Source organism: Rhizobacter fulvus (assembly GCF_964020785.1).
The window spans coordinates 3,491,728-3,719,235 of record NZ_OZ224516.1 but is presented as its reverse complement, the minus strand read 5'-3'; the positions used below and the strand labels follow the sequence as shown (position 1 = coordinate 3,719,235).

197 protein-coding genes, 3 tRNA genes and 3 pseudogenes (2 of these 203 cut by a window edge) are annotated in these 227,508 nt (G+C 69.7%); 83 read left to right on the top strand and 120 right to left on the bottom strand.

Going from position 1 to position 227,508, the window contains the following annotated elements:
* The 3 genes from ACWH49_RS17625 to ACWH49_RS17615 form a co-directional block, all read left to right on the top strand.
* Positions 1-506: the end of an alkaline phosphatase D family protein gene (locus tag ACWH49_RS17625; protein WP_448172639.1), read on the top strand. 1,180 nt of this gene lie to the left of the window's left edge; 506 of the gene's 1,686 nt are visible here — the last part of the coding sequence; its start codon lies beyond the left edge, outside the window; the stop codon is at positions 504-506.
* Between the two features lie 43 nt (positions 507-549).
* Complete coding sequence (locus ACWH49_RS17620; RefSeq protein ID WP_448172638.1) at positions 550-1,659, top strand: hypothetical protein; 1,110 nt, start codon at positions 550-552, stop codon at positions 1,657-1,659.
* A gap of 64 nt (positions 1,660-1,723) precedes the next feature.
* Positions 1,724-2,737, top strand: coding sequence for a transporter (locus ACWH49_RS17615; RefSeq protein WP_448172637.1), 1,014 nt, complete (start codon positions 1,724-1,726; stop codon positions 2,735-2,737).
* On the opposite strand, the gene ACWH49_RS17610 is transcribed toward ACWH49_RS17615, so the two are convergent.
* Genes ACWH49_RS17610 through ACWH49_RS17595 form a run of 4 tightly spaced genes read right to left on the bottom strand, consistent with a single transcriptional unit; the run spans position 2,688 to position 6,398 of the window.
* A complete protein-coding gene (locus tag ACWH49_RS17610) occupies positions 2,688-3,758 on the bottom strand; it encodes a glycosyltransferase family 4 protein (protein ID WP_448172636.1) in 1,071 nt (356 codons plus the stop codon). The two genes, ACWH49_RS17615 and ACWH49_RS17610, sit on opposite strands and share 50 nt — an antisense overlap.
* Positions 3,755-4,585, bottom strand: coding sequence for a UDP-2,3-diacylglucosamine diphosphatase (locus tag ACWH49_RS17605; RefSeq protein ID WP_448172635.1), 831 nt, complete (start codon positions 4,583-4,585; stop codon positions 3,755-3,757). Before ACWH49_RS17605 ends, ACWH49_RS17610 begins: the two co-directional genes overlap by 4 nt.
* Positions 4,582-5,367: an alpha/beta fold hydrolase gene (locus ACWH49_RS17600; protein WP_448172634.1), complete on the bottom strand. Its 786-nt coding sequence runs from the start codon at positions 5,365-5,367 to the stop codon at positions 4,582-4,584. Before ACWH49_RS17600 ends, ACWH49_RS17605 begins: the two co-directional genes overlap by 4 nt.
* Positions 5,364-6,398: a M14 family zinc carboxypeptidase gene (locus ACWH49_RS17595; RefSeq protein ID WP_448172633.1), complete on the bottom strand. Its 1,035-nt coding sequence runs from the start codon at positions 6,396-6,398 to the stop codon at positions 5,364-5,366. Before ACWH49_RS17595 ends, ACWH49_RS17600 begins: the two co-directional genes overlap by 4 nt.
* A gap of 42 nt (positions 6,399-6,440) precedes the next feature.
* Between ACWH49_RS17595 and ACWH49_RS17590 the strand changes: the two genes are divergently transcribed.
* Positions 6,441-6,566: a hypothetical protein gene (locus tag ACWH49_RS17590; protein WP_448172632.1), complete on the top strand. Its 126-nt coding sequence runs from the start codon at positions 6,441-6,443 to the stop codon at positions 6,564-6,566.
* 39 nt (positions 6,567-6,605) lie between these two features.
* On the opposite strand, the pseudogene ACWH49_RS17585 reads toward ACWH49_RS17590, so the two are convergent.
* Positions 6,606-7,452, bottom strand: a pseudogene (locus tag ACWH49_RS17585) (GNAT family N-acetyltransferase).
* A gap of 141 nt (positions 7,453-7,593) precedes the next feature.
* Here ACWH49_RS17585 and ACWH49_RS17580 point away from each other — a divergent pair.
* From ACWH49_RS17580 to ACWH49_RS17570, 3 genes are all read left to right on the top strand, one after another.
* Positions 7,594-8,253 (top strand): protein-L-isoaspartate(D-aspartate) O-methyltransferase, encoded by a 660-nt coding sequence (locus ACWH49_RS17580; protein ID WP_448172631.1) that lies wholly within the window; start codon positions 7,594-7,596, stop codon positions 8,251-8,253.
* A 134-nt stretch (positions 8,254-8,387) separates the two neighbouring features.
* Positions 8,388-8,756, top strand: coding sequence for a YciI family protein (locus tag ACWH49_RS17575; RefSeq protein ID WP_448172630.1), 369 nt, complete (start codon positions 8,388-8,390; stop codon positions 8,754-8,756).
* Positions 8,753-9,955, top strand: a complete 1,203-nt coding sequence (locus tag ACWH49_RS17570; protein ID WP_448172629.1) for an RNA polymerase sigma factor — start codon at positions 8,753-8,755, stop codon at positions 9,953-9,955. Before ACWH49_RS17575 ends, ACWH49_RS17570 begins: the two co-directional genes overlap by 4 nt.
* Positions 9,956-10,107: 152 nt before the next feature.
* On the opposite strand, the gene ACWH49_RS17565 is transcribed toward ACWH49_RS17570, so the two are convergent.
* Positions 10,108-10,521, bottom strand: a complete 414-nt coding sequence (locus tag ACWH49_RS17565; protein WP_448172628.1) for a VOC family protein — start codon at positions 10,519-10,521, stop codon at positions 10,108-10,110.
* A 278-nt stretch (positions 10,522-10,799) separates the two neighbouring features.
* Between ACWH49_RS17565 and ACWH49_RS17560 the strand changes: the two genes are divergently transcribed.
* From ACWH49_RS17560 to ACWH49_RS17550, 3 genes are read left to right on the top strand one after another with little or no spacing between them, the layout of a single operon-like run.
* Positions 10,800-11,441, top strand: a complete 642-nt coding sequence (locus ACWH49_RS17560) for a DUF1989 domain-containing protein (protein WP_448172627.1) — start codon at positions 10,800-10,802, stop codon at positions 11,439-11,441.
* Entirely contained in the window at positions 11,432-11,803 is a 372-nt protein-coding gene (locus ACWH49_RS17555; RefSeq protein WP_448172626.1) for a GNAT family N-acetyltransferase, read from the top strand. Before ACWH49_RS17560 ends, ACWH49_RS17555 begins: the two co-directional genes overlap by 10 nt.
* Positions 11,725-12,387: a GNAT family N-acetyltransferase gene (locus ACWH49_RS17550; protein WP_448174362.1), complete on the top strand. Its 663-nt coding sequence runs from the start codon at positions 11,725-11,727 to the stop codon at positions 12,385-12,387. The genes ACWH49_RS17555 and ACWH49_RS17550 overlap by 79 nt, the downstream gene beginning before the upstream one ends.
* Here the strand turns inward: ACWH49_RS17550 and ACWH49_RS17545 are convergent.
* On the bottom strand, positions 12,314-12,640 hold the full coding sequence (locus ACWH49_RS17545) for a c-type cytochrome (RefSeq protein WP_448172625.1): 327 nt from the start codon (positions 12,638-12,640) through the stop codon (positions 12,314-12,316). The genes ACWH49_RS17550 and ACWH49_RS17545 overlap by 74 nt on opposite strands.
* On the bottom strand, positions 12,640-13,902 hold the full coding sequence (locus tag ACWH49_RS17540) for a PQQ-dependent sugar dehydrogenase (RefSeq protein ID WP_448172624.1): 1,263 nt from the start codon (positions 13,900-13,902) through the stop codon (positions 12,640-12,642). The genes ACWH49_RS17545 and ACWH49_RS17540 overlap by 1 nt, the downstream gene beginning before the upstream one ends.
* A 451-nt stretch (positions 13,903-14,353) precedes the next feature.
* Here ACWH49_RS17540 and ACWH49_RS17535 point away from each other — a divergent pair, with 451 nt between their 5' ends.
* Positions 14,354-16,144: a sigma-54-dependent Fis family transcriptional regulator gene (locus tag ACWH49_RS17535; RefSeq protein ID WP_448172623.1), complete on the top strand. Its 1,791-nt coding sequence runs from the start codon at positions 14,354-14,356 to the stop codon at positions 16,142-16,144.
* Between the two features lie 264 nt (positions 16,145-16,408).
* Here ACWH49_RS17535 and ACWH49_RS17530 read toward each other — a convergent pair whose 3' ends face one another.
* The 6 genes from ACWH49_RS17530 to ACWH49_RS17505 form a co-directional block, all read right to left on the bottom strand.
* Entirely contained in the window at positions 16,409-17,575 is a 1,167-nt protein-coding gene (locus tag ACWH49_RS17530) for an AI-2E family transporter (RefSeq protein WP_448172622.1), read from the bottom strand.
* A 2,257-nt stretch (positions 17,576-19,832) separates the two neighbouring features.
* Positions 19,833-19,985, bottom strand: coding sequence for a hypothetical protein (locus tag ACWH49_RS17525; protein ID WP_448172621.1), 153 nt, complete (start codon positions 19,983-19,985; stop codon positions 19,833-19,835).
* On the bottom strand, positions 19,972-20,340 hold the full coding sequence (locus ACWH49_RS17520) for a hypothetical protein (RefSeq protein WP_448172620.1): 369 nt from the start codon (positions 20,338-20,340) through the stop codon (positions 19,972-19,974). Before ACWH49_RS17520 ends, ACWH49_RS17525 begins: the two co-directional genes overlap by 14 nt.
* 69 nt (positions 20,341-20,409) lie before the next feature.
* Positions 20,410-20,616 carry a hypothetical protein gene (locus tag ACWH49_RS17515; protein WP_448172619.1) on the bottom strand — a complete coding sequence of 69 codons (207 nt, stop codon included), beginning with the start codon at positions 20,614-20,616 and terminating at the stop codon, positions 20,410-20,412.
* A gap of 922 nt (positions 20,617-21,538) precedes the next feature.
* Positions 21,539-21,769, bottom strand: a complete 231-nt coding sequence (locus tag ACWH49_RS17510; RefSeq protein ID WP_448172618.1) for a hypothetical protein — start codon at positions 21,767-21,769, stop codon at positions 21,539-21,541.
* Positions 21,766-21,990: a hypothetical protein gene (locus ACWH49_RS17505; protein ID WP_448172617.1), complete on the bottom strand. Its 225-nt coding sequence runs from the start codon at positions 21,988-21,990 to the stop codon at positions 21,766-21,768. Before ACWH49_RS17505 ends, ACWH49_RS17510 begins: the two co-directional genes overlap by 4 nt.
* A gap of 343 nt (positions 21,991-22,333) precedes the next feature.
* On the opposite strand from ACWH49_RS17505, the gene ACWH49_RS17500 reads away from it, so the two are divergent.
* Positions 22,334-22,564 (top strand): hypothetical protein, encoded by a 231-nt coding sequence (locus ACWH49_RS17500; RefSeq protein ID WP_448172616.1) that lies wholly within the window; start codon positions 22,334-22,336, stop codon positions 22,562-22,564.
* Between the two features lie 223 nt (positions 22,565-22,787).
* On the opposite strand, the gene ACWH49_RS17495 is transcribed toward ACWH49_RS17500, so the two are convergent.
* The 4 genes from ACWH49_RS17495 to bfr form a co-directional block, all read right to left on the bottom strand.
* Positions 22,788-22,875, bottom strand: a tRNA-Ser gene (locus ACWH49_RS17495).
* 37 nt (positions 22,876-22,912) lie between these two features.
* Complete coding sequence (serS, locus tag ACWH49_RS17490) at positions 22,913-24,226, bottom strand: serine--tRNA ligase (protein ID WP_448172615.1); 1,314 nt, start codon at positions 24,224-24,226, stop codon at positions 22,913-22,915.
* 73 nt (positions 24,227-24,299) lie between these two features.
* Positions 24,300-24,560 (bottom strand): (2Fe-2S)-binding protein, encoded by a 261-nt coding sequence (locus tag ACWH49_RS17485; protein WP_448172614.1) that lies wholly within the window; start codon positions 24,558-24,560, stop codon positions 24,300-24,302.
* 23 nt (positions 24,561-24,583) lie between these two features.
* Positions 24,584-25,060, bottom strand: coding sequence for a bacterioferritin (gene bfr / locus ACWH49_RS17480; protein WP_056462466.1), 477 nt, complete (start codon positions 25,058-25,060; stop codon positions 24,584-24,586).
* 180 nt (positions 25,061-25,240) lie between these two features.
* On the opposite strand from bfr, the gene ACWH49_RS17475 reads away from it, so the two are divergent.
* Genes ACWH49_RS17475 through ACWH49_RS17465 form a run of 3 tightly spaced genes read left to right on the top strand, consistent with a single transcriptional unit; the run spans position 25,241 to position 27,650 of the window.
* Positions 25,241-25,495 carry a FeoA family protein gene (locus ACWH49_RS17475; RefSeq protein ID WP_056462463.1) on the top strand — a complete coding sequence of 85 codons (255 nt, stop codon included), beginning with the start codon at positions 25,241-25,243 and terminating at the stop codon, positions 25,493-25,495.
* 10 nt (positions 25,496-25,505) lie between these two features.
* The gene (gene feoB, locus ACWH49_RS17470) at positions 25,506-27,392 is read left to right on the top strand and encodes a ferrous iron transporter B (RefSeq protein ID WP_448172613.1); all 1,887 of its coding nucleotides are present in this window, start codon (positions 25,506-25,508) and stop codon (positions 27,390-27,392) included.
* 3 nt (positions 27,393-27,395) lie between these two features.
* Entirely contained in the window at positions 27,396-27,650 is a 255-nt protein-coding gene (locus ACWH49_RS17465; protein ID WP_448172612.1) for a hypothetical protein, read from the top strand.
* Between the two features lie 6 nt (positions 27,651-27,656).
* Here the strand turns inward: ACWH49_RS17465 and ispH are convergent, their stop codons facing one another.
* Positions 27,657-28,622, bottom strand: a complete 966-nt coding sequence (gene ispH, locus ACWH49_RS17460; RefSeq protein ID WP_056462454.1) for a 4-hydroxy-3-methylbut-2-enyl diphosphate reductase — start codon at positions 28,620-28,622, stop codon at positions 27,657-27,659.
* The gene (locus tag ACWH49_RS17455) at positions 28,622-29,071 is read right to left on the bottom strand and encodes an FKBP-type peptidyl-prolyl cis-trans isomerase (protein WP_448172611.1); all 450 of its coding nucleotides are present in this window, start codon (positions 29,069-29,071) and stop codon (positions 28,622-28,624) included. The genes ispH and ACWH49_RS17455 overlap by 1 nt, the downstream gene beginning before the upstream one ends.
* Positions 29,072-29,164: 93 nt before the next feature.
* Between ACWH49_RS17455 and radC the strand changes: the two genes are divergently transcribed.
* Together radC and ACWH49_RS17445 are read left to right on the top strand one after the other, a co-directional pair.
* Positions 29,165-29,839, top strand: coding sequence for a RadC family protein (radC, locus tag ACWH49_RS17450; RefSeq protein WP_448172610.1), 675 nt, complete (start codon positions 29,165-29,167; stop codon positions 29,837-29,839).
* A 10-nt stretch (positions 29,840-29,849) separates the two neighbouring features.
* Positions 29,850-30,539: a Smr/MutS family protein gene (locus ACWH49_RS17445; RefSeq protein WP_448172609.1), complete on the top strand. Its 690-nt coding sequence runs from the start codon at positions 29,850-29,852 to the stop codon at positions 30,537-30,539.
* On the opposite strand, the gene ACWH49_RS17440 is transcribed toward ACWH49_RS17445, so the two are convergent.
* The 3 genes from ACWH49_RS17440 to ACWH49_RS17430 are packed head-to-tail and all read right to left on the bottom strand — an operon-like array spanning position 30,492 to position 32,415.
* Entirely contained in the window at positions 30,492-30,893 is a 402-nt protein-coding gene (locus ACWH49_RS17440) for a group II truncated hemoglobin (RefSeq protein ID WP_448172608.1), read from the bottom strand. The two genes, ACWH49_RS17445 and ACWH49_RS17440, sit on opposite strands and share 48 nt — an antisense overlap.
* On the bottom strand, positions 30,890-31,684 hold the full coding sequence (locus ACWH49_RS17435; RefSeq protein WP_448172607.1) for a MinD/ParA family protein: 795 nt from the start codon (positions 31,682-31,684) through the stop codon (positions 30,890-30,892). Before ACWH49_RS17435 ends, ACWH49_RS17440 begins: the two co-directional genes overlap by 4 nt.
* A complete protein-coding gene (locus tag ACWH49_RS17430) occupies positions 31,681-32,415 on the bottom strand; it encodes a GGDEF domain-containing protein (protein ID WP_448172606.1) in 735 nt (244 codons plus the stop codon). Before ACWH49_RS17430 ends, ACWH49_RS17435 begins: the two co-directional genes overlap by 4 nt.
* Before the next feature lie 216 nt (positions 32,416-32,631).
* Between ACWH49_RS17430 and ACWH49_RS17425 the strand changes: the two genes are divergently transcribed.
* The 3 genes from ACWH49_RS17425 to ACWH49_RS17415 are packed head-to-tail and all read left to right on the top strand — an operon-like array spanning position 32,632 to position 35,323.
* A complete protein-coding gene (locus ACWH49_RS17425) occupies positions 32,632-33,510 on the top strand; it encodes a CheR family methyltransferase (protein ID WP_448172605.1) in 879 nt (292 codons plus the stop codon).
* A 19-nt stretch (positions 33,511-33,529) separates the two neighbouring features.
* The gene (cheD, locus tag ACWH49_RS17420; protein ID WP_448172604.1) at positions 33,530-34,201 is read left to right on the top strand and encodes a chemoreceptor glutamine deamidase CheD; all 672 of its coding nucleotides are present in this window, start codon (positions 33,530-33,532) and stop codon (positions 34,199-34,201) included.
* Positions 34,202-34,243: 42 nt separating this feature from the next.
* Complete coding sequence (locus ACWH49_RS17415) at positions 34,244-35,323, top strand: protein-glutamate methylesterase/protein-glutamine glutaminase (RefSeq protein ID WP_082548685.1); 1,080 nt, start codon at positions 34,244-34,246, stop codon at positions 35,321-35,323.
* 4 nt (positions 35,324-35,327) lie between these two features.
* On the opposite strand, the gene hemW is transcribed toward ACWH49_RS17415, so the two are convergent.
* The 5 genes from hemW to ACWH49_RS17390 are packed head-to-tail and all read right to left on the bottom strand — an operon-like array spanning position 35,328 to position 39,853.
* Positions 35,328-36,557: a radical SAM family heme chaperone HemW gene (gene hemW / locus ACWH49_RS17410; RefSeq protein ID WP_448172603.1), complete on the bottom strand. Its 1,230-nt coding sequence runs from the start codon at positions 36,555-36,557 to the stop codon at positions 35,328-35,330.
* Positions 36,550-37,179 (bottom strand): RdgB/HAM1 family non-canonical purine NTP pyrophosphatase, encoded by a 630-nt coding sequence (rdgB, locus tag ACWH49_RS17405; protein ID WP_448172602.1) that lies wholly within the window; start codon positions 37,177-37,179, stop codon positions 36,550-36,552. The genes hemW and rdgB overlap by 8 nt, the downstream gene beginning before the upstream one ends.
* A gap of 4 nt (positions 37,180-37,183) precedes the next feature.
* A complete protein-coding gene (gene rph, locus ACWH49_RS17400) occupies positions 37,184-37,921 on the bottom strand; it encodes a ribonuclease PH (RefSeq protein WP_448172601.1) in 738 nt (245 codons plus the stop codon).
* Between the two features lie 34 nt (positions 37,922-37,955).
* On the bottom strand, positions 37,956-38,870 hold the full coding sequence (locus ACWH49_RS17395; protein WP_056462418.1) for a PP2C family protein-serine/threonine phosphatase: 915 nt from the start codon (positions 38,868-38,870) through the stop codon (positions 37,956-37,958).
* 14 nt (positions 38,871-38,884) lie between these two features.
* Positions 38,885-39,853, bottom strand: coding sequence for a serine/threonine protein kinase (locus tag ACWH49_RS17390; protein WP_448172600.1), 969 nt, complete (start codon positions 39,851-39,853; stop codon positions 38,885-38,887).
* Positions 39,854-39,880: 27 nt separating this feature from the next.
* Here ACWH49_RS17390 and ACWH49_RS17385 point away from each other — a divergent pair, with 27 nt between their 5' ends.
* The 4 genes from ACWH49_RS17385 (at position 39,881) to ACWH49_RS17370 (ending at position 44,069) form a co-directional block, all read left to right on the top strand.
* On the top strand, positions 39,881-40,825 hold the full coding sequence (locus tag ACWH49_RS17385; protein ID WP_448172599.1) for a YicC/YloC family endoribonuclease: 945 nt from the start codon (positions 39,881-39,883) through the stop codon (positions 40,823-40,825).
* Between the two features lie 14 nt (positions 40,826-40,839).
* A complete protein-coding gene (gene gmk / locus ACWH49_RS17380) occupies positions 40,840-41,460 on the top strand; it encodes a guanylate kinase (protein ID WP_448172598.1) in 621 nt (206 codons plus the stop codon).
* A gap of 37 nt (positions 41,461-41,497) precedes the next feature.
* The gene (gene rpoZ / locus ACWH49_RS17375) at positions 41,498-41,701 is read left to right on the top strand and encodes a DNA-directed RNA polymerase subunit omega (protein WP_056462407.1); all 204 of its coding nucleotides are present in this window, start codon (positions 41,498-41,500) and stop codon (positions 41,699-41,701) included.
* Between the two features lie 91 nt (positions 41,702-41,792).
* The gene (locus ACWH49_RS17370; RefSeq protein ID WP_448172597.1) at positions 41,793-44,069 is read left to right on the top strand and encodes a RelA/SpoT family protein; all 2,277 of its coding nucleotides are present in this window, start codon (positions 41,793-41,795) and stop codon (positions 44,067-44,069) included.
* Here ACWH49_RS17370 and greB read toward each other — a convergent pair.
* The 11 genes from greB to ACWH49_RS17315 all read right to left on the bottom strand — a co-directional run bounded on the left by greB (position 44,066) and on the right by ACWH49_RS17315 (position 55,535).
* Complete coding sequence (gene greB / locus ACWH49_RS17365) at positions 44,066-44,647, bottom strand: transcription elongation factor GreB (RefSeq protein ID WP_448172596.1); 582 nt, start codon at positions 44,645-44,647, stop codon at positions 44,066-44,068. The genes ACWH49_RS17370 and greB overlap by 4 nt on opposite strands.
* A gap of 45 nt (positions 44,648-44,692) precedes the next feature.
* A complete protein-coding gene (locus tag ACWH49_RS17360) occupies positions 44,693-45,001 on the bottom strand; it encodes an EthD family reductase (protein ID WP_448172595.1) in 309 nt (102 codons plus the stop codon).
* On the bottom strand, positions 44,896-46,794 hold the full coding sequence (locus ACWH49_RS17355; protein WP_448172594.1) for a vWA domain-containing protein: 1,899 nt from the start codon (positions 46,792-46,794) through the stop codon (positions 44,896-44,898). Before ACWH49_RS17355 ends, ACWH49_RS17360 begins: the two co-directional genes overlap by 106 nt.
* Positions 46,791-47,348, bottom strand: coding sequence for a hypothetical protein (locus ACWH49_RS17350; RefSeq protein WP_448172593.1), 558 nt, complete (start codon positions 47,346-47,348; stop codon positions 46,791-46,793). The genes ACWH49_RS17355 and ACWH49_RS17350 overlap by 4 nt, the downstream gene beginning before the upstream one ends.
* On the bottom strand, positions 47,339-48,376 hold the full coding sequence (locus tag ACWH49_RS17345; protein ID WP_448172592.1) for a vWA domain-containing protein: 1,038 nt from the start codon (positions 48,374-48,376) through the stop codon (positions 47,339-47,341). Before ACWH49_RS17345 ends, ACWH49_RS17350 begins: the two co-directional genes overlap by 10 nt.
* A complete protein-coding gene (locus tag ACWH49_RS17340; RefSeq protein WP_448172591.1) occupies positions 48,373-49,269 on the bottom strand; it encodes a hypothetical protein in 897 nt (298 codons plus the stop codon). The genes ACWH49_RS17345 and ACWH49_RS17340 overlap by 4 nt, the downstream gene beginning before the upstream one ends.
* On the bottom strand, positions 49,266-50,135 hold the full coding sequence (locus tag ACWH49_RS17335) for a DUF58 domain-containing protein (RefSeq protein ID WP_448172590.1): 870 nt from the start codon (positions 50,133-50,135) through the stop codon (positions 49,266-49,268). The genes ACWH49_RS17340 and ACWH49_RS17335 overlap by 4 nt, the downstream gene beginning before the upstream one ends.
* Position 50,136: 1 nt before the next feature.
* On the bottom strand, positions 50,137-51,159 hold the full coding sequence (locus ACWH49_RS17330) for an AAA family ATPase (protein WP_448172589.1): 1,023 nt from the start codon (positions 51,157-51,159) through the stop codon (positions 50,137-50,139).
* A gap of 130 nt (positions 51,160-51,289) precedes the next feature.
* Positions 51,290-53,782 carry a TonB-dependent receptor gene (locus tag ACWH49_RS17325; RefSeq protein ID WP_448172588.1) on the bottom strand — a complete coding sequence of 831 codons (2,493 nt, stop codon included), beginning with the start codon at positions 53,780-53,782 and terminating at the stop codon, positions 51,290-51,292.
* 89 nt (positions 53,783-53,871) lie between these two features.
* Positions 53,872-54,516, bottom strand: a complete 645-nt coding sequence (locus tag ACWH49_RS17320) for a response regulator (protein WP_448172587.1) — start codon at positions 54,514-54,516, stop codon at positions 53,872-53,874.
* Complete coding sequence (locus tag ACWH49_RS17315) at positions 54,513-55,535, bottom strand: histidine kinase (protein WP_448172586.1); 1,023 nt, start codon at positions 55,533-55,535, stop codon at positions 54,513-54,515. Before ACWH49_RS17315 ends, ACWH49_RS17320 begins: the two co-directional genes overlap by 4 nt.
* 530 nt (positions 55,536-56,065) lie before the next feature.
* On the opposite strand from ACWH49_RS17315, the gene ACWH49_RS17310 reads away from it, so the two are divergent.
* From ACWH49_RS17310 to ACWH49_RS17260, 11 genes are all read left to right on the top strand, one after another.
* A complete protein-coding gene (locus tag ACWH49_RS17310) occupies positions 56,066-57,886 on the top strand; it encodes a methanol/ethanol family PQQ-dependent dehydrogenase (RefSeq protein WP_448172585.1) in 1,821 nt (606 codons plus the stop codon).
* A gap of 116 nt (positions 57,887-58,002) precedes the next feature.
* Positions 58,003-58,413 (top strand): c-type cytochrome, encoded by a 411-nt coding sequence (locus ACWH49_RS17305; protein WP_448172584.1) that lies wholly within the window; start codon positions 58,003-58,005, stop codon positions 58,411-58,413.
* Positions 58,410-59,264 carry a substrate-binding domain-containing protein gene (locus ACWH49_RS17300; protein ID WP_448172583.1) on the top strand — a complete coding sequence of 285 codons (855 nt, stop codon included), beginning with the start codon at positions 58,410-58,412 and terminating at the stop codon, positions 59,262-59,264. Before ACWH49_RS17305 ends, ACWH49_RS17300 begins: the two co-directional genes overlap by 4 nt.
* Complete coding sequence (locus ACWH49_RS17295; protein WP_448172582.1) at positions 59,245-59,967, top strand: hypothetical protein; 723 nt, start codon at positions 59,245-59,247, stop codon at positions 59,965-59,967. Before ACWH49_RS17300 ends, ACWH49_RS17295 begins: the two co-directional genes overlap by 20 nt.
* A 33-nt stretch (positions 59,968-60,000) precedes the next feature.
* Entirely contained in the window at positions 60,001-60,360 is a 360-nt protein-coding gene (locus ACWH49_RS17290; protein WP_448172581.1) for a hypothetical protein, read from the top strand.
* 7 nt (positions 60,361-60,367) lie between these two features.
* Positions 60,368-61,219, top strand: coding sequence for a quinoprotein dehydrogenase-associated SoxYZ-like carrier (locus ACWH49_RS17285; protein WP_448172580.1), 852 nt, complete (start codon positions 60,368-60,370; stop codon positions 61,217-61,219).
* A gap of 4 nt (positions 61,220-61,223) precedes the next feature.
* On the top strand, positions 61,224-62,198 hold the full coding sequence (locus ACWH49_RS17280) for a YVTN family beta-propeller repeat protein (RefSeq protein ID WP_448172579.1): 975 nt from the start codon (positions 61,224-61,226) through the stop codon (positions 62,196-62,198).
* A gap of 30 nt (positions 62,199-62,228) precedes the next feature.
* Positions 62,229-62,777, top strand: coding sequence for an SRPBCC family protein (locus tag ACWH49_RS17275; protein ID WP_448172578.1), 549 nt, complete (start codon positions 62,229-62,231; stop codon positions 62,775-62,777).
* 8 nt (positions 62,778-62,785) lie between these two features.
* Complete coding sequence (locus ACWH49_RS17270) at positions 62,786-63,739, top strand: MBL fold metallo-hydrolase (protein WP_448172577.1); 954 nt, start codon at positions 62,786-62,788, stop codon at positions 63,737-63,739.
* Positions 63,740-63,759: 20 nt separating this feature from the next.
* A complete protein-coding gene (locus ACWH49_RS17265; protein ID WP_448172576.1) occupies positions 63,760-64,608 on the top strand; it encodes a quinoprotein dehydrogenase-associated SoxYZ-like carrier in 849 nt (282 codons plus the stop codon).
* Positions 64,605-65,141, top strand: a complete 537-nt coding sequence (locus tag ACWH49_RS17260) for a thioredoxin family protein (RefSeq protein ID WP_448172575.1) — start codon at positions 64,605-64,607, stop codon at positions 65,139-65,141. The genes ACWH49_RS17265 and ACWH49_RS17260 overlap by 4 nt, the downstream gene beginning before the upstream one ends.
* An 8-nt stretch (positions 65,142-65,149) precedes the next feature.
* Here ACWH49_RS17260 and pqqE read toward each other — a convergent pair whose 3' ends face one another.
* The 5 genes from pqqE to pqqA are packed head-to-tail and all read right to left on the bottom strand — an operon-like array spanning position 65,150 to position 68,330.
* A complete protein-coding gene (pqqE, locus tag ACWH49_RS17255; protein WP_448172574.1) occupies positions 65,150-66,268 on the bottom strand; it encodes a pyrroloquinoline quinone biosynthesis protein PqqE in 1,119 nt (372 codons plus the stop codon).
* Positions 66,265-66,543, bottom strand: coding sequence for a pyrroloquinoline quinone biosynthesis peptide chaperone PqqD (gene pqqD / locus ACWH49_RS17250; RefSeq protein WP_448172573.1), 279 nt, complete (start codon positions 66,541-66,543; stop codon positions 66,265-66,267). Before pqqD ends, pqqE begins: the two co-directional genes overlap by 4 nt.
* Complete coding sequence (pqqC, locus tag ACWH49_RS17245) at positions 66,540-67,298, bottom strand: pyrroloquinoline-quinone synthase PqqC (RefSeq protein ID WP_448172572.1); 759 nt, start codon at positions 67,296-67,298, stop codon at positions 66,540-66,542. Before pqqC ends, pqqD begins: the two co-directional genes overlap by 4 nt.
* A 7-nt stretch (positions 67,299-67,305) precedes the next feature.
* Positions 67,306-68,226, bottom strand: coding sequence for a pyrroloquinoline quinone biosynthesis protein PqqB (gene pqqB, locus ACWH49_RS17240; protein WP_448172571.1), 921 nt, complete (start codon positions 68,224-68,226; stop codon positions 67,306-67,308).
* Between the two features lie 29 nt (positions 68,227-68,255).
* Positions 68,256-68,330, bottom strand: coding sequence for a pyrroloquinoline quinone precursor peptide PqqA (pqqA, locus tag ACWH49_RS17235; RefSeq protein WP_082548750.1), 75 nt, complete (start codon positions 68,328-68,330; stop codon positions 68,256-68,258).
* 206 nt (positions 68,331-68,536) lie between these two features.
* Here pqqA and ACWH49_RS17230 point away from each other — a divergent pair, with 206 nt between their 5' ends.
* The 3 genes from ACWH49_RS17230 to ACWH49_RS17220 all read left to right on the top strand — a co-directional run bounded on the left by ACWH49_RS17230 (position 68,537) and on the right by ACWH49_RS17220 (position 71,345).
* Positions 68,537-69,916 (top strand): histidine kinase, encoded by a 1,380-nt coding sequence (locus tag ACWH49_RS17230; RefSeq protein WP_448172570.1) that lies wholly within the window; start codon positions 68,537-68,539, stop codon positions 69,914-69,916.
* Positions 69,913-70,542, top strand: coding sequence for a response regulator (locus ACWH49_RS17225; RefSeq protein WP_448172569.1), 630 nt, complete (start codon positions 69,913-69,915; stop codon positions 70,540-70,542). The genes ACWH49_RS17230 and ACWH49_RS17225 overlap by 4 nt, the downstream gene beginning before the upstream one ends.
* Positions 70,543-70,649: 107 nt before the next feature.
* On the top strand, positions 70,650-71,345 hold the full coding sequence (locus ACWH49_RS17220; protein WP_448172568.1) for a M48 family metalloprotease: 696 nt from the start codon (positions 70,650-70,652) through the stop codon (positions 71,343-71,345).
* Here the strand turns inward: ACWH49_RS17220 and ACWH49_RS17215 are convergent.
* From ACWH49_RS17215 to ACWH49_RS17175, 9 genes are all read right to left on the bottom strand, one after another.
* Complete coding sequence (locus ACWH49_RS17215; protein WP_448172567.1) at positions 71,294-72,391, bottom strand: methyl-accepting chemotaxis protein; 1,098 nt, start codon at positions 72,389-72,391, stop codon at positions 71,294-71,296. The two genes, ACWH49_RS17220 and ACWH49_RS17215, sit on opposite strands and share 52 nt — an antisense overlap.
* Before the next feature lie 160 nt (positions 72,392-72,551).
* Complete coding sequence (locus ACWH49_RS17210; protein ID WP_448172566.1) at positions 72,552-73,232, bottom strand: HAD family hydrolase; 681 nt, start codon at positions 73,230-73,232, stop codon at positions 72,552-72,554.
* The gene (gene pabB, locus ACWH49_RS17205; RefSeq protein ID WP_448172565.1) at positions 73,229-75,049 is read right to left on the bottom strand and encodes an aminodeoxychorismate synthase component I; all 1,821 of its coding nucleotides are present in this window, start codon (positions 75,047-75,049) and stop codon (positions 73,229-73,231) included. Before pabB ends, ACWH49_RS17210 begins: the two co-directional genes overlap by 4 nt.
* A gap of 6 nt (positions 75,050-75,055) precedes the next feature.
* Complete coding sequence (gene fae / locus ACWH49_RS17200; RefSeq protein ID WP_448172564.1) at positions 75,056-75,589, bottom strand: formaldehyde-activating enzyme; 534 nt, start codon at positions 75,587-75,589, stop codon at positions 75,056-75,058.
* Between the two features lie 62 nt (positions 75,590-75,651).
* Positions 75,652-76,473, bottom strand: coding sequence for a formylmethanofuran dehydrogenase subunit C (locus tag ACWH49_RS17195; RefSeq protein ID WP_448172563.1), 822 nt, complete (start codon positions 76,471-76,473; stop codon positions 75,652-75,654).
* The gene (gene fhcD, locus ACWH49_RS17190; RefSeq protein WP_448172562.1) at positions 76,470-77,393 is read right to left on the bottom strand and encodes a formylmethanofuran--tetrahydromethanopterin N-formyltransferase; all 924 of its coding nucleotides are present in this window, start codon (positions 77,391-77,393) and stop codon (positions 76,470-76,472) included. The genes ACWH49_RS17195 and fhcD overlap by 4 nt, the downstream gene beginning before the upstream one ends.
* Positions 77,390-79,072, bottom strand: coding sequence for a formylmethanofuran dehydrogenase subunit A (locus tag ACWH49_RS17185; RefSeq protein ID WP_448172561.1), 1,683 nt, complete (start codon positions 79,070-79,072; stop codon positions 77,390-77,392). Before ACWH49_RS17185 ends, fhcD begins: the two co-directional genes overlap by 4 nt.
* On the bottom strand, positions 79,069-80,331 hold the full coding sequence (locus ACWH49_RS17180) for a formylmethanofuran dehydrogenase (RefSeq protein WP_448172560.1): 1,263 nt from the start codon (positions 80,329-80,331) through the stop codon (positions 79,069-79,071). Before ACWH49_RS17180 ends, ACWH49_RS17185 begins: the two co-directional genes overlap by 4 nt.
* Before the next feature lie 203 nt (positions 80,332-80,534).
* Positions 80,535-81,245, bottom strand: coding sequence for a HisA/HisF-related TIM barrel protein (locus ACWH49_RS17175; protein WP_448172559.1), 711 nt, complete (start codon positions 81,243-81,245; stop codon positions 80,535-80,537).
* Between the two features lie 60 nt (positions 81,246-81,305).
* Between ACWH49_RS17175 and ACWH49_RS17170 the strand changes: the two genes are divergently transcribed.
* The 3 genes from ACWH49_RS17170 to ACWH49_RS17160 are packed head-to-tail and all read left to right on the top strand — an operon-like array spanning position 81,306 to position 83,960.
* Positions 81,306-82,256: an ATP-grasp domain-containing protein gene (locus tag ACWH49_RS17170; RefSeq protein ID WP_448172558.1), complete on the top strand. Its 951-nt coding sequence runs from the start codon at positions 81,306-81,308 to the stop codon at positions 82,254-82,256.
* On the top strand, positions 82,243-83,361 hold the full coding sequence (locus tag ACWH49_RS17165; RefSeq protein WP_448172557.1) for a hydantoinase/oxoprolinase family protein: 1,119 nt from the start codon (positions 82,243-82,245) through the stop codon (positions 83,359-83,361). Before ACWH49_RS17170 ends, ACWH49_RS17165 begins: the two co-directional genes overlap by 14 nt.
* Positions 83,361-83,960 carry an amino acid kinase family protein gene (locus tag ACWH49_RS17160; protein ID WP_448172556.1) on the top strand — a complete coding sequence of 200 codons (600 nt, stop codon included), beginning with the start codon at positions 83,361-83,363 and terminating at the stop codon, positions 83,958-83,960. Before ACWH49_RS17165 ends, ACWH49_RS17160 begins: the two co-directional genes overlap by 1 nt.
* On the opposite strand, the gene ACWH49_RS17155 is transcribed toward ACWH49_RS17160, so the two are convergent.
* The 5 genes from ACWH49_RS17155 to ACWH49_RS17135 are packed head-to-tail and all read right to left on the bottom strand — an operon-like array spanning position 83,945 to position 89,218.
* Entirely contained in the window at positions 83,945-84,634 is a 690-nt protein-coding gene (locus ACWH49_RS17155) for a (5-formylfuran-3-yl)methyl phosphate synthase (RefSeq protein ID WP_448172555.1), read from the bottom strand. The genes ACWH49_RS17160 and ACWH49_RS17155 overlap by 16 nt on opposite strands.
* Positions 84,634-85,215 carry a DUF447 domain-containing protein gene (locus ACWH49_RS17150; RefSeq protein WP_448172554.1) on the bottom strand — a complete coding sequence of 194 codons (582 nt, stop codon included), beginning with the start codon at positions 85,213-85,215 and terminating at the stop codon, positions 84,634-84,636. The genes ACWH49_RS17155 and ACWH49_RS17150 overlap by 1 nt, the downstream gene beginning before the upstream one ends.
* Entirely contained in the window at positions 85,208-86,638 is a 1,431-nt protein-coding gene (locus tag ACWH49_RS17145; protein ID WP_448172553.1) for a DUF6513 domain-containing protein, read from the bottom strand. The genes ACWH49_RS17150 and ACWH49_RS17145 overlap by 8 nt, the downstream gene beginning before the upstream one ends.
* Positions 86,617-87,246 carry a flavoprotein gene (locus tag ACWH49_RS17140; RefSeq protein ID WP_448172552.1) on the bottom strand — a complete coding sequence of 210 codons (630 nt, stop codon included), beginning with the start codon at positions 87,244-87,246 and terminating at the stop codon, positions 86,617-86,619. Before ACWH49_RS17140 ends, ACWH49_RS17145 begins: the two co-directional genes overlap by 22 nt.
* Positions 87,179-89,218 (bottom strand): sigma-54-dependent Fis family transcriptional regulator, encoded by a 2,040-nt coding sequence (locus ACWH49_RS17135; RefSeq protein WP_448172551.1) that lies wholly within the window; start codon positions 89,216-89,218, stop codon positions 87,179-87,181. The genes ACWH49_RS17140 and ACWH49_RS17135 overlap by 68 nt, the downstream gene beginning before the upstream one ends.
* 255 nt (positions 89,219-89,473) lie before the next feature.
* On the opposite strand from ACWH49_RS17135, the gene ACWH49_RS17130 reads away from it, so the two are divergent.
* Positions 89,474-89,905, top strand: coding sequence for a dihydroneopterin aldolase (locus ACWH49_RS17130; protein ID WP_056462274.1), 432 nt, complete (start codon positions 89,474-89,476; stop codon positions 89,903-89,905).
* Positions 89,906-89,965: 60 nt separating this feature from the next.
* On the opposite strand, the gene fae (ACWH49_RS17125) is transcribed toward ACWH49_RS17130, so the two are convergent.
* The 7 genes from fae (ACWH49_RS17125) to ACWH49_RS17095 all read right to left on the bottom strand — a co-directional run bounded on the left by fae (ACWH49_RS17125) (position 89,966) and on the right by ACWH49_RS17095 (position 96,575).
* The gene (gene fae / locus ACWH49_RS17125) at positions 89,966-90,478 is read right to left on the bottom strand and encodes a formaldehyde-activating enzyme (protein ID WP_056462270.1); all 513 of its coding nucleotides are present in this window, start codon (positions 90,476-90,478) and stop codon (positions 89,966-89,968) included.
* 126 nt (positions 90,479-90,604) lie between these two features.
* The gene (locus ACWH49_RS17120; RefSeq protein ID WP_448172550.1) at positions 90,605-91,498 is read right to left on the bottom strand and encodes a triphosphoribosyl-dephospho-CoA synthase; all 894 of its coding nucleotides are present in this window, start codon (positions 91,496-91,498) and stop codon (positions 90,605-90,607) included.
* Positions 91,495-92,412 (bottom strand): ATP-grasp domain-containing protein, encoded by a 918-nt coding sequence (locus tag ACWH49_RS17115; RefSeq protein WP_448172549.1) that lies wholly within the window; start codon positions 92,410-92,412, stop codon positions 91,495-91,497. The genes ACWH49_RS17120 and ACWH49_RS17115 overlap by 4 nt, the downstream gene beginning before the upstream one ends.
* 30 nt (positions 92,413-92,442) lie before the next feature.
* A complete protein-coding gene (mch, locus tag ACWH49_RS17110) occupies positions 92,443-93,447 on the bottom strand; it encodes a methenyltetrahydromethanopterin cyclohydrolase (RefSeq protein WP_448172548.1) in 1,005 nt (334 codons plus the stop codon).
* Positions 93,444-94,583: an ATP-grasp domain-containing protein gene (locus ACWH49_RS17105; RefSeq protein ID WP_448172547.1), complete on the bottom strand. Its 1,140-nt coding sequence runs from the start codon at positions 94,581-94,583 to the stop codon at positions 93,444-93,446. The genes mch and ACWH49_RS17105 overlap by 4 nt, the downstream gene beginning before the upstream one ends.
* Positions 94,584-94,594: 11 nt before the next feature.
* Complete coding sequence (locus ACWH49_RS17100; protein ID WP_448172546.1) at positions 94,595-95,521, bottom strand: NAD(P)-dependent methylenetetrahydromethanopterin dehydrogenase; 927 nt, start codon at positions 95,519-95,521, stop codon at positions 94,595-94,597.
* 43 nt (positions 95,522-95,564) lie between these two features.
* Positions 95,565-96,575: a beta-ribofuranosylaminobenzene 5'-phosphate synthase family protein gene (locus tag ACWH49_RS17095; protein ID WP_448172545.1), complete on the bottom strand. Its 1,011-nt coding sequence runs from the start codon at positions 96,573-96,575 to the stop codon at positions 95,565-95,567.
* A gap of 173 nt (positions 96,576-96,748) precedes the next feature.
* Between ACWH49_RS17095 and ACWH49_RS17090 the strand changes: the two genes are divergently transcribed.
* Positions 96,749-97,132 carry a 4a-hydroxytetrahydrobiopterin dehydratase gene (locus tag ACWH49_RS17090; protein ID WP_448172544.1) on the top strand — a complete coding sequence of 128 codons (384 nt, stop codon included), beginning with the start codon at positions 96,749-96,751 and terminating at the stop codon, positions 97,130-97,132.
* A gap of 65 nt (positions 97,133-97,197) precedes the next feature.
* Here the strand turns inward: ACWH49_RS17090 and ACWH49_RS17085 are convergent.
* The 5 genes from ACWH49_RS17085 to hemC all read right to left on the bottom strand — a co-directional run bounded on the left by ACWH49_RS17085 (position 97,198) and on the right by hemC (position 101,411).
* A tRNA-Arg gene (locus ACWH49_RS17085) sits at positions 97,198-97,274 on the bottom strand.
* A gap of 33 nt (positions 97,275-97,307) precedes the next feature.
* Entirely contained in the window at positions 97,308-98,555 is a 1,248-nt protein-coding gene (locus ACWH49_RS17080; protein WP_448172543.1) for a heme biosynthesis HemY N-terminal domain-containing protein, read from the bottom strand.
* A 6-nt stretch (positions 98,556-98,561) separates the two neighbouring features.
* The gene (locus ACWH49_RS17075) at positions 98,562-99,680 is read right to left on the bottom strand and encodes a uroporphyrinogen-III C-methyltransferase (RefSeq protein WP_448172542.1); all 1,119 of its coding nucleotides are present in this window, start codon (positions 99,678-99,680) and stop codon (positions 98,562-98,564) included.
* Complete coding sequence (locus ACWH49_RS17070; RefSeq protein WP_448172541.1) at positions 99,677-100,447, bottom strand: uroporphyrinogen-III synthase; 771 nt, start codon at positions 100,445-100,447, stop codon at positions 99,677-99,679. Before ACWH49_RS17070 ends, ACWH49_RS17075 begins: the two co-directional genes overlap by 4 nt.
* A gap of 19 nt (positions 100,448-100,466) precedes the next feature.
* Entirely contained in the window at positions 100,467-101,411 is a 945-nt protein-coding gene (hemC, locus tag ACWH49_RS17065) for a hydroxymethylbilane synthase (protein ID WP_448172540.1), read from the bottom strand.
* Between the two features lie 82 nt (positions 101,412-101,493).
* Between hemC and ppc the strand changes: the two genes are divergently transcribed.
* Positions 101,494-104,325, top strand: coding sequence for a phosphoenolpyruvate carboxylase (ppc, locus tag ACWH49_RS17060; protein ID WP_448172539.1), 2,832 nt, complete (start codon positions 101,494-101,496; stop codon positions 104,323-104,325).
* Positions 104,326-104,459: 134 nt separating this feature from the next.
* Positions 104,460-105,407: a DUF4394 domain-containing protein gene (locus ACWH49_RS17055; protein ID WP_448172538.1), complete on the top strand. Its 948-nt coding sequence runs from the start codon at positions 104,460-104,462 to the stop codon at positions 105,405-105,407.
* Here ACWH49_RS17055 and ACWH49_RS17050 read toward each other — a convergent pair.
* The 3 genes and pseudogenes from ACWH49_RS17050 to ACWH49_RS17040 form a co-directional block, all read right to left on the bottom strand.
* Positions 105,379-106,355: pseudogene (locus ACWH49_RS17050) on the bottom strand (Bug family tripartite tricarboxylate transporter substrate binding protein). The gene ACWH49_RS17055 and the pseudogene ACWH49_RS17050 sit on opposite strands and share 29 nt — an antisense overlap.
* A 37-nt stretch (positions 106,356-106,392) precedes the next feature.
* Entirely contained in the window at positions 106,393-107,502 is a 1,110-nt protein-coding gene (locus ACWH49_RS17045; protein ID WP_448174361.1) for a CaiB/BaiF CoA transferase family protein, read from the bottom strand.
* Between the two features lie 75 nt (positions 107,503-107,577).
* Positions 107,578-108,519: pseudogene (locus ACWH49_RS17040) on the bottom strand (hydroxymethylglutaryl-CoA lyase); the annotation flags it as partial.
* Positions 108,520-108,660: 141 nt separating this feature from the next.
* Here ACWH49_RS17040 and ACWH49_RS17035 point away from each other — a divergent pair.
* Both ACWH49_RS17035 and ACWH49_RS17030 read left to right on the top strand, forming a co-directional pair.
* Positions 108,661-109,560: a LysR family transcriptional regulator gene (locus ACWH49_RS17035; protein ID WP_448172537.1), complete on the top strand. Its 900-nt coding sequence runs from the start codon at positions 108,661-108,663 to the stop codon at positions 109,558-109,560.
* 15 nt (positions 109,561-109,575) lie between these two features.
* Complete coding sequence (locus ACWH49_RS17030) at positions 109,576-109,821, top strand: hypothetical protein (protein WP_448172536.1); 246 nt, start codon at positions 109,576-109,578, stop codon at positions 109,819-109,821.
* Here the strand turns inward: ACWH49_RS17030 and ACWH49_RS17025 are convergent.
* From ACWH49_RS17025 to ACWH49_RS17015, 3 genes are read right to left on the bottom strand one after another with little or no spacing between them, the layout of a single operon-like run.
* The gene (locus ACWH49_RS17025; RefSeq protein ID WP_448172535.1) at positions 109,818-111,008 is read right to left on the bottom strand and encodes a hypothetical protein; all 1,191 of its coding nucleotides are present in this window, start codon (positions 111,006-111,008) and stop codon (positions 109,818-109,820) included. The two genes, ACWH49_RS17030 and ACWH49_RS17025, sit on opposite strands and share 4 nt — an antisense overlap.
* A 1-nt stretch (position 111,009) precedes the next feature.
* Positions 111,010-111,774 (bottom strand): LytR/AlgR family response regulator transcription factor, encoded by a 765-nt coding sequence (locus ACWH49_RS17020; RefSeq protein ID WP_448172534.1) that lies wholly within the window; start codon positions 111,772-111,774, stop codon positions 111,010-111,012.
* Between the two features lie 23 nt (positions 111,775-111,797).
* Positions 111,798-112,904 carry a histidine kinase gene (locus ACWH49_RS17015; protein ID WP_448172533.1) on the bottom strand — a complete coding sequence of 369 codons (1,107 nt, stop codon included), beginning with the start codon at positions 112,902-112,904 and terminating at the stop codon, positions 111,798-111,800.
* Between the two features lie 51 nt (positions 112,905-112,955).
* Here ACWH49_RS17015 and argH point away from each other — a divergent pair, with 51 nt between their 5' ends.
* Together argH and ACWH49_RS17005 are read left to right on the top strand one after the other, a co-directional pair.
* Entirely contained in the window at positions 112,956-114,353 is a 1,398-nt protein-coding gene (argH, locus tag ACWH49_RS17010) for an argininosuccinate lyase (RefSeq protein ID WP_448172532.1), read from the top strand.
* Between the two features lie 42 nt (positions 114,354-114,395).
* Positions 114,396-115,217, top strand: coding sequence for a class I SAM-dependent methyltransferase (locus ACWH49_RS17005; RefSeq protein ID WP_448172531.1), 822 nt, complete (start codon positions 114,396-114,398; stop codon positions 115,215-115,217).
* Positions 115,218-115,229: 12 nt separating this feature from the next.
* On the opposite strand, the gene ACWH49_RS17000 is transcribed toward ACWH49_RS17005, so the two are convergent.
* Entirely contained in the window at positions 115,230-115,757 is a 528-nt protein-coding gene (locus tag ACWH49_RS17000; RefSeq protein WP_448172530.1) for a cytochrome b, read from the bottom strand.
* A 59-nt stretch (positions 115,758-115,816) separates the two neighbouring features.
* Positions 115,817-116,518 carry a VIT1/CCC1 transporter family protein gene (locus tag ACWH49_RS16995; RefSeq protein ID WP_056462211.1) on the bottom strand — a complete coding sequence of 234 codons (702 nt, stop codon included), beginning with the start codon at positions 116,516-116,518 and terminating at the stop codon, positions 115,817-115,819.
* Between the two features lie 113 nt (positions 116,519-116,631).
* On the opposite strand from ACWH49_RS16995, the gene ACWH49_RS16990 reads away from it, so the two are divergent.
* Positions 116,632-117,519, top strand: a complete 888-nt coding sequence (locus tag ACWH49_RS16990; protein ID WP_448172529.1) for an alpha/beta hydrolase — start codon at positions 116,632-116,634, stop codon at positions 117,517-117,519.
* A 15-nt stretch (positions 117,520-117,534) separates the two neighbouring features.
* Here the strand turns inward: ACWH49_RS16990 and ACWH49_RS16985 are convergent, their stop codons facing one another.
* The 7 genes from ACWH49_RS16985 to flhA are packed head-to-tail and all read right to left on the bottom strand — an operon-like array spanning position 117,535 to position 125,149.
* On the bottom strand, positions 117,535-117,834 hold the full coding sequence (locus ACWH49_RS16985; protein WP_448172528.1) for a putative quinol monooxygenase: 300 nt from the start codon (positions 117,832-117,834) through the stop codon (positions 117,535-117,537).
* A gap of 31 nt (positions 117,835-117,865) precedes the next feature.
* A complete protein-coding gene (locus tag ACWH49_RS16980) occupies positions 117,866-118,624 on the bottom strand; it encodes a class I SAM-dependent methyltransferase (protein ID WP_448172527.1) in 759 nt (252 codons plus the stop codon).
* A 21-nt stretch (positions 118,625-118,645) separates the two neighbouring features.
* Entirely contained in the window at positions 118,646-119,992 is a 1,347-nt protein-coding gene (locus ACWH49_RS16975; RefSeq protein WP_448172526.1) for a methyl-accepting chemotaxis protein, read from the bottom strand.
* A gap of 10 nt (positions 119,993-120,002) precedes the next feature.
* Positions 120,003-120,716, bottom strand: coding sequence for an RNA polymerase sigma factor FliA (locus ACWH49_RS16970; protein WP_448172525.1), 714 nt, complete (start codon positions 120,714-120,716; stop codon positions 120,003-120,005).
* Positions 120,717-120,733: 17 nt separating this feature from the next.
* Entirely contained in the window at positions 120,734-121,525 is a 792-nt protein-coding gene (locus ACWH49_RS16965; RefSeq protein WP_448172524.1) for a MinD/ParA family ATP-binding protein, read from the bottom strand.
* A 34-nt stretch (positions 121,526-121,559) separates the two neighbouring features.
* Positions 121,560-123,068, bottom strand: a complete 1,509-nt coding sequence (gene flhF, locus ACWH49_RS16960) for a flagellar biosynthesis protein FlhF (RefSeq protein WP_448172523.1) — start codon at positions 123,066-123,068, stop codon at positions 121,560-121,562.
* Entirely contained in the window at positions 123,065-125,149 is a 2,085-nt protein-coding gene (gene flhA / locus ACWH49_RS16955) for a flagellar biosynthesis protein FlhA (protein WP_056462201.1), read from the bottom strand. Before flhA ends, flhF begins: the two co-directional genes overlap by 4 nt.
* A 236-nt stretch (positions 125,150-125,385) precedes the next feature.
* On the opposite strand from flhA, the gene ACWH49_RS16950 reads away from it, so the two are divergent.
* From ACWH49_RS16950 to ACWH49_RS16940, 3 genes are all read left to right on the top strand, one after another.
* On the top strand, positions 125,386-126,849 hold the full coding sequence (locus ACWH49_RS16950) for an NCS1 family nucleobase:cation symporter-1 (RefSeq protein ID WP_448172522.1): 1,464 nt from the start codon (positions 125,386-125,388) through the stop codon (positions 126,847-126,849).
* A gap of 110 nt (positions 126,850-126,959) precedes the next feature.
* The gene (locus tag ACWH49_RS16945) at positions 126,960-127,289 is read left to right on the top strand and encodes a pentapeptide MXKDX repeat protein (protein ID WP_448172521.1); all 330 of its coding nucleotides are present in this window, start codon (positions 126,960-126,962) and stop codon (positions 127,287-127,289) included.
* A 54-nt stretch (positions 127,290-127,343) separates the two neighbouring features.
* Positions 127,344-128,099, top strand: a complete 756-nt coding sequence (locus tag ACWH49_RS16940; RefSeq protein WP_448172520.1) for an SIR2 family NAD-dependent protein deacylase — start codon at positions 127,344-127,346, stop codon at positions 128,097-128,099.
* Between the two features lie 40 nt (positions 128,100-128,139).
* Here ACWH49_RS16940 and ACWH49_RS16935 read toward each other — a convergent pair whose 3' ends face one another.
* The 8 genes from ACWH49_RS16935 to flhD all read right to left on the bottom strand — a co-directional run bounded on the left by ACWH49_RS16935 (position 128,140) and on the right by flhD (position 135,363).
* Positions 128,140-129,303, bottom strand: coding sequence for an EscU/YscU/HrcU family type III secretion system export apparatus switch protein (locus ACWH49_RS16935; RefSeq protein WP_448172519.1), 1,164 nt, complete (start codon positions 129,301-129,303; stop codon positions 128,140-128,142).
* Between the two features lie 125 nt (positions 129,304-129,428).
* The gene (locus tag ACWH49_RS16930) at positions 129,429-131,246 is read right to left on the bottom strand and encodes a diguanylate cyclase domain-containing protein (RefSeq protein WP_448172518.1); all 1,818 of its coding nucleotides are present in this window, start codon (positions 131,244-131,246) and stop codon (positions 129,429-129,431) included.
* A 43-nt stretch (positions 131,247-131,289) separates the two neighbouring features.
* Complete coding sequence (locus ACWH49_RS16925; RefSeq protein ID WP_448174360.1) at positions 131,290-131,922, bottom strand: protein phosphatase CheZ; 633 nt, start codon at positions 131,920-131,922, stop codon at positions 131,290-131,292.
* A gap of 23 nt (positions 131,923-131,945) precedes the next feature.
* The gene (locus ACWH49_RS16920; RefSeq protein WP_448172517.1) at positions 131,946-132,344 is read right to left on the bottom strand and encodes a response regulator; all 399 of its coding nucleotides are present in this window, start codon (positions 132,342-132,344) and stop codon (positions 131,946-131,948) included.
* 47 nt (positions 132,345-132,391) lie between these two features.
* The gene (gene motB / locus ACWH49_RS16915; protein ID WP_448172516.1) at positions 132,392-133,345 is read right to left on the bottom strand and encodes a flagellar motor protein MotB; all 954 of its coding nucleotides are present in this window, start codon (positions 133,343-133,345) and stop codon (positions 132,392-132,394) included.
* The gene (motA, locus tag ACWH49_RS16910) at positions 133,345-134,205 is read right to left on the bottom strand and encodes a flagellar motor stator protein MotA (protein WP_448172515.1); all 861 of its coding nucleotides are present in this window, start codon (positions 134,203-134,205) and stop codon (positions 133,345-133,347) included. The genes motB and motA overlap by 1 nt, the downstream gene beginning before the upstream one ends.
* A gap of 264 nt (positions 134,206-134,469) precedes the next feature.
* Positions 134,470-135,006 (bottom strand): flagellar transcriptional regulator FlhC, encoded by a 537-nt coding sequence (gene flhC / locus ACWH49_RS16905; protein ID WP_056462173.1) that lies wholly within the window; start codon positions 135,004-135,006, stop codon positions 134,470-134,472.
* A 33-nt stretch (positions 135,007-135,039) separates the two neighbouring features.
* Complete coding sequence (flhD, locus tag ACWH49_RS16900; protein WP_056462170.1) at positions 135,040-135,363, bottom strand: flagellar transcriptional regulator FlhD; 324 nt, start codon at positions 135,361-135,363, stop codon at positions 135,040-135,042.
* Positions 135,364-135,757: 394 nt separating this feature from the next.
* On the opposite strand from flhD, the gene ACWH49_RS16895 reads away from it, so the two are divergent.
* From ACWH49_RS16895 to ACWH49_RS16865, 7 genes are all read left to right on the top strand, one after another.
* A complete protein-coding gene (locus tag ACWH49_RS16895; protein WP_056462168.1) occupies positions 135,758-136,576 on the top strand; it encodes a flagellin N-terminal helical domain-containing protein in 819 nt (272 codons plus the stop codon).
* Between the two features lie 207 nt (positions 136,577-136,783).
* Positions 136,784-137,605 (top strand): flagellin N-terminal helical domain-containing protein, encoded by an 822-nt coding sequence (locus tag ACWH49_RS16890; protein ID WP_056462166.1) that lies wholly within the window; start codon positions 136,784-136,786, stop codon positions 137,603-137,605.
* A 79-nt stretch (positions 137,606-137,684) separates the two neighbouring features.
* Positions 137,685-139,103, top strand: coding sequence for a flagellar filament capping protein FliD (gene fliD / locus ACWH49_RS16885; RefSeq protein WP_448172514.1), 1,419 nt, complete (start codon positions 137,685-137,687; stop codon positions 139,101-139,103).
* 176 nt (positions 139,104-139,279) lie between these two features.
* Complete coding sequence (gene fliS / locus ACWH49_RS16880) at positions 139,280-139,696, top strand: flagellar export chaperone FliS (protein ID WP_448172513.1); 417 nt, start codon at positions 139,280-139,282, stop codon at positions 139,694-139,696.
* A 41-nt stretch (positions 139,697-139,737) separates the two neighbouring features.
* Positions 139,738-140,040, top strand: a complete 303-nt coding sequence (locus tag ACWH49_RS16875) for a flagellar protein FliT (protein ID WP_448172512.1) — start codon at positions 139,738-139,740, stop codon at positions 140,038-140,040.
* Between the two features lie 13 nt (positions 140,041-140,053).
* Positions 140,054-140,815, top strand: a complete 762-nt coding sequence (locus ACWH49_RS16870) for a flagellar regulator YcgR PilZN domain-containing protein (RefSeq protein ID WP_448172511.1) — start codon at positions 140,054-140,056, stop codon at positions 140,813-140,815.
* A gap of 137 nt (positions 140,816-140,952) precedes the next feature.
* Positions 140,953-141,204 carry a hypothetical protein gene (locus ACWH49_RS16865; protein WP_448172510.1) on the top strand — a complete coding sequence of 84 codons (252 nt, stop codon included), beginning with the start codon at positions 140,953-140,955 and terminating at the stop codon, positions 141,202-141,204.
* Between the two features lie 10 nt (positions 141,205-141,214).
* Here ACWH49_RS16865 and ACWH49_RS16860 read toward each other — a convergent pair whose 3' ends face one another.
* Complete coding sequence (locus ACWH49_RS16860) at positions 141,215-141,640, bottom strand: cupin domain-containing protein (RefSeq protein WP_448172509.1); 426 nt, start codon at positions 141,638-141,640, stop codon at positions 141,215-141,217.
* Positions 141,641-141,857: 217 nt separating this feature from the next.
* Between ACWH49_RS16860 and ACWH49_RS16855 the strand changes: the two genes are divergently transcribed.
* On the top strand, positions 141,858-142,745 hold the full coding sequence (locus tag ACWH49_RS16855) for a nucleotide kinase domain-containing protein (RefSeq protein ID WP_448172508.1): 888 nt from the start codon (positions 141,858-141,860) through the stop codon (positions 142,743-142,745).
* Between the two features lie 121 nt (positions 142,746-142,866).
* Here the strand turns inward: ACWH49_RS16855 and ACWH49_RS16850 are convergent, their stop codons facing one another.
* The 12 genes from ACWH49_RS16850 to fliE all read right to left on the bottom strand — a co-directional run bounded on the left by ACWH49_RS16850 (position 142,867) and on the right by fliE (position 153,630).
* Positions 142,867-143,523 carry an HNH endonuclease gene (locus ACWH49_RS16850; RefSeq protein ID WP_448172507.1) on the bottom strand — a complete coding sequence of 219 codons (657 nt, stop codon included), beginning with the start codon at positions 143,521-143,523 and terminating at the stop codon, positions 142,867-142,869.
* A complete protein-coding gene (locus tag ACWH49_RS16845) occupies positions 143,516-144,883 on the bottom strand; it encodes an AAA family ATPase (protein WP_448172506.1) in 1,368 nt (455 codons plus the stop codon). The genes ACWH49_RS16850 and ACWH49_RS16845 overlap by 8 nt, the downstream gene beginning before the upstream one ends.
* A 129-nt stretch (positions 144,884-145,012) precedes the next feature.
* Positions 145,013-145,330: a hypothetical protein gene (locus ACWH49_RS16840; RefSeq protein WP_448172505.1), complete on the bottom strand. Its 318-nt coding sequence runs from the start codon at positions 145,328-145,330 to the stop codon at positions 145,013-145,015.
* Positions 145,311-145,556: a hypothetical protein gene (locus ACWH49_RS16835; RefSeq protein WP_448172504.1), complete on the bottom strand. Its 246-nt coding sequence runs from the start codon at positions 145,554-145,556 to the stop codon at positions 145,311-145,313. The genes ACWH49_RS16840 and ACWH49_RS16835 overlap by 20 nt, the downstream gene beginning before the upstream one ends.
* Positions 145,553-145,894, bottom strand: coding sequence for a hypothetical protein (locus ACWH49_RS16830; RefSeq protein ID WP_448172503.1), 342 nt, complete (start codon positions 145,892-145,894; stop codon positions 145,553-145,555). Before ACWH49_RS16830 ends, ACWH49_RS16835 begins: the two co-directional genes overlap by 4 nt.
* Positions 145,891-147,306, bottom strand: coding sequence for a phage portal protein (locus ACWH49_RS16825; protein WP_448172502.1), 1,416 nt, complete (start codon positions 147,304-147,306; stop codon positions 145,891-145,893). Before ACWH49_RS16825 ends, ACWH49_RS16830 begins: the two co-directional genes overlap by 4 nt.
* A gap of 6 nt (positions 147,307-147,312) precedes the next feature.
* Positions 147,313-148,563, bottom strand: coding sequence for a phage major capsid family protein (locus ACWH49_RS16820; RefSeq protein WP_448172501.1), 1,251 nt, complete (start codon positions 148,561-148,563; stop codon positions 147,313-147,315).
* A gap of 415 nt (positions 148,564-148,978) precedes the next feature.
* Positions 148,979-151,195, bottom strand: a complete 2,217-nt coding sequence (locus ACWH49_RS16815; protein ID WP_448172500.1) for an AAA family ATPase — start codon at positions 151,193-151,195, stop codon at positions 148,979-148,981.
* 4 nt (positions 151,196-151,199) lie between these two features.
* The gene (locus ACWH49_RS16810; protein ID WP_448172499.1) at positions 151,200-151,505 is read right to left on the bottom strand and encodes a hypothetical protein; all 306 of its coding nucleotides are present in this window, start codon (positions 151,503-151,505) and stop codon (positions 151,200-151,202) included.
* Positions 151,502-151,681, bottom strand: a complete 180-nt coding sequence (locus ACWH49_RS16805) for a helix-turn-helix domain-containing protein (RefSeq protein ID WP_448172498.1) — start codon at positions 151,679-151,681, stop codon at positions 151,502-151,504. The genes ACWH49_RS16810 and ACWH49_RS16805 overlap by 4 nt, the downstream gene beginning before the upstream one ends.
* Positions 151,682-152,059: 378 nt before the next feature.
* Complete coding sequence (locus ACWH49_RS16800; protein ID WP_448172497.1) at positions 152,060-153,181, bottom strand: tyrosine-type recombinase/integrase; 1,122 nt, start codon at positions 153,179-153,181, stop codon at positions 152,060-152,062.
* A gap of 125 nt (positions 153,182-153,306) precedes the next feature.
* Positions 153,307-153,630: a flagellar hook-basal body complex protein FliE gene (fliE, locus tag ACWH49_RS16795; RefSeq protein WP_056462150.1), complete on the bottom strand. Its 324-nt coding sequence runs from the start codon at positions 153,628-153,630 to the stop codon at positions 153,307-153,309.
* A 171-nt stretch (positions 153,631-153,801) separates the two neighbouring features.
* Between fliE and fliF the strand changes: the two genes are divergently transcribed.
* The 13 genes from fliF to fliR all read left to right on the top strand — a co-directional run bounded on the left by fliF (position 153,802) and on the right by fliR (position 164,889).
* Positions 153,802-155,475, top strand: a complete 1,674-nt coding sequence (fliF, locus tag ACWH49_RS16790) for a flagellar basal-body MS-ring/collar protein FliF (RefSeq protein ID WP_448172496.1) — start codon at positions 153,802-153,804, stop codon at positions 155,473-155,475.
* Between the two features lie 32 nt (positions 155,476-155,507).
* On the top strand, positions 155,508-156,506 hold the full coding sequence (gene fliG, locus ACWH49_RS16785) for a flagellar motor switch protein FliG (RefSeq protein WP_056462145.1): 999 nt from the start codon (positions 155,508-155,510) through the stop codon (positions 156,504-156,506).
* A complete protein-coding gene (locus ACWH49_RS16780; RefSeq protein WP_448172495.1) occupies positions 156,493-157,254 on the top strand; it encodes a FliH/SctL family protein in 762 nt (253 codons plus the stop codon). Before fliG ends, ACWH49_RS16780 begins: the two co-directional genes overlap by 14 nt.
* A complete protein-coding gene (gene fliI / locus ACWH49_RS16775; RefSeq protein ID WP_448172494.1) occupies positions 157,251-158,678 on the top strand; it encodes a flagellar protein export ATPase FliI in 1,428 nt (475 codons plus the stop codon). The genes ACWH49_RS16780 and fliI overlap by 4 nt, the downstream gene beginning before the upstream one ends.
* Positions 158,679-158,691: 13 nt before the next feature.
* Positions 158,692-159,159 carry a flagellar export protein FliJ gene (locus ACWH49_RS16770; RefSeq protein WP_448172493.1) on the top strand — a complete coding sequence of 156 codons (468 nt, stop codon included), beginning with the start codon at positions 158,692-158,694 and terminating at the stop codon, positions 159,157-159,159.
* Positions 159,160-159,175: 16 nt separating this feature from the next.
* Positions 159,176-160,444: a flagellar hook-length control protein FliK gene (locus tag ACWH49_RS16765; protein WP_448172492.1), complete on the top strand. Its 1,269-nt coding sequence runs from the start codon at positions 159,176-159,178 to the stop codon at positions 160,442-160,444.
* A 160-nt stretch (positions 160,445-160,604) separates the two neighbouring features.
* Positions 160,605-161,267 (top strand): flagellar basal body-associated FliL family protein, encoded by a 663-nt coding sequence (locus ACWH49_RS16760; RefSeq protein WP_448172491.1) that lies wholly within the window; start codon positions 160,605-160,607, stop codon positions 161,265-161,267.
* A 1-nt stretch (position 161,268) separates the two neighbouring features.
* On the top strand, positions 161,269-162,273 hold the full coding sequence (fliM, locus tag ACWH49_RS16755; protein ID WP_448172490.1) for a flagellar motor switch protein FliM: 1,005 nt from the start codon (positions 161,269-161,271) through the stop codon (positions 162,271-162,273).
* Positions 162,263-162,700 (top strand): flagellar motor switch protein FliN, encoded by a 438-nt coding sequence (gene fliN / locus ACWH49_RS16750; RefSeq protein WP_448172489.1) that lies wholly within the window; start codon positions 162,263-162,265, stop codon positions 162,698-162,700. The genes fliM and fliN overlap by 11 nt, the downstream gene beginning before the upstream one ends.
* A gap of 7 nt (positions 162,701-162,707) precedes the next feature.
* Positions 162,708-163,073: a FliO/MopB family protein gene (locus ACWH49_RS16745; RefSeq protein ID WP_448172488.1), complete on the top strand. Its 366-nt coding sequence runs from the start codon at positions 162,708-162,710 to the stop codon at positions 163,071-163,073.
* 22 nt (positions 163,074-163,095) lie between these two features.
* On the top strand, positions 163,096-163,848 hold the full coding sequence (gene fliP, locus ACWH49_RS16740) for a flagellar type III secretion system pore protein FliP (protein ID WP_448174359.1): 753 nt from the start codon (positions 163,096-163,098) through the stop codon (positions 163,846-163,848).
* Positions 163,849-163,852: 4 nt separating this feature from the next.
* A complete protein-coding gene (gene fliQ, locus ACWH49_RS16735) occupies positions 163,853-164,122 on the top strand; it encodes a flagellar biosynthesis protein FliQ (protein ID WP_448172487.1) in 270 nt (89 codons plus the stop codon).
* Between the two features lie 5 nt (positions 164,123-164,127).
* Positions 164,128-164,889 (top strand): flagellar biosynthetic protein FliR, encoded by a 762-nt coding sequence (gene fliR / locus ACWH49_RS16730; RefSeq protein ID WP_448172486.1) that lies wholly within the window; start codon positions 164,128-164,130, stop codon positions 164,887-164,889.
* A 39-nt stretch (positions 164,890-164,928) separates the two neighbouring features.
* Here the strand turns inward: fliR and ACWH49_RS16725 are convergent, their stop codons facing one another.
* The 3 genes from ACWH49_RS16725 to ACWH49_RS16715 all read right to left on the bottom strand — a co-directional run bounded on the left by ACWH49_RS16725 (position 164,929) and on the right by ACWH49_RS16715 (position 167,907).
* Positions 164,929-165,996 (bottom strand): MBL fold metallo-hydrolase, encoded by a 1,068-nt coding sequence (locus tag ACWH49_RS16725; protein WP_448172485.1) that lies wholly within the window; start codon positions 165,994-165,996, stop codon positions 164,929-164,931.
* Positions 165,997-166,009: 13 nt separating this feature from the next.
* Positions 166,010-167,602, bottom strand: coding sequence for an ABC transporter substrate-binding protein (locus ACWH49_RS16720; protein ID WP_448172484.1), 1,593 nt, complete (start codon positions 167,600-167,602; stop codon positions 166,010-166,012).
* Positions 167,603-167,706: 104 nt separating this feature from the next.
* Positions 167,707-167,907: a heavy-metal-associated domain-containing protein gene (locus ACWH49_RS16715; RefSeq protein WP_448172483.1), complete on the bottom strand. Its 201-nt coding sequence runs from the start codon at positions 167,905-167,907 to the stop codon at positions 167,707-167,709.
* Between the two features lie 122 nt (positions 167,908-168,029).
* Here ACWH49_RS16715 and ACWH49_RS16710 point away from each other — a divergent pair, with 122 nt between their 5' ends.
* Positions 168,030-170,252, top strand: coding sequence for a heavy metal translocating P-type ATPase (locus ACWH49_RS16710; RefSeq protein WP_448172482.1), 2,223 nt, complete (start codon positions 168,030-168,032; stop codon positions 170,250-170,252).
* A gap of 45 nt (positions 170,253-170,297) precedes the next feature.
* On the opposite strand, the gene ACWH49_RS16705 is transcribed toward ACWH49_RS16710, so the two are convergent.
* Positions 170,298-170,954: a c-type cytochrome gene (locus ACWH49_RS16705; protein ID WP_056462101.1), complete on the bottom strand. Its 657-nt coding sequence runs from the start codon at positions 170,952-170,954 to the stop codon at positions 170,298-170,300.
* 96 nt (positions 170,955-171,050) lie between these two features.
* Between ACWH49_RS16705 and ACWH49_RS16700 the strand changes: the two genes are divergently transcribed.
* Genes ACWH49_RS16700 through ACWH49_RS16685 form a run of 4 tightly spaced genes read left to right on the top strand, consistent with a single transcriptional unit; the run spans position 171,051 to position 175,174 of the window.
* On the top strand, positions 171,051-171,893 hold the full coding sequence (locus ACWH49_RS16700) for an AAA family ATPase (protein ID WP_056462098.1): 843 nt from the start codon (positions 171,051-171,053) through the stop codon (positions 171,891-171,893).
* Positions 171,890-172,480, top strand: coding sequence for a GNAT family N-acetyltransferase (locus ACWH49_RS16695; RefSeq protein ID WP_448172481.1), 591 nt, complete (start codon positions 171,890-171,892; stop codon positions 172,478-172,480). The genes ACWH49_RS16700 and ACWH49_RS16695 overlap by 4 nt, the downstream gene beginning before the upstream one ends.
* A 22-nt stretch (positions 172,481-172,502) precedes the next feature.
* The gene (locus ACWH49_RS16690) at positions 172,503-173,135 is read left to right on the top strand and encodes a glutathione S-transferase family protein (protein WP_448172480.1); all 633 of its coding nucleotides are present in this window, start codon (positions 172,503-172,505) and stop codon (positions 173,133-173,135) included.
* 20 nt (positions 173,136-173,155) lie between these two features.
* The gene (locus ACWH49_RS16685; protein WP_448172479.1) at positions 173,156-175,174 is read left to right on the top strand and encodes a S9 family peptidase; all 2,019 of its coding nucleotides are present in this window, start codon (positions 173,156-173,158) and stop codon (positions 175,172-175,174) included.
* A gap of 7 nt (positions 175,175-175,181) precedes the next feature.
* Here the strand turns inward: ACWH49_RS16685 and ACWH49_RS16680 are convergent, their stop codons facing one another.
* Complete coding sequence (locus ACWH49_RS16680) at positions 175,182-176,357, bottom strand: diguanylate cyclase (RefSeq protein ID WP_448172478.1); 1,176 nt, start codon at positions 176,355-176,357, stop codon at positions 175,182-175,184.
* 190 nt (positions 176,358-176,547) lie between these two features.
* On the opposite strand from ACWH49_RS16680, the gene ACWH49_RS16675 reads away from it, so the two are divergent.
* Genes ACWH49_RS16675 through ACWH49_RS16665 form a run of 3 tightly spaced genes read left to right on the top strand, consistent with a single transcriptional unit; the run spans position 176,548 to position 183,784 of the window.
* Positions 176,548-177,720 carry a vWA domain-containing protein gene (locus ACWH49_RS16675; RefSeq protein ID WP_448172477.1) on the top strand — a complete coding sequence of 391 codons (1,173 nt, stop codon included), beginning with the start codon at positions 176,548-176,550 and terminating at the stop codon, positions 177,718-177,720.
* Positions 177,717-179,603, top strand: coding sequence for an autotransporter assembly complex protein TamA (locus ACWH49_RS16670; protein WP_448172476.1), 1,887 nt, complete (start codon positions 177,717-177,719; stop codon positions 179,601-179,603). The genes ACWH49_RS16675 and ACWH49_RS16670 overlap by 4 nt, the downstream gene beginning before the upstream one ends.
* Complete coding sequence (locus tag ACWH49_RS16665; RefSeq protein WP_448172475.1) at positions 179,603-183,784, top strand: translocation/assembly module TamB domain-containing protein; 4,182 nt, start codon at positions 179,603-179,605, stop codon at positions 183,782-183,784. Before ACWH49_RS16670 ends, ACWH49_RS16665 begins: the two co-directional genes overlap by 1 nt.
* A 24-nt stretch (positions 183,785-183,808) precedes the next feature.
* Here the strand turns inward: ACWH49_RS16665 and ACWH49_RS16660 are convergent, their stop codons facing one another.
* Positions 183,809-184,018, bottom strand: coding sequence for a hypothetical protein (locus ACWH49_RS16660; protein ID WP_448172474.1), 210 nt, complete (start codon positions 184,016-184,018; stop codon positions 183,809-183,811).
* Positions 184,019-184,221: 203 nt separating this feature from the next.
* Between ACWH49_RS16660 and ACWH49_RS16655 the strand changes: the two genes are divergently transcribed.
* A tRNA-Arg gene (locus ACWH49_RS16655) sits at positions 184,222-184,296 on the top strand.
* Between the two features lie 4 nt (positions 184,297-184,300).
* Here the strand turns inward: ACWH49_RS16655 and ACWH49_RS16650 are convergent.
* The 8 genes from ACWH49_RS16650 to ACWH49_RS16615 all read right to left on the bottom strand — a co-directional run.
* Positions 184,301-184,897 carry an acyltransferase gene (locus tag ACWH49_RS16650; protein ID WP_448172473.1) on the bottom strand — a complete coding sequence of 199 codons (597 nt, stop codon included), beginning with the start codon at positions 184,895-184,897 and terminating at the stop codon, positions 184,301-184,303.
* Between the two features lie 146 nt (positions 184,898-185,043).
* Positions 185,044-215,850, bottom strand: a complete 30,807-nt coding sequence (locus ACWH49_RS16645; protein ID WP_448172472.1) for an LEPR-XLL domain-containing protein — start codon at positions 215,848-215,850, stop codon at positions 185,044-185,046.
* Positions 215,851-216,020: 170 nt separating this feature from the next.
* Positions 216,021-216,881, bottom strand: a complete 861-nt coding sequence (locus ACWH49_RS16640) for an efflux RND transporter periplasmic adaptor subunit (RefSeq protein ID WP_448172471.1) — start codon at positions 216,879-216,881, stop codon at positions 216,021-216,023.
* On the bottom strand, positions 216,878-218,902 hold the full coding sequence (locus ACWH49_RS16635) for a preprotein translocase subunit SecA (RefSeq protein ID WP_448172470.1): 2,025 nt from the start codon (positions 218,900-218,902) through the stop codon (positions 216,878-216,880). The genes ACWH49_RS16640 and ACWH49_RS16635 overlap by 4 nt, the downstream gene beginning before the upstream one ends.
* Positions 218,895-221,054, bottom strand: a complete 2,160-nt coding sequence (locus ACWH49_RS16630) for a hypothetical protein (RefSeq protein ID WP_448172469.1) — start codon at positions 221,052-221,054, stop codon at positions 218,895-218,897. The genes ACWH49_RS16635 and ACWH49_RS16630 overlap by 8 nt, the downstream gene beginning before the upstream one ends.
* Positions 221,055-221,067: 13 nt before the next feature.
* Positions 221,068-222,936, bottom strand: a complete 1,869-nt coding sequence (locus ACWH49_RS16625) for an HlyD family efflux transporter periplasmic adaptor subunit (protein WP_448172468.1) — start codon at positions 222,934-222,936, stop codon at positions 221,068-221,070.
* A 63-nt stretch (positions 222,937-222,999) separates the two neighbouring features.
* Positions 223,000-223,794: a SapC family protein gene (locus ACWH49_RS16620; RefSeq protein WP_448172467.1), complete on the bottom strand. Its 795-nt coding sequence runs from the start codon at positions 223,792-223,794 to the stop codon at positions 223,000-223,002.
* Between the two features lie 33 nt (positions 223,795-223,827).
* On the bottom strand, positions 223,828-227,508 hold the 3' end of the coding sequence (locus ACWH49_RS16615) for an LEPR-XLL domain-containing protein (RefSeq protein ID WP_448172466.1). The gene runs 18,033 nt beyond the window's last position; 3,681 of the gene's 21,714 nt are visible here — the last part of the coding sequence; its start codon lies beyond the right edge, outside the window — the gene reads right to left on this strand; the stop codon is at positions 223,828-223,830.

The following is a 227,508-nucleotide window of genomic DNA, read 5'->3' as shown; positions in this document are numbered from 1 at the left end:
ATCAGTGGGACGGCTACCAACCGGCACGCGACCGGGTCTACGCGGTGCTGAAGGGCGATGCGTCCCACGCGCCGGTGAGCAACGTCGTCGTGCTGACCGGCGACATCCACAGCGCCTGGGCTGCCGACCTGACGCCCGACCCGAACAACCCGTTGCCGGCGCAGGGCGGCTACGACCCGGTGAGCGGGGCCGGCTCGCGTGCGGTGGAGTTCGTCGGCACGTCGGTGTCGTCGCCGGGCGTGTCGGACCCGAGCGGCGCGGTCGCGAACAGCCTGCGCCCCGCCAATCCGCACTTCAAGTACATCGACCTGAACCGGCGCGGCTACATGCTGATCGACGCGGATGCCAGCCGCTGCGTCTGCGAGTGGTGGTTCGTCGACACCGTGGCCAGCGTCAGCAACATCGAAACCTTCGGCGTCGCCTTCGAGGTGCGCGACGGGGAGAACCGGTTGGTCGCATCGGTGCAGACGCCGAACCGCGTGTCCCCGCCGCTCCTCGCGCCGTGACCTCCCCTTGCGTCAGACCCCAGCAACTTTCCGGAGATCGACCATGAGACTCAACCAGATCCTGACCCTGTCGGCCGTCAGCGCATTCATCGCGCTTGCGGCGACCAACATCGCGATCGCGGACGACGACAGCGACGACGCGCGCGGCCGCAACGCGCCCTATGCGATCGGGCTGTGGGGCGACATGCCGTATTCCGATGCGCAGGCGCTCACGGGCGTCCCGAACCTGATCGCCGACATGAACCGACAGGACCTCGCGTTCACGATCCACGATGGCGACCTCAAGGCCGGCAGCGGCACACCCGGCTCGGTGACGCCGACGACCTGCAGCGACGCGATGTACGTTCAGGCGGTGGGCTTCTTCGCCGCCCTGAAGGCGCCGGCGATGTTCACGCCCGGCGACAACGACTGGACGGACTGCGACCGCCCGGCGAACGGTGGCTTCTCGTCGCGCGAGCGCCTGGACCATCAACGCAAGGTGTTCTTCGACACGCCCTTCTCGCTCGGGCAGAAGCGCATGCGGCAGGAGGTGCAGAGCGCGGCGCTGTGCCTGGGCGTCAATGGTGCAGTGTCCTGCGTCGAGAACCGCCGCTGGACCCATGGCCGCGTGACCTACGTGACGCTCAATGTCCAGGGTTCGTGCAACAACCTGTGCGACACCGCGCCGGACCCGGCGGAATTCGCGGCGCGCAATCTGGCCAACATCGCGTGGCTGCGCGAGAGCTTCCGCTTCGCGGCGGCGCGGCAGTCGGCGGCGGTGATGATCATCGCGCAGGCGAACCCGGGCTGGGACGCCACCGACGGCACGCGCGCGCCGCTGCGCGATCCCAGGACGCTGGTGGAGACCGATGGGCAGCTCGATGGCTTCAAGGACTATCTGCTGGCCCTGCGTGACGAGGTGATCGCGTTCCGCAAGCCCGTCGCCTACGTGCACGGCGACTCGCATTACCACCGGATCGACAAGCCGTTCCTCGACGCGGCCGGCCGTCGCCTCGAGAATTTCACGCGCGTCGAGACCTTCGGCGACAACCAGGCCAACGGCAACAACGACGTGAACTGGCTGAAGGTGACGGTCGGTCCGCGCAGTCGCGAGGTGTTCTCGTACGAGGCGCAGATCGTGCCGGCGAACCGCGTGGCCGTGCCGGCACCTTGAGGAGCAGCGAACTCGTTCATCCGCGTCACCTCGCAAAGGCGGAGCTGCTCTGGAGCCGACCTCCTTGAACAGCAGCTCGTATGGCGCAGACGACAGCGGACTGGTCTGCGGCTATCTCTTCCGGCCCGGTGAGCCGCGCGGCGAACTGATCGATTCGGCGCAGGCGGCGGCTTGGTTGACGGCGCCGGAGCCGACACGATCTGGATTCGCCTGGCTCCACTTCAACCTCTCGCACGGCGGCGCCGAGCCGTGGCTTGCCCGCCACGCGGCGCTGCCCAGCACCTTCTTCGAGATGCTGAAGGAGGGCCTGCACTCGACCCGGATCGAGCGCTTCGACCAGTCGCTGATCGCGGTGGTCAACGACGTGCGCTTCGAGTTCTCGTTCGAGCCCTCGGACCTGTCGACGCTGTGGATCAACGTCGAGCGCACGCTCGTCGTCACGGCGCGGCGCCAGCCGCTGCGCTCGGTCGATCGCCTGCGGGTGGCGGTCAACGCCGGCGAGGCCGTCCGCTCAACCGTCGACCTTCTGGAACACTTGCTGCGCTACCAGGCCGACGTGCTGGTGGGCATCGTGCGCGACGTGACGGCGCGCGTCGACGACACCGAGGACGATCTGCTCGCCGGCAAGCTCGACCACAAGCGCGTCAAGCTCGGCCGGCTGCGTCGCCTGCTGGTGCGGTTGCAGCGCCTGCTGGCGCCCGAGCCGGCGGCGCTGTTCCGCCTGCTCCAGCATCCGCCGGCCTGGGCGAGCGAGATCGACATCGAGGAACTGCGCGCCTCGACCGAGGAGTTCTCGGTGGCCCTGCGCGACATGAGCGCCCTGCAGGAACGGATCAAGCTGCTGCAGGAGGAGATCGCCGCGCAGGTCGCCGAGGAGAACAACCGCAGCCTGTTCGTGCTGACGGTGGTCACGGTGATGGCCCTGCCGATCAACATCGTCGCGGGCCTGCTGGGCATGAATGTCGGCGGCATTCCGCTGGCGCAGCATGCGCACGGCTTCTGGATCGTCGTCGGCGTGATCGCCGGTGTCACGTCGCTCGTGGCGTGGTGGGCGCGGCGCCGCGCGCGGGAGCGATGAGCGCACCGTCCGCCGCGCCGCCGGCGCCGATCGGCGCCAGGAACGCGACGAACTCGGCGCAGACCCGCGTCCAGTCGAATCCCAGCGCCCGGGCGCGGGCGCGCTCGCGCGGCACCTCCAGCGCGGCGAGCGCAGCGGCACGCAGGTCGTCGTCGAGCACCCCGCCGTCCGAATCGCCGAGCACGTCCAGCGGGCCGGCAACCGGGAACGCCGCGACCGGCGTGCCACAGGCCATCGCTTGCAGCATCACCAGCCCGAAGGTCTCGCTGCGCCCCGGAAAGACGAACACGTCGGCCGCGCTGTAGATCGCCGGCAGCTCGGCGCGCGGCACGATGCCGCGGAAGTGCACCTGCGGGAACGCGGCCTGCAACCGCTCCCGCACCGGCCCGGTGCCGTAGACCAGCTTCGAGCCCGGCAGCTCGAGACCGAGGAAGGCCTCGAGGTTCTTCTCGTACGACACCCGGCCGACGTACAGGAACACCGGCCGCGGCAGGTCGAGCGGCAGCGGCGCGCACGGCTCGAACAGCCGCAGGTCGACGCCGTGCGACCACTGCCGCAGGTTCGTGAAGCGGTGTTGCCGCAGCAGCTGGAACATGCCCTCGCTCGGCACCATCACCGCCGCCGCCGGCGCGTGGAAACGCCGAAACCACGCGTAGCCCCACGCCACCGGCACATGCAGCGCCTTGGCCAGGATCTCCGGGAAGCGGGTGTGGAACGCGGTCGTGAACGGAAGTCTGCGACGCAGGCAGTGGCGCCGCGCCGCGCTGCCGAGCGGCCCTTCGGTCGCAATGTGGATCGCGTCCGCAGCGGCCGCGTCGATCGCCTTGGCGACCCGCGCACCGGGCCGCCACGCCAGCTCGATCTCGGGGTAGCCCGGGCACTGGAAGCGCCGGAAGGTCGAGGGCTCGATCAGTTCGACCCGATGGCCGAGCGCGCCCAGTCCGGTGACGAGCTCCTGCACCGCGGTGACGACGCCATTGACCTGCGGCCACCACGCGTCCGTCACGAGCAGGATCTTCATCCGGCGGACAGCGCCAGTGCCGCGTGCGCGTGCGCCCGGACTCGCGCGCGGGTCGACCAGTCGAGCAGTTCGAGCCGGCCGTCCGGGTGTTCGACCAGCGCGGTCATGCTCTCGACCCAGTCGCCGTCGTTGCAGTAGAGGATGCCGTCGATCGTGCGGATCTCGGCGTGGTGGATGTGGCCGCAGACGACGCCATCCACCCCGCGGCGGCGCGCCTCGCGCGCGACCGCGACCTCGAAGTCGCTGACATAGCTCACCGCACGCTTGACCTTGTGCTTCAGGTACTTGGACAGGCTCCAGTACGGCAGGCCCAGGCGCGCGCGCAGGCCGTTCAGGTGCCGGTTCAGCCGCAGCGTGATCTCGTACAGCGAATCGCCGACATGAGCGAGCCACCTGGCGCACTGGATCACCCCGTCGAACAGGTCGCCGTGGGTGACCCACAGCTGGCGGCCATCGGCCGTCTCGTGGATCCATTCCTCGACGACTTCGACCCCGCCGAAGTTGTGATCGAGGTAGCGCCGCGCGAACTCGTCGTGGTTGCCGGGGACGAAGATCACCCGCGTGCCCTTGCGCGCCTTGCGCAGCAGCTTCTGCACCACGTCGTTGTGGGACTGCGGCCAGTACCAGCTGCGGCCGAGTTGCCAGCCGTCGATGATGTCCCCGACGAGGAACAGCGTGTCGCACTCGACGATCTTCAGGAAGTCGAGCAGCGCCGCGGCCTGGCAGCCCGGTGTGCCGAGGTGCAGGTCCGAGATCCAGACGCTGCGGTAGTGCAGGCCGCCCGGCTCGAGGGCCGATGTCACCTGGGCATCGAGATCACGCTTCATGAACCGGCATCGTGACGACCCTTCGTGATGACGCCGTGACCGAGCGATGCGGTTTGTGTGACGACCCACTGCGGATCGTCCAGCGGCAGATCGTGGCCGGCGTGCGGGTGGCTGCGCACCTCGCACTGCCAGGCGCGCGCCAGGGCCAGCGTGCAGCGCGTGTCCACGAGTTCGTCGCACGCGCTGGTCAGCAGCAGCACGTGGCGAAACGGGTTGCGGCGCGGCGCGCTGAAACTGGCCGCGGCCACCAGCTGCGCCAGCGCATCGGTCGGCCGCACCGGGCGGGCGATGCGCTGGGCGGTCCAGCGACGGAGCAGCGCCGCATCGTCGGCCCGCAGGCGGCTCGTCAGCTGCAGGATCAGATGCTCGGTTGCGGCGGCACCCGACACCAGCGCCCGCATCAGGCGGCCGTATGCGGAGGGTCGCAGCCGCTGCCATGCCGGGCTGAACGGTCGCATGCTGGTGTTGACGAGCACGGCCGCGTCGATCTCGTCGGGCCATTCGTTCGCCCAGGCGGTGGCCACCATGCCGCCCATCGACACGGCCAGCAGCGCGTACGGCGGTTCCGCGCCCGCCGCACGCAGCGCGCCGCGAACGTGCTGTGCCATCGCACGAACGGTCCAGGGGCTTCGCAGCGCCTGCACCTGACCGGTGCCCGGCAGGTCGATCGCCAGCACGCGGGCGGCGGGCGACGCCGCCGCGAGCCGATCGCCGACATCGAGCCAATGACGCGCGTCGCGCGTCCAGCCACGCAGCAGCACCCAGGTGCAGGGCGTGGTCATCGTCCTGGGAGCGCGGGCGGCGCGAACCAGTGCCGGCACGCCTCGCGCTCGTGCTCGGCGCGCGCGGCGCCCTTCGGCCGCCAGCGCGCATGACTGGCGGCCGCGCGCATCGCGAAATCGAGCAATGTCATGTGGCGGCGCAGCACGCGCTCGCGGCGGTGCTCGATCAGCGGATTGAAGATGCCGTGGCGCGAGAACAGCTGGCGCGGGTTCTTGCGGACCCAGCCCCACGAGCCCATCTCGAGCGTCAGGGGCATGAACAACCGCGACGGGTCGCGCAACGACTGCAGGTGCAGGTGGTCCCACAAGTCGCCATGCGCCAGGTATTGCGCGCTTTGCGGCTCGACGATGTAGCGGTGGTGCGGCTGCGATTCGTCGAGGATCTGCCGCAACGCATGGAACTCGGCCAGGCACGCGATCGGCGCGGCCGAGTGCGCGTACGGAAACCACAGCCGGTCGCGCACGCCGAAGCCGGAGTGGCAATCGATCGCGATGCTGAAGTCGCGCGTGAGCAGTTCGTCGGCCACCACCTGGCAGAGCACGGCGCTCTCGGCCTCCATCGGTGCACCGGCCGGGCCGCGGAACCATGGCAGCCGGTTGCTGCGCCGGTGGCCGCCGACCAGGAAAGGCACCGGCCCGCGCGCGTCGACCGGCGCGTTGCGCATCAGGTCGACGCCGTTCGGATTGGCGCGGGTCGCGAGCAGCATGCCGCCGGGATTGACGATCGGCATGAACACCAGCCGCAGCGATTCGAGCTGGCGGTGCAGGCCACCGTCCCAGCGCAGCCGCATCGTCAGCGCCCGCAGGAAGGCGATGACGACTTCGGTGCCGATCCGCTCCAGGCCGTGCACGCCGCCGAAGATGCCGACGGCGGGGACGTTCCGATCCGGGTTGCCCAGGGTGAGCACGGTCAGCGGCAGGCGGTGATGACCGACGACCACCTCGGCCGGCACCTGCCGGGTCAGCAGGCCGCCGGCCGCATCGACGAGGGCGTCCAGTTCCCGCAGTTCGGGCAGCCCCGCGGCACTCACCGCGTCACCGCGCGGTCACACGGCGCGGATAGGGTGCGGGGCATGAACAGCAGCCCTTCTTCCCTTCGTCTCGGCCTGCGACTGCGCGCCACGCTGGCTGCACTGGTGTGGGGCATCGCGGAAAGCCTCGCGTTGCTGCGCAGCGTGCAACTGAAACGCCGGCTCTAAGGCCGGCGCGACGCGGTGCGGGGCGCACGCCCCCACCGTTCAAGACAGGAAATGCCGCTTGTAGCGCGCCGGCAGGTCCGCCAGGCGCATCATCAGCGGCAGGTCCGCGGTGTTGAAGTCGGGGTCCCAGGCCGGCGGCCCGAGCACCTTGGCGCCGCAGCGCAGGTAGCCCTTGATCAACGGCGGCGGTTCGACCGGCAGGTCCTGCCGCAGGTCGTCGACCGGCAACGCCAGGCGCGGTTCGACGCGCCATTCGATCGGTGCCAGATGGGTCCGCCGCAGCTGCGACCACAGGCTCGCGGCCACGTGCCCGCCATCGGCCATGCTGACGCTGGCGCAGCCGATCATCGTATCGAGGTCGTTGCGCTGCATGAACTCGCCGAGCGCGCCCCAGAGCGCCAGGATCGCGCCGCCGGAGCGGTGCTCCGGGTGCACGCACGAGCGCCCCAACTCGACCATGCGCTTGCGCAGCGGCTGCAGTCGCGTCAGGTCGAACTCGCCGTCGCTGTACAAGCCGCCGATGCGCGTGGCGTTCGCCGGCGTCAGCACCCGGTAGGTGCCGATCAGCAGGCCCGGCGTGCCGTCGGCGCGCTTCAGGCGCACCAGCAGGTGCTCGCAGAACGGATCGAAGAGGTCGATGTCGTGCCCGGGCGGCGAGCCCCCGCGGCACCGTCAGGTTGGCGCCGAGCTCGAGCGCGAAGATCTGGTAGCGCAGGCGTTGCGAGAGGCGCACGTCGGCCTCGTCCCGCGCCCATGACACATCGAACTCGACGCGCGCCGGCTTCGCCTCGGGCGGGCGCAGCGCCGTCGGCGACGCCGGCCGCTGCGGCCGCTCGAACCGGGTGAGCGAGGCGAACGGAAAGGTGGGCATGGGCAGTTCGTGCATGGGCCAAACGCGGGAAGCTCTGATGCGCGAATGGTGAAAGCACGATGTGACGCGCCGACGAGCGCCGCGTGACCGATCGATGACAGGTCAAGACCTGCGCCCGGCTTGCGAGCGCGTAGTTCAAGGTGTATATCTTTCCGCGTGAGCAACGATCCCTTCGCCGAACTCCGGCAACGCATGCTCCAGGTCATCGCCGCGAAGACGATCTTTTCGTGCGCGCAGCTGGGCCGTGCGGCGCTGCGCCCGCGGGTGCTGGAGGCCCTGGCGACCGTGCCGCGCCACGAGTTCGTGCCGCCGGCCATCCAGCCCTACGCGTACGAGGACTGCCCGCTGCCGATCGGCTGCGGCAAGACGATCTCGCAGCCGTTCATCGTCGCCGTGATGACCGACCTGCTCGATCTGCAACCGACCGACAGGGTCCTCGAAGTGGGCACCGGCCTGGGCTACCAGACCGCGGTGCTGGCGGCTCTCGCCGGGCGCGTCTACAGCGTCGAGCTGATCGAGGAACTCGCGGCGCAGGCGATTCACCGGCTGGCGCGGCAACGCTGCGCCAACGTCGAGGTCAGCGTCGGCGATGGCGCCAAGGGCTGGCCGGTCCATGCGCCCTACGACAAGGTGATCGTGACGGCGGCGCCCGCGTCGATCCCGCCCGCGCTGGTGGAGCAGCTGAAGCCCGGTGGCCGCATGGTGCTGCCCGCGGGCCCGCCGGACGAGCAGCAGCTCACGGTGCTGGACAAGTCCCTGGACGGGACGATCACCTCGCGCGAGATCTTCGCGGTACGGTTCTCGCTGTTGGCATGACAGGCGCGAGTCCAGGTCGGTCCTGGAATTCCGCGTATTGTCGCCGCGCGACTCGTAGGCCTCAGCCACACGCATCGGGGGCCGGTTCCCTGTCAGGAACGCGCACGGTGCGCGGTCCGCCCAAGGAGAACCCCATGCAATACATGCTCATCTTCAACGAGACGCCCGCCGAAGTCGCCCGCCGCGACGACCCCGCCGCCGCGCCCGCCTACTGGGGCGCGTGGGAAGCCTACGTCGGCGCCATGCACGGCAGCGGCATCGTCGTCAGCGGCAACGGGCTGCAGGCGCCGCGCACTGCCACTCACGTGCGCGTGGCAGGCGGCAAGCGCCAGGTGCAGGACGGCCCCTTCGCCGACACCCACGAACACCTGGGCGGCTACTTCATCGTCGAGACGGCCAGCCTGGACGTCGCGCTGGAATGGGCCGCTCGAGCGCCCTGCGCCTCGGCCGGCAGCGTCGAGGTGCGGCCGGTGCTGCCGCCGCCGACGAACGCGCCGGCATGAGCGACGACGCGGCGGCGGCGGCCGAGCGCGTCGCCCGTGAGAGCTACGGTCGCCTCGTGGCGCGCCTGGCCTGGCAATGGCGCGACCTCGCTGCGGCCGAGGATGCGCTGGCCGACGCTTTTGCCGCCGCGCTGCGCCACTGGCCCGAGCAGGGCGTGCCGGACGCGCCCGAGGCCTGGCTGGCCGCGGCGGCCCAGCGTCGCCTGCTGCACCACGCCCGCCACAACCGGCTGACGCTGGACCCGCGCGTCACCGCCCTGCTCGACGAGGCCGAGCCCGAGGCGCCCGAGCGCCAGGACGTGCCGGACGCACGGCTTCAGCTGATGTTCGTCTGCGCCCATCCGGCCATCGCGGCCAACGTCCACGCGCCGCTCATGCTGCAGGCCGTGCTCGGGCTGGACGCCAAGGTCATCGCCAGCGCCTTCCTCGTCTCGCCCACGGCGATGGCCCAGCGCCTGGTGCGCGGCAAGGCCAGGATCCGCGAAGACGGTCTGCGCTTCGAGGCCCCGGAGGCCCGCGAGCTGCCGGCGCGTCTGGCGGCCGTGCTGGAGGCCGTCTACGCCGCCTACACCCTGGGCCGCCATGCGCTGGACAGCCCTGCCGACGACCTGCGCGAGGAAGCCCTCTTCCTGGCCCGCCTGACGGCGCAACTGCTGCCCGGCCAGGCCGAAGCCTGGGGGCTGCTGGCCCTGCTGCTGCATGCCGAAGCGCGGCGTGCCGCGCAGTTCGATGCCGAGGGCCGCTTTGTGCCTCTGCCGGCGCAGGACCCGACCGGCTGGAGGGACGACCTCATCCGCGAGGCCGAGGCGGCGCTGTGGACCGCCGCCAGGCTGCGCCAGCCCGGGCCCTTCCAGATCGAGGCGGCCATCCAGTCGGCCCATGCACAGCGCCGCGCCACGGGACAGACTCCCTGGCGCGCCATCGCACAGCTGTACGGCGTGCTGGTGCAGCACCACGCCAACCTCGGCGCGCGCGTCGGCCAGGCCGTGGCCCATGCCGAGGCTGGCGAGCCGGCGGCCGCGGTGGCGCTGCTGGACGCACTGCCGCTTGAGGCCGCCAGCTACGCGCCCTACTGGGTGGCGCGCGCCCATGTGCTCGGCTTAGCCGGCGCGCCCGGCCGGCAGGCCGCGCTGCAGCGCGCCATCGGCCTGACCGACGATCCGCGGCTGCGCGATTTCCTGGTCGCTCAGCTGGGCTGAAGCGCCTGCGCGAGCGCGGAGCGGGGTGAGAAGCCTAAGGTGGTTTCCACGACCGGTGGCTACTCCCACGTCTTCTGGCCAAACGCGAGAGCTGACAGTCCGGAAGCGTGCGAGTCGCCTCCTGCGATCAGCAATCTCAGCTGAAGGCGTGTTCAGCCAGGGGCTGCAGGCAGTGCCGCCGAATCCATCCAGAGCGCCGCCCACATGTGACCGTCGGGATCAGCCAGGTCGCGGGTGTACATGAAGCCGTGGTCCTCCATCGGGTTCACATCGGCCTGCCCGCCATGGGCCGCGGCGGCCTCGTTCATCGCGTCGACGGCGGCGCGGCTCTCCAGGCCCACGGTCAGCATCATCCCGCACGAACCGGCCTGCGGGAACGGTCGCTGCGTGAACGTCCGCCACTTGGCGTGCGTGACCAGCATGACGTGGATCCCCTCGCTCCAGACCATGGCGGAGCCGTCCGCACCGCTGAGCTGCGGGTTCCGACTGAAGCCGAGGGCCCGGTAGAAGGCAGTCGAGGCGCCGAGATCGGTTACCGGGAGGGTGATGAAGAGAGACTTGGTCATTGTTCGCTCCGTTGGCTGGTTGAGTCTGGATGCGTGCAGAACGGCTCCGTCAGTACGACGATCAGGCAGCACCCGGATCGACAGGACTCCGCACCTGGGGTTCACGCTGACCGGCGACAAGCCGACGGTCGCATCGGACTTCGCGGCCCGTGCGCCGATCACTGCGAGCCGTCAAATGAACGGACCATTCCCATAGTGGCTGCTCTGCAGACGTTTGAACGAATGGAGCCGGAGATGGAAATTGCATGCACGTTGCTCGGCGCGATCGATGCCAAGCCATGATGCTCGACGGAGCAACTCAGGCGAGCAGACGTGAGCGCAGCAGCGGCCTCAAACGAATTGCGCCCCAGAGTGGGACCTCATTCAAGTTGCGCCGAGGAGAGGTGCTTCGAATTCACGACCCGTGCGGCGAGCAGGTCGCCGACCTGTACGCCTTCAAGGATGGGGATCTGACGTGCAGTCTCTCCTCGGCTCGAACGATCGACTACGCCGGCAGGATCTATCTTTCCACTGGCGACGTGCTCTACGCCAACGACAGTCGCCCGATGTTCAGGGTGCTCGCCGACACCGTGGGTCGGCATGACTTCCTGTTGACGCCTTGCAGCCAGGAGATGTTCGAGATTCTTTACGGCTGCGAGGGTCATCACCCGCGCTGTTTCGAGAACCTGTGCAACGCGTTCCAGCCGCACGGGGTGCGACCCGAGCAGATCTCGACGACGTTCAATGTCTTCATGAACGTTGAAGTTGGCGCGAGCGGCGCTGTGCGGGTGAAGTCCCCCACCTCGCGGCCGGGCGACTACATCGAGTTGCGAGCCGAAATGAATCTGTTGTGTGCGCTGACGGCTTGTTCCGCCGAACAGTCGAACAACGGATCGTTCAAGCCAATCGACTACGAAATCCTGACTCTGCCATGCAACTGAACTCGCCGGCAGGTGCCACTGGAAGCCGACAGCCCGGCCCGACATCTCCGGCGGACGTGCTTGACTCGTCGGAGAAGCGGCCGACGTTCCGAGTCGAATGGGCGAGAACCGCGCGGGACGTGCGCGAGGCGCAGCGGCTTCGCTACCAGGTGTTCGTCGGCGAGATGGGTGCGGTGCTGCAGGCGCAGAAGCGATCCGTCCGCGGCCACGACATCGACCCTTTGGATGACTTCTGCGAGCACCTGCTGGTCCGGGCCGACGGGGCACGCAGTCGGGAGAAGTCATTGCCACATGTCGCATTCTTTCTCCCGCAGGGGCACTGCGGGCAGGGCATCGTTATACCAATCTGGAGTTCGACCTGACGCCGATCGAGGATCTGCTACCGCATTCGCTCGAGATGGGTCGCGTATGCATCCACCGCGAGTGGCGCGTAGGAATCGGCGCGGCATCCGAACGTCTGGACACGTGCGCGGTTCCGCGCCCCCACAGGCCCGGTCGCCGGGTATGCCGACGGCCCGATCCGGAACTCTCGCCCCAACTTCGGCCCTCTGGGACCCAAGGGCAGGAACGCATGGGTCGCGAACAACAGTTCGCGTCGCGGCACGCGTCCGATGATGGCTTGCAGTCTTCCACATCGAGGGCAACACGCGCCTGTGCACGGCGACGCCGGCGACCGGGCTCATGGCCGACTTCGGCGCGGACGGACCGGTCGCCCCTTACCTTTGCCGGGCCCGAACCATGTCGGCGCGGATGCGCCCCCGAGGGTTGGCGATTTCACGCCTGCGCGGCCAGGAACCTGCGACAGCTGCGTCAGCTTCGACACCGGTCTCATGCAAGTTCGAGGGCCCAGCCAGCGCCGAGTCGCGCCCGGGTCAGGGCGGGCTCTGAACCTGAACTTTCAGTGACGAATACCAGGCTGCCAGGTTGTCGATGTCAACGTCGCTGAGCGGCTTGGCCATCAGCGTCATGACCTCGTGCTGGCGGCTGCCGCCGCGGTAGGCCTTGAGCTGGGCCGCGAGGTAGATCGCCGACTGGCCGGCAAGGTTCGGCGCATCGGGCAGGGTCGCCAACCCGAGCGGACCGTGGCAGACCGCGCAGGCCGCGGCCTTCTGACGACCCGCCGCCACGTCGCCATCGGCGGCGTGGGCGACGCAAGCGAGGCCGGCGAGCGCCAGCCCCGTGACGAGGCTGCGGTTCATCACTGCCCGGTGTATGTGATGCGGTAGATCGCGCCGGCGTAGTCATCCGAAACGAACAGCGAGCCGTCCTTCCCGACCGCGACGTCGACCGGGCGCCCGCGATAGGTGCCGGTGGCCTCGTCGAGCCAGCCCTCGGCGAACACTTCGTTCTTGTCGGCGGTGCCATCGGCCTTCAGCGACGTGAACAGCAGCTGTGCGCCGACCGGCTTGGTGCGGTTCCACGACCCGTGCTGCGCGGAGAAGAACCCGTTCTGGTACTTGGCCGGGAACTGCTTGCCGGTGTAGAACGCCATGCCCAGGTCGGCCGCATGTGCAACGGTCATCACTTCGGGGTTGACGGTGTTGGCCGGCAGCGGGTCCTTGTCGTAGCCGTTCTCGGTGATGCGGGTCTTGCTCACGATGTACGGATAGCCGAAGAACTGGCCGGGCTTGGTCGCGCGATTGATCTCGCCGAGCGGGATGTCGTCTCCCATGCCGTCGGTCTGGTTGTCGGTGAACCAGAGCGTCTTGTCCTTCGGGTTGAAGTCCATGCCGACCGAGTTGCGCACGCCGGTGGCGTAGACCTCGCGGCCGGTGCCGTCCTGGTTCATGCGCACGATGCCGCCGATGCCCACCTTGGTGTAGAGCGCGAGCTTCTCGCGCGGCTGTACGTTGAAGGGCTGGCCGAGCGTGATGTAGAGCTTGTTGTCGGGGCCGATCCGGCAGACTCGCCCGCTGTGGTTGAACGACTCCTCTTCGGGAGGGATCAGCTGGCCCTGCGGCACGACCTCGCCCACGGCGACGTCCGCGCCCTCGTAGAAGAACTCCGCGGCGGGGAAGGTCAGCACGCGATTGCTCTCTACCACGATCAGGAAGCCATCCTTGGTCCAGCACACCGCGTTCGGGTTGCGGAACTTGAGCGACGGCGCGAATTCCTTGACCTCGGTCGCGGTGTCACCACTGTTGCGGTTGGTCACGGCCCAGACATTGGTCTTGCGGGTGCCGACGAACATCATGTTCGTCGAGGGTGCGACCGCGATCGAGCGCGCATCGGGCACCACCGCGTACAGATCGATCTTGAAGCCGGGCGGCAGCTTCACGCGCTTGAGGTTCTCGCGCAGCTGGTCGGCGTTCTTGCCGGTTTGCGGCACGGTCGGGATCGTCGGGTCGGTTCCCGAGACCTTCATCTGCTTGAGCTTCTCGATGTTCTGTTGCTGGGCCTGTGCCGGCCGGGCCGCGCCCAGGGTCGCGAGGACGACGACGGCGGCTGCAGCCGCGGTCATTGCAAACCTGTCGAACGTTCGTGTGGTCAATTTGATCTCCTGAATGTTGTTGCATGCAAACCATTGCTGGCCCCTTCACCTGCGCAAGCGGCGTACCACGCAGGGCTTTCCCGAGTTGGCGCCGGGCGCCACGGGGAGACTTCGGAAGGGCGCCTTCTCCCCCCCGTACAGTTCCGGCGCGCCCGTGCGTCCACTTGTCCAGAATCTGTGCAGTTGCCCCGACCCCAGGCGCCTGTTAACTTCGACGCGCCGTCGCCAGGAAACGGACCGCCCTGTCGATGGCGGCCATGAGGAGACCACCGATGACACCCGCCGACGAGCGCGTGCTGGCCCATGCCCGGGCCGTTCGAGCACGCGGTTCTGCCCTTCCCCCGGGGGCCTGCCACCTGTCGAGATCCTCGACAGCTGGGTGCGGTGCACCCGCGCCAACCTCGACCTGGCCGCCCCGCCGGTGCCGGTGATCGTCGATGCCGGCGACCTGGCCCGGCGGCGCCAGCGGCTGGACCCGGTGCGCCGGCTGGCGCTGGCCGAGATCGAGACGCTCATGCACCAGATCGCCGGCTCGAACTTCCTGCTGGCGTTTGCCGACCACGACGGCGTGATCCTCGACCTCTACGCCGACAACCGGTTCCAGATGAACGGCTCGGACGCGGCCATCATCGCGGGGAGTTGCTGGTCCGAAGCAGTGTGCGGCACCAACGGCCTGGGGACGGCGCTGGCAACCGGCCACCCGGTCGCGGTCAACGGACTCGAGCACTACTTCCTCCAGCACGGCGACATCTCGTGCGCCGCATCTCCCATTCGCGATGCGCACGGGCAGCTGGTTGGCGTTCTCGATGCGTCGTCGTACGTCGAGTCGCGCCAGCAACACACTCAGGCGCTGGTGCAGATGGCGGCGACGCACGTCGAGAACCTGCTGCTTGCCGAACAGATGCGAGGTCATCTGGTGATCGCGGTCCACCCCCGTCCGGAGTTCCTCGCGACCCTGAGTTGCGGCCTGATAGCGTTCGACGACGAGGGGCGCGTCAGCGCTGCCAATGCGCGCGCGCAGGGGGTCCTCAGCGGGCTCGTCCTCAGCCGCGGCACGCCGTTCGACGGCATCTTCGAAGAGACTTTCGAGCGGTTCGCGGCGCGTCTGGGTGTCGATTCAGAAGTTCGTCTGCGCGACACGCTTGGCAGTACCCTGGTCGCGCGCTGCGTGAGCGCGCCGCGTCGGGCCGGGACACTGGCACCGTCGAGCAACTCCGGCTTCCGGCCCGAGGCGGCGGAAGAACCCGCGCCTGCGCCCCGCTCACGTCGCAAGGACAGCGGTTTCCAGCCGCGCGCGGCCGTGCCGTTGCCGCGCATGATCTGCGACGACTCGGCGGTCGAGTCGACGTTGCGCATGGCCGAGGCCGCGGTCCGGCTGCAGGTGCCGATGCTGATCCTGGGCGAGACGGGCACCGGCAAGGAACTGCTGGCGCGCCATGCCCACGCCAGCAGCGGGCGACAGGGCGCGTTCGTCGCCGTGAACTGCGGGGCGCTGCCGGCCGAGCTGTTCGAGGCGGAGCTGTTCGGTTACGCCGCGGGCGCTTTCACGGGCGCGCGGCGCGACGGAAGTCGCGGACTGATTCACGCCGCCGACGGCGGCACGCTGCTGCTCGACGAGATCGGCGAGTTGCCGCTCGCCTTGCAGGCGGCGCTGCTGCGTTTCCTGGATGACCGCCAGGTGCGGCCCGTGGGCGCAACGCATTCATTCGCGGTCGATGTCCAGTTGCTCGCGGCCACCCATGCCGACCTGGAAGCGGAGATCGCCGCACGGCGCTTTCGCGCGGACCTGTTCCATCGCCTGAGCATCGTGCGCCTCGAGCTTCCGCCGCTGCGAGAGCGCAGCGACTTCCACACGGTGGCGCGCAGCATCCTGGCGGAGATCGACAGCGTCGCCCGAATCGACGATGCGGGCCTCGCGCGGCTGCGACGCCATCGTTGGAACGGCAACATGCGCGAGTTGCGCGGCGTCCTGACCCGCGCGCTGCTGATGCACCCCACCGGACGCCTGACGGCGACCGACGTGGAGTGCCTGCTGCCGACCGCGGGCCCAGCACCGGTCTCGGTGCTTCAGCAAGGGGCCATGCAACGGGTCCTCGCCGAATTCGAGCGAACCGGTCACAGCGTCAGCCACACATCGCGCAACCTGGACATCTCGCGAACCACGGTCTACCGCTATCTGCGTCAAGGTGGCGTGCCGCTGCGAAGCCGATGACTGAAGACGACATGAAGCTGCACCGCCCGCGCGTCACCGCGCCGGTCCTGCAGGCTTGGCGGCGTCCGGCAACCGTGTCGGATATGCCGATGCCGCGTAGATGAGCTTCATCGCCACCAAGACCAGTGGGACCAGCGCCATCGGAACCCCGCTGTGCTGGGCCCGGAGCACCAGGAACGCTTCGCGCTGCCATCCCGGAGCGCGCCGGCAAGCGGAGGCGGATCAACAAAAGACCGACAGAAGACGACGTCCGGGACGAGGCCGTCAGCTGCCGAGCAGTTCACCCACGGACTTGAGCTCCTCCACCCGATCGCAGACCGCCTTGAAGGCCATCATGATGGGCACGCCGAGCAGCAGCCCCCACAAGCCCCACAGCCAGCCCCAGGCCAGGACGCCTACGAACACGGTGACGGCGTTCAGGCGGCTCGTCCGGCTCGTCAGCCACGGCGTCAGGACGTAACCCGACAGCGTGTGCAAGGTGAGCGAGACGCCGGCGATCAGCGCCGCGGCCTCGAGGCTGCCGAACTGCATCAACCCTACTGCGGCGGAGGCGCCGGTGAACGCGATCGAGCCGATGTACGGCACGAAGTTGAGCAGTCCTGCCACCAATCCCCAGACGGCCGCATGCTGCACGCCGATCCAGGCGAAGCTGAGCCAGGTCGCCAGCGCCACGAGCAGGCTCGTGAACACCTGAACCTGCAAATAGCGCTGGATCTGTGCCGCAATCTCGTCGAGCGCCTGCACGGTGAGCTTCTTTTCGCTCAACGTCGGACCGGCCACGCGAACGAGGCGGCGCCTGAACCCGTCGCCCGAGCACAGCAGGAAGAACGTCAGGAACAGCACCAGCGTGGCCTGGCCGGCAAGCATGACCAGGCCCAGGGTGCCGCTCCACAGGTAGTCCTGAACGTTGAAGCTGGCCTTCTCGATCTGCACGCGCGTCACACCGCGCGCAGCGCTTGCGACGGGGGCGCCGGAAGTCGCGTGAGCCGTCTTCTCGAGTTCAACGGCGGCCTGCTGGACCTGGTCGATCGAGTTCGGCGGCTTTGCACCCTCCCCGCGTTCGCGCTGCATCGACTGACGAAATTTCTGTGCAACATCCGGCAGTGAGGCAATCAGGTCCGTGGCGTCATCCCGGAGGCTGTAGGCCGTCCAGCCCAGACCCCCGACGACCGTGGCCAGGAGCACGGCAGATGCCAGCGCGCGCGACAGGCGGAGTTGTTCCAGGCGGTTCACCAGAGGCGTCAGCGCATAGCTCGACATCACCGCCAGCAGGATCGGAATGAACACCGCCTGCGCCCAGTACAGCGTGTAGACGCAGGCCAGGGCCGCCAGCAGCGCGAGCGAGGCATGACGGGGCGCTACCGGCGTGGGCGATCCAGCCGCGGGCGCCGAGGCGTCAGCGGGCGGCTCGGTCGCATAGCGGGATTCCATGAACGGTATCGGTTTGACCACGCGCGCCCCTGCAGATGGTGACGGCGCCGGCGCCACGACTCGAATCCGGCATGTACCCACCCTTCATCGGTCCGATCAGATCGAACTTGAGGGCAAGCCGCTCCTTGCGCTGCACTGGCGCCCGTCCAAACCGGCTGCCATGCCGGTGAACATGCCGGCAAAAGGACGCCCAGCCCGGCGCCCAGCCGAAGGCGCTGAGTCAACGCAATGTCGGGCCACACCGATACGATGGCGGCACCTGTGCCGACTTGGTCCGAAAGCCCTGATGACCACTGCCGACGACAGCGCGCTCGCCGACCCGGAGCACCGGGCGTTGCTGCTGGTGGTGATCGCTCGTTCGCGCTCGGCCGGGTCCTGCTGCCGTCCTTCGGCACGCTGCTTTGGAGCGCGATGGTCGGCGCGTCGTCGCCTCCAGGGCGTCGAGGACGTAGGTTCGGTAGTAGGTTAGAAATGCGAAACGGGCTGCCAGGGCCCGTCGTCGCAAGATATCTGGAGGTGGGGTGAGTCGACTGCGAACCCGTCTCTGGCGAATTCCCTGAAACAGGGAAGAGAACAGCGAACATTCCTCCCCCGGGCGCTCGCGGAGGCCGCCCGAACCCGCCAGCTGGCCCAGCAAGACGCGCTGCCGCGGTGCAATTGGGCGAGTACCGTCAGTCCAAGAACAGGGAACCGTCTCGCCGGAACAGGGAACGACAACCTGCAAGGCAGGGATCCTCGCGCCCGAACCACGGACGAGTCGTTTTCCGGAGGGCTCCACGACCGCCCTCCTCAGGTGCTGGAACATCTTGCTCGGAGGCCCGGAACGGCGTATGGCGACCGCCACGCTCCTGCGCGACGGGCTGCCCTCTTGCTCGGAGGATCCGAAGAGCGTTTGCGGCGCTCCTTCGTGAGTGCATTTCGCCGCTGCCCGTTGCTCGGTAGTTGCAAGTCCTGTATTGAGCTCGTACTGAGCGCCTTCGCAATCGTCGAACCATTTGATTGGAGGACTGAAGGAGCGTATGGCCGCAGCGTATTGAAGCGCGTGAAGGCTTTGCTCCAAGCACGCCGGCGCGTGAGGCTCGTTACCGCTGGATGCGGACGTGCACCGCACGGTGTCTAGGTGGCCGCCTCTTGTCCTACTTCGTTGCCGTAACACCCGCCCTACCATGCAAGCACGCTTTGGCTGACCAGGAGAAATGACTTGCAATGCGATCGGTGGCCAAGTACGCCCGTCCCCGACACGCCGGAGTGGTCGGCCCGGTGCTGTGCCGAACTCTGTCGACTCGACGGCGCGTTCCTCCACACCGAGGCTCGACTCCTCGCCGACGACATGGCGACCCAGATGCATTGGCGCGCGCTGCAGCCCGAGGACGCGGCCCAGCGTTTGTTTGCACCCATGCCCCGATACCAGGATCGCGAACGCTGCTAATACCCGGGCGCATCCCCGTTTGGTGCCTCGGGATCAGATGGAGAACATGGAGGTCTTGACCTTAGACGGTCGTGCAGATGTTGACTGAACGGAGCAGACACGCGAGGGAACTGACTGGCTTGGGTCGATGTGAAGCCGCCCAACCCGCTCTGAGCCGTCTACCCGCCTCACCTGACCCGAGACATCGTCCTGGTCACTCGGCGCAGCAATTTGAGATGCTCCTGCGCCGACACCTGCGGCAACACCTGAACGCCCTCGTGGTCAAAACTCTGACTGGCGACCACTGATACGAAGCTTCGATCGCGGGCCGGGTCCAGCAAAGCCCAAGCGGCGACGAATGCGTCGCACCACTCCTTTTTGTCCATCCCACGGCGGGGCAATTGGCGGTCCCAGGCAGTTCAACCGCAGCGCACTCGGCTTTTGTGGACGCGAGAGAGCAGTCGTCTTGATGATTCGATCGCGTCGAGCGTTTGCCTGACGCACGCCTGGTGTTCAGCTAGCAGCCGATCTGAGCGAATGAGCGCGGCGTAAAAGGACTGTTCTTCAGGTCGGGGCCCAGAGCCCCCATTCCCGTCGGGCGGCTTCCTGGTGGCGGCGTACTCCATCGAGCTAGTATGCGCTGCTTGCCCGCCACGTCCGTCCGCCGCTAAAACGACAGGCCATAGCTTGTCTGCGCCATCGTGGCGGTGCTGCGACGGACAGCAATGCCGCAACCCACAGCGTGTGTATGTTGCTCCCTCAAGTCACTTATGTTTACCCTGTCGGAGTTCCGCGAGCACAGTGCCTTAACTGTGGTCCTCCGAATGGAGCTCTTAACGGCCAGGGGGGCTACGTCGCGGGTCCCACCTCGGCGGGCTCACGGTCACCGTGAGCAGCCCACTTGTGCATCGCCACCGTCTTGGCGAACTTGCTCGGCATCGGCGGCTTCGTGCGCACCACGAGCTCGGTGATGAACTGGGCGACCCAGTCAGCCTTGTTCACGCTGCTTTGCAGTCAAGGTGATGGCGACTTCCTCGGGGATCAGATCCCAGGCCAGTTGGTATGCAGATTCGGCGAACTCACTGATCGCCGGCGGCAAAGGCGTGGTCGCAGACGGCTGCAGGTAGTAGACGAACCTGTCAATCCACAAGTCCTTCGAAACGACTGCGCCCGTCAGGCCAGCCCTGTGCGCCAAGTACATGCCGACGGCATCTCTGGGCGAGAACGTCCCGTAGAGTTCGTAGCAACGCTCCGCGACCGACATAGGCGATTGGCCATCGATGTCGACCTCGTCTACTTGGAACTTGGTCGAGACCAGCAGCAGCCAATCCGCCTTCGTGTGATCTGTCCGGTCCACGAGCTGCCTTCCGCGCGCTGGTTAATCGACGAAATTGTGCTTCCGGAAGTGAGAATTCGGTGCATCGGCTCAGGCTTCGGGCCCGCCCACGCCGCCTGGCGGCTCCTCGAGCAGGTAGACCTCGACCGCCTCCGCGGGGGTGAGGTCATCTGCCTCCGGATACGTCGCCTCCGCGAGCGCCAGGCGCATCGCCTCGTCGCCGGAGACCTCCGGCACTTGCTCGCGGAAGGCCTTCGCGAAGCGAGGGACCCATTCTTCTTTCGGGATCGGCAGCATGGTGGACCCTCACGTCGAATCCGTCTTCACCGAGTATCAGAATCGCCCTGCACGTAGGTCCTGCGTTGCAACAACTCGATGTGTTCTCGCGCAGACGCTTCCGGTGAGATCCACGCTCCTTCAAGGTCGAACGCGCGCTGCGCGAGGAGTAAGGTGAATCCGTCCTGGCTATCAGGCAGGATCAGCGTCCAGGCTTCGACAAAACGCTGGCACCAAACTTTTCGGTCCATACGCACCGGTGGACTTGAGTTTCCAACTCGTCTATCCAGACCCACTTCGCGCGAGTGAGCCCTGCGTCACAGCCCAGAATGGTGCGCATTCTGTCGCGCGACGCAACCCGGGAATTTTCTGGTTGCTGGGTGTCAGGTCCGTGCGGTGTCGTACAGACCGCGCGGCGGTGGGAGTCAGAATCAGCGCATGGGCGCATCGGGTGAAAGATTGCTGAGATGCCGCAGGGGCTGGACCATCGCGGTGCATTGGCTTGAGCTGGAAGCGGTTGGGGGCTATGGCAGCCGCTTCACCGCCAGCTACGAGATTCGAGCCCCGGGGGGCGAGGTTCGCCAACGCCGCGATCCCTCCGAGCTCGTTTTTGTCTCGCAGCAAACGGCAGTCGACAATGCCGTGCGCCTCGGGCGGCTCGAAGTCACCACGCTACGAGGCCGACGGGTCGGCCTGCAGCGCTAAGTCCCGGCCGACCTGTACCTCGAACAGGCTGATTCCTGAAGCGTAGAGGCGCCCGAAGGATGGCGAATGTTGGAGCGAGCGCCCGTCCCTGCGCTGTCGAGTTCCGCCCGCGTGGCGTCGATTTCAGCCAAGACGCGAGATGTGTACCGCGCATTGATGCCTGCGCGCAGCTTCAACTCGTTCTGGAGACGCCCCAGCTTTCCGATGAGTTGTTCGCGTTGCATGTCGTAGCCCCGGGTCAGGCCTGTATAGATGCCAAACCGCCGCGAACCCATGAGTCCAACGCATGACCAAGTGCCGCGTCCTGCGTCAACTCGAATTCCGCAACTTCCATCGATCCCGGGACACGCCACGCACCGGGATACGCGGCTTCTGCGTCTTCGGCAGACATCCGATGCCGGCTAACTCGCAATTTGTCGGTGAAATCGTCGCGAACGAACCAGAGCCAGTGCTCAACACGCTTTTTCATTCGGGCCTCCCAAGGTCGACAGCGGGGCACGCGCTCGAGACCTCCCCGCCCAATACACGCCTCACAGCGATCGTCGGGCCACAAGATCCGTGCGCGAGATACGCGTTGCGCGCGACGCTCATGCAGACGCTGATATCGAGCTTGGTCTCGAACCGGTACACAGACGCGAACTCCTCGCACCAAGCCTTGTGCTCGTGGTCGTGGTTGTGGTCGACTTTCATGGGAAGTTTTTACCAATTCCCCTGTAGCACGACCAGGGAAAAGGTTCGCAGGACGCGGTAGGAGTATTCCGACCAGGGGCCGGAGCGGCCAATTGCCGCGCACGTCGAGGAGGACGCTGATGCTGTGTGTTCGAACGGACGTTGCAGAGTCTGTCAGCGTAGGCAGCGCGCGTTGTAAGCCATCTCCAGGTGACGAAGTGCCTCGACCTCTGAGGCATTCAGAGAAGCCTCTCTCAGGCCGTTCGGGTTCGCGAGATCTTCGCGCTCTACCTGGAACTGGACGGCGTGGGTCCCTTGAAGGCGGAGCTGGATCGGCGGCAATGGAGGACAGGAGTGGTTCGGGATGCTGGCATCGGGCCAGGTGACGTCGATGCGGGAACTGGGCGAGCGCGTGGGATGCACGGCGTCGTATGTGACGCGCATCGTGCAGCTGGCGTTCCTGGCGCCGGATCTGGTGGATCGCTTCGCCCTGGGCGAACAGCCGGCGGGGCTCAGTGCCACGAAGCTGGCGCAGATGGTGCCGCTGCCCCTTCGCTGGGAAGATCAGCGCACAAGGCTCGGGATACACGACTGACCGCCGACCAGCCGCTGAGCTAGAAGGCCCCCACGCGGGGCCTTCTCCGTTGGGGCGCCAAGACGACATCCGTACTGCGAAAACGAGCGACTGAGAAAGGCCGCTCGTTGCCGCGTACAAAGCGGCCCCCAAGCCGGACTGAGAAAGTCCATCACCCGTGTAGCCCGCGCCAAGCGGCGCTCAGGCAAGAGAAAGCCCGCAACCGGTGCGGGCTCCGACTTGTTGGAGGAGAGGGAGGGATTCGAACCCTCGGAACCTTACGGTTCGCCTGATTTCGAGTCAGGTACATTCGACCACTCTGCCACCTCTCCGGTGTCGGCTGGTCTGTGCCGAGTCTCGCATTCTAGCCTAGGCTTTCGGGGGCGGCCTCGGGGTCAGACGTTCGAGGCCGCCGAGGTACGGTCGCAGGGCCTCGGGCACGGTGATCGAGCCGTCGGCGTTCTGGCCGTTCTCGAGCACCGCGACCAGCGTGCGACCGACCGCCAGGCCCGAGCCGTTCAGCGTGTGCACGAACTCGTTGCGGCCGTCCTCGCCTTTGTAGCGCGCCTGCATGCGGCGCGCCTGGAAGGCGCCCATGTTCGAGCACGAGCTGATCTCGCGATACGTGTTCTGCGCCGGCACCCACACTTCGAGGTCGTAGGTGCGTTCCGAGCCGAAGCCCATGTCGCCCGTGCACAGCAGCACCACGCGGTACGGCAGCCCGAGCTTCTGCAGCACGGCCTCGGCATGGCCGACCATCTCCTCGAGCGCGGCGTTGCTCTGGTCGGGGCGCGTGATCTGGACCATCTCGACCTTATCGAACTGGTGCTGGCGGATCATGCCGCGGGTGTCGCGTCCGGCGCTGCCAGCTTCGGAGCGGAAGCACGGGCTGTGCGCGGTCAGCTTGATCGGCAACTCGGATGCCGGCAGCACCCGCTCGCGCACGGTGTTGGTCAGCGAGATCTCGGAGGTCGAGATCAGGTACTGCTCGGGCTGGTTCTCGTCGCCGCCGCGGCTGACCCAGAACATGTCCTCCTTGAACTTGGGCAGCTGGCCGGTGCCTTCGAGGATCTCGCGGTTCACGATGTACGGCGTGTAGCACTCGGTGTAGCCGTGCGCCTGGGTCTGCAGGTCGAGCATGAACTGGGCGAGCGCGCGGTGCAGCCGCGCGACCGGACCGCGCAGGAAGCTGAAGCGCGAGCCGGACAGCAGCGCGCCAGTGTCGAAATCGAGCCCCAGCGGGGCGCCGAGATCGACATGGTCGCGGACCGGGAAGTCGAAGCTGCGCGGCGTGCCCCAGCGGCGCACCTCGACATTGGCGTTCTCGTCGGCGCCGACCGGCACGTCGGGCTGCGGCAGATTCGGCACGCCCATCAGGAGCGCCGACAGGCTGGTCAGGATGCCGTCGAGCCGCTCGGCCGACGCCTTGAGTTCATCGCCGATGCCGGCGACCTCGGCCATCACCGCGGTGGTGTCCTCGCCCTTGCCCTTCAGCTGGCCGATCTGCTTGGACAGGCTGTTGCGCCGGGCCTGGAGCTCTTCGGTGCGCACCTGGATCGTGCGGCGCTCCGATTCGAGCGACGAGAACCGGTCGACATCGAGATAAGGCTGGGGCGACTTGCGCTTGTCGAGGCCGGCGACGACGGCCGCCAGGTCCTTGCGCAGCAAAGTGATGTCGAGCATGACGGGGCGCGCAACGTGCGCGCGGATGAGCCGATGGAGCGCGGATTGTAGGCAGCGTGCGCCGCCCGGCCACTCAGGCGAGCTGGGCCTGTTGCGGTCGGCTGATCGTGATCAGGTGCTGCTGGTGGTTCCTGCCCGAGGCGCGGGCGTCGCACAGCACGCGCGAGGCGCAATCGGCGCAGCGGCCGCATTGCGTCGCGACGCCCAGATCGAATTGCAGGCATTCGAGGCTGTGCGCCCCGTCCGCGGCGGCCTGCCGGATCTGGTGATCCGAAATCCTGCGACACACGCAAACGATCATGTCCGTCCGTCCTCTGCCCTTGCGGGCTGCCATCGAGCCGCCGCGCCGTGGGCGCGTCAGCTCACCTCACCCATCTGCGACTGCAGATAGTTCTCCAAACCGACCTTGCCGACCAGATCGATCTGGGTTTCCAGGAAATCGATGTGCTCTTCGGTGTCGTCCAGGATGTGCTGCAGCAGGTCGCGCGACACGTAGTCACGCACCGACTCGCAGTACGCGATGCCGTCCTTGATCGTCGCCTGCGCCCCGGTCTCGGACTGCAGATCGCACTGCAGCAGCTCGGGCACGTTTTCGCCGATCATCAGCTTGCCCAGGTCCTGCAGGTTCGGCAGGCCATCGAGCATGAAGATCCGGTCCATCAGCTGATCGGCGTGCTTCATCTCGCCGATCGACTCTTCGTATTCCTTCTTCGCCAGCTTGTCGAAGCCCCAGTGCTTGAGCATGCGGTAGTGCATGAAGTACTGATTGATCGCGGTCAGCTCGTTCTTGAGCTGCGCGTTCAGGTGTTCGACGACTTTGGGATCGCTTTTCATGGGTGCTCCTCGGGTGCTTCAGGAAGCCATTCTGACTGTCATCGCGTGCCTTCCGAACCGACCCGATGCGTTATTATTACTGACAATGATTCGCATTTGCAATGAAAGACCTCACGGATTCAAATGAGAGACAATCTCATTTGCATTCATTCCGACGGCCACTCCCCGGTTCACACGCCCATGCTGCTGAACGATCTGCCCGACGGCGCCCACGCCACCGTCACCCGCGTGGTGTCGAGTTCGAAAGAGGTCGACGCGGTGTCGTTGCGACGGCTCGCCGAGCTCGGCTTCATCCCGGGCGAGCCGGTGCAATTGCTGCGCCGCGGGCCGGGCGGACGCGAACCGCTGGCCGTGCTGATCGGCGACACGATGTTCGGCCTGCGCCTGCTCGAAGCGCAGTGTGTCGAGGTCAGCGTCGAGGCCCGGGCCGCCTGAGGTCACCGCGATGACCGCATCCGTGAACCCCGCCCTGGCCTGGAGCGTTGCCCTTGTCGGCAACCCGAACTGCGGCAAGACGGCGCTGTTCAACCTGTTGACCGGTGCGCGCCAGAAGGTCGCGAACTACGCCGGCGTCACGGTCGAGCGCAAGGTCGGCACGACGCGGCTGCCGGGCGGCACGCAGGTCTCGGTGATCGATCTGCCGGGCGCCTACAGCCTGACGCCCGCCACGCCGGACGAGCAGGTCACGCTCGACGTGATCGAAGGCCGGCGCCGCGGCGAGGACGCCCCCGACGCGATCGTCGCGGTCGTGGACGCGACCAACCTGCGCATGAACCTGCGCCTGGTGCTGGAGCTGAAGCGCCTCGGCCGGCCGATGATGGTCGCGCTGAACATGGCGGACATGGCGCGGGCGCAGGGGCTGAACATCGATGTCGCGAAGCTCTCGGCCGAACTGGGCTGCCCGGTGGTCGAGACCGTGGCCGTCAAGCACGATGGCCACGCCGCGCTGCTCGGATTGATGGAGCGGGAATTCAACGCCTTGCGGCCTGCGGGCACGACCGCCGCGCCGTTCTCGCCGAGTGCGCCGGCCGAGTTGCAGCGCGAGGTGCGCCGCATCCTGGCGATCGTCGAACCCGGCATCACCACCGAGGCGGCGAACGCGAAGCGCTTCCACCACCGGCTCGACGCGGTGGTGATGCACCCGGTGTGGGGGCTCGTGATCCTGGCCGCCGTGCTGTTCCTGATCTTCCAGGCCGTGTTCTCGTGGGCCAACCTGCCGATGGACGCGATCAAGGCCGCGATGGCCTGGGCCGGCGAGCAGGTCACCGCGAACATGGCCGACGGTCCGCTGCGCTCGCTGCTGGTCGACGGCGTGATCGCCGGCGTCGGCAGCGTGATCGTGTTTCTGCCGCAGATCCTGATCCTGTTCTTCTTCATCCTGATCCTCGAGGACTCGGGCTACCTGCCGCGCGCCGCGTTCCTGCTCGACAACCTGATGGGCAAGGTCGGGCTGTCGGGGCGCGCGTTCATCCCGCTGCTCTCCAGCTTCGCGTGCGCGATCCCGGGGATCATGGCCACGCGCACGATCGCGAACTGGAAGGACCGGCTCGCGACCATCATGATCGCGCCGCTGATGACCTGCTCGGCGCGGCTGCCGGTCTACGCGCTGTTGATCGGCGCGTTCGTGCCCGACCGCGGCGTCGGGCCGTTCAACCTGCGCGGGCTCACGCTGTTCGGCCTGTACGTGGCCGGCGTCGTCTCGGCGATGGCGGTGGCCTGGCTGTTCAAGCGCATCTGGATCAAGAGCCGCTACCAGCCGCTGATGCTCGAACTGCCGCCGTACCGCGCGCCCGGGCTGCGCAACCTGGCGCTCGGGCTGTGGGAGCGCGCGCACATCTTCCTGGCGCGGGTCGGCGGCATCATCTTCGCGCTGATGGTGGTGCTGTGGTTCCTGTCCAGCTACCCCGCGCCTCCCGAGGGCGCGACGGGCCCGGCGATCCAGTACAGCATCGCCGGCTGGCTCGGCCAGGCGCTGCAGCACGTGTTCGCGCCGATCGGCTTCAACTGGCAGATCTCGATCGCGCTGGTGCCGGGTTTGGCGGCGCGCGAAGTCGCGGTCGGCGCGCTCGGCACGGTGTATTCGATGTCGGCGGCCGGCGGCGAGGTGGCCGATGCGCTGTCGCCGGTGATCGCCAAGGGCTGGTCGCTCGCCACGGCCTACGCGCTGCTGGCCTGGTACGTGTTCGCGCCGCAGTGCATCTCGACGCTCGCGGTCGTGAAGCGCGAGACCAACTCGTGGCGCTACCCGCTGCTGATGGCGGCCTACCTGTTCGTGCTGGCCTACATCGCGGCGTTCGTCACTTACCGCGTCACCCTGGCGCTGGGAGGCTGAAGCATGCAAGCCCTGATCGTCTCGCTGCTGGTGATCGGCTGTTCGGTGTACGCGGCGTGGACGCTGATGCCCGCGGCGGCACGGCGCGCGCTGGCGTCGACGTTGCTGAAGTGGCCGATGCCCGCGTCCGCCGCCACCCGGCTGCGCCGGGCCGCGACGGCGTCGTCAGGATGCGGCTGCGACGGCTGCGATCACGCGCCGGCCAAGGTCCAGGCCAAGACGCAGGTCGTGACCTTCCATCCCCGCCCGCCGCGCTGAACCGCGTCAGGTCTTGGGCGCCAGGCCCATCGCCTTGTCGCCCAGGCCCATCGGCAGCGGGAAGTGGGTCGTCTCCTCGACGCCCGCGAGCTTGCGCACCGAGACCGCGCCGAGCGCGCGCAGCCGCTCGATCACCTGCTGCACCAGGATGTCGGGCGCCGACGCGCCGGCCGTCAGGCCGACGCTCGCCTTGCCTTTGAACCAGGCGGGCTGGAGGTCGTCCGGCGCGTCCACCATGTAGGCATCCGTGCCGAGACGCTGCGCCAGTTCGCGCAGGCGGTTGCTGTTCGAGCTGGTGGGGCTGCCGACGACGATCACGATGTCGACCGTCGGCGCGAGCACCTTGACCGCGTCCTGGCGGTTCTGGGTCGCGTAGCAGATGTCCTGCTGCTTCGGTTCGCGCACCTTCGGAAAGCGCCGCTTCACCGCCGCGAGGATCTCCGCCGCGTCGTCGACCGACAGCGTCGTCTGCGTCACCACCGCCAGCTTGTCGGCCTGCGCGACCTGCACCGTCTCGACATCGGCCACGTCCTCGACCAGGTAGATGCCCTCGGTCAGCTGCCCCATCGTGCCTTCGACCTCGGGGTGGCCCTTGTGGCCGATCATGATGAAGTCGTAGCCCTCCTTGTGCAGCTTCGCGACCTCGACGTGCACCTTGGTGACCAGCGGGCAGGTCGCGTCGAACACGCTGAAGCCGCGCCGCGCCGCCTCGCGACGCACCTCCTGCGAGACGCCGTGGGCGCTGAAGACGAGCGTCGCGCCGGGCGGCACGTCGTCCAGGTCCTCGATGAAGATCGCGCCCTTGGACTTCAGGTCGTTGACGACATAGGTGTTGTGGACGATCTCGTGGCGCACGTAGATCGGCGCGCCGAACTTCGTCAGCGCGCGCTCGACGATCTCGATCGCGCGGTCCACGCCGGCACAGAAGCCGCGCGGCTCGGCCAGCACGATCTCTTCGAGCAGCGAGTTCATCAGAGCACCCCGATCAGTTGCACTTCGAACGTCACCGGCCGGCCAGCCAGCGGGTGGTTGAAGTCGAACACCAGCACCTCGCCCTCGTCCGCGACCTCGCGCACCACGCCGGCGTAGGCGCCCTGCCCGTCCGGCGTCGGGAACTGCACCACGTCGCCGACGCGGTACTGCTCGTCGGGGTCACCCAACTCGTTCAGAAGGCTGCGCTTGACACGCTGCAGCAGCTCCGGATTGCGCTCGCCGAAGGCCTCGCCGGCAGCGAGCTCGAACGAGCGGCGCGTGCCCTCGGGCAGGCCGATCAGGCGCGCTTCCATCGCCGGCGCGAGTTCGCCGGTGCCCAGCGACAGCGTGGCCGGCTTGTCGGCGAAGGTGTTGATCAGGTCCGCGCCATCGGGCCCGGACAAGCGGTAGTGCAGGGTCAGGAACGACCCCGGTTGGACGTGATTCAAGGGAGATCCCGGTGCGGCGCGAGTGCCGATAGACTGGTCGTGATTTTACGAGCCCCCGCCCCTTCTCCGTTTTTGCCCCGAATCGACCCTGCCGTGGTGCTCAAGGACATTCCCGCCGCCGCGCGACCGCGCGAAAAGCTCCTCGCCAGCGGTGCCGGCGCGCTGGCCGACGCCGAACTGGTCGCACTGCTGCTGCGCACGGGCCTGAAAGGGGTATCGGTGCTGCAGCTCGCGCAGCAGCTGCTCGACGCCTGCGGCGGCGTGCGCGGCCTGCTGGGGGCGCGCCCGGAGGACCTGAAGCGCGTCAAGGGCCTGGGCCCGGCCAAGCGCGCGGAGCTCGGCGCGGTGATCGAACTGGCGCGCCGCGCGATCGCGCAGCAGTTCGCGGAGCGGCCGGTGTTCGACGCCCCCGCCACCATCAAGGACTACCTGCAGCTGCAACTGGGTGGGCGCGGCGCCGAGGTGTTCGCGGTGATGTTCCTGGACGCGCAGTACCGCCTGCTGCGTTTCGAGGAGATGTTCCACGGTACGCTGACCCAGACCAGCGTCTACCCGCGCGAGGTGGTCAAGCGCGCACTCGAGTGCCACGCCGCGGCCGTCGTCCTGGCCCACAACCACCCCTCGGGCGCGGCCGAGCCGTCGCGGGCCGACGAGACGCTGACGCAGGCGCTGAAGGCAGCGCTGCGGCTGGTCGATGTCCAAGTGCTGGACCACTTCGTCGTCGGCCACGGCGCGACCTTGTCGTTCGCCGAGCGCGGCCTGCTGTGAGAACGCGGCGATGAGGGCGCGAACGCTCGCCGAACTCGGCCCGATCCGCCAGGCGCTGCGCGAGGCGCAGCGCGCCGTCGCGGAGGCCGCCGAGCGCGAACGCGAGGAACGCGCGCGCGAGAAGAGCAAGCGCGAGCTGTTCGCTTTCACCGTCGGCACGGTGGTGCCGCTGCGTGCCGTCGCACGCGCGGCGAGCGACGCGCGCCCGCCCGAGCCGCGCGCCCGTCAGCGCGAAGCCGACGAGGCGGCGGTGATGCTCGAGGCGATCTCTGACGAGTTCGACGTCGAATCACTGCTCGACACCGACGAGGCGCTGTCGTTCCGCCGCCCCGGCATCGGCCCCGAGGTCGTGCGCAAGCTGCGGCGCGGCGTCTGGGCGATCCAGGCCCAGCTCGATCTGCACGGCCTGCGCCGCGACGAGGCCCGCGAGCGCCTGGCGCTGTTCGTCCACGACGCGCGCCGGGCCGGGTTGCGCTGCGTGCGCGTGATCCACGGCAAGGGCAACGGCTCGCCGGGGCGCGAGCCAGTGCTCAAGAGCAAGGTCAAGACCTGGCTGGTGCAGAAGAAGGACGTGATCGCCTTCACCCAGGCGCGCGCCAGCGACGGCGGCACCGGCGCGCTGCTGGTCCTGCTGGGGCCGACAGCGCCGCGCTCACGCGCCGGCGCGGTTGCGCATCCAGTCCGCGGTGCCGAAGAATGATTCGGCCAGGCGCTGCGCGAGCGCCGGGTCGACCGCCTGCTCGCTCATCGCGCGCTCCATGCACGCCAGCCACTGGTCGCGCTCGCGGATGCCGATGCTGAACGGCAGGTGCCGCGCCCGCAGCATCGGGTGCCCGAAGCGGTCGGTGTAGTGCGACGGGCCGCCGAGCCAGCCGCACAGGAACCAGAACAGCTTGTCGCGCGAGCCCTCCAGCGTCGTCGGGTGCAGCGCGCGCAGCTCGGCCCAGCCCGGCTCCAGGTCCATCAGGTCGTAGAAGCGGTCGACCAGCGCGCGCACGCCCGATTCGCCACCGAGACGCTCGAACGGCGTCGGGGCCGCGGGTTCCTCGATCATGGCGCGATCCGTGCGGCAATCGCATCGACGGCCTGCGCCGCCGGGCAGCCGGGCAGGATCTCGAGCAGCAGCTGGCGCTTCTGCACCGCCTCGCGCACGCTCGGGTCGAGCAGCACTTCGCCGACCAGATCGAGCACCGGCGCGTCGCTGCCCTCGGGCAGCATCGGCGCGACGAACTTGTCGACGACGAGTTGCAACTGGTGGCAGATCACCTTGCCCTCGCCGAGGCGCCCGACCTGGTTGACGACCAGGCGGATCGCGCGGCGCTGCTGCTGCGTCGCGAGCACCTTGATCGTCGCGTAGGCGTCGGTCATCGAGGTCGGCTCGGGCGTTGCGATCACGAGCACGTCGTCGGCCAGCGAGACGGCGTAGAGCACCACGTCGGAAATGCCGGCGCCGGTGTCGAGCAGGATGTGGTCGAAGCGCGGCGCGAGCGTTTCGATGATGCGCTGCAATTGGTCGCGCACCTCCGGCGTCAGGCGCGAGTACTCGACCAGCCCGGAGCCGGCGAGCAACACGGAGAAGCCGCCGGGCGCCGGCAGGATGGCGTCCTCGAGCGCCACCTTGCCGGTGAACACGTCGTGCAGCGTGACCTTGGGGTACAGGTTCAGCACCACGTCGAGATTGGCCAGGCCGAGGTCGGCATCCAGCACGAGCACGCGCTGTCCGCGCTTGGCGAGCGCCGCGGCCAGATTGGCCGACAGGAAGGTCTTGCCCACGCCGCCCTTGCCGCTGGTGATGGCCATGGTGCGCGCGCGGCGGGCCGGCGCATTGGGAACAGGGACGCTCATTCGAACTCCGCAAACTTCGAGGTGCCGAACAGCAGGCCTTTTTCCTCGGCGCTGACGAGCGAGACGGGGGGCTGCTCGAGGCAGGCACGGTCGCGCCCCTCGGTCTTGGCCCGGTAGAGCTGCTGGTCTGCGCGCTCCAGCCACAGCGGCGCGGACGAACGCACCCACTGCGGCGCGAACGCGCCGCCGATGCTGACGGTGACGGTGATCTGCTGGCCCGGCGCGATCGCGATCGGCGCCCGCTGGACGCGCGCGCGCACCCGCTCGGCCACCGCCAGGCCGAACGACGGCGGGCAGTTGGGCAGGATCATCGCGAACTCCTCGCCGCCGACGCGCGCGAGCGTGTCCATCGGCCGGATGCACTCCTGCAGCGACTGCGCGACGCTGCGCAGCACCAGGTCACCCGCCGGGTGACCGTGGCCGTCGTTGACGCGCTTGAAATGGTCGATGTCGATCATCAGCATCAGCGCGGGCTCGCCGGCGCGCGCGACGCGGTCGATCTCGCTGGTCAACGCCATCTCGAACTGGCGGCGGTTCGACAGACCGGTGAGCGCATCGCGGCTGGAGAGTTCACACAGCGCGTCGAGCACCGCCTGCATCCACGCCGTCTGACCGACCGCGTGGCGGTCCGGAAGTTCAAACCCCGATTGCTGCAGCAATTGAAGCGCCGGCGCGAGGCGCAGCGGCACGGCGGCGGCGGCGGCGGGAGCAGGGTCGGGCGTGGCGTGCACGAGTCAGAGGTCGGCAGGGGTAAAAGACAGTAACGCGACAAGTCTAGCAGCGGCCCGCCGGCATACGGCCCGGAAAGACAGGCCCTCCGTCGCCCCACCAAGCGCGGCAACCGCGCGCCGCCGCTCAAGACGGGGACGAACCGGTCGATAAAGCTTCTGGGCCGGCATCCGATCGCCGACCGGCCCGCCCTTGCCGCACCCGACCCGGAGACCCCCATGAGCGCCGCAGCCCTGTCCATCGCACCGGCGAGACCGCTGGCCGACGCCGGCCTGGCGGAACCCACCGGCGAGTTCAGCTTCGACGCGCGGGACTTCGAGCGCGTGCGCGCCCTCATCTATGCGCGGGCCGGCATCAGCCTGCACGCCGGCAAGCAGGCGATGGTCTACAGCCGTCTGTCGCGTCGCCTGCGCGAGACCGGCCACCGGTCGTTCGGCTCCTACCTGCAGTGGCTGGAGGCCGCCGCCGGCCCGGCCGCCGACGACGAGTGGCAGGAATTCGTCAACTGCCTGACCACCAACCTGACCTCGTTCTTCCGCGAGTCGCATCACTTCGATGCCCTGAGCGCCGAACTGAAGGCGCGCGGCCGCCAGCCGCTGCGCATCTGGTGCAACGCCGCGTCGACCGGCGAGGAACCGTACACGATCGCGATGACGGTGGCCGACGCGCTGGGCACCACGGCCGACGCGAAGATCATCGCCAGCGACATCGACACCAAGGTGCTCGCGACCGCGAGCCGCGGCGTCTACCCGGTGGACGCGCGCGGCCTGTCGCCCGAGCTGCAGCGCCGCCACTTCATGCGCGGTACCGGCGCGAACGCCGGCTTCATGCGCGTCAAGCCCGAGCTGGCGAAGCTGATCGAGTTCCGGCCGCACAACCTGATGGACGCGCGCTGGTCGCTCGGCGAGCCGTTCGACATCGTGTTCTGCCGCAACGTGATGATCTATTTCGACAACCCGACGCAGCGCCGCGTGCTCGGCCAGATCCACGCGGCGATGAAGCCGAAGGGGCTGATGTTCGTCGGCCACTCCGAGAACTTCACGGACATGAAGGACCTGTTCCGCCTGCGCGGCAAGACGATCTACGAGCGCGTCTGACCGCCGCGCCGCACCCGCCATGGCCCTCGCCTCCACCACCTTCTCCGCCGTGCGTCCGCAACCGGCGCTCGGCACCTCGTCCGCGCGCCTGCAGCGGCTCAAGGGGCAGCCACGCAAGCCCGGCGAGGCCTCGTTCTTCTTCCACGACGCGTACTTCAACAACGACGCCGTGAAGATCCTGCCCTGCGAGTACTTCGTGTACCACGAGGACATCCTGATCATGACGACGCTGGGCTCGTGCATCGCCGCGTGCCTGTGGGACCGCGAGGCCAAGATCGGCGGCATGAACCACTTCATGCTGCCCGAAGGCGACGCCGGCTCGGGCCGCTACGGCTCGTATGCGATGGAACTGCTGATCAACGAGATGATGAAGCAGGGCGCCACCCGCGCGACGATGGAGGCCAAGGTCTTCGGCGGCGGCCAGGTGGTCGACGGCATGACCTCGATGAACATCGGCGAGCGCAACACCGCATTCATCACCGACTACCTGAAGACCGAGCGCATCCCGATCGTCTCCAAGGACGTGCTGGGCATCCACGCACGCAAGGTGTGCTTCCTGCCAGCCAGCGGCAAGGCCATGGTCAAGCGACTGGCCGCCACCAACAGCGCCGCGCTCGTTGCGCAGGACCGCGCGGCGGTGCAGCAGGCCGTGCCGCAGAGCACCGGCGGCGGATCGGTCGACCTGTTCTGACCGCCGCGCCGCGACCGAGAGAGACAAGCTGGAGCCGACAAGATGGCAAAGACCCGTGTGGTGGTGGTGGACGACTCGGCGCTGGTGCGCAGCCTGCTGAGCGCCATCATCAGTCGCCAGACCGACATGGAATGCGTCGGCACCGCGGCCGACCCGCTGATCGCGCGCGAGATGATCCGCGCGCTGAACCCCGACGTGATCACGCTCGACGTCGAGATGCCGCGCATGGACGGCATCGACTTCCTCGGCAAGCTGATGCGGCTGCGACCGACGCCGGTCGTGATGGTCTCGACGCTGACCGAGCAAGGGGCCGAGGTCACGCTGCGCGCGCTCGAACTGGGCGCGATCGATTTCGTCGCCAAGCCGAAGATCGGCGTCGCCGACGGCCTGCGACTGCTGGCCGACGACATCACCGACAAGATCCGCGTCGCGTCCAAGGCGCAATTGCGCCGCCCTGCCCCGGCGAGCACGCGCGCCGGTGACAAGCCGGCCGCGCCGGTCAGCGCGATCGGGCGCCTGTCGACCGAGAAGATCGTCTTCATCGGCGCCTCCACCGGCGGCACCGAGGCCACCAAGGAAGTGCTGACGAACCTGCCGCCGGACTGCCCGGCGATCGTCATCACGCAGCACATGCCGGCCGGCTTCACGAAGAGCTACGCGGCGCGGCTGGATGGCCTGTGCCGCATCCGCGTCGCCGAGGCGCGCGACGGCGAGCGCATCCTGCCCGGCCACGCCTACATCGCGCCCGGCGGCACGGCGCACCTGAGCGTCGAACGCTCGGGCGCGAACTACGTCGCCCGCGTGGTCGAGGGCGATCCGGTCAACCGGCACCGTCCTTCGGTCGAGGTGCTGTTCAAGTCGGCGGCGCGCGTGGCCGGGCCGAACGCGCTTGGCATCATGCTGACCGGCATGGGCGCCGACGGCGCGACGGCGATGCGCGAGATGCGCGAGGCCGGCAGCTACAACCTGGTGCAGGACGAGGCGAGCTGCGTCGTCTTCGGCATGCCGCGCGAGGCGATCGCCGCCGGCGCCGCGCACGAGGTGCTGCCGCTGACGCAGATCGCGCCGCGCCTGATCGAACGGCTGCGCAGCACGTCGGGCCTGTCCAGCAACCGCGTCTGATCGGTCAGGGCAGGAACAAGGCCTGCAGATCGCTGAGGAAGTCGAAGCCGCGTTCGGTCGGCCAGACGCGCGCGAAGTCGCGCTCGATCAATCCCTTGCGCTCGGCGGCGTCCAGGCCCGCGGCGAGGGCGGCCAGCGACAACCCGGTGCGCTCGCTGAACCGTGCAAGCTCGAAGCCGTCGCGCAGCCGCGTCGCGTTCAGCATGAACTCGAACGGCAGCTGGTCGCGCGGCACCTCCTCGTCGCTGGCGATCGCGTGGCCGGCCAGCGCGCGGGTCATGTACTGCGCCGGCTCCTTGAAGCGCGCCTGGCGCACCACGCGGTGCGGGAACGAGAGCTTGCTGTGCGCGCCGGCGCCGATGCCGAGGTAGTCGCCGAACTGCCAGTAGTTCCAGTTGTGCTCGCAACGGTGACCCGGGCGCGCGAAGGCGGAGACCTCGTAGCGCGTCATGCCGGCGGCGCCGGCGCCCGCGGTGATCCGGTCCAGCATCTCGAACGCGGTGTCGTCGTCCGGCAAGGCCGGCGGGTACTTCGCGAAGACGGTGTTCGGCTCGAGCGTCAGGTGGTAGACCGACAGGTGCGGCGGCTCGAAGGCCAGTGCGGTCTGCAAATCGCGCTCGAACTCGGCGATCGACTGGCCGGGCAGTGCGTACATCAGGTCGAGGTTGAAGGTCTCGAACGCGGCGCGCGCCTCGTCCACCGCCGCGCGCGCCTGCGCCGCGTCGTGCACGCGGCCGAGCGCGGCGAGCTTGGCGTCGTCGAAGCTCTGCACGCCGACCGACAGCCGCGTGACGCCGGCCGCGCGATAGCCGTGGAAGCGCTCGCGCTCGAAGGTGCCGGGGTTGGCCTCGAGCGTGATCTCGCACATGGGCTCGAGCGGCAGGCGGGCGCGGATGTCGCCGATCAGCCGGGCGATCGAGTCCGGCGTGAACAGGCTCGGTGTGCCGCCACCGATGAAGATCGTGTGCACGCGGCGGCCCCAGATGAACGGGAGCGCGGCTTCGAGATCGGCATTGAGCGCGTCGAGGTAGCGGGAGTGATCGGCTTCGCCCCGCTGCTCGTGGGAGTTGAAGTCGCAGTACGGGCACTTCTTGAGGCACCACGGCAGGTGCACGTAGAGCGACAGGGGCGGCAGCGCGGCCAGACTCAACGTGCCGGGGCGCATGTAGCGGGCCAGCCGTTCCGCGACGGGTTCAGCCGCCGCCGAGGCTGTCGCGATCGGAATGCTAGCCACGGTGCCAGGCCTCGCGCATCAGCGTCAGCATCTGCGCCGCGGCGATGGCGCGGTGGCTGTAAGCGTTCTTCGTCGGCGCGTCGAGTTCGGCCACCGCACGACCGAGCACGGGAATGAACATCAGCGGGTCGTAGCCGAAACCGCCGCTGCCCACCGGCGCGTGCAGGATCTCGCCGAACCAGCGACCGACGGCGACCAGCGGCTCGGGGTCATCGGCCGAGCGCACCGCCACCAGCGTGCTGATGAAGCGTGCGCGTCGGTCCGTCACGCTGCTCAGCCGATCGAGCAGCAGCGCGTTGTTCGCGGCATCCTGCAGCGCGCGGTGGTCCTCGCGATCCACTTCGGTGGTCGCGAGTTCGGCGAAGTGCGCGGAGTACACGCCCGGCGCCCCGCCCAGCGCGTCGACACACAGGCCCGAATCGTCGGCGATCGCCGCGCCGCCGACCTGCCGGGCGGCGTGTCGCGCCTTGGCCAGCGCGTTCTCGACGAAGGTGTGGAACGGCTCGTCGGCCTCGGCCACGCCGAGCGTGCCCTGCGCCACCAGTTCGACCCCGGCCGGTACCAGCAGCGCCTGGAGTTCGCCGAGCTTCTTGCGGTTGTTCGAGGCGAGGACCAGCCGCATCGGATCAGAGTCCCAAGGCCTGGCGCTGCGCGGCCACCAGTTCGCGGATGCCCTTGTCGGCCAGGCCGAGCAGCGTGCCCATCTCGTCGCGCGAGAACGCCGCGCCTTCGGCGGTGCCCTGCACTTCGACGAAGCCGCCCGCGCCCGTCATCACCACGTTCATGTCGGTGTCGCAGGCCGAGTCCTCGATGTATTCGAGGTCGAGCAGCGGGGTGCCGTCGACGATGCCGACCGAGATCGCCGCGACGAACTCCTTGATCGGCGACGCGCCGACCGCGGCACTGAGCTTGCCCTGCGCCTGCAGCCACGTGACCGCGTCGTGTGCCGCGACGAACGCGCCGGTGATGGCGGCGGTGCGCGTGCCGCCGTCGGCCTGGATCACGTCGCAATCGAGCGAGATCGTGCGTTCGCCCAGCGCCTTCAGGTCGAACACGCAACGCAGTGAGCGGCCGATCAGGCGCTGGATCTCCTGCGTGCGACCGCTCTGCTTGCCGCGCGCGGCCTCGCGGTCACTGCGGGTGTGGGTGGCGCGCGGCAGCATGCCGTACTCGGCGGTGACCCAGCCCTCGCCCGAGCCGCGCTTGTGCGGCGGCACTTTCTCTTCGACCGACGCGGTGCACAGCACCTTGGTCGCGCCGAATTCGATCAGCACCGAGCCCTCGGCGTGCTTGGTGTAGCGGCGGGTGATGGTGACGGGGCGGAGGGCGTCCGCGGCGCGGGAGTCTGAGCGTTTGAATGTCATCCGCGTATTGTCCACGCGGACGGTATGCCCCGATTCAGCTCTTCTTCTGGGAAGAGCGCCGGATCGCTTCGTTGATCTCGCGGATCGAGCGCTCGATCTCGGCGTCGTCGAGCTCGTCGGGCGCGTCGCTGCCGAGCACGCTGGCCTGGATCGTCGAGGCGAACACCTCTTCGCCGAGCTGCTGGGTCGAGACGCCCGTGGTGCTGTCGTTGTCCTCCGCAGCCTCCCACTCGACCGCGAGGACCGAGACGTTGTCGCTCTTCGCGCCGCCGTTGCGCAGCGCCTGCTCGACCAGCTCGGGCACCGCGTCGGAGATCACGTTCTTCGAGAGCTGCTCGACGATCACCGCATCCTCGACCGTGCCCCACAGCCCGTCGGAGCACAGCAGCAGCCGGTCGCCGGCCTGCAGCAGCAGCGGCCCGACGGTGTCGATCACCGGCTTGCCGGGGCTGCCCAGGCAGGTGAACAGCACGTTGCGATTGAAGCGGTCGGGCATCGGCACGACATGGCTCATCGTCTGCTGCAATTCGGAATACGAGTGGTCGCGGGTGCGGGCGATCAGCTTGTCGCCGCGCACCAGGTACAGCCGCGAGTCGCCGCAGTGCGCCCAGTAGGCCGCGTTGCCCTGCAGCAGGCAGGCGACGACGGTCGTGCGCGGGGTGTCGATCAGCGCCTTCTGAGTGGCGTAGCGCAGCAGCTGGTGGTGGCCGGCGATCGTCGCTTCCTGCAAGAAGCGCAGCGGGTCGGCCAGCGTGGGCTTGCAGTCGCGCTGGAACATCGCGGCGAGCGTCTGCAACGCGAGCTGCGAAGCGACCTCCCCTTCGGGGTGCCCGCCCATGCCGTCGGCGAGCGCGAACAGCCCTGCGTCCCGCGTGTAGCAATAGCCCATGCGGTCTTCGTTTTTTTCGCGGCCGCCCTTTCGGCTGACCTGGTAGACGGAGAAGCGCATCGTGGTGCTCCCCCTCAGGCCTTGGCGCCGGCGGTCAGGTTCTCGAGCTGGAGCTTCAGGCGCTCGCTGAAGCTGAGCTTGGTATAGCGGCGCTCGGTCTCGCGGGCCAGTTCCTTCTGCAGCGCGAACACGCTCTGCGGGCGCGACAGCGGGTCGAGCGACATGCACCACTCGGTCACTTCGATCAGGTTGTCCGAGTAGACATTGCGCAGGCGTGACAGGCTGAGCGCCAGGCGGTCCTTCTCGATCCGCTGCGGCGCGTCGTTCGGCGGGTAGCCCTGCATGCAGGCGTAGATGCAGGCGCCGATCGCGTAGATGTCGGTCCAGGGGCCGAGCGAGCCGTCGCGCCGGTACATCTCGGGCGCGGCGAAGCCGGGCGTGTACATCGGGCGGATGAAGTTGCCTTCCTTGCTCAGCACTTCGCGCGCGGCGCCGAAGTCGAGCAGCACCGCCTTGTTCTCGTTGGTGATGAAGATGTTCGCCGGCTTGATGTCCAGGTGCAGCATCTTGTGCTGGTGGACGATGCGCAAGCCGCGCAGGATCTCGTCGAACAGCGAGCGGATCGTGCTTTCGCGGAATACCTTGTCGCGCTTCAGGTCGCGCGCGGTGACGATGAAATCCTGCAGCGTGTCGCCCTGCAGGTAGTTCATCACCATGTACACGGTTTCGTTCTCGCGGAAGAAGTTCAGCACCGAGACGACGCTCGGGTGGCTGATCTGCGCCAGTGAGCGCCCTTCTTCGAAGAAACTCTTCAGGCCAAGCCGGTACAGCGGCTGCTTCTCGGGCTTGACCCGCGGCGTCAGTTCGCCGGGCGAGCGCTCGGCGAGCGAGGACGGGAGGTACTCTTTCAGCGCGACCAGGTGCCGGTCGGCGTCTTCACACAGGTACACCACGCCGAACCCACCGGCGGCGAGCTTCTTGATGACCTGGTAGCCACCCACCACCGTGCCGGAAGGCAAGGGAGCGGGTTTGGGCTTTGACATAATCCGGTTTTCTCTCGGTAATTGTGAATGGCAGTCTACAGCATGACCGGCTTCGCGAGCGCCTCCTCCGGGCCTCGTTCCGCTTCGGAAACAGCGGGCGCTGCGGACAATTTGGCAAGCCGCGCGACCGGTGCCGCGGCCGCCACCATCCACGTCGAGCTGCGCTCGGTTAACAATCGGTTTCTGGACGTTTCGTTTCGGCTGCCCGACGAGTTCCGCTCGCTGGAACCGACCCTGCGCGAGTTGATCGCCGGTGCGTTCAAGCGCGGCAAGATCGAGTTGCGCCTGAACACGCGCAGCGACAGCGAGACCCAGTGGCCCCAGCCGCAGACCGACCAGTTGAACCGCCTGGTGCGCCTGGAAAGCACCGTGCGCGGCTGGTTGCCGAACGCCGCCGGGCTGTCCGTTCATGAAGTCCTGCAGTGGTGCAAGGGCAGTGCCACCAGCGAGAAGCTGGACGAGCCGGCGCTCGACGCGGCCCGGCGTTGCATCGCCGGACTGCGCGAAGCGCGCGCCCGAGAAGGCGAGCGGCTCGTCAAGGTGCTGATGGAACGCGTCGACCGGCTGCGCGAACTCGCGCTGCAGGCCGAGCCGCTCGTGCCGGCGGTCGTCAAGCGTCAACAGCAGCGTTTCCTGGAGCGCTGGACCGAAGCACTCGAGGCCACCGGCGCCGCCAACACGATCTCGCGCGAGGCACTGCAGGAGCGCGCGCTGAACGAGGCCGCCGCGTACTCGATCCGCATCGACGTCGCGGAGGAACTCGCGCGGCTGCGCTCCCATCTCGACGAGATCGCGCGGCTGCTGAAGGCCGGCGGCGAGGTCGGCAAGCGGCTCGACTTCCTGATCCAGGAGCTGCTGCGCGAGGCCAACACGCTCGGCTCCAAGGCCTCGGCGCTGGAGCTCACGAACATCTCGGTCGAGATGAAGGTCGCGATCGAGCAGTTGCGCGAGCAGGTGCAGAACATCGAGTAGGAATCGGACTGACCATGGACTACCCTGGCAACCTGTTCGTCGTCGCCGCACCCAGCGGGGCCGGCAAGTCGAGCCTGGTCAGCGCGCTGCTGCAGGTCGATTCGCACCTCGTCGTCGCGGTCTCGCACACCACCCGGGCGCCGCGCGGGCAGGAGCAGCAGGACCGCGAGTACCACTTCACCGACGAGGCGACCTTCCGCGCGATGATCGCGCGCGGCGAGTTCTTCGAGTGGGCCGAGGTGCACGGCCACCTCTACGGCACCTCGCGCGCCGCGATCGAGACCCGCATCACCGGCGGTCAGGACGTGGTGCTGGAGATCGACTGGCAGGGCGCGCTGCAGATCAAGAAGCTGTTCCCGAACGCGATCCTGATCTTCATCCTGCCGCCGAGCTGGGAGGAACTCCAGCAGCGCCTGAACCGGCGCGGCGAGGACAAGCCCGAGGTCATCGCGAAGCGCATGGAGAACGCCCGCATCGAGGTGTCCAAGGCCCGCGAGTTCGACTTCGTTATAATCAATGCCTTGTTTGAAACGGCGCTCTTCGATCTGAAGGCGATCGTTCATTCGCAGCGCCTCAAGTACGCTGCACTCCAAAGAAGCAAGCCTGCTGTCTTTGCCGCGCTCGACCTGAGCTGATCTGGCTGGACACGACAGCTGAACACCGAAAGACATCATGGCCCGCATCACCGTCGAAGATTGCCTCACCAAGATCCCGAACCGGTTCCAGCTGGTGCTCGCCGCGACCTACCGCGCGCGCATGCTGAGCCAGGGCCATGCCCCGAAGATCGAGACCAAGAACAAGCCCGGCGTGACCGCGCTGCGCGAGATCGCGGCCGGCGAGATCGGCATCGAGATGCTGCGCAAGGTGCCGGTCTGAATTGACTTCCCCGGTGGCGCGGCACGCCACCGCCCGCCCGGCGGGTAGCCCCCTACCGACCCTCGCGGTCGATCCACGTTAAATTCGGGTCATGACCGCCCGCGCCCCCAACGCCCTGCGAGACCCGGCCCCCACCGCCGTCGCGGGCAAGCGCGCCCCGCCCTCCAAGCCCTTGCCGGCCGCGGTCGACGCCGCCGCCGCGTCCTTCGCCGCACTGACCCACAAGCTCGACTACCTCGACCCGGCCGACACCAAGCGGGTGCGCGAGGCCTACCGCTTCGCCGACGAGGCGCACCTCGGCCAGTTCCGTGCCAGCGGCGAGCCTTACATCACCCATCCGATCGCGGTCGCCGGCCTGTGCGCCGACTGGAAGCTCGACGCGCAGGCCATCATGGCCGCGCTGATGCACGACGCGATGGAAGATTGCGGCATCACGAAGATCGAGCTGATCGAGAAGTTCGGCGCACCGGTGGCCGACCTGGTCGACGGCCTGACCAAGCTCGACAAGCTGCAGTTCTCGACCCGCGAGGAATCGCAGGCCGAGTCGTTCCGCAAGATGCTGCTGGCGATGGCGCGCGATGTGCGCGTGATCCTGATCAAGCTCGCCGACCGCCTGCACAACATGCGCACGATGGACGCGATGGCCGCGTCCAAGCGCACCCGCATCGCCGGCGAGACGCTCGAGATCTACGCGCCGATCGCGCACCGCCTCGGCCTGAACCAGACCTACCGCGAGTTGCAGGAGCTGTCGTTCGAGCACCTGCGGCCGTGGCGGCAGGCGGCGCTGTCCAAGGCCGTGCAGAAGGCGCGCGGCTATCGGCGCGACATCGTCGAGCGCATCCAGCACGACGTCGAGCGCGCGTTCCTGCAGGCCAAGCTGCCGGTGCAGGTCTACGGCCGCGAGAAGACGCTGTTCTCGATCTACAAGAAGATGCGCGAGAAGCACCTGACCTTCGCGCAGGTCAACGACATCTTCGGCTTCCGGATCGTGGTCGCCGACCTGATGCAGTGCTACATGGCGCTGGGCGTGCTCCATCAGCTCTTCAAACCTCTTCCCGGCCGCTTCAAGGACTACATCGCGATCCCGAAGGCCAACGGCTACCAGTCCCTGCACACCACGCTGGTCAGCCCGCTCGGCACGGCGGTCGAGTTCCAGATCCGCACCGAGCAGATGCATGCGATCGCCGAGAAGGGCATCGCCGCGCACTGGCTCTACAAGAGCGGCGGCGCGCAGGTGCAGGAGGCGCAGCGCCTGGGCGCGATGTGGCTGCAGTCGCTGATCGACATCCAGGACGAGACGCACGACGCGAACGAGTTCCTCGAGCATGTCAAGATCGACCTGTTCCCCGACGCGGTCTACGTGTTCACGCCGAAGAGCAAGATCCTGGCCCTGCCGCGCGGCGCAACCCCGGTCGACTTCGCCTACGCGATCCACACCGACGTCGGTGACCACACCGTCGCCGCCAAGGTCAACGGCGAGCCGGTGGCGCTGCGCACCGAGCTGCGCAGCGGCGACGTGGTCGAGATCGTCAGCACCGCCGGCGCGCGGCCGAACCCGGCGTGGCTGAACTTCGTGCGCACCGGCCGCGCGCGCTCGAAGATCCGCCACTACCTGAAGAACATGGAGCAGGAAGAGTCGCGCGACCTGGGCGAGAAGATGCTCGCGCAGGCGATGCGCGCGGAAGGCATGCAGCTGCCAGGCAGCGAGCCGCCCGAGGCCGCGCTGTGGCAGCAGCTGACCCGCTGGAGCGGCAACAAGACCCGCGACGACCTGTTCACCGACATCGGCCTCGGCCGCAAGATCGCCACCATCGTTGCGAAGCGGCTCGCGCGCCTGCTGGCCGAGCACGGCACCAAGCCCGACGCGCTGACGCTGACGATGGGCCGGTACGCCGCCGACGACGCCGCACCGGCGCAAGGCATGGTGCTGATCGACGGCAGCGAGGGCGCGTCGGTCCAGCTGGCACCGTGTTGCCGGCCGATCCCGGGCGACGCGATCGTCGGCTACCTGGGCCGCGGCGAGGGGCTGATGGTTCACACCGTCGAGTGCAGCGTCGGTAAGCGGCTGTTCGAGCGCGACAGCGAGCACTGGATGAGCGTCGACTGGGCCGAGCAGCCGTCACGCTCGTTCGAGACGGCGGTGACGCTGCTCGTCACCAATGGCAAGGGCGTGCTGGCACAGGTGGCCCAGGCGGTGAGCGAGGCCGAGGCCGACATCACCCACATCGAGATGGGCAACGAACCTGCCGCCGAGACCACCGAGCTGCAGCTGCTGCTCAGCGTGCGCGACCGCCTGCACCTCGCCGACGTGATGCGCACGCTCAAGCGCGCGCCGTCGGTGCAGCGCGTCGCCCGCGTCAAGCCCTAGCGTTCCTCGCCGGCCTGCGGCGGCGCCGGATAGCGCACGTCGATCACCTCGATCTGCTCGAGCCCACCCGGCGTCATCAGCTGCACCTCGTCGCCGACCCGCGCCTTCAGCAGGGCCCGTGCGATCGGTGCGATCCAGCTGACCTCGCCGTTCAGGTTGTCGACCTCGTCGATGCCCTTGATCGTGACCGTGCGCTCCTCGCCGCGCTGGTTCACGTAGGTCACCGTGGCGCCGAAGAACACCTGGTCGTGGCCGTAGTGCAGCGACGGGTCGGCGACCTCGGCGATGTCGAGCCGCTTGGTCAGGAAGCGGATGCGCCGGTCGATCTCGCGCAGCCGCTTCTTGCCGTACAGGTAGTCGCCGTTCTCCGAGCGGTCGCCGTTCTTCGCGGCCCACGAGACGATCTCGACGATCTTCGGCCGCTCGTCGTCGAGCAGCGTCAGCAGTTCGGCGCGCAGCCGCGCGTAGCCGGCGGGCGTCAGGTAGTTCTTGGTCCCGGCGGGCAACGCGGGCAGCGCGATGTCGTCATCGTCCTCGTCGCCGGCGTTGTCGGACTCGCGGGTGAAAGCCTTGTTCATCGAATCGCTGCGGTGTTCGTCAACCGCGATTCTGAACGCGGCGCCTCAGACCGGCTTGGTGTCGAACATCAGCAGTTCGACGCCCGCCTGGGCGAAGTTCGCCAGGTCGCCGGCAGTCGCCTGGCCCTCGGGCGACCCGAACGCCGCCTGGATCGCGGCCAGCGAATCGAACCCGAGGATCGCGGCCAGATGATAGGCCGACTCGCCCTGCGCCGAGCCCACCGGGCCGTCGCTGACCTCGTAGCTCTTCAGCCCGGGAATCTTCTTGGCCTTCGGCACGTGGGTCGAGAAGTAGTAGGCGTCGAACGCCGCCGCGTCGGCGGGCTTCTTGTAGAGGGCGACGAGCTTGGCCATGAAGATGTCTCCTGTCGATTGGGAATGGGAACGGGAACGGGAACAAGGTCGGCCTGCTTGTACAACGTCGCGTCGCGCACGTACAGAGGGGCAAGCCTACAAGTCGTACCAGCCGAGCCCGAGGATGAAACCGGATGCCCGGCCGCCATCGGCTCGCTGCTCTGCACGCTGAAGTCGATGGCGAGCTTCTCGCGCTTCAACCAGTGGCGCACGCCGATCTGAGTGAACGTGACCTCGCCCTCGCGTGCCAGTTCCGCAAAGAGCGTCGTGCGCCTGAACAGCTCGCGCTCGACGCCCACCGCGCCGGTCCAGACGCGGCGCTCGTCGCGCGCCTTGCTGATGCCTGCGTTCAGATGGAGGAGCGCGCCGCTCTTGCCGAGGACGATTGTCAGCGGCACCTTGACCCCGAGGTACGGGACCGTGCCGTCAGAACGCGTGCGTTCCACGCCGAGCGTCGCGCTGACGCCGACGCCCCAGCCGTCGCTGGCCAGGTTGTTGAACAGCTGCTTGAACTCGATCTCGGCCTCGTGCCCGGTTTCGGCGTCGCGCCGATCGACGAAGCGCGAGAGTTCGAACTGCACCGACCGGCCCTCGCCGAAGGTGTACTCGGGCTCGAACGACAGCCCGCGCACGCTGCCGAGCCGCTGCGTCCACGACTCGAACGACCAGACCTGCTCCTCGTCTTCGAGCACGGCCGTCCGTGCGACCTGGAACGGCCGATCATTGGCCCGCGCGGGCGACGCGGACAGCAAGGCGCCCAGAGCGATGATCGCGACGGTGCCGTGCGCCGCCAGCCCGGCCCCGCCGCGGCGCAGCAGCGGCCCGGCGTAGCGCGCCAGCAGCAGGGCGAGCGCGAGGCCGCCGAAGAGCGCGCGCAGGTCGGCACGCACCGGTGTGGGCTTGGCCAGCGCCGGCGCGGTCAGCGCGTCGACCAGTGCGTCCACCGACTCGAGCCTCACGAACGCCAGCCCCTGTTCGCGTCCCAACAGCCGCAGGTACGGCTCGCGCAATGCCGACAGGTGCTCGCTGCCGGGCGTCGCGCCGAGCGCCGGCAGCGGTGCGGCGGCGGCGTCGTCGGTCATGCGCTCGCCGCCGACGCTGGTGGCGCGGCCGCTGCCGTACACGTCGGCCTGCGCCACCTCGTCCGCCTGCCAGAAGCCGAGCGGGCGCCCGCTCGGGTCGCTCTTCGGGATCGGCGACGGCCGGGCGGCACCGACGCCGACGAGCACGCCGGCCACGTCGCCGGGCTTGTCGTCGAAGCGCGGCCGGTGCTGCGCGCTCAGCGGCGGCGCCTCCTGGCCGTCGGTCACGAACACCAGCGACGGGCTGCCGGGCAGGCGGCGCGCCAGCTCGAAGCCGCTGTGCAGGCCCTTGGCGATCTCGCTGTTGCCGCTCCAGGCCATGCGGCCATCGATGCGGGCGAGCGTCGCGCGCAACTCGGCCAGGTTGGCGCAGACCTCGACCGGCTCGAACAGCAGGAACGAGCGGTACTCGGTGAATACAGCCCAGCCGATCTTCGAGCCGCAGGGCAGGCGCAGCAAGGCCTCGCGCAGCGCGCTCTTCGCGAACGCCAGGCGCGAGGCCGGCTTGCCGGCGAGCGCCTCGTCCTGGACGTCCATGCTTTGCGTGATGTCGAGCACCACCACGTGGTCGAAGCGCGCGCGCTCGACCGGCCAGCCCGGCCGCAGCAGGCAGGCCGCGAGGGCGATGCCCGCGCCCGCAAGCAGCCAGCGGGCGCTGTGGGTGTGCCACGACGCGGTCAGGCGGTCGATGAAGCGGGAGATCGTCGTCATGGGAGCCCCGGTGAATAGCCGCGCATCGTCGTCACCGCGCGCTCGCGGTTGCGCTCCTGCGTGACCGGTCCGGCGTCTTCGTCGTCCGGGTCCGGCAGCAGGCGCTGGGCGCGCTCGAGGTTGTAGCGCGCGTCCCAGTTCGACGGATCGTCGCGCAGCACGTCGCGGTAATACTCCTTGGCGAGTTCGAGCAGCGCGATGGCCTGGCCCGGCTGCGCGCTGGCGCGCACCTCGATCGCCTGGCGCACCAGCAGGTTGGCGCTGTTGTAGCGCGCCGCCGCGCCGAGCCGGGGGTCGCCCTGCAGCGCGCGGTAGCGGTTCAGCGCGACGTCGCGCGCACTGCTGGCGGCCGCGTCCTGGGCCTGTGCATGGGCGCGCGCGAAACGCAGTTCCGGCGGCTCGCCGGGCTGGTCGGCGGCGGTGTCGGCCTTCTCGATCCGGGCGTTGGTCCGCGCCGCGCGCCACAGGGCCGCGGCATCGAACAGCACCGCGAGCAGCGCGAAAGCAAGGAGTGCCAGCACCAGGCGGGTCCGCGAACGCGTGGCTAGGCCCATCGCCGCAGCTCCATTAAATTGGCCGCGAGCAGCGCCAGCACTGCGCCGAGCGCGACCGCGTAGCCGACGCCGGAGAGATCGCGCCGCGGCACCGTGTCTTGGTAGGTGATCGGCAGGTTCTCGAGCCGGTTCACGTCGTCCACCGCCTGTTGCAGCGCCTCGGGCGTGCCGGCCTCGTAGGCGCGGTACGGCGTGCCGAGCGACAGGAAGTAGCGGTGCAGGAAATACTCCGGCACCGCATCGGCGTTCTCGGGGGGCTCGGCCTGGTCGGGCAGCAGGCCGGGGCTGCGGGCCGAGCGGATGTAGATCCAGTAGATCGCGGCGCGGGTCTGGCGGGCGGTCTGCGCGATCCGCTCGCGCGCGGCGGGGTCGATGCGGTCACCGCCGTCGGAGACCAGCAGGATGATGCGCGAGCCGGTGTAGGGCCGGTCGACGAAATAGCCGAAGGCGGATTCGAGCGCGAGCGCGATGTTGGTCTCGGACAGCCCTCGGCCGATGTTGCCGGCGTTGATCGCGGCCTGGATCACCTCGTACTTCTGCGTGAATTCGAGCAGACGCAGCGGCAGCGTGCTGAACACGATCATGCCGAAGCGGTCGTCCGGCCGCTTGGCCGCGAACTCGGAGAGCACGCGCCGCGCCACCAGGCCCTTGGTCTCGCGCGCCTCGCTGGCGCGCAGCTTGGAGTAGTAGTCGAGCGCTTCCGGCCCGGTGCCGCGCACGGCCGGGTTGCGGGCGCCGCCGAAGCTCTGGTCCATGCTGCGGCTGCGGTCCAGCAGCAGCACGATCTCGGCCCCGCGCCCGACCCGCTCGACCTCGTACTCCGGCCGGTACGGCCCGGCCAGCCCGATGACGATCGCCGCGATCGCCAGCACCGCCGCCGCGCGCAGCACCCATTGCAGCGCCTGCGAGGCCGCGTCGCGCGGCAGCAGCGCGGCCCACGCGTTCGGCAGCGCGCCGCGCGGCTGCGCGATCACCGGCAGAAGCGCCAGCGGCAGCAGCCAGAGCCAGGCGGCCTGATCGAAGCTCATGCGGCGCCCCGCTCGACATCCCGGCAGCGGCGGCACAGTTCGACCAGCCACCGCGCATCACCTGCCCCACCCCCGCCGCCAAAGAACTCCGCGCGCGATCGGGCGAAGAAGCGCGCCAGGTCCTCGCGCAGCGCCGCGAAACGCGGGCGGCGCGCGACGAAGTCGTCAAGACCGGGCTCGAACAGCACCTCCCCGGCGGTCTCGTTCAGCGCCGCGTGCAGGCGCTCGAACGCCGCGCGGCGCTGCCCCGCATCGGGCTGGGCCGGGAGTGCGCACAACGACGCCCACGCGCGGCCGAACGGTCGACGCCGCCGCGACGACCACGGCAGCACGAGGTAGACCTGCGCGAGGTAGGCGAGCAGCAGCGCGATCACGATCAGCTCGAAGGCAAGGCGCGTGCGCGTCGGCGCGGTATCGAGCAGCGGCGGCGCGCGATCGGGCCGCATCTCGCCCAGGCCGTCACGCGGCGACGCCTCGGTCGGCGCCAGCGGACCGACCGTCACCGGCCAGGCATCGATGCGCAGCGTCTGCGCGCGTGGCGTGCCGCTGAAGTGCAGTTCGACGACCGGCATCTCCAGCACCCGCACCTCGCGCGGTGCGAGGAACACCTGGTAATCCAGTTGCAGCGATTGCGGCACGCCGGACAGCGAGCGGCGCAGCACGACCCGTTGCAACTCCAGCGCCCGGCCCCGGCTGCCGGCGCGCGGCAGCGAGTCCTCGTCGAGCGTCAGGCCGTCGGGCACCTGCAACGCGACGCGTCGCGAGACCACGTCGCCGACCGTGTAGCCGAACGCACGCGGCGTATCGCTGACGGCGGTGAGCACCGCGGGCGCCGCCGCGACGCGGACGGCCGCGGCCAGGCCCAGCGTCGCCAACGCAACGGCGCGCCTCATGAGTGGAAGTGCCGGGTCACGGCCTCGGCGTCGTACCCGCCTTCGATGAACAGCGGCTTGAGCCGACGGGCGCGGAACAGCTGCAGCAAGGCCGCACGGCGTGCCGCGTGGGCCGCCTCCCAGCGCGCGCGCAGCGCCGGGCGCCACCAGACCAGGCGCTGCCGACCGCTCTCGGGGTCGATCACCTGGGCCAGTCCGCGCGCGGCGCCGAGACCGAACTCCAGCGGGTCCCACAGCACCGTCGGCACGACGTCGTGCGCGCTCAGGCCATCGAGCACGGCGGCGACCTGGTCGAGCGGCAGGTGGAAGTCGGAGACGAGGAACAGCAGCGCGCGCCGGCGCCCGAGATGACGCGGCGCATCGAGCAGCCCGCGCGCGTCGCGGCCCGCGGGTTGCAGCGCGCGCAAGCGCCGTGCGGTCTCGCCGCCGGCCGCGCGGTGGCGGCTCTGCGGCTGCAGCAGGTCGGCGCGCACCGCCGCGTCGCAGCCGACGAAGCCGAAGCTGTCGCCGGTCCGCCAGGCCGACCAGGCCAGGCTCTCGACCAGGTCGGCGAGCACCGCGAGTTTGCGGGTGCGCCCGGCGAATCCCATCGATGCCGACAGATCGGCCACGACCGTGACCGGGATCGACTGCCGCTGGCTGTAGATGCGCACCCGCCAGTCGCCGAACGGATCGCGCAGGCTGGCGTGCAGGTCGAGCCGGCGCGGGTCGGGCGCGTCGAGCAGCGACGCGTGGCCCCGGAACTCGAAGCCGCTCTGCCCGCGGGTGCTGCGGTGATGGCCGGGAAAGTGCCCGAGCACCGGCGCGCCGACGCGGTAGTGCACCTCGCGGACCGCGGCGCTGCCGGTCACCGCCGAGCCCGCCATCTCAGGGCGCCGCCACGCTGCCCAGGATGCCGGCGATCAGCGGCGCGGCGATCTCCTGGCGGCGCATCTCGTAGACCGGCTGGAAGCACAGCCGGTGGGCGATCGTCACGTCGAAGACCGCCTGCACGTCCTCGGGCGTCGCGTAGTCGCGACCTTCCAGCCACGCCGTGACGCGGGCCGCCCGCAGCAGCATGCTCATGCCGCGCGGGCTGGCGCCGGCGAGCATCAGCTGGGCGGTGTCGAGGTCGGCCAGCTTGACGCCGAAGTCGGCCGGCGCCGCGGTGGCGCGCCACAGGTCGAGCGCGTACTTCTGCAGCGCGTCGGAGGCCTGCACGCTGCGCTGGATCTGCGCCGCCACGTCGTTCAGGTCGCGGTGGTCGAGCAGCGCGCCCGCGAGCGAGGCGATCAGCGCATCGGTGTCGTGGTAGCGCGGGTCGAACATCAGTGCGCGGCGCTGGTCCTCGTCGGACGGTGCGTCGATCGTCACTTCCATCATGAAGCGGTCGCGCGCCGCGGAGGCGATCTCGAAGGTCTCCTCGCGCTCGACGCGGTTGCGGTCGGCGAACACCAGCAGGTGCGGGAAGCGCCACTCGCGGTTGAAGGCCTGCACGCTGCGCTCGGCCATCACGCGCAGCAGCAGCGAGTGCACCTGCGGGCGGGCGCGGTTGATCTCGTTGAAGAAGAAGATCGCGAGGTCCTCGCCGTGCTCGATCAGCGGCCCGCGCTCGACCGCCGGCCGGCCTTCGGCGCTGATGTAGGTGTAGTAGACGAGGTCGCCCGGCATCAGGTCGATCGTGCCCTCGGTGCGCGCATATGCGCCGCCGAGCACCCGCGCGAAGGCGCGCAGCAAGGTCGTCTTGCCGACCCCGACATCGCCCTGCAGCAGCACGTGGCCGCGGGCGAACACCGCGGTGTTGACCAGGCGGATCACGCGCGCCTGGCCGATCACCGCGCGGCCGACCTCGTGTTCCAGCGTCAGGGCCCGGTCACGCCAGTCGGCCAGCAGTTCGTCGTTTCGGTTCATGCGGGAGCTCGGTTGAAACCCGCATGCCTTCTGCGGGACACTCTGCGCCGCCCGTGGAACACCCGCAGCGCGTCCGGGCGAGCGCCTGGCCCGTCAAGCAAGACGCACGCCGAACGATCGCCTGACCCGGCTAGCCGCCGAAGGCGTACTTCACCCCGACCCGGACGCTGCGCGGCGCGCCGGGCGCATAGAACGTGCTGTTCAGCAGCGGCCAGTCGCCGTTGGCGTCGGCCGGCAGCGGGCGCGCGCGGAAGTTGCCGTTCGCGTCGAACGCCGTCGCGCCCAGCTGCGCCGCGCTCGTGTAGTGGCGGTCGAACACGTTGTTGACCTGGACGAACACGCTCCATCGGGGCGTGGGTCGGTAGTCGACGCTCAGGTTCAGCACTGCGTAGCCGGGGTTGCGTCCGTTGCCGAGGTAGTAGGCGCCGTCGGGCTGGTGCCGGTTGTTCTCGTTGCCGCGCGCGTACGAGCTGCCGACGGCCGACAGGTCCGCGCCGAGGGTCCACGCCGGGCTCGGCTGGTAGTCCGCGAACAGCTTCAGGATCTGGCGCGGGATCAGCGGGATGCGGTTGCCGGGCTCGATGGCGATCGTTCCCTCGTGACCGGGAAAGCCGGCCGCCGCCGCGTCGTTGCTGCTGTTGGCCGAGCCGTCGACGATTTCGGCGCTGCGGTAGGTGGCGTCGAGATAGGTGTAGTTGAAGCCGATGTTCAGCCCCGCCGCGGCGCGCACGCTTGCGCCCGCCTCCAGCCCCTGACGCCGTGTCTTGCCGAAGTTCTTGAAGTAGCCGAAGCCGGCCTGGTTGTCGGCGACGAACAGGATGTCGTCGCGGTTGTCGGCGCGGAAGACGCCGAGGTTCCAGGTGAACTGCTCGGCCACGCCGCCGCGCAAGCCGGCCTCGAGCGTGCGGGTGACGATCTGCTTCAGCGGCGGGTCGCCGGCGAACGAGTTCGGCAGCTTGCACGGGTTGGCCGGGTCGGCGCAGCCCAGTTCGATCGCCGACGGCGCCCGGCTGCCGATGTTGTACCCGAGGTAGCCGCCGATCAGCTGGCTCGGCGACCAGGTCAGCCCGATCGCCGGGTTGAAGCGGCCGAAGACATGATCGCCGTCCAGCGAGCCCGGCCCGCCGCCGGGGAGGATGGCGTCGCGGTTCGTCACGGCGGTGCGGTTGTAGCGGCCGGACAGCGTCAGGTGGGTCTGGTCGTTCAGCGCCAGCGTGTCGGTCGCGAACACGCTCCAGGTGCGCGTGCGCGCGCTCAGGTCGACGCGGGTGTCGTACGGTTCGCCGTCGATGCTGCCGCCACTGACGCCGTCGCCGAACGCGCCGACGCCGCTCACGCTGCGATCGGGATTCAGGAATCCCAGCTCCGAGCCCTGCGTGAACGCGACCCGGCTGATGTCCAGTGCGGCGCCGATGACGACGACGTGGCTGCGCCCGGCGAGCATGCCATCCCAGTTCAGCTGGCCCGCCACGCCGTAGTTCGCCTGCCGGGTGCGGGTGGTGTTCAACACGGCGTTGCACAGCTCGGCCGGCTCGTCGTTGAGCAGCGCGTTGGCGATGCAGCGCCAGGTCGGGAACGGCGTGTTGCCGGCATCGGCGCCGCTGGTCGGGAAGCCGCTGTAGCCGGCGCCGGTCAACGCCGCCTGCTCGGTGGCGTTCGGCTGGTAGATCGCCTGGCCGAGCGCCTCGTCGTTGACGTCGCCGTTCAGCGTCGCGGTGCGGATGCGGCGGTAGTACGCGTTGCCCGAGAGGCTGAACGCGTTGTCCAGGCTGTGGCGGGCTTCGAGGTTCAGCATCGCCGAGCGGTTGGCAGTGCGGTCGGGCGAGGTGTAGACGCTGGCGCGGTCAGACGCCAACAGGCGCTGCTCCTGCATGCCGTTGCCGATCAGCGTGTTGTCGGCGAGCGCGGCCGACAACGCGAGGCGGGTGTCGGCCGACTTGAACCCGAGCTTGGCGAACAACTGGCTCACGTCGGTCGGCGAGGCCCGGCGCCAGCCGCGCTCGTGGAAGCGGTTGCCGTTGACGTACCAGTCCAGCCCGTCGGCACGGCTGCCGCCGCTCTCGAATTCCAGCGCGACGCGCCCATGCGAGCCGGCCGACACCTGCACCGACGACCCCGGGTGGGTGAGCCCGTCCTTCGTCGCGACCGATAGCGCGCCGCCGAGCGTGTTCAGGCCGAACAGCGGGTTCGAGCCCGGCATCAGCGTGATGCTGGCGATCGCGCCGCGCGGGATCAGGTCCCAGCTGACCACGTCGCCGAACGGCTGGTTCATGCGCACGCCGTTGACGTAGACCGACAGGCCCTGCGGCGTGCCGAGCAAGGGCGACGCGGTGAACCCGCGGAAATTGACATCGGGCTGGAACGGGTTGTTCTGGACCTCGTTGACATGCACGCCGCCGAGCCGGCGGCTCATGAAGTCGCTCAGGTCGAGCGCGTGACTGCGGTCGATGTCGGCCGATCGGGCGGTCTGCACATTCGCCGGGATCTGGTCTTTCGGCAGGCCGATGCCCGCGACCGGCGTGGTGCCCACGACCTCGGCCCTCGGCAGCGTGGCGACCGGCGCGCCCTGCGCGAAAGCGGCGGGCGCGAAGGTGGCCAGGGCCGCGGCAGCGATACTTCTCAAGGGTGACTCCGTGCTGCTGTCCAACGTGGCCGCCACGCTACCGGCGGCGGCGCGGACAGCCCAGGGAAAACTTCCCGACGACGCACCGGTCAGGCACCGGCGGCGTCGATCACGCGGTGCCGCAGCGCCAGGTGCGCGAGCGCCGCGGAGGTGACGACGCCCAGCTTCTCCTTGATCAGCGTCTGGTGGTTGGCCACGGTCTTCGGACTCAGCCGCAGCACCTGCGCGCACTCGGCGGAGCTGTGCCCTTGGGCGAGCAATTTGAAGATCTCGAACTCGCGCGCGCTCAGCGTCGCCAGCCGCTCGGTCTCGGGCTGCGGTTCGCGCGGCTGCAGCAGCGCGGCCGGCAGCTCCGGGCCGAGGTAGCGCTGGCCGGCATGCAGCGCGCGGATCGCGACGACCAGGCCGTCCGGCGCGCTCGCCTTGGTGAGGAAGCCGCGCGCGCCGGCCTCGAGCGCGCGCCGGACCAGCAGCGGGCTGTCGTGCATGCTGAACACCAGCACGCGCGCGGCCGCCGCACGCAACAGCACGCGGCGGATCAGCTCCATGCCGCCGCCGCCGGGCATCGACAGGTCGGTCACCAGCACATCGGGCGGCGCCGCGACGAACGCGGCGTAGGCCGCATCGCCGTCGCTGGCCTCGGCCACCACCTGCACGTCACCGGCCTGCTCGAGCAGGCGCCGATAGCCGGTGCGGACCACCGGATGATCGTCGGCCAGCAGCACCCGGATCATGCCGCCACCGCCTCGACCGGCGACACCGACCCGGCGACGGCGGCCGGCAGCGGCGCGCGCAATACGAGCCGCACACCGGCGCCGGGCGCGCTGCCGATCTCGAAGCTGCCGCCGATCATCGCGGCGCGCTCGGTCGCGCCCAGCAACCCCAGGCCGCGCCGGGCCACGCGCATGTCCATGCCGTGGCCGTCGTCCTGGATCTCGAGTTCAAGGCCGCGGGCCGGCGCCGCGACGATCGCCAGCAAGACCCGGACGCGCGTCGCGCCGGCGTGGCGCGCGACATTGGTCAGCGCCTCCTGGGTGATGCGGTAGATCGCGATCGTCGTCGCATCGTCCAGCCCCTGCAGCACGGCCTCGGGCGCTCGCCCCGTGTCGAGATCGCAGGCGATGCCGGTGCGCTGCCGCCAGCCCTCGCACAGGGCCTCCAGCGCGGCCGCCAGGCCGAGTGCGTCGAGATCGGCGGGGCGCAGCCGGCGCAGCATGTCGCGCACGAGCCGGTACAGCGACTGGGCCGCCGCGTCGGCACGCTGCGCACTGGCGCTCAGGCCCGCGTGGTCGTCGGCAGCGCAATGCAGCAGGTAGGCGGTCTCGACCCGCACCGCGCTGCAGCCCTGCGCGAACTCGTCGTGCAGCTCTCGCGCCAGCGCCAGGCGCTCGCTCTCCTGCAGCGCGATCAGCTGCTGCGCCAGCTCGCGGTTGCGTGCGAGCAGTTCGGCGACGCGCGCCTCGGCCTGCTCGCGCAGCGCAAGCTGGACCAGGCTCTCGCGGCGCCGCCGGAACGCGTACCAGACCAGCCCGCCGGCCAGCACCAGCAGCGCGAACGGCAGTTCGTCGACCTGCCAGCGCTCGAAGCGCGCCAGCGCGCGCCCCAGCGCCTCCTGCAGCTCGAAGGCCGAGGCCAGCAGGTAACTGACGAGGGTGAGCGCCGCGACCAGCGCCACGTCGCGGCGCCAGCGCGACGCCCGTCCGCCGCGGCCGGCGGGCGCATCGCGCGCAGTGAGATCGGAGGTTCGCAGCATGGGGTCGTCGGGTCCGCGAGCGCACGTCGCTCGATGCGCGTCTGGGTGGGTGCAGCGCGGACGGTACAGCAACTTCTGCGCCGTCCGCGCTCGCCGGCACGTTCGCATCGTGGCCGCGCGGCGCGCCCACTCTCGGCGAGTGGAACACTCTGCGCCAAAAGTGAGTTGAAGCGTTGCGCCGACTTCAGGCTGACGACACGCTCGACGCGATGTGCGACCGACGTGACCATGCCACGCGCGAGGGATTTCCCCGAGGCGCGCGATGCCACGCCCGAGCGGCCCCACATTTCGCGCCGGAAAGAGTTGCCGCCGACCGATTTTCAAGTTGAAAAAGAGAGGGTTTTCACCAAGGTTGTCGCCCTTGAAAGGCCGCGCGGAGGGGGGTGCTTCGATGTCGGCCGCAGGGCATTGGCCTGCGTTTCCGGATGGGCATGGATGTTGCGGACGAAGGCCTGTTGCGACAGCACGCGAGGGGATCCGGTGGCGACCTTCGCAACAACCCAGACCACCTTAAAAGCAAGGAGACATCAATGAGAGTTTCTCGACAATCGAGCGCGAGACTGGTCCGCCAGTTCGGGCTGGCGTTGCTCGCTGTACCGGCGTTGGCGCTCGCCAACGCCGATGTGGAGAAGAACATCGCCAACACCGGGAACTGGGCGATGCAGGCGGGGGACATGTACAACCAGCGCTACTCGCAGCTCAAGCAGATCAACACCTCCAACGTCGGCAAGATGCAGGTGGCCTGGACCTTCTCGACCGGCGTGCTGCGCGGCCACGAAGGCTCGCCGCTGGTGATCGACGGCATGATGTACATGACCTCGCCGTTCCCGAACAAGGTGTACGCGGTCAACCTCGACAACCAGCAGATCGTCTGGAAGTACGAGCCCAAGCAGGACCCGGCCGTGATCCCGCAGATGTGCTGCGACACGGTCAACCGCGGCGTCGCGTATGCCGAAGGCAAGGTCATCCTGCAGCAGGCCGACAGCACGCTGGTGGCGCTCGATTCCAAGACCGGCAAGGTGGTGTGGAGCGTCAAGAACGGCGATCCGAAGCTCGGCGCAGTCAACACCAACGCACCGCACATCTTCAAGGACAAGGTCATCACCGGCATCAGCGGTGGCGAGTGGGGTGTGCGCGGCTTCATCGCGGCCTACAACCTGTCCGACGGCAAGCTGGCCTGGAAGGGCTACAGCGTCGGCCCCGACGCCGAGATGCTGATCGACCCCGACAAGACGATGACCTGGACGGACGGCAAGATGGCGCCGGTCGGCAAGGACTCGTCGCTCAAGACCTGGAAGGGCGACCAATGGAAGACGGGCGGCGGCACGACCTGGGGCTGGTACAGCTACGACAAGGCGCTGAACCTGATGTACTACGGCACCGGCAACCCGTCGACCTGGAACCCGGCGCAGCGCCCCGGCGACAACAAGTGGTCGATGACCATCTTCGCGCGTGACGTCGACACCGGCATGGCCAAGTGGGTCTACCAGATGACGCCGTACGACGAGTGGGACTTCGACGGCATCAACGAGATGATCCTGGCCGACATCGACGTCAAGGGCAAACCGACCAAGGCGCTGGTGCACTTCGACCGCAACGGCTTCGCCTACACGATGGACCGCGTGACCGGTGCCCTGCTCGTCGCCGAGAAGTACGACCCGCAGGTCAACTGGGCCACCCACGTCGACATGAAGACCGGTCGTCCGCAGGTGGTCGCGAAGTACTCGACCGCCAAGGGCGGGCCCGATGTCAACACCAAAGGCATCTGCCCGGCGGCGCTCGGCAGCAAGGACCAGCAACCGGCCTCGTTCGATCCGGAGACCAAGCTCTTCTACGTGCCGACGAACCACGTCTGCATGGACTACGAGCCGTTCAAGGTCGAGTACACCGCGGGCCAGCCGTACGTCGGCGCGACGCTGTCGATGTTCCCGGCGCCGGGCAGCCACGGGGGCATGGGCAACTACATCACCTGGAACGCCAGCACCGGCAAGATCGTGCAGAGCCACGCCGAGAAGTTCTCGGTCTGGAGCGGCGCGCTCAACACCGCGGGCGGGATCTCCTGCTACGGCACGCTCGAGGGCTACCTGAAGTGTGTCGACAAGAAGGACATCAACAAGGAGCTCTTCAAGTTCAAGACCCCGTCGGGCATCATCGGCAACGTGTTCTCGTACATGCACAAGGGCAAGCAGTACATCGGCGTGTTCTCGGGCATCGGCGGCTGGGCCGGCATCGGCATGGCGGCGGGTCTCGAGAAGGACCAGGATGGCCTGGGTGCCGTGGGCGGCTACCGCGATCTGGCGAAGTACACCGAACTGGGTGGCTCGCTGACCGTGTTCGCGCTGCCGAACTGATCGCGTTTCGATAACAACGCAGCCGCGATCGATCGCGGCGCCTGAGGGAACCGGGGGGACGGCATTCGTTGGGAAGGCCGTCCCCGCTTTTTCAATCTCGATCTCTCACTCATCCCATGAAGATTTCCAAGACCCTCTGCTCGTTGTTGCTCGCCATTCCGGCCATCGCCGCGGTCGCCCAGGCGACGCCGTCCGCGAAACCCGGCGCCGCGCCCTACACCGTCGTCGACGGCTACAAGGTCGATGCGAACACGCTGCAGGGATTCAAGACGTGGCGTTCCGCTGCCTGCGACCGCTGCCACGGCGCGAACCAGGAAGGCCTGGTCGGCCCGTCGCTGATCACCAGCCTGAAGACGCTGTCGAAGGAGGAGTTCGTCAAGACGGTCACCAGCGGCCGTCCGAACACCCAGATGGTCGCGTTCTCCGGCAACGCCGAGGTGATGAAGAACCTCGACAACCTCTACGCCTACCTGAAGGGCCGCTCCGACGGCGCCATCACCAAGGCGCGCGTCGAGGCCGCGCAATGAAATCGGCGGCACTGGCGCTGGCGTGCGCGCTGGTGTCGGTCTGCCCGCCGGCGGCAGCGCAGGACGCGCCGGCGAAACGCACTGAACTGCGGGTCTGCCAGGACCCGAACAACCTGCCGTTCTCCAACACCAAGGGCGAGGGCATCGAGAACCGCATCGCCGAGGTGTTCGGCAAGGCGTTGAACCTGCCGGTCACCTACTACTCGTTCCCGCAGCGGCTCGCGTTCATCCGCAACACGCTGCGCTACAAGCTGCCGGGGCAGGACTACCCGTGCGACATTGTGATCGGCGTGCCGGTCGGCTTCGACGAAGGCGTGTCGGTCACCAAGCCGTACTACCGGTCGACCTACGCGCTGGTGTTCGCGAAAGGCAAGGGGCTGGACAACGTCGCCACGGTGCAGGATTTCCTCGCACTCGAGCCGGCCAAGCTGCGCACGATGCGCATCGGCATCTACGACCGCTCGCCGGCCTCGGAATGGCTGTCGAAGCACCAACTGCTCGAAAGCGGCGTGCCCTATCCGATCATGAACCCGAACCCGCAGCAGTACCCGGGCGAGATCATCGAGAAGGACCTGGCCAGCGGCAAGCTCGATGCGGCCATCGTCTGGGGCCCGATCGCCGGCTACTTCGCGCAGCGCGTCAAGTCGCCGCAGCTCGTCGTGCTGCCGCTCAAGTCGGAGCCCGGCGTCAAGCTCGACTACCAGATGGCGATGGGCGTGCGCTACGGCGAACGTGAATGGAAGCAGCAGGTCGAGGGCCTGCTCGAATCGCGCCAGGCCGACATCCAGGCCATCCTGAAGGAATACGGCGTGCCCCTGGTCGACGCCTCCTATGCCGCACAGAAAAATTGAGCACTCGGCCCTTGCAACGCTGGCGGCGCTCGGCCTGACGCTGGCGATGGCGACCGCGCGGGCGGACGAGCCGGCCAAGGACTTCTCACCCGCCGAGCGCGCGCTGTTCATGACCGACCAGTTCGCGAAACTGCGCCCGCCGATGACGCTGCGCTACCAGTTCCGGCGCAGCGGCAGCCTGGAGCCGGCGTTCGACGACAAGGTCACGATCGCGCTGAAGCCGCAGGCGAGCGGCAAGTGCTGCGACGCCAGCGGCGAGTTCCTGAGCGGCGAGCGCAAGATCGAACTGCCGCCGGTCGAAGGCGCCTCGGGCAATCCGGTCACGCTGTTCTTCCTCGAGCGCGAGATCCGCGAGATGGAGCGGCTGACCAAGGGCAAGGCCGCCTATTTCCGCAAGCGCATCCGGATGGCGGTCTACCAGGGCGCCCAGCAGCGCGACGTGACGCTGCGCTACCGCGGCAAGTCGGTGGCCGGTCAGGAGTTCACGATCACGCCGTATGTCGACGACCCGAACCGCCCGCGTTTCGAACGGCTGGCGAACAAGCGCTACGTGTTCACGCTGTCCGATGCGGTGCCGGGCGGCATCTACGCGATCCGCGCCCAGGTCGCCGACACGGCCAACGGCGCCGCCGCCCCGCCGCTGCTCGCCGAGGAACTGCTGATCGAGGGCGCCGATAGCGCTCCTGCCAGGGCCGGGACCTGACGCCGCCGCCCCTCCACGATTCCGGATACCTCCATGAAACCCTTCGCCCTGCGTTCCTCGATGCTCGCCGTCCTCCTGCTGGTCGCCGGCGCCGCGCACGCGAACGACTTCCCGACCGTCGCCCGCGTGCTCTACGTCGAAGACTGCATCCGCGCCCACCCCGGCCCGTACTTCGAGATGGTCAACAAGTGCTCGTGCGCGGCCGACGCCTTCGCGGCCGAGGTCAGGTACGACGAGTACACGACCATGCAGACCATCAGCAACGGCATGTCGATCGGCGGTGAGCGCGGCAACTCGATCCGCGACACGCCCACGCTGCAACCCGAGCTCAAGAAGTACCGCGAGTTGCAGGCCAAGGTGAAGAAGGGCTGCTTCATCAACGACGCGAAGTAGGCCTGCGATGAACCCCCAGCTCGCTCGACGCAAGGTCACGGTGGCCGGCACGGCGCTGGCGGTCGGGGCCGCGCTCGGGTTGCCGTGCGGCGCCGGCGCGCAGATCAAGTCGGGCGACAACCCGGAGGCCAGCGAGATCTGGCAGAAGGTGCGGGCCAGCCTGTTCGAGCGGCGCCCGATCGAGAATGTCGGCGACGACGTGCTGCGGCTCGACGCCCCGATCCGCGCCGCCGATGCCGCAGTCGTGCCGATCGCGATGCAGGCGCGCCTGCCGCACACCGCGACGAACTTCGTCGCCAAGCTCTACCTCGTGATCGACAGCAACCCGTCGCCGATCGCCGCGATCTTCACGTTCACGCCGCAGAGCGGCCGGGCCGACATCGAGACCCGCGTGCGCGTCGACGAGTACAGCTTCGTGCGGGCCATCGCCGAGACGAACGACGGCCGCCTGCTGATGCGCACCCGCTTCGTCAAGGCCTCGGGCGGCTGCTCGGCGCCACCGGGCAAGGATGCTCAGGCCGCGCTCGCTTCGCTCGGCAAGATCGTGATGAAGGTCGACGGCGAGGTGGTCGCCGGCAAGCCGGCGCTGGTGCAGCTGTTGATCAGCCACCCGAACGACTCGGGCATGGCGATGGACCAGCTGACGCGCCAGTACACGCCGCGCCGCTTCGTGCGAACCGTCAACGTCGCCTATGCCGGCGCGCCCGTGCTGTCGGCCGACCTCGACTTCGCGATCAGCGAGAACCCGAACCTGCGCTTCTACTTCGTGCCGCGCGGCCCGGGCCGGCTGACCGCCGAGGTGGTCGACAGCAACCTCGCCGCGTGGAAGAGCAGCATTGACGTCACGCCGGGCGCCTGAGCCGATGCGCGCCTGGGCCCGCGCAGGCATCGCATTGCTGGCCGGCGCGCTGGCGGCCGGCCCCGCCGCGGCGGCGCCGTTCGCGTACATCACCAACCAGGGCAGCCACGACGTGTCGGTGATCGACCTGGCGGCGCAGAAGGTCGTGGCGACCGTGCCGGTCGGCCGCGCGCCGGCCGGCGTCGTCGCGGCGAGCCGCACCGGTCGCGTCTACGTCTCGAACCCCGACAGCAAGAGCATCTCGGTCATCGACATGCGCACGCAGCGCGTCGTCGCGACGCTGCCGGCCGGCAGCGGCCCGGTCGGCATCGACGCCTCGCCGGACGGGACGCGCCTCTATGTCGCCGACTGGTACGCGAACCAGCTGCTGGCCTTCGACGCCGCGACGGCCAGCGCACTGCCGCCGGTCGCGCTCGGCCGCGCGCCGGCGGGCGTCGCGGTCGATGCGGCGGGTGCGACCGTGTACGTGGCCGAACGCGACGACGACAGCATCGCCGCCGTCGACGTCGCGACCGGCCGCGTGCGCGCCCGCGTGAAGGTCGGCACGCACCCGTTCGCGCTGCTGCTCGACGCACGCCGCGAGCGCCTGTATGCGCTGAACGTGCTGAGCGACGACGTCTCGGTCATCGACACCCGTTCGGGCCGCGAGCTCGCGGTGATCGCGACGGTCAAGGTCGGCAAGGCGCCGTACGGGGCGGCGCTCGCGAATGCCGGAGCCCTGCTCTACGTGACCAACCAGCACGACGACAGCGTCAGCGTCGTCGATGCCGAACGGCTCGCCACCGTGCGCACGCTGCCCGGCTTCGGCTACCCCGAGGGCGTGGCCGCGCACGGCGACCGGGTCTACGTCGTCAACTGGATGGACGACGACGTGAGCGTGCTCGACGCCGCGAGCGGCCGCACGCTCGCCCGCATCGCGACCGGCAAGAACAGCCGCGGCTTCGGCGCCTTCATCGGCGCGCCGCCGGACACGCCCTGATATTCCCACGACAACAAGGAGATGTCCCGCATGCTCAACAGACCCACTGTCGGCTGGTGGCCCCGGCTGTCGACCGTCCTCGCGCTGGGCGCGCTCGTCGCGTGGCCGGCGCAGGCCCACGGGCCGACGCGCCAGAAGGTCGTCGAGACGATCACGATCGACGCGCCCGCCGCGACGGTGTGGGCGAAGATCAAGAACTTCGACGCGCTGAAGGACTGGCACCCGGCCGTCGCGACCAGCCCCGCCGACAAGGGAAATGCGGAAGGCTCGGTGCGCCAGGTCGGCCTGAAGGGAGGCGGCGCGCTGGTCGAGTCGCTGGAACGCTACGACGACGCCGCGATGCGCTACAGCTACCGCGCCAAGGACGGCGGCGCGCTGCCGGTCACGAACTACACCTCGACGATCAGCGTCAGCGGCACCGGCACCGCCTCGACAGTCGAGTGGCGCGGCGCGTTCTACCGTGCCTACCCGAACAACGACCCGCCGCCCGACAAGAACGACGAGGCCGCGGTCAAGGCCGTGACGGGCGTCTATCAAAGCGGGCTCGCGAACCTGAAGAAGCTCGTCGAGGGCAAGTAGCGGCCGCCATGCGTTCACTGCGACAGACGACCGCCCGCTGGCTCGCCGCCACGCTCCTGGCAGGAGCGGCGCTGGCGGTGCAGGCGGCCGACCCGGCGCCGATCGAGCTCGCCGCCGGCGTCTACATGGTGCCCGGCACCGGTGGCGAACCCGACCCCGCCAACCTCGGGCGCACCGGCAATGCCGGCTTCATCGTCGGCCCGCGCGGCGTGCTGGCGATCGACACCGGCACCTCGTACCGCCACGGCCAGGCGCTGCTCGCGGCGATTCGCGGCATCACCGACCAGCCGGTGCGGCTGGCGATCGTGACCCACACCCGCCAGGAGTTCCTGTTCGGCGCCACGGCGTTCCGCGAGCAGAAGATCCCGGTCGCGATGCACCAGGCCGCGGCCGACCTGATGGCCACGCGCTGCGACACCTGCCTGAAGACGTTGCGCACGCTGCTCGGCGAGGACGCGATGCAGGGCAGCGCGATGTTCACGCCCGACATCGTCTTCACCGACCCGCTCGCGCTCGACGCCGCGGCGCTGATCGGTCGCCCGATCCAGTTGCTGCATTACGGCCACTCCAGCGGCCCGGGCGATATCGCGGTCTACGACCCGCGCACCCGCACGCTGTTCGCCGGCGGGATGCTCGAGGCGCGGCGCATCCCCGACGTCGGCGACAGCGACCTGCCGGGCTGGCGGGAGGCGCTGCGCCACCTGCAGGCGCTGCCGGTCGAGGTGATCGTGCCCGGCCACGGCCCGGCCGGCGACAAGCGCATGATCACGCAGGTGGAACGTTATCTGGATCAGCTGACCGCGCGTGCGCGGGCGCTGGTGAACGCCGGCGCGCCGCTGAGCGAAGTGGCCGACGCGACCGCCTTGCCCGAGTTCGCGACATGGGATCAGTACGAGACCACCCACCGCCGCAACGCCGCCATCGTCTACTTGCGCTACGAGCGCGAGCAACTTGTCAAATAGCCGCGCCGGGAGACCGAGTCATGCCCACCACCACCCCCCGTTCCGCCCTGCTTCGGCGCCGCCGCTTCATGCTCGGCGCGGGCGCGCTGCCGCTCGCCGCCACGCCGCTGGCGCGCGCCGCGATCGGCGGCCTGCCGAGCAACACCGGCCACGGCGACCTGTCGCCCGAATGGGAGGTCCTGCGCGGCCGCATCTTCGCCGGCACGCCGATCACCGTCGGCGCCGGGCGCGTCCAGCTGATCGCCCCGCTGCGCGCGCCATATGGCGCCTCGGTGCCGGTCAAGATCGTCTCGCTGCTGCCGCAGACCCCCGCGCTGTACGTGAAACGCATGCACCTGCTGGTGGACAAGAACCCGTCCCCGCTGGCCGCGACGCTGGAGCTGACGCCCGAGGTCGGACAGGCCGATTTCGAGACGCGGCTGCGGGTCGACGAGTACAGCCACGTGCGGGTCGTCAGCGAGCTCTCCAACGGCGAGCTGCACATGGATTCGCGCTACGTGAAGACCTCCGGCGGCTGCTCGGCGCCGCCGAACCGCGATTCGCCCGAGCTGATCGGCAAGACCATCCTGAAGCTGCCGGCTCCGCCGACCATGGGCGCGCCGACCACCGTCGATCTGACGGTGCTGCACCCGAACGACACCGGCTTCGAGCTGAACAACGTGACGGTGATGTACATCCCGTCGTACTTCGTGCGCACGATCGCGGTCAGCTATGCGGGCCGCCGGATCTTCGACGCCGACCTCGACTTCTCGATCAGCGAGAACCCCAGCTGGCGCTTCAACTTCGTGCCGCACGGGCCGGGCGAGCTGCGCGCCGAGGTCGCGGACTCGAAGGAGAAGCACTACACCGGATCGTTGCGGGTCGGATGATGACACCCCGACGCTTCACCGGCGCGCTCGTGGCCGCCACCCTGCTCGCGCTGGCCGGCGCGGCGCACGCACTGGGCATCCCGCCGGCTTACACGCCGATGATCGTCGAGCCGGTCGTCGCCCCTGGCCGCGCCGAGTTCGACCTCGGCCCCGCGCTGGCGCGCGCCAAGCGCGAGAACAAGCGTCTGTACGTCTACCTCGGCGCGAGCGACTGCCCGTACTGCCGGCGCTACGAGAACTTCCTGGCCAAGAACTCGGGCGAGCTGGTGCAGCACTTCAAGCCGTGGATCGTGGTCGACCTGCGCAGCGCGCTGATGAACACCGCCAACCAGCTGTTCTTCCGCGTCGGCGACACCTCGCTGAACTACACCGAATTCCAGCGCTCGATCGGCGACCAGCGGGTGCGCATGCTGGTCTACCCGAGCGTCTGGCTGTTCGACCCGCAGATGAAGCCGCTGATGCAGATGCCGGCCGGCACCGGCACCTTCGAGACCGTCGACGAGCAGTTGGAGATCCTGAACCTCGTCCAGTAGCCGCGCCGCTACGACGGCACCGCGCTCAGGCGGCGCGAATTCTTCGGGTCGCGGAACACCAGCGGGTGTTCGACCACTCCGGTCTCGGCGCGCGCCACGGCGTCGAGCACCACACCGTGCTGCGGGCTCTTCACGCACACCGGGTCGGCGGCGGCGGGGTCGTTGGCGAGCATGTATGCCTGGCAGCGACAGCCGCCCAGGTCCTGCTCGCGGTGTTCGCAGCTCGAACAGGGCTCCTTCATCCAGCCGGTGCCGCGGTAGCGGTTGAAGCCTTCGGAGTCGAACCAGATCTCGCGCACCGAGTGCTCGCGCACGTTCGGGAACGCCAGGCCCGGCAGCATCTTCGCGGTGTGGCACGGCAGCGCGGTGCCGTCCGGCGTGACGGTCAGGAACATGCTGCCCCAGCCGTTCACGCATTTCTTCGCCTGGCCCTCGTGGTAGTCGGGCGCGACGAAGAACAGGCGCATCGCATCGCCCAGCTTCGCGCGCCAGGCGTCGGCGACGCGTTCCGCATGCTGCAGTTGGGCACGTGTGGGCAGCAGCGCGTCGCGGTTGTGCAGGGCCCAGGAGTAGTACTGCGTGTTCGCGAGCTCGAGGTACTCGGCGCCGAACTCGGCGGCCATGCCGATGATGCGGTCGATGTGGTCGATGTTCAGGCGGTGCAGCACCACGTTCATCACCATCGGCCAGCCCTGGTCCTTGATGATCCGGGCGACCCGGTTCTTCAGCTCGAAGGTCTTGGTGTGCGAGAGGAAGTCGTTCATCTCGCGGGTCGAGTCCTGGAACGACAGCTGCACGTGGTCGAGCCCGGCGTCCTTCAGCGCGCGGGCGCGCTCCACCGTCAGCCCGACGCCCGAGGTCAGCAGGTTGGTGTAGTAGCCCAGGCGCCGCGCCTCGGCGACGATCATTTCCAGGTCGTCGCGCAGCAGCGGCTCGCCGCCGGACAGGCCGCACTGCACCGCGCCGAGTTCGCGGCCCTCGCGCAGCACGCGCAGCCAGTCGTCGGTCGAGAGTTCCTCCGGCTGGGTCGCGAAGTCGATCGGGTTGTAGCAGAAGACGCAGTGCAGCGGACAGCGGTAGGTCAGCTCCGCCAGCAGCCACAGTGGCGGCCCGGGGGGAGGATTCATTCCCACGTCAGCCACTTCTGCCGGCCGGCGATCTCGACGAACGACAGCACCTCGGGTTGCAGCCCGGACGCGTTGAACGCCGTCTCGAGCTCGCCGACGATCGCGGCAAGGCTGCGCGCGCCGTCGCAGCGGACCATGATCTCGCCGGCGCTGCCGTTGAGCTTGACCATGCCCTCGGGGTACAGCAGCACGTGGCAGTTCTGTGCCGGCTCCCACTGCAGCCGGAAGCCACTGCCCAGGCGCGGGCAGCTGGAGGTGGCGAGCGCCCCGTTCATGCCGACGCCCCCACGCCGTACTTCCATGCGATCGCGTCGTTCATCGTCCACAGGATGTCGAGCTTGAACTGCAGCACCTCCAGCGCGCGTTCCTGCGCGGGGCGGGTCGTGAAGTGCGCGAGCGTGACCGCCAGGCCCTGCTCCACGTCGCGCCGCGCCTGGCTGACCCGGCTGCGGAAGTAGTGCAGGCCCTCGGGCTCGATCCACGGGTAGTGCTCGGGCCAGGTCGCCAGGCGCTGCTTGTGGATCTCGGGCGCGAACAGCTCGGTCAGCGACGAGCACACCGCTTCCTGCCACGGCGCGCGGCGCGCGAAGCTGACATACGCGTCGACCGCGAAGCGCACGCCCGGCGCCACGTGGCGCAGGTCCGTCACCTCCTCGCGAGTCAGTCCCACCGCCTCGGCCAGCCGCAGCCAGGCCTCGATGCCGCCGGCATCGCGCACGCCGTTCAGCTCGAAGCCGTCGTGGTCGAGGATGCGCTGCACCCAGCCGCGGCGCACGGCGGCGTCGGGACAGTTCGACAGCACGGCCGCGTCCTTGATCGGGATCGCGATCTGGTAGTAGTAGCGGTTCGCGACCCAGCCCTGCACCTGCTCGCGGCTGGCGCGGCCGCCGTTCAACATCAGGTTGTACGGGTGGTGGATGTGGTACGCGCGGCCTCGCTCGCGCAGCTGCGCCTCGAACTCGCCGATGTCCCAGGGGGGCTCGGTCGACGCAACGGGGTCGGGTCGCGCTTGCAGGATCTCGGGCTTCATCGCGGGCTCAGAGTGGGATCAGCATCCCGTCCTCGCAGACCTCGATGCGCGCGCGCGTCAGCAGCGCGCGCTCGTCGGAGTCCTCGTCGAGGATCGGGTTGGTGTTGTTGATGTGGATCAGGCAGCGCCGCGTGCGCGCGGGCAGCTTCGCGAGCCACTCGATCATCCCGCCGGGGCCCGACTGGGGCAGGTGGCCGATCGAGCGTGCGGTCTTGTGGCCGATGCCCAGCCGCGGCATCTCGTCGTCGGTCCAGAACGTGCCGTCGACCAGCACCGCGTCGGCGCCGGCCATCGCGTCGAACACCGGCGGCGTGATCGCGCCGAGTCCCGGCGCGTAGAACGCGGTCGCGCCGCTGGCCAGGTCGGTGATCAGCATGCCGATGTTGTCGCCGTCCACCGGCTGCTCGCGGTGCGGCGAGTACGGCGCCGGCTTGCTCGACAGCGCAAGCGCGCGAAAGCTCAACCCCTCGACACCCGGCACGCGGAACGCCGTGCCGTCCAGGCCGATGCGGTGCCGATCGACGCCGCAGTAGTGACCGAGCACGCGCAGGATCGGGTTGCCCTGGGTCAGGTCGTCGTGGACCGGGTCGGTGCACCACAGCGGCAGCGGCGTGCTGCGCTCGCGCAGCATGAACAGGCCGGTGGCATGGTCGACCTGGCCGTCCATCAGCACGACGCCGGCGATCGCGGTGTCGCGCAATGCGCGCGCGGGTTGCAGCTCGGGGCGGGCGCGGATCTGTTCGAGGAGGTCCGGCGAGGCATTGAAGAGCACGCCGTCGGCCGAATCATCGGGCCGCACGAAGATCGACGACTGCGTGCGCGGCTTGCAGCGCACGCTGCCCGAGCGTGCACCCGCGCAGTTGCGGCAGTTGCAGTTCCACTGCGGAAAGCCGCCGCCGGCCGCGGAGCCGAGCACGCTGATGCGCACGAGTGGTCTCCGGGCCGGCGGCGTGGGGATCAGCGGGCGCTGACGTACATCGTGATTTCGAAGCCGAAGCGGAAGTCACAGGCGGTCGGGGTGGTCCATTGCATGGCGAGTCTCCTGAAGTGAACGACACACGCAAGCCGGTCGGCCTGCGCAGGGACGCGTCTGTCGCATCCCGCAGTGCATCGTCCCCCGCGCGGCGGGCGCGGGCCAGGGGTCCGACCATGAATCGGACCTCATGATTTTCATGATTCGCACCGCGGGTCGTCCCCCTGCGTCCGGCCGCGGGCAGGCGCCTCGCTACCATCGGCGCGTGAAGACCGACTCCATGACGCTGCGCCTCAAGATCAACCTGATCGTCGGCGCGCTGACGGTGCTGTTCGTTGCGGCGATGCTGGCGCTTCAGCTGCGCAGCATGCGCGAGTCGGTGCAGGAGGAGGTGGTGGCCGCGAACCGCGTCGCCACCCAGCTGCTCAGCCGCAATGCGTGGCTGTACGCGGCACAGGGCACCCCGGCGATGCTGGCCTACCTGCAGGGCATCGGCCGCGTCCGCTCGAACGACATCGTGTTGTACGACGCCGAAGGCCAGGTGCTCTACCGCTCGCCCGCGTCGACCTACAAGGCCGGCCGCGATGCGCCGGACTGGTTCGAGCGGGCGATGGCGCCGGAACCGTTGGTGCAATCGATCGCGTTCCCCGGCGGCAAGCTGGTGACGCAGTCCAACGCGACGCGTGCGGTGCTCGATGCCTGGGACTACCTGCTGGTGCTCGGCGCCGGCGGCGCGGTGCTGCTGGGCGTCGTCAACGCGCTGGTGTTCTGGCTGGTCGGGCGCGCGGTGCGGCCATTCGGCCGGATCGTCGGCGCGCTGGAGGACCTGGAAGCCGGCCGCTTCGACGCCGCGCTGCCGCCGCTGCCCGGCACCGAGGCGGCGCTGATCGGCGCGGCATTCAACCGCATGGTCGGTCGCCTGCGCCAGAACCTCGAGACCGAGCGCCGCGCGGCGCTGGCCGAGGCTCGCCTGTCGGACAGCCGCGAACTGGTGCGCTGGATCGAACGCCAGCTCGAACAGGAGCGGCGGCTGATCGCGCACGAGCTGCACGACGAGCTCGGCCAGTCCGTGACCGCGATGCACAGCATGGCGGTCTCGATCACGCAACGCGTGCGCGGGCTCGACCCGCAGGCCGAACAGGCGGCGCGCACGATCGCCGACGAATCGTCGCGGCTCTACCAGGCCATGCACGGGATGATCCCGCGCCTGGCGCCGCTGGTGCTCGACAACCTGGGCCTGACCGACGCGCTCGCCGATCTCGTCGAGCGCACCCGGCGCAGCCATCCGGACGTGGCGGTCGAGCTGGAGGTCGCGCTCGGCGACGCGACGCTCGCGCCCGACACCGCGCTGGCGTTCTACCGCGGCGCGCAGGAAGGCATGACCAACGCGCTGCGCCACGGCCGCCCCGCGCACATCGCCATCGCGCTGAACCACGCTGGCGACGCGGCGACATTGACCGTCGCCGACGACGGCCAGGGCCTGCCGGCCGAGGTGCAGCCCGCCGGCCACCACGGCCTGCGCTGGCTCGCCGAGCGCAGCGAGGGCCTGGGCGGCAGCGTGCGCGTGTCGAACCGCGCGCCGCGCGGCGTCGTGCTCGCCGTGCGGCTGCCGCTGGCGCTGGACGCGGAGGCGTCCGCACGATGATCCGCGTGATGCTGGTCGACGACCACGCGCTGGTGCGCATGGGCTTTCGCATGCTGCTGGCCGATGCGCAGGTCGAGGTCGTCGCCGAGGCCGACACCGGCGAGCAGGCCTGTGCCGATTACCCGCGCGCCCAGCCGGACGTGGTCGTGATGGACCTGTCGATGCCCGGCATGGGCGGGCTCGAGGCAGTGCGGCGCCTGCTCGCGCAGGACCCGAAGGCGCGCATCCTGGTGCTGTCCGCGCACGAAGACACCGCGCACCCGCGCCGCGTGCTGCGCGCCGGTGCGCTCGGCTACCTGGCCAAGCGCAGCGCGCCCGAGGCGCTGATCGCCGCGGTGACCTCGGTCGCCGCGAACAGGCCGTACGTCGACGCGCACACCGCGCAGGCGCTGGCCGTCGCCGAGGTCAACGGCGAGGCCAGCCCGGCCGACACCCTGAGCGAGCGCGAGTTCTCGGTGTTCGTGCAACTGGCGCGCGGCCTCAGCGTCGCGCAGATCGCCGAGAACCTGAAGCTGTCGCCCAGCACGGTCGGCACGCACCTGTTCCACGTCAAGCAGAAACTCGGCGCCGGCAATCAGTCTGAATTGACCCTGGTGGCGCTCCGCTGGGGTTTGATAGAAGCTTGAGGTTTGGACGCGGTGCGGCCGATGTGCGGGTAAACCCGCGAATCTGGCACGGTTGTTGCACCGCACAACCCTCGACGGCCAGGCGATCCTGGTCGGGAGCGTCTGACATGCGCCGGTGGATCATCACTCTCTCGCTGCTGCTCGCCGTCCCGTTCGCCCGTGGCGAGGAAGGGATCGTCGCGGTGCTCGCCCGGTCGCAGCTGGCCCGGCTCGACGCGACCGCCGCCGCCGATCCGGCCGGAGCCCGCGCCCAGACCGTGCGCCACAGCTTCGACGATCTGGTGCGCGCGCTGGCGATCCAGCCGCCGGCCGAGCTGCGGGTGATCCGGGGCGACACGCTCGCCGAATCGCTGCAGGGCCACATCGTGCTGGCCAACGAGCGCCTCGCCGAGCTGAACGAAGGGGAAAGGCTGTTCATCCTCGCCCACGAGCTCGGCCACATCGCGCTGCACCACTGGGCGCAGACCGAACAGCTCTACCTGAAGTGGGTGCCCGGCGCCGTCACGCCGCAGCAGACCGAGCCGGTGGCCGCGATGCTCGGCCGCGATGCCTCCGGTCAGGCACACCGCCACGAGCTGGAGGCCGATGCGTTCGCGCTGCACGCCCTGGGTGCGCTCGGGCGCGACACCCACGACGCGTTCAGTGTCTTCATGCACCTGGGCGTGACCCGCGACACGGCCACCCACCCGGGCACGCGCAAGCGCCTGGCCTCGCTGCGTGCGGCCGAGGCGGCCCTGGCCGGTGCCGCCGCTCAGCCGGCGACGCGGAACGAGCCCATCGAGTCGGTCAAGCGCGTCGACTGACCCTGCAGCGATTGCGCGGCGGCGGCCAGCTGCTCGACCAGCGCCGCGTTCTGCTGCGTCATCGTGTCGATCTGCGCGATCGCCTGGTGGACCTGCTGGATGCCGCTGCTTTGCGACTGGCCGGCATCGGCGATGTCGGTGATCAGGCGCGACACGTGGTTCACGCTGTCGAGGATCTCCTGCATCGTGCGGCCGGCATCGTCGACCAGCTTCGAGCCGGCCTCGACCTTCTGGGTCGAGTCGTCGATCAGCGTCTTGATCTCGCGCGCTGCGGTCGAGCTGCGCTGCGCCAGGCCGCGCACCTCGGACGCCACGACCGCGAAGCCGCGCCCGTGTTCGCCGGCGCGGGCCGCCTCGACCGCGGCGTTGAGCGCGAGGATGTTGGTCTGGAACGCGATGCCGTCGATCACGCCGATGATCTCGGAGATCTTGCACGCGCTGCCGTTGATCTCGGCCATGCGCTCGATCACGTCGCGCATCGTCTTCTCGCCGCGCGCCGCGACCTCGCTCGACTGCGTGACGACCTGACGCGCCTCGTTCGTGCTCCGGGCGTTGCTCTGCACCGTGGTGGCGAGCTGCTCCATGGAGCTGGCCGTCTGCTGCAGCGCGGTCGCCTGGTTCTCGGTGCGGGTGGACAGATCGAGGTTGCCGCTGGCGATCTCCTCCGACGCGGTATTCACGTGGACCACGGTCTCGCGCACGTCGAGCACCATCTTGCGCAGCTTCTTGCGCATCGAGTTCAGCTCGGCCCGCAGCCAGGAGACTTCGTCCTTGCCGGGCGATTCGATCTTGGTCTCGAGATCGCCGCCCGCAATGCGGATCACGCACTGCACGGTGGGCTCGACGGAATCCCGGACACTGCCGCGGATGGCCCACATCGCCGCGAGCGCGAACAGGCAGCCCGTGGCGGCGATACCGCCCAGCAGCCAGGTCGCGCTGTCGGCCGCGACGCCGCCGCGCAGCGCCCAGACAGCCATGACGCCCAACCCGGCCGTGGTCACGGCGCAGGCGCCGAAACCGATCGTGACCCGGCGCACCAGGCTCACTCTGCGTATCCAATCCATGAAGGGTCTCTCCGGTAGAACGGGCCCTGCGCACCCAACGCGGCGGCGGTGACCATGAAGACTGCCGGAATATCGGCAGGCAGGCACCGAGTTGAATGCCCCGGCCGGCCCGGCGGACAAATCAACTGTCAAATAAGGTCAACTAAGCCGCGTCGATGATCCGCCAGCCCCGGTCCCGCGCGTGCGCCCGCAGCCGCGCGTCCGGACGCACGGCGACCGGATCGGACACCGCCGCGAGCAGCGGCAGGTCACTGACGGAGTCGGAATAGAACCAGCTGCGTTCGAACCCCTCGAGGGCGATTGCGTCGCCGTGCGATCGCTGCGCGAGCCACTGCCGCACGCGCGTGACCTTGTGCTCGCGGAAGCACGGCAGGCCGTCGATCGCGCCGGTCAGCGCGCCGGTGGGCGAACCGTCGGCCGTGGCCGCCTCGGTGGCGAGCACGTGCGGCACGTCGAACAGCCGCGCACACGGCTCGGCGATGAAACGCGTGGTCGCGGTGACGATCGCGCAGAGGTCGCCGGCGTCCCGGTGGCCCCGCACCAGCGCGCGCATCGCATCGGGCACGCGCGGGTGCAGCGCGTGCTCGAACTCGCCGCTCCACCGGGCCAGTTCGGCGCGCCGCACGCTGGCCAGCGGCGCGACGCTGGCGAAGTGCATCGCGTGGATGTCCAGCGTGCCGGCGACGTACTGGCGGCAGTAGTCCAGGTAGACAGCCTCGGCATCGGCGGGCAGCACGCCGCGCGCGACCAGGAACTGCGTCCACGCCATGCCGCTGTCGAACGGGATCAGGGTGTGGTCGAGGTCGAACAGTGCCAGGTTCATCGCGCGATCTCCGCCGGCAGCGCGCCGCGCAGCGCGTTGCAGACGACGATCGCGTCGGCGTGCGCGAGATCGCCGCGCGTCAGGCTGCGCTCCCGCGCGGCCCAGGCAGGATCGTCCAGCAGCACCCCGCGCATCACGCCGGGCAACGCGCCGTCGCGCAGCGGCGGCGTGCACCACTGCCCATCGAGACGCGCGAACACGCTGCTGCGCCCGCCTTCGACGAGCCGGCCGACGGTGTCGAAGAACAGGCTGTCGAACGCGCCGACCACTTCGGCGGCGCGCACGCCGGCGTCGTAGGCGCTGCGCAGCGTGGTCTTGTGGACGGCGAGCGGGTTCGATTCGGGCAGTGGCGTGCGCGCGATCAGCAGGCGGACCGGGCTGGGGAGCCATGCGGACAGCGGCGCGCTCGTCAGCTCGAAGCGGCCGTTGTGCGCGAGCGCGAGGCGCAGCCGCGAAACGGCCGGCGCGCTGAAGGTTGCGAGCGCCCCGCGCACCGCCGCCTCGTCGAGCGCGAAGCCGAGCGCCGACGCACTGTGCGCCAGCCGCGCGAGGTGGCGGTCGAGGTGCCGCACGCCAGGCCCCGGCGCCCAGTGCATCGTCTCGAACAGCTGGAAGCCGGGGTCCAGGCCGGTCAGGAAGCGCGCCTTCACGCGGCACTCGTCGAACTCGTCGTCGGCGCGGCTGTCGATCACGATGCCGGCGCCGACGCCGAGGCGCAGCGGGCGCAGGCCGCGCGACGGCGCTCCCAGCGTCAGCGTGCGGATCGCGACCGACAGGCAGAAGTCGCCGAGGCGCGCCTCGCCGGTCGGCGCATCGACCCAGCCGATCGCGCCGCAGTACAGGCCGCGCGGCGTGGTCTCCAGCTGCGCGATCAGCCCCATCGTGCGGTGCTTGGGCGCGCCGGTGATCGAGCCGCACGGGAATAGCGCGCGCAGCAGCTCGGGCATGCCGACCTCCGGGCGGACCTGCGCCTCGATCGTCGAGGTCATCTGGAACACGGTCGAGTACGGCTCGATCGCGAACAGCGCCGGCACCCGCACCGTCCCGGTCCGCGCGAGCCGGCCGAGGTCGTTGCGCAGCAGGTCGACGATCATCAGGTTCTCGGCCCGGTTCTTCACGTCGATCGCGAGCAGACGCGCCGATTCGCTGTCGCTCTCCGGCGCCGCAACGCGTGCCGCGGTGCCCTTCATCGGCCGCGCGGTCAGCAGCCCGGCGTCATGGCGCACGAACAGTTCGGGCGAACACGACAGCACGTGCGTGACGTCGCCGCCCGCCGGCAGCGCGATCAATGCGCCGTAGCTCACCGGCTGGCGCGCCCGCAGCGCGCGGTACAGCGCGATCGGCGAACCGTACGCGGCGCCTTCGAGCCGGTAGGTGTAGTTGACCTGGTAGGTCTCGCCGTTGCGGATCGCTTCCTGGATCGCGGCGATCGCGCCGGTGAACTCCGCGCGGTCGACGCTGGGCTGCAGGTGCATCACGCCGGCAGGCGCGTCCACGCCCGAGTCATCGCGCGTGGCCAGCCACGCATCGACCTCACCGCGCCCGAGCCGCGTGAGGCCGCGGAACATCAGAACGCGCAGTGCCGAGCCCGCATCGGCCGGCCGCACGCCGGCCCGCAGCAGCTTCGCGCCCCATTCGTAGTCGGCCAGCACCACCGCGTGCAGACCGGCGCGCTGATCGGCGTCGACCCTGCCCCAGACAGCGTCGAGCTCCGCGGGATCGGCGCAGCGGTGCTCGCGCACGAACCCTTCGTACAAGCGGCTGGTCGGCCGCGCGCGCGTGGCGTCGCGGTCGTCGAGCAGCGCGAAGGCGTCCACGGCGGCCTAGGACCAGTCGTCCATGTCGTGCTTGATCTTGTGGCGGTTGGCGATCAGTTCGTCGATCGACGGCTCGTTGTTCAGCGCACGGCGGATCGCCAGCCTGGTCGCCTCGTGGTTGGTGCGGTACATGTCCTTCTTGTCGAGGTTCGGGTCCTTCGCGCAGCGCGGGTCGATCCAGATCAGGCTGATGATGCACAGCTCGTTCGCGATGGCGCGCGGGATCGTGCCGTCGATCAGGCAGTCGACCACCGCATCGGCCGTGGCGCTCTGCACGACGCCGCCGAACAGGTCGACGTTGGCCATGTCCTTCAGCGTGACCTTGGGCACGACGATCGTCGCCGGCCGGACCAGCTGGTTGCAGGCACGGATCGCGAACATCGCGGTGTGGCCCTTGCTCTGCGCCATCATGTTGGCGAAGGCCTGGCCGACCGGCCCGCTCGTGCGACCGATCAGGATCTCCGGCATCGCGTCGGTGAACTGGCCTTCGCGGGCCAGCACGGTCGCCTCGCCGGCGTGGAAGAGGTAGTCGTTGTTCATCGTGGGTCCTTCGTGGAAAAGGAAGATGGTTTCGATGCCGCGCGGCACCTGCGCGCGCGAGCCTACACGGCGACGATCAGCTCGCCGCGGCCGTCCGACGACAGGTCGCCGAGGTGGCGCACGATGCGCCGCGCGGGCAGGCCTGCGAACGGCCCGCCGTGGCGCGCGATGGCGCGGGCCAGCAGTTGCCACGCGACCGCCGCATCCGCCTGCGCCGGCACGAAGGTCGGCGCGATGCGCGGTGCCACACCCGCAAAGATCACGCTGCCGCGCCGCATGCCGTAGCCGACATGCGCGCCGCAGCTGCCGCCGATCGCGATCGTGCCGGCGACCAGGCGCGACGCGGGGAAATCGCCGACATCGCCGAACACCAGCGCGGTGCCGCGTCGCATGCGGTCGCCGAAGCGGTCGCCGGCGCGGCCGCGAACGACGAATGTGCCGCCGCGCATGCCGTCCATGCTGCCGGGCAGCGTGCTCGCGGCGTGGTCGCCGACGTCGCCGTCGACGGTCAGCATGCCGCCGGCCATCTCGCAGGCGGCGAGCAGCCCGGCATCGCCTTGCACGCGCAGCGCGCCGCCGGTCATGCAGGCACCGACGTAATCGCCCGCCGAGCCCTGGACGAGGATGCTTCCCGCCCCAAGCTGCCAGCCGATGCGGTCGAAGCGGGTGAGGTCGCCGTCGAAGACGAGCTCGTTGTCGCTGCCGTCGGTCGTTTCACGCGCGACGGCGAAGAACTCGCCCAGCGACAGCGTCTGCGTGCCGTGGGTCACGGCGAGTTGCTCGATCCGCGCCGGCGCCAGGTCGGCCAGCGCGGTGGGCGTGATCGCGCGCAGATCGACGCGCAGTGCCGGCGATTGCCTGAGCGCCAGTCGCACGCGGCTCATGAGCCGGCTCCGTCGAGCAACTTGTGCAGGTGGAAGTGATAGGGCCCGAGCTTGCCGCCGTAGTTCCCCGCCGACACCCGCAGCATGCCGCCCGCCGAACCGATCGCGATGCACGACTGCAGGCCCGCCAACATCGCCGCGCCGACGTCGGCCTCGGTCAACCCGTCGATCACGATCTCGAGAACGCAGTGCACCTCCGGTGTCAGCTCGCTCTTCTTCGCCAGTCCATACAGCCCGGGGCAGAACGCGTCGTTGGTCGAGGCGCTCAGCGTCGCGTACTTGCTGCCCACCTTCGAGCCGGAGCGCACCACGCCGCCGGGGAACGGCATGACGACATTGGGCAGCCGCTTCATCGCCACGACCGCGGCCTCGGCGGCCGCGAGGGCCGACTCGGTGTCGGTCGCGAGCATCAGAAGATTGCCGCCGCCGACCGCCTTGGTCACCGCGGTCGTCTCCTGCGCGACGAACTCGCCGTCCATCACCGGCACGCGCCAGTAGCGGATGCCGTCGATCACCTTGCTGATCTGCCAGCCGTCGCCGAAGAAGCGCAGGTTCTTGCCGAGCGCGATGGCTTCGCCTTCAGCCACACCGGCGAACACGGCCGTCGTCGGGCAGGTCAGCACGCACTGGCCGACGCGGCGCTCGACCTGCTTCGCGAGCTCCTTGCCCGACATCGAGAAGATCAGCAGCGCAATGCCGGGCCGGCCGTCGGGCGTCTCGTCGGGCCCGAGCTCGCGCTCGATCCCCGCCTCGCAGCCGCAGGCGATGACCGAGGTCGCGAAGCCACTCGCGCTGACCGCCGCGTGGCGCGCCCAGGTCGGGTTGTGCGCGGTGATCACGAGCCGGGTCGCCTTCATCGGGAAGGCCTCGGCAAAGGTGTCGTCGATCACGACGCCGTTGAGGACGCGCGCGTCGCTCACGGGCTGACCTCGAAGCACGCGGCGGGCAGCAGGCGCCCACCGTTGCAGCAGTGGCACAGCTCGTCATGCCCGATCGCGACCTGATCGAACTGGACCAGCCCGTGGGTCGCGTGGTGCTTGCGCAGCATCGTCTCGATGCCGCGGTCGAACTCGGGCGCGACGAAGTGCGTGCCGCCGGTCGGCACCGCGGTGATGTTGCCGCCGCGCGCAACCAGTGCCCCATCCTTGAACACGAAGGCGGGCGTCGCGAACATCGCCTCGCGGTTCGCGTCCTCACGGTAGACCGCGATGTCGGCCGCGGCGCCCGCGCCAAGGTGGCCGCGATCGGTCAGCCCGAGCAGGCGGGCCGGCGCGGCGCGCGTCATGATCGCGATCTCGTACAGCGAGAGTTCGCGCGTGATGGAGTTCAGCGCCGCGTTGGCCGCCACGTCCGGGTGCAGCCTGGCGAGTTGCTCGGCGCGGAAACTGCGGTCGGTCAGCAGGCGGATCAGGTGCGGGTAGCTGGTGAACGGGCCGCCGTTCGGGTGGTCGGTGGTCAGCACCACACGCCACGGGTCTTTGACGAGCAAGAAGATCTCCAGCCCGATCGCCCACTGCAGCGCGTTGACGAAATTCTGGTCGCGGTAGCGGAACGGCACGACGCCGCAGCCGGCCTCGCACTCGATGTCGGCGCCGATCCACTTGCGCGGGCTCGCCAGGCCCGATTGCGCGTGCTGGCGCATCGTGTCGCCCGAGGCGGTGACGGTCTGGCCGAACATGATCTGGCCGACGTCGATGCTGATGTTCGGGTTCGCGTTGACCGCCTCGGCGAGCTGCAGCGCGGCCGACGAGAACTTCTTCGGCCCCTCGGCGCCGTAGGCGTGGAACTGGATGTGCGTGAGGTGCGCCGGCAGGCCTTCGAGCGCGGCGATGGTCTCGAGCGTGGACTCGATGTTGCCCGCCACGCCGAGGTTGCTGCCGTGGATGTGCAGCGGGTGCGGCACGCCGAGCTCGCGCAGCGCCTTCGCGAGCGTGTGCACCACTTGCCGCGGCGTGACGCGCCAGTGCACGTGGTCCTCGTCGACATCGAGCTTGCGCTGGTTGAACTTGAAGGCCGAGATGCCGCCGGGGTTGACCACCTTCACGCCCATCGCCTTCGAGGCGTTGATGGTCCAGCCCACGTAGTCGCGGATGCTCTGCGGGTCGTCGCCGCGGCTGAGCATCTGCAGGAACAACTCGTCGTTGCCGAGCATCACGTAGGCGCCGTGGTCGAGGATCGGCGTGTCGCCCATCTCCATGTGCGTGTGGCGCGCGTTGCAGGCCATCATCGCCGGCTCGAACGCGGCCGTGTAGCCCATCTCGACGTAACGGTAGCCGGTGGCCAGCGTGCCCGGCACGCAACCGCCGCAGGAGGCGAGTTCGAGCGGGTTGGTCGGCAGCGCGATCGGGTTCGGCCCGGCCCGCTGCATCTCGGGCAGCAGCAGCCGCGCGAGGTTGACCTTGCCGCCGCCGATGTGGGTGTGCATGTCGATGCCGCCGGCCATCACGACGCAGCCGGAGATGTCGAGCTCGTCGGTCGCGGCCTCGTTCGGCGCGAGCGTGACGAGGCGGCCGTCGCGGACGAACAAATCGCGCACCTCGCCGTCCACACCGTTCGTCGGGTCGATCACGCGCCCGTCGCGCAGTCGCAAGGTCGTCATGCGGTCGCCTCCGGCAGCGCGAGCGTGATGCGCCGCAGCACTTCGGCGACCGTCGGCAGACCGTCGTCGCGCAGCGCACGCAGCGGCATCAGCACCGAACTGTCGGTGCGGAACAGGTGACCGGCCGTGCCGATGCCGGGCGTCGCGACCGGGATGAAGACGGTGCCGCGCCCTTGCGCCGCACCGGCGAAGGACGGATGGCCGAGCACGATGCGCGGCAGCGCGCCGGCCGGCGGGGCGGGCTCGGTGCCGAAGCTGGCGATCCAGAGCAGCGCGTCGACCGCACCCTCGGCCAGCAGGTGCTGCGCAGCAAAGCGCAGCGGTTCGTGCTCCAGTCCCATCGGCGCGGCACGGCTGCGCAGCGGCAGCCCCGACAGCCAGGTGAAGACCGCGTTGACCGTCGACGCGCCGTCGCCGCCGCCCAGCGGCAGCGCGGCGGCGCGGCTGCGCTGGTTCAGCGTCGCGACCGTGCGGTTGATCGCCTCGACGATCAGCGCGCCCTGCGCCGGCAATGGCGCCGACTCGTAGGCCAGCACCGCGTAGCGCGCGCCGCGCAGCCGCTCGGCCAGGGCCGCCAGCGGCCCGCCCGCGCCGCCGACCGCACGGCCGGCGACACAGGCGGCCAGCATCGCGGCAGCGTCGAACAGATCGCCGTCGAAGCGAACCGTCGCGACACCGGCCGGCGGCGCGTCCGGCACCACGCCGATGGTCGGCTGCAGCAACACCACCTGCGCCTGACCGCCCTCGCCCACCCCGCAACGCCGCAGGAATTCCGGGTAGCGCGCGCCCGGCCACGTGCCGACGCAGACGATCAGGTCGGCGCGCGTGTGCACTTCCGCCAGCGTGGTCGTGAACGCGCCGCGGTCCTGCATCGCGCGCAGGCCGTGAAACAGCGCGGCGCCGCCGGCCGGGTCGCAGATGGCGCCGGTGCGGCAGGCCAGCGGGTACAGCGCACGGGCACCGGCCACGTCGGTGCCCAGGCCGCCGAACAGCGGCTGGCGGCTCGCCGCCAGCAGACGCGCGGCCGCGTCGACGGCCGCCTCCAGTGGGCACGCGGCGCCGTCGATCAGCGGTTGGGCGGAGGGCAGCGCCACGGCGTCGAAGCGCGCCAGCGCGGCACGGGCGCGGGGACAGTCGCTGCCCTGCAGGGCCCAGCCTTCCGGGCCGCCCGCGACCGCGAAGCGGTCGCACAGCAAGGGGCAGAACGGGCAGGTCCAGGCGGCCGCCACGGGCACGGACGACGATTCGAGGGCAGTCATTCGTCCCCCGGCACGCAAGCGATGTGCCATTGCGGCGCACTGCGGGCGCCGGAATGGGGCGCGGGCGCAGTCGAGCCGGTCGGTGGCCACATCTGGAACACAGTGTGGCGGTTTTGGCCGGTCCGGCCCCCGGCGTCGGCCGTGCCGGGATGGCACGATTCGTGATGCGGCAAGGCCATGGCAGGGACAATTCCGAGCAGCGGTCAGGGACGTGCCTGGCGCGGCAGTTGGAGATCGTGCAGGGCGCTGGCGACCAGCCACGCGCCGGCACCGGCAGCTGCGGCGTGGGCCAGGTCGGCGGGGCTGCGCACGCCGCCGGCACCCACCAGCGTCGTCCCGGGGGACAGCCGCCGCAGCGTGGTCATCGTTTCCAGGTCGGGCCCGGCGCCGGAACCGACACGCTCCAGCGTCATCACGATCACGCGCTGCGGCCACAGCGCCGGCGTATCCCAGCAGCCGGCCGGGTCGAGGCGCCGGCCGTCGCGCCGGTCCAGCGACAACACCGCGCCATGCGGACCGAAGCGCCGGTGGCAGTCCTCGAGCGCAGCGCGCGAGGCGAGCGATTCGCTGGCGATCACCGGCACGATCCGGTCGGCGTGCAGGGCCAGCCCGGCGCGCAGCGCGAGGGCTGCGTCGGCGTTCGCGAAGGCGGCGTCGACCCAGAGCTCGATCCCGCCCAACGCCTCCAGCAAGTCGCGCAACACCGCCATTTGCGGGGCGCCGCCCATCAGCGCGTCGAGGTCGGCCACATACAGTCGGGTCGCCGCGCAATGGTCGACGAGGACGCGGGCCACCGTCACCGGATCGCTGCTCGCGCACAGGGCCGATTCGATCGGCCGGTAGGCCTGCCGGTCGCCTCGGACGCCACGCACCACCTGGCCTTTCAACAGATCGATCACCGGAATCAGGGTCATGCTGCTTGCTTCGTCGTTCACGTCGTCATCGCTGCCGCGCCGGCTGCCCAAGGACCCGACATGATGCGCGCATTCGTCTACGAATCGCTGAGCGCCGGCGCTGTCGCGGACGCGCCTGACGAGTTGCGAGCCGCCGGCTGCGCGATGCGCGATGCGGTCGCGCAGGACCTGCTGCGCACCGGCACCGTGGCGGTCTCGGTCGCCACCGCGCCGCACGCCACGCCGGTGCCGGCCGGCGCGCGCGCGCTCAGCGTTCCGCCCGACGTGGCCGACGCCGAGTTCGTCGCGCAGCAGGCGCGGCTGCACGACGTCGTCTGGGTGATCGCGCCCGAGACCGATGGGGTGCTGGGCCGGCTGCAGCGCGTCGTCGAGGCCGGACGCTGGGTCGGGTGCGACGCCGCGTCGATCGCCATCGCGTCGAGCAAGCGCGCGACGCTGGCGCACGCGGCCGAGCGCGGCATCGCGACGCCGCGCATGTTCGCGGCGTCGCCGACGACGCGCCGCTGGGTCGTCAAGCCCGACGACGGCGCCGGCGCGCTCGCCACGCGCCTCCACAACACGCATGCCGCCGCACGCGACGATCTGCAGGCGCGCCAGGCCCGCGGCGAGGTCGCCGTGCTCGAGCCCTGGGTCGCGGGCGAGGCGCTGAGCCTGTCGCTGTTGTGCAGTGCCGAGCGCACGGAACTGCTGTGCGTGAACCGTCAGGCGCTCAGCGTCGATGCGTTCGGCACGGTCGGCTTCGACGGGGTGCAGGTGAACGCGCTCTCCGGCGACGATGCGCGCCTGGCCACGCTGCGCCCCTGGGCACAGACGCTCGTCACCGCGCTCCCGGGCCTGCGCGGCTATGTCGGCGTCGACCTGGTCTGGCATCGCCAGCACGGGCCGGTGCTGATCGAGGTCAACCCGCGCGTGACGATGGCGTATGTCGGCCTGTCGGCGGCGCTCGGCCGCAATCTCGCGGGCGCCGTGCTCGCGGCGCACCGCCAGGAGTTTTCCGATGCCCTCGCCTGATCACCGCCACGTGGTCGGGTGGGACATCGGCGGCGCGCATGTCAAGGCCTGCCTGCTGCGCGACGGCTGCGTCGTCGACGTCGCCCAGTGGGCCTGCCCGCTGTGGCAGGGGACCGAGCACCTCGAGCGCGTGCTGCAGCTCGCGCAGGCGCGCTGGCCGCAGTTGGCGGAGCCGGCGCACCGCGCCACCGCGATGCACGGTGTGACGATGACCGGCGAGATGACCGACCTGTTCGAGCACCGCGAGGACGGCGTGCAGCGCATCGCCTCGACGCTGGCCGACGCGTTGTCGCCGGGCACGCCCGAGGCGATGCGCTTCTTCGCCGGGGAGTCGCGCTGGTGCGAAGTCGCCGAGGTCGGCACGCACTGGGAGCGCATCGCGTCGGCCAACTGGCGCGCGACGGCGGCGCATGCGGCGCAGCGCCTCCTCGAAGGCGTGCTGATCGACATCGGCAGCACGACCACCGACCTGATCGCCTTCCGCGCCGGCCGCGTGCTCGGTCGCAGCCGCAGCGATGCGGACCGGCTGGCCAGCGGCGAACTGGTCTACCACGGCGTGGTGCGCACGCCGCTGTGTTCGCTCGGCCCGCGCGTGGCGTGGCGCGGCGCGGACATGAACGTGATGAACGAGTTCTTCGCGACCACCGCGGACGTGTACCGGCTCACCGGCGAGCTGGACCCGGCGCACGACCTGCACCCCCCAGCCGATGGCGCCGCCAAGGATCTGGAATCCACGCGTCGGCGCCTGGCCCGCATGATCGGCCTGGACGCACGCGACGCCGCGACGGACGACTGGCTCGCGTTCGCCCGCACCTGGCGCACGCGCCAGGTCGACGAACTCGCCGGTCAGCTGCGGCGCGTCGCCGAGGCGCACCGCCTGTCGGGCTCGACGGTGGTCGTCAGCGCCGGCTGCGGCGATTTCCTGGTCGCCGACATCCTCGAACGCGCCGGCCTGCAGCACGCCCGTCTGCTGCGGTATGGCGACGACATCGCCCCCGTCGACGAGGCCGGCACGCCATCCGCTCGCGCCGCGCTGTCGAACTGGGCGCAGGTGTGCGCGCCCAGCGTCTCGGTCGCGACGCTGCTCGACCGGGGGCAGCGCTGATGTGGGTCGTCAAGCTCGGGGGCAGCCTGACGGCCGATCCGGCGCTGCCGCACTGGCTCGACCTGCTGGCCCAGCTCGGCGGCGGGCGCGTCACGATCGTCTGCGGCGGCGGCGCACTGGCCGACGAAGTGCGGCGCGCTCAGGCGCTGTGGCAGTTCAACGACCTGGCCGCGCACAACATGGCGGTGCTGGCGATGGCGCAGACCGGCTACCAGCTGCACGCGATGAACCCGACGCTGCAACTGGCGGCGAGCAAGGCCGAGATCGCGAACGTGCTGCACAAGGGCCGCGCGGCGATCTGGCTGCCGTTCGAGCTGCAGCGCGATGCGCCCGACCACCGCACGCACTGGGGCGCCACCTCCGACACGATCGCGCTCGATCTGGCGCGCGAGCTGAACGCGGAGCGCCTGGTGGTCGTCAAATCGTGCGCGATCGATCCGCTGCAGACGCTGGCGGAGCTCGGCGCCGCCGGCGTGCTGGACGAGGGCTTCGGCGACCAGGCGCGCGGCGCGGCGTTCCCGATCGAGCTGATCCACAAGGGCGACCTGCCGCGCATGCGTTCGCTGCTGCTCGGCGAAGGGCGTCACCGCGACGCTTGAAGCGCTTGCGCGAGCGTGCGCAGGCGCGTGGGGTCGAGCGCACCGCTGCGGTCGCCCGCGCACACGGCGCTGCGGAAGCCGGCGAAGTCGGGCACCAGCCGTTGCAAGGCCGCGAGCTGCGGCAGGCGCAGCGCGCCGGCCAGGCCGACCAGCGCGCCGCTGCCGCGCACGCGGGCGACGAAGCGTCGGAGCTCATCCGCCGCGATCAGATCGAACAGGCTGCCCGCCCGCTTGTCGGCGGTGTCGACCATCAGCGCGGGAAACTTCAGCGCACACGCCAGGTCGACGTGCGCGTCGTCGAGCCCGCGGTCGGCGATGAAGACCGGCACGACCGCGTGGCCGGTACCGGCCAGCGCATCGAGCACCGCGGGGGCGTACGGGGTGCGCTCGATGCCGACCTTGACGTAGTCGACCCCGCAGGCCGCGACGGCCGCCACACGCGCCAGGATCGCAGCGCGTTCGGTCATCGGCAGGTCGCCGATCGTCGCGCTGACGAGCAGGCCGCGGTCGCGCGACCGCAGCGTGCGAAGCGCCTCGACGATGGCCGCGATCGTCACGACCGGCAGGCCGCCGAGCGCGCCTTCGCGCGGCTCCTTCAGGTCGATGAAATCGGCACCACCGTGCGCCGCCAGCAGCGCCTCGGGCACATCGCGCACGCTGACGAGCATGCGCATCACGAGGCCCTCCCGCGCGCCGCGGCGCGGTGCGTGGCCACCGCCTCGGTCAGCCAGCCCCAGGCCTCGTGTTCCTCGGGCCCGGCGGTCTTGTCGACCGCAATCTGCAGGTAGGCCATCTCGGCATCCACCTTCTCGGCCGGCAGCATGTGCAGCCGGCTCACGAGCACCGCGCCCTCGATCACCGCCGCCTGCGCGCGGTTGAAGCCGACGAACGGCGCGTGGCTCGCCTCGAACAGGCGTGCCATGCGCAGCACCGGGCGCTGCGGGTCGTCCTGCAGTTCGGCCAGCGCCAGTTCGACATGGCTGAGCGCACAGGCCAGCCTCAGGCCCTCGATGCGTTCGGTCGGCTGCATCGGCCACGAGCGGCGGCCGGTCACCGAGCCGGCGAACACGCGCGTGTCGAGCACGACGTTGAGCACCGCATGGCCGCTCGCGACGATGTTGGCGAGCGTGGTCGAGGGCCTGAACGGCATCAGCACCACGTCCGCACCGCGGTAGCGAACACCCATCGGCGCGACATGCGGCGTGCCGTCGGCGGCGACCGTGCTGACCACCGTCTCGTAGATCACGTCATTCATCGCCGGCGTCCGTGGGAGGTGAAGCGGAGGCGGCGCGCGCCCGGCCGGTCGTGCGGGTCGTTCCGGGTGCGCACCAGGTTGTCAGGTCCTGCGCGTCGGTCGCGACGGCGCATCCCCAGTCGAGCGGCTGGTCCTGCACGTAGCGCTTGCCGAGCCGCCACGCGATCTCGGCGTGGGCCAGCTCGACGCCCATGTAGAACGCATGGCTCGCGTCGTGCCCGAGCTTCAGCTGCGGCCACAGCTCGAATGCACCCTGGCCGGTGCGCAGGCCGTCGCGGTTGTAGACATGCAGCCCCTGCTGCGAGACCTGCACGCGAAAGTTCGGATCGCGCACCTGCGCGGCGACCTGCTCGATCTCCAGCGGCGTGTCGGGGAACGGGTGCTTGGCGTGCACCGTCATCAGCGCGTCGTTCAGACCCTTGGGCAGCGTCTGGTGGCGCGCCGCGGCGTGCATGATGCGACGCGCCCAGTCGGCCTCGCGGACCGCACGGCGCGCATGGGCGCTGACCTGCGTGGTCAGCACCGCGGCGACGTTCAGCTCGGCCGCGATGCCGAACAGCAGCGCGTTGATGCCGCTGGTGTCGGCTTCGGTCAGCTCGGTCAGGTTGCCCACGCCCATCATGATCGCCGCCTCGGGGAAGCGCTCGCGCAGCCGGTGGTAGCGCACGATGGAGGCGGTCAGTCCGAACGGGATCGGGTCGAGGATCGAATCGGCGAGGAACGGTCGGCCGCGCCGCTGCATCTGCTCGACCGCCTCGAACAGCGAAGCTTCGTCGGTGGGCACGCGCGGGATCAGCACCGGCACGGCCGCGACTTCATCGGCGACCCACAGGGTGTCGATCGTGAGGCTGAGCAGGTAGTCGGCACCGGCCCGGCCGCCGCGCAGCAGCTCGTCGGTGTCGATCGAATCGACGCTGACCTTGAACCCTTCGGATTTCAGCGCCTGAACGCCCTCTTCGAGGTGCGAGAAACGCGTCGCGGGCAGACAGCCGAGGTCGATCACGTCGGCGCCGTCGGCGGCGAGCGCGCGAGCGCGCGCCACGATCTGCGCGACGCTCAGCTGCGACGCGTCGACGATCTCGGCGAAGATCGCGACCTCGTACTCGGCCAGGTCGATCGGCGCCGCGGCGCGATCGAAGTAGCGCGGCAGGTCCTTCAGCTCCTCGGGCCCGCGTTCGACCGGGATGCCGTAATGCCGGGTCAGCGCGTCGAGGTCGCCGCGGCAACGCCCGGGCACGATGATGCGGTCGGCCTCGATGGGTGCCGGCACGCGGCGCCGGATCATCTCGGCCGTCATCAGCGCGGCGACCTGCAGGCCGATCTCGCGCACCTCCCACGTGAACGGCAACGCCGCGATCCCGCCGAGCACGCGCGCGAGGCTGGCCTGCGCGAGGCGTCCGGTCAGGAAGACGAGGTGGTCCATGCGAGCGACAGTTCCTTCAGGCGCGCATCGAGCGCCGCTTCGAGTTCGGGGGGCGAGGCCACGACGCGGCAGAAATCGATCGTGCGCAGCCGCTCGACATTCTCGAGTTCGATGCGCCGCGGCCGCAGCGTGACCCAGTCGTGCGGCGACTTCGTCACCACCACCGGCTCGGTGTCGCATGCAAACACGATGCCCGGGATGCCGAGCTTGCCGGCCTGCGCGAACATGTTGGTCGGCAGCGAGTCGCTGATGCCGAACGCGCACTTCGCCACCGTGTTGCTGGTGGCCGGCGCGACGACGACGGTGTGATACACGTCGTCGTACAGCGTGCCCACCGGCACCGCGCTGGCGGTCTTGTCGCGGAAGATCCGGAAATCGGGCCGCAGATCTTCGATCCCGATCTTGTAGATCGGGAGCACCTCTTCGGCCGCGGCCGACAGGAACAGATCGACGTCCGGCAACCGCGCCGCGAGCGCCAGCGATTCCTCCAGAAAGTGCCCCGAACCGGTGATGCACCAGGCGAAGCGGGAGCGCATCCGCTCACTCGGGGTGGGAGACCTCGATGTGGAGTCGGTGGAGCTTGCGGTAGAGGGTGTTGCGGCTGACATCGAGCGCCTTGGCGACATTGCTGACGTTCCAACGGTGCTGCTCGAGCATCTGCAGCAACACCTGTCGCTCGTTGGCCTGGATCGGGTTGAGTTTGACAGGCGGCGCCGGGTCTTCTTCGGGCGTCGCACCGACCGCGTCGGCGTTGCCTGCGACCGGCGCCGGCGTCTGCTGCAGGCGAGCCGGATGCAGGATCAGTGCCGGCAGGTGCTCGCGCGTGATGACCGCGCCATCGGCCAGCGCGGCGGCGCTGCGCAGCACGTGGCGCAGCTGGCGGATGTTGCCCGGCCACGGGTAGTCGAGCAGCAGCCGCTCGGCATCGGCGCTCAGGCTGCCGGCGGCGCCGGCCTCGGTCTTCAGCAGGTCGTGGATCAGCTCGCGCTTGTCGGTGCGATCGCGCAGCGACGGCAGTTCGAGTTCGATGCCTGCGAGGCGGTAGTACAGGTCCTCGCGGAAGCGCCCTTCGCGCACCAGCGCCGGCAGGTTCTGGTGGCTGCCGCTGATCAGCTGGAAGTCGACCGGGTGGGTGTCCTCGGTGCCCAGCGGCGTCACCTGGCGCTCGTCGAGCACGCGCAGCAGGCGGGCCTGCAGGTCGAGCGGCATGTCGGCGATCTCGTCCAGGAACAGGGTGCCGCCGTCGGCCTGCAGGATCTTGCCGCGCCGGCCGGTGCGCTGCGCGCCGGTGAACGCACCGGCGCGGTAGCCGAACAGCTCGGATTCGATCAGCGTCTCGGGCAGGCTGGCGCAGTTGACCGCCACGAATGCGCCGTCGGCATGCGGGCTCGCGTCGTGCGTCGCACGGGCGAAGACCTCCTTGCCCGAGCCGGTCTCGCCCCACAGCAGCACCGGCGTCTGGCGCGCGATGACGCGGCGGGCGGTCTCGAGGTGGGCGATCAGGCGTGCGTCCTTGAAGGTCGCGTTGCTGTGCGGCGCCGGGCGCCCCGGCGCCGGCCTTCCGGGCCCCTTCGACACCAGTGCGACGTGCCCCGCACCGGCGCCGCCCGCCATCGCCGCCACCGACATCGGGTGAACCGAGGCCGTCGCGCTCGACGCCGGCCGACGCGCGACCGCGAAGAAGCGCAGCGCCGCGTTGGCGCGGTAGGTGACGACCGGGTGAAACGAGGACGACATGCTCCGCTGCAGCATGTCCTCGAGCGACGTCTGGAACAGGTCCTCGAGGCGGCGCGAGCGGATCTCGTCCATCGACTGCAGGCCGAGCTGGAACAGCGCGCTGCGGTTGGCCGCGACGATGTAGCCGTCGTCCCCGACCGCGAGCTTGCCCTCGTGCAGCGTGTAGACGAACTCGGGTCGGCTGTGGAAGTGCAGCGGGTGCGCGTTGCGGAAACGCTGGTCGATCAGGCGGTTCTCGATCATGCGCGCGGTCATGCCGAGCAGCACCAGCAGGTGCTGCTGCATCTGGCCGGAGCGGCTCGACACATCGAGCACTGCGGCGATCTCGCCGGACGGGTCGTAGACCGGCACGGCCGAGCAGGTGAGCTGCGAGAACTGCGTGAAGAAGTGGTCCTCGCGGCGGATGGCCACGGGCGCGGCGGCGGCGATGCAGGTGCCCATGCCGTTGGTGCCGGCCTCGGCCTCGCTCCACATGCCGCCGGTGCGCAGGCCGAGCGGCGCGACCTCCGCGGCGAAGGCCGGTGACGAGACCATGTGGATGATGACGCCGTCGGTGTCGGTCAGCACGACCGCCGATTCGGCATCGGCGAGTTGCTGGTACAGCGTCGTCATCTCGTAGCGCGCGCAGTCGATCACATCGGCCTTGCGCTCGCAGCGGTTCTCCAGCGCGGCGCGCTCGATGATCGCCGGCTTGCGCGGCCGATCGGGATGAAGGCGGTACTCGTTGAGGCAGCGGCTCCACGAGCGCGTGATCGCCTCGTTGCCTTGCTCATGCACGCCGTTCTGCACCATGACCATGATGCGTTCGGCGTGCCGGTCGGGGTCCTGCACGGGCAATCCCATCGATGTCTCCAAATGTTCCCGGCCTTGAAGGCTCTGAGGTGCGCCAATCTTCATCCAACTGCAACCCGCGCACAACAGGCGAAACGCTGAGGCCACCCGGGCAGATTGCGACATCCGGTTACTGGCATGCGGCTTGCGTTTCGCCGCCGACGCCGCAACTTAGCGGTCCACTGAACGCGCTTCGGCGCCACGCGCATGATCGAACGCCACGCCCTTCCCGCCGAACGGGTTGCTCCACACGCTACGCCGCCGACGATGGACCTGATCTTCATCGAAGGCTTCACCGGCGAGACCATCATCGGCATCCACGAGTCCGAGCTGCATCGTCCGCAGCCGCTCGTGATCGACGTGCATGCCGGCGTGCCGCATGCGCGGGCCTGCGAGACCGATCGCATCCACGACACGATCGACTACGGTGTCGTCGCGGAACGCCTGCGCCGGCTACTCGCCGAGCACCGGCTGACGCTGCTCGAGGCCTTCGCCGAGACGATCGCCGACATCCTGATCGGCGAGTTCGGCGCGCGCTGGGTGCGCGTCAAGGTCGTCAAGCCGCGCAAGTTCGCCGATGTCGGCGCGGTGGGCGTGCAGATCGAGCGCGTCGCGCCGGAACCGGAACCCAGCCGCCCCGGGCACAGCGCAGCGGTGATCCAGCTGCTCGCGAGCGGCATGCTCCCCGGCAAGCGCTGAGCGTTCCGCACGCACCGGCTTGTCGCACACGGGCCGCCGTCTGCGGCCCGTCGATTCAACTCACTGGTGAGCGGCGAACGGGTGCGCGGCGCTGCCCTTCTTGGCGACGACCTCGGCCGCCGTCGGCGAGCCGGCAACCGCACGCTGGATCGACTCACGCACGGCCTTGTAGTTGTAGTCCTGGATCTTCTTGTCGTCTTCGGCGAGCCAGTGGATGAACACGCCGACGCAGATGAACAGGTTGTCGGCCTCGTCGGCCGGGATCGTCCCGTCCTCGACCGAATCGGCCACCGCCATCGCGACGCCGCGTTGCGCCGGGCCGAACATCTGGACCGCCTGCTTGGCGCCCTTGATCGTGACCTTGTTGAACATCACGGTCGCCGGCTTGGTCAGCAGGTTGGGCGCGACCACCGCCAGCAGCGAGGTGAAGCCGTCCTTGTTGTTGGTCAAGGCGTTGGCAAAGGCCGACTCTGCGGGGCTACCGCGCGGCCCGATGATCAGGTCGATGTGCGCCACCTCGTTGCCGTCGCCGACGAGCGACTCGCCAACCATCATGCGATCAATCTTTGCCATGTCCTCTATCTCCTGTTTCAGTTCTTGGGGGTAGTCGTCGCCACTGGCCAAACCACCAGCGCGGCCTAGTGGATAACACGTTCCGTGCCATCCGCCGGCCGCTGGCGGCGCGGAGAACGCGGGGGCTCAGGGACGCGTGGGGCGCGGACTCAGCAGGGCCGCGACGAACAGCGTCGCGACCGTCAAATCGGCGCTGGTTCCGGGGTTCAGCCCGGCATCCTTCAGTTCCGCGTCCCAGGCGGCGAACGTGGCGTCGGCGTCGAGGTGCTCGCCGGCCAGCGCCCGGGCGTGCCACGGCTGCGCCGCGGCCATGACAATGTGTGCCAGCGCCGCGCCGTGTTTCCGAACAATGTGTGAATCGGGCCAGCTCGCCAGAAACCCGAGGTAGATGCGCTGCACGGCCGCGCTCGCCGCGGCGGACGCGGGTGGCACGAGCGCCGCGTCCGACCCCGCCAGCGCCGTCGCGAGCGCCGGCAGATCGACCGCGAACAGGTCCGCGAACCCGTCCCGGTACTGGCGCGCGATCGAGTCGCGTTCGGCCGCAAGCGCCATCGCGGCGCGCAGGTCGATGCTCGGTGGCGCGTGGACGTCCTGTTCCGCCGCCGATCCCAGGCCACCGGGCCGGGCCTGCGCGATCGCGCGGTAGGCGGCGCGCGTGTCGGCGACGTCCAGGTCGGCCAGCACCGCCTCGACCGCGGCGCGCAGCGCCGGCGGATCGGTCGCCCCGGGATGCAACTCGGCCGCCCGCGCGATCGGTGCACACAGCAGCAGGATGCCGAGGTTGGTGTTGCAGCCGGCAACGTCCCACGTGGCCGCCACCGCCGCCTCGACCCGCTCGCCGACACGCGTGCCGCGCCGGAACATCGGACCGACCGAGGCGCGCGCGCTGGCGCTGAACATCGCGGCCTCCATGCGGTGGCCGGCCGAGAACCGGCTCACGTTGCCGGGCTTGCGCACCGCGACGTCCAGCTCGCAGGCCGCCAGGTAGCACGCTGCCGGATCGCGCGGCGCGGCGTTCACGCCACCCGCTCCGCGCCCGGCGTCTGCCGGCGGCTGGCGAGCCGCCGATCGAGCAGGTCGTCGACGAGGGCGCGCGCGATGTTGAAGCCGGTCACGCGCTGCAGGCCGCGCCACGCGGCAACGCCGTTGACCTCGAGCACCTGCGCACCGGCAGGGGTCGGGATCATGTCGACGCCCGCGTAGTCGAGTGCGAGCGCAGCGGCCGCGCGCTCGGCGAGTTCCGCGAGCGACGCGGTCAGCGGGGCCGGCTCGCAACGCGCGCCTTGCGCGACGTTGTGGATCCAGCCCTCGCTGACCCGGCGCATCACCGTCACTGCACGGCCGCCGATCACCAGCACGCGCCAGTCGAACCCGGGCTCGGTGACGGACGGCACGAAGCGCTGCAGATAGGCCAGCCCGCCGTACCCGCCGGCGAGTTCCGGCATCGGCTGCTGAACGCCGTCGATCCGACCGACGAGCCGCAGGCCCTTGCCTTGCGAGCCGAACAGCGGCTTGAGCACGAGCGCGTGCCCGGCCGCGTCCTCGCGCATCACGATGCGGCGTGTCTGCGCGAGCGACTCGGTCGCCCAGGTCGGCGGGGTCGGGATGCCGGCGGCGTGCAGCAACAGGCTGGTCATCGATTTGTCGACGCTGCGCTCGATCGCGCGCGCGTCGTTGTAGACCGGCACGCCCAGCTCGCGCAGCGCATGCAGCACGCCGAGACGCTTGGTCACCTGCTCGAAGCTGCCGCCGGCGATGCCGCGCACCAGCGCCGCGTCGGGCAAGGTGGTGCCGAAGCCGGGGATCGTCAGGCCGTGCGGCGCATGCGCGGTGTCGATGTCGCAGGCGGCCAGGTCGATGCAACGGCCGCTCGCGCCGCGCGCACGCAACGCCGCCTGCAACTGGCGCGTGTGCCAGCCGGTTTCGTCGGTCATGATCGCGACGCGGATCATCGCGCGCGCGGCTCAGGCCTGCTGCAGCCAGAGGCCCTGCAACAGCGGCATGTTCAGCGCGCCGGCATGCCAGGTGTTGCCGCTGTCGAGGTTGCTGACCCAGACCTCGGCCGGCGCGAACAACGCGCCGTCGATCTTGTAGAAGTCGTACTCGACCTCCTTGAAGATCTCGGCGAACGACCGGCCGTAGTCGCGCGAGTTGCGCGAAGGCAGTTGCTGGGCGAGCCGGCGCGCCGCGGCATCGTCGCCGCGCACGCCGAGGTGGACGCGGCCGCCGTACAGGATTGCGTCGTTGGTGCGGCCCATCGCGATCACGCCATCGGGGCTCGGCGCCGGCAACGGCGCGTTCGCGACGCCTTCGACGATGTCACCGAGCGCGAAGCCGAGTTCGTGCGCCTTGTGGAGCGCGACTTCCAGCACCCGCGCGACCACTTGCGTGGTCCCGGCGAGGCTGGTGGTCGGCGTCAGGATCAGCGTCAGCCCGGCCGGCTCGAGGCCGCAATCGCGCAGCAGCTTGTCGACGACGACCTTCGGCGGAACGCGATCGACCTCGAGCACCAGCACCCCGGCCGCCGCCTGGTCGCGGTAGCCCAGTTCGCCGAACAGGGCCTCCTTGGCGGCGAGCGCCCGCGCCGGGCCGGAGCCGAGCGAGAAGAACTTCTTGCCGCCCGTCTCTTCCTTGCTCGCCGCCAGACTCCAGCCGGCGTACTGACTGCCGAGGCAGGCGAGCACCGGCTGCGCGCTGCGCACCTCGAGCCAGGTCGGCCAGCCCTCCAGCCCGTCGCTGCGAATGCCGACACGGCCGAGCCCGCCCATGCAGATCTCGCCGATCAGCAGACCGGCCTCGATGCTGCCGCGCGCGGCGATGCCGGCATCCACGAGGCAGGCGCCGCTCGCGTCGTGCGTGACCGTCAGGGCGAGCGCATCGGCTTCGGCCAGCAGGCGGTCGACGAGCGGGCGCGCCAGCCGGTTGACGCTCAGCGGCGAGCCGGCCAGCGGAGAACGGGAATCGGTCATCGGGAGGTCTCCAGGGTCTCGAGCAGATCGTCGCACGCCGCAGCGAGAAGCGCCCTCACCTGCGCGGCGCCGTGGCCGCTGGCGCTCAGGCTGCACACCGGGTCGCCGGACGAGAACACCGCGCCGGCGGCTGGCAGGTCGTGCGCGTCGGCCCGGTGGGCCAGGCCTTGCGCGGCGTGCGACGACAGGGTCAGCGGCCGGCGCGCGTAGACGATCTCGGTGCCCGCGACGCCTTGCCGCGAGAAGGCATCGGCGCGCGGCAGTTCGGCGTGCAGGCAGGCGCGCACGTGGGCGTCGAACAGGCCGCGTTGCGCATACAGCGCGAGACTGGCCGGAGGGCGCGGGTTGACTTCGAGCACGCCGAGCGCGTCGTCCTCGCCGCGCATGAAATCGAGGCTGCACCAGCCGCGCAGGCCGAACGATCGTGTCAACAGGTGCACCGCCGCCTGGATTTCCCGCGCCAGTGCCGCCGGCACCGTGACCGGCCCGATGCAGCCGGCGTACACGTGCGGCCGCGCGCCCGACGGCCGCACGATCATCTCGTTCAGCCCGAGCAGCACCGCCTCCGCGCCATCGGCGAGGAAGGTCGCGGACATCGGCACGCCGGCCATCTCGCGCTGGAAGTAGCGGGGGCCGTCCAGGCGGACCGCATCGTCGCTCGCCGCGGCGCGGATGTGCCAGCCGCCGCTGCCGCGAGCGTCCTTCAGCAGCCAGCCGGTACGGTCGGCCGGCGGCTCGAAGCTGACCGGCGGATGGCCGATCGCGTGCGCGTCCAGCATGTCGAAGAACGCGCGCGGATCACGGACGCGCCGCACCGCGGCGGGCGACGTGCCGATCAGCGGCAGCAGTTTCGCGCCCGCCTCCAGCACGTCGGGCAGACCTTCGAGACCGCTGCCGGGGACCCAGCCGAGCACGGCGTCCCCGGCAACACCGCTCGCGAGTTCGCCGAGGACATCGAGCACGCGCGCCCCGTCCAGCCGCAGCCCGCTCGCGGCGCCGATCTGGAACCAGCGCTGAGACGCGCGGCGCGTGTCGAGGTCGCCAAACAGATCGAGCGCGACCACGCGGTGGCCATCGAGCGCGGCGGCCTCCGCCAGCAGGCGCGCGGACATGGCCGCGACGGCCAGCACGCTCATCGCACGCGCGCTCAGCCGGCCGGCTTGGCCGCCTGCTCGGCCAGGTACGCGCGCGCTGCGGCGAACGCCTCGGGGAAGCTCAGCACCAGCGCCTTCTCGGCCCCGACCATGCTCAGCAGCAGGCGATGCTGGGTCTGGTACTTGACGTTGCCGATCGCGAGCGCACCGATGCCGACCGCGCCGGCCGCCGCGCCCGCGAGCGGCTTGGCGTCGTCCATCACGCCGACGCCGGCGATGCCCTCCGGCGGCACCGCATTCACGTCGGCGGCCACCTTCAGCTGTCTTGCGATGGCCAGGTCGTCGGCCGACACCACCTGCACGCCGGCGGCCGCACAGGCGAGCACGACGCCGGTCTGCGCGAGCGCGTCGCGCAGTTCGGCCGAGCTGGCGCCCGAGGTGCCGTGCAGTTCGACGCCGAAGCGCGCGCCGGTGTCCGCCGCCGCCTTCTGCGCCGCGGCCAGGCCGCTGTGGCTGGCGATGCGCACGGTGGCGCCGGCCTGCGCCGCCAGCACCGCGGCGATGCGGCCGACCGGGCCGGTCCCGCCGACCACCAGCACCTGCTGCCCGATCAGCGCGGCCGCGTGGTGACGCTGCAGCGCCGCCTCGACGCACGCGACCATCGCCGCGGCGGTCGTGTAGGCGCCGCTGGGATCGGCCATCAGCGAGACGACGAAGGGCTTGAACATCGCGGCCTTCGCGCGTTCGAGCATGTCGGCCGCCAGCAGCGCATCGCGCCCGCCGACGAAGATGCCGGTGCGTGCGACGCCCTTCGGGCCGCGCGAGAAGATCGCGTCCTGCGTCAGCGCGGTGACCTGGTCGAGGCCGACATCGGTGTACGGCGTGATGACCTGGTAGCCGGCGTCGGCCGCCATGTTGACGTCGAACGGGCTCGCCTGGTGCCCCGGCGTGAGCAGATGGAGGATGTACGGACGTTCCATGGCGTGGCGGGTGGGGACCGTGAATGAAGAGTATCGGCGGCGCTCAGCGCACCCGCCGCATCGCGCGGCGATCGATGACCTGCGCGCCGTGGTTGCGGGGCGCGACGATGCGCAGCGCGAGGCCCGGTTCGACCAGGCCCGCCGCGCGCACGGTGCGCTCGAGCGCCTCGGCACGCGCCTGCGACTCGACGATCGCGAAGCCGGTCGGTCCCCACGAGCTCTGGCCGATCGCGGCCTCGTGGCCACTGGCGCCGATCCAGTCCATCAGGCGGCCGACCGCGGCGCTGGTGTAGGCGCGGCCGTTCTGAACCGGCGCGAAGTACGCGCCGAGCAACTGCTGGATGCGCGTGATGCCGCGCGCGAAGATGCCGAACTCCGCGCTCGCCGCACCCGGCAGCACGCGCATCAGCACCTCGTGGCAGATCTCGGCCGAGCGCGCGGCGGGCATCGCGCCGAGCGCCGCCATCGCGCCCTTCTCGTCGTTGCCGGCGAGGCCCTGCTCCCGCTCGTCCTGCACGACGAGGATGCGCCACTCCTCGGGCAACGCGATGCGCGAGAGCAGCGGCGCCGGGCGCCCATCGGCCGCCGGGCCGCCGTCGACGATCAGCCCGCCGAGGTCGAAGCCGTGGATGCCGATGCCGGAGCGCCGGCCGCGCCCGAGCCAGTGCGCCAGCGTGGGCGTGCCCACGTCCAGACGGTGCCACTGCGCGAACGCGCGCGCGATCGTCAACGCCAGCTGCGTGCCGGAGCCGAAGCCACCGTGCGCCGGCAGCACGCGCAGCAGCCGCAGGTGCAGCGTGTCGACGCGGCCGCTGTGCTCGCGCAAGGTCCGCAGATAGCTGCTCGCGCGCTCCATCTGCGCGTCGCCTTCCGGCGTGTCGGCCGTCACGCGATCGACCACCGCGGCACCGAGCTCGACCTCGGTCTCGAAGCCCTCGATGACCAGCCCCACGCTGCCGAAGCGGCGCCCGAGCGAGGCCGACGGGTCGAGGAAACCGAGGTGCAGGCGTGCCGGCGCCCGCAGCGTGACGGTGTCGTGGCGTTCGGTGTCCATCCGCAGCGGATTGTGGGTGGCGACAAGGCCCATGGTGGTGGCGCACCGCCCGGAAGATGGCGAATGCTGCGGGTCGAGGGAGCAAGCTCTGTTCCCGCGGGGAAATCGCCATTCCCCCGCAGAACTGTATCGCCCGGAGGACACTGTGTCATCGAAACACCCGGGAGACGCCCATGACCACCTGGCGCAAGCAGACGAAGGACGCGGTCTACGCCGTCGACGAGATCAACGCGAGGCTGGTGGACGAACTGCCGACCTGGCACTACGAGGATGGCTGGATCCGCCGCAAGTTCAAGACGAGCGGCTGGAAGTCGACGCTGATGGTCGTGAACACCGTCGGCCATCTGGCCGAAGCCGCCTGGCATCACCCCGATCTGACGGTGTCGTACGCCTTCGTGACCGTCAAGCTGATGAACCACGCCGCCAAGGGCGTGACCGACAAGGACTTCGAGCTCGCGGCCAGGATCGAGGACGTGGTGATGTGGCGGCCCGGCGCCGACTCGGCGCTCGAGGGCACGCCGGACGACCCGCGGTTCAAGTACCTGAAGTACGAGTGATCGCCCCAAAGAAAAACAGCCTGGAAACCGAGGTTTCCAGGCTGTCGTTCTAGAACGAATTGTTCTGGTGCGGCTGGCAGGAATCGAACCCACGACCCCTTGGTTCGTAGCCAAGTACTCTATCCAGCTGAGCTACAGCCGCGCAGCCACGCAGTATAGCAGTTTTAGAGAGCCGTCACGCCAGCCGCGCGGCGGACTCGAAACAGCGCGCGGCGCGGTTCTCGTCGCCCTCCTGCCGGGCCAGGTTCGCGAGGCCCAGCCAGGCCTTGCGACGGGGGCCGGCGGCCAGGGCGGTGTCGTTGGCGGCCTGCTCGAGCAGCAGCCGTGCCTTGCCCCACAACTGGCGTTCGGCCAGGGCGCTGCCGACGGCGAGCGCGACCGCGCCCTCGCGGGTGAACGCTGTCGCGGCCGCCTCGAGACGTGGCAGCCACTCGGGCCCGATGCCGGGAATGGCGCTGACCAGGCCGAACGACACGGCGGCGCGTTCCTCCGGGCCGATCTCGGCGGGTGCGTCCCAGAACGGTCGCAACCACGAACGCGCGTCCTCGTGCGCGCCGAGTGCGGCGGCGCGGTCGGCGGCGCGCGCGGCGACGAAACCGTCGCGCCGGTCGACCGGGTCGAACTGGGCCCAGACGCGCTTGAGCTGGTCGATGTCGTGGGCGGTATCGAGCGATTCGAACGCCAGCGAGCGCAGCAGGCCCTGCGCGGCGACCTTCGAGAACCCTTGATGCTTGGCAAGCAGCCGCGCCGTCTTGAGCGCCTCCTGGGGCTGGCGGCCCAGGCGCGTGGCCTGCAGGCGCAGGCGCAGCGCGTGGGTGCGGCGAGCGACGCCCTGCGGCAGTTCGCCGAGCAGTTCGAGCGCGCGCGGTGCGTCGCGGTCGTCGAGCGCCCATTCGGCGGCGAGCAGCCGCGCGCCCTCCTCGGCCGAGCGCGCGGCGGCGCTGCGGCGCGAGAGCTCGAGCGCATGGCGCAATTGCTCGTCGCGCACGACACGGTCCTGCAGGCGGTGGGCGCTGCCGGCGGCGAGCAGGTGGCTGAGCACGGTGAACTCGTTGTCCTGCGCGAGCTCGGGCGTGTCCGCCTGGATGACGAGCGCGCGCTGCGCGGACTTCTGCGCCCGGCTGTAGCGGCCGCCGAAATACTGCGCCAGCGCGTCGCGCAGCGCGGCCTGCGCGCTTCGGTCGCGCCGCGCGACGCGCCACTCGCGCGCCCGCCGCGGCAGGCCGACCAGCGCGCTGATGCCCTGGATCGCCGCGACGATCAGGAAGCAGCTGCCGATCAACGCGATCAGGAACAGGTTCAGCGACACGTCGAGCCGCCAGCCGCGCCAGTAGAACGTCGCCAGCCCGTCGTTGGTGCCCAGCGTGGTCGCGGCCAGCACCGCCACGCCGAACAACAGGACGAACCAGATGATGTTGCGCATGGCGCTCTAGCGGCCGGCAGCGGCGGCGGTCAACGCGGCGAGCGTGTCGTCCGGTCTGGGCACCACCACCTGGCGCGCCTGCCCGGCGACCTGACGGATCAGCTCGGTCGCGAGCAGCGTGCGCTTGGAGCCGCGGTCGAAGTAGCGGTCGAGCGTGACCAGCGCAGCCTGCAGGTCCGCCTGCGCGGTGTCGAACTGGCGGCTGAGCAGCGCGAGCCGCGCGTTCAGCAGCCGCAGCTTGAGGTTCTCGCGCACGAAGAACGATTGCTCGGGCGCGAGCAGCATCGCCTCGGGGTGCTCGATGCGGGTCACGCGGATCAGCGACTTCGCCTCGCTCCAGACCTTCTCGCCGAACGCGTTCCAGGTGTCGAGGACCGGCCCGCCCCACCCGGCCGGCGAACTCGCCGCGGACGCCGCCGCCTTTGCCGCGACGACCGGCTTGGCGACCGCCGGCCGTGCCGGCTCCTTGACGCTGCGGGAATCGGCCGTGCCGAGCAGCGGCAGGTCGTCGACGACGCGGATGGCTTCGTCGAGCTTGATGCCGAGCGACGCGATGTCCGCGACGCTGGTCGCGCGCACGCGCTCCAGGTCGCGCACGATGGCGCGGCGCACGCCCTCCAGGCGCGGCTGGCTGTAGCGCGCGAGGCGCTCGTCGCTCTGCTTCAGCGTGGCCACCAGCGGCTCGGCGCTGCCGGTGATCGCGGTCTGCTGCTGGGCGACGCGGATCGCCGCCTCGATGTCGACCAGCACGTTCTCGTCGCGCGAGCGCGAGAGCGACTGGATCAGGTCTTCGAGCTGACCGCGCTGCACCGCCACCTCGGCGACGCGGGCCTCGAGCAGCGCCACCTTGGCGGCGGTGTCGCTGGCGTTCTCCTGTGCCTGCTTCGACAGCGCGCGCGCCTCGGCGACCTTGCCGCTGTTGTCCTGCTGGCGGCGCACCAGTTCCTGCTCGAGGCTGCTGCCGCGCTGGTCGGCCTTCCAGGCCAGCACCAGGCTCGCGACGCACAACGCGCCGATGACGGCCAGCGCGATCCACAGCGCGCGCACGGGAGCAGCAGCGGGCGGCGGCGCGACGAGGGCCGGCGGGGCCGGCGGCGGAGGGGCGTTCGAGAGGTCGTCGGTCACGGTCCGATCGATTGTATGCAGGCGATCACGGCGGCCAGCGACGGTCGTGCCTCGGTCACGCGTGCGAACCCCAATTGCCGCGCACGCGCGGCGATGCGGGGGTGCGTGGCCAGCGCACGGGCACGGGCCCAATCGGTTCGCGCGTCGGTGACGAGCGGCGCCGCGGCGAGGTTGTCGATCGCCTCGGAACTGCTGAAGAACCAGAGATGAGCCTCGGGGCGCTCGAGCGCGGCGCGCAGCAGCGCCGCGTGATCGCTGTCCAGGGGCGGCGCGAGGCGTCGGTACGCGGCCACATGCTCGACCTGCGCGCCCGCCGCCTGCAAGGTCTGCGCGAGCCAGTCGCGCCCGCCATCGCCGCGCACGATCAGCACGCGCCTGCCCTGCCAGTCCTGCGTGCGCAGGCGCGCCCACAACGCCTCGCTGTCGAACTGCGCCGCATCGTCGGCGGGCTCGACGATCGCGCTGGCCGGCACGCCGAGCCCGAGCAGCACGCGCGTCGTGCCCGGCCCGGGCGAGCCGGCCTGCGGACGGGCCGGCCACGCCACGCCGCGAGGACGCAGCGCGAAGAACTGCTCGGCCGCGTTCGGGCTGACGAAGACGACCAGATCGCGTTGCGCGAGCCCGCGCCAGGCGGCGAGCAACGCCGACGGATCGGTGACCGGCGCGATGCCGATCAGCGGCATCGCGACCGCATCGATCGCGCTGGCGCGCAGGCGGTCGACCCAGTCGGCCGCCTGCGCCGCGGGCCGGGTCACGATCACCCGCACGGCGGCACGTCCCGCGCGCTCAGGGCTTGACGCCGAGATAGGCGGCGGCGCCGGCGTCGCGCAGCGTCTGCGCCGCGTGTTCGCCGAGGGCGCGGGCCTGCTCGTCGGTGTGGACCGTCGCGCTCGCCTGCGCACGCAGCAGCGGCGCGGTCGGTGATTCGCCGTCGCCGAGCGCGGCGCGCAGCGTCAGCGTCTCGCCATGCCAGGTGCCGTGCGCCGCGAGCGGCATGCTGCAGCTGCCGCCGAGCGCGCGCGACACGGCGCGCTCCGCCTGGACCGCCAGCCACGTCGGGCGATGGGTCAACCGGCCGAGCTGCTCGCGCAGCGCGGTCGCGTCGGCCCGCACCTCGATGCCGAGCGCGCCCTGCCCCGCGCAGGGCAGCATCGCCTCCGGCTCGAAGCGCGAGGCGATGCGCTCGGCCAGGCCCAGGCGCATCAGGCCCGCGGCGGCGAGGACGATCGCGTCAAAGCCGCCCTCGTCCAGTTTGCGCAGCCGCGTGTCGAGGTTGCCGCGCAACGGTTGCACGACGAGGTCGGGCCGTGCGCCGAGCAGCTGCACCACGCGCCGCAGGCTCGAGGTGCCGACGGTCGCGCCCTGCGGCAGCTCGTCGAGCGTGCGGTAGCGCGACGAGACGAACGCGTCGCGCGGATCTTCGCGGTCGAGGACGGCGGCGAGGACGAAGCCCTCGGGCAGGTCCACCGGCACGTCCTTCAACGAGTGGACCGCCAGGTGCGCGCGACCTTCCTCGAGCGCGGTCTCGAGTTCCTTGACGAACAGCCCCTTGCCGCCGACCTTGGACAGCGTGCGGTCCAGGATCTGGTCGCCGCGGGTGGTCATGCCGAGCAGCTCGACCCGCAGTCCGAAACGGCGCGTCAGCAGATCACGCACGTGCTCGGCCTGCCAGAGGGCGAGGCGACTCTCGCGGGTGGCGATTAGGGTGGCGTCGGCAGCGGCTTGGGGCATGGTCGGCATGCTAGCAGGCGCGGCTCTTGCAGTGGCTGCTAGGATTCGTCCTTCGTAACCAAATTACACGACCGAGACCCGCATGGCCACAGCCGCAACTGCCGCAACCTCCCCGACGCGCCAGGCCGCGGCGAAGCGCAAGACCATCACCACCGACGCCGCCGAGAAGAACCGTCCGCTGGTCGACGACATCCGGCTGCTCGGTCGCATCCTCGGCGACGTGATCCGCGAGCAGGAGGGCAAGGCGGCGTTCGAGCTGGTGGAGCGGGTGCGCCAGCTGTCGGTCGCGTACCGGCTGAAGAGCGACGCGCAGGCGGGTCGCGCGCTGGACCGGTTGCTGAAGAACCTCTCCGGTGACCAGACCGTCAGCGTGATCCGCGCCTTCAGCTACTTCTCGCACCTGGCCAACATCGCCGAAGACCGCCACCATGTGCGGCGCCGCGACCACCACGAGCGCCAGGGCCACCTGCAGGAAGGCTCGCTCGCGATGACGCTGGAGCGCCTGGCCGCCGCCGACATCCGGGCCGCGGACATCGCGCAGACGCTGGCGCACGCCTACATCTCGCCGGTGCTCACCGCGCACCCGACCGAGGTGCAGCGCAAGAGCATCCTCGACGCCGAACGGACGATCGCCGAGCTGGTCGAGCAGCGCGACGCTCTCCACACCGAGCGCGAGAGAGCCGAGAACGAGGCGCTGATTCGCGCCCGCGTCACGCAGATCTGGCAGACCCGCATGCTGCGCACCGCCAAGCTGACGGTCGGCGACGAGATCGAGAACGCGCTGAGCTACTACCGCTCGACCTTCCTGCGCCAAATCCCGAAGATGTACCGCGAGCTCGAGAACGCGCTGCCCGGCCACCCGATCGCGTCGTTCTTCCGCATGGGCAACTGGATCGGCGGCGACCGCGACGGCAACCCGTTCGTCACGGCCGACACGCTGCAGATGGCGCTGGCACGGCAGGCCGAGACGGTGCTGCGCTTCTACCTGACCGAGATCCACGAGCTCGGCGCGGAGTTGTCGATCTCGGCGTCGCTCGCACCGGTCACCGCGCCGATGCAGGCCCTGGCGGCACAGTCCCCCGACCAGAGCGTCCACCGCGAGGACGAGCCCTACCGCCGCGCGCTGATCGGCATGTACGCGCGGCTGGCTGCGACGCTCGAACTTTTCACCGGCACCGAGGCGCTGCGTCACGCGGTCGCACCGCAGAACCCGTACGAGTCGGCCGACGAGTTCCTGGCCGACCTGAAGGTGATCGACGCGTCGCTCGCCGCGCACCACGCCCACGCGCTGGCGGCGCCGCGCCTGAAGCCGCTGATGCGCGCGGTGCAGGTGTTCGGCTTCCACCTCGCGACGGTCGATCTGCGGCAGAGCTCGGACAAGCACGAGTCGGTCGTCGCCGAGCTGCTGAAGGTCGCGAAGGTCGAGGCCGACTACAGCGGGCTCGGCGAAGACGCGCGTCGCGCCCTGCTCGTGCAGCAGCTCAACGACGCCCGGCCGCTGCGGGTGCGCGCCGCCGCGTACAGCGAACACACGGTCGCCGAGCTCGCGATCTTCGAAGCCGCGGTCGTGATGCTCGCGCGCTATGGCCGCGCCGCGATGCGCCACTACATCATCTCGCACACCGAGGACGTCAGCGACCTGCTCGAGGTGATGCTGCTGCTGAAGGAAGTGGGCCTGTTGCGCGGCACGCTGGACGACGGTGCGGTCAGTGACCTGATCGTCTCGCCGCTGTTCGAGACCATCGGCGACCTGCGCAACGCCGCGCCGATCATGCGGGCGTTCTACGCATTGCCCGGCATCACCGCGATGATGGTGAGAAGCGGCGCCGAGCAGGACATCATGCTCGGCTACTCGGACAGCAACAAGGACGGCGGCAGCTTCACCAGCAACTGGGAGCTGTACCGCGCCGAGATCGACCTGGTCGCCCTGTTCGGCAGCCTGCGCCAGGACCATGGCATCACGCTGCGCCTGTTCCACGGCCGCGGCGGTACGGTCGGCCGCGGCGGCGGCCCGAGCTACCAGGCCATCCTCGCGCAGCCGCCGGGCACGGTGAACGGGCAGATCCGCCTGACCGAGCAGGGCGAGGTGATCGCGTCGAAATACGCGCACCCGGAGATCGGCCGGCGCAACCTCGAGACCCTGGTCGCAGCCACGCTGGAAGCGACGCTGCTGAACCCGACCAAGAGCGCGCCGAAAACCTTCCTCGACGCCGCCGCGGCGATCAGCGAAGGCAGCTTCAAGGCCTACCGCAAGCTCGTCTACGAGACCCCCGGCTTCACCGAGTACTTCTTCAGCGCGACGCCGATCCGCGAGATCGCCGAGCTCAACATCGGCTCGCGCCCGGCCTCGCGCAAGGCGACGCGTGCGATCGAGGACCTGCGCGCGATCCCGTGGTCGTTCAGCTGGGGCCAGTGCCGCGTGGCGCTGCCCGGCTGGTGCGGCTTCGGCAGCGCCATCGCGCAGTACCTCGGCAAGGAGCCGAAGCAGCGCACCGAGCGCCTGGCGCTGCTGCGCAAGATGCACAAGCAGTGGCCGTTCTTCGGAACGCTGCTGTCCAACCTCGACATGGTGATCGCGAAGAGCGATCTGGCGATCGCGGCGCGCTATGTCGAACTGGTGGAGGACAAGAGGCTCGGCAAGAAGATCTTCGCGCTGATCAAGGCCGAGTGGCAGGCCACCTCGGACGCGCTCGCGTTGATCACCGGCGAGACCAACCGGCTCGCGTCCAACCCGTCGCTGGCGCGCTCGATCGAGCACCGCTTCCCGTACCTCGATCCGCTGAACCACCTGCAGGTCGAGCTGATGCGGCGCTATCGCCAGCGCAAGGAAGGCGACCCGGAGAACGCGCGCGTGCAGACCGGCATCCACATCTCGATCAACGGCGTGGCCGCCGGGCTGCGCAACACCGGCTGATCCCGGCGTGGGGATTCACCCGCAATGTAAAGGGATATTGCTGCGGGGCGCATCCGGTGTCTGGGGGGCGGCGTAGTCCGAGTGCGGTGTGGCATTTCTCACGCCGCCGACGACCCACTCCAGGAGCCCGACCCATGCCACACCCCGTCCTCCCCGCCGCGCTGCGCGGTGCCACCCTCAGCGCCGTCGTCGGCGCCGCGTTCGCGTTCGCGGCGCCGGCCCAGGCCCAGCAGGTCATCGGCCTGACGACCACCAACGCGCTGATCTCGTTCGGCGCCGCGACGCCGCAGAACGGCTCCGCGCTGACGACCATCACCGGCCTGGAGGGCACCAACCAGCGCATCCTGGCGATCGACACGCGCCCGACCAACGGCCTGATCTACGGCGTCAGCACCGACTCGAAGCTCTACACCCTCGACGCCAGCACCGGCGTCGCCACCAAGGTCGGCAACCTGAGCATCGCGCTCAACGGCACCGCGTTCGGCTTCGATTTCAACCCGGTCGCCGACACCAACGGCGCGGCCTCGCTGCGCATCACCAGCGACACCGGTCAGAACCTCGCGGTCAACGCCAGCACCGGCGCGGCCACCGCGCAGACCGCGCTGAGCTTCAGCGGCGGCACGATCGGTGCCGCCGGCGCGGCCTACAAGGACAACGACGCGAACCCCGCGACCAGCAGCGTCGGCCTGTACTTCATCGACTCGGCCACCGACGGCCTGTACTTCACCGGCGCACCGGGCGGCGGCGTGCTGAGCTTCGTCGGCGGACTGGGCTTCAACACGACGGGCGTGCTCGGCTTCGACATCGCCGGCACGGCGAACATGGCCTACGCGGGCCTGACGCTGGACGGCACCGACACCGGCAAGAGCGGCCTGTACGCGATCAACCTCGGCACCGGCGCGGCGACGCTGATCGGTGACTTCGGCATCGGCGGCAACACCGCCATCTCGCCGCCGTTGCTCGGCCTGACGGTCGCCGCGGTGCCCGAGCCCGGCACCTACGCGCTGATGATCGCCGGACTGCTCGGCATCGGTCTCGTCGGCCGGCGCCGGGTCAGTCGAGCCGGATGTCCGACTTCCTGACGATCTTCGCGTAGCGCTCCTGCTCGCTGCGGAAGAACTGCGCCGCAGCCTCGGGCGTGCTGGGGTGGATCAGGTTCTCCTGCCGCGCCATCGCCTCCTTCACGTCGGGCGACGCGAAGGTGGCGAGCACCGCGGCGTGCAGGCGCCTGACCTCGGCGGCCGGCAGCTTCGGCGGTGCGATCACTGCGAACCAGCCGCCGACGTCCACGTCCGGCAGACCCTGCTCGGCGATCGTCGGCAGCTCGGGCAAGGAGGGCACGCGCGCCTTGCCCATCACGCCGATCGCGCGCAGCGCGCCGCTCTTCAAATGCCCGAGCGCGGCCGGTACCGCCACCACGCCGAGCTCGACCTGCCCCCCGATCAGGTCGGCGATCTGCGGGCCTACGCCCTTGTACGGGATGTGCTTCACATGGCCTGGGCGGCCTCGACGAACATCGCGCCGGCGAGGTGGATGATCGTGCCGTTGCCCGACGACGCGTAGTTGTACGCCCCGGGCTTCGCCTTCAGGAACGCGACCAGTTCCCTGACGTTCTTCGCCGGCACGTGCGCCGGGTTGACCACCAGCACGAACGGCGTCTCGCCGATCACGCTGATCGGCGTGATGTCGGCGAGCGCGTCGAACGGCATCTTCTTGTAGACGCTCGGGTTCACGACGTGGTTGTTCGAGACCACGCCGATCGTCGCGCCATCCGGCGCGGCGCGCACCAGCGCGGTCGTGCCGGTGATGCCGCCGGCGCCGGGGAGGTTCTCGATCACGACCGGCTGGCCCAGCGCCTTGGCGAGGGCCGGGCTCGCGGCGCGCATGATCGTGTCGACGCCCGAGCCGGCACCGACCGGGAGGATCACGCGCATCGGGCGGTCGGCATTCGGTGTCTGCGCCAGCGCGGGCAACGCCAGGGCGCCGAGGGCGGCCAGCACCTGGCGGCGGGACGAAGTGAATCGGGTCATGCGAGTCTCCTGAGCGGCGGCGCCGCTTCGTTGTGGATCAAGAAGGGGTCGAGGCGTGCGCGTCGGCCGGCGCGAAGCGCGCGAGCACCTCGTCGGTGTGCTCGCCGATGCGCGCGAGCGGTTGTCGCACCGCCGGGCGGCGCCCGCCCATCAACAGCGGCAGCAGGACAACGTCGGTGCTGCCGCCGTCGCCGGTGTCCATCGGCACGAGGCCGCCGCTGGCGCGCAGGTGCGGGTCGTCGAGCAGCTGCTCCGGACGCACGATCGGTGCATACGGCAGGCCGGCGGCTTCGAGGCGCGCCGACAGGTCCGCGATGTCCCACTGCTGCAGCGTCTCGCCGAGGCGGCGCAGCAACTCCGGCCGCACCGCGACGCGCTGCGCGTTGGTGGCCAGCGCCGGGTCGTCGGCCAGGTCGGGCCGCTCGATCACGCGGCACAGCGTCAGGAACTGCTTGTCGCTGACCGCGCCGACGAACAGCTGCGCGCCGCCGGCCAGCGTGAACACGTCGTAGACGCTCCAGGCCGAGACGCGCGCCGGCATCGGCGGCGGCGGCTCGCCGGTCATCGAGAACTGCTGCATGTGCTGCGCGGACAGGAACACGCAGTTCTCGAACAGCGCGCTCTGCACCTCCTGGCCGCGCCCGGTGAGCTCGCGCTCGCGCAGCGCGGCGAGCACGCCGATCGCGCCGAACATGCCACCCATGATGTCGTTGACGCTGGTGCCGGCGCGCAGCGGCCGCCCGGGCGGCCCGGTCATGTACGACAGCCCGCCCATCATCTGCACGACCTCGTCGAGCGCGAGGCGGTGCTCGTACGGCCCGGGCAGGAAGCCCTTGTGCGAGGCGACGATCAGGCGCGGGAAGCGCTCCGCCAGGCCGGCGTGGTCCAGCCCCAGCGCGGTCATCAGGCCGGGGCGGAAGTTCTCGATCAGCACGTCGCTGGCGCCGTTCAACTCGACCGCCGCGGCGTGCCCTTCCGGCGTCGCGATGTCGAGCACCACGCTCTTCTTGTTGCGGTTGAAGCTGCGGAAGAAGCCGATGCCCAGGCCCGGCAGCTGGCGCGTCTTGTCGCCGCCCGGCGGCTCGACCTTGATGACCTCGGCGCCGAGGTCGGCGAGGATCATCCCGCAGGTCGGCCCCATCACCATGTGCGTGAACTCGACGACTCGCACGCCGGCCAGCGGCAGCGGGCGTTCGGCCGGCGCGGGGGATGCTGCCGGCGCCGCTTCGGCGGGCGTCGCGCGCCCCGCGAAGGTCTTGGGCAGCCCGGCGCGCCACAGCGTGCCGTGGGTCGCCTCGCCGTCGAGCCAGCCCGCCACATCGGCGCGCAGGTCGAGCAGCCGCTCGATCTGCAGGTGGGTCGCGCAGCCCATCGCTTCCAGCATGAAGGCCAGGTCCTCGGTCGCGACGTTGCCGCTCGCACCCGGCGCATGCGGGCAGCCGCCGATGCCGGCGAGCGACGCGTCGAAGCGGTTCACGCCGACCTCGAGCGCCGCCGCCACGTTGGCCAGCGCGAGCCCCCGCGTGTCGTGGAAGTGGCCGCAGGCGAAGCGTTCGCCGGCCAACACGCGGGCGCGCTCGAACAGTTTGCGCACGCTGCGCGGATCGGCATAGCCGACGGTGTCGGCCAGACTGACGCGGTCGGCGCCGGCGTCGAGCAGTGCCTGCATCAGGCGCAGCACCTCGTCGGGCTCGACCCGGCCCTGCAGGGTGCAGCCGAACGCCGTGCCGACGCCGCCCTCGATGCGGGTGCGCGAGCCGGCGGCGTCGCGCGCCGCGCGCATCCTCGCCACCTCGGCGACGACCTCGTCCGGCGTCTTGCGCAGGTTCGCCAGGCTGTGCGCGTGGCTCGCCGACAGCGGCACCAGCATCCAGTCGGCGCCCTCGGCGATCGCGCGCTCGGCGCCCTTCAGGTTCGGCACCAGGACGGACGCGACCAGGCCCGGCAGCGTCTTCGCATACGCGAGCAGCTCGGCGGTGTCGGCCAGCTGCGGCAGCAGGCGCGCGGGCACGAACGAGCCGACCTCGATCTCGCGCTGGCCCGCCGCATGCGCGCGCCGGATCCACTCCAGCTTGCGGGCGGTGGACATGATCGTCGCGACGCTTTGCAGGCCATCGCGCAGGCCGACTTCGCGGACGATCGCGGTGCGGGGAAAGCGGGTCATTCGGGAATCTCCTGGCGTGCGCGCCGGTCGGGGCCGGTGCGGCGGGATCGATCGTTGCCCGCGACTGTAGACATTCCGACGCGAACCACCAGTAGTAATTCGGAACGGCTATGCTTCCGAACCGGAATGTCTGTACGCCCCATGCCCGACCTCGATCTCAAGACCCTGCGCCTGCTGGTCGCCGTCAGCGACCTGCGCAGCATCGCGCGCGCCGCCGAGCAGGAACACATCGAGCCGTCGGCGATCAGCAAGCGCATCGCCCAGCTCGAAGCGACGCTCGGCACGCCGGTGCTGGCGCGGCATCGCCGCGGCGTCGAGGTCACGCCGGCCGGCGCGGCGCTGCTCGAACATGCGCGCAGCATCCTGTTCAGCGTCGACCGGATCGAGCGCGACGTCGCCGCGCTCGGCGTCGCCGGCCGCGGCCAGGTGCGGCTGCTGGCCTCGGCCTCGGCGATCGCGGAATCGCTGCTCGACGACCTCGCCGCGTTCATGCGCGTGCCGTCGAACCGCGACATCCAGGTCGACATCGAGGAGCGCATCTCGACCGACCTGGTGCGCGAACTGCGCGACGGCAGCGCGGCGCTCGGCGTCTGCTGGGACCACACCCCGCTCGATGGCCTGGAGCAACGCCCCTACCGGCGCGACCGGCTCGCGCTGGCCGTGCCGGCCGATCACCCGCTGGCGGCACACCGCGCGCTGCGCTTCGAGCAGACCCTCGACCACGACCATGTCGGCCTCGCGCCGTCGACCGCGGTGCACACGATGCTGCGGCGCTCCGCGGCGCGCAGTGGCCACACGGTGCGCTACCGGGTGATCGTCTCGAACTTCGACGCCGCGCTGCGCGTCGTCGCGGCCGGCCTGGGCGTCAGCGTGATCCCCGCGCAGGTGGCAGCGAACGCGGCCGGGCTCGGGATCCGCGTCGTGGCGCTGCGCGACGCGTGGGCCGACCGCCAGTTCGTGGTCTGCTACCGCCGCTTCGATGCATTGCAGGCGGCGGCGCGCCGCCTGGTCGACCACCTGTCGGCCGCGGCCGCGACCTGAGTACCATCGGCAGCGATGGACGAACTCACCCAGTTGCAGGCGCTCGGGCTCACGCTGCCGAGCCCGGCCTACATCTTCGGCGCGATCGTGTTCGGGCTGGTCGGGCTCGGCGCGTTCCGTTACGGGCGCAAGAACGCGCAACCGCTGAAGGTGTGGATCGGCGTGGCGCTGATGCTGTACCCGTACGCGGTCTCGCGGACCTGGCTGATGTACCTCGTGGGCGTCGCGCTGTGCGCGGCGTTGTTCATCGAGCGGCCCTAGCGGACCGGGTCCACCCGGGCCGGCTTGCCCGACGCCGTCACCCACTCACGCATCGCACCCACCTCGCCGAGCGCAGCGGTCCGACGCAGGCGATCGAGATCGCGGCGGATGCGGGCGCACCCCAGCGATTCGGCGTTGCGCACGGGCGCGCCCGAGTCCGTTAGCGAAGCCAGGTACGCGGTGTACTCGCCCCGCATCCGTTCCGTGCGCTGCACCGACCAGCCGATCTCCCGGCCGACTGCGACGCCGATCATGCGGTCGAGCAGCGTGTCGGCACGCTCGGTCAGCGCCTCGGCGAGCAGCCCGCAGGTCTGGGCCCGGTTCGGATCGCGCAACGCAGGGCCCCGGCAGGCCTGCACCAGCGGCTGCATCGAAGGCAGCGCCACCGCCGCCTCGATGGCGATGGCCTCGGTCACCAGCGTCGACGCCGCGAGCAGCGCGGCCTCGTCGCCCGGCATGACGGCCAGCACGGTGCCCGCCACGTCGAAGAAGCCGCTCGCGCTGCGGCGCGCGCGGGCCAGTCGGAACAGCGCCTCCTCCTGCGCCGCCAGGTCGCCGCGGGCCGACGCGGCGGCGTGGATGAAGCGCCACGGGGCGGCATTGTCCGGGTCCAGGCGCGCCCACTGCTCGGCGCTTAGCATCCGGCAGGCGCCTTCGCCGCGCTCGCGCAGTCCACCGCAGGCCTTGAACGCGAGCGCATAGACGCGCGGGTCGGTCGAGGCCAGCGCGATCCGCGCGAGCGGGTCGGCCACGCGTGCCGGCGGCGCCGCCGGCTCCGCGGTGTCGGCAGCGGCCAGCAACAGCGCCGCGGCGCGCGCCAGTTCGCTCGGGCTGGAACGCAGCGCCGCCAGCACGCGCTCGCGCTGTCGCGGCAGCCCGGTCGCGCGCTCGAACTCGGCCCGGTCGAACGAGCCGTCGGGCTCGGTCCGCACCCACGCGCCGCCGCAGACCTGGACTTCGTCGCTCGCGTGCCGCTCGGCGGCGGACGCGGCCGGCTCGGGCGGATCGGGGCGCGCCACCGCGTTGCGCGGTGCGACCGCCGCGGCCCGTGCGATCGCCGGCGTCGCGGCACTCGCGGCACCGCCCTCCAACCGCGTCAGGCCGACGAAGACCAGCCCGAGCGCCACCACCACCGCGCACGCGCCGACGATCGTCCAGCGCCAGCGCCGCGGCAGGTCGACGACCATCTCAACGGCCCAGGGTCACCAGCGCGTCGCGCACCGCCGCGACCTGACGGCGCGACACCGCGAGCCATTCGTCGACCGGCGCCATGCGCACGGCCCAGCCCTCGCCGCTGTCGTCGTCGCGTTCGCCGGCGAGCGTGCGGCGCTCCAGCGCCCGGACCGCGTTGCGCGCGACCAGCGCATTGCGGTGCACGCGCAGGAAGCCGTCGCCCAGGCGCTGTTCGAGGTCGCTCAGCGCCTCGTCGAGCACGTAGGTGTGGTCGGCGGTGCGCAGCGTCACGTACTTCAGCTCGGCCTTGAAATACAACACCTCGGCCAGCGGCACGCGCAGCACGCGGCCGCGGTCGGTGACCATGAGGGCCGGCGCCTCGTCCGCAGCCGCAACCGGCGACGGGCTCGCCTGCCGCAGCGCGCGCCGCTGCGCGACGCGTTGCAGCGCCGCGTGCAGGCGTTCGCGGCGCACCGGCTTGGTCAGGTAGTCGACGGCCTCCAGATCGAAGGCCTGCAGCGCGTGCTGCGCATGCGCGGTGACGAACACCACCGCCGGCGAATTGGCGAGCCGCTTGAGCTCGGCGGCGAGTTGCGTGCCGTCGCGTCCGGGCATCTGCACGTCGAGCAGCACCGCGTCGCACTCGTTCCCGGCCAGCCAGGCCAGCGCCTGCAGCGCATTCGCGGCCTCGCCGACGACGCTGGCCTTCGGCTCGACGCAGTCGTGCACCAGGCCGCGCAGGCGCAGGCGCGCCAGTTCCTCGTCGTCGACCAGGAGCACGCGAAGGACGGAAGCGGCCGCGCTCACAAGGGCACCACGATCTGGACGCGGAACACGTCGGCGTCGCGCCGGGTCTCGAACTGGGCCGCGACGTCGTGCATCAGGCGCAGCCGGTCGCGCACGTTGCGAAGCGCGATGCCGTGGCCCGGTTCGGAGCCGTTCGGCGGCACGCTGTTGACGATCGAGATCAGCGCGCGTCCGAGCTTGACCCGCGTGCGCACCCGGATCACGCCGCCACCGTCGGCCGGCTCGACGCCGTGCCGCACCGCGTTCTCGACCAGCGGCTGAAGCAGCAGCGGCGGCACGCGGGCGTGGCCGGCGTCGGGATCGAGCTCCCAGGTCACGATCAGCCGGTCGCCGAAGCGCACCTGCTCGATCGCGAGGTAGCGCTGCGCGAGCTCGACCTCCTCGGCCAGCGACACCGATTCGGCGTTCTCGGTGATCGCGACGCGGAACAGCTCGGCCAGGTCCTCGAGCACCGCCTCGGCGCGGGCCGGGTCGTGGCGCACCAGCGCCAGCGCGGTGTTCAGCGTGTTGAACAGGAAATGCGGCCGGATGCGCGACTGCAGCTCCGCGAGCCGCGCCGTCGTGTCGGCCGGCAGCAGCGCCTCGGCACGCAGCTGCAGCCACTGGAACACGACCGCCGCGAGCGCGGCACCGGCCAGCGCCGGCGCCAGCCAGGCCGGCACGCCCGCCGGGTCGCCGGCCGCGAGCCAGACGAAGACCGAGCCCGCCGCGCCGCTGACCGCGCCCAGGCCGATCGCCACCGCCCATTGCCCGGGCACCGGCAACGCGCCGAACGGCCGACGCGCGGCGCAGGCCACGAGCAGCCAGACCAGCACCGCCGGCAGCGCCGCGCTCGAGCCGGTCGCGAACGCGACCAGCCAGCTGGCCCAGGTCGGCGCGACGAACAGCGCGCCGATCGCGAGCACCCCGTGCACGAACAGCAGGGCCCGCAGCACGACGCCGACGTGGCACACATCGAAGACCGAATCGGATGTCGGCGCGGCCGGGGCCGGCGGCGGCGCGAGCGCGTCGAACAAGGTGGTGCCGAAGCCGGAGGTGCGCAGTTCACCGGGCCGCGAAGCCACGGGCGCGGGGGTGTCGGGCGGGAACGAGCGACGAATCAAGGAGGGGCCTCGATAGAATCCGGCTGACCCGCATTGTCCAGCGCCGCACGCATGTCCTCCAACCAACTCGACAAAAAATCCCAGGCCTGGTCGGCGCTGTTCTCCGAGCCGATGAGCGACCTGGTCAAGCGCTACACCGCCAGCGTGGGCTTCGACCAGCGGCTGTGGAGGGCGGACATCACCGGCTCGCTCGCGCACGCCGAGATGCTGGCGGCGCAGCAGATCATCGGCGCCGACGACCTGGCGGCGATCCAGCGCGGCATGGCGCAGATCACGCAGGAGATCGAGGCCGGCCGCTTCGAATGGAAGCTCGACCTCGAAGACGTGCACCTGAACATCGAGGCGCGCCTGACCAGCCTGGTCGGCGACGCCGGCAAGCGCCTGCACACCGGCCGCTCGCGCAACGACCAGGTCGCGACCGACGTGCGGCTGTGGCTGCGCGACGAGATCACCGCGATCGGCGGGCTGCTGAACGAGCTGCAGCGCGCGCTCGTCGAGGTGGCCGAGAAGAACGCCGACGTCATCCTGCCCGGCTTCACGCACCTGCAGGTGGCTCAGCCGGTGAGCTTCGGGCACCACCTGCTGGCGTACGTGGAGATGTTCTCGCGCGATGCCGAGCGCATGGGCGATGTCTTCAGGCGCACGAACCGGCTGCCGCTCGGCGCCGCGGCGCTGGCCGGGACCAGCTACCCGCTCGATCGCGAGCGGGTCGCGAAGACGCTCGGCATGGACGGGGTTTGCCAGAACAGCCTGGACGCCGTGAGCGATCGCGACTTCGCGATCGAGTTCACCTCGGCCGCCGCGCTGTGCATGATCCACTTCTCGCGCCTCAGCGAGGAACTGGTGCTGTGGATGAGCCAGAACTTCGGCTTCATCGACCTGGCCGATCGCTTCTGTACCGGCTCGTCGATCATGCCGCAGAAGAAGAACCCCGACGTGCCCGAACTCGCGCGCGGCAAGACCGGTCGCGTCGTCGGCCACCTGATGGGGCTGATCACGCTGATGAAGGGCCAGCCGCTGGCCTACAACAAGGACAACCAGGAAGACAAGGAGCCGCTGTTCGACACGGTCGACACGCTCAAGGACACGCTGCGCATCTTCATCGAACTGGTTGCGGGCATCACCGTGAAGCCCGAGGCGATGGAGCGCGCCGCGCTGCGCGGCTACGCGACCGCCACCGACCTGGCGGATTACCTGGTCAAGAAGGGCCTGCCGTTCCGCGACGCGCACGAGGTCGTCGCGCATGCCGTCAAGTTCGCGATCCAGCGCGGCATGGACCTGTCCGACTTGCCGCTGGACACGCTCCGGTCGTTCAACCCGACGATCGCCGACGACGTCTACGAGGTGCTGAGCCTGCGCGGCTCGCTGAACGCCCGCAACCTGCTCGGCGGCACCGCACCGGCGCAGGTGCGCGCGCAGGTGGCGCGGCACCGGGCGCGCCTGGCATAGTTCGACCGCGGCGCCCGCGCGGCGCACACGAAGGAGCCCGGCATGGACGGATCCGCGACCGACACGGTCTTCGCAGGCTCGATCCCGGAGCTGTACGACACCCTGATGGTGCCGCTGATCTTCGAGCCGTACGCCGTGGACATGGCGGCGCGGGTCGCCGCGCTGAACCCGGCACGCGTGCTCGAGACCGCGGCCGGCACCGGCGTCGTCACGCGGGCGCTGGCGCGGGCGCTGCCCGCATCGACCGACATCGTCGCGACCGACCTGAACCCGCCGATGCTGGCGCGGGCCGAGGCGATCGGCACCGCGCGCCCGGTGCACTGGCAGCCGGCCGATGCGCAGCAGCTGCCGTTCGACGCGGCCAGCTTCGATGCCGTGGTCTGCCAGTTCGGCGTGATGTTCTTCCCCGACCGGCCCGGCGCGTATGCCGAGGTGCGACGCGTGCTGCGCCCGGGCGGCAGCTTCCTGTTCAACGTCTGGGATCGGATCGAGACCAACGAGATCGCCGACGCGGTCACGCAGGCGCTCGCCGAGCTCTACCCCGCCGACCCGCCACGCTTCATGGCGCGCACGCCGCACGGCCACCACGAGCACGCCCCGCTCGCGGCCGACCTGGCGAAGGCCGGCTTCGTGGCGCCCGCGCGGTTCGAGATCGTGTCCGCGCGCAGCCGCGCGCCGTCCGCGCTCGCGGCCGCGATCGCCTACTGCCAGGGCACGCCGCTGCGCAATGAAATCGCCACCCGGTCACCCGAGGGGCTGGCCGCGGCGACCGAGTTCTGCGCCGCCGCGCTGACCCGGCGTTTCGGGACCGGGCCGATCGACGCGCAAATCCGGGCCCACGTGGCCGTCGTGCGCCGGGACTGAGGCCGCCCGCGGTCAGCGCCGCGGCCACATGCGCCGCAGCAGGTCGTCCTTCAGCACGAATTGATGCACCAGCGCCGCCGCGGCGTGGAACAGCGCCAGGCCCAGCAACATGTTCGCCGCGAGGCCGTGCCAGTCCTCGACCATCTCACGCAGGTTGCGGTTGCCCGGATCGAACGCGGGGATCTTGAACAGCGCGAAGACGCTGTCGCCCCGGACCCAGGCGTTGGCCACGCCCAGCGCCACCGTGACGACGAGCAGCAGATAGAGCAGGCGGTGCGCCAGGCCTGCCGCCGTGTCGAGCGCGCCGGCGCCAGCCGGCGGAGGGTGGGCGGCACCGGGCGACAGGCGCCAGAAGATCCGCAGCGCGATCACCAGCGCGAGCAGCGCGCCGAACACGATGTGCAGGCTGCGGGCGGCGACGCGGGCATCGCCCTTGGGGAACCAGTCGATGGTCTGGCCCGCCAGCCACAGCGCGACGACGAGGCCGGCGGTCAGCCAGTGGAAGAAGATGGAACGGCGGTCGTACGAAAGGGACGGCATGGAAAGCTACGCTCGGAGAGGCGGGTGAAAGGAAGGAAGGACGAAAAGGACGACGCCCGTCAGACGACGGCGCCGAACAGTGCCCCGACGCCGGCCGTGATGCCGATCGCGAGCGCGCCCCAGAAGGTCACGCGCCAGGCACCGACGAGCACCCCGGCGCCGCCGGCTCGTGCGGCGGTGGCGCCGAGCAGCGCGAGGAACAGCAGCGACATCACGCTGAGCCACGGCAGCAACGCGCTGCCGCGCACCACCACCGCCACCGCGAGCGGCAGCGCGGCGCCGGCCGCGAAGCTGGCGGCCGACGCGAGCGCGGCCTGCACCGGACGCGCCTGCAGCGTCGCCGAGATGCCGAGCTCGTCGCGCGAGTGGGCACCGATGGCGTCGTGGGCCATCAGGCTTTCCGCGACCCGGTCGGCGAGGTCGGGATCGAGCCCGCGGCCCACATAGATCGCCTTCAGTTCGCGATGCTCGCCGGCCGGGTCGTCGGTCAGTTCGCGGCGTTCGCGCGCCAGGTCGGCCGCCTCGGTGTCGGCTTGAGAGTGGACCGAGACGTACTCGCCCGCCGCCATCGACATCGCCCCCGCCACCAGGCCGGCGATCCCGGTCGTCAGGATCGTCGCATGGCTCGCGTTCGCCGCCGCGACGCCCGCGAGCAGGCTGGCGGTCGAGACGATGCCGTCGTTGGCGCCGAGCACCGCAGCGCGCAACCAGCCGATCCGGTCGGTGCGGTGGCGTTCGATGTGGCGGCTGAAGTGGTGCATGCGAGGCGGAGTTCGGCGCGTCAGCGCGGCCACACAGGATAAGCGCGCCGCGGCCTGCATCCACGGCGCTGCACGCCGCGTAGGCTCAAGGATCGCCTCTGCGCCCGGTTCCCTTGATCTGCATCAAAGCCTTCTGTGTCCTCGTGCTCGTGCCGGTGCTTCTCGCGGGCGGGCTGGCCGCCTGCGCACCGGTGCGGGTGCTCAACGCGGTCGCGAGCGCGAGTCCCGGCTACGCGGTGGCGGCCGACCAGCCCTACGGCGCGCTCCCGCGCCAGCGGCTCGACATCTACACGCCGACGGTCGACCGGCCCGCCGACGGCTGGCCGGTCGTCGTGTTCTTCTATGGCGGGTCGTGGAACAGCGGCGAGCGGGCCGACTACCGGTTCGTCGGCGCGGCGCTCGCCGCCCGCGGCGTGCTGACACTCGTCGCCGACTACCGGCTCTACCCCGAGGTGCGTTATCCCGAGTTCCTGAACGACAGCGCGCTCGCGCTCGATTGGGGCCTGCGCAGCGCGGCGCGTCTCGGTGGCGACCCGCGGCGCGTGTTCGTGATGGGCCACAGCGCCGGCGGCTACAACGCGGCGATGCTGGCGCTCGACCCGCGCTGGCTCGCCGCCACCGGCCAACGCCCGCAGGCGCTGGCCGGCTGGATCGGCCTGGCCGGGCCGTACGATTTCTTCCCGACCGACAACCCGGACGCGCAACCCGTGTTCTTCCATCCGAACTATCCGCCGCACGCGCAGCCGATCGAGTTCGGCACCATGAAGGGCCTGCCGACATTCCTCGGCGCGCCGGTGAACGATCGCCTCGTCAGCCCGACCCGCAGCACGCGCGCCCTCGCAGCGCGGCTCGAGGCGGCCGGCACCGCGGTGACGTTGCGCCTTTACGAACGCGCCACCCACGCCACGCTGATCGGCGCCTTCGCGCCCCCGCTGCGCTGGATCGCACCGGTGCTCGACGACGTGCTCGGGTTCATCGCGACGACGCCGCCGCGCCCCTGACCGACAGCGGGCGCTTCAGCGCACCGGCACCTCGGCCGCGTCGAACATCGACAGCGTCGGCGGTTGATCGACCAGAGCCAGCACGGCCTTGCCGAAACCCCGCGATGCCGGCAGCGCCAGGTGCGCGCCGATCGCCGCGCGGTCGGCCCAGCGCTCGAAGAACACCAGCCGCAGCGGGTCGTCCGCGTCGACCGCGACGCCATGCTCCAGGCAGCCCGGTTCGGTGCGCGAGCGCGCGACGTGTTCGCGGCTGAGCGCCAGCAGCGCGGCGACAGTATCCGGGCGGGCGTGCAGGGTTCCGGTGACGATGATCATGACGAGGCTCCAGCGGCACGGCGCCGCGCGCTCACGATAGCGCAGCGGGTCGGGCGCGGAACGGCACCTGGTAGAGCCACAGGCGCCGGCCATCGGCGCACTCGATGACCTTGGTCGGCGCGTAGCCCGGTGCGTCGAACTCCAGGCTGACCAGCCATGCGCCCGGGCGCAGCTCGCGCGTCGCCTTCTCGGCGGCGCGGTCCATGCTCTCGGGGCGCTGGAACACGTAGACCAGGTCGCAGGCCGACCAGTCGGCGGCCCAGATGTCGGCGCGACGCACGCGCGCGTCGCGGCAGCGCCAGGCGCACAGCACCCGCAGCGGCCAGCTCCATTCCAGCCCGAGCAACTCGGCCTTCGGGTACTCGCGGCGCAGTTCGATCAGGCCATCGCCGAGGCCGCAGCCGGCATCGAGCACGCGCGCGCCCGGCTTGAGCGGCGCGAGCCGCGCCAGGCCGTCGAGCGCATCGGTCGGTGTCGGGAACAGCGGCGCATCGCGCCAGGCATTGAGCGGGTAGACCAGCGCGAGCAGCGCCAGCGGCAGCAGCCAGCCCCAGGCCGGCATCGCGCCCGCCACGCCCGAAGCGGCCAGCGACAGCGGAAAGCCGGCGGCGATGAACACGCGGCGCCACGACGTCGTGCCGAGCACGCTGAGCGCCGCGCCGAGACCGACCCCCGCCGCGATCGCCGCCGCGAGCGGCGCACCGGCGGCGCGCAGCAGCGCGAACACGGCCCAGCCACTGGCCCAGCTCAGCAGTGCCGGCAGCGGCCAGACGATGCGCAGGCCGCTCATCTCGCGCCGCTCATCTGAAGATCAGAACTTGAAGGCGAGGCGCAGCCCGCCCCAGTGGCGACCGGCGACGCGGATCGGCGCGGCCGCTTCCTTCATCACGATGAACTGGCCGCCGCCCATGTCGCGGCGGTAGGTCTGCAGCAGGAACGGCCGCTCGTTGCGCGCCGAGGCAAGTCCGGTGCGGTCGCTGAAGATGCGCCGGTAGCGGCTGTTCGCGCTGTCCCACGCCAGGTCGCCGCGCTGCGGCTGGTTGTACTTGAGGTTGTGCGTCGCGACGTAGCCGTTGCGGTCGACCGCGATGCAGAACACGACCTTCGGGTCGAGCGCCAGCACGCCTTCCTGCACGTCGGGAAAGAGCCGGTCGGCCAGCGCGACGAAGCCGGTCGTGTGCTGTGGCGGGTTGGTGCCCGGGATCGCCTGGTAGGCCTCGTCGAACAGCGCCGCAGCGCGGATCTGCCCGTTGGCCAGCGCCTCTTCGAGACGCGCGGCAATGCGCGCGGCCGCGTCGATGGCGGCGCGGATGAACGGCGTGTCCTCGGTCTCGATGCCGCATTCGGCGACCAGCTCGATCAGGTGCTCCGAGACATCGAGAAAGGTCTCGCTGCGCTTCATCGCGGCGCCGAGCGAGCGGCCGGTCTGGCCCATTTCGGCGGCGATCGACGCCATCTGCTGGTCGAGCCCGCTGCAGATCGCGCGGCTGCGTTCTGCCGCCTCGATGATGCTGGCGACCGCGCCCTGCACGTCGGCCAGTGCGGTGTGGAACTCGCCGCGCTCGGCGCGCTTGGGATCGACGCGGATCTCGCGCGACAGCGCGGCGATGCGCTTGTCGAGCTCGCCGACCGTGCGCATGATCTCCTTCGACGAGAACTCGACCTTGCCGGCCAGGTCCTTCACCGCATCGGCGACGACGCCGAAGCCGCGGCCCGCATCGCCGGCACGCTTGGCCTCGACCGACGCGTTGAACGCGACCAGCCGGGTCTGCAAGGCGATCTGCGAGATGCTCTCGGCCGCGCGCGCCACGTCGCGCAGCGTCGTGACGACCGCGCCGACCTCGTTGCCGACGCCCTCGACCGCCACCCGCACCCGGTCCACCGCGGCCAGGCCGGCCGTCGAGACGCCGCCGATGCCGGCCTGCGCGGCATTGATGTCCTTGACCTGCGTGGTCAGCGACGCGACCGCGACGACGCCACGCTCCGATGCCTTGGTGGTGTCGTCGATCAGACCGCGCACCTCGGCCGATTCGCGCCCGATCGTCGAAGCCTGGCGGCTGATCGAGCGGATCGCCGCGTCGAGGTCGGGCTGCGCGACGGCGGCCTGAAGCGGGCCCACCGGGATCGCCGCAGCGCGCGGGCGCCTGATCAGCTGCATCACGCCCATGTCAGTAAGCGCGCAACTTGACGCGCAGCCGCGCGATCGACTGGCTGTGCAGCTGGCAGACGCGCGATTCGGTGACCTTCAGCACGGCCGCGATCTCCTTCAGGTTCATGTCGTGCTCGTAGTACATGCTCATCACGTACTGCTCGCGCTCGGGCAACACCTTGATCGCCTCGACCAGCGCCTCGCGCATGCGGTGGTCCTGCAGCTGCGCGAGCGGGTTGCTCTCCTCGTCGCCGACATGGCGGTCGAGGAAGTCGTTGTCGCCCTCGTCGCCGGACATGTCTTCCAGGTACACGAGCTGGGTGCCGCGGACCTTGCCGAGCAGCTCCTGGTACTCGACCAGCGTGACGCCCATCTCGCGGGCGATCTCGCTCTCGACCGGTGCGCGGCCCAGCTTCTGCTCGAGCTTGTGCACCGCCGACTCGATCGTGCGCTGCTGCTTGCGCGTGCCGCGCGAGAGGTAGTCGTTGCCGCGCAGCTCGTCGAGCATCGCGCCGCGGATGCGCTGGGTCGCGAAGGTCTCGAACTGCACGCCCTGGGCCGCGTCGAAGCGCGTCATCGCGTCGGTCAGGCCGATCATGCCGACCTGGATCAGGTCGTCGACCTCGACGTTGGCGGGCAGCTTCGCGATCATCTGGTGGGCCAGGCGGCGCACCAGCCCGCTGTACTGCTTCAGGGTCGAGTTCAGGTCGAGTTGGCCTTTGGCGGTGTACATCGAGTGCTCCGAAGTCATCAGTTGTGGGCCCATGCGCGTGCGGCTCCGTGAGGGGTGATGGCCGACGGGGCCAGGTCATGCAGGGACTCGCCCTGCGCCGTGCGCAACTGCTCCCGCACGAGGCGGCGCAGTTCAGCGGTCGGCGCTTCCGTGGCGTCGCAGGCCGGGTCGATCTGGACCCAATCGCGCAACACCGCGCCGAGAAAGTCGTCGGCGCAGGTCGCGATCTGCATCGCGATGCGCTCCGAACGAGGCGAATGCGCGGCCGCGCCGAGCAACAGGTCGTGCACGACCAGGCCGGCCCGCTGCGTCAGCAGCTTCATCGCGGCGTAGGCGTGGGTCACGCTGGTCGGCCGGTCGTCGGCGAGCAGCAGCGGTCGCACCCGGTCGATGTCGGCGCTGCGCGCGAACAGGCGGCACAGGTCGGAGGCGCTGGCATGAACCAGCAGCACGTCGGCCTGCGGCGCGGCCTCGCCGACCGCCTTCAGGAAGTTGTTGGTCGAGCCGGTCGAGTCGACGAAGCGCAACGGCAGCCCGCGCGCCGCCAGGTACGAGACCTGGGCCGACAGCGGCTCGATGCATTCGGCCAGGTCGAGCAGCGCCATTTCGTGGTGAACGGGTGCGCGCTCGGCGGCGTCGATCACCAGCGTGTGCTTGCCGTGCTCGGCGAAGGCGGTGCACAGGCGCTCCAGCATCACGCCGCCGAACGCGACGTTCGGGTTCGAGACCACCGGCAGCACGCAGACGCGGGCGTGGGCGAACAGGCGTCGCAGGCCGTCGGCCTGGTCGAGAGGCAGGGATCGGGACATGGGCGGGTCGTCGTCCGGGGTTCGGTGGGTGGGCTCAGGCGTTCAGCAACGGGCGCGCGGCGCCGCGGTGCTGGTTCTGGTTCTGGCCCAGCGGCGCGGTGAAGATCAGGCTCACGTCGCTCGCGTCGAGCTTGTAGGCGCTGCTGCCGCCGGCGCGCAGCGCGCGGTGCACCAGGGCGTTCGCCGACAGGCGGTGCCAGTCTTCCGGCACGCGCTGGCCGTTGGCCACGCCGATCACCTTGAGCTTCATGCGGATCATCGCGTCGAGCGCCGGGCCGAGCTTGACGGCCTCGTCCATCTTCGACAGCACGATGCCGGCGCAGACCGGTGCGTGGTACGAGATCAGCACGTCCTCGATCGTCTCGCCCTGCGACGCGGCGTTGATGACCAGCAGCTTGCGGATCTCGCGATGGCTGAGCATGTCGAGCAGCTCGCGGGTGCGGGTGTCGCGCTGCGCCATGCCGGCGGTGTCGATCAGGACCATCTTCTTGCCGGCCAGCAGCTCGAGCAGGTCCTCGAGCGAGGCGCGGTCGTGCGCGGTGTGCACCGGCACGCCGAGGATGCGGCCGTAGGCGCGCAGCTGCTCGTGGGCGCCGATCCGGTAGGCGTCGAGCGTGATCAGGCCGAGGTTGTTGGCGCCGTACTTGGCGGCGAACGCGGCGGCGATCTTGGCGGTGGTGGTGGTCTTGCCGACACCGGTGGCGCCGACCAGCGCGTAGACGCCGCCCTGGTCTTCCAGCGGCGATTCGGCCTCGGCCGTCAGCAGGTTGCGCTCGAGCACGCCGGCCGCCCAGGTGGCCTCGTCGGTCACGTCCATCGGCAGGCTGTCGCCGATCTTGCGGATCAGCGCCGGCGAGAAGCCGCAGTCGAGCAGCTTCTGGGTCAGGCGGGCCTGCGCCGGCTGGCGGTTGAGCTTCTCCATGAAGGCCAGCGCGCCGAAGCGCTCTTCGATCAGGCCCTTCATCGAGCGCAGCTCGCTCATCATGTCTTCCTGGTCGCGGCGGGCGACCTGCGCCGCCTGCGACGCCGCCGCGTTGACGGCATGGTCGGCGAACACCGGCATCGGGTCGCTCAGCACCGGCGGCTCGCGCAGCAGCGGGGCCGGCGCGGGCGAGCTCATGCGCTGCTCGAGCACGCTGTGGCGCTCGGTGGCCGGCGCGGGGCGGGCGGCGGCACGGGGCTCCTCGCGCACCGGGGCGGCCGCCTCGGGGGCCAGCGCAGCGGAGCGGCGGCGCAGCATGCGGTCACGCACGTAATCCTGGAACGACAGCGTGCTCATCGAGAGCTGCGCCACGTCGTCGGTGACTTCGGTCGGCGCGGGCTCGGCCTGAACCGCGGCCCGGGCCGCCGGCTTGGCCGGGGCGGCCGGCGTCGCGGCGGCCATGCGCTCGATCTGCTTCATCCCTTCGGGCGCCATCGCCAGCACCTCGACGCCGTCGACGCTCGGCTTGGTCGACAGCACGACCGCGTCCTCGCCCAGCGCCTGCCTCACGAGAACCAGTGCATCACGCGACGTGCGCGCCGTGAAACGTTTGACGTTCATGAGTGGGCTCCAATGATCGAACCGATGCGGATCGAATGCGTTTCAGGGATTTCGCTGTGGCCGAGCACGCGCAGGCGGGGCGCCGCGCGCTTCAGCAGGCGCGCCATCGGGGCGCGGATCATGTCGGGCACCAGCAGGCAGGCCGGGTGGCCCAGGTCTTCCTGGCGCTTGGCGGAATCGGCGGCGCTGCGCGCCAGCGTGTCGGCCACGCCCGGGTCGAGCGCGGCGCCGTGCGGCGAGTTCAGGGCCTGGGTGACCAGGCGCTCGAGCTCGGGCTCCAGCGCGATCACGTCCAGCTCCTTCACCGGCCCGTAGATCTGCTGCACGATGCTCGGCGCCAGGTGGATGCGGATGCGGCGGGCCAGTTCGGCCGGGTCGGTGACGGTGGCGGCGGCATCGGCCAGGCTTTCGACGATCGAGCGCATGTCGCGGATGTGCACGCCTTCTTCCAGGAGAAGCTGGAGGACCTTTTGCAGTGCGGCGATGCCAACCATTTTCGGAACCACGTCCTCGATCAACTTGGGGGCCAGCTTCGTCACGTGTTCGACCAGCTGCTGGGTCTCGACGCGGCCCAGCAACTTGGCCGCGTGCAATTGCATCAAGTGTGAAAGATGGGTCGCCACCACGGTCGAGCAATCAACAACCGTAAATCCGGCCATTTGGGCCGACTCGCGCTGGCGCTCCTCGATCCAGACCGCCGGCAGGCCGAAGGCCGGGTCGGTGGTCTTGGTGCCGATCAGCTGCGTGGTCGCGCCGCCCGGGTTGATGGCCAGCAACATGCCGGGGAAGGCCTCGCCCTCGCCCACCACGGCGCCGCGCAGCGTCAGGCGGTAGGCGCTCGGCTTGAGTTCCAGGTTGTCGCGGATGTGGACCGGCGGCGGCAGGAAGCCGACGTCCTGCGCAAACTTCTTGCGCACGCCCTTGATGCGGCCGAGCAGATCGCCCTGGCGGGCCTTGTCGACCAGCGAGATCAGGCGGTAGCCCACTTCGAGGCCGAGCGTGTCGACCGGCATCAGGTCGTCCCACGTGGCCTCGGGATTGGCCTGGGCGACCTCGGCCGGGCGCTGCGGCACGGCCTCGGCGGCGCGCTTGTCGCGCCGCGCCATCCACCACGAGGCGTAGCCGAAGCCCGACGCCAGCAGCAGGAACACGATGTTCGGCATGCCGGGGATCACGCCCAGCAGCGCGATCACGCCAGCCGTGATGCCCAGCGTCTTCGGCGAATTGAAGACCTGGCGGGCGATCTGGCTGCCCACGTCCTCGCTCTTGCCGACGCGGGAGACGACCATCGCCGCCGCCACCGAGATCAGCAGCGCCGGGATCTGCGCCACCAGCGCGTCGCCGACCGCCAGCAGGATGTAGCTGTTGGCCGCCTGCGAGGCCGACAGGTCGTGCTGCGCGACGCCGATCACGAAGCCGCCGATGATGTTGATGAACAGGATCAGCAGGCCGGCCATCGCGTCGCCGCGCACGTACTTGCTGGCACCGTCCATCGAGCCGAAGAATTCCGCCTCCTCGCCGACCTCGGCGCGGCGGCGCTTGGCCTCCTTGTCGTCGATCAGGCCGGCGTTCAGGTCGGCGTCGATCGCCATCTGCTTGCCGGGCATCGCGTCGAGGGTGAAACGAGCGCCGACCTCGGCGATGCGCTCGGCGCCCTTGGTGACGACGATGAAGTTGATCACCACCAGGATCGCGAACACGATCAGGCCGACCGCGAAGTTGCCGCCGATCAGGAAGTGGCCGAACGACTCGATCACCGCGCCGGCCGCGCCCGCGCCGGTGTGGCCCTCGAGCAGCACGACGCGGGTCGAGGCCACGTTCAGCGAGAGGCGCAGCAAGGTGGTGAGCAGGATCACCGACGGGAACGCCGCGAAGTCGAGCGGCCGCACCATGTAGGCCGCGACCATCATCACCATCAGCGCCATCGCGATGTTGAAGGTGAACAGCAGGTCCAGCGCGAAGGGCGGCAGCGGCAGCACCATCATCGACAGGATCATCACGACGACCAGCGGCGCGGCCATCGAGCGCACGGCCTTGGCATTCGGGCCGAGCCAGGCTTGCAGCTGCTGCAACGGGTTCATTCGGGGGTCTCCGGGCGGGGTGCGGACGCACCGCAACGTGATGCGCCATTGTTCCGGGCCGGGCCCGAAACTTGAGCCGGATAAGCGGGGTGAAGCGCCGCCAGTTCGCGGCCGCAGCCGCCCGATAACCGGGGGAGAGAACCCCCGGCGCGACTCTTGCTGAGGCGCCTGCGCGGGTTTACCGTCGGGCCGTGCCGGCGGACGGCCGCCCGCGACCCGCCTCAGGAGACGCTGCCATGGACATCCGCAACCCCTCGCCCGACCTCTACAACGAGGACCTCGCGCCCGCCAAGGAACGAACCTGGGGCGCGTTCAGCATCTTCAATGTCTGGACCTCGGACGTGCACAGCCTGTGGGGCTACTACCTCGCGGCGAGCCTGTTCCTGCTGTGCGGCAGCTTCCTGAACTTCATCATCGCGATCGGCCTGGGCTCGCTGATCATCTTCGTGCTGATGAACCTGATCGGGTACGCCGGCGAGAAGACCGGCGTGCCCTACCCGGTGCTCGCGCGGGCGTCGTTCGGCGTCTGGGGCGCCAACCTGGCCGCGATGGTGCGAGCGGTCGTCGCCTGCTTCTGGTACGGCGCGCAGACGGCCGCCGCGTCGGGCGCGATGGTGGCGCTGCTGATCCGCAGCGACGACATCATGGCGTTCCACAAGAACACCCATCTGCTCGGCCATTCCGGGCTGGAGCTGATCTGCTATGTCGTGATCTGGGCGCTGCAGCTGCTGATCATCCAGCGCGGCATGGAGACGGTGCGCAGGTTCCAGGACTGGGCCGGACCGGCCGTCTGGGTCGCGATGCTGGTGCTCGCCGTCGGCCTGTGCGTGAAGGCGGGCGGCTTCTCGTTCGACCACGGCATCCCGATGGACGTGCTGCTGGACAAGACCAGGGACGCCGGCGTCAGCGGCGAGCCGGGCTCGTTCTGGGCCCTGATGGCGGTCGGCGCGACCTGGGTCACCTACTTCGCGGCGCTGTACCTGAACTTCTGCGACTTCTCGCGCTACGCCAAGAACAAGCAGGCTGTGAAGGTCGGCAACCTGTGGGGCCTGCCGGTCAACCTGATCGCGTTCTCGCTGGTCGCGGGCATCACGACGATCGCCGCGTTCAAGGTCTACGGCGAGGTGCTGCTGCACCCCGAGCAGATCTCGGCCAAGTTCGACAGCTGGGTGCTCGCGCTGATCGCCGCGATCAGCTTCGCCGCCGCCACGCTGGGCATCAACGTGGTCGCGAACTTCGTCTCGGCGGCGTTCGACATCTCGAACGTCTTCCCGCGCACGATCAGCTTCAAGCGCGGCGGCTACATCGCCGCCGGGATCGCGCTGGTGCTGTACCCGTTCGCACCGTGGGAGGGCAACGCGGCGCATTTCGTCAACGCGATCGGCGCCACGATGGGGCCGCTGCTGGGCATCATCCTGGTCGACTTCTACCTGGTCGCGAAGGGCCGCGTGAACGTCGAGGCGCTGTACCAGGAGCACGGCGAGTACCGCTACCAGGGCGGCTGGAACATCAACGCGCTGATCGCGACCGGCGTCGGCTCGATCTTCTCGACGATCCTGCCCAATTTCACCAGCCTGCTGCCGCCCTGGTGGGGTACCTACGGCTGGTTCTTCGGTGTCGCGATCGGTGGGGCGACCTACTGGATGCTGGCGCTGCTGCGGCCGCGGACGGCAGCCGCAGCGCTGGCGACCGGCAGGTGACTGCACGTTCCGGCGGCGGCGATGAAAGAAGTGCGCGCGGGAACCGACGGACGGGGGGCGGCCGGGATCGGCCGTGACACCCCATCAACCCCTATCCCGAGGAACTCGCCATGAACAAGATCGCCGCCGCTCTGCTGTGGACCTGCCTGCTGCTGGCCGCGGGCAGCTCGTTTGCGCAGGACGCGATGAAGAAGGACGACATGCCGAAAGACGCCATGAGCAAGGACGCCATGGGCGGCAAGGAGGCGATGAAGAAGGACGCCATGGGCAAGAGCGCCATGAAGAAGGACGCCATGGCCAAGGATCACATGGCCAAGGACGGCATGAAGAAGGACGGCATGAAGAAGGACGGCATGAAGAAGGCGGCGACCGCGAAGGATGCGATGGCACCCGACGCCATGAAGAAGGACGCGATGGCGCCCGACGCGATGAAGAAATGACGCCGGCCACGCGCAGCAGGTCGGGTCTGACGTGTGCTGCGCTATCGTCGGCCGATGAATCGAACCACCGTCTCGACATTCGATCAGGTCGCGAACTGGCTCGGCGTCGCCCGCCGCACGGTCGTGCTGTCGGGCGCCGGGCTGTCCAAGGCCTCCGGGATCCCGACCTACCGCGACGCCGGCGGACTGTGGACGGAAGGTAACCAGCTCAGGTTCTCGGACGCCGCCGCGTACGAGAGCGACCCCGAGGGCTTCCTCGCCTTCTGGGACGCACGGCGCACCGAGCTGATGCGGGCGCAGCCCAACGCTGCGCACCGTGCGCTCGCCGATCTCCAGTCTCGCCGCCCCGCGACGACGCTCGTGACGCAGAACGTCGACGGGCTGCTGACGCGCGCGGGCGCGGGCACGGTGCTGGAACTCCACGGCGCGCTCGCCCGCAGCTTCTGCACGCACTGCGGCGCCCCGGACCCGGCCCAGGAACGCGGGCACTGCCTGGTGTGCCACCTCACGACCAGGCCCACCGTGCGCCCGGCGGTGGTGATGTTCGGCGAGCCGCTGAATTCGAAGATCCTGGCCCAGGCGCAGTGGGCCAGCACACAGGCGGACCTGTTCATCTCGGTCGGCACTACCGCCCTCGTCCATCCTGCCGCGGGGCTGGCGGAGCGCGCGCAGGCGCGCGGCGCGAAGCTGGTCGTCGTGAACGTCGAAGAGACGGTGGAAGACGGGCGGGCCGATGCGGTGCTGCGTGGCGGCGCCGAAGTGGTGCTGCCGGCGCTGGTCGAGGCCGCGGCGCGGCGCTGGGTTTCCTGATCCGGCGGTGGCGCGTCGCGCTCGCGCGCCGTGCCACGGATCAATCGAACGCGTCCATCCCCGGCACCGGCTTGTTGTGGGGATCGAGCTCCGCGGGCACTTCCAGATCGGGCAATGCGTTCGGCATCGCGACCTGGCCGGCGAGCGCGGCGCGCAGCTGGTAGACGTAGGCGAGGACCTGCGCGACGGCACCGAACAGCGCGGCGGGGATCTCGCGGTCGAGTTCGGCGTGGGCGTAGAGCGCGCGGGCGAGTACCGGGGCCTGCAGCACCGGGACCTTCGACTCCTTCGCCAGGTCGCGGATCGCCATGGCGATCAGGTCGGCGCCCTTGGCGACGACGCGCGGCGCGCCCATCTTCTTGTCGTCGTACTTGAGCGCGACGGCATAGTGGGTCGGGTTCATCACGACCAGGTCGGCGCCCGGCACGGCGGCCATCATGCGGCGCCGGGTCATCTCCCGCATGCGGGCGCGGACCTTGGCCTTGATCTCCTGGTTGCCCTCGAGCTCCTTGTGCTCCTGCTTCTGCTCCTGGTGGCTCATCTTGAGCTTCTGCGCGAGCTGGAAGCGCTGCAGCGGCACGTCGATCATCGCGAACACGCCGAGCGCGATCAGCAGCAGGCCGACGCCGCCGACCATCGACGCCGCCGTCTGCTGGATCGCGGCCGGCAGCGGCATCGCGAGCAGGCCGGCGAACTGGTCGACGTGGCTCTTCAGGAACAGCCCGCCGATGGCCCCGAGGATCAGCGCCAGCACGCTGCCCTTGAGCGCATCGACCAGCTTCTGTTTCGACAGGATGCCGGGCAGCCCGGTGATCGGGTTGAGCTTGCCGAAGTTCGGCATCAGCGGCTTGAGTGTCCAGTTCCAGCCCCCGATGGCCAGGCTGCTCGCCATGGCCGCGGCCATCATCGCCAGGCCGAACGGCACGACGATCCACATCATCCGGATCGTCAGGGCCTGCAGGCGCTCGCCCATCGCGCCGGGGTTCTGCAGCATGCCGCGGTCGAACTGCAGGCCCTGCATCAGCGTCTGCTTCAGCCAGTCGGCTGCGAACGGCGCGGCGGCGACCAGCAGCGCGCCGCAGGCCGCGATCGCGACGAAATGCCCCAGATCGCGCGAGCGCGCGACCTGCCCGTCCTCGCGCGCCTTCTTCAGCTTGCGCTGGGAGGCGGGCAGGTTGCGGTCTTGGGAACTTTGTTCGGACATGACGGCGCTGGCGCGCTAGAGGGCACTGCGTCGATTGTTCCGGCGCGCGCCGGCGCAGCGCGGCGGATAAGCGGGGTGATCGCAGGCCACTTCCGTGCCCCTTCACGGGCGGCCCGTCGCGCGGCTCAGGCCATCGCGTACCGGTCGCGGCCCCGCTGCTTGGCGCGGTACAGCGCCGCGTCGGCCTGAGCCAGCAGGGCCGGCGCATCGAGCGCGTCGCCGTTGTAGACCGCCACGCCCGCGCTGGTGGTGACCGAGCGGGCGATCCCGGCCACATCGAACGCCGGGCGGATGCTGGCGATGACCTTGTCGGCGAGCACGTCGACGTCGGCCGTGCCGGCCACGTCCTCGAGCAACAGCACGAACTCGTCGCCCGCCAGTCGCGCCACCGTGTCGGTGACGCGCACGCTGTCGCGCAGGCGCCGCGCCACCTCGCACAGCACCGCGTCGCCGCCGGCGTGACCGAGCGAATCGTTGATCGACTTGAAGTGATCGATGTCGAGGAACATCACCGCCATCGGCTGGTTCGACCGCCGTGACCGCGCCATGCTCTGGACGATGCGCTCCTCGAACTGACGCCGGTTCGGCAACCCGGTGAGCGGATCCACGCGCGCCAGCTGTTCGAGCCGGGCCTGCGTCTCGCGCAGCTCGGTGATGTCGAAGGTCATCGCGTAGAAGCCCTGGACGCGGCCGGCCGTGTCGATGTCGGGGATGTAGTTCGACTGGTACTGCAGCGCCCGGCCGTCGATCGTGTCGGTGTAGACGAACGACGCCGGCTCGCCACGCAGCGCGGCCTCCACGTGGGGCTGCAGCTGGACATACAGGGCCTCGCCGCGGACCTCGCGCATCGTGCGGCCCAGCGCCGTGCCGATGTCGGTGCCGTGGGTGCGCTGGTAGTGGCCGTTCAGGAAGCGGTAGCGCTGCTCGCGATCGACATGGGCGACCAGCGCGGGCAGGTTGTCGGTGATCAGGCGCAGGCGGCGCTGGCTGTCCTCCAGCGCCTGCTGGGCGACCTTGCGCTCGGTCATGTCGAGGTGGGTTCCGACGATGCGCAGCGGGCGGCCGTCGGCCGAGCGTTCGGCGATCACCGCATGGCTCAGCACCCAGATCCAGCGTCCGTCGCGGTGGCGCAAGCGGTGTTCGATCTGACAGTAGGCCGTGTCGCCGGCCAGGTGCGTCAAGATCGCGCGGTCGACGGTGGCACGGTCGTCCGGATGCAGCAGCGCACGCCACGGGAGCTGCTGCGCCGCGGCGGCGTCGTAGCCGAGCATCTCGCACTCGCGCGGGCTCGCCTGGAAGCGGCCGGTGGGCACGTGCAGGTCCCACAGGCCGAGGTTGCCGCCGCGCAGCACGAGCTCGAGCATCTCGGCGCTGCGGCGGCGCTCCTCGCGCGCCTGGGCGCCGATCCGTTCGAGCGCTTCGGCCTGCTCTTCCGAGATGATCGTGCGCAGGCGCAGCTCGAGCAATGCGGTGGTCTGCCGCGCCAGCGCCTGCAGCGAGCGGGCCTGAGCCGCGCTGATGCGACGCGGCTCGGTGTCGACCACGCAGACGGTACCGAGCGCATGACCGTCGGCGGTGACGATCGGGGCGCCGGCGTAGAAGCGAATGTGCGGGTCGCCGGTGACCAGCGGGTTGTCGACGAAGCGTGCGTCAAGCGCCGCGTCCTCGACGATCAGCAGCGGGTCCTCACCGACGATCGCGTGCGCGCAGAACGCCGTGTCACGGTGCGTCTGCGACGCGGCCAGGCCGACACGCGCCTTGAACCACTGGCGCTCGCCGTCGATCAGCGTGACCAGGCCGATCGGGGTCCCGCAGATCTGCGAGGCGAGGTGGACGATGTCGTCGTAGACCTGCTCCGGCAGGGTGTCGAGGACGCGCAGGCGGTGCAGCGCCGCGAGGCGCTCCACTTCGTTGTCCGGCAGTGAGGCTGGTATCGCAGGCATCTGGCGATCGGAGGGCAGGATGCCCCGGCTTGTCGCGCCTCGTTCAGAAGCCCAGACTGGCGAGCAGGTCGTCGACCTCGCCCTGGTCCGCCACCACGTCGGTTCGGCCTTCGGGATTCACGACCGGGCCGTTCAGGATCGTCGACTCGACGGCGCGGGCCTGCTCGGCCGGCGCAGCCTGCACCAGCAGCTTGACGAGGCTGTCCTCGAGGTCGCTGGCGAGCGCGACGACCTTGGCGACCACCTGGCCGGTGAGGTCGTGGAAGTCCTGCGCCATCATGATGTCGGTCAGGTGCGCGTCGATGCGCGCCGTGGCGGCCTCGACGTCGCCGGCAAAATTCAGCACTGCGCCGGTGGCCACGGCCTTCACCGGGTCCTGGATGATCGCCTGCGCGATGCGGCGCGTCTCGGCGCTGATGCTCAGGTGCTCGGCCTTGGCCTTGTCGACCGAGTTCAGCACCTTGTCGGCGGCGTCGCCGGTCTTGCGGGCGATGTACGACAGGCGGCTGCGCGCATCGGGCAGGCCCTCGGCGGCGGTCTGCAGCTTCGGCATCACGCCGAGCTGGTTCAGCGTGTCGTGCAGCTGCCGGGTGATCAGGCCGAGCTGGTGAAACACCTCGGGGGAGGCACCGGCGGCCATCTGCGGCGCGAGCGTCTCCAGGTTGTCCATCTTCATGTTGTTCTGCTCCGGGGTCGCGCTCAAGCCGTCGCGGCGAGCTTCTGCATGATCTTCTGGACCTTCTCTTCCAGCGTCGCCTTGGTGAAAGGCTTGACGATGTAGCCGGCGGCCCCGTCCTTGGCGGCGCGCACGATGTCTTCCTTGCGCGCCTCGGCGGTCACCATCAGCACCGGCAGGTGCTTGAGCGAGTCGTCGGCCTTCACCGCCGACAGCAGCTCGAAGCCGTTCATCACCGGCATGTTGATGTCGCTGACGACGAAGTCGTACTTCGCGTTTTTCAGCATGTTCAGCGCGACCGAGCCGTCCTCGGCTTCGTCGGCGTTGTTGTAGCCGATCTCCTTCAGCAGCCCGCGCACGATGCGGCGCATGGTCGAGAAGTCGTCGACGATCAGGAATTTCATATCGGTGGATGTGGTCATGGCGCTCCTCGCGGGGTCGTTCAGGTGCCGCGATGGGCACCTGGTCCTTATCGGGTGATCGGGGGGGTAATTGAGGGCGTCGCGACGGCTTCCTTGAGGGTCTCCGTGGCTTCCTCGACGTCGTCGGGCTTCAGGCGCAGCAGCCGGTCCTCGGCTTCGCGGTTCATCACGATGATGCTGATGCGCCGGTTCACCGGACTGGTCGGCTCGCTCGGCTCGAACAGCACGCTCGAGGCCAGGCCCTGCACCAGCAGCACGCGGTCCTCGGGCAGCCCACCGGTGCCGAGCTCGCGCCGCGAGGCGTTGGCGCGGTCGCTCGAGAGCTCCCAGTTGCTGTAGCCGCGCTCGCCGGCGCCGAACGGCTGCGCGTCGGTGTGGCCCTCGAGCGTCAGGCGGTTCGGCACTTCGGCGAGCACGCCGCCGATCTCGCGCAGCAGGTCGCGCATGTAGGGTTTGACGACCGCGCTGCCACTGTCGAACATCGGCCGGTTCTGCTCGTCGACGATCTGGATGCGCAGCCCGTCGCGCGTCATCTCCAGGCGGATCTGCGATTTCATCGCCGCCAGCTTGGGGTTCGCCGCCAGCACGTCCTCGACCCGCTTCTTCAGCGTTTCGAGCCGGGCCGCCTCGGCGCGCCGCTGGTCGGCCTTCAGCGCCTTGAGCTGGACGGTGCGGTTCTTGGCTTCGACATCGCCCTTCTTGACCTGGCCGTCGGTGCGCGTGAGGTCGGTCCCGCCGCCTTTGACCACGCTGGACGAATCGCCGGAGGTCGTGCCGCCGCCCATCATCGAGACCTTCAGCGGCGCGTTGAAGAAATCGGCGATGCCCTTCTTGTCGCCTTCAGTCGTCGACCCGAGCAGCCACATCAGCAGGAAGAACGCCATCATCGCGGTCACGAAGTCGGCATACGCGATCTTCCACGCGCCGCCATGGGCTGCATGGCCGCCCTTCTTGATCTTCTTGATGATGATCGGCTGGAGCTTCTTGGAATCGCCGGACATTACTTCTTGCCCTTCACATGGCCTTCGAGCTCGGCGAAGGTGGGCCGATCACCGGAGTACAGGACCTTGCGACCGAACTCGACCGCCACCTGCGGTGCGTAGCCCTGCATGCTGGCGAGCAGCGTGGTCTTGATGCACTGCAGTTCCTTGGAGCCGTCCTCGACCTTCTGCTCCAGCAAGCCGCCGAGCGGCTCGACGAAGCCGTAGGCCAGCAGGATGCCGAGGAAGGTGCCGACCAGTGCCGAGCCGATCATGCCGCCGAGCACCGCCGGCGGCTGGCCGACCGATCCCATCGTGTTGACCACGCCGAGCACCGCCGCGACGATGCCGAACGCCGGCAGGCCGCCGGCCAGTCGCGCGATCGCGGCGACGGCCGCGTGTTCCTCGTTGTGGTGGGTCTCGATCTCGCTGTCCATCAGCGATTCGATCTCGTGGGCGTTCAGGTTGCCCGAGACCATCATGCGCAGGTAGTCGGTGATGAACTCGACCACGTGGTGGTCACTGCCGACCACCGAATACTTCTGGAAGATCGCCGAGTTGTGCGGCTCCTCGACGTCCTTCTCGATCGACATCAGCCCTTCCTTGCGGGCCTTCTGCAGGATGTCGTAGAGCAGCGCCATCATTTCCATGTAGCGCGCCTTGCTGTACTTGCTGCCCTTGAAGCAGCGCCCCAGACCGGTCAGCGACGCCTTGACGACCTTCATCTGGTTGTTCGCGAGGAACGCGCCGAGCGCAGCGCCCAGGATCGTGATCAGCTCGAACGGCAACGCATGCAGGATCACCGCGATGTTGCCACCGTGTGCGATGTAGACCCCGAAGATGCAGGCCAGCGCGAGGCCCCAGCCGACGAGAACAAACATGGTGTGAAGGTCCGAATGTGGAGGCACACCAACTTCGGCGTGCCCTGCCCTGCCTTTTTATCGGCGCGGGATGTTCGGTCTTGAGTGTGGTGCCGGCGCGCCGGACACGAACCGCACATCAACGCCGAATTGACCGCCCAATAAAAAAACGGGCCCCGAGAGGCCCGTTTGAAAAGACACATGAATGTGCCAGGAGGAGACAAGCAATGAAAATCGAAACGTTGTCAGGTCTATCGGCCGTCGGCCGCCAGACTTGAGCGGAACTCAGTGCATCTGGATGCCGCCGGCCGCCTTGCCCTTGCCGGCGCGCGCCGGGGGGCTGCACAGGCCGCACACATAGTGCTTGGCGATCTCGTGCGGGTGGGTGACGAAGTGGCCGCTGCACTTGGAGCACTTGGTCATCGTCAGCATGCCGTTGTCAACGAACTTGACCAGGCGCCAGGCGCGGGTCACGGAGAGCAGCGCTTCCAGGCCTTGCGCCTGGGTCTGCTCCTGATAGAGCTGGTAGGCCTTGATGACGGTGTCGATCTCGTCCATCTCGGCGACCTTGTTCAGGTACTCGTGGATGTTCAGGAACAGCGAGGCGTGGATGTTCGGCTGCCAGGTCATGAACCAGTCGGTCGAGAACGGCAGCTGGCCCTTGCTGGGCGATTTGCCGGAGACTTCCTTGTACAGGCGCAGCAGGCGCTCGTAAGACAGGTCGGTCTCGGACTCGAGGACCTGCAGGCGGGCCCCGAGGTTGATCAGCGTGACCGCACGGCTGATCTGCTTGGCTTCGGTGAGGATGCTCTTGACGCGCATGATCGTGTTCCTGGCTTTGCTTTGTCAGTCGGATCAGGCGGCTTCCTGGTGGCGGCCGGCCATCAGGATGGAAGCATGCAGGCGGGAGGTGGTGTCGTTGGCGGCGCCCTTGCCGTGGTTGGTCAGCAGGCCCCAGACCAGGTCGTCGTCCATGCGGAAGCGGCACAGCAGCGTGTTGCCGGAGGCGACCTTCATCATCTGGGCGGGTGTCAGCAGCGCGATCATGGCGGCGCTTTCCTCGCTGACGCCCAGGCGGAACAGGGCCTGTTCCTTGTCGGCACGGATCAGGCTCTGGGCCAGCATCAGGTACGACAGGTTGGCTTCGCGAATTTCGGTGAGGATCTGGTCTGCGTTCATGGTCTGCTCCGGGTGGTGTGTGTCTGTGGACGTTGTGTCGCCGTGTTCGGTCTTGTGTCTCAACGTGAAGCGAATTGTGAAGACACGATCAGGACCGAAACATCGGGTCAGTTCTGTCGCTTCAGTCCATGTTCTTCTGCGGCCCTTGTCAGGGAACTTCCTACACGCCCTCGTCGGACACGGTTTTCGAGCCCTGACAGGCCGCCATAGCGTGAAGCTTTGAACAGCCCGCGAATGGCGTCGCAAATTTCTGTTGACACGGCCCCTCAAGTATCGAAACAGCCTGCCCGATAACCCAGCCAACGGGGACGAGCAATCCGAACCGGGGTCCGGAGTCAGACGAAACGCCGGGCATCAGGCAACCCGTCTTACCACCACTTTCGGAGATTTCCACATGACCATGTCCGTCAACACCAACATCATTTCGCTGAACGCCCAGCGCAACCTGTCGACCTCGCAGAGCTCGCTGGCAACCGCGATGCAGCGCCTGTCTTCCGGCCTGCGGGTCAACTCGGCCAAGGACGACGCCGCCGGCCTCGCCATCGCCGAGCGCATGAACGCTCAAGTGCGCGGCTCGAACGTCGCGATGCGCAATGCCAACGACGGCATCTCGATGTTCCAGACCGCAGAAGGCGCGATGGGCAAGATCGGCGACAGCCTGCAGCGCATCCGCGAACTGGCCGTGCAATCGGCCAACGGCGCGATCTCGGACGCCGACCGCACCAACCTGAACGCGGAAGCGACGCAGCTGGTCGCAGAAATCGCCCGCGTTGCCGACGGCGCCAAGTTCAACGGCGTCAACCTGCTCGACGGCAGCCTGACGACGGCCGACTTCCAGGTCGGCGCCGATGCCACCGACGTGATCACCGCGACCGTCAGCTTCGACATGACCGCGCTGGGCGCCTATGCCGCCGCCGACATCAGCACCCAGGCCGGCGCCACCGCCGTGCTGACCGCCACCGACACCGACCTCGACACGCTGAACACCGCCCGCGCCGATGCCGGCGCGCTGCAGGGCCGCTTCGAAGCCGTCGTCGGCCAGCTGCAGGTCTACGCCGAGAACACCTCGGCCGCCCGCGGCCGGATCATGGACGCCGACTTCGCGACGGAAACCGCCTCGCTGTCGCGTGCCCAGATCCTGCAGCAGGCCGGCAGCGCGATGATCGCGCAAGCCAACCAGCTGCCGAACGCCGTGATGTCGCTCCTGCGCTGATCGACTCGCGAAGTCCCGACTTCGATCGAAGCCGCCCTCCGGGGCGGCTTTTTCGTGTCTGGATCTGGGGTGTTTTCACGGCGTGTTTCCGGCGATCGGGCCGGAACGGGCTGCTGAAGAATGGCGATCACGGGCCCACTGTGGACACAGGCCTGAAGTCGCCGGCGAGTCGCCGGAAGCGTTTGGAACATTTCCGGAGTCACGACCATGCCCATGACGATCAACACGAACACCATTTCGCTGAACGCCCAGCGCAACCTGTCGACCTCGCAGAGCTCGCTGGCAACCGCGATGCAGCGCCTGTCTTCCGGCCTGCGGGTCAACTCGGCCAAGGACGACGCCGCCGGCCTCGCCATCGCCGAGCGCATGAACGCTCAAGTGCGCGGCTCGAACGTCGCGATGCGCAATGCCAACGACGGCATCTCGATGTTCCAGACCGCTGAAGGCGCGATGGGCAAGATCGGCGACAGCCTGCAGCGCATCCGCGAACTGGCCGTGCAATCGGCCAACGGCTCGATCTCCGACGCCGACCGCACCAACCTGAACGCGGAAGCGACGCAGCTGGTCGCAGAAATCGCCCGCGTCGCCGACGGCGCCAAGTTCAACGGCGTCAACCTGCTCGACGGCAGCCTGACCTCGGCCAATTTCCAGGTGGGCGCCGACGCCGGCGACGTGATCAACGCCTCGGTCAGCTTCGACATGACCGCGCTGACCGCCTACGCTGCCGCCGACATCAGCACCCAGGCCGGCGCCACCGCCGTGCTGACCGCCACCGACACCGACCTCGACCTGGTCAACACCGCCCGCGCCGATGCCGGCGCGCTGCAGGGCCGCTTCGAGGCCGTGATCGGCCAGCTGCAGACCTATTCGGAGAACACCTCCGCCGCCCGCGGCCGGATCATGGACGCCGACTTCGCGACCGAGACCGCCGCCCTGTCGCGCGCCCAGATCCTGCAGCAGGCCGGCACCGCGATGGTCGCGCAGGCGAACCAGGTGCCGAGCCAGGTCATGACGCTGCTGCGTAACTGATCGACGCAGTTTCGCTGAAGACACGCCTCAAGCCGGCGCCTTGCCGGCCGATAGTGGGGAGACGTAACAGGAGAATCCCATGGCAGTGTCATCGCCCGGCATCGGCAGCGGCCTCGATGTGAACAGCATCGTGACGCAGCTGGTGGCCATCGAGCGGCAGCCGATCACGACGCTGAAGAAGCAGGCCACCGACGTCCAGTCGCAGCTGTCGGTCTACGGCCAACTGCAGTCCAAGCTCTCGGCGCTGCAGAGCGCGAGCGCTGCGTTGAGCCAGTCCACCACCTGGACGCAGACCGCCGGCACGTCCAGCGATCCCGCGTCGGTCGGCGTCGCCACCGATTCCACCACCCGCGCCGGCAGCTACCAGGTGCAGGTGACATCGCTCGCGTCGGGCCAGTCCGTCGCCACGGCGAGCAGCTACGCCTCGGCCGACGCCGTGATCGGCGAAGGCACGCTGCACGTGCAGCTCGGCAGCTGGGCGGGCGGCGGCTTCGCGGCCAAGGCCGGCGCAGCGGCCGTCGACATCACGATCGGCCCCGGCGCCCAGACGCTCGCGCAGGTGCGCGACGCGATCAACAACGCCAACGCCGGCGTCACCGCCTCCGTGCTGACGGATTCGACCGGCACCCGGCTGGTGCTGCGTTCCAGTGCCACCGGCGAGGTCAACGGCTTCCAGATCGGCGTGACCGACACCGGCGGCGGGGGCTTGTCCGCCCTCGCCTACGACCCGGGCGGCACCTCGGCGATGACGCTCGCGCGGCCGGCCGCCGACGCGATCGCGACGATCGACAACCTGCCGGTGCGCTCGGCCAGCAACACGCTGTCCGGCGTGATCGACGGTGTCACGCTGACGCTGTCCAAGGTCACGACTGCGCCGGTGCAGATCGTCGCAGCCAACGACGCGGACGCGATCAAGACCAAGATCACCGCTTTCGTGACGGCGTACAACGACGTCAACTCCATGCTCGCCGCGCAGACCAAGTACGACGCCGCGACCAAGACCGCCGGCGCGCTGCAGGGCGACAGCGCCGCGTGGGGCCTGCGCACGCAGCTGCGCAACATGCTCGGCACCACCAGCGGCGCGTCGTCGATGTTCGGACGGCTCTCGGACATCGGCTTCGACGTCAAGTCCGACGGCTCGATCAGCGTCAACGACACCAAGCTGACCAACGGCCTGGCCAACCTCGACCAGCTGCGCAAGGTGTTCGCCAACAGCGACCCGGTGACGCCGGCCAACGACGGCGTCGTGCTGCAGATGCGCAAGCTGACCGACCGCATGCTGGCCTTCGACGGCACGCTGCAATCTCGCACCGACGGCCTGCAGCACCGGCTCGACCTGAACCAGACGCAGCAGAGCAAGCTCGAGGACCGCGTCACGCGGACCGAAGCGCGGCTGCGGGCGCAGTATTCGGCGCTCGACACGCAGATGAACACGCTGAACGGCCTGTCCAGCTACGTGCAGCAGCAGATCACGAACTGGAACAAGAGCACGGCCTGAGCGGTGCGCACGCGCCGGGTCGCCCGTCATGCCGCCCGGTTCCGCCGGGCGGTTTGCATTGGGCGCCCGGCTCGCGCAGACGCATGAAAAGCAGACCCGCGCACCTCTAAAGGGACGTGCGTCGCAGCCGATAAAGAACCATCGCAGACGCACCACCCTGCCCCGGAGTAGTACCGATGTTCACCCAGAGCCGCCCGCATCAGCAATCGATGTCGACGATGTACCACAAGGTGCAGACCGACACCGGCGTCGACGCCGCCTCGCCGCACCGCCTGGTCGAGATGCTGTTCGAAGGGTTCTTCGATTCGTGCTCGCAGGCCCGCGGCCACATCCGCGCCGGCAACGTCGAACAGAAGTGCCGTGCGCTGGCCCGCGCCGCGCGCATCGTCGACGAAGGCCTGAAGGCCCCGCTCGACCTGCAGGCCGGCGGCGAACTCGCCAAGGACCTGCGCGACCTGTACGCCTACGTCACGGTGCGACTGACCCATGCCAACCTGCAGAACGACGAGGCGGCGGTCGACGAGTGCCAGCGCCTGCTGCGTCCGATCCACTCGGCCTGGACCGCGATCGGCGGACAGGTCGGCTCGGCATGAACACGACTTCCCCTACCGCTTCAGTCACCCGGGACGCGACCATGAAGAACGCCCTCTTGAACTACTACCAGGCCATCGAAAAGGCGAGCCAGGACATGCTGGCCGCCGCCCGCGTCGGCAACTGGGACGAGGTGCTCAAGCTCGAAGGCGCCTGCGCGCTGCTGATCTCCCAGCTGAAGCAGACCGCCGCCGGCGAGAAGCCGCTGGGGCAGGAAGAGGCGCAGTTCAAGTCGCGCATCATGCGGCGCATCCTCGTCAACGACGCCGAGGTGCGCCAGCTCGCCGAGCCGTGGCTCGACGACCTGAACGAGCTGCTCGCCGGCCGCACCCCCACCTTCCACTGAGGAGCGCACGGCCGTGTTCGAAACGTTGCCGATGCCGCTCGACGCGCTGGGCGCTGCGCCCGGCGGGCTGGACGAGTTCCGCGTCACCGCCCCCGGCGAGATCGCCACGCTGCTGCGCCGCCTGTACGACAGCAACGCCGAGCTCAACCTGCACGCCGGTGAAGGCGTCAGCGTGGCGGCGACGGTGTGGACGACCGATGCCGGACGCGGCTCGATCGGCTTCAGCGTCGATGCCGCCGATCCGGCCTTGGACGCACTGCTCGAGAGCGACGAGGTCGTCGCGGTCGGCTACCTGGACAGCGTCAAGGTCCAGTTCGACCTCAGCCGCCTGATGCTGGTGCGCGGCGCGCGCGCCTGCGTGCTCAGCGCCGGCTACCCGCGCGAGGTCTTCCGCTTCCAGCGTCGAAGCGCCTACCGCGTGCGCCCGCTGCTGCGCGGGCAACCGGTCGCGCGCGTGCGCCACACCGACATTGCCGAGATGCAGCTCGCGCTGCGCGTGCTCGACGTCAGCATCGGCGGCTGCGCGCTCCTGCTGCCCGAGGACGTGCCGCCGATGCAGGTCGGCGGGCTGATCAACCAGGTCGAGATCGAGCTCGACGCCGACACCCGTTTCCACGTGGACCTGCGCCTGCAGCACGTCACCTCCCTGAACACCGATGCCAACGGCGTGCGGCTGGGGTGCGAATTCGTGCGGGTCGACCCGGCCGCGCAGCGTGCGCTGCAGCGCTTCATCGACCAGACCCAGAAGCGCGGCAAGCTGCTGTCGCTGGGCTGAGATCGCCGGCGAAACGGGCGATCGCGAGAAAAGCACAACATTTCGACGCAAGTTCGAGCAATCGGGCCTCAAGGTTCCTGCGTCCGCTGCCGATAGCAGCGGAACAGCCTCTCCGGCAAGGGGGCAAGGAGCGCATCATGGCCATTCCCAGCATCACGGGCGTCGGCCGCGTCTCGGTCACGAGCGCGGACACGCCGTCCACGACCAGCGCCGCGGCGCGCCCGCCGCAGGCGCTCGCGGTCGAGATCGACGAAATCACCCAGCAGCCGCTGCCGCCGCGTTTTCCGTGGCTGAGCCGGCTGTCGCACCAGCTCGAGTCGGCCTCGGGCCAGCGCCCGGCGTTCTCGCCGGCGCCGCTGCTCGGCGACCACGTCGACCAGCAGGTCTGAACCGCGCGCGTCAGCCCGGCGGCGCCCAACCGGGCGGCGCCAGATCGAAGCCGGCGAACTCGAAGCCGGGCACCACCACGCACGCGACCAGGCACCAGCCCTCCCCGGCTTCGGCCGCCTGCCACTGGCCGGGCGGCACGACGTGCTGCGGCTGCTGACCGGCCGCGGCGTCCACCCCGATCACGATCGCCCGCGTGCCCGCTTCGTCCGCGACGCGCAGCGTCGGCGGGGTGCCGGCCTGGTAGATCCACAATTCCGCGGCATCGACCCGGTGCCAGTGCGAGCGCTGCCCGCGTTCGAGCAGGAAGAGGATCGAGGTGCCGGCCGCGCGGCCGTCCGGACCGGCGGGCGCGCGCCAGGTCTCGCGGTACCAGCCGCCTTCGGGGTGCGGGGCCAGGCCCAGGCGCCGGATCAGGTCGGTCGCGTCGTTGCTCATGGCCGCAGCTTAGCCGCGCCGCGTTCGATGGATCAGACCTGCATCGACATAAGGTCGAAACACCATATCCAATGCTGCCTAGCGGCCGACTTGGTATGGCTCTTGGTGTGGCAAATGGTCGCGCACCTCTAGCAGCAACGCGTCAGCCACCGCGCCGGGGCGACCTTTAATACCCTGTCCTCCTACCCTCACCTCAGAGGGCCTAGGAGAACTTGAAATGACGACCGACCGCACAGCCACCGAGCGCGCTGCCTTCAGCCTTCTCTGCTACTGGATAGTCGAGCGCGACCGCATCCGCCTCGCGAAGGAGGCCGGCAAGCCGCGCCCCTGGACCGACAACGTCTACCTGCAGAAGGCGCGCTGGTGCAACGTCGCCCGCCGACACGACCGCGTGTCACAGTACCTGCTGAACACGTGGTACGGCGACACCATCCTCGCGTCGGTCGAGCAGATCGCCGTTAACGCCGCGATGGCGCGACTGATCAACTGGCCCGACACCTTGGAGGAGCTTCGAGCCGCCGGCCAGAACGAGGACTACCGGTCAGCGACCGCGCATGCCGTGCTGGCTGCGCGGCGCGACCGCGGCGACAAGGTGTTTACTGGCGCGTACAAGGTCTCCGGCATCCGCGGCGAGGACAAGGTGACGACCGTCATCGGCCAGTGCGATCAGGTGCTGCGCGACTACGCTCGCCTAATCGACCCGTCGAGCATGGCGCGAACGCACGCCCGCCTTCAGAGCATCCCGGCCATCGGCAGCTTCATGGCCGGCCAGATCGTGGCAGACCTCCGCTACGTGCACCCGGGGGCCTGGGCCGACCGCGACACCTGGGCGCCGCTCGGGCCGGGCAGCGAGCGCGGCCTCGCGCGGCTGCGCGGCTGGGATGGCGAGGATGAAGGCGCCCTGCGTCGATTCGGCATCACACAAGCGAACTTCCCGGCCAACATTCGGCAGCTACGGGAGCAGTTGAACGCGGTGCCGGAAGTACGGGCCGTGCTCGAACGCGTCGGTGCGGAGGCCATGGACCTGCAGAACTGCCTGTGCGAGTTCGACAAAGTGAGCCGCTACACGGCCGGCCAGGGCGACCCCAAGAACCTGTACCGCTGAATCAGGAAGGGCTCAGGAGCCCCCAAACGCGAAGCGGCCACCCAGGTTGGCTGCCTCGCCGTTCGGCGCCGCTGGCGGGCCGCAATGAGCATGCTCCGTCCCGAGAGCGGAACAGAGCCGCCTACCTCCAAAGCATCGCCTTCAGGTCGCTCAATGCCGCGAGTTTCTGCGACGAACTGTCCGACTCCATAAAACGGTTCATCGCATCGCTCAACTTTGCATCTTCGTAAAAGGGAGGATCCCAGCCGAATTGGTGCAAGTGACGATTTAGCTTACAAGCTCCAATTGTAAAGTGCCCCTTGGTCGAAAGATCAACATAAACATAGTTTCCAAATATCTTTATGTGCTCATCCCAGACGTCAAAATGCGGATGGACAAGAAAGAAACGACCAGATGATTTTGGATACTTTATTGCTGAATCACCGTGCCGAACGGTGTCCGGTTCTAGCTGCAGCGTCTCTAATTCTCGCTTGAGTGTATTGCAATCGGCGCATACCGCACAAAGATTTTTCGGTTCGAAGATAAACTTCAAATACTTAGACTTTGGCGCAATATGCTCGACATGGCAATTGCCAGGCCCATTTGTCGAAAGACTCTGACGGCAATAAGCACATTTTCCCAGCTGCTGAGAGCGATAGTGATTTCTAACTGCCGCGCGCAGTGGAGCCAATTCGTCCGAACCCCAGTCCGTATATGTAAATTTCGGATCTGCCAGCTTCTTTGAAATTTCTGACTTAAGGTCAACGCTAAAAGTGATCGGTGTTTTTATATCAGGCATAGTCTGCGGCCATATCCTCCAAAGACGCTATCAAGTTCTCGAGAGGATCGTCAGCATTAAGTTGTGGCCGCAATTCCCTCAAGAGATCCATGATCTCGATATCTTCTTCGTGAAACTTCTTTTGCTTTGCAACTTTGGAAAACGTGTTTAGCGCGATGCGGCTTAGATATTCATTGCGCCGTCCCGGCGCTGAAAATACTTTGGCCAATTGAAAGTCAATTGATCGATGCGAATAGTTCCTCGCACTAAACGCCGCCCCTGTTTCCATCGCCATTACAAAACAGTTCGCCTGCGGTAGCTCTGCAACTACTTGGGGCGAATGTGTTGCAATGAGGAAATGACATCCTCTGTATCGCTCAAATGTTGTAACGAGCAGCTGAACATATTTTTCTTGCCATGCAGGGTGGAGGCAGACCTCTGGCTCGTCGATGCAGATCAACGAATGATCTTCGATTTGGCTACCGATGCCCAGCAAGCTCATGACCACAGATTGCTCACCCGAACTAGCTTCGCTCATGTGAAACTTTGCGTCGGAGCCCTGTTTCCTAAACGTGACCTCCCGCAACCTTGCAAGTCCAATACTAATCAGCGAGTTAACTTCGTGTGGCGAAAGATGCGACGTAGTCATAACCGATTTCGGTTCCAGAAAAACGGCGAACCTTGGCTTCTCCAATACTTTCGTCGCTCGCCTAAGAGCATCCATTGCATCGGACAGGTCTTGGTCAGATGCCTCATTGAGCCTTCTCAAGGCAAATCCACCGTCAGATAAAGGGAACATCGGCATGCGCCCAGCGCTGTCGCGAATGGCCTGAACGGGGTTTGGCGACGCAAGAACTTCGCTAATTATTCGACTTGATAGACTAAGCTGAAATGTTGATTCTATTATCGGCTGATAACCAAGGTAGCTGAGAACATCTTCCAGAGTTCGTAAATGTTCCTGACCTTGAAGAGCCGCACTGATAAGCGCCCCCATAATGCGCGACATATACGACAGTCCGAGATTATTGCTCGGCAGCCCACGCAAACCTAGATAGCTATATGCGCGACTCCATTCGCTGCGACGCAGCATGGGAAAACGATCAAAAGGACTGGCAGATACACAAATTACCTTATTGGGAATCCGAAGCTTGTCCACCGTTGCCGGCTTATACTGCCTCATCCGTATCCGCTCTTCCCGTTCGAAGGCATTTGGATCAATAGCGTCCTGCAAAAGATCGAGGGCAATATTTCTTAGCATCCGACTTTTACCGGTGCCGTTCTTCCCCACAATTACGGTGAATACGTTCGCTCCCGGAAAGTGACCGTAGTCCGAAGGTAGGAGTTCGTAAGACTTACGATCTGCGGTATAGCTTCGAATCATTTATTTGTACCGCTCAAGATAGCCAATTTAGCGAACCAGACTGAATTCCAAGACAGCAATGCTATGTTCAATGTCGGAAGTTGTCACCTGTTTGTTCCGGTGGGACACCCCCACAAACGATATTGAGTTTCAGGGCTTGCTCCCTCGAACTCGGCCCGCCAAGTCTGCGGACACGCGCAGGAAATCGGTACCGGCGAACAAGTTGAACGCCGGCAGCAGTACCGAGGTCGGCACATCGAGCCAGCGCAGTCGCTCGCCGCGTTCGGCGCACCACCACACAAGCTCCATCAGGCTGTACCGCACGCCACGCCGCCCGACTCGCAACGGTAGCGGCATGCGCAAGTCGGGCCGGTCGCACCGCGCGCGCTGCAACGTGAACACCGAACGTCCGATCAAGCCTGCCGCGACGGCGGTGGTGACGAGAACGTCAGGCGCGTAGCGTTCCACGATGATGGTCCGCCACCTGCCGCACAAACGTGAAAGCGGACTGCGCGGCTGCCTCCGCACCGACTCCGCCGGCACGTAGCCTGTCGGCAAGGCTCTGTTCGATCCGTGCCAGTATGCGCAGCTTCGCCGCCAGCATGTACGGCGCAAATCGGGAGTCGGGCACACACAGCGACAGCACTTGGCGGATCGCCAGCGCGCGAGCGTTGTAGTCGATCAACGAGTTCATTGCGCCAACACCACCGATGCGCGCGGCGCGCCGTGCTTGCCGTGCTCTTTCGGGTCGAGCATGCGGGCGAACTCGGTAAGCGCGTCGCGCAGTGCAAGCGCCTGCGCCCAGGTGAGCGGAACGACAAGCCCGTCTGCGAGCAAAACGCCGGGCATCATCTCGTCGATGTGCGCGATCAGCACAGCCTCGGTCGCAGGCGCTGTAGTACGACGCAGCGGCGGGTTTACGTCGCCGCAGAGCATGTCCTCGATCAGCGCGACCGCGAGGCCGCGCGCTTTCGCTTCTTCGAGGGGCAGCCACGCAGGATCGTGGTCGGAGATCTTCGGCATGTTGCTCATCGTGCGACCTCGACACTTCTTCGAAAACCATTGCTCATCACGATCTCCATATGTCCATCGACCATCGCGACGGACGCGATTCCAGGCGCAACGCAGTCCCACGCTGCGCTGTCGGCGGCGGGTTCCTCGCGGGCCTCGCCATGGCCGCTGCGCTGCCACAGGCCGGCCGCGTGGTGCACGAACGCGCCGGCCGGGTAGGTGCACCCGCGATCCCAAGCCTTAGCGCCCTGCGGCGTGTGTGTAGGCGTGCGCAGGGCGTCGCCACCCGGTAGGTCGGGCAGGCCGAGGTATCCGTTGCGGACTTCGTTCGGCGAGCAGATGCCCGCCGTGACCAGGCCGCCCAGGTAGTCGGACATCTCCTTGCCGGGGAGGATGAGGGTGTCGCTCAAGTCAAAAATCACTCCGGCTCCGTTGGCCCGGTCGTTGCGCGACAGCAGCTTCGCCGCGATGGCATCGGCCAGCCGCATGCAGAAGCCGCGGAGCGCCAGCGCATAGAGCGCTCTGGTTCCCTCGCTTGCGGACGCGTAGGTCATGGTGACCGCGTCCTCGAGGAACTGGCGCGGCACGCCGTAAGCGCGGGCAATGTCTTGCGTGCTGGCATTGATCTGAGCGAGCAGCTCTTGGTCTGCGGCCTTCCAGACGACGGGGCGCACATCGAAACCGTTCGACAGCACAGCGGTGCGACCGTTGCCTGCGCCTCGATAGGCTGCGTCCCAATCTGCTTGCAAAGCCATCGCTGTGGATTTTTCGACCTTGCCCGGCGCGACGAGCACCATCCCGGGGGACGACAGATTGCGGAACAGATACCGCTGCACGTTCTTCGACATCAGCGCAAGTTCAAAGCTGGGCGCGCAGCTTGCCATCGGAGGCACGCCCATGAGCGTGCTGCCAGTGCAGCGATATCGCGCGTGGATCACATCGGCTTCGGCCAGTAAGACTTCGGGCTCGCCCAGGCTTGGGTCAAACTGAAGTCGATACCAGAGAGCGCGAGTGCCTTCCTCGATCTCGATGCTGACCCGCCAAGGCGGTATCGCCTTCAGCGCATAGGGTGCGCCGGCCTTGTCCCGCTCGATGCGCAGGAAGCCATTGCCGGCCAAGGCGACGGAATGGGCAAACAGCTCTGCGTCTTGGTGTGCAAGGGTCGCCAGTGCTCGCGCCGCCGCGCTAGTGGAGTCGACAACACGGCCACCAGATTGCGGGCGCGAATACAGCACCAACGAAGCGCTGGCCGCTGCGTCAGACAGGAGGCTGCACGCCCTGTATACGCCCGTCAGACTTAACGCGGTCTGCGCGTTGACGCTGATCGGCAACTGCCCATCGTGGGGCAGATGCCATGGCGCATACGGTGACATACCGCCACCACCCGACCACAGCGCCGACCACACGGCGCGCAACCGTTCGCGAATCGCCACGATGGCTCACGCCGACAGTGCGCTCGCCGCGCCCGTGTAAAACCGATTCGGGTCTCGGACGTAGACGTTGGCGTCGGCCAGGATGCGCAGCTTCATCGCGCCGGCGAGGAACGAGTCGCCGAACGGATCCGCGGCGACACTCGCACTGTCCCAGAGAAAAAGGTGAGACCACGCCCATTGGCCGAACAGGTAGTCCATAGAGGGCGACGGACTGCCAGCGCCCGACACGGGGTTCAGAACGTAGTCGATGCCTGCGATCTGCCCGCCGACGACAAGTGCCGGCGCGGTGCTACCCGAGAAGCCCACACTGGTCGCGAACTTCGCTTCCACAAGATCAGGGATCAGCCACTTGGCACCGGTTGCGTCGGTCGTCCGACCGTAAGCGAAGAGGCTATTGCGGATGACGTAGGCAGACGCGAGCGAGTCGAGCGCGTGGCCCGCAGTCGCAAGGCTGGCGACGCCGGTCGGAGCCAGTCCGCCTTCGCCGAACAGCACCGCGCGGTCAAGCTCGGTGAGGATCGCGTTCCGCAGGTCTTGCATCATCAGCGGCTCGACGCTAGGGTGATTGCCGTACAGCAACGCCGACCGCTTGAGCGTCACATACGTTCCGACGCTCTTCGGCTCGATCATGTCGGCATCGAAAGTCGCGTCGCTCTGAGGCACTGCGCTATCGCGAGCAATCCACGTCGGGGTGACCGTGCCGATCAGCTTGGTGATCGAAACCTTCTCTTCGCCGGCCAGTACCGTGTTGACTCCAAGCTGCTGCGCCAGGCGCGGGCCGAACAGTGCGTCGGAAGTGCGGAAGAACAGCGAGTCCATGAACTGCGTGCCGGTCGTCGCTTCCGCCAGCCCGCCACTTAGCGCGCCTACTTCCGCTTTCGTGACCAGCAAGGACTTCAGGCTCATCGCGACCGCCTCGAACGAGCGACCGGGATTGCGCCTGCGGACTTCACGGTCGAATTCGGCAGCGAGGCCGGTGTCGATGCCGCGTTCGCCGCACGCCAGGGCGATGGCGCCGCGCAAGAGACCCGCATGGCTCGCGCGCTGCGTTAGGTGCAGCGCGGGGGCACCGACAGGCCGCGTCGGGTTCGACGGGCTGGTGGGCGCGATGGCAACTTCAGCCATCTGGTCGAACTGCCGCACCTGGGCGATCAGACCGTCCCATTGCGTCTGCTCTGCCGCAGTAAAGGCCCGAGCCTCCGAAATAGTGAGGTTGTGCATTGCTTCCATCTGGGAAACTATGTCGTCGCGCTTCATTTATTTACTCCAAATTACTAGTGACTGCATGTCACAAAACCCTCTGGCCTGACGGTAAAGAATATTGCAGCGGACTGTTCAAATAACTGCCCGGGCTACGGTGTGTAGGCGAAAAGTGCCAAACATTCCGGACCTGTTATCGCCAAGTATGGGTCACGCGAGAACGGCTGTGCGAGCTAGTTGTTGCACGTGACCGGCCAAGTAACCGCGAGAGCGTATTCACTGAATCCGCTCTTTTTACGAACCCTCGCGCGCACACGCGTGCGCGAGGATCACCACGAAGTAGTTCTACTAAACCTCGCCGCTATGTGGCTGTGTGGCTGGCCCTAAAGGGACCAGCCACACCAGCCACATAGGTATGTGGCCAGTCGCAGCCATATATGGCCACATAGCCAGCCACATGCAGCCACATAACCTAGCCGAGCGGGTCGTCATCCCCATGGAGGTCTGTCCCGCTCGCGGCATCGGCCATCGCCCGGCCGGCGTCGGTAAGTGAATAGCCTGCTCGACCCTTGCCGCCACCCGCCTGCAACAGGCCGCGCTCGACCGCGCGCTTGATCAGCGCCTTGGTCTTCGAGTCGCTGGTGAGTTCCAGTAGCTCGCGCAGGCGCGGACTCCCGATGGAAGCATCGGCGCGGTACGCCTGCACCAGCTTGACCAGGTCGTCAGCTTCCGCGTTGGCCTTCGCGTCCTGCGGCGGAGACGCGTCGCCGATGAACTCGACCACGACGCCATGCGCAGGTTCCGGACTGTCGTCGGTCGCGGGCAGCAGTTCGATCATGTTGACGCGCCACGCGCTCGGCGTCCGAGCGGCGCCAGCCTTGTGCTTGACACAGCGCAACTCAACCTCGGACGCCAACCGATTGGCTCGGATCAGCCTGTAGCGAACGTACTGCGACGCTGGCAGGGCACTGCTACCTCGCTCGCGGTCGCCCGCACTGTGGCCCGTGTGGTGCACGTGCACGACCAGCGCCCCTAGCTCGCGCTGTATCGCCCTGCCGGCCGCGATGTAGACCCGCATGTCGGTACTGCTGTTCTCCTCACCGATCATCACTTCGAAGATCGGATCGAGCACGACGACAGGCCGCGCCATGCTGTTGAGGTGCCGCATCTGCTCGCGGGCCAGGGCGGCAAGCTGCAGAGCACGAGCCTCATTCAGGCCAGCGACATTGCCGTCGATGCGCTGTAGGTAGCCAGCCTCAAGGTTCTCCACCGCCCGCGCATAGACCTCGGGCGTCAGCACCTTGGCGAAGTGCAGCCGCCATGCGTGCATGTTGTTGTCCCAGAGGAAGGGCGCCTCCTCTGCGGCGTACACGACAACCCGCGGGGCGACCGCCCGGCCTTCGAGCGTGATGCCGGCGGCCATGTAGACGCAGAGCCCCTGCACCATCGTCGACTTGAAGGTGTCGGACCCACCGTAGAACATCGCCTGCTCGGCTTCGTCGGGCAAGTACACCGGGGCGCCGATCAGGTAGCGCGGGCGCTTCGGCGGATCGTTCAGCGGGTTGTACAGGCGTAGCTCGCTCGTGTGTCGAGAGTCGAAGTCCTTGATTGCCGACGCGATGGTCGATGGCGCACGCCAGCCGGTCGCCTCGGCTTCGCGCACTAGCGTTCGCACGGTCACGACCTCCTCCCCCGGCTTCCGCTTGCCGAAGGTCGGCCACTTAACGCCGCCGCATTCGCCCGGCGTGTACTTGTCCGACCGCTTGCTGAACTCCTCCCACAGCACGAGGGCTTCTATGCTGCCATCGAACTCGTGATGCAGAGCCATGCCGCAGCGCAGCCATTCGCCGTACTCGTGGCACCACTTGAACGGGAGGTGATCGAGCAGTTCGCGCGCAACCTTCAGGTCAATGCCGAGCTTCTCCTTCACCGACTCGTCTGACTTCGCGCGGCGATCATCACCATCGGCGGTCTTCCGGCTTGCGCCGACCGATTCAGCGATCGCACGGAACACGTCGGGCAGGTGCGCGACCTCCGTTGCGTGGCCTGCTAGCAGGTTGCCGGTGATACAGAAGTACCTTTTCGACCCGTAGATTTCCAGCTCTGTGGTGTTCTTCCCGACAACAGCCAGCCTCGGGTCGTCGCCGATATCGACAATCGCCTTGAACCCCGTGCCGGAGGGCGACACTTCGGCGTAGGTCGAAAGAAGCTTGTCGCTAAGAGTCTTGCCGCGTTCGTTCATCTCTCCAGTGACGGGATCGATGCAATCGTCAACGTCCACGCCGGCCAGCCCGTCGCCAAGGAGGAAGCCCAGGCCGTCGAACTTGGTCTTGTTCTTGCGCAAGGCCTGCACCGCGGTCTCGAAGCTCGCGCCGTTCGCGAGGTTCGTCGCGTCGATCTTGTGGCCGCTGCTGGGCGAGTGCGGGGTCTTCGACCACTTCCCGTTCGGCAGCAGCGTGAACTTCCACAAGATCCAGCGGTTGAACAGCTTCAGCGACTTCGGTATTCCCGACATCTGCAACTTGACGGCGACTACCGGCCTCGGGGGTTGATTGCCCGAAGCTTTACCGCTTGGTAAACTATTGTCGCCAGCATCGCCGTGTAACGCCGCGTCGGCGCTGGTGGGTCTTTCATTTGCTTCATGAGACTTGCGGCCCCGCTCGGGGCCGCTCTTTTTTGATTCGGCCATGGCGTCATGCCCCCTTCTTCGTCTTGATGCTGGCGAAGGGCCGGCTCTCGTACGCGCGCCACGGCGTGCGCGACGCTGGCGGCTCGAACGGCGCGACCTGCTGGGGTGGTAGCAGGCGCCACCACCCGCCGCCTCCTGGGCCCGGTACACGCTCGCAAAGCCGCGCGGCTAGGGCAGCAAGGCGACCGACCGAAACGCGCGCTGTACGGGCCGCGCGCTTGGTCTCGTGCATATCGTGCAGTTCGCCGTCGGCGAGGCGGGCGCGCAGCCACGCTTCGGTCTCGCGCCAACTCGTGAGCGGGGCGGTCATGCGCGTGCTCCCGAGTTTGCGCGCATCTCGTCGATGAACGTCGTCAAGTCCTTCGGATGGAATCGGTGATGCTTGCCGACGAGGGTCAGGCGTGGGCCGCGATGCTCGCGCACCATCTGCCGTACCGTGCCGACCGGCAGGCCGCAGAGTGAAGCGACATCCTCGTAGTCGAGCAAGGCCTTTTCGCCTACAGGTATCGGTCGGGGCTTGCCGGCGACGCGCACGCGTCGGGTCGATTGGTCGCGCGGTTGCGCGACTGCAGGCGCAGTTCGGGTTCTAGCGGGCATGGGCGTACTCCGGTGGGACGTGCCATGCCGACAAGGTTTTTGAAAGTGACCCGGGCGCGCATGGCAAGTCATTGCCAAAACGCACCGCCCGATGGCCTCCGATCCGGCCAACGGTTTGCAGATATCAGGGCTTCAACCTTCAACTACCCCGCGACGGGGGCAGTCTTCACGAAGGGCTCGCTTCCACTGCAGTGGTCGCCGCACATGCGACGACGAACAAAGGGTATCGCAAATCGACGCGCAAGTGTTGCAACGCGAACGCGTGACCTATACCTTCACGATGGCGAGCAGTTTTCGGTGCCACTTGGTAAGCGCATCGCGCATCAGCGGCTTCATGTCGGCGCCGTCCGTGTACACGCGTTCGAGCTTCGGCACAGCGTGGTTCAACAGCGCTTCGATTACGTGCGGTGGCACGCCTAGTTCTTTCATTCCCGTGGCGACCGTGTGCCGAATGTCGTGCTGAGTAACGCGTTCGCCAGGGATGAACTTGTCTGTATCTGGCCGAATCGGCATTCTCGATTGCCAGAGGTGATGCGCGGAACTACGGGTCTTCTTTGCCATCGGCTCTTTCAGAATCCTGCGCATCAGCGGCAGGACTGGAACTTGGTGCGGTCGATCCGACTTGTTCTCGTCGATGTGCCAAACGTCGCCGACGACTTGCTCCGGGTTCGCCGCCAGTGATTGCACTTCCATCAACCGCTGGCCCGTTGCGAGCAGCAAGCGGTAAAGAGCACCATGCGGCGGCGCTATGTTCCAAGCAATACGAATCTCTTCGCGCGTTAAGACCACCTTGCGCGGACCTTCCTCTTCGGCACCCCAGTCTTCTAGCACGATGTCTTTCAGCGGGTTCTCCGTGATCCACTTCCTCTTTGCCGCGAACTTGAAGATGCCGACCGTGTATCGGAACAGCTTTATCGCCGCTGCAGGTGCGGGCTTGACGTTGTCGTCCTCGTCGCCGAGCCGCTTGCGCTCGAACAGTTCGAGCAGTTCGTCGGTACGGATGGTTTCGATGCGGCGCGCGTGCAATCTCACCAAGTCGCGATCAATGTATCGGCGCGCCTCATCGGGGTGCTTGTGGTTCGCGTTGCGGTGCCACGCGTTTGCGACCTCAAGCAGCGTGCGCTTCTGGTCTGGTTCGGCAGTCGGATCGACCTTACCCAACGCATCGGCGCACTTGAGCCGCGCCTGCTGACACGACATGCGCGGCCAGACGCCCAGCTTCGTGACCTTCCACTTGCCGCCGATGTTCGTGCGCATCTCGAAGGTTTTGGTGCCCGTGGGCATGACGCGCAGGTACAGCGTGCGCCGCAACGAATCGGAGATGAGCAGCTTGCCCGTTTCGGGCGGTCTGACGGCAGCGACGGACTTTTCACTTAATTCCACGCTCATGGCAGGGCCTTTCTTTGGTATGGCTATTTGGTATGGCCTTAAGCCTACCACCCCACACCAACCCCTACCAACGGCTACCCGTTTGCCGGGCTTCCTACCTATATAGCGAAGTATTTCCCCGTATCCTACACCTGCATCGACATGATGTCGGAATAGGCCTGGACCATCTTGTTGCGCACCTGCAGCGTCGCCTGGAAGCCGATCTGGGCCTTCTGCATCGCGACCATGGTCTGCTCGATGCTGACGGTCGGGTTGTCGAGTTGCACCTCGCGCTGCATCGCGGTCGCATCGGTCTGCGACTTGCTCACCGCGCCCAGCGCCTGGCTCAGCGCGTGCTGGAAGCCGGCGCCCTCGACTGGGCCGCTCTTGTGGAGCGGCTGGCCGTTCGTGGCCAGGCCGGCGCGGGCGACGGCCTGGGCGAAATCGAAGGGTTTGAGGGTGACGTTCATGAGGCGTGCTCCCGTGATTGGGGATGTCGCCATCGTAGGCAGACCGGGCCGGCGCCAAGTCGGGAACTGAGGCGGCTTTGTCCGGCTGTTCGCCCCTTTCGTCGGGGTCAAGTTCCCGAACAATCGCTTTCAACCAGGGCAACTCCGCCCCGGAACGGAACCTGACGACCCATGAACGACGCAGTCGCCATCAACCCCGCTCTCCCGCTCGTCGAACCGGCGAGCTTCGCCGGCCGCATGGCCGCGCTGCCGATGCGAAGCAAGCTCAGCATGGCGCTGGGCGTGGCGGCGCTGGCCGGGGTGGTGCTGGCGATGACGATGTGGAGCAGCAAGGGCGACTTCAAGGTGCTGTACGCGAACCTGTCCGACAAGGATGGCGGCGCGGTCATCGCCCAGCTGTCGCAGATGAACGTGCCCTACCGCATGAGCGAAGGCGGCGCGGCGATCCTGGTGCCGGCGCTGCAGGTGCACGACCTGCGCCTGAAGCTCGCGACCGCGGGCCTGCCGAAAGGCTCGGTCTCGGGCTACGAGCTGATGGACAGCGCCCGCTTCGGCCAGACGCAGTTCCAGGAGCGCCTGACCGCGCAGCGCGGTCTCGAAGGCGAACTGACCCGCTCGATCACCTCGATGGCCGCGGTCCAGAACGCCCGCGTCCACCTGGCGCTGCCGAACCAGAACGGCTTCTTCCGCGAGCAGCAGAAGCCCAGCGCGTCGGTGCTGCTGACGCTGCACCCCGGCCGCTCGCTCGACCGTGCGCAGGTCGCCGGCATCGTCCACCTGGTCTCCAGCAGCGTGCCCGAGCTGGACCCGAAGTCGGTCAGCGTGCTCGACCAGACCGGCGCGCTGCTGACCAGCGGCGGCGACGGCCAGCCTTCGGCGGGGCTCGACGCGCAGCAGCTGCAGTACGTCAACCAGATCGAAAGCGGCTACTCGAAGCGCATCCTCGAACTGCTGGAGCCGATCGTCGGCCGCGACAACCTGCGCGCCACGGTCGCCGCCGACATCGACTTCTCGCAGACCGAGGCGACCTCGGAAGAATTCAAGCCCAACCAGGGCGCCGAGGCCAAGGTCTCGATCCGCAGCCAGCAGGTCTCCGAGCAACCCGGCGGCGCCGGCGCGCAGCCCAGCGGCGTGCCGGGTGCGGCCTCCAACCAGCCGCCGGTGGCCGCCACCGCGCCGCTGACCGGCGCCTCGCAGCCGCTGCAGACCGCGCAGGGCGCCACCGCCGGCGCCGGTGCCAGCGGCCGGCGTGATGCGACCACCAACTACGAGGTCGACAAGACCGTGCGCGTCACGCGCAACGCCAGCGGCAACGTCAAGCGCCTGAACGCCGCGGTCGTGGTCAACAACCGCTCGGTCACCGACGCCAAGGGCAAGACCACCCAGGTGCCGCTGTCGACCGAGGAGATCGACAAGCTGACCGCGCTGGTGCGCGAGAGCATCGGCTTCAAGCAGGAGCGCGGCGATTCGGTCAAGGTGATCAACGCGCCGTTCAAGGTCGAGCCGGTCAACACGGTCGACGTGCCGCTGTGGAAGAACCCGGACGTGATCGACACGCTGCGCAGCCTGGCGGTGCCTGCCGGCCTGGCGCTGGTCGCGCTGCTGGTGTTCTTCGGCCTGGTGCGCCCGGCCCTGAAGGCCGCGCTCGCGCCGCCGCCGGCGCCCGCTCCCGGCGCCAAGCTGAGCGCGGTCGTCGACGACGCGCAGGACCTGCCCGCCCTGCCGGCCCCGAAGAGCGTGGAGCACCTCGCGAACGCGAAGGCGCTCGCCAAGGACAACCCGGCCGCGGTGGCGGGCATCGTGCGCGGCTGGGTCAGCGGCGAGACCGTCGCGGCCAAGAGCTGACGGCATCGAACAAGAACACAAGGAGCAGTACGGTGGACGACACGGGTCTGGAAAACGCAGCGATCCTGCTGATGTCGCTGGGCGAGGAAGAAGCCGCCGGCGTCTTCAAGCACCTGACGCCGAAGGAAGTGCAGGGCCTGGGCGAGACGATCCAGAAGATGAAGTCGATCTCGCGCGAGCGCGTCGACGGCGTGCTGGAGATGTTCAACAACTCCGCCGCCGATCAAAGCATGCTGGTCAGCGACACCGACGAGTACGTCAAGTCGGTGCTGCGCAAGGCGCTGGGCGACGACAAGGCCAACCTGCTGATCGACCGGATCATGCAGGGCGGCGGCGACACGGCGGGCATCGAGAGCCTGAAGTGGATGGACCCGACCTCGGTCGGCGAGCTGCTGCGCATCGAGCACCCGCAGATCGTCGCGGCGATCCTCGTGCACCTCGATTTCGACCACGCGGCCGATGTGCTCAAGACCTTTTCCGAGCGCCAGCGCAATGAAGTTCTGGTTCGGGTCGCCACGCTCGACGGCATCCAGCCCTCGGCCCTGAAGGACCTGAACGAGGTGATGGGCCGCGTGCTCGCCGGCGGCGAGCGCACCCGCAAGACCACGCTGGGCGGCGTCAAGGCCGCGGCCGAGATGATCAACCTGATGGGCACCAGCGTCGAGACCGCGGTGCTCGACTACATCCGCGAAGCCGACAACGATCTGGCGCAGAAGATCATGGACAACATGTTCACGTTCGACGATCTCGAGAAGATCGACGACAAGGGCATCCAGGCGCTGCTGAAGGAAGTGCAGAGCGAATCGCTGGTGATCGCGCTGAAGGGGGCGACGCCGGAGATGCGCGAGAAGGTGTTCAAGAACATGTCCACCCGCGCCGCCGAGACGCTGCGCGAGGACCTCGAATCGCGCGGCCCGGTGCGGGTTTCGGAGGTCGAGGCCGAGCAGAAGGAAATGCTGAAGGTCGTGCGCCGCCTGGCCGACGAAGGCCAGATCGTGCTGAGCGGCGGAGGCGACGATGACTTCCTCTGAACCGCGTGACCCGTTCCGCGGCGCCAAGAACATCCCGTCGCCGAACGACGCGGCCCGCGCCTACGCCCGCTTCATCCCGCGCGAGGAACTGAACGACGTCAAGGCCTGGCAACCGGGCGATCTGGCCGGCGGCCCGCCGCCGCAGGCCAACGTGCGGCGTGCACCCGACGACGCCCCGAAGCCCGACGTGGCGGCCCAGCTCGCCGCGCAGCTGCGCGCTGCGCGCCAGGCCGGCTACCAGGACGGCTACCGCGACGGCCTCGTCGCGCTCGACGCCTTCAAGCAGAGCTACGCCGCGCAGACCACCGCGCAGATCGGCGCACTGCTGCAATCGCTCGGCGATGAACTCGGCGGGCTGCAGCAGGACATGGCCCGCACGCTGGCGATCTCGGCGACGCACCTGGCGCGCCAGATCGTGCGCAGCGAGCTCGCGTCGAACCCGGCGCTGGTCGCCGCGGTGGCGCAGGAAGCCATCGACACGCTGCTGCTCAGCGCGAAGCACATCACGCTGCGCGTCCACCCCGACGATCACCCGTTCGTCGCGCAGGGCGCGGCCGAGGTGCTGGCCGCCCGCGGCGCGCGGCTGCTGTCCGACGCGACAATGGCGCGCGGCGGCGTGCTGGTCGAATCCGACATCGGCGTGATCGACGCGACGCTCGAGACCCGCTGGCGCCGCGCTGCCGCGTCGCTGGGCTGCGACGAAGGCTGGGACGCGACCGAGCCGGTCGAACCGGACACCGACGCATGACCTCGATGCCGCAAGCGGGCGCCGTGCCGCCCACCGCCGCCGACAAGTGGCAACGCTACCTCGCCGACTTGCGCAGCTTCTCGGCCGACAAGGTGCGCCTCGAGACGCAGGGCCTGCTGGTCCGCGTGACCGGGCTGGTGCTCGAGGCGGCCGGCATCCGCGTGCCGGTCGGCTCGGTCTGCGAAGTGCGCATGGAAGGCCAGTCGCCGGTGATCGCCGAGGTTGTCGGCTTCTCGGGCGACCGCGCCTACCTGATGCCTACCGGCGACGTGACCGGCCTGGCCAGCGGCGCGCGCGTCGTGCCGCGGCCCTCGCCGGTCGTGCCGATGAAGCTCGGCGCCGCGCGCCACCCGTGGCGCCGCAACGAGGACCGCACGCTGCACCTGCCGGTCGGCGACGGCCTGCTCGGCCGCGTCGTCGACTCGCACGGCCATCCGATGGACCGCAAGGGCCCGATCGACCATGTGCACAAGGAGCCGCTGACCCGCCGCCCGATCAACGCGATGGACCGCGACCCGGTGCGCATCCCGCTGGACACCGGCGTGCGCGCGATCAACGCGATGCTCACCGTCGGCCGCGGCCAGCGCATCGGCCTGTTCGCCGGCACCGGCGTGGGCAAGTCGGTGCTGCTCGGCATGATGGCGCGCTACACCGCGGCCGACGTGATCGTCGTCGGGCTGATCGGCGAGCGCGGCCGCGAAGTGAAGGAATTCATCGAGGACATCCTCGGCGAGGAAGGCATGCGCCGCTCGGTCGTCGTGGCCGCCCCGGCCGACGCGCCGCCGCTGGTGCGCATGCAGGGCGCCAACTACGCCACCGTGATCGCCGAACACTTCCGCGACCGCGGCCAGAACGTGCTGTTGCTGATGGATTCGCTCACCCGCTATGCGATGGCGCAGCGCGAGATCGCCCTGGCGATCGGCGAGCCGCCCGCGACCAAGGGCTACCCGCCGAGCTGCTTCGCGAAGCTGCCGCAGCTCGTCGAGCGCAGCGGCAACGGCCTGAAGGGCGGCGGCTCGATCACCGCGTTCTACACCGTGCTCAGCGAAGGCGACGACCAGCAGGACCCGATCGCCGATGCGGCGCGCGGCATCCTGGACGGCCACATCGTGCTGTCGCGCGAGCTGGCCGAGGCCGGCCACTACCCCGCGATCGACATCGAGAAATCGGTGTCGCGGGTGATGACCAGCGTCGCCAGCAGCGAGCACGTCGAAGCCGCACGGCGCTTCCGCCAGCTGCATGCACGCCACAACAAGGCCCGCGACCTGATCCAGCTCGGCGCCTACGCGCCGGGGCACGACGCCGAACTCGACACCGCGGTGCGCCTGCACCAGCCGATGGTCGCGCTGCTGCAGCAAGGCATGCACGAGAGCGCGGCGATCGGCAACAGCGTCCAGCACCTGCGCGCGGTGATCGCGGCTTGAACCAGAGAACCCCGTGACCGACATCCAGACGCTGACGATCCTCCTGGGCCAGAACGAGCGCCAGCGCGACGCGGCGCTCGCCGAACAGCAGCGCGCACAGGGCGCCGCCGAAGCCGCCAAAGCGCAGGCCGAGCAGCTGCGCCACTACCGGCGCGACTACGAGCAGCGCTGGGGCACGCAGTTCAAGCGCGAAGGCAAGATCGAGCTGGTGCACTGCTACCAGAGCTTCATGGAGCGGTTGACGCTGGCCGTGGAGCAGCAGACACGGATCGCCGAGCACGCAACGCAAGGCGCGGAACGCGCGGTGCTCGCGGTGCGCGAGGCCGAACTGCGTTGTGCCTCGGTGCGCAAGCTGATCGAACGGCGGCTCGCCGAGCAGCGCCTGCAGCTCGAACGCCGCGACCAGAAACAGACCGACGAAGCGGCCAGCCGCGCGGCCTGGACGCGCATCGGCGCGACCCGCCCCGCCCCCTTGATGTGAGCCCGGAACGAACCTCATGCTGACCATGCACCCCGCCTCCCTGCGCACCGGCACGACGCCGGCCGACCTGCCGCTGACGAGCGCCAGCAGCGATCCCGCCGGTTTCGCGTCGCTGCTCCGACAGAGCCGGAACGTCGCGCCGCCGATGCCGGCCACACCCCCTGCACCGGCGCCGCAGGCGGCCGTTCCGGCCCACGACGCGCCGAAAGCCAAGGCACCCGAGTCGCCCCCCGAGCACGACGACGCTTCGACCGCCGAAGCCAGCGACGCGGCGCCGGAGGCCGACACCGCGGGCCGCGCCCGCGCGCTGCAACGCACCAGGCTGCGCGCCGCGGAAGGCCGCGGCGACGCGAACCGCGCCGCGCCGCCGGCCAGCGCCCATGCGGCGCCGGGCTCGGCCCGCGCCGAGGCTGCCGCGGCCGCGACCGACGACGCCGCGACAACGCCCGGCCATGCCGACCCGACGCCCGCGCCGATCGACCCGAGCGTGATGCACTGGCTGGCCGATCAGCAACGCCTGCCCAACGCGCCGGCTGCCCCCGGCCCGGGCGACGCGGACCATGCCGACGCCACGTTGAAGGACGCCCCGCCGGAAGCCGCCACCGACGGCCTCGGTCGCGCGCGCCATGCCAGGGGCCCGGTCACCGAGCGCGACGCCGAACCCGCCACGCCGCACGTCCGCACTACCGATCTGCCGGCGACCGCCCCATTCGCCGCCGCGCTGGCCGAGCAGCGCGCGGCGGAGAAACCGGTCGCAGCCGAGCGCGGTGCCGTTCGCGGCGCCGACGCGATGGGCGCCAGCAGCGCGGCCGCCATCGCGGCGCCCGACACCACGCCCCGCGCCGCCACCCCCGCCGTGGCCATCGCCGCGCCGGTCCAGACGCCCGACTTCGCCCAGGAACTCGGGCTGCGCCTGAGCGTGCTGGCGCGCGACGGCGTGCACGAGGCCGAGCTGCACCTCAACCCGGCCGACATGGGCCCGGTCTCGGTGCAGATCGTGATGGACGGCACCCAGGCCCGGATCGATTTCGGCGCCGACGTGGCGGCCACCCGCCAGGCCATCGAGGCCGGCCTGCCCGAACTGGCCAGCGCGCTGCGCGACGCCGGCTTCACGCTCGCCGGCGGCGGTGTCTCGCAGCACGCCGGCGGCCGCCGCGAGGGCGGCGAGTCCCGCGACCACGGTGCCGGCGAGGAGCGCCGCGCTGTCGCCGCGCCGGAGTTGCAGCGCGTGGCCACGGCCGCGCGCCGCCTGGTACGGGCCGGCGGCGTCGACACCTTCGCGTAAGGCGACCCGGCCGGCCGCCTCGCCAGGCGCCTTACTGGGCGCCTAAACGCCCGCTTATCGCCGCTTCGATCCGGCGCCGCGCTTCCACAATTTCCTTCATGCCGTCGTGGGCCGCGAGTCGTTTCGCGTCACGCAGACGGTGCGAACCGAAGGAGTGACGATGTCCGCTGCCGCTGCCCCCACCGTGAACGCCGGCGCCGCCGTGCCCGCGAAGAAGGGCAAGAAGAAGCTGATCATCATCGCCGTGGCCGTGCTGCTGGTGCTGCTGATCGCGGGCGGCGGGGCCGCGTACTTCATGAAGAAGCGCGCTGCCGCGCAGGCCGCCGAGAACGGCGACGAGACCACCGCCCAGGCCGACGCCGCCCACCACAGCGACAAGCCGGACCTCAAGCACCCGCCGACCTTCCTGCCGCTCGACCCGTTCGTCGTCAACCTGGCCGACAAGGACACCGACCGCTACGCGCAGGTCGGCATCACGATCGAGGTGGTCGATGCCAAGTTCGCCGAACAGATGAAGCTGTTCATGCCGGCGATCCGCAACGGCATCCTGATGATCCTGGCGCACAAGAGCTCCAGGGAACTGCTCGACCGCACCGGCAAGGAAGAGCTCGCCGCCGAGATCCTGCGCGACGCCTCCCGCACGATGGGCATCGAGGTCGACGAGCCGGAGCAGCCGGCCGCCGCGAAGAAGACCGAGGGCGAAGAGGTCGTCGACGACGAGGTGCCGGCACCGACGAAGAAGAAGGCCAAGAAAAAGAAGAAGGCCGACGCCGAGCCGAACCCGATCAAGCACGTGCACTTCTCGAACTTCATCGTGCAGTGACATGAATCAGCAGATTCTTTCGCAAGACGAAGTCGACGCGCTGCTGCAAGGCATCACCGGCGAAAGCCAGAAGCTCGAGCAGGAGGCGGTCGACGATGGCGCGATCCGCAACTACGACCTGGCCAGCCAGGAGCGGATCGTCCGCGGGCGCATGCCCACGATGGAGATCATCAACGAACGGTTCGCCCGCAACATCCGGATCGGCCTGTTCAACTTCATCCGCCGCAGCCCGGAGATCTCGATCGGCAGCATCAAGGTGCAGAAGTACAGCGCCTTCCTGCGCGAGATCGTGGTGCCGACCAACTTCAACATCGTCAGCGTGCGGCCGCTGCGCGGCTCGGGGCTGATCGTCTGCGACCCGACGCTGGTGTTCGCGGTGATCGACGCGCTGTTCGGCGGCGCCGGCAAGTACCACACGCGCATCGAAGGTCGCGACTTCTCGCCGACCGAACAGCGCATCATCGGTCGCCTGGTCGACGTGATCACGGCCGAGTACAAGAAGGCCTGGACCGGCATCTACCCGCTCGAGCTCGACTACCAGCGCTCGGAGATGCAGCCGCAGTTCGCGAACATCGCGACGCCGAGCGAGATCGTCGTCGCGACCAGCTTCACGCTGGAGATCGGCGACACCAGCGGCACGATCCACTTCTGCATCCCGTACGCGACGCTCGAGCCGATCCGCGACGTGCTGTACTCGACGATCCAGGGCGACGCGGCCGAGCCCGACCGCCGCTGGGTCAACCTGATGAAACAGCAGATCCAGTCGGCACACGTCGAACTGATCGCCGAGCTGGCGCAGGCGCCGGCCACGGTCGAGCAGCTGCTGTCGCTCAAGGTCGGCGATTTCATCGAGCTGGATCTGCAACAGGCCATCCAGGCCAAGGTCGTCGGCGTGCCGGTGTTCGATTGCCACTACGGCACCTCGAACGGCAAGTACGCCCTCAAGGTCAATCAACTGCTGACCAACGCCGAACAGGGTTGGCTGGGAGACTCACATGTCAGCTGACAACACGGCGCCGCAGGAAGACGCGGACGCGATGGCCGCCGAATGGGCCGCGGCCCTGGCCGAATCCAAGCCCGAGACGGCCTCCGAGGTGCATGCCGCGGCGGACCAGATCTCGCCGGCGTCGTTCCAGAACTTCGCGCCCACCGGCGCGAGCACGGCCGGCAACGACATCAACATGATCCTGGACATCCCGGTCCAGCTCACCGTGGAGCTGGGTCGCACGCGGATTCCGATCAAGCACATCCTGCAGCTCGCGCAGGGCTCGGTCGTCGAACTCGAGGCGCTGGCCGGCGAGCCGATGGACGTGCTGGTCAACGGCTACCTGATCGCGCAGGGCGAGGTCGTGGTGGTCAACGACAAGTTCGGCATCCGGCTGACCGACATCGTGACGCCGAGCGAGCGCATGCGCCGCCTGAGCCGGGGCTGAACACGACATGCAAGCTTCTTCCGGCGCGTTCACTTCGCTGCTGTGGTTCGTCGCGATCATCGTGATGATCCCGGCGGCGCTGTGGCTGCTCAAGCGCACCCCGCTGGGCGGCGGCGCGGCGGGCAACGCCATGCGCAGCATCGCGGCCCTGCCGCTGTCGGCGAACCAGCGCATCGTGACCATCGAGGTCGGCCAGGGCGACGAGCGCCGCTGGCTGGTGCTCGGCGTCACGGCCCAATCGATCACCACGCTGCACACGATGGCGCCGCAAGGCGACACCGCGAGCGATGCGCTCCCCGCAGCCACGCAGCCGGCGTTCGCGCAGCTGCTCGGCAAGTTCCGCCAGGCCAAGGGGGCGGTCGGTGAACGCTGAGCGATCTTCTTTCTCGCCCGGCGTGCGCCGCCTCGGCACGCTCGCCGCCTTCACGGTGCTATCGGCCGTTCCGGCGCTGGCTGAAGCGCAGGCCACCGGCGGCGCGGCGCTGCCGTTGGTCATCGGCCAGGGCGCAGGCGGCACCAGCTACTCGGTGCCGATCCAGACGCTGCTGTTCTTCACCGCGCTGTCCTTCCTGCCCGCGGTGCTGCTGCTGATGACCGGCTTCACCCGGATCGTGATCGTGCTGAGCCTGCTGCGCCAGGCGATCGGCACGCAGGCCGCACCGCCGAATCAGGTGGTGATCGGCCTGAGCCTGTTCCTGACCTTCTTCGTGATGAGCCCGACGATCGACAAGGTCTATGCCGAGGCGTATCAGCCCTACAGCGAAAACAAGATCGCCTTCGACGAGGCGCTAAAGCGCGGCGAGGTGCCGATGCGCGCGTTCATGCTGAAGCAGACCCGCCAGGCCGACGTGATGCTGTTCGCCAAGCTCGCCAAGGTCGACCCCGCGGTCAAGACCGCCGACGTGCCGTTCAAGGTGCTGGTGCCGGCGTTCGTGACGAGCGAACTGAAGAGCGCGTTCCAGATCGGCTTCCTGATCTTCATCCCGTTCCTGATCATCGACATGATCGTCGCCAGCGTGCTGATGTCCCTGGGCATGATGATGTTGAGCCCGGTGCTGATCGCGCTGCCGTTCAAGCTGATGCTATTCGTGCTCGCGGACGGCTGGAACCTGCTGCTCGGCTCGCTCGCCGCCAGCTTCTCGACCTGACCCCATGGACGCCACCCAAGTCTTCACCGTCGGCCAGCAGGGCCTTTACATGCTGCTGCTGGTCTCGGCACCGATCCTGCTCAGCGTTCTGGCGATCGGCCTGATCGTCAGCATCTTCCAGGCCGCGACGCAGATCCACGAGGCGACGCTGTCGTTCGTGCCCAAGGTCGTCGGCGCGGTCGTCGTGCTCGCGATCGCCGGGCCGTGGATGCTGACGACGCTGGTCGAGTACCTGCAGCGCACGCTGCAGGCGATCCCCTCCGCCGTCGGCTAGCACCGATGCTGACCTTCACCGAGGGCCAGGTCCTCGCGTGGATCACGCCGATCCTGTGGCCCTTCCTGCGCGTGCTGGCGCTGTTCGGCGCGCTGCCGGTGTTCGCGCAGCGCGGCGTGCCGGCGCGGGTGCGGGTCGCGCTCGCGTTCCTGATCGCCTTCTGCGCGCAAGCCACGCTGCCGACGATGCCGGTGATTCCGCTCGATTCGTCGATCGCGCTGCTCGCCGTCGTTCAGCAGCTGCTGATCGGCCTGTCGCTCGGGTTCGCGGTGCGCATCGTGTTCAGCGCGGTCGAGTTCGCCGGCGAGGTCATCGGCTTGCAGATGGGCCTGAACTTCGCCGGCTTCTTCAACCCGATGACCGGCGGCGAGGCGACCGTGACGAGCCGCTTCTTCGGCATCTCGGTCAGCTGGTTGTTCATCGTGACCGGCGGGCACCTGATGCTGATCGCCGCGGTGGTCCAGAGCTTCCAGGCCTTCCCGGTCGGACCGGAGCCCTTCGCGTTCCTGCGCGCGGTGCAGCCGCAGGTCTGGGGCGCCGAGGTGTTCCGCCTCGGCCTGTGGATCGCGCTGCCGATGATCGCGATGCTGCTGTTCGTCAACCTCGTGCTCGGGATCATCTCGCGCGTCGCGCAGCAGATGAACATCTTCGCGATCGGCTTCCCGATCACCGTCTCGGTCGGCCTGATCGGCATGCTGCTGACGCTGCCGATGATGCAGATGCCGTTCACGATGGCGCTGGAGCAGATGCTGCAGCACTTCCGCTGACGAATTGCGGTCGATCGGGCGTTCGGTCTGTGCGCGCGCCTACTTCAAGCCCACCCACCAGCGCCTGTTCGCACGCGAGACGCCCACCGTCATCGGCTCGCCGATCTCGGGCGTCGCGAGTTCGATGTTCTTCGCGGCCGCGAGGTTGGCCAGCCGTTCGAGGGGGTCCTGCCAGGGGTGGAAGGCCAGGTCGAAGGTGCTGTTGTGGACCGAGTACAGCACCTTGCCGCGCAGGTCGGTGAAGGCCCGCACGCACTCCTCGGGCGTCATGTGCACGGCGGGCCAGTAGGCGTCGTAGGCGCCGTTCTCCATCAGCGCCAGATCGAACCCGCCGAAACGCTCGCCGATCTGCGCGAAGCCGCCGAAGTAGCCCGAATCCCCGCTGTAGAAGATGCGCTGGCCGCCGCTCTCGATCACCCACGAGGCCCACAGCGTGCGGTTGCGGTCGGTCAGGCTGCGGCCGGAGAAGTGCTGCGCTGGCGTCGCGGTGAGCTGCACGCCGGCATGGGCGGCGCCCTGCCACCAGTCGAACTCCTGCACGCGATCGGCCGGCACGCCCATCTCGACCAGCCGCGCCTTCACGCCGAGCGGCACGAAGTAGCGCTGCACGCGCTGCGCGAGGTATTCGATCGTCGGCACGTCGAGGTGGTCGTAGTGGTCGTGCGACAGGATCAGCCCCTCGATCGGCGGCAGCTGCTGCAGCGTCAGCGGCGGCGCGTGGAAGCGCTTGGGGCCCGCGAAGCCGACCGGCGAGGCGCGCTCGCCGAACACCGGGTCGATCAGCCAGAACTTGCCGCGCAGCTTCAGCAGGTGCGACGAGTGGCCGAGGCGCACGACGTGGTTCGCCTGCGGATCGAGCGCATCGAGTTGCGCCGCCGTCAGCGGCCGCACCGGGATCGGGTCGACCGGCACGGTACCGACCTTGGTGGCGAAGACGAAGCGCGACCAGATCGTCCAGGTGCCTGCGCCGGGCGGCGTGGTCGGGTTGGGCGGGTTCGCGAACTGGCAGCTCTTGAATTGCGGGGAGTTCGCGTAGGGGCTGCTGCAATCACCGCCGCTGGCGCAGCCCGCGATGACCAGACAGCAGGCGACGAGCGCGAGGCGCAAGGAAACGGGCCCCTTACTTGGCCGGATTGACCTTGATCCAGGCCCACTCGAGCCAGTTGTCCGCACGGTGCGCGACCTCGACGTTGGCGCGCGTCGCCCACGGGATGAACTGGCGGTGCAGCGGGATGTGGTGCACCTGGTCGTTGTGTTCCTTGATCGCGGCCTTGATCAGTGCCTCGCGCTTGACCGGATCGGCCTCCTTGCTCGACTGCGCGGCGAGTTGGTCCATCTTCGGGTTGTTGACCTGGCCATAGTTGAAGCTGCCGACGCCCCCCGGCCCGCGGGTCCGGTAGATCGGCGTCAGCGTGGTCTCGGCGTCGGTCACCGAGCCGCCCCAGCCGAGCATGTACATCGAGGTGTCGAGGTTGCCGAGCTTGGCGAAGTAGATGGAGCGCGGCATCGCGTTGACGCGCACCTTCATGCCGATCTTCGACCACATCGACGCGAGCGTCTTGCAGATCTCCTCGTCGTTGACATAGCGGTCGTTCGGGCAATCCAGCGTGAACTCGAAGCCGTCCGGATAGCCGGCCGAAGCGAGCAGCTTCTTCGAGGCCTCGGGATCGAACGGCAGGCGCTTCTCGAGCGCCGGGTCGTTGTAGGTGCCCATCGGCGAAACCATGGTCGCGCCGGTCGGCGCCGCCTGGCCGCGCATCAGCTTGGTCTTGATGCTGTCCTCGTCGACCGCCTGGTACAGCGCCTGGCGCACGCGCTGGTCCTTGAACGGGTTCTTGCCCTTGACGCTGCTGTAGAGCAGCTCGTCGCGGCCCTGGTCCATGCCGATGAAGATGATGCGGTTCTCGGGGCCGTCGATCACCTTCACGCCGGGCGTGTTGCGCAGCCGCGGGGTGTCGGTGGGCGGCGGGTCGAGCACGACGTCGAGTTCGCCGGAGATCAGCGCTGCGACCCGGGTCGAGTTGCTCTTGATCGGGGTGTAGATCACGTCCTGCACGTTGCCGTCGAACTTGCCCCACCAGTTCGGGTTGCGCTTGTACACCGTCTTCACGTCGGGCTGGCGCGAGACGACCATGAACGGGCCGGTGCCGTTGGCGTTCATCGCGGCGTAGCTCTGCTCGCCGGCGTTGAAGTCCTGGGTCTTGGTGGCGTTGTTCTTCTCGGCCCACGCCTTGCTCATGATGAACACGGCGTTGGCATGCTGCAGGAAGATCGGGTCGACGTCCTTCAGGTTGAACTCGACCGTCAGATTGTCGATCTTCTTCGGCTCGCCCATCGCGTTGGCGTAGACCTTGATGTCCGAGCTGGGTTGCTGCGCGCGCTTGAACGAGAACACCACGTCGTCGGCGGTGAACGGTGTGCCATCGTGGAACTTGACGTTCGGGCGCAGCTTGAAGCGCCATTGCAGCGGGCCGGTCTGCTGCCATTCGGTGGCGAGCATCGGCACGATCGCGAGCTGCTTGTCGCGCCCGGTCAGCGTCTCGTAGACCTGGCCGTTGATCGAGTTGGTCAACGACTCGTTGCGCGAGTAGGGATCCAGGGTCTGCAGGTCGCCTTGCGAGGCCCAGCGCAGGGTCTGCGCATAGGTGCCTGCACTGCACAGGCCCAGCGCCAACGCGACCGCGGTCAGCGCGGCGGAGGATGCTCGTTTCATTCTGTCTTGCTCCGGCAAGTGTGAAGACCGGCAGTTTAGGGCCGGCACCCGACGCGCCAGGGGCAGGGAAAACCTCAGCCGCGTGCCGGCGCAGCGAGCAAGTTTCAGGCCGCGGCCTGGGGCGCATAGCCCTCGTCGGCCAGCGCGGCATCAAAGGCGTGCGGGTCCAGCGCCGAGTCGATGCGTACGCGGTGCAACGCCAAGTCGGTCTCGACGCGGGCTGCAGGATCGACCTGCTGAACGGTGCGGGTGACGGTCTTGACGCAGTGGCCGCAGGTCATGGTGGGAACGGTCAGTTCGATCATCGAAGGGCTCCGGTTCGTGGGGATGACGGCAGTATCGACCTTGCCCCGGTGGCAAGGTCAAGCGCCGGGTGATGTCGGGCACGGTTGACCTTGCCACGAGGGCAAGGTCTAAGCTGCGCCACATGAACACTCCTTCCACCGCGCCGCTGTCGCTGCGCATCGACGGCATGACCTGCGCTTCCTGCGTCTCGCGGGTCGAGCGCGCGCTGTCGAAAGTGCCGGGCGTCACCTCGGCGACCGTGAACCTGGCGACCGAACAGGCCGAGGTGGTGCACGACCGCACCGTGATCGACACCACCGCGCTGATCCGTGCCGTGCACGACGCCGGCTACGAGGCCCACGACGTGCCGGACACGCCGGGCGCCCCCATCGTCCCCTCACCGTCCGCCGGCGTCTGGCCCGTTGTGCTGGCCGCCCTGCTGTCGGCACCGCTGCTGCTGCCGATGCTGGCCGCACCGTTCGACCCGCATGCGCACGCGCTCGTGCCTGGCTGGCTGCAGTGGCTGCTGGCGACGCCGGTGCAGTTCTGGCTCGGCGCGCGCTTCTACCGCGCCGGCTGGAGCGCGGTGCGGGCGGGCAGCGCAAACATGGACCTGCTGGTCGCGCTCGGCACCTCCGCCGCGTACGGCCTGAGCGTGTACGAGTTGCTGCGCGGCGCCTCCGGCCATCTGTACTTCGAGTCGGCCGCGGTCGTGATCACGCTGGTGCTGCTGGGCAAGTGGCTGGAGGCGCGGGCCAAGCGCCAGACCACCGATGCGATCCGCGCGTTGCAGGCGCTGCGGCCGGCGACGGCGACCGTGCGCCGCGACGGCGTCGAGCAGACCCTCGCGATCGGCGCGCTCGTCGTCGGCGACCTGGTCGTCGTGCGCCCCGGCGAGCGGGTGCCGGCCGACGGCGTGGTGACCGAGGGCGCGAGCCACGTCGACGAATCGCTGCTGACCGGCGAGAGCCTGCCGATCGCGAAGCACCCGGGCGACGCGGTGACCGGCGGCGCCGTCAACGGCGAGGGCCTGATGGTGGTGCGCACGACGGCGGTCGGTGCCGAATCGGCACTCGCGCGCATCGTGCGTCTGGTCGAGTCGGCGCAGGCCGGCAAGGCGCCGGTGCAGCGGGTGGTCGACCGCATCAGCGCGGTGTTCGTGCCCGTGGTGCTGGCACTCGCGCTGCTGACGCTGCTCGGCTGGGGCTTCGCGACGGGCGACTGGCCGGCCGGCCTGATCAACGCCGTCTCGGTGCTGGTGATCGCGTGCCCGTGCGCGCTGGGCCTGGCCACGCCGGCCGCGATCATGGTGGGGACCGGCGCCGCGGCGCGGCTCGGCATCCTGATCAAGGACGCGCCGGCACTCGAACGGGCGCAAGCCCTCGCGACCGTGGTGTTCGACAAGACCGGCACGCTGACCGTCGGCCACCCGTCGCTCGTCGCCGCGGTGCCGGACGAGGGCGGTGGTCTCGCGACGCCCGCGCTGGTCGAGCTGGCCGCGGCGCTGCAGTCCGGGAGCGAACATCCGCTCGCGCGCGCGGTCCTCGACGCCGCGACCTCGCCGATCGTTCCTGCAGGCGACCTGCGCGCCCTGCCCGGCCGCGGCGTCGCCGGCGTGTCCGCGGGCCGCGACCTGCGGCTCGGCAATGCGCGGCTGATGACCGAGCTCGGCGTCGACCGCGCCGTGCTCGATGCGCAGGCGGCGCCGTATCAATCGGCCGGCCGCACCGTGTCGTGGCTGGCGCAGTGCGGTCCGCAGCGCCCTGCGCAGCTGCTGGGGCTGCTGGCGTTCGGCGACTCGCTGCGCCCGGGGGCGCGGGCCGCGCTCGACAACCTGCGCCGCCTCGGCCTGCGCACGCTGATCGTCAGCGGCGACGCGCGCGCAAGTGTCGGCGCGATCGCCAGGGAACTCGGCATCGACGACATCGACGCCGACACCCGCGCCGAAGTGCTGCCCGGCGACAAGGCCGCGATCATCGACGCGCTGAAGTCGCACGGGCCCGTCGCGATGGTCGGCGACGGCATCAACGACGCGCCGGCCCTGGCCGCCGCCGATGTCGGCATCGCGATCGCGGCGCGCGGCGGCACGGACGTGGCGATGCAGGCCGCCGGGATCACGCTGCTGCGCGGCGACCTGGCGCTGGTGGCCAGGGCGATCGGCATCGCGCGCGCGACCCACGCCAAGATCCGCCAGAACCTGTTCTGGGCGCTGGCCTACAACGTGGTCGGCATCCCGCTGGCGATGGCGGGTGCGCTGAGCCCGGTGGTCGCGGGCGCGGCGATGGCGCTGTCCAGCGTCAGCGTGCTGTCCAACGCGCTGCTGCTGCGCCGCACGATCGAGAAGGGGCGCCCCGAGCGGCCATGAAAAAGCCGCTGACGGGCAGCGGCTTTTCAGCAGAGCGAGGGGCGGTCAGCGAAAGCGCGATTGCGGCACCGTCTTCAGCTCGCCCGGCAGCGTCGCGAAGTAGTTCGCGAGCACCTTGGCCTCGGCATGCGTGAACGGGCGGGCCATGCCCATCATGATCGCGTTGTTGCGGCCGACCAGCGCGTTCTTGTCGGTCTGGTACTCGCGCAGCGCCACGTACAGGTAGTCGCCGTGCTGGCCGGCGAGCTTGGGGTAGCTCGGATCGATCGGGGTGTTGAAGTTGGCGCCGTGGCAGGACGCGCAGTTGCCTTTCTTCAGCAGCTCGGCGACGTTCGCGGGCACGTCGGCCGGCGCGGCGGTCACCGGCTCGGACTTGGCTTCGGTCGAGTAGAACGCCGCCAGGTCGGCCATGTCCTGATCGCTCAGCGAGGCCGCGATGCCGCGCATCGTCGGGTGCTTGCGGTCGCCCTTCTTGTACTGGGTCAGCGCCGAGACGATGTACTTCGCGTTCTGGCCCGCGATCATCGGCACGCGGTAGACCTCGGGGAAGCTCGCCTTGTAGTCGGGGATGCCGTGGCAGCCGATGCACATCGCGGCCTTCTTTTCGCCGGCCTTCGCGTCCTGGGCCGTTGCTTCCATCGCAAAGCCCAGCGAGCCGAGCGCTGCGACGAGCGCGATCATCGAACGGACGAGATTTTTCATGGGTCAGCAGGCGGTGATTTCAGTCCAACCACCGATTATAGGGGCCCCCTTATACTGATCCGAGACCCCGACACCACAGCCGCACCGCCCAACCCCATGAAGTTCCAAGGCTCAGAAAACTACGTCGCCACGCCCGACCTGATGCTGGCCGTCAACGCCGCGTCGACGCTGAAGCGCCCGCTGCTGATCAAGGGCGAACCCGGCACCGGCAAGACCATGCTGGCCGAAGAGGTGGCGCAGGCGCTGGGCATGCCGCTGCTGCAGTGGCACATCAAGTCGACGACCAAGGCGCAGCAGGGCCTGTACGAGTACGACGCAGTGAGCCGGCTGCGCGACAGCCAGCTCGGCGACGAGAAGGTCAAGGACATCCACAACTACATCGTGAAGGGCGTGCTGTGGCAGGCCTTCACCGCCGAGCAGCCCGTGGTGCTGCTGATCGACGAGATCGACAAGGCCGACATCGAGTTCCCGAACGACCTGCTGCGCGAGATCGACCGCATGGAGTTCTACGTCTACGAGACGCGCGAACTGGTCAAGGCGACGCACCGGCCGCTGGTGTTCATCACCTCGAACAACGAGAAGGAGCTGCCGGACGCGTTCCTGCGCCGCTGCTTCTTCCACTACATCAAGTTCCCCGACGCCGAGACGATGAAGGCGATCGTCAATGTGCACTTCCCGAACCTTAAGAAGGAACTGCTGTCGGCGGCGCTGAAGAACTTCTACGACGTGCGCAACCTGCCCGGCCTGAAGAAGAAGCCGAGCACCAGCGAGTTGCTCGACTGGCTCAAGCTGCTGCTGGCCGAGGACATCCCGCTCGAGGTGCTGCAGAGCAAGGACGACAAGGTCGCGGTGCCGCCGCTGGTCGGCGCACTGCTGAAGAACGAGCAGGACGTGTCGCTGTTCGAAAAGCTCGTGTTCATGCAGCGCAACAACCGATGAGCTGGTTGAGCCCGGTCGAGCTGAGCGGCGCGCACTGCGCGCTGAAGCCGCTCGCGAAGGACCATCTTCCCGGCCTGGCCGAAGCCGCGCGCGAAGGCGATCTGTGGAAGATCTGGTACACGAACGTGCCCGCGCCCGATGCGGTCGGTGCGGAGATCGAGCGCCGGCTCGATCTGCAGGGCAAGGGGTCGATGCTGCCGTTCACGAGCTTCGACGCCGCCGGGCGCATCGCCGGCATGACGACCTACATGAACGTGGACGCGGTCAACAAGCGGGTCGAGATCGGCTCCACCTGGACCGCGATGCGCATGCAGCGCAGCCCGTTCAACACCGAGTGCAAGCTGCTGCTGCTCGGCCACGCGTTCGAGCAGCTCGGCTGCATCGCGGTCGAGTTCCGCACCCATTTCTTCAACCACCAGAGCCGGCGCGCCATCGAGCGGCTCGGCGCCAGGCTCGACGGCGTGCTGCGCAACCACGGCCGCGCCGCCAACGGCACGCTGCGCGACACCGTCGTCTACAGCATCATCGAGTCCGAGTGGCCGACGGTGAAGACGCACCTGCGCTGGCAACTCGACAAGCCGCGCTGAGCGCGCCCGCGCCACTCGCTCCATGCTGCAGATCCTCGGCAAGCCGAGTTCGATCAACGTTCGCAAGGTCCTGTGGACCTGCGCCGAGCTGGCGCTGCCGCACACCCTGGTGCCCTACGGTGCCGGCTTTCAGACCACCGACACACCCGAGTTCCAGGCGCTGAACCCGAACGCGCTGGTGCCGGTGATCCGCGACGGCGAGTTCGTGCTGTGGGAGTCGAACACGATCTGCCGCTACCTCGCCGGCGCCCATGCGCGCGCGGACCTGCTGCCGCAGGCGCCGCGTGCGCGGGCGCATGTCGAGCAATGGATGGATTGGCAGGCCGGCGAGTTGAACAACGCGTGGCGCTACGCCTTCATGGCGCTGGTGCGCCGCAGCCCCGCGCACGCCGAGGCGCAGGCCATCGCCGCCAGCATCGCGAACTGGAACCGCCACATGGGGATGCTGGACGCGCAATTGAGCCGGACCGGTGCCTTCGTCACCGGCGCAAACTTTACGCTCGGCGACGTGGTGCTCGGCCTGTCGCTGAATCGCTGGCTGATGACGCCGATGCCACCCGACACGCGCCCGGCCTTGCCGGCGCTCGCCGCGTACCACCAGCGCCTGCTCGAGCGCCCGGGCTACCGCCTGCACGGCGCCAACGGCACACCTTGACTCCTGCCCACGAGATCGCCATGCCCGACAAGAAGAAACCGATCACCGTCGACGACCTCTGGAAGTTCGACCGCGTCGGCGGCCTGTCGCTCGCGCCCGACGGCGCGCAGGCGGTGTGCGCGGTCAGCAGCTTCTCGATGGAAGGCAACAAGAGTGTCGCCAGCCTCTGGCTGCTCTCGACCTTCGGGGGCGCGCCGCGGCGCCTGACGAGCTGCGGCGAGAAGGACGGCCAGGCGCAGTGGTCGCCCAACGGCGAGCAGATCGCCTTCATCGCGCGCCGCGAGCAGGAGGGCCGCAAGGACGAGTCGGCGCAGCTGTACCTGATCGCGCCGGACGGCGGCGAAGCGCGGCGCGCCACCCACTTCGCGCCCGGGGTCGGCGCGTTCAAGTGGTTCCCGGACGGCAAGCGGGTCGCGTTCGTCGCCTGGGTCTGGCCGGAGCTGAAGGGCACCAAGGCGCAGGCCAGGCGGTGGCGGGAGTTCCAGGACCGCAAGGCCACGGGCTACGTCACCAGCGAGGCGCAGTACCGCTTCTGGGACGACAACCTGCCGATGGGCCGCGTGCCGCACCTGCACGTGCTCGACCTCGCCAGCGGTCGCATCACCGACCTGTTCGAAGGCACGGCCTACGAACTGCCGCGCGCCGACCCGGGCGCGGGCTTCTTCGACATCGCGCCGGACGGCCGGCACCTCGCGTTCGTGCACGACCCGCAGGCCGAGAAGCGCATCGAGAACCGCAAGACGCTGGTCGAGTTGCAGCTGCGATCCGGCAAGTTCACCGCGCTGACCGCCGACCCGGACTGGGACTTCGACGCACCGCGCTACAGCCCCGACGGCCGGCGCATCGCGATGCTGGCGGCGCACACCGCGCAGCGCCACACCGCGCCGGCGCTCGCCGCCGTGCTGGAACGCGGGGGCGTGTGGTCGCTGCTCAGCGACGCGTGGGACCACGCGGTCGAGGCGCCGCTGCGCTGGTCGGCCGATGCCGCGGCGCTGTACTTCTGCGCCCAGGACCGCGGGCGCAACCACCTCTACCGCTATGCGATCGCCAGCCGCACCGCGAGCGTCGCGTTGCAGGGCGGCTGGGTCCAGGCCTTCGACGTCGCCGGCGGCGTGATCGTCGCCAGCGCGGACACGCTGATGCACCCGGCGCGCGTGCACGCGGTGCGCGACGGCCAGGCACCGCTGCGGCTCGACACCTTCAACGACGCGCTGCTCGCGACGCTGCGCCTCGGCGACTGCGAGGAGGTCACGTTCAAGGGTGCGCTCGGCGAGCCGGTGCAGATGTGGCTGACCTACCCGCCGCGCTTCGACCGCAAGAAGAAGCACCCGGTGCTGCACAGCATCCACGGCGGCCCGCACGCCGCGGCCGGCGATACCTTCCACTACCGCTGGAACACCCACGCGTTCGCGGCCCAGGGCTACGTCGTCGCCTGCGTCAACTACCACGGCTCGAGCGGCTTCGGCCAGGCCTTTCTCGACAGCATCACGCACCGCTGGGGCGAGCTGGAACTGCAGGACGTGGAGGCCGGCAGCGATTGGCTGCTGAAGCAACCGTGGGCCGACCGCAAGCGGCTGTTCGCGGCTGGCGGCAGCTACGGCGGCTTCATGGTCGCGTGGATGAACGGCCACGTGAAGGCCGGCCGCTACAACGCCTACGTCTGCCACGCCGGCTGCTTCGACTGGCAGGCGATGTTCAGCGACGACGCCTACACCTGGCATGCCAAGGAACTCGGCTGCTGGTACTGGGACGACCCTTTGAAGATCCAGGCCCAGAGCCCGAGCCATTTCGTCGCCGCGATGGCAACGCCCACGCTGGTGATCCACGGCGCGCGCGACTACCGCGTGCCGGATCAACAGGGCCTGGCCTACTACAACACGCTGAAGGCCAAGGGCGTCGACGCGCGGCTGCTGTGGTTCCCGGACGAGAACCACTGGGTGCTGAAGCCGCGCAACTCGCAGCTCTGGTACGCCGAATTCTTCGACTGGCTGCGGCGCCACGACCCGCACGCGCGCAAGGCCGCACTGCACGGCCGCTGACGCCGCGTCACGCCACCGCCAGCCGGCGCGGCTCGGCCACGACCACGCGGTCGCGCCCGTCGTTCTTGGCGCGATACAGAGCCTGATCGGCGCGCTCGAGAACGGCCTCGGGCGTTTCCTCGGGCGCGAGCGCGACCGCCACGCCGACGCTCACCGTGAGCCGCTGCGTCGCGCCGGTCCATGCCGCTTCGTGCATCGCCGCGTGAACGCGCTCGGCCAGCCGCATCGCACCGTCCTGGTCGCAATGCGGCAGCAGGATGCAGAACTCCTCGCCGCCCATGCGGGCGATGCTGTCGACCTCGCGTGCGGCCTCGCGCAGCACCCGCGCCAGCTGCACCAGCGCCGCGTCGCCGGCGGCATGGCCATGGCAGTCGTTGATCGTCTTGAAGTGGTCCACGTCGACCATCAGCAGCGCATAGCTCTCGCCGTAGCGGCGCAGGCGGCCCGCTTCACGGGCCAGCAGCGGCGCGATCGCGCGGCGGTTCAGCAAGCCGGTCAGCGCATCGCGTTCCGACAGGTGCTGCAGCCGGCTGACCAGGCGGCCGACGACCATCAGCGCCAGCACCAGGTTCAGCAGCAGGCCGACCAGCATGAACACCATCACGACCACGCCGTTGAACGCGTTCGCCTCGTGCAGCGGACGCGCGGCGACCTCGGGCGCGACCACGCCGACGATCGCGCGCAGCGCGAACAGCGCGCCGAGGATCGTCAGCGGCGTCGCCACCACGTGCGCCGTCGCACGCGAGCCCTCCCGCAGCAAGGCGGCGTGGCTTTCCCAGGCGGCGCGCAGCAACGTCCAGGCGATCGGCACCGAGGCACCGACGACGGCCACTACGGTGTGTTCACCCGCCACGAAACCGAGCAGCAGCAGCGCGTCGAACGCCAGCAGGCCGACGTGCTCGCCGTCCGTCACCGGCAGGCGCAGGAACAGCTGCACGCCGCGGCGCATCACGACGAAGGCGAACATGATCGCCAGGTTCGCGACCACGAGCGTCAGGAACGGCGGCCACACCCCGCGCTGCAGGATCAGCGCCAGACCGAGCGCCGTCGACATCGCCGCGATCATCCAGTGGAGCGCCACGATCCGCGGCAGACCGAGTCGCCAGCCGCCCACCCACCAGCTGAAGGCGCACAGGCCTTGCTGGAGGGCGATCAGCAGCAGGACGGTCCGGATGTCTTGCACGTGGTGGTCAAGGGGGCGCGAAACGCGATGCGGAAGTATCGCGCCGGCGCTTGTGCGAGGCGAGCGCTGCACCGCGCCGCGGACCCGGGCTTTCCTGTCCCCCGGAAGAGGGCTTGACCTTGCAACGCCCCTGCGCGCGCGGGCCGCTGGGACTGCCGCCACAATAGAGCGGTCTCCCCGGGGGAAGCCCATGCTCATCAACTTCTTCTTCACGCTGCGCGCAGCCAAGCTCAAGGTCTCCGTCAAGGAGTACCTGGTGCTGCTCGAGGCGATCCAGGCCGGCGTGATCGACAACACCGTCGACGAGTTCTACTACCTCGCCCGCACCTCGCTGGTGAAGGACGAGGCCAACTTCGACAAGTTCGACCGCGCGTTCGCCGCCTACTTCAAGGGCGTCGAGATGCTGACCGACTTCACGCAGGAGGTGCCGCTCGACTGGCTGCAGAAGAAGCTCGAGCTCGAGCTCAGCGCCGAGGAGAAGGCCGCGATCGAGAAGATGGGCTGGGACGAGCTGATGGAGACGCTGAAGAAGCGCTTCGAGGAGCAGAAGGAGCGCCACGAAGGCGGCAACCGGATGATCGGCACCGGCGGCACCAGCCCGTTCGGCGCCTACGGCTACAACCCGCAGGGCATCCGCATCGGGCAGGACAAGTCGCGCAACAAGAGCGCGGTGAAGGTCTGGGACCAGCGCCAGTTCAAGGACTACGACGACAGCCTCGAACTGGGCACGCGCAACATCAAGGTCGCGCTGCGCCGGCTGCGCCGCTTCGCGCGCGAAGGCTCGGCGGAGGAACTCGACCTCGACGACACCATCCGCAGCACCGCCGCGAACGCCGGCTGGCTGGACATCAAGATGGTGCCCGAGCGCCACAACAAGGTGAAGGTGCTGCTGCTGATGGACGTGGGCGGCACGATGGACGAGCACATCCACCGCGTCGAGGAGATCTTCAGCGCCGCCAAGAGCGAGTTCAAGCACCTGGAGTTCTATTACTTCCACAACTGCGTCTACGACTTCATGTGGAAGAACAACCGGCGCCGCTACAGCGAGAAGTTCAGCACCTGGGACGTGATCCGCAAGTACAACAAGGACTACAAGCTGATCTTCGTCGGTGACGCCACGATGAGCCCGTACGAGATCCTGCAGCCCGGCGGCAGCGTCGAATACAACAACGAGGAGCCGGGCGCCGAATGGCTCGCGCGGCTGACGCAAGCCTTCCCGAAGTTCGCCTGGATCAACCCGGAGCCGCAAGGCGTGTGGGGCTACCGCCAGAGCATCGCGGTGGTCCAGCAGTTGATGAACCAGCGCATGTTCCCGCTCACCCTGGCCGGGCTGGAAGGGGCCATGCGCCTGCTCAGCAAATGACCTTGGCGGGCGTGCTGCGCACCGCGTGCTTGGCGGGCGCAGCCGCGGTGCTGGCCGGCTGTGCCAGCCTGCCGTTCGGTCTGGGCGGCGCGCGCGACGACGCTGCGGCAGCGCCTGCCGGCGCCGCTTCGGCACCGGTCGACCGCGCCGAGTACCGGCTCGACGTGCAGGCACCCGGCCCGTTGCGCGCGCTGCTGATGAACTACCTCGACCTCGCGCGGTTCCAGAACGCGCCCGCGACGGACGCGATCAACGCCGCCGAACTGGAACGCCTGCTGCGCGCCGCCCCGGCGCAGGCGCGCGGACTGCTCGAGACCGAGGGCTACTTCAATGCCGTCGTGACCGCCGAGCGCGCCGGCACCGAGGCCGGCCTGCCGCTGCTGCGGGTGACGGTGGTACCTGGCCCGCGCGCGACCGTGCACGCGGTCAGCGTCGAGGCCAGCGGCCCGCTGCAGACGGCGAACGCGGCAGGCAACGTCGCGGCGCAACGCGAGATCGCCGCGCTGCGCGCGCAGTGGCCGCTGCGACCCGGCGACCCGTTCCGGCAGGGCGCGTGGACCGATGCGAAGAACGCGACGCTGGCGCGGCTGCGCGCCGACGGCTACGCCGCCGCGACCTGGAGCAGCACCCAGGCCCGGGTCGATGCGCCGGAGAACCGCGCCGACCTGGCGGTGGTGCTCGACAGCGGCCCGCTCTATCAGCTCGGCACTCTGCGCATCGAGGGCGCGAAACGCTACGGCGAGGACGCGATCCGGCGCCTGTCCACCTTCGGTCCGGGCGACCCGTACAGCGAGAAGACCTTGCTGGACTTCCAGGAGCGGCTGCAGAAGCTCGGGCTGTTCGAGGGTGCCTCGGTCGAGCTCGATGCCGACCCGGCCACCGCGGGCGCCGCGCCGGTGCTGGTGCGTGTCAAGGAGTTGACGCAGCATCAGGCCACGATCGGCATCGGCTACAGCGCCAACACCGGGCCGCGCGTGTCCGTCGAGCACACCAACCGGCGCGTGTTCGACCGGCCGCTGATCGCGAAGAACAAGGTCCAGTACGGTCCGGAGAACAAGAGCTGGGACGGCGAGCTGAGCACCTACCCGCTCGACGGCCTGTACCGCAACCTCGTCTCCGGGGCGGCCGCGAAGCTGACGGTCGACGACCAGCAGCAACTCGGCTGGAACGCCCGCATCGGCCGCGCGCAGGACACCGGCCGCATCGAGCGCCTGCTGTTCGCCGAGATCGCCCACGCGCGCGTCGACGCCGCCGACCTGGCCAGCCAGGGCGATGCCGTGTCGGTCAACTCGCACTGGATCTTCCGCGACGTTGACAACGTGTTGCTCCCCACCAAGGGGCTGACCACCTCGGCGCAGGCCGCGCTCGGGGTGGCGCGTGGCAGCCGCTCGGTGTTCGGCGATCCGCTCGAGACCAGCAAGGGACCGTTCGGCCGCGCCTACGCGAGGCTCACCTACTACGAGCCCTTCGGCAACGGCTGGTACGGCAGCGCGCGGATCGAGGCGGGCCAGGTGTTCGCGAAGAGCGCGGTCGGCATCCCCGACACGCTGCTGTTCCGCGCCGGCGGCGACGATTCGGTGCGCGGCTACGGCTACCGCACGCTCGGCCCGGAGATTCGCGGCATCACGGTCGGCGGCCGCACGCTGCTGACCGGCAGCGTCGAGATCGCCCGTCCGATCTCGCCGAAGTACCCGGCGTACTGGTGGGCGGCGTTCGTCGATGCCGGCAACGCGGCCGACCGCTGGACGGACATGAAGCCGGCTGTCGGCTACGGCGTCGGCCTGCGCTGGCGCAGCCCTGTCGGGCCGCTGCGCGTCGATGTGGCCTACGGGCAGCAGGTCAAGCAGGTGCGCGTGCACCTCAGCGTGGGCGTCGCGTTCTGATGGACGAGCCGAGCACGCCGCGCGATGCGCCGGCCCCTGCACCGCGACGCGGACGCCGCGGCCGCCGGATCGCGGCCGGCATCCTGGGCGTCGTGGTGGCGCTGGTGTTCGCGCTCGCCGCGGGCGGCTGGTGGGCCGTGCGCAGCGAGCGCGGGAGCGCCTGGCTCGCGTCCGTGGTGCCGGGCGTTCGGATCGACGGGCCGCGCGGCAGCCTGATCGGCGACTTCTCGGCCCGCCGCGTGACCATCCCGCTGCCCGGCGGCACCGACACGTTGACGCTGCAGGAGCCCGCCTGGCGCGGCCTGCGCATCGAGCGCGCCGCGGCGCCTCGCTGGGTGCGCATCACGATCGATTCGCTCGACATCAAGCGCGTGGACATCGCGATCGCGCCGTCGACCCGCGCCGAGCCGGCGCAGGCGCCCACCGACCTGCGGCTGCCGATCGAGCTCGACCTGCGCGCGCTGCGCATCGGCGAGTTGCACGCCACCCCGCTCGGCGCGCAGCCGATTCGCGACGTGTCGGCGCAGGTCCACCTCGGCGCGAACGACGGTGCCGAACACCGCGTCAGCCGGCTCGCGCTGAGCTGGGACCGGCTGAAAGCCAGCGGCGATGCCCGCATCGGCACCGGCGGACCGCTGGCGCTGGACGCCCGGGTCGCGCTCGCGCAGCCGGTCGCCGAGGAGATGCCCGCGTGGAACGCGAACGCCACGCTCGCCGGCCCGCTCGCCGCGCCGCAATTGCAGGCGACGCTGCGCGCCGCGCCGTCGGCCGATCATGCGGCGCAAACGCTCGACGTGCGCGCCGCGCTTCGGCCGTTCGCGGCGTGGCCGCTCGGCGAGCTGCAGGCGAACGCACAGGCGCTCGACCTCTCCGCCTTCGCGAGCGCCGCCCCGGCGACGGCATTGACGATGCGGGCCGTCGCCGCCAGCACCGCCGCGGATCGCCCGGCCGATGTGTCGATCGATCTCTCGAACGCGCTGCCCGGCCGCTGGAACGAAGGCCGCCTGCCGCTGCGCACGCTGAAGCTGGAACTCGCGGCGCGGCCCGATCAGCCCAGCGAAATGGAACTGCGCGCGTTCGAGGCCGAGCTCGGCACGGCGCAAGCCCCCGCGGGCCGACTCACCGGCACGGGTCGCTGGTCACCGCAGCGCTGGAATCTCGCGGCGACGATGAGCGCGCTGCAGCCGGCCTTGCTCGATGCGCGTGCGCCGGCCATGCAGCTGAACGGCCCGCTGACGCTGGCCGGCGGCGCGGCAAACGATCCCACCGGCGACATCGCCGCGACGCTGGCCGGCCAGGTGCGCGACCGCGGCGCGAGCCGCGCGGTGCGCCTCGAGCTCGACGCGCGCGTGCACGCGCAGCGCATCGAATTGCGCAAGTTCGTCGCCTCCACGGGCGGAGCGCGCGCGACGCTCGACGGGCTCGTCACGTACGCGAGCCCGCAGGCGCCGTGGGCGATCAAGGCCCGGGCGACGCTGGTCGACTTCGATCCCGCGGTGTGGTGGCCGGGACGCGACGATTCACCCTGGCGCCGCGCAGTCACGCGCCTGAACGCGACCGGCGACGTGGCGGTGGAACTGCCGAGCGCAGCCGCATCGCTGCCACCGACCGACTTGCTGGCCGCCCTGCGCGGACAAGCCGGCGTCAAGCTCACCAGGAGCCTGTTGGGCGGCGTGCCGGTGACCGGCGAGGCGAACCTGCGCACCGGCGCCGGCGCCTCTGCGCAGGCCAGCGTGACGCTCGATGCCGACGGCAACGCGCTGCGGGCCGAGGGCCGCGTCGCCACCAGCGGCAGTGGCGCCTCGGACGTCTGGGACGTGCGGGTCGACGGACCCGCCCTCGCCCGGCTCGCGCCGGTGTTCCGGCTGTTCCGGCCCGCCGGCGCGGACACGACGCTCGCCGGCACGCTGAACGCGAAGGCCCGCATCACCGGCCGCTGGCCCGCGCTGTCGACGCGCGGCGAGCTCGACGCGAGCGCGCTGCGCGCCGGCGCGCTGAGCCTGCAACACGCGCAGGCGAGCTGGACGATCGGCACTTCGGCGACGGCGCCGGTCGTCGCTAGCGCCAGCGTGACGCAGATGGCGCTGACACAGGGCGGCGCAGCGGGCCCGTCGCTCGACAGCCTGACGCTGCAGCTCCAGGGCACCGGGCGCGCCCACACGCTGGCCGTCCGCGCCGAATCGAAGGCGCGGCCGCCGGCCTGGGCCGAATCGATGCAGGGCGGCGGCGCGAGCCCGGCGGGCTCGCGGACAGTGGCGGTCCTGCAGGCGCAGGGCGGCCTCGTCGACGCGGCCGGCGCGGCCCTCGCCGGCTGGCGCGGCACGCTGCAGCAGCTCGACCTGCGCAACAGCAGTCCCGGCAGCGCGCCGCTCGTGCACACCCAGAACGTCGCGCTCGAGGCGCTGTGGGCCGGCGGGCCGGCGCGTGCGACCGTGCAACCGGGCCGCGTGGAGATGCTCGGCGGCGCGCTGCGCTGGAGCCGCATCGCCTGGCAGGCCGCGGCACAGCCCGGCGGCTTCGCGCAGATCGAGGCCGAGGCGGACCTGGAGCCGCTGCGCATCGCCCCGCTGCTGGCGCGCGCGCAGCCCGACTTCGGCTGGGGCGGGGACCTGGCGATCGCCGGCCACGCGAAGATTCGCAGCGCGCCCGGGTTCAACGCCGACGTGGTCATCGAACGCCGCAGCGGCGACCTGACCGTGACCGACGAGCTCGGCACCCGTGCCCTCGGCCTGACCGACCTGCGCTTCGGCCTCAACGCGGCCGACGGCACCTGGAGCTTCACGCAGGGTCTGGCCGGCAGCGCGCTCGGCGTCGTCGCTGGCGCCGAGGTCGTGCGCACGTCGCCGCAGGCGACCTGGCCGACGGCCGACGCGCCGCTCAGCGGCGTGCTCGAGCTGCGCGTCGACGACCTCGGCGCCTGGGGCAACTGGGTGCCGCCGGGCTGGCGGCTCGGCGGCACGCTGCACACCAGCGCGAGCTTCGGCGGCCGCTTCGGCGCGCCCGAGTACACCGGGCAGATCGAGGGATCGAAGCTGGCGGTGCGCAACTTCCTCGAGGGCGTGAACATCAGCGACGGCGATGTCGCGATCCGCCTGCAGGGCAGCACCGCGCGCATCGAGCGGTTCACCGCCAAGGGCGGCAGCGGCACGCTGCGGCTGACGGGCGACGCGAGCCTGGGCGAGGCGCCGAAGGCGGTGCTGCGCGTCGAGGCCGAGAAATTCCAGCTGCTCGGTCGCGTCGACCGGCGGATCGTCGCCAGCGGCGCCGGCACGCTGAACCTGGACGCGAAGACCGTTGCGTTCGACGGCCGCTTCAACGTCGACGAGGGCCTGATCGACTTCACCCGCAGCGACGCGCCCGCGCTGGCCAGCGACGTCAGCGTCGTGCGCGCGCAGGGCGCGGCGTCACCGGCGGCCGCCGCGTCGGCCGCCGCCGCGCCGACGCCCGCACCGCTGCCCGCCGTGACGCCGGCCCGGGCCGTCAACCTGGATCTGCGGGTGACGCTGGGCGACGCGCTGCGGGTGCGCGGTCGCGGGCTGGACGCCGGGCTGCGCGGCGAACTCCACGTCACCGCGCCGGGTGGGCGGCTCGCGGTCGTCGGAACCGTGCGCGCCGAAAACGGCACCTACGCCGCGTACGGCCAGAAGCTGACGATCGACCGCGGTCTGATCGCGTTCAGCGGCCCGATCGAGAACCCGAGGCTCGACATCGAGGCCACCCGGCCGAACCTGGACGTGCGCGTCGGCGTCGCGGTCAGCGGCACGGCGGCGAACCCGCGGGTGCGCCTGTTCTCCGAGCCGGAACTGTCCGAGATCGACAAGCTCAGCTGGCTGGTGATGGGCCGAGCCGGCGACGGCCTCGGCCGCGCCGACACCGCGCTGCTGCAACGCGCGGCGCTGGCGCTGCTGGCCGGCGAAGGCGGCGGGCCGACCGATCAGATCACCAAGGCGCTGGGCCTGGACGAGATTTCGGTGCGGCAGACCGACGGGGAAGTGCGCGAGACGGTGATCGCGCTCGGCAAGCAGTTGTCGAAGCGCTGGTATGTCGGCTACGAGCGCGGCCTGAACGCCACGACCGGGAGCTTCCAGCTCATCTACCGGATCGCGCAACGCCTGACGCTGCGTGCGCAATCGGGCGACGACAATTCGTTCGACGTGATCTGGACCTGGCGCTGGAAGTAGGTGGCTGGCGCAAGGGCGGTGCAGTCAGCGGCGCTCGCCGGCCTCGTGCAGTCCACCGGCGTCGCTGTCGAGGAACTGCTCGCGGCTTTCGCCTTCGCTGCCGTTGACCCAGCCCAGCATGCGGGCGCGGCGCGTCGTGGTCAGCGGCACCGACCCGGCCTGGCGGCTCGATTGACGCGCAGTCCGCCCATGCACGTTCTGATGCGCTGCGCTGGATTTGGTCTGCATGTTCATCGGGAGCCGCCTTTCAGTGCGTTCGATGCGGCCATCTTGCCCGGTTCGCGCGTTGCAGCGAAGTAACAGCTGCCCGGCAACGTGTAGGAGTCGACGACTGTTGACTGCGGTGACAGTCGCACGCCACAGCGCCGTGCCAGGCGTCCGCCGGCCGGGTCGCGCCGGTCGGCGACAATCGGCGCCGCGGGCAAGCGCTCGCCCCCCTCGCCGTAGTTCAATGGATAGAACGGCCGCCTCCTAAGCGGCAAATACAGGTTCGATTCCTGTCGGCGGGACCAGTGGTCAACCCTGGTAGAAATGCGCGACGCGCATCTGCTTCAGCACCGGCTCCATCGCCGCGTCGAAGCCACCGCGACGCGTGGCGATCAGCGGGGCCCAGGGATAGGCGTCACTGTCGCGCTGCAGCTTCTCGACCAACTGGTCGACGCGGCCGATCGGCCTGGCCGGCGACCCGGCGTAGACGAATCCGCCGTCGAGGTCCGAGGTGACGACCGAGTTGGTCGCAACGACGACGCAGTCACCGATCGTGACATCGGGCATCACGACGCAGTCGTGGCCGATGAACACGTGGTTGCCGATGCGGATCCGGCCGACCCGGTCGATCTTGCGCCCATAGGCCCGGTTCAGCATGTTGACCACGCCGTCGTGCCCGAACAGCGTGCAGCCGGACAGCCGCACGTTGTCGCCGAGCGTGACGTAGGCGGGGTCGGTGATGGTCACGTTGGTCTGGATCGAGCAATCCTCGCCCATCGCGTGCAGGCCACCGTGTCGACGCAGGTAGGCCGCCCACTCCTCGCCGCTCGGCTGGCACACGGCGAGATAGAGGCCGATCCCGCGGCCATGGCGGTGGGCGATGTAGCGGCAGAGCCGTTTCAACATCTCTTGCTCCTCGGGTGCCTGCTGGGACTCGGCGATTCTGGTGAGCGGAGCAGAACGCGCGAAGTGACGTTACTTCCCCTGTGACATCGTCACAGGGGACTCACCATCGCATCGCCTCGAATTCATCAAACGGTCATCGTCGACCGTCACGACCCCTCCAGCGTCGCCAGCTCCGCGGTGACGCGGGGCGTGACGTCGACATGCACGCGCAGCGCCGCATTCGGGTTCATGCGTTCGGGCGTCGCGCCCAGGTGATTGACGAAGCGCGACTGCCACGGCGCCGGCGCTCGCACGCGCTCGGCCGTCGCGGCGGCGGTGCGCGGGTTCGCTGCGGCCGCCACCGGTGCCCGGCTCCAGTCGATCAACGGCGCCGTCGTGGCGACCGACGCCGACGCTGCGCCTGCGGCCGCGCCCAGCGGCGCCGCCACCTCGAGCGCCATGCCGCTTGACGCACCGAGCCACCGGTCCGGCAACGCGCGCTGCCCCGGCAGCAGGCCCTCGGCCATCACGCCGGTGGCGCTGTGCTCGAAGCCGATCGCGTGGCCCAGTTCGTGCGCCAGCACCGACAGCAGGTCGACGCCGCGCGCCGCGTCGCCGCCGCGCGCCGTCAGCGTGCTGCCCGTGCCGCTGTACTCGCTGTCGTCACGCGGGGTCGGATCGACGAACCAGCCGCGGCCACCGGCATCGATGTCGAGCGTGATGCGGCCATCGTGGTACTCGGCCAGTTCGCCGCCGTCCAGGTCGGCGAAATCGACCTCGACATCACGCAGCCGTGCGATCAAGGCGGCGTCTTCGATCGTCGACCAGCGGCGGATCGCCTCGGCCAGCAGCATCCGCACCTGGTCGGCCGAGGGCATCGGCGCGCTGCTGCGCGGCGCATCGGGCGCGAGCTCGGCGAGGTTCAGCGTGGCCGGCACGGTCGGGTCGTTGGTCTTGACCGTCACGGTATCGAACTTGCCGGTGCCGCCCTTGACGAGCAGGCCGAACCGGCCATCGACGCCGACCGCGTTGTAGACGAATCCGATCGCCGCCTGATCGTTCAGCGTGACGCTGACCGACGAGCCCTTGATCGAGATGCCCAGCTTGTAGTCCGTGCCGGCAACCAGGGTCGACACCGCCTTGACGGCGTCGAGCGTCCAGCCCGATGCCGTGCGGTGGCCGATCATCACCTGCTTGGTCGTGACGTCGATCGCGGCGAACTTGAAGTCGGTGTCGCTGTAGCGGTCGAACACGATGCCGCTGCGGCCGGTCGTGTTCAGCACCGTGCTCAGTTCGAGCAGCGAGGACGCCTGCATCTGCGTGACGCCCGACAGGTTCAGCAACTGGAAGGCGGCGTCGCTGCCGGCCGCCGGCGTGCCGGTGACGCGGCCCGCCGACGCGCTCCAGGCGCCGGTGCTCGAGCCAGCGACCGCCGTCTGCATGGCGCCGAAGCCGGTGGTGAAGTCGTCGGTGCGCACGACCGTGGCGGACGGCGGGACGACCTGCACGGCGATGTTGTCCAGCGCGCCGCGCGACTTGTTGGAACCGAAGCCGACCAGGCCCCAGTTGAGCCCGTAGCTCCAGCCGTCGACCACCGTGGCGTTGAACACGTAGCTGAACACGTTGGTGTTGTTGACGATCAGCGTCGCGGTCAGGCCGTTGACCGACAGCAGCACGTTGTACCAGGTGTCGTTCTTGATGCTGCCGGGGAACGAGGCCTGCTTGAGCACCTGCCAGCCCGCCGCGGTGCGGATGCCAATCTCCAGCTTGTTGGTCGAGACGTTCAGGCCGGCGAACTTGAAGTTCGTCGGGCTCTGGTAATCGAAGATCACGTAGCTGTTGGCGTCCCAGCCGCCGGTCGGCTTGATGACCTTGATCGTGGCCAGCACCTCGAAATAGGACGGCAGCGCATCGCCGACCTGGTAGACGGCCACCGCATCGTCGATCTTCGAGGTCGACGCGGTCTGCAGGGCGCCGCCGCTGACTTGCCAGGTGCCGCTGTCCGGCGCCAGCGCCTGCAGCGTGCCGTCGTCGAAGCCGGCGGTGCGCAGCACGTCGCGCTTGCCGCCCGGGATGTTGCCGGCCTGCGGATCGGCGGGGGCGCCGGTCTGGGACTGCCACGCGAAGTCCTTCTGGCGCACCACGCCGAGCTCGCCCTGCGGCTCGCCGTTGCGGTAGCGCAGCGCCGGGTCGCCGTTGGTGTCGGCGAAGCGCGTCGGGTCGGCGCCGTCGCTGGCGCTCAGCGTGTAGAGGAACTCGGCCAGCTGCGGCTGCAGCGTGCGGCTGACGGTGGCCATGCCGAACGGCGCGAACGGCACCAGGTAGCTGTTGAACTCGCCGACCCAGTCGATCAGCCGGTCGCCGCCGGTGTTGCCGATCAGCACGTCGCGGCCGGCACCGCCGAAAGCGCGGTCCTCGTAGGTCGGCTGCGTGTCGGGCACATCGTTGCGGTTGAAGTTCGTCGTCTGGTTGTCGTCCGCGTTCAACAGGTCGTTGCCGAAGCCGGCGTACATGTCGTCGCGGCCGGTGCCGCCGATCAGCCAGTCGTTGCCGGTGTCGCCGAAGATCCGGTCGTTGCCGTCGTTGTAGGCCGCGCCGTAGCTGGTGGCCTGCTGGCCGGTGGCGCCCGGGATGGTGCCGGCCGGCACGTAGGTGCCCTCGCTGGTCGAGAAGTTCAGGAACCAGGCCAGCCCGCCGGCGTCCGTCGTGTTGGCGCTGCCGTTGGCGTTCAGCGAGACGCGGCGCAGCGGGTCGTACTCGTTGTAGAGCTCGAACTCGCCGGCGCGCCTGGTGCGGTCGAAGTGCCAGCCGTTCGGATCGTCCGGGTGGTAGCGCAGCACGTCGACCGGGTTGAACGGACGCGCGTAGTCGCTGCGCGCGATGCCCAGCAGCGTCGTCCCGTCGGCGCCGCCATAGACCTGCGTGAAGGACTGTGGCAGCGCCTCGCCGCCGGAGATCGCATCGTCGCCCGAGCCACCGTGCAGCCAGTCGTCGCCGAGTCCGCCGAAGATGATGTCGTCGGCGTTGTGCGCGCCGGGTCGGCCCTGGTCGTCGAGCGTCTTCTTGGTGCCCGAGGTGAACTCGTCCCAGTTGCCGTTGAACAGCGGGTCCTGACTGAACGGGGTCAGGTTGATCGCCTTCTTGAGCTGGCCACCCGGATTGGAGACGGCCTGCTGGATCGATCCCGGCGTGGCGATCGCCTCGTTGATCATGTTGCCGTTGAAGGTCTTGGTGTCGCCGTTGTCCGGCAGCAGCGCGAGCACGCCGTACAGCGCCTCGCCGTAGCCGGTCGCGTTGCGGCTGACCATGATGCGGCCGTCGTCGCCGATCACGCCGTCGGCGCCGGTGCCGCCGCTGATCCAGTCGTTGCCGTAGCCGGCGATCAGGTCGTCGTCCTGGCCTTCGCCGAACAGCACGTCGTTGCCCTTCATGCCGTACATCTGGTCGTCGCCGGACTCGCCGTGGATCTCGTCGGCAGCGCCGCGGTCCAGCGCGGCGGTCGACTTGAAGTCGATGCCACCTTCGGTGTAGTCGAGGAAGCCGGCCGCACGCACGATGATGCGGTCATAGGTGGCGGCGTTGCCGTCGCTGCCGTAGCCGTCCCCGGACACGCCGTTGAGGTCGTAGTTGAAGTTCAGGAATCCGCCGGTGCTGGAGACGCCGAACGTCGTCGTCGCATTGGCAGTGGTGGCCAGCGTGTCGCCGCTGCCGCGCTGAGCCTTGTTGATGCCGACCAGCCGCAGGATGCGACCGTTGTCGCCGAGGATCACGTCCGCGTCCTGGGCGTGGCCGCCGAGGTTGTTGACGATCAGGTCGTTCGGTGATCCGACGGGCAGCCCGGCGGTGCGCGCAGTGGTCGCCTCGCCGATGTCGTTGCGCGTGATGTCCGTGCCGGCGCCGCCGAAAATCAGGTCGCTGCCGTCCGCGCGCTGGCTGCGTGCGATGAAACCGAACAGGTCGGAGCTGCCACCGACGATGTCGTCCTGCCCACGGTTGCCGAAGATCACGTCGGCGCCGCCGTTGCCCTCGATGTAGTCGTCGCCGTCGCCCGCACCCTCGAAGGACGCCACCACGGTGAGATCGCCCACGCCGATCGCCTGGTCGCCCGCGGCTCCGGCCGTGGCCGGGCCGCGCGCAGCGAAGAACGTGGTGAAACCGGTCGTCGGGATCAGGAAGCTGCCGCCAGCCGCCAGCGCCACGGACAGCTGTGCCGCGTCGATGCGCGCCTGGCGCTGCACGCCGGTTTCGCCGGTCGCGCCGGCCGCGACGCCGATCGTGCCATCGCCCTGGATCGTGTCGTTGCCGAGCTGGCCGAAGATCTCGTCCTCGCCGGCGCCACCGGCGATGTAGTCGTTGCCGTACATCGTGGCCGGCGTCGTCACCAGGGTGTCGCTCGCGACGAGTCCGTCGTTCTGCACATGGTCGAGCAATTCGATGTGGTACTCGGCGTGGCCGCTGTTCTTGTCGATCACGTGACCGTAGATGTCGACGGCCCGCGCCACGTAACGCGGATCACGCGCGGCGTTCGCGTCCGGGTGGAGCGGATCGATCGCATTGCTCGCGTTGGCGACCCCGTTGCCGACCAGCACCTGGCCGTCGTTCACGCCGACCGTCGTGCCGTAGATCGCGGTGCCGTCGAGGTTGCGCATGCGCACGTCGATGCCGTCCGGCCGGAAGCAGATGTCGGCGTTGTCGCCGGCGATCGCATCGGCACCGGCGCCGCCATCGAGCCGGTCGTCGCTGTCGAGCGCGCCGGCCACGTTGCTGCCGCCGATCAGGATGTCGTCGCCGTTGCCGCCGTACAGTGTGTCGCGGCCCTGCTGGCCCATCAGCAGGTCGCTGCCATCCTGGCCGTAGATCAGGTCGTTGCCGGCACCGGTGGACTTGTCGACGTTGATGGCCTCGAACAGCAGGAAGCCCTGCAGCGGGAAGTCCTCCCAGCAGATCGGCCGCAGGCTGGTCTCGGGATCGAACGGGTGATCGTTCTTGCACTCGATCCGGCCCTGGTCACCGAACACGAGATCGTCGCCCGCGCCGGCGTAGATCGTGTCGTCGCCGCCGCCGCCGAACAGCACGTCGTTGCCGCTGCCGCCGACGATCGTGTCCGCGCCGCCGTCGGCGTCCTCGAAGCCGATCGTGTCGATCTTGCAGAGCAGGAATTCGTGCACCGAGTACACGAAGGCCGGATCGGTGGCCCGGTGGTCACGTTCGTCGCTGGTGAGCCGTGCGTTGTCGCCGATCACGATGTTGCTGCCATTGCCCAGCAGCAGCGTGTCGCCGCCGGTACCGCCGAGCACGATGTCGTTGGCGTTGCCGGTGACGATCGAATCGTCGCCGCCCATCGCGGTCGCCGAATCCAGCGACCAGATCCGGTCGATGTCGTCGGTGCGCAGCGGGTTCGATGCGCTGGCCTGCGCCACCTCCTCGGCCAGGTAGTCGACCAGCCCGTGATCGCCGAACACGATGTTGTTGCCGTCGAGCGCGGCCGTGCCGCCACTGCTGGCGAAGGCGTCGATCGTGTCGCTCCCGCCGCCGCCGAAGATCATGTCGCGGCCGATGCCGGTCGTGATCCGGTCGTTGCCGTTGCCGAACTCGTTGCCGACGCCGTTCACTGTACCCGCGTCGATCGACGTGACGAGGTCCAGCACCTGCACCTGGTAGTCGTCGTCGATCTTGGCCGGGTTCGGGTCGCCGACCGGGCGGTTCACGCCCGCGTCGACCCCGAGGATGCGCCCGTGGTCGCCGAACACGATGTTCTGGCCCGCGCCGGCGTCGATCACGTCGGCACCCTGGCCGCCGAAGACGATGTCGTCGGAGGCGTCGTCGGTGATCGTGTCGGCCTTGCCGTACGCGGCACCGGTGTCGACGCTCTCGACCAGGTCGAGCGTGCCCAGGCCGGCGAGCCCGGTCTCTGTCGTGCCGAAGTAGTCCGGCCCGAGGTAGCTGAGGTGGCCCTGGTCGCCGAAGATCAGGTCGGAACCGGCATCGCCGGTGATCGTGTCGCTGCCGTTGCCGCCGAGGATGCGGTCACGCCCGGCGTCGCCGTGGATCACGTCGTCGGCCCCGTTGCCCGGCTGCGCGCTGCGGATGTCCTGGATGAAGCCGACCGTCAGCAGCTTGTCGCTCGCCGTGAAGGACAGTTGCGTGTTGCTGGCATTGCCGGTGGCGTAGCCGAACACCGCGGTGCGGGCGGTCATCGCCGGGGCATAGCCGCCGTAGACGCGGCCGCGCGGCACGTCCTGCTGCACGGTGCCGTGGTCGCCGAAGATCACGTCGTCGCCGTCGTTGCCGTTCAGCGTGTCTTTGCCCGCGATCATCTCGTCGCGCACCGGGCCGAACGGCAGCGTGCCGTAGCCGCCGTCGATCGTCGGCACGAGCAACGTGCGTGTGATCGGGTCGACGTTGAAGCCCGAGTCGCCGTAGATCAGGTCGTTGCCGCTGTTGCCGCTGATCGTGTCGTCGCCCGAGCCGCCGGCCAGGTGGTCGCCGGCGCGCGAGCCGGTGATCGTGTCGTTGCCGGCACCGCCGTAGATCGTGATGCCGACACCTGGCAGGGCGGCGTCCGTCACGCCGGCGAACATCGCGCTCGCGTCGATGATGTCGTTGCCGGCGAAGTCGAACGGGTTCGCCCGCGGGAAGCGGAAGAAGTCGTCCGCGGTGCCGATCTGGTCGAACAGCTTGGCGCCGAGCACCAGGTTGTCGGAACGGCTGGTGACGGCCGGCAGCCCGCTGTACCAGAGACCGTCCTGCGAGGTGTCGCCGTAGACGACCAGCGGCGACGCCGAGCCGCCGTTCGTGAGACCGGTACTCGCGATCGTGATGCGGTCGCCGCCGATGGCCGCATTCGTCGCGCTGATGGCCAGGTTGCCGCCGCCGTGCACGACGGTCAGGTTGCCGTGGCGGGCCGGGCCGCGGTTCGCGCCCGTGCCTTCGTCGGCCGGCTGCAGCGTGCCGGTGATGCTGAGCGTGTCGTTGCCCTCGCCCATCATCAGGTTCAGCACCTCGATGCTGGATTTGCCGGTGCCCACGTCGCCGAAGGTGATGCCGCCGCCGATCGAGACCTCGCCGAACGCGTTCGTCGGCACGTTCAGCGCCGGCGCCATCTCGAACCCGGTGAACGTGGTCGAGGTGAGGAGGCCGACCTTGTCCTCGCGGCTGCCGTCGTCGAAGATGTTGAGCGTGTCGATCTGGTCGCGCTCGTCCGGCTGCACGCCGACCGGGAAGCCCAGCAGCGGTGCGTTCAGTTCCTGCGGCAGCACGACCGCATCGGTCAGGCCGCGCTCGCCGATCGAGCCGCCGACGATCTCCAGCGGCCCGCCCAGTTGCGTGAGCAGGTGCTTGCGCGGCGCCCAGACCTTCTGCGTGGTCGTGTCGAGGCTGTCGGCCGCCGGCACGTAGTTCGGGTTGCCGGTGACGGTGACGGTCTGCGCGACCCACCAGTTGCTCGTCGTGAAGGTCAGCGTCGTCGGCGTGGTCGTGAACTGGCCGTCGTTGCCGATCGTCAGGGTCACGTCGGCGGTCGGCGCCGAGGTCAGGCGCACGGTGTAGGTGTCGATGACCCCTTCGTTCGCGGCAGTGCTCAGGTCGTCGTTAACGACGCGGGTCGCGCCGTCGCTCTCGACGATCAGCACGCCCGGGTTGTCGTTGTCGTAGACGCTGACGGCCAGCTGGCTCTTCAGCCCGTTGTAGTCGGTGGTGCCGCTCGAGGCGGTCACCGCCATGTCGATGAACGAGCGCTTGAAGTCCTCGCGCACCGCGTCGTCGACGGCGGTGACGGTGACGTCGACGCCCTGCTTCCAGTTGTCCTTGGTGAACACGATGCTCGTGGTCGACAGCGTCAGCTGGCCGGGCTTGGGCGCGAGCGTGACGGTCACGGTCTGCGTGCCGGTGAGCTCCTTCGCCAGCTTCAGGTTGAAGGTGTCCTGGATGCCCTGCGGCAGCGCCCCTTCGAGCACGACCGTCGAGCCGTTGGTCTGCGTCACGACCAGGTCGGCCTGGTCGTTGTCGATGATGCGCACCTCGACATTGCGCACCTTCACCTGGTTGAAGGTGGTGATGGTCGCGTTCTGCGCGGCCTCCGCCACCGCGTCGCCGGCCGCGGCCGGCACCTCGACCACTGCGGCGACGCTGTGGTTGACGGTGACGGTGCGCTCGCCCTCGGGGCGCGTGTCGTCCACGCCGTAGACGTAGACGGTCTGCGCGGTGTCCCAGTTGGTCGAATCGAAGGTCAGCACGACCGCCCGGTCGTCGACCGGGGTCGGCACACCGTCGACGCTGATGCTGTGCGTGAAGCTCGACGGCAGCGTCTTCGACAGCCACATCGAATCGCCGCCCGGCGTGCCCTTCTCCTCGTCGCGCTGCGAGCGCGACGCCGAGACCGTGACGTAGACCTTGGTGCCGGCCGACGGGGCCACGGCCAGGCGCACGGTGTAGCTGTCGACGGCGAGCAGATCGGTCGTCGCGCCTTCCTGCACCACGGTGTTGCCGCCGCTCTCGGTGATGATCACCACGCCGGTGATGGCCTTCGCCACGGTCAGGTCGATGCCGTCCACCGGGAGGTTGTCGTACAGCACGTCGGCCGAGGTCAGCCCATGGGTCAGCGCGGCGGAGGCGCCGTCGAGCTGCGACATCACGATCGGCTCGGCGACATCGCCGCCGACGTTGATCGTGTCGCTGCCGAGGTTGCCGATCACTCGGGTGATCACGCCGACCGGCGTGCTCAGGATGTAGAAGTCGTCGTCGCTCTCGAGCCCGTCGACCTCCAGCACCTCGATGTTCTGGAAGCGCACGTTGACGCCGGCACCGAACACGCCCTGCTCGGTGATGACGAAGTTGTCCGCGAACTCGGTGCCGAGCACGACCACCTTGTCGAACCCGCTGCCGCCGTCGACCGAGACCGGCGCGTTGATGTTGTACTGGACCGTGTCGTTGCCGTCGCCGGGGCGCACGTCCATCTGGCCGGCGGTGGAGACGTCGCTCGTGGTCAGCGGGATGGCGACGCCGGCGGCGTCCTTCAGGATCACGCCGTTGGCGTCGGTCTGCGCCAGCGCGAAGGCGCGCACGACGAACAGGTCGTCGCCCGCGTCGCCTTCCAGACGGAGTTCGGCCTTGTTGCTGTAGACCTGGATCGTGTCGTTGCCGGCGCCGCCCTGCACCACCACCGGCATCGTCGCGCCGCGGCTCAGGTAGCCGCGGGTCGTCGCGATCAGGCCGAAGGCGTCGTTGGCCGGCACGTTCGGCACGATGCGCTGCGAGCCGTAGAGCTGGCCGATCTGGAACTGGTCGGCGCCGCTGCCGCCGTCCAGCGTCGTGATGGCGCTGTTGTCGTCCATCGCGAAGTAGTCGTTGCCGCCCAGGCCGTAGACCTCGAGCCGGCCGTTCAGGCGGGCGTCGTAGTTGACGCGCTCCACGCCCTGCGGGCGGGACGCGGTGCTGCCGCTGCCGTCGCGCGCCTGCGCCAGCGAGCCGTGCAGCAGCGCGACGAACGCGGGCGTGTCGGCGCCCGGCTCGTTCGGGATCTCGGACACGCGGCGCAGCAGGAAGATGTCGTCGACCGCGCCCGCGGCCTCGCTGCCGTCGACGCCGAACACCGACAGGCGGTCCTCCGCGTCGGTGCGCGGCCCGCTGTCGAGCACGTTGATGACGTAGTTGTTGCCGCCCGCGCTCTGGCTGCCGGTCGTGTTGACCGTGTAGCTGTCGTTGTCGACCTGGCCGTCCAGCGTCAGCGTGTCACCGGTGCCGTCGGCGAAAACGTGCATCGACTGCAGCTGGTTGACGATGAAGCGGTCCTCGCCGTCGTGCGCAGAACCCGCGCTGGTGCCGAAGCCGCCGTAGACGCGGGTGTTCGCATCGAGCTTCGTCTGGTTGAACGTGAAGGTGTCGACCTCGTCGTGGCCGAAGATCTGGGTGAAGTCCTTCGCGCTGGCGTTGAAGGTCGCGAGCGAGACGGGCGCGCCGAGCCGCCCGATCGTGCCGCGCAGGTCCATCCGCGTGCCGCGGCCGATGTCGACCGGGTCGGTGGCGGGATTGCCGTCGTGGCTGCCGGTGGTGGTGTCCACGTTGTCGGTCTTGCCGACGCGGCGGGTGTCGCCGCGGATCGTGATGCCGGTGCCTGCCGCGATGCGGCTGTTGGCGTGGGTCGAGACGTTGTCGCCGACCCACAGCGCGATGGTCGCGAACGCGGTGATCTCGCCGAGCGAGACGGCGGTGTCGCCGCTCTCGAAGATGCGCGCACTGCCGCCCGCGAGCAGCACCAGGTTCTCGGTGTCGAAGGCGCCGGTGTCGGGCACGGTCAGGCGCAGCACGCCGCCGAGGGCGCGCGCGGCGATCACGTCGAGCTCGCCGTTGACTTCGGTCGCGAACAGGTTCAGCCCGGCCTGCGCGAACAGCAGACCGCCGGTGCGCGAGTCGATGTCGAGGTCGTCGCCATCGGCGCCGATGCTGCCGGTGGCGCCGCGCGCGTCGAGCGCGATGTTCAGCGCCGTGACGTTGACGGCGTCGCGCAGGCGGTTCTGCGCGTCCCGGAAGGTGCCATCGCTGGCCGGGTCGGGGTTGACATCGTCGTTGGCGTCCAGGATCGAGCCGGCGCGCGCGACCAGCGTGACGTTGCCGCCGGTCGAGTCCACATGGTGCACGCGCAGGTCGCCCGAGGTCTCCTCGATGAAGATGCTGCCCGGCGCATCGGCGCGCAGCACGCCGGTGGCGTTGTCGAGCAGGTTGGTCTCGAGGAAGTTGCCGGCCGCGCCGATGCCGCCGCCCTGTGCGGTCAGCGTGATGTTGCGGCCGGTGACATCGGCACTGGTGTCTGCCAGCGCATCGACGATCGCGCCCGGCGCCGTCAGCGTCACGTCGTTCGCGGTCGAGGTGATGCTGCCGACGCGCATGTCGCCGGTCTGTTCCGTCAGCGTGATGAAGCCGTTGGTCAGCACGTCGATGTGGCCGCTGGCCAGGATCTCGGTGATGCCGGTCACGTTGACCTGCGTCGCGGCGGGCGTCGAGTCCGCCGCGGTGACGATGATGTTGCCGGTGCCGGGGCCGGTGCCGTCGGCCACCAGGCCCGCGGCGCCGAGCGGCGTGATGAAGTGGTAGGTCGCCTTGATGCTGACCGGCCCGGTGCCGAAGAACGCCGCGTCGACGGCGCCGCCTTCGGTGGCGTTGACCGGATCGTCCGGCCGGAACTGGTTGAACCAGAGCTTGTTGACGGCCGGGCCGACCGTCGCGCGCACCCGCACCCCGCCGGCATTGCCGGTGGCGGTCTCGAGCACCGCCGACTGCAGGATCACATCGACATTGCCGCCCGCGGACAGCAGGCCGGCGCGGATCAGGTCGATCGTGAAGGTGTGCGGGTCGGGGTTCGCGCTGCCGGCATCGCCGAGCTGCGCCGCAGGGTCGCGCAGGCGCCCCTTCAGGTCGATGTAGTCGTCCGCGCCGGCCTGTGCCTCCAGGCGCGTGCCGTCGGTGATCGCGAGCGTGGTCGCGCCGGAGGTGATCGTGTGCGTGCCGACCTGGAGGTTCGCCGGATCGATCGCGATCGCGACGCCGTTCTGCGCGTTGGCCAGCGAAGTCGCCAGGCGCACGCGCAGGTCGTCGAGACGGATCACGAAGTAGATGCCGCCGTCGACCAGGTTGCCGAGCGGCGCGGTCGGCGTGCTCGCATGGTAGACGACCGCGTCGCCGGTCTCGAGCTGGTGGGCGGTGTCGAACGCGACCAACGGGCCCTGGACGATGTCGACCGCCAGGTGGTTGCGCGCGCCAGGATTCTGCGTGTCGTAGCCGATGGTGCCGTGCTGCGCGTCGAGCGTCAGATCGCGGGTGCGGATCAGCGTCGAGCCCAGGCCGCCGAGCGGGTCGCGCACGGTGCCGGCGACGATGTCGCCGGTCAGCGCGGTGATGACGGTCTGGCCGATCGGGTTCTCGATCCGGCCGTTGAGCACGATGTCGGGCGCGAAGCCACTCGCGGTGTTCAGGTTCCCGATCACGACCCGGGTCGGCGCGACCGTGCGCCGCAGGTCGAAGGTCAGGCTGGCTTCGGCACCGTCGCCGCTGGCCTGCAGGTCGACGAATGGCTCGGTGCCGCCGCCCACGCTGATGTTGTTGACGATCAGCTTGCGGGTCGACAGGTTGGTGATCGTGACACCGGCGAAGGTGTCGGCGAACTGGAACATCGCGCGGAAGTCGTTGCCGCTGTCGGCGCTGTCGTTGAGGATCTTGTTCGCGACGAACAGCACCTGGCCGCCGCCGGCGCCGTTGCTCGGGATGTCGCTGACGGTCGCGGTCCCGCCGCTCGCGTCGGAGCCGAGCGTCACGGTCGCGCCGATCGCCTTCACCACGGCGCCGTCGGCGCCGATCAGCACCTCGGGGCTGGGGCCGGCCGAGACCTCGACGTCGGCGTCCCAGCGGATGTCTCGCGTCGACTCCGACACGTCGTTGGCGTTGACGTTGTTGGCCTCCACCAGCAGCGCGAGCCGGTCGTACGGCGGCGGCGTCGTCGGGTCGCCATCGACGGTCGCCACGGTGCGCAGCACGGTGTCGCTGTTGGCGCGCGGCGCGGTCTGGATGCGCGCGCCGTCCTTGGCCTGCACGGCGTCGGTCAGCTTGGTGCTGTTCGAGCCGAGCGGAATCGGAATCGGGATGAACGCGATCGGGATCGGCGCGACCGCGCGGTCGGCCGAGACGTTGCGGTGAAACGCACCGATGTCGACGCCGCGGGTCGCCTTGATGAGCGCGTCGGTGTCGATCTGCACCTTGACGGTCGAATCGGTGTCGATGTCGGAATTCGAGATCGCGACCGCGACGAAGCCGCCCGCGATCGCGCGGCTGTGGGCGTAGGTCTCCAGCTTCGAGACCTCGGCGTTCAGGTTGACCGTGTCGGCTTCGATGCGTGCGCCCTGCCCCACCTGGCTCAGCGTGCCGTAGGTGTGTGCCGGCTTCGTCGCATCGGCGCCGTCGTTGTTGACCCGGGTGAAGGCGCGGGCGTTCGAGCCCGCGCCGAGTCCGCCACCCTCGGCCTTGGCGAACACGTGCGTGCTCAGCGACGAATCGGACAGCAGTTCCACCAGCCCCGCCGAGCGCACCGTGACGCCGTCGCCGGTGAGCGTGGCCTGGCTGGTGTTGTTGATGTCGACCCGGGCTTCGTCGTCCATCGCCGAGATCGCTCCGCCGCCGACGGCGGAGATGTAGCCGTCGCCGCGCGCGACCGACTGCGTGGCGATCCGCACGCCCGCCTTGCCTTCGACCAGCGTGGCCGCGACCGTGGCCTTGGCATCGTTGGTGATCGTCAACGTGGCGCGCGGCAGGTTGACGGCCACGCCGCCGCCGGAGCCGAAATCGACGAGCGTGTGCGACAGGCCATCGCCCGGAGGCGAGGCACGCTGCCGCAACGAGGTGCCGCCGACCCCGAGCAGCTCGTGCGAGCCATCGGCGAGCGGCGTGACGAAGTCGATGTGCAGGTCGTGCGTGCCCGAGGTCGCGACCAGGTCGATGCCGGCCAGCCCGATCGTGTGCAGACCCGAGCGCTCGGACTTGTCGAGCGTGATCACCGTGCTCGGTGTGCCCGGATTCGCGAGCGAGAAGTTGCTGCCGTTGCCGACCACCACGTAGGTCTGACCGTTCACGAGCCCGCCGATCGCCGCGCGCTCGAACAGGTGCCTGACGCCGCCCGCCGCGTCCTGCGCGGCGGTCGGCCCGGTGCGATCGATGACGACCGGGGTGATGCCGATGTGCGGGCCGTTGCCGTCGTCGTCCGGGTTGGTGCCGTCGAGCGTGGTCGACAGGCGGAACGTGTCGGCGTTGTCGACGATCACGTAGTAGACGCCGTTGTTGACGAGGCCGGTGATCGCGGTGCCGTTGGTGCGGTACGTGACCCGGTCGCCGGTGGTGAAGCCGTGCGCGTTGACGCCGAAGCTGTTGTCGATGCCGTTGGCAATGAAGTACTGGCTCGCCGGCGTGTCCTTGTCGATGTTGGTGTTGACCTTCTGCTCGACCAGGTCGCGCGTGAAGCCGACCGGCGGCGGCGCGCGGTAGGTGACGCGCGTGCCGTTCGTGAAGCCAGCGCCGCCCACGGTCAGCGTGTTCGCGGCACCCGCCGCGAGGTTGACCGTCTGCGCCGCGGCGATCGCAGCGGCCTGGGTCGTGAACAGCTTGATCGTGGTCTCGTCGACTTTCTGCACGTAGTAGGTCGTGCCGGTGTTCAGCGCCGCGCCGCCGATGCTGGCGTTGGCGCCCGGGTCGTAGCGCACCGCATCGCCGGTCAGGAAATCGTGCGTGCTCGAGAAGCGGATCACGTCGCGCAGCGCGTCGACGCCCGGCGCGGTCGTGAACAGCTGGCCGGTGTCGCTGGCGCCGCCCGCGAACAGGCTGCCGAGCTTGACGTGGTCGCCGTCGACGACGATCACGCCGTACTCGCGGTCGGCCCAGGTCGGGGCCGGCGCATTCGGATCGGACGACGCCGGCGGCTTCGACAGCGGACCGCCCGCGGTCTGCAGCGGCGTGTTGCCGTTAGGGTCGTACGTGACGACGTCGCCGCTGGCCAGGCCGTGCAACGGGAAGGCGATCGCATCGGTGCCGACGTTCACGTCGGTCGCCGGCTGGAAGGTGTCGGTCAGCACCTGGCCGCCCGGGATGTCGGTCTGCGCGAGGATGTCCGCGTGCACGTCGACGCGGCCCTTCGCCACCACGGTGGCGTTGTCGCCGATCGAACTGTGCGCGGTGGGCGTGACGATGCCGTCGTTCGACACGGTGCCGATCGCGACGCCGCCGGCCGAGAAGCCCTTGGTCGTCACGTTCGCCGTCGCGCGGTGCGATTCGGCCAGCACCGACACGTCGCCGTCGGCGGTGATGCGGCTCTCGGCGCCGATCAGCGCGGCGACGGTCGGCACCAGCGTGACCGTGGCCGACGAGTTGGCATCGGCGCCGAGGCCGGCCGAGCCGAGGAACACGTTGGCCGTGCCGGCGCTGGTGCTGCGCGCGGTCAGTTCGACATCGCCGGTGGCGGCGACCGTCGTCTGCTGGTCGGCCGGGGCACTGGCCGCGCCGGCCGGGCCGACGCGCGCGCTGACGTCGTTGTAGGCAGTGCCCTTGGCGGTGCTGACGCTGACCGCGATCGCGCCGATCCCGATCGTCGTGATCGTGCCGGCCACGCGGGTGTCGTCGGTGGCGGTGACGGCGAGGTCCCCGGTCGTGATGTGGGCGTCCTCGTCGACGTACGCCGCCGTGACCACATGGTCCGCGGCGCTGCCGACGCCGGCCGCCCCGCTGAAGGCCGAGATCGCGCCGAGGCCGGCGGTGCCGCCGCCGGCGGTTGCGGTGGCCGAGGAGGCCGCGTCCGCCGTCACGACCGTGCCCACGCTGGTGACGATCGTCGCGCCGCCGCCGATGTAGGCCTTGACGTCGCCGGTGATGTCGGCCGTGGCACCGGCCACGGTCACGCCGATGAAGCCGACGCTGCCGGCCGACATGGTGGCGGTCGCGATGCGGCTGGTCGCGTGGTGGTTGTCCAGGTCGACGGTCTGCACGCGCAGCGTGCGCGCGGTCACCTTCGAGCCCGCGTCCACATACGCCTGCGTGTCGGCGGTGACGAGCACCGTGCCCGAGGCCGACGCGACGGCCACGCCGATGCTGCCGGCGCCGGCTTCGAGCTTCGCGCTCGCATCGGCGGTGGAGGTGGCGGTGACGCTCACCGCGCCCAGCGACGCGGTCACGGCGCTGCCGCCGTCGAGATAGGCGCGGGTGTGCCCATTGATGGTCGAGCGCGCGTCGGTGACGGCCACGCCGGCGCCCAGGCCGACCGCGATCGCCACGGCCAGCGTCTCGGCCTTGACGGTGTCGGCGGACAGCGCGGTCACGGCCACGCCGCCGGTCGTCGAGGCGACGGTGGAATCCGTGATCGCCGCGTCCACCGTGCGATTGATGGTGTTCGAGGTGATGGCCGCTGCGGCGGACGCCGCGATCGCGCCGGCCGACACCGCCACCGCCGGCAGGCTGGCGGTGATCGTCGCCTGGTCTTCGGCGAGCAGCGAGACGCTGCCCAGGCTCGTCACGAGGCTGCCGCCGATGGTGGCGTTGCTGCTGCCGCCGATCAGGTTGTTGGCGCCCGCGCCGGCGCCGCTGACCGCCAGGCTGATCGGCCCGGCCGCCACCGCGACCGAGGTCGCCGCGGCGCGCGCGTCGATCAGCGCGTCGCCGTGGGCGGCGATGGTGATGTCGCCGTTGGCGACGGCGTTGGTCGTCACGCCGGCGTCGACGTCGGCGATGAACGCGGCGACGTCGTTGTCGATCGTGTTGTTGGCGATGCCCACGCCGATCGCGACCGAACCGGCCACGAAGCCGAGCGCGAACGCGACCGACACCGCTTCCGAGCTGGCGTGGATCGTCGAATGGTCGGCCGCGTCCAGCCCGATGCGGCCCGCGACGATGCCGCGGTTCTCGAAATCGCCTTCGATCGAGGCCTGCACCAGCGTGGCCACGCGGTTCTCGGTGGCGGCGCCGGCGCCGCTCAGCGAGACGCCGACCAGGCCCACCGAGGCCGCGACCGCGCCCGCGAACACGGTCGCATCGATCGTCTGGCGCGACACGGCGTCCGCCGTCAGCGCGCCGACCGCGTCGACATGCGCGTTCTTCGTGTACGCCATCACCTCGACCGCATCGGGGCTGAGGTTGGTCTGCTCCCACTGGGTGCGGTCGTTGTAGTTCAACTGCGTCAGCCAGTGCGCCTTCAGTTCGTCCGAACCGCGCGACTTGCCGGCGGCGTCGGTGTCGCGCTTGAGCGTGGCACTGCCGATGTACTTGTAGACGTTGCCGGCGCTCACGCCGGACTCGATCTTCACGGTGTTCCCGGTCACCAGCGTGGCCGGGTTGCTCGCGGTCGTGTACTGACCGGCCGCGCCGTAGTCGGGGCTCCAGCCGATGTGGTTGGTGGCCAGCGCCACGCCGATCGCCAGTCCGGCGCCGACCGCACCGCCGGCCACCGCGGCGGCCACGCCGACCACGGTGGCGTCGATGTCGCCGTGGTTGGACGCGTCGATGTCGACCTGGCCGGCGCTGCGGACCGCGCTGTTCTCGATGTATGCGTGGGTGCCGGTCAGGATGATGTTGTCGGCATCCGCGCCGGCGCCGCTGACCGCCAGCCCGACCACGCCGACCCCGACCGCCAGCGAGACCGCGAAGGTCACCGCCTGGATCGACGCCGCTTCGGTCGCCGCCAGCGTGATGCCGCCGGCACCGGTGGCGATGACGCCGTCGTCCGTGGCGTCGGCGCCAGCACCGTCGGCATCGAGGATGTACGCGTCGGTCTGGCTGGTCACGGTGTTGCGCGCCAGCGAGACTCCGATCGCGAGCGCCGCGCCGACGCCGCCGAACCCGCCGGCCAGCGAGATCGCGCCGGCCAGGCTGTTGATCGTGGAGGTGTTGTCGGCCGTCAGCGTCACGCTGGCGGCCGAGATGCCGGTGGCGCCGTCGCCGTCGATCGCGCTGGTGCTGTCCACGCCGATCGTGTTCTCGGCGTACACGCCCGAGCCCGCGCCGGCAATGCCGACGCCGCCGGCGCCGATCGCGACCGCGCCGGCGATCACGATCGAGCCGATCGTCTGGTTCGCGAGCGCGCCCAGGCGCAGGTCGCCGGTGGCGAGCACGCTGGTGTCCTGCAGGTAGGCGTGGACCTCGACCGGGTCGGTCGCGCCGTCCGGCGAGCCGATGAGGTTGCGCGCGACCGAGATGCCGATCGATGCACCGATGCCTGCCGATGCCCCCGCCCCCACCGAGACCGCCACCGCGACGACGATCGCGGTGATCTCCGATTCACTGGTGGCGCTGAGCGTCACGTCCTGGGCGCTGGTGAGCACGCTGTCCTGCGCGTAGGCGAGCGCCTGGCTCGTCACGACGTTTTGCGACACCGCGCCGGCACCGCTGACCGCGACACCCACGCCCTCACCGCCGACGCTGACCGCGACCGAGGCCGCGACCGAGACGGCGTTGATCGTGCTCGCGGCGACGCTCAGCGTGTCGCCGTCCAGCGTCAGCACGTAGGCCTTGCCGTTCGGCGCCAGCAGCGACCAGGTGTGGCCGGCGACCAGCTGGGTCAGCTTGAGACTTTCGGTCTTGAGCCAGCGCGTGGTGTCGGTGTAGTTTTCCGCGGCGAGATTGACGTGCGGCTGCGCCGCGCCGATGTAGCGGTAGACGCGCCCGGCCTCGCCCCTGCCGCTGTCGTACCCCGCGCCCACCTGGACGGTGTTGCCCTCGTCGAGATCCTGGAAGTGATTGCCGTCGTCGTTCTTGACGTCGGTCTTGAACATGGCCGCCGTGGCCACGCTGGTCTGCATCGGCAGGACCAGGCCGTGCGCTGCCAGCGCGGTGCGCAGCGCCGCGAGGATGTCGGTGTCCGCGATCGCGTCCTGCGTCGCCTCGTTGCCGCCACCCTCGACGTTGACGTCGGCCAGCGTGGCGTCGTCCAGCATCTCCTTGGTCAGCCCGGCGTCCGACAGGTCGAACGGCGTGATCACGGGCTTGCCTTGCGACAGTGCCGAGATCGTCACGCTGCCGGTCTTGGCATCGACGCCCTGGTCGGCATCGACGATCGACGCCTCGACCTGGTTGCCGACCTCGTTGAAGGCCAGCGCCAGGCCGATCGACACGGCCACTGCGCCGCCGGTCCCGGTGATCGCCCCGGCGATCGATGCCGCCCCGGCGATCGCGTTGATGCCGGACGAATCGGTCGCCTCGAGCAGCACGCTGCCGGCCGTGATGCCGGTGTCGCCGTCGCCGTCGATCAGGCTCTTGACCGCGATGTCGATCTGGTTCGAGACATAGACGCCACCGGCACTGACCGCCACCCCGGCGCCCGCGCCGCCGGCGAGCGCCACCGACACCGCGACGACGATCGCATCGATGCTGGCGGCCGCCTGGGCATGCACCTTCAGGACACCGGTGTCGGCATGGACGCTCGAATCCTTGATCTCGGCCACGACCTGCGCGGGCGCGGTGGGCTCGACCACGACCAGCTTCCAGCGCGAGACGTCCCCGTAGTCCTGGTCCGAGAGGTCGCTGGCGCCGACCAGCACCCAGTCGGTACTCGTCGCGTAATGCTGCGTGCTGTCCGCCAGCGAGACGTTGCCCGCCTTGTCGCTGCCGGTGTAGCGGTAGATGCCGGGCGTGGTCTTCGCGATGAAGTACGAGCCGCCGGTGAAATCGGCGGTCGTCAGGTCGACGAGCGTGCCGTCGGCGCGGCGCAGCTTCAGCGTGCGGTCGTCGATGCGGTCGACGGTGTAGTAGGTCTTCTCGGCCAGCCCGCCGATCGATCCGTTGGAGCTGGTGAACGACACGACGTCGCCGGTGTTGAAGCCATGGTCACGGCCGAAGGTCAGCGTCTCCGTGCTGGTGTTCACGACGGTCGACTGGTCGATCGAGCGCGCGTTCGTCGCGCTGTCGACCTTGACCAGGTCGCCCTTGTTCAGGTCGGCGGCGTTGGTGTTCGCGCTGGTGAAGCGCCAGCGTTGCTCGCCGGCGTCGCCGATGAACTCGTAGACGTCGCCCTGGCGCACGCCGTCGATGACGCGCACGGTATGGTGCGGCGTCAGGGTCTGGGCCTGGTCGACGCTGCTGTTGTCGGTCGTGCCGGCGAAGCGTGGATCGGCGCCGATGAAGTTGCGCGCCACCGCGATGCCGATCGACACGCCAATGCCCGCGCCCGCCGCCACGCCCACGCCCACCGACGCGGCGACCACGGTCGCGTCGATGGCGCCGCCCATGTCGGCGCTGATGGTCACGTCGCCGTGGGCGACGAGGTTGCTGTCCTCGACCAGCGCGTGGGTCGCGGTCAGGATCACGTTCTGCGCGACTGCGCCGGCGCCGCTGACGCCGATGCCGGCCCCGCCGCCGAAGCCCGCGGCGATCGACGCCGCGAACGAGACGACATGGATGGCCGCGCCCTGGTCGGCCGCGATGGTGATGTTGCCGAGGCTGGTGGACACGTCGTCGGCGTCGCGGATCGTCGCCTCGACCGAACTGGTGATGGTGTTGAACGCGAGCGAGATGCCGATCGAGACCGAAAGACCGGCCGTGAGGCCGAACGAGGCCGCCAGCGAGACGGCGCCAGCAAGTGCATCGATCGTCGAATGGTCGGCCGCCGTGACGCTGATGCTGCCGGCGTGGATGCCGCTGCTGCCATCGCCGTCGATCGCGCTCGTCACCTGCATGCCGATCGTGTTCTCGGCAAACACGCCCGACCCGCTGACGGCCACGCCGACGACCGCACCGATGCCGACCGCGGCCGAGCCGGCGATCACGATCGAGTCGATGGTCTGGTCGGCCTGAGCGTCCAGGCTCAACGCGCCGGTCGCCTGCACGCTGGTGTCGGTCAGCGTCGCCGCGACCGCCGAGCCCGCAGCGCTGTCGTACGGCGACGAGCCGATGAAGTTGCGCGCCACCGCGATGCCGATGGACGCACCGACGCCCACCGACGCACCGCCGCCGATCGCGGCCGTCGCGGCGACGACGGTCGAGTCGATGTCGGACGAGCTGAGCGCGGTCAGCGTCACGTTGCCGCCGCTGTCGATCACGCTGGCGTCGCCGTGCGCGACGGTCTGGCTCAGGATCACATTCTGCGCGACCGCGCCGGCGCCGCTGACCGCCACGCCCACGCCGCCGCCGCCGATGCCCACGGCCACCGAGGCCGCCACCGCGACCGCGCTGATCGTGTTGCGCGAGACGCCGATCGCCCCGCTCGCCTGGCGCTCGAGCACGTAGGTCTTGCCGTCCGGGGCGACGACCAGCCAGCTCTGGCCGGCGGTGATCGTCGAGACCCGCAGCCGCTCGACCGGGAGCCAGTTGGCCGAATTGAAGTTTTCGCTGCGCAGGTCGACATCGCTGCGGTCCGCGCCGACGTACTGGTACACCTGCCCTTCGGTGCCGCCGGTGGTGTGGTGGTCGCCCACCTTCACCGTCAGGCCCAGGCTCAGGTCCCAGAGCTGGCGCACAGCCTGGCCGTCGAAGCCGCCGACCGGCGCCGTCAGCGCGATCGCGATCCCGGCCTTCGCGTTGACCTCCGTTGTCGCGAGCCGGATCAGCTTGTCGCTGTCGCGGATCACGTAGTAAGCCTGGCCATTCCCGAGGCCGCCGATGTTGGCGGCACCGCCGTTGTCGAAGATGACCCGGTCGCCGGTGTTGAACGCGTGCGGGCTCGCGAACTCGATCTGGTTGCCCGTGAGCGAGATGGCCTCGAACACGCCGGACTCGGTCGTCAGCACCGACTCGGCGCCGAGCGAGCCCTCGGTCGCCAGCGTCACACCGTTGGCCTGGAAGGCAGCGCGCAGGGCGGCCAGGATCGCATGGTCGTCGACAGCGTCGACGCGTGCTTCGTTGACGGCATCGTCCGCCGGGTCGTCCGGGTTGTCGCTCGTGCTGTTCGGGTTGTTCGGGTTGTCGGTGTCGGCGGTGGCCGCATCGTCGAGCGCGGCCGCGGTGATCGTGTTGCCCAGATTGGCCAGCTGGCCGCCCTGGGTCAGCGCGGTGATGGTCACGCTGCCGCCCGGCGCGGTCTTGACGCCCTGGTCGGCGTCGACGATCGACGCGTCGACATCGTTGTCGATCTCGTTGAAGGCGAGCGACAGCCCGATCGCGACCGATGCGCCGGCCGTCACGCCGAACGACGCCGCCAGCGAGGCACCGACCGCGACGGCATGGATCTGCGAGGCGTCGTCCGCGAGCAGCGCGACGCTGCCGGCGCGGATGCCGTCGGTCGCGGTGTTGTCGCCGTCGCCGTCGATCGTCGCCTGCACCGCCGTGCGGATCTTGTTCTCGGCATACGAGCCGGCCGCCGAAACCGCGAATCCGACGTTGGAGCCGACGCCGATGCCGACCGCCGCGGCCACGACGACCGCGTCGATGCCCTGGGTCGAATGCGCACCGATCGCCAGCGCGCCGGTCGCGTCGATGCTCGAATCGAGCACGCGGGCACGCACCTGCGCGGCGTTCTCGCCGATGCTGACGAGCTTCCAGGCGTTCGGGTCGCGGTACTGCTGAACGGTCAGGTCGAATTTGTCGAGTACCGTGGTGTCGGGGTTGCCATCGCTGAGCGTCGGGCCGATGTACTCGTAGACCTCGCCCTTCAGCGCGCCGTCGACGATGCGGACCTTCATGCCCGTGGTGAGGCTCGACGGCTGGGTCGTGCTGTCGATGGTGCCGCTCACCGCGGACTGGGTCGGGTCGTAGCCGATGAAGTTGCGGGCAACGGCGATGCCGATCGCCACGCCGCCGCCCACGCCGTCGACCCCCACGCCCACGGCCGCCGCCACGCCGGCCACGGTCGCGTCGATCGACGAGGTGCTGCTCGCGTCGACCACCACGCCGCCGACCGGCTGCGCCACGCTGCCGATCTGGCTGCGGTCGATGGTCGCGTTGGTGCGCGACAGGATGATGTTGGTCGACTCCGACGCGCCGCCCGCTACGCCGATGGCGGTGCCGCCGACCGCGAGGGAGATCGCGGCCGCCACGCTGACGGCGTCGATGGCCGAGGCATCCTCGGCGCGCACCTCGACATTGCCGCCGTGGGTCGCCACGCTCGGCACGCCGACGATGCTGGCCGCCACGTCCTTGTCGATCCGGTTGTGGGCCAGCGCCAGGCCCAGACCGATGGCCACGCTCGGCGAGCTGGTCGAGCCCGAGACGCTCGCCGAGGCGGCGATCGCGATCGCGTCGATCGTCGACTCGTCGCTCGCGACGACGCGCAGCGCGCCATGCGCGTCGACCGTGCCGGCGGCGCCGGGCAGGTTGTTGGCGACGGTCGCCTCGACCAGGTTGTCGATGGTGTTGAAGCTCAGCGCGCCGGTCGCGCTGACCGAGACCGCCGTGGCGTTGCCGCTGAGCGCGACGGCCAGGCCGATGCCGAACGCCAGAGACTGGATCTCGGAGTCGCTGTCGGCGCTGATCTCGATGCCGGCGTCGGAGGCCATCGACGAGTTCTCGACCGCGGCGCGGACCGTGTTGCCGATGTCGTTGACGGTCAGCGACAGGCCGAGACTCGCCGCGATGGCGGTCTTCTGCGACACGGCGATCGACAGCGCCGCGGCGCCGGCGGTGGCGTTGATGGCGGAGGTGTCGGACGCGGTCACGCCGATGCTGCCGGCGCTGCCACTGCGCGTCGTCAGGCTGCTGTTGTTGCGCACCCGCGCCTGGGTGCTGTTGCGGATCTTGTTGACCGTGGCCGACCCGGCCAGGCTGCCGGCCAGCGCATTGCCGTTGCCCGAGCCGCTGACGCTGCCGGCCGCACCGATGCTCAGCGCGAAGATCTTCGCGAGCGATTCGGCCTCCACGTGCACATCGCCGTCGGCGGTCACCGTCGCGTGGTCGAGATCCGCCCAGATGCGGTTCTCGCGTGCGTCGGTGCCGATCGCGTTGATCGCGAACGCGGCGCCGAACGCGCCCGCCCCGGCATTGCCCTTCCCCGAAATGCCCACCGACACGGCGATGCCGCCGGCGCCTGCGTTGATCTGCGCGCTGTCGATGGCGTGCACGAGCACGTCGCCGGGCACGACGAACGTGCTGTCGCTCACCACCGCGATGATGTCGCCGGTGATCTGGTTCACCGAGCCCGAGGCGGCACCGGCACCCGCCAGGCCGCTGCCTTCGGTGCCCGAGGCCACGCTCACGGCACCGGCCAGCGTGTAGGCGCCGATGCTGCGCGCGTCGGTCGCCTCGACGAGCAGGTCCCCCTCGGCGCCGACGATCCAATCCACCGTCGAGTGGTCGACCACGGCCGAGACCGTGCTCGACACGTTGTTGACCGAGATCGCCACGCCGGCCGAGACCGCGGTCGAGCTGCCCTGCTCGCCGGTGGCCACGGACAGCGACAGCCCGCCGCTGATCGCGAAAATGCTGGACACGTCTTCAGCGAGCACGCGCACGTCGCCGTCCGCGAGCGACACGGTGGAGCCGCGCAATGCCGCCGTCGTGACGCCGGTCAACAGATTGATCGACACCGAGCCGGCCACCGACACCGCGGTGGAGCCGCTGTCGCCCCCCCCGCCGCTGCCGCCAGCGCCCGCGCCACCGCCGCCGCCGCCGGCCGAGTCGCTCTTGCCGGACGCGATCGCGCCGGCGCCGCCGGCGGCCAGCGCGATGATGCTGCCGCTGTTGATCGCGTGGATGTCGAGCGTGGTGTCGCGACCGTCGAAGCCGGCGAGCACCAGCGCGGTGTCCTGGACCTCGGCGGTGGTGGTCGCGTCGGTCTTGTTGAAGCTGAACGCGCCGGCCAGCGCGATCGAGGTGTCGCCGCTGTGGCCGAGCACGACGGCCAGGCCGCCGGTGGCCGCGACCAGACCGACGTCGTTCTCGGCGGTGACCGAGACGAAGCCCGCCTTCAGGTGGCCGGCATCGGCGATGCGCGAGGTGGTCTCGTCGTGGATCAGGTTGACCGACGCGGCCGCGGCGATGCCCAGGCCGGTGCTCGCGCCGCCTTGCTTGCTGTCGGTCACGCTGGAGACGTCGGCCGTGGCAGTGGCGTCCTGGGCCTCGGGCTTGTCGGCCGTCGTGTCCTTCTTCTTCTCCTCCGACACGACCGCGCCGGCGATCGTGAAGGCCCAGACGTCGCCGCTCACGCGCGCCAGCGTCTGCACGCCGTCGGTCACGTCGATGAAGGTGCCGGGGGCCACGGCCGTGCCGGACGTGACGGTCTCGGCGCCGATCAGCGCCCGCGTCGTGCGGTCGATGTCGTTGACCGCGACCGAGATGCCCATGCCGATCGACTCGCCGCTGGCGATGCCGCCGGCCCAGGTCACGGTGGTGGCCAGGTCGCCGGCATACAGGCGTGCCTCGCGCCCCGTCACGACCGCGGTGGCGCCGAGCTGCGCCAGTGTGTCGCTGGTCTGGCCCGCGTACAGGAAGGTGCCGCCGAACGCGAAGCCGCCGCCCTTGGCCCAGGCCTGCGCGAGGTTGACGTTGAACAGCGCCTCCTCGGCCTTCATGTTGAAGCCACCGTCGGCACCGCTGTAGACGCGCGCACCGTCCTCGACGATCGAATGCGTCGTGTTGTTCTGGACCGTGATGAAGATCGAGCCGCCGGCGCCGCCCTTGGAGCCGCCGGTGCCGGCCGGGTCGAGGCTGTATTCCTTCTTCGCGCGGTAGCGCTTGTCGTCCGGCGTCGAGAGCTCCGGGTTGTCCTCGATGTCCAGGCTCAGGTCGGGCAGCTTGAAGTTGCCCGTCATGTTGATCGTCTGCTGGTAGTTGGTGGACTCCACCGAGACCACCTCCTCGCCGCGCAAGTCGCCCTGGTTCTGCGCCTGGTTCGGGTGGTTGTTGACGCTGCCGTCGATCGGGTCCGGCGTGCCGTTGTGCCAGGCGGCGTTCTGGTTGATCAGCGCGCCCGATTTCACGACCGCTTCCGACACGTTGGTCAGCGTGACGACGTTGACCGACGCCGCGACGCCGATCTTCTCGGCCTTGGCGGTGCTGACGACCCAGGTGTTGAAGAACGCGTCCTTCAGCCCGAGGTTGGTGTTCAGGTACTTCGTGACGGCGCTCAGGCCGTCGTTGCGGATGGCGTCGATCGTCTCGCCCCAGCTCAGCGGGAGGTATTCGTCCAGCCGCTGCAGGAACGGGTAGCTCACGTCACTGATCACGCGCGTCGCGCGCAGGCCGTCGAGCCTGGCGTTCGAGTGGATGGTCGCCTGCGCGGTGTTGCTGATGATGCCGATGTTGACCGACACGCTGCCCATGCTGTCGGCGCTGGCGGCGTTGTCTTCCTGCGGCTCGGCGTTGCTCTCGGCGCCCAGCGTGTACTTCTGCGCGATCAGCGCCTTGACCTCGAGGTCTTCGTTCGACTTCAGCTCGGCCGTGCTCTCCACGTCGGCCAGCACCTTGTGGTCGACGAAGGTGAAGGCCAGCGCGCCGGCGAACGAGATGCTGTTGCTGGCGCCGGTGTTGCCGGCCTTCTCGTTGATGTCCTTGATCTTGTCGGCGTAGCCCGAGGTCAGCTTCGAGAACAGGCCGTCCATCGAGATGCTGCTGACGAAGCTCTTGAACTTCGAGATGTAGCCCGGGCTGGTGTCTTCGCTGGTCACGCCGGCCGCGGCGGTGGCCTTGTTCTCGGCCGACAGCTTGGCGACGACGCCCAGGCCGGTCGCGAAATCGGAGTCGAGCACGTGCTTGGCCGAGAGCACGTAGCCGGTGCCGTCGGTCGCGCCGATGTCGATCAGCACGCCGGCCCGCGATTCGTTCTCGGATTCCGACAAGCCGATCACCTGCTTGTCCGCGAAGCGGGAGTTGCCCTGCAGGTTGGTCTGGTTGGTGGAGGCGGCAACGTAATAGGTCTGGCCATCGACCAGCCCGTCGATCGGCTTCGTGCCCTGGTGGTAGACGACCGCCTGGCCGAGCTCGAAGGTGTTGAACACGCCGCCGGTCCACAGCAGGTCGATCGTGTTGGCGGCGGCGTCCACGTTGCTGCCGGCGAAGCCGCGCTCGTTGTTCTCGGTGATCAGCGTCGGCAGCACGTTCAGCGGCACGACGTTGCCGGCGAGGTAGCCGAGGCTGGCGCGGATCGCCTGCGTCTCGGTCTCGGCGAGCCAGAAGTAGCCGGGGTTGTCGGCGTCCGCGATCAGGAAGTAGCTGCGCCCGTCCACCAGCCCGCCGATGCTGACGCCGCGGCGGTTGGTGTACGTGATCGTGTCCTCGGTGACCAGCGAGGTGTCGCCGAGGAAGATGCGGTCGGTCGCGTAGTCGACGTAGCCGAAATTCGGCGTCGTCACTTCCCAGAGCGTGCCGTCGGCATAGTTCTGGGCCGCGGTCGACAAGCTGGTGCTGGCGAGAATGTCGGCGCCGAGGTATTTGAGGATCGTGCCCTGCGGCAGATCGCTGTTGACTGCGGCGCCGAGCTGCACGGTCTGCCCGTTCTTTAGGGCCGCCGTGGTGTCTGCGGTGGTGTAGTTCGCCGCGCTGACGGTCGGATCGATCTCCAGCTTCACGACCGAGCCGGGGATCATCGCGGCGGTGACCTTGCCGGCCACCGTGGTGTGGATGTCGGCCTTGGAGATCTCGATGCCGAAGCCCAGGCCGGCGGCGCCGGTGCCGTAGATGCCGGCCTCGCCCTTGGCCTCGGAACCGATCTCGCCGCCGGCGGTGATGTTCGCGGTCTTGGCGGCGTAGACCTCCGCGGTGTCGGCGACGGTGACGTGCGAATACACGTCGGCGTAGGCCACGCCAATCGCGACCGCGAACTGGTTCTTGCCCTGGCCGCCGCCCTTGCCGCCGGGGTTCGGCGTGCTGTCGAGTTCACGCTGGGTGGTCGCACCGATCTCGGCGGTGGCGTTCGCCGTCGCGGTGATGACGACCGCGGCGCCGGACGTGATCTGCACGCCCTTCTGGATGTCGATCTCGGCGTGGGCAGTGGCCTGCCCGTAGGCGATGCTGACCATGCTGCTGGCCGCGCTGCCCGAGGCATCGGCCGCCGCGGTGGCATACATGCCGATCGTGCCGCCGCTGATGAGCTGCGCGTCCTCGTGCAACACGATGCTGGCCGACGACTGCTTGATCAGCACCTTCACCGGGAGCGCCAGCGCGTCCGAGATCAGTCCGGTCAGCGGATCGATCACGAAGTTGGAGAGTTCCTTGTTCGCGCCGATGGTGTCGGACAGGCTCTGGTCCGCGGCCTCCAGCACGAAGTAGATGCTGCCGCCCTCCAGCACGGCGCGCTCGCCGATGTCCAGCGACACCGATCGCACCGTGGCGAACACCGGCAGCAGGTTCTCGATCGTGGAGACGCCGAGCATGCGCGAGCGGAAGAAGATGCCGCTGTCGCCGGTCGTGATCGAGACGTCGTTGTCGACCTTGATGTTGTCGGCGAACACCTCGAGGTAGTCGAGGTCGATGCTGCCGCTGAAGATCACGGAGTCCGGGTACGGGTCGTCCTCCGGCATCTTCGGGTAGATCAGGTCGGCCCGCTGCAGCCGGCTGCCGTACAGGTACAGGCTGCCGCCGAAGGTGTCGGGCAGCGATTCGACCGTGATCTTGTCCGACCCGTCCAGCGCCTCGATGCGCAGCGATTGCAGTGCGGTGACCTGCGCGGTGCTCAGCGTCGTGACGTTGCCGCCCACCGCGACCTTCAGGCCGCCCGCGTTCGCGGGGTCCTTGAAGATGCGGATCGTGTCGTTGAAGACCGTGCCGCTGATGATCGGGTTCAGCGGATCGACGTTGTTGACATACTCGATGTGGTCGATGCCCTGGTACGCCACCGCGGTGCCGTAGGTGGCCGCGCTGGTCGTGCCGGCCGTGTCGGCGCCGGCCGGGTTGAGGGCCAGGGTCAGGTCGTTCGCGTCGATGAACGCGAGCCCGTCGGTGCCGCCGGTGCCGCCATCGACGACGCCCGAGATGCTGCCGCCGAAGGCGAACAGGAACGCGTCGGTGTTGTTCGCCGCGCCGCTGAGGTTCTCGAAGCCGCTGAAGCCGAAGCCGGCGACCGTGGTTTCGTTCGCGCCGGTCACGTTCCACAGCACGCTGGCATCGGCCGGGCCGATGACCTTGTCGCCGGTCGACTGACCGCCGATGAAGACGTCGATGGCGGTGACGCCCGCGGTGCCGGTGGCCGTCGAGGCACCGATGTCCACGGTGACGGCGCTGCCGTACAGGCTGTAGTCGAGGGTGTCGACCGCTGGGTCGTCCGCGTCGCCGGCGTCGTCGACGCCGCCGTCGATCAGGCCGGTCACGCCGGCGCCGTTGGCCAGTGCGAAGGTGTCGCTGCCGGTGCCGCCGATCAGGTTCTCGATCGCGGCGAACGCGATGCCGTTCAGCGTGCCGGTGCCGGTCGTGGAAAGCGTCCACGCGTTGTCGTCGTCGCCGGCGAGCAGGTTGTCGGCGCCACCACCGCCGTCGAGGCCGCCGGCCAGCGTGCCGGCGCTGTCGATCTTGAAGCTGTCGACGGCCGTGCCGCCGCGCAGGTTCTCGAAGCCGGTGAATCCGGCATCGCCCACCGAGCCGGCGCCCGGCCCGTCGAGGTACCAGTCGACCTGCGCGTTCGGGCCGTACAGCGTGTCGGCGTCGGCGCCGCCGTCCACCGCCACGTCGAGATTCAGGAGGCTGTCGAGCCGGACGGTGTCGGCGCCGGCGGCCGTCGCGATGTCGAGCTCGGTCACGCTGCGGAACGAGCGGACGACGCCGCCTTCGAGACCGAGTGCGAGCGTCACGCCGATGTCGTTCTTCGCGGTCTGCGCCACCGCCAGCGTGTTCGCCGCCGCGTTGCCGGTGTAGGCGAGCACGCCGTGGCTGAAGGTCAGCAGCACGCCGGTGTAGGCAGCGCTCGGCAGGCCGACGATGCTGTCGTCGCCGGTGCCGGCGTCGACGGTCAGCGACGCGGAGGGCTTCGCAAAGCTGAAGCTGTTGTTGCCGTCGCTGAAGCCGACGTGGTCGTAGCTGACGACCAGGTCCGTCGCGGTCGACGTGATCACCACGTCGCGGTCGAACAGCGTGCCGCTGACGACGCGGTCGGTTGCGCTGCCCGTGACCGGCGCGAAACGGTCCATGCCGCTGTAGGCGATCGTCTTGCCCGACAGGCTGGTGCTGCCCGCGGCGTTCGACGCGGCGGGCTGGAACACGAGCAGGTTGTCCGACGCGTCGGCGACCGCGAAGCCATCGAGTCCGCCCGCACCGCCGGCGAGCGTGCCGCTGACGCTGCCGTCGGCGGTGATCAGGAACGCGTCGTTCGTGCCGTCCTGCCCGGTCAGGTTCTCGAAGCCGGCGAAGGTCGTGCCGTCGACCTGGCCCGAATTGGCGCCGGAGATCCGCCAGCTGGTCTGGTCGAGCGTGGCCAGCGGGCCGACCAGCGTGTCACCCCCGCCGGAGGAACCGGTCACGCTGTTGATGCGTGCGAAGCCACCCGTCAGCCCGGCAGCGGTGGACTGGCGCAGGTTCACCGTCACCGGCGCGCCCCGCTGGCTGAAATCGAGGCTGTCGACCGCAGGCGCGTCGGTCGCGGCCTCGCCGCCGTCCAGCGTACCGCCCAGCGACGCCGCCGCGCCGACGATGCTGAACGCGTCGCCGCCCTTGCCGCCGACGAGATTCTCGATGCCGCTGAAGTCGGCGTCGTTCAGGGTGCCGGCGTTGGCGCCGGTGAGCGTCCAGGTGTTGTCCGAATCCGAGGCCATCAGGACGTCGGTGCCCCCACCGCCGGCGAACTCTCCGCTGAGGGACTCGATCGCGTCGAGTTTGAAGATGTCCGCACCGCTGCCACCGGTGACGTTCTCGACCGCGACGAAGTGCGCGAAGCCCGCCGCCGCGCCGTCGTTCAAGGCGCCGGCATCGGCACCGCTGAACGTCCAGACGTTGGCCGCATCGGGCCCGACCACGCGGTCGTTGCCGTCGCCGCCATCGATCTGGCCGCTGATCGAGCCGGCAGCGCCGATCGTGAAGACGTCGTCGCCGCTGCGACCGGCGAGGTTCTCGATCCCGTCGAACGCGGTGAGGCCTGTCGCACTGCCGCTGCCCGCGCCGGTGATGTTCCAGGTCACGGCCGCATCGAGCCCCGTCACGGTGTCGTTGCCGGCGCCGCCGTGGAAAGTCACCGCGTGGCCGGTTGCGCCGACCGTGAAGCGATCGTCGCCCGCGCCGCCGTCGACCACCAGGCCGAGCACGCCGTTGGTCGCATCGCCGAGCGTGATCGTCGTGACGACCGAGTTGCTGTTGACGTAGCTCAGGTCGATGATGGCGCCGCCGTTGGCCGAGGCGTTCGACACCTCGTGGATCGCGATCGCGTCGTCGGTGTTGCCGAAGGTCACGGTGTAGATGCCCGCGGCACTGGCCGTGACCGGATCGCCGGACAGCAGCAGCCGCGGCTCGAGCGCCTCCAGCGCGATCGTCGATCGACGCGTCGACACGGTCCCGGGTTCGGCATCGCCCGTTGCCCGGGGGGATGCGACCGAGACGACACCGAGACCACGCTGCAGCAGGCGGGCGAGGATCGCGGAAACGGACGCTGGGCGCGTCGGCGTGTTCTTGCGCTTCATGGATGGACTCCGGCTCGAAACGCGCCGGAAACCCCCGATGGAACACACTCAGGTATACCGAGACCGGACGCTCACAGTTTGTAACCGCATGAACTAATTCACGGAAGTTAACTTTTCTTGTACCCCCTAGTTTGGGGGTCACGTAACTCCGGATGGCAAACGCGCGCGTCTCAGGGCGCGGGGCGTACCGGGGCGCGAGCCGTCGGCGCCGGCGCCGCCAGACCGTCGAATTCGGCCTGGCAGCGCAGCCCGCCGGGCAGCGCCAGCGTCGGATTCGGCAGCTCCAGGCGGGCAACGAACGTGCCGCTGGCGGCGTCGATCACCTTGTCGACCAGCTTCACGCTGGCAGCGTGCCGGCCACCCAGGCCATGGGGCACGACCATCGCCTTCATGCCCGGCTTCAGCTGGCCGAACAGGGCCGCCGGGAACACCACGTCGACCCGCAGCGGGTCGATCTGCGCGATCTTCAGCATCGCCTTGCGGCCGGTGCCGGCCTCGGCGATGTCGCCGGGGTTGAGCATGCGGTCGACGACGACGCCGTTGAACGGGCTGCTCATCGTGCGCAGGCTCAGCAGGTCGAGCGCATGGCGGTGCTCGATCTTGGCGAGCTCGCGGTTCTCGGTCGCGGCCTGCAGTTCGCTCTCGGCGACGCGGCGCTCGGCCTCGGCCTGGTCTCTTGACTCGGCCGAGGTGAAGTTCTGCTGCGCCAGCTCGGTGGCGCGGGCGAGCTTCTTGGTCGCGTAGTCGAGCCGGTTGCGCGACTGGTTGACCGGCCCCTGCATCTGCGAGCGGTAGCGCGCCGACTCGGCCGCCGAGCGCTCGGCGTTCGAGACCAGCTCGACCAGCGGCTGCCCCTTGCGCACCGCGTCGCCACGCTGCACGTAGACCTTGTCGATCAGGCCCTCGGCCGGGCTGCGGATCTCGACCGTCTGCCACGCGTCCATCAGACACTCGAAGCTGCCCGCGCGGGCGGCCGTGGGCGGCAGCGCCGCGAGCGAGGCGACCAGCGCCAGCGTCATCCGTGTGTTCATTCGCCTCTCCCCGAAAACGCCAGCAGGCGCGACAGTTGCCGGTCCTGCTTCAATGTCTGCATCCGCACCTCGGCATGGCGCCGCTCCGCCGCCGACTGCGCGACCCGCCGCAACCATTCGGTCGCCCACGCGGGCAGCCCGGCCGGTGCGGTCGCGGCGCGGGCCTGAAGCCAGCGCGTCAGGTGCGGCGCCTGGGTGCGGAACAGTTCGTCGTCGAGCGCGACGAAGGACTCGCAGCTGCCCGGGTCGCCCTGGCGCGCGCAGCGGCCCAGCAGCTGCCGGTCGACGCGGCGCGAATCGTGGTATTCGGTCAGGATCACGTGCAGCCCGCCGCGCTCGGCCACGCCCGGGTCGAGCCCGATGTCGGTGCCACGCCCGGCCATGTTGGTGGCCACCGTGACCCGCCCCGCGGCGCCGGCGGCACCGACGATCTGCGCCTCCTCGCCGTCCTGCTTGGCGTTGAGCACCACATGCTCGATGCCATGCTCGTGCAGCACCGCGCTGATCGCCTCCGAGGCCTCGACGGTGCGGGTGCCGATCAGCACCGGGCGCCGCTCCTCCATCGCCGCGTGCCGCACCGCCTCGGCCACCGCCTGCCACTTGCGGGCCGCGTCGGGCAGCCCTCGTGCCGCGGCGGCGATGCGGCGCGACGGCTTGTGCAGCGGCACGCGCGCCACCGCCAGGCCGTAGGTGCGGGCGATCTCGCCGGCGACCTCGGTGGCGGTGCCGGTCATGCCGGCCAGGCGCAGGTAGCGGCGGAACAGGCGCTGGTAGGTGATGCGCGCGAGCGTCTCGCGCTTGCCGGTCAGGGCCACGCCTTCCTTGGCCTCGATCATCTGGTGCAGGCCGCGCTCCCAGGCGCGGTCCGGCATGATCCGGCCGGTCGATTCGTCGACGATCTGCACCTTGCCGTCGACGACCACGTACTGGCGGTCGCGCGCATACAGGTGCACGGCGGCCAGCGCGCGCTGCACGCTCTCCTCGCGGTCGCGCGCGAACTCCCACGGCGACGCGTCGAGTTCGGCGTCCAGCCGCTCGATCTCCTCTCGGCCCGCGTCGGTCAGGCGGATGCGCAGGTGCGTGCGCTCGACGACGAAATGCGCGCCCTCGTCCAGCGCCCCGGCGATGTCCAGCGCGATGCCGCAGGGCTCGGCATCGGCCCCGGCATCGACCGTCGTCGACAGGATCAGCGGCGTGCGCGCCTCGTCGATGAAGACGCTGTCCGCCTCGTCGACGATCGCGAACACCAGCCCGCGCAGCACGACCGAGCCGGCGCGCTGACGACCCCCGCGCACGCCTTCGACCGCCAGGTGCAGCAGGCTCGCGCGGTCGCCGAGCGCGGCGCGGTCGCGCAGGTAGTCGAACGCGAGTTCCTTGTTGCTGGCGTAGGTCACGTCGCCGGCATAGGCGGCGCGGCGCTGCGGGTTCGGCATGTCGTGCACGACGGCGTCCACGCTCAGGCCGAAGAACTCGTACAGCGGCGCCATGGTCGCCGCGTCGCGCTCGGCCAGGTAGTCGTTCACGGTGATCACGTGCACCGGCAAGCCGGCGAGCGCCGCGGTCACGGCCGGCAGGGTCGCCGCGAAGGTCTTGCCCTCGCCGGTCGCCATCTCGACCAGCGAGCCGCCGAGCAGGAACCAGCCCGCCATCAGCTGGGTCTCGTAGTGGCGCTGGCCGAGCACGCGGCTGGCCGCCTCGCGCACCAGCACGAAGGCGCGCGCCACCGGCTCGAACGCGAAGCCTTCGCGCCGCAGCACCGCGCGCAGCTGCCGCGCCTGCGCGCGCAGCTGCGCGTCGTCGCAGGCGCTCGCTTCGGCGCCGAGCGCGTCGACGCGCGCAACCAGCGCCCGCGCCCGCCGCTGCTGCAGGCCGCTGCCGCGCAGCAGCGGCATGACGGCGGTGCGCCACACGCCGGTCGCGATCCGGTCGTGCAGCGGCGGCTCGGGGTCGTCGCGCTCGACATACGGCCGGCCGGTCGCAATGTCGCGGGCCTCCAGGCGCAGCAGGCGGGTGCTAGACATCGAAGTGGGTCAGGAACAGGCGCCGCAGCGCGCGGTAGGCCTGGGTCGCGAGCGGCGCGTCGTGCAGCTCGAAGCGCACGTGGACGCGCTGTCCGAACGCAGCCGAGCGGCCGAGCGGCTCGAGCGGCTCGACATCGATCTCGAAGATGCGTGCGAGCGTCTTCTTGCCCTGCGGATCGCGCGGATCGGCGGCGATGCGCCCGCCGCCGGAGGCAAGCAGCGCGCGGCTCGGCGCCTCCGCGGTGCCGGCCGGCACGACGCGCGCGACGCGGCCCGGGATCACCCGGCCGATGTCGTCCGCGAGCCGCAGCCCGACGCGCTTGACCGCCGCCTGCACGCCGTCGATTTCCGACTGGTCGACGACGACGCGCACGACCGGCGTGGCGCCGTCCAGCACGTGGCCGAGCACCTCCCCCTGGCGCAGGTGGCGGCCCGGCAGGTCGTTCGGCCGGGACACCGTGAAGACGCCGGCGGTGCGCGCCGAGATCGTCAGCTCGGCGGCACGCGCCCGCGTGCGCTCGACCGACTCGCGTTCCAGCAGCAGCTGGTCGCGCACCAGGTCGGCGCGGGTGCGGTCGACGACGAACTCGTTGCCGTAGGTCGCCTCGAGTTCGGCGACGCGGGCCTCGCCCAGGCGCAGCTGCGCATCGAGCGCCGGGTCGACGCTGCGCACCAGCGGCGTGCCGGCGGCCACGGTCTCGCCCGGCGCCACCAGCAGCCGGCTGACGAAGCCCGGCGCGCCGGCCCGCAGCGTCGCCTGCTCGGGCAGCCAGATCACGCCTTCGGCCTGCATCCGGTACGACAGCGGCACGAACACCGCGGCCAGCGCCAGCGCCGCCACGCCCAGCCCGGCCGCGGCCAGGATGCCCGAGCGCCGCTCGCGCAGGCCCGGGCGACGCTGGATCTGCGAGACGGCGCGCCACAGCGGCGCGATCGCCATCATCGCGACGGCCCACAGCGCCAGCACGACCCCGAAGAAGAAGAACCGCGAGCCGATGAACAGCGCGATCGCGACGGTGACGAACAGGCGGTACACGGTCGACGCCAGGCCGTAGAACGCGAACCAGACGCGCTCGCCGGCGGTCTCGGCCGGCGAGACCGCGTCGCGGCCGCGCAGGATGTAGCGCTCGACCAGGTAACCCCAGTAGCGCGTCGCGCGCTGCGCGAGGTTCGGCAGCTCGGTCAGGTCGGCCAGGATGTAGTAGGCGTCGTAGCGCAGCAGCGGGTTGCCGTTGAAGACGAGTGTCGAGACGCCGGCGACCAGCATCACGTTGAAGCAGACCGCGCGGGTCATGCCCGGCTCGGCCGCGCGCCAGACGTAGAACGCGAGCGCGGCGACGAACACCTCGACCAGCATGCCCGCGGCGCCGACCGTCGCGCGGGCCCAGCGCGAGCGCAGCACCGTGGCGGCCGACGCGTCGACATACGGCACCGGCATCATCACCAGCAGCATCACGCCCATGTCGTGGACCTCGCCGCCCCCCGCGCGCGTGGCGGTGGCGTGGCCGAGTTCGTGCAGCGCCTTGATGACCGGGAACACGAGCCCGAGCAGCAGCAGGTTGTCGGCCTGCAGCACCCGGTCCGAGAGGTTGTGCGTGAGCTCGGGCCAGGACTGCGGCAGCAGCACCAGCGCCGGCAGCACCACGGCCAGCCACAGCAGCCCGCCGACGGGGCTCCACAGGCGCCGCCACCAGGGCGCGAAGCGGTCGAGGAAGCGGCCGGGATCCCAGAGCGGGATGCGCACCGCCATCGGGTTCATCCAGGAGCGGCGCTGCTTCGAGCGCGCGGTCTTCTCGCCGCGGTCGAACAGCTCGAGCGCGTCGGGCGGCACGTTGGTCGCGAGCAGGTCGCAGCTGTGCAGCTGGCCGAGCAGCTGGATCAGCTCGTCCTGGGTCGGCGCATCGGCGCCGAGGTGGCGCTGCGCGAGCCGCCACAAGTCCTGCATCGTGCGGCGCCCGTCCATCGCCGCGAGGATCAGCCGCGCGGCCGGCGTGAAGCGGTGCACCCGGCCCGATGCCGGGTCCTGCAGCAGGTACCAAAGCGCGCCGCGGTAGCGGTGGCGGTGCAGCTTGGCGCGGGCGAGCAGGTGCGGCTGCAGCGTCGCCACGCGGTACCACAGCGTGCTTTGCAGCGGCGCGTTGGAGGCGGTCATCCCGGGCGGCCGCTCAGGGCATCCAGTTCCAGAGCGCCAGGCGCGCCCAGTCGAAGAAGCTGTGGGTCCAGATCCAGAGCAGGCTGCGCTCGCCGACCACGACCTTGCCGACGCCTTCCATGCCCGGCCGCAGGCTGGCGACCGGCCCGTCGATCAGCGCCTCGACCCGGAACACGTTGCGCCCGTCGACCTGCGTCGCGACCGGCGTGATCGCGCTGACGGTGAACGGCAGCGCCCGGTCCGGCAAGGAGGACAGCACCAGCTCGCCGCGCTGTGCGAGCGCCAGGTGGGCGATGTCGCGATCGTCGACCTGCAGCACCACCCGGTAGCCGGCGAGCGGCGCGACCTCGAACAGCAGCTTGCCCAGCTCGACCGGCGTGCCGATGCTCTGGCTCAGGTCGCCGGACACGACGACGCCATCGAACGGCGCGATCAGCGTGGTGCGGGCGAGCTTGTCCTGCGCCAGCGCGAGCTGGGCCTCGGTCTGGTTGATCTGCGCCTCGATGACGCCCATCGTGCCGCGATCGGCCTGCGCCATCGCGACCTGGAACTTGCGCTGCAGCTGCTCGCGCTCGGAGTTCCACTTCGCGCGCTCGAGCTTCAGGTCGCGGTCGTCGAGGCGCGCCATCGGCTGGCCGGCACGGACCGTGTCGCCGGCGCGCACCAGGCCCTCGGCGATGAAGCCGTCGAACGGCGCCACCGAGGCGAGCTGGGTCGAGCCCTCGATCACGGTTCTTGCGGCGACGCGGTGGTCGGCGTGGATCAGCGCCAGCGCCAGCAGCGCGACGCCGACCAGCCCGCCGATCAGCTTGGCGCCCGGGTGGCTCGGCCCGAACGTGGCCTGCAACGCGGCGCGGCCGCCGTCGCGGGCGCGCTGCCACCACGGCCGCTCCTGCTGGCGGACCAGCACCCACAGCGGCGCCAGCATCACGCCGAGCGCGCGCACGGTGCGCTGCTCGGATTCGCTGAACGCCGGGCCGGTGTTGCGCTCGAGCGTGATCACGCCGATGGTCTGTGCCTCGTGCAGCAGCGGCACCGACAGCAGCGCCTGCACCTTCAGCGCGCGCGCGACTTCGGCATGGGCGATCGCGCCGAGTTCGTCGCCGTCCGCCACCGGCAGCACGACCGCGACGCCCAGGTCGAGCACCTCGTCCATCGCCTCGGCGATCGTGCGCACCAGGTCGGAACGGCGGTCGAAGGTGGCGGTGTGCGACAGCGCGATCGGCACCACCTCGCCGCGGTCCTCGAAGCCGATCGACACGCGGTCGCACTGCATCAGCATCGCGAGTTCGTTGGCCACGGCCAGGGCCGAGGGCTGGAGCTGGCGGTGCTGCAGTGCGCTGGCCATCAGCTCGTTGAGCAAGCCCACGCGCGCCAGCTCGGCTTCGCGCTCGCCGAGCAACTGCTGGCGGAAGTGGTCGATCAGCCAGGCGCTGGCCCAATGGATTTGGCGCAGTGCGTTCTGCAGGCCGCCGACGGAGCCGGCGCCCATGTCGAGCACGACCGCACCGACCAGCCGCCCGTCGATCTCGACCGGGTAGCCGACGTGCGCCGCGCCGTCCGCGCCCGGCTCGCCGCCGCCCGGCGCGGTGACGACGCCGCTGCGCTCGGTCAGCGCCCGCTGCGCGACGCTGCCGAGGTACTGCAGGTCACGCTGCGGGTCGGGCCAGGCGGCGGCCACGCCGTAGGCCCCGCCCACGCCGTCGCCGACCAGCAGCAGCGCCGCCCGCGCGCGCTCGATGCGGGTGCCCAGCAGCGCCAGCCACGAGGCGAAGAATTCGGCGCTGTCCGCCGCGCCGATGAAATGCGTCCAGGCGGTCGACTCGGCGCGCGTGCGCTGCTCGTCGGCGATCGAGTAGACCGAGGCGGGTTGTCCGGACATGGTTCAGCGTCGGCCGCGAGGCCGGGGCGCGCCCGTGCGCCGCCCCGGCGACGCGAGCCGCCTTCAGTGGACTGCGGGGGCCTCGGCCGGCGCGGCCTCGGCGTCGGAGGCGGCGGGCTCGGACACATCGAGGGCCAGCGCGCCGATCAGCCGGTCCTTCACGTCGCTGAAATTGCGCATCGAGTACAGGTGCAGGTAGAGCAGTTCCAGCTCGTCGGTCTTCGCGAGCGCGGCGAGCGCCTCGCCGTCGAGCGCGCGCAGCTTCGCCCGCGACACGACCATGAAGCCGCCCAGCGTCAGCTTCTCGCCCGCCGGGGTGACCACCCGGGCCTGCATCGGCTCGAGCAGCCCGAGGTCCTTGAGCCGCTTGCAGAACAGGCGGGTGCGCTCGAAATGGGCCTGGTACTGCTGCAGGAACTTCAGCACCTGCTGGGTGTAGGGCGAGGCCTTCGCATCCTCGCCGAACAGCGGCTGGCCGCGGCCCTCGCGGTTCAGGCCGGGGTGCGACTCGTCGATGCACAGGGTCAGCGTCTTGCGGTCGTCGCTGGCCGAGAACACGAACGGATAGCGGCGGATGAACGCCGGGATGTACTTGGCCTGCCAGTGCGCATCGGCCGACAGGTACAGGTTCTGGTCCGGGCGCACGCCGAGCACCGCGGCGGGCAGCACGTCCTCGCCGGTGGCGGCGAACACGATCGCGTACTCGGTGGCGGCGCGGATGAACTCCACGGCCATCAGCGGCACGGCGTTGACGCCGGCACTGAAGGCGTAGGTCCGGTCGGGATCGAGGCACATCTTGCCGTGGCGTGCGGCGGAGACCGGGACCGCGGATTCGTAGATCAGCAACTGCTTGGGCATGGTGCCTCTCCCCCTGGTTTTCGAGCGTTCAGGCTAAAGCCTGGAAACAATTGGCGCAACAGGTAGTTGCACTTTCAGCCCCGCATTCACGTGGAGGCGGTCCGACGGTGCGCCGAGATGGTTGACAAATCTCTGCTGCCAGCGGTCGGTCGCGCGGCCCGCCGCGTCGGCGGTGGCGGGGCTGCGCTGGGCGGCTGGCGCCGACGGTTTCACCTTCCAGTCGATCTGCGCCGCGGTGACATCGGGCAGCCGCAGGTCCGGCGCCGCCGGCGTCGCGCCCGCCTCCGCCGCCCACGTCGGCAGCGGCACGCTCGGTGCGACGCCGAACCAGCCGTCCGGCAGGGCCCGCTGGCCCGGCAGGCGCTGCTCGTCCATCACGCCGCCCGCGCTGTGGCCGAAGCTCATCGCGTGGCCGAGTTCGTGCGCGAGCACCGACAGCAGATCGATGCGCCCGGCCGCCCCGCCGCTCGCGGTGGCGGCCAGCACCGCGCCGCTGCCGCGGAACTCGCGGTCGTCGCGCGGCGTCGGGTCGATGAACCAGCCCATGCCGGCGGCATCGATGTCGATCGTGATGCGGCCGTCGAGGTACTCGGCCAGCGACGCGCCCGGCAGGTCGGCCACGTCGATCTCGATCCGGCCGAGCCGCGCGGTCAGCGAGGCGTCCTCGACCAGCGACCAGCGGCGCACCGCCTCGGCCAGCAGCGGCTGCGCCTGCGCGGCGCTGATCGACGCGTCGGTGCGCGCCACGTCGGCCGTCGTCGCGGCGGTCTGCTGCGCCGGCACGGCCGGGTCGTTGGTCTTGACCGTCACCGCGTCGAAGCTCGCGCCCGCCGCGCCCTTGCCGAACAGGCCGAAGCGCCCGTCCGCCGCGACCGCGTTGTAGACGAAGCCGATCGTGGCCTGGCCGTTCAGCGTGACGCTGACGCTCGCGCCGCGCACCGTCACGCCGAGGGTGTAGTCCGTCGTCGCATTCAAGGCGCGCGACGCCACCGCGTCGACGAACCAGCCGGCGGCCGTGCGGTGGCCGATCAGCACCTGCTGGGTCGCGACGTCGATCGCCGCGAACTTGAAGTTGGTGCTGCCGTACCAGTCGAACACGTAGCCGGCGCGGCCCGCCGTGCGCAGCGTGGTGCTCAGTTCCAGCAGCGACGCGGTCTTCAGGTTCGTGACGTTGGTCAGGTCGATCAGGTCGACCGCCGTGTCGCTGCCGGCCGGTGGCAACGCCGCCAGCCGCCCGCTGGCGGCCGTCCAGGTGCCGGCGGAGAAGGTGTCGAACATCGCCCCGGCGCCGGCGGCGAAGTCGTTGGTGTACGCCACCGTCGAACTCGGCGGCACGATCTGGACCGCGATGTTGTCGAGCGCCCCGCGCGACTTGTTGGCGCCGAAGCCGACCAGGCCCCAGTTCAGGCCGTAGCTGAAGCCGTCGACGACGGTGGCCTGGAACACATAGCTGATGAACGTGCCGTTGTCGACCGACAGCGTCGCCGTCAGGCCGTTGACCGACAGCATCAGGTTGTACCAGTTCTCCGACTTGATGCTGCCGGTGAACACCGCCTGCTTCAGCACCTGCCATCCGGCCGCCGTGCGCTGCCCGATCACGAGCTTGTTGGTGCCCGCGTCGATGCCGGCGAACTTGAAGTTCGTCTTGCTCTGGTAGTCGAAGACGATGTAGCTGTTCGCGTCCCAGCCGCCGGTCGGCTTGATGATCTTGGCCTTGGCCAGCACCTCGTAGTACGTGGGCAATGCATCGCCGACCTGGTAGACCGCCACCGCGTCGGAGATCGACGAGCTCGAGGCCACCTGCAGCGCGCCGCCCGAGACCTGCCAGGTGCCGCTGTCGGCCGCGAGGCCCTGCAGCGCGCCGTCGTTCAGGTCGGCCGAGCGCAGCACGTCGCGCTTGCCGCCCGGCACGTTGCCGGCCTGCGGGTCGCGCGGCGCGCCGGTCTGGTCCTGCCACGCGAAGTCCTGCTGGCGCACGACGCCCAGCTCGCCGGTCGGCTCGCCGTTGCGCACGTCGCCGGCGCTGCCGAGCGTCGGATCGGCACCGTCGCTGGCCGACAGCGCGTACAGGAACTCGGCCAGCTGCGGCTGCAGTGTGCGGCTGACGGTGGCCTGACCGAACGGCGCGAACGGCACCAGGTAGCTGTTGAACTCGCCGACCCAGTCGATCAGCCGGTCGCCGCCGGTGTTGCCGATCAGCACGTCGCGGCCAGCGCCGCCGAAGGCGCGGTCCTCGTAGCTGTAGTGGGTGTCGGGTGTCGTGTTCGGCGCACCGTCGAGGCCCTGGTCGTCGTCGGCGTTCAGCAGGTCGTCGCCCCAGCCACCGTACAGGTCGTCGCGGCCGGTGCCGCCGACGAGCCAGTCGTTGCCGTAGTCCCCGAAGATGCGGTCCTCGCCGTCGGTCGGCCGGTGGGTCGTCGTGTTCGCCGCCGGGTAGGTGTCGAGCGGCGCACCGTCGTTGGCGTCGAAGTTCAGCAGGAAGCCGACGATGCGGGTCATCGGCGCGTACTCGTCGTACTTCAGGAACTCGCCGGTGGCCGGGTTGTAGGCCAGCACGTTGCCGGCGTTGGCCGGCGCCGCATAGAAGCCCGGCAACGCCTCGGCGCCCGAGATCGCGTCGTCGCCCCAGCCGCCGTGCAGGAAGTCGTTGCCCCAGCCGCCGTAGATGATGTCGTCGGCGAGCGCCGGGTCGAACAAGGTGTCGAGGCCCTTGCCGAACGGCGTCATGTCGGCCGTCTTCTTCAGCTGGCCGGTGACGTTGATCGTCGCGCTCTGCACCGAGCCCGGCGTGCTGATGAAGGTCTGCACGGTCGCGACCGTCAGGCCCGCGAGCGGCTCGGTCGTGCCGTTGCGGGTCGTCAGCAGCCGGCCGTCGTCGCCGAGCACGCCGTCGTCGCCGGTGCCGCCGGAGATCCAGTCGTGGCCCCAGCCGCCGATCAGGTCGTCGTCCTGCCCTTCGCCGAACAGCACGTCGTTGCCGCTCATGCCGTAGACGAAGTCGTCGCCCGATTCGCCGTGCAGTTCGTCGGCGGCGCCGATGTCCACCGCGCCCGGCACCTGGTCGATGCCGCCCGGGGTGTAGTCGAGCAGCTCGGCCGAGCGCACGACGATCGGCGAGTCGCCCGCGATGCCGGCATAGGCGTCGTCGTAGGTGAAGCTGCGGTAGGTCGTCGCGCCGCCGGCCCCCACGGCGACGACGCGGCGGATGTTGCCGTTGTCGCCGAGGATCATGTCCGAGTCGCGGCCGTGCAGGCCGTCGCCGGTGTGGTCGCGCGCGACATCGGTTCCCGCGCCGCCGAAGATCAGGTCGGCCTCGTCGTCGCGCTGGCTGCGCAGGTTCAGGCTGAACATCGTCGAGCTGCCGCCGACGATGTCGTCCTGGCCGAGGTTGCCGAAGATCAGGTCGGTGCCGGCATTGCCCTCGATGTAGTCGTCGCCGTCGGTGGCGAGTTCGACGGAGGCCTGCGTCACGTGCAGGCCGCTCGCGTCGCGCACCGCCGCGACGGCGATGTCGATCGAGCCGTCGCCCTGGATCGTGTCGTTGCCGCGCTGGCCGAAGATCGTGTCGCGGTTGGCGCCGCCGGCGATGAAGTCGTTGCCGAAGTTGGCCGCCAGCGTGGTCGGGTCGAGCGTGAGGGTCCAGTCGGCCCAGGCCGGTGCCGCGTACGGCGGCGCGACCTGGCCGCCGACCAGCGGCGCGCCGTTGAGGTCGTA

Excerpts from the sequence above, each read along its gene's own strand:
- ACWH49_RS17620 (WP_448172638.1), top strand. The coding sequence starts at position 550 with ATGAGACTCAACCAGATCCTGACCCTGTCGGCCGTCAGCGCATTCATC.
- ACWH49_RS17610 (WP_448172636.1), bottom strand. The coding sequence starts at position 3,758 with ATGAAGATCCTGCTCGTGACGGACGCGTGGTGGCCGCAGGTCAATGGC.
- ACWH49_RS17605 (WP_448172635.1), bottom strand. The coding sequence starts at position 4,585 with ATGAAGCGTGATCTCGATGCCCAGGTGACATCGGCCCTCGAGCCGGGC.
- ACWH49_RS17600 (WP_448172634.1), bottom strand. The coding sequence starts at position 5,367 with ATGACCACGCCCTGCACCTGGGTGCTGCTGCGTGGCTGGACGCGCGAC.
- ACWH49_RS17590 (WP_448172632.1), top strand. The coding sequence starts at position 6,441 with ATGAACAGCAGCCCTTCTTCCCTTCGTCTCGGCCTGCGACTGCGCGCC.
- ACWH49_RS17575 (WP_448172630.1), top strand. The coding sequence starts at position 8,388 with ATGCAATACATGCTCATCTTCAACGAGACGCCCGCCGAAGTCGCCCGC.
- ACWH49_RS17570 (WP_448172629.1), top strand. The coding sequence starts at position 8,753 with ATGAGCGACGACGCGGCGGCGGCGGCCGAGCGCGTCGCCCGTGAGAGC.
- ACWH49_RS17565 (WP_448172628.1), bottom strand. The coding sequence starts at position 10,521 with ATGACCAAGTCTCTCTTCATCACCCTCCCGGTAACCGATCTCGGCGCC.
- ACWH49_RS17560 (WP_448172627.1), top strand. The coding sequence starts at position 10,800 with ATGATGCTCGACGGAGCAACTCAGGCGAGCAGACGTGAGCGCAGCAGC.
- ACWH49_RS17555 (WP_448172626.1), top strand. The coding sequence starts at position 11,432 with ATGCAACTGAACTCGCCGGCAGGTGCCACTGGAAGCCGACAGCCCGGC.
- ACWH49_RS17545 (WP_448172625.1), bottom strand. The coding sequence starts at position 12,640 with ATGAACCGCAGCCTCGTCACGGGGCTGGCGCTCGCCGGCCTCGCTTGC.
- ACWH49_RS17540 (WP_448172624.1), bottom strand. The coding sequence starts at position 13,902 with ATGACCGCGGCTGCAGCCGCCGTCGTCGTCCTCGCGACCCTGGGCGCG.
- ACWH49_RS17530 (WP_448172622.1), bottom strand. The coding sequence starts at position 17,575 with ATGGAATCCCGCTATGCGACCGAGCCGCCCGCTGACGCCTCGGCGCCC.
- ACWH49_RS17515 (WP_448172619.1), bottom strand. The coding sequence starts at position 20,616 with ATGCTGCCGATCCCGAAAGAAGAATGGGTCCCTCGCTTCGCGAAGGCC.
- ACWH49_RS17510 (WP_448172618.1), bottom strand. The coding sequence starts at position 21,769 with ATGAAAAAGCGTGTTGAGCACTGGCTCTGGTTCGTTCGCGACGATTTC.
- ACWH49_RS17505 (WP_448172617.1), bottom strand. The coding sequence starts at position 21,990 with ATGAAAGTCGACCACAACCACGACCACGAGCACAAGGCTTGGTGCGAG.
- ACWH49_RS17500 (WP_448172616.1), top strand. The coding sequence starts at position 22,334 with ATGCTGGCATCGGGCCAGGTGACGTCGATGCGGGAACTGGGCGAGCGC.
- serS (WP_448172615.1), bottom strand. The coding sequence starts at position 24,226 with ATGCTCGACATCACTTTGCTGCGCAAGGACCTGGCGGCCGTCGTCGCC.
- ACWH49_RS17485 (WP_448172614.1), bottom strand. The coding sequence starts at position 24,560 with ATGGCAGCCCGCAAGGGCAGAGGACGGACGGACATGATCGTTTGCGTG.
- bfr (WP_056462466.1), bottom strand. The coding sequence starts at position 25,060 with ATGAAAAGCGATCCCAAAGTCGTCGAACACCTGAACGCGCAGCTCAAG.
- ACWH49_RS17475 (WP_056462463.1), top strand. The coding sequence starts at position 25,241 with ATGCTGCTGAACGATCTGCCCGACGGCGCCCACGCCACCGTCACCCGC.
- feoB (WP_448172613.1), top strand. The coding sequence starts at position 25,506 with ATGACCGCATCCGTGAACCCCGCCCTGGCCTGGAGCGTTGCCCTTGTC.
- ACWH49_RS17465 (WP_448172612.1), top strand. The coding sequence starts at position 27,396 with ATGCAAGCCCTGATCGTCTCGCTGCTGGTGATCGGCTGTTCGGTGTAC.
- ispH (WP_056462454.1), bottom strand. The coding sequence starts at position 28,622 with ATGAACTCGCTGCTCGAAGAGATCGTGCTGGCCGAGCCGCGCGGCTTC.
- ACWH49_RS17445 (WP_448172609.1), top strand. The coding sequence starts at position 29,850 with ATGAGGGCGCGAACGCTCGCCGAACTCGGCCCGATCCGCCAGGCGCTG.
- ACWH49_RS17440 (WP_448172608.1), bottom strand. The coding sequence starts at position 30,893 with ATGATCGAGGAACCCGCGGCCCCGACGCCGTTCGAGCGTCTCGGTGGC.
- ACWH49_RS17435 (WP_448172607.1), bottom strand. The coding sequence starts at position 31,684 with ATGAGCGTCCCTGTTCCCAATGCGCCGGCCCGCCGCGCGCGCACCATG.
- ACWH49_RS17425 (WP_448172605.1), top strand. The coding sequence starts at position 32,632 with ATGAGCGCCGCAGCCCTGTCCATCGCACCGGCGAGACCGCTGGCCGAC.
- cheD (WP_448172604.1), top strand. The coding sequence starts at position 33,530 with ATGGCCCTCGCCTCCACCACCTTCTCCGCCGTGCGTCCGCAACCGGCG.
- ACWH49_RS17415 (WP_082548685.1), top strand. The coding sequence starts at position 34,244 with ATGGCAAAGACCCGTGTGGTGGTGGTGGACGACTCGGCGCTGGTGCGC.
- rdgB (WP_448172602.1), bottom strand. The coding sequence starts at position 37,179 with ATGCGGCTGGTCCTCGCCTCGAACAACCGCAAGAAGCTCGGCGAACTC.
- rph (WP_448172601.1), bottom strand. The coding sequence starts at position 37,921 with ATGACATTCAAACGCTCAGACTCCCGCGCCGCGGACGCCCTCCGCCCC.
- ACWH49_RS17395 (WP_056462418.1), bottom strand. The coding sequence starts at position 38,870 with ATGCGCTTCTCCGTCTACCAGGTCAGCCGAAAGGGCGGCCGCGAAAAA.
- ACWH49_RS17390 (WP_448172600.1), bottom strand. The coding sequence starts at position 39,853 with ATGTCAAAGCCCAAACCCGCTCCCTTGCCTTCCGGCACGGTGGTGGGT.
- ACWH49_RS17385 (WP_448172599.1), top strand. The coding sequence starts at position 39,881 with ATGGCAGTCTACAGCATGACCGGCTTCGCGAGCGCCTCCTCCGGGCCT.
- gmk (WP_448172598.1), top strand. The coding sequence starts at position 40,840 with ATGGACTACCCTGGCAACCTGTTCGTCGTCGCCGCACCCAGCGGGGCC.
- rpoZ (WP_056462407.1), top strand. The coding sequence starts at position 41,498 with ATGGCCCGCATCACCGTCGAAGATTGCCTCACCAAGATCCCGAACCGG.
- ACWH49_RS17370 (WP_448172597.1), top strand. The coding sequence starts at position 41,793 with ATGACCGCCCGCGCCCCCAACGCCCTGCGAGACCCGGCCCCCACCGCC.
- greB (WP_448172596.1), bottom strand. The coding sequence starts at position 44,647 with ATGAACAAGGCTTTCACCCGCGAGTCCGACAACGCCGGCGACGAGGAC.
- ACWH49_RS17360 (WP_448172595.1), bottom strand. The coding sequence starts at position 45,001 with ATGGCCAAGCTCGTCGCCCTCTACAAGAAGCCCGCCGACGCGGCGGCG.
- ACWH49_RS17355 (WP_448172594.1), bottom strand. The coding sequence starts at position 46,794 with ATGACGACGATCTCCCGCTTCATCGACCGCCTGACCGCGTCGTGGCAC.
- ACWH49_RS17350 (WP_448172593.1), bottom strand. The coding sequence starts at position 47,348 with ATGGGCCTAGCCACGCGTTCGCGGACCCGCCTGGTGCTGGCACTCCTT.
- ACWH49_RS17345 (WP_448172592.1), bottom strand. The coding sequence starts at position 48,376 with ATGAGCTTCGATCAGGCCGCCTGGCTCTGGCTGCTGCCGCTGGCGCTT.
- ACWH49_RS17340 (WP_448172591.1), bottom strand. The coding sequence starts at position 49,269 with ATGAGGCGCGCCGTTGCGTTGGCGACGCTGGGCCTGGCCGCGGCCGTC.
- ACWH49_RS17335 (WP_448172590.1), bottom strand. The coding sequence starts at position 50,135 with ATGGCGGGCTCGGCGGTGACCGGCAGCGCCGCGGTCCGCGAGGTGCAC.
- ACWH49_RS17330 (WP_448172589.1), bottom strand. The coding sequence starts at position 51,159 with ATGAACCGAAACGACGAACTGCTGGCCGACTGGCGTGACCGGGCCCTG.
- ACWH49_RS17320 (WP_448172587.1), bottom strand. The coding sequence starts at position 54,516 with ATGATCCGGGTGCTGCTGGCCGACGATCATCCGGTGGTCCGCACCGGC.
- ACWH49_RS17315 (WP_448172586.1), bottom strand. The coding sequence starts at position 55,535 with ATGCTGCGAACCTCCGATCTCACTGCGCGCGATGCGCCCGCCGGCCGC.
- ACWH49_RS17310 (WP_448172585.1), top strand. The coding sequence starts at position 56,066 with ATGAGAGTTTCTCGACAATCGAGCGCGAGACTGGTCCGCCAGTTCGGG.
- ACWH49_RS17305 (WP_448172584.1), top strand. The coding sequence starts at position 58,003 with ATGAAGATTTCCAAGACCCTCTGCTCGTTGTTGCTCGCCATTCCGGCC.
- ACWH49_RS17300 (WP_448172583.1), top strand. The coding sequence starts at position 58,410 with ATGAAATCGGCGGCACTGGCGCTGGCGTGCGCGCTGGTGTCGGTCTGC.
- ACWH49_RS17295 (WP_448172582.1), top strand. The coding sequence starts at position 59,245 with ATGCCGCACAGAAAAATTGAGCACTCGGCCCTTGCAACGCTGGCGGCG.
- ACWH49_RS17290 (WP_448172581.1), top strand. The coding sequence starts at position 60,001 with ATGAAACCCTTCGCCCTGCGTTCCTCGATGCTCGCCGTCCTCCTGCTG.
- ACWH49_RS17285 (WP_448172580.1), top strand. The coding sequence starts at position 60,368 with ATGAACCCCCAGCTCGCTCGACGCAAGGTCACGGTGGCCGGCACGGCG.
- ACWH49_RS17280 (WP_448172579.1), top strand. The coding sequence starts at position 61,224 with ATGCGCGCCTGGGCCCGCGCAGGCATCGCATTGCTGGCCGGCGCGCTG.
- ACWH49_RS17275 (WP_448172578.1), top strand. The coding sequence starts at position 62,229 with ATGCTCAACAGACCCACTGTCGGCTGGTGGCCCCGGCTGTCGACCGTC.
- ACWH49_RS17270 (WP_448172577.1), top strand. The coding sequence starts at position 62,786 with ATGCGTTCACTGCGACAGACGACCGCCCGCTGGCTCGCCGCCACGCTC.
- ACWH49_RS17265 (WP_448172576.1), top strand. The coding sequence starts at position 63,760 with ATGCCCACCACCACCCCCCGTTCCGCCCTGCTTCGGCGCCGCCGCTTC.
- ACWH49_RS17260 (WP_448172575.1), top strand. The coding sequence starts at position 64,605 with ATGATGACACCCCGACGCTTCACCGGCGCGCTCGTGGCCGCCACCCTG.
- pqqE (WP_448172574.1), bottom strand. The coding sequence starts at position 66,268 with ATGAATCCTCCCCCCGGGCCGCCACTGTGGCTGCTGGCGGAGCTGACC.
- pqqD (WP_448172573.1), bottom strand. The coding sequence starts at position 66,543 with ATGAACGGGGCGCTCGCCACCTCCAGCTGCCCGCGCCTGGGCAGTGGC.
- pqqC (WP_448172572.1), bottom strand. The coding sequence starts at position 67,298 with ATGAAGCCCGAGATCCTGCAAGCGCGACCCGACCCCGTTGCGTCGACC.
- ACWH49_RS17225 (WP_448172569.1), top strand. The coding sequence starts at position 69,913 with ATGATCCGCGTGATGCTGGTCGACGACCACGCGCTGGTGCGCATGGGC.
- ACWH49_RS17220 (WP_448172568.1), top strand. The coding sequence starts at position 70,650 with ATGCGCCGGTGGATCATCACTCTCTCGCTGCTGCTCGCCGTCCCGTTC.
- ACWH49_RS17210 (WP_448172566.1), bottom strand. The coding sequence starts at position 73,232 with ATGAACCTGGCACTGTTCGACCTCGACCACACCCTGATCCCGTTCGAC.
- fae (WP_448172564.1), bottom strand. The coding sequence starts at position 75,589 with ATGAACAACGACTACCTCTTCCACGCCGGCGAGGCGACCGTGCTGGCC.
- ACWH49_RS17195 (WP_448172563.1), bottom strand. The coding sequence starts at position 76,473 with ATGAGCCGCGTGCGACTGGCGCTCAGGCAATCGCCGGCACTGCGCGTC.
- ACWH49_RS17185 (WP_448172561.1), bottom strand. The coding sequence starts at position 79,072 with ATGACGACCTTGCGACTGCGCGACGGGCGCGTGATCGACCCGACGAAC.
- ACWH49_RS17180 (WP_448172560.1), bottom strand. The coding sequence starts at position 80,331 with ATGACTGCCCTCGAATCGTCGTCCGTGCCCGTGGCGGCCGCCTGGACC.
- ACWH49_RS17175 (WP_448172559.1), bottom strand. The coding sequence starts at position 81,245 with ATGACCCTGATTCCGGTGATCGATCTGTTGAAAGGCCAGGTGGTGCGT.
- ACWH49_RS17170 (WP_448172558.1), top strand. The coding sequence starts at position 81,306 with ATGATGCGCGCATTCGTCTACGAATCGCTGAGCGCCGGCGCTGTCGCG.
- ACWH49_RS17165 (WP_448172557.1), top strand. The coding sequence starts at position 82,243 with ATGCCCTCGCCTGATCACCGCCACGTGGTCGGGTGGGACATCGGCGGC.
- ACWH49_RS17160 (WP_448172556.1), top strand. The coding sequence starts at position 83,361 with ATGTGGGTCGTCAAGCTCGGGGGCAGCCTGACGGCCGATCCGGCGCTG.
- ACWH49_RS17155 (WP_448172555.1), bottom strand. The coding sequence starts at position 84,634 with ATGCGCATGCTCGTCAGCGTGCGCGATGTGCCCGAGGCGCTGCTGGCG.
- ACWH49_RS17150 (WP_448172554.1), bottom strand. The coding sequence starts at position 85,215 with ATGAATGACGTGATCTACGAGACGGTGGTCAGCACGGTCGCCGCCGAC.
- ACWH49_RS17145 (WP_448172553.1), bottom strand. The coding sequence starts at position 86,638 with ATGGACCACCTCGTCTTCCTGACCGGACGCCTCGCGCAGGCCAGCCTC.
- ACWH49_RS17140 (WP_448172552.1), bottom strand. The coding sequence starts at position 87,246 with ATGTCAGCCGCAACACCCTCTACCGCAAGCTCCACCGACTCCACATCG.
- ACWH49_RS17135 (WP_448172551.1), bottom strand. The coding sequence starts at position 89,218 with ATGGGATTGCCCGTGCAGGACCCCGACCGGCACGCCGAACGCATCATG.
- ACWH49_RS17130 (WP_056462274.1), top strand. The coding sequence starts at position 89,474 with ATGGACCTGATCTTCATCGAAGGCTTCACCGGCGAGACCATCATCGGC.
- fae (WP_056462270.1), bottom strand. The coding sequence starts at position 90,478 with ATGGCAAAGATTGATCGCATGATGGTTGGCGAGTCGCTCGTCGGCGAC.
- ACWH49_RS17115 (WP_448172549.1), bottom strand. The coding sequence starts at position 92,412 with ATGACCGACGAAACCGGCTGGCACACGCGCCAGTTGCAGGCGGCGTTG.
- mch (WP_448172548.1), bottom strand. The coding sequence starts at position 93,447 with ATGACCGATTCCCGTTCTCCGCTGGCCGGCTCGCCGCTGAGCGTCAAC.
- ACWH49_RS17105 (WP_448172547.1), bottom strand. The coding sequence starts at position 94,583 with ATGAGCGTGCTGGCCGTCGCGGCCATGTCCGCGCGCCTGCTGGCGGAG.
- ACWH49_RS17100 (WP_448172546.1), bottom strand. The coding sequence starts at position 95,521 with ATGGAACGTCCGTACATCCTCCATCTGCTCACGCCGGGGCACCAGGCG.
- ACWH49_RS17095 (WP_448172545.1), bottom strand. The coding sequence starts at position 96,575 with ATGGACACCGAACGCCACGACACCGTCACGCTGCGGGCGCCGGCACGC.
- ACWH49_RS17090 (WP_448172544.1), top strand. The coding sequence starts at position 96,749 with ATGACCACCTGGCGCAAGCAGACGAAGGACGCGGTCTACGCCGTCGAC.
- ACWH49_RS17080 (WP_448172543.1), bottom strand. The coding sequence starts at position 98,555 with ATGCGCAACATCATCTGGTTCGTCCTGTTGTTCGGCGTGGCGGTGCTG.
- hemC (WP_448172540.1), bottom strand. The coding sequence starts at position 101,411 with ATGCCCCAAGCCGCTGCCGACGCCACCCTAATCGCCACCCGCGAGAGT.
- ppc (WP_448172539.1), top strand. The coding sequence starts at position 101,494 with ATGGCCACAGCCGCAACTGCCGCAACCTCCCCGACGCGCCAGGCCGCG.
- ACWH49_RS17055 (WP_448172538.1), top strand. The coding sequence starts at position 104,460 with ATGCCACACCCCGTCCTCCCCGCCGCGCTGCGCGGTGCCACCCTCAGC.
- ACWH49_RS17045 (WP_448174361.1), bottom strand. The coding sequence starts at position 107,502 with ATGGTGATGGGGCCGACCTGCGGGATGATCCTCGCCGACCTCGGCGCC.
- ACWH49_RS17035 (WP_448172537.1), top strand. The coding sequence starts at position 108,661 with ATGCCCGACCTCGATCTCAAGACCCTGCGCCTGCTGGTCGCCGTCAGC.
- ACWH49_RS17030 (WP_448172536.1), top strand. The coding sequence starts at position 109,576 with ATGGACGAACTCACCCAGTTGCAGGCGCTCGGGCTCACGCTGCCGAGC.
- ACWH49_RS17025 (WP_448172535.1), bottom strand. The coding sequence starts at position 111,008 with ATGGTCGTCGACCTGCCGCGGCGCTGGCGCTGGACGATCGTCGGCGCG.
- argH (WP_448172532.1), top strand. The coding sequence starts at position 112,956 with ATGTCCTCCAACCAACTCGACAAAAAATCCCAGGCCTGGTCGGCGCTG.
- ACWH49_RS17005 (WP_448172531.1), top strand. The coding sequence starts at position 114,396 with ATGGACGGATCCGCGACCGACACGGTCTTCGCAGGCTCGATCCCGGAG.
- ACWH49_RS17000 (WP_448172530.1), bottom strand. The coding sequence starts at position 115,757 with ATGCCGTCCCTTTCGTACGACCGCCGTTCCATCTTCTTCCACTGGCTG.
- ACWH49_RS16995 (WP_056462211.1), bottom strand. The coding sequence starts at position 116,518 with ATGCACCACTTCAGCCGCCACATCGAACGCCACCGCACCGACCGGATC.
- ACWH49_RS16985 (WP_448172528.1), bottom strand. The coding sequence starts at position 117,834 with ATGATCATCGTCACCGGAACCCTGCACGCCCGCCCGGATACTGTCGCC.
- ACWH49_RS16980 (WP_448172527.1), bottom strand. The coding sequence starts at position 118,624 with ATGAGCGGCCTGCGCATCGTCTGGCCGCTGCCGGCACTGCTGAGCTGG.
- ACWH49_RS16975 (WP_448172526.1), bottom strand. The coding sequence starts at position 119,992 with ATGCAGCTGATCAGGCGCCCGCGCGCTGCGGCGATCCCGGTGGGCCCG.
- ACWH49_RS16970 (WP_448172525.1), bottom strand. The coding sequence starts at position 120,716 with ATGTACACCGCCAAAGGCCAACTCGACCTGAACTCGACCCTGAAGCAG.
- ACWH49_RS16965 (WP_448172524.1), bottom strand. The coding sequence starts at position 121,525 with ATGTCCCGATCCCTGCCTCTCGACCAGGCCGACGGCCTGCGACGCCTG.
- flhF (WP_448172523.1), bottom strand. The coding sequence starts at position 123,068 with ATGAACGTCAAACGTTTCACGGCGCGCACGTCGCGTGATGCACTGGTT.
- flhA (WP_056462201.1), bottom strand. The coding sequence starts at position 125,149 with ATGAACCCGTTGCAGCAGCTGCAAGCCTGGCTCGGCCCGAATGCCAAG.
- ACWH49_RS16950 (WP_448172522.1), top strand. The coding sequence starts at position 125,386 with ATGGACATCCGCAACCCCTCGCCCGACCTCTACAACGAGGACCTCGCG.
- ACWH49_RS16945 (WP_448172521.1), top strand. The coding sequence starts at position 126,960 with ATGAACAAGATCGCCGCCGCTCTGCTGTGGACCTGCCTGCTGCTGGCC.
- ACWH49_RS16940 (WP_448172520.1), top strand. The coding sequence starts at position 127,344 with ATGAATCGAACCACCGTCTCGACATTCGATCAGGTCGCGAACTGGCTC.
- ACWH49_RS16935 (WP_448172519.1), bottom strand. The coding sequence starts at position 129,303 with ATGTCCGAACAAAGTTCCCAAGACCGCAACCTGCCCGCCTCCCAGCGC.
- ACWH49_RS16930 (WP_448172518.1), bottom strand. The coding sequence starts at position 131,246 with ATGCCTGCGATACCAGCCTCACTGCCGGACAACGAAGTGGAGCGCCTC.
- ACWH49_RS16925 (WP_448174360.1), bottom strand. The coding sequence starts at position 131,922 with ATGAAGATGGACAACCTGGAGACGCTCGCGCCGCAGATGGCCGCCGGT.
- ACWH49_RS16920 (WP_448172517.1), bottom strand. The coding sequence starts at position 132,344 with ATGACCACATCCACCGATATGAAATTCCTGATCGTCGACGACTTCTCG.
- motB (WP_448172516.1), bottom strand. The coding sequence starts at position 133,345 with ATGTCCGGCGATTCCAAGAAGCTCCAGCCGATCATCATCAAGAAGATC.
- motA (WP_448172515.1), bottom strand. The coding sequence starts at position 134,205 with ATGTTTGTTCTCGTCGGCTGGGGCCTCGCGCTGGCCTGCATCTTCGGG.
- flhC (WP_056462173.1), bottom strand. The coding sequence starts at position 135,006 with ATGCGCGTCAAGAGCATCCTCACCGAAGCCAAGCAGATCAGCCGTGCG.
- flhD (WP_056462170.1), bottom strand. The coding sequence starts at position 135,363 with ATGAACGCAGACCAGATCCTCACCGAAATTCGCGAAGCCAACCTGTCG.
- ACWH49_RS16895 (WP_056462168.1), top strand. The coding sequence starts at position 135,758 with ATGACCATGTCCGTCAACACCAACATCATTTCGCTGAACGCCCAGCGC.
- ACWH49_RS16890 (WP_056462166.1), top strand. The coding sequence starts at position 136,784 with ATGCCCATGACGATCAACACGAACACCATTTCGCTGAACGCCCAGCGC.
- fliD (WP_448172514.1), top strand. The coding sequence starts at position 137,685 with ATGGCAGTGTCATCGCCCGGCATCGGCAGCGGCCTCGATGTGAACAGC.
- fliS (WP_448172513.1), top strand. The coding sequence starts at position 139,280 with ATGTTCACCCAGAGCCGCCCGCATCAGCAATCGATGTCGACGATGTAC.
- ACWH49_RS16875 (WP_448172512.1), top strand. The coding sequence starts at position 139,738 with ATGAAGAACGCCCTCTTGAACTACTACCAGGCCATCGAAAAGGCGAGC.
- ACWH49_RS16865 (WP_448172510.1), top strand. The coding sequence starts at position 140,953 with ATGGCCATTCCCAGCATCACGGGCGTCGGCCGCGTCTCGGTCACGAGC.
- ACWH49_RS16860 (WP_448172509.1), bottom strand. The coding sequence starts at position 141,640 with ATGAGCAACGACGCGACCGACCTGATCCGGCGCCTGGGCCTGGCCCCG.
- ACWH49_RS16855 (WP_448172508.1), top strand. The coding sequence starts at position 141,858 with ATGACGACCGACCGCACAGCCACCGAGCGCGCTGCCTTCAGCCTTCTC.
- ACWH49_RS16850 (WP_448172507.1), bottom strand. The coding sequence starts at position 143,523 with ATGCCTGATATAAAAACACCGATCACTTTTAGCGTTGACCTTAAGTCA.
- ACWH49_RS16845 (WP_448172506.1), bottom strand. The coding sequence starts at position 144,883 with ATGATTCGAAGCTATACCGCAGATCGTAAGTCTTACGAACTCCTACCT.
- ACWH49_RS16835 (WP_448172504.1), bottom strand. The coding sequence starts at position 145,556 with ATGAACTCGTTGATCGACTACAACGCTCGCGCGCTGGCGATCCGCCAA.
- ACWH49_RS16830 (WP_448172503.1), bottom strand. The coding sequence starts at position 145,894 with ATGAGCAACATGCCGAAGATCTCCGACCACGATCCTGCGTGGCTGCCC.
- ACWH49_RS16820 (WP_448172501.1), bottom strand. The coding sequence starts at position 148,563 with ATGAAGCGCGACGACATAGTTTCCCAGATGGAAGCAATGCACAACCTC.
- ACWH49_RS16815 (WP_448172500.1), bottom strand. The coding sequence starts at position 151,195 with ATGGCCGAATCAAAAAAGAGCGGCCCCGAGCGGGGCCGCAAGTCTCAT.
- ACWH49_RS16810 (WP_448172499.1), bottom strand. The coding sequence starts at position 151,505 with ATGACCGCCCCGCTCACGAGTTGGCGCGAGACCGAAGCGTGGCTGCGC.
- ACWH49_RS16800 (WP_448172497.1), bottom strand. The coding sequence starts at position 153,181 with ATGAGCGTGGAATTAAGTGAAAAGTCCGTCGCTGCCGTCAGACCGCCC.
- fliE (WP_056462150.1), bottom strand. The coding sequence starts at position 153,630 with ATGAACGTCACCCTCAAACCCTTCGATTTCGCCCAGGCCGTCGCCCGC.
- fliF (WP_448172496.1), top strand. The coding sequence starts at position 153,802 with ATGAACGACGCAGTCGCCATCAACCCCGCTCTCCCGCTCGTCGAACCG.
- ACWH49_RS16780 (WP_448172495.1), top strand. The coding sequence starts at position 156,493 with ATGACTTCCTCTGAACCGCGTGACCCGTTCCGCGGCGCCAAGAACATC.
- fliI (WP_448172494.1), top strand. The coding sequence starts at position 157,251 with ATGACCTCGATGCCGCAAGCGGGCGCCGTGCCGCCCACCGCCGCCGAC.
- ACWH49_RS16765 (WP_448172492.1), top strand. The coding sequence starts at position 159,176 with ATGCTGACCATGCACCCCGCCTCCCTGCGCACCGGCACGACGCCGGCC.
- ACWH49_RS16760 (WP_448172491.1), top strand. The coding sequence starts at position 160,605 with ATGTCCGCTGCCGCTGCCCCCACCGTGAACGCCGGCGCCGCCGTGCCC.
- fliM (WP_448172490.1), top strand. The coding sequence starts at position 161,269 with ATGAATCAGCAGATTCTTTCGCAAGACGAAGTCGACGCGCTGCTGCAA.
- fliN (WP_448172489.1), top strand. The coding sequence starts at position 162,263 with ATGTCAGCTGACAACACGGCGCCGCAGGAAGACGCGGACGCGATGGCC.
- ACWH49_RS16745 (WP_448172488.1), top strand. The coding sequence starts at position 162,708 with ATGCAAGCTTCTTCCGGCGCGTTCACTTCGCTGCTGTGGTTCGTCGCG.
- fliQ (WP_448172487.1), top strand. The coding sequence starts at position 163,853 with ATGGACGCCACCCAAGTCTTCACCGTCGGCCAGCAGGGCCTTTACATG.
- fliR (WP_448172486.1), top strand. The coding sequence starts at position 164,128 with ATGCTGACCTTCACCGAGGGCCAGGTCCTCGCGTGGATCACGCCGATC.
- ACWH49_RS16720 (WP_448172484.1), bottom strand. The coding sequence starts at position 167,602 with ATGAAACGAGCATCCTCCGCCGCGCTGACCGCGGTCGCGTTGGCGCTG.
- ACWH49_RS16715 (WP_448172483.1), bottom strand. The coding sequence starts at position 167,907 with ATGATCGAACTGACCGTTCCCACCATGACCTGCGGCCACTGCGTCAAG.
- ACWH49_RS16710 (WP_448172482.1), top strand. The coding sequence starts at position 168,030 with ATGAACACTCCTTCCACCGCGCCGCTGTCGCTGCGCATCGACGGCATG.
- ACWH49_RS16705 (WP_056462101.1), bottom strand. The coding sequence starts at position 170,954 with ATGAAAAATCTCGTCCGTTCGATGATCGCGCTCGTCGCAGCGCTCGGC.
- ACWH49_RS16700 (WP_056462098.1), top strand. The coding sequence starts at position 171,051 with ATGAAGTTCCAAGGCTCAGAAAACTACGTCGCCACGCCCGACCTGATG.
- ACWH49_RS16695 (WP_448172481.1), top strand. The coding sequence starts at position 171,890 with ATGAGCTGGTTGAGCCCGGTCGAGCTGAGCGGCGCGCACTGCGCGCTG.
- ACWH49_RS16690 (WP_448172480.1), top strand. The coding sequence starts at position 172,503 with ATGCTGCAGATCCTCGGCAAGCCGAGTTCGATCAACGTTCGCAAGGTC.
- ACWH49_RS16685 (WP_448172479.1), top strand. The coding sequence starts at position 173,156 with ATGCCCGACAAGAAGAAACCGATCACCGTCGACGACCTCTGGAAGTTC.
- ACWH49_RS16675 (WP_448172477.1), top strand. The coding sequence starts at position 176,548 with ATGCTCATCAACTTCTTCTTCACGCTGCGCGCAGCCAAGCTCAAGGTC.
- ACWH49_RS16670 (WP_448172476.1), top strand. The coding sequence starts at position 177,717 with ATGACCTTGGCGGGCGTGCTGCGCACCGCGTGCTTGGCGGGCGCAGCC.
- ACWH49_RS16665 (WP_448172475.1), top strand. The coding sequence starts at position 179,603 with ATGGACGAGCCGAGCACGCCGCGCGATGCGCCGGCCCCTGCACCGCGA.
- ACWH49_RS16660 (WP_448172474.1), bottom strand. The coding sequence starts at position 184,018 with ATGAACATGCAGACCAAATCCAGCGCAGCGCATCAGAACGTGCATGGG.
- ACWH49_RS16650 (WP_448172473.1), bottom strand. The coding sequence starts at position 184,897 with ATGTTGAAACGGCTCTGCCGCTACATCGCCCACCGCCATGGCCGCGGG.
- ACWH49_RS16645 (WP_448172472.1), bottom strand. The coding sequence starts at position 215,850 with ATGAAGCGCAAGAACACGCCGACGCGCCCAGCGTCCGTTTCCGCGATC.
- ACWH49_RS16640 (WP_448172471.1), bottom strand. The coding sequence starts at position 216,881 with ATGAACACACGGATGACGCTGGCGCTGGTCGCCTCGCTCGCGGCGCTG.
- ACWH49_RS16635 (WP_448172470.1), bottom strand. The coding sequence starts at position 218,902 with ATGTCTAGCACCCGCCTGCTGCGCCTGGAGGCCCGCGACATTGCGACC.
- ACWH49_RS16630 (WP_448172469.1), bottom strand. The coding sequence starts at position 221,054 with ATGACCGCCTCCAACGCGCCGCTGCAAAGCACGCTGTGGTACCGCGTG.
- ACWH49_RS16625 (WP_448172468.1), bottom strand. The coding sequence starts at position 222,936 with ATGTCCGGACAACCCGCCTCGGTCTACTCGATCGCCGACGAGCAGCGC.
- ACWH49_RS16620 (WP_448172467.1), bottom strand. The coding sequence starts at position 223,794 with ATGCCCAAGCAGTTGCTGATCTACGAATCCGCGGTCCCGGTCTCCGCC.